Origin of the sequence: Janthinobacterium sp. EB271-G4-7A (assembly GCF_020858075.1) — a bacterium.
Taxonomy (GTDB): domain Bacteria; phylum Pseudomonadota; class Gammaproteobacteria; order Burkholderiales; family Burkholderiaceae_D; genus Janthinobacterium; species Janthinobacterium lividum.
In genome coordinates, this window is sequence record NZ_JACYMI010000004.1 from 57,672 (window position 1) to 284,955 (window position 227,284).

Consider the following 227,284-nt stretch of genomic DNA (forward strand, 5'->3'; position numbering starts at 1 on the left):
GGGCGCGACGTCGACACCATCATCCGCGACCTGATCGACATCGGCATCAAGCAGACGCGCGCGCTGGAAATGAAGAAAGTGCGCGCACGCGCCGAAGATGCGGCTGAAGACCGCGTGATCGACATCCTCGTGCCGCCGGCGCGCGACTTCGGCTTCACGCCGAATACGGCGGCGGCCGTGGACAGCGGCAGCGGCGACAGCACGCGCCAGACCTTCCGCAAGCGCTTGCGTCAGGGCGAGCTCGATGACAAGGAAATCGAGATCGAGCTGGCCGAGGCGGGTCCGCAGATGGAAATCATGGCGCCGCCGGGCATGGAAGAAATGACGGAGCAGATCAAGTCCATGTTTTCGGGCGTGGGCGGGCAGCGCAAGAAGGCGCGCAAGGTCAAGATCCGCGAAGCCTTGAAACTGCTGCTCGAGGAAGAAGCGGCCAAGCTGCTCAACGAGGATGAACTGAAACAGAAGGCGATCCAGAACGTCGAGCAGAACGGCATCGTCTTTTTGGACGAGATCGACAAGATCGCCTCGCGTTCGGAATCGGGCGGCGCCGACGTCTCGCGCGCCGGCGTGCAGCGCGACCTGCTGCCGCTGGTCGAGGGCACGACCGTCAACACCAAGTACGGCATGATCCGCACGGACCACATCCTGTTCATCGCCTCGGGCGCGTTCCACCTGTCGAAACCATCGGACCTGATTCCGGAGCTGCAGGGGCGCTTCCCCATCCGCGTGGAACTGGAATCGCTGTCGATTGCGGACTTCGAGCGCATTTTGACGAGTACCGACGCCTGCCTGACGATGCAGTACGAAGCCTTGCTGGCGACGGAAAACCTGAAACTGCAATTCGCGCCGGAAGGCATCACGCGCCTGGCGGAAATCGCCTATTCGGTCAATGAGCGCACGGAAAACATCGGCGCGCGCCGGCTGCACACGGTGATGGAAAAACTGCTGGAAGAAGTGTCGTTTACGGCCAGCGAAAACAGCAGCAGCACGGAAAACCTGCTGGTGATCGATGCCGCGTATGTCAACGAACGCCTGGAAGCGCTGTCGGTCAACGAGGACCTGTCGCGCTACGTGCTGTAGGAAAGAAGGGGGAAACCGATGGCAAACAAGGCATTGGCGACGCGGCAGAAAATGCAGTTCCGCGTCGAACCCTCGCAAAAACCGCGCAACCCGGTCGCCACTGCCGCCCTGCAGCGCGCCGCCGGGGCACACGTGAAAACCGTGTCAGGCCAGCGCCAGCAGGAAAAACGCCTGCTGGCGAAATTGCTGTTGAAGGTTGACGTCAAAGACTGATCTGGAAATGTCCATGGCAAGGCGCATGGACGAAGACAGTATGAGCAATACGGCGAGGCCGTGCAACGCCGCCATGGGCATGTCAGGCCGCCCGCGGACACCCCTTTCTGGGGGCGTCCGCCATCAGGCCATCGTCTGCTGAACGTCCCCCTTAGAAGCGGTAGGACGCGCCCAGCGAAAACATGTCGACCTTGGTCGTTTGCTTGCTGTTGTACTTGACGGGCACGCGGTCCCAATCGAGGTGCAGCGACCAATTCTTGTTCAGCGCATACGCCGCGCCGATGCCGTAGGTCAAGCCGATCTTGCTCTTCTTGTCCGAACCGCCGCCCAGATAATCAACCTTGCCCTGTGTGTATGCCGCGCCGGCGCGGCCACTCAATGTAAACGCGTCAAACTGGTAACCGAGCACGCCCTGCATGCCGAGGCCCGTGAACTTGCCGCGGCCAGCGCGCTTGCCCGCGTCCGTGTCGAAGCCGGACTTGACCTCGCCGCCCATGTACCCCACCAGCTCAATCGAAGGCAGGGCCACGCCGCCCTGAAACGGCAGCGCGTCGAAACTGTAACCCAGGTAGGCCTTGCCATTGCGCTTGCTGCTTTTGTCGCAATCGCTTTGTCCGGCGATGCAATCGAGGCCGCTACTGGCGCGAAAGCCATAGCTGGCGCCCGCATAGAACGGCCCCGGTGCCGGTTCAGCTGCGACGGCATGCAGGGGGGCGATGGTGGCCAGCGCCAGCAGCGCTGCGGGGAAACGGAAAGATGGGAACATGGATAACCTCTACAAGTGGATGGATTGCCTGGTTGTAGCGCGCTGCGCGAGCCACAAGCGGGAGTGTCATCGCTTTTGCCGAAAAGTACTATCACCTTGTGCAAAGTGCCGTTAACGGCTACATTCGGTACCGTCATCCGCTACCAAACTTGCATAAAGGAACTATCGTGAGTTCACCTGAACTGGTTTTGCGCGTACTGCGCACCCAACTGCGCGCTGCCGGCATCACCTACAAGGTACTGGCCGAACGCATCGGCATGAGCGAATCGAGCGTCAAGCGCATGTTTGGCCAGCACGACATGTCGCTGTCGCGCCTGGCCCTGATCTGCAAGGCCTCGGGCATTGCCATGGAGGACGTGCTGCGCGGCGCGGCCGACATCACGCCGCATGCCGACACGCTCACGCTGGTGCAGGAAAAGTCGCTGGTGGCGCATCCGCGCTTGCTGCTGGTGGCGATCTGCTGCCTGGGCCATTGGAGCCTGGAGCAGGTGGTGGAAACGTATGCGCTGACGCAGGCCGAATGCATCGGCTGCCTGGCCGAGCTGGACCGGCTGGGCTTGATCGAACTCAAGCCGCTGAACCGCTACAGCCTGCGCGTCTCGAATGCCTTCCACTGGCTGGCCGACGGCCCGGTGCAACAGTACTTCCGCGAACACGTGGTGGCCGATTATTTCAGCGGGCATTTTGACGGCGCTGGCGAAACCCTGATGTGCATTCCGGCGCGCCTGTCGCTGTCGAGCGCGCAGGAGCTGGTGCAAAAGATCCGCCAGCTGGCCGAGGAACTGGCGCGCCTGCACCAGAACGACCGGCGCCTGGCGCCTGCCGAGCGCGACGGTTTTACCCTGCTGCTGGGTTTTCGCTCATGGGAATTTGCCGCCTTCACGGCCCTGCGCCGCAGCACGGCGTCCGCCTCGTCCACCGCGCCAGGCGCCGTTTACCAGACCGGTCCCAGGAACAGATAGAAGGTGCTCTCGCCGCCCTTCGATGCGCCCGAGGCCACATACACGGGACCGAAGCGCGTATCGACGGAAATGAAGGCGCTGCTGGCCTGCGTGAACTTGCTGGCTTTCCAGCGCTCGCTCTGATCGAAGCCGCCGCCCATTTCCAGCGAAAAGCCGGCCCGCACGGCACCGCCCAGGGTGCTGGGCAGGGAACCGATGCGGCGCGCCATCACGAAGCGCGCGAAGGCGATACTGCGTCCTCTCACCGAGTCAAATTCCGTGCCGGACAAGCGCAGGAAACCACCGAGATTGAGCGGCGCTTCGTCACGCTGTGAGCGCGCCCATTCGCCATACACGTGACCGGCCCAGTTGCCGCGGCCAAAGGCCTTCAACCCCGTGATGGACGATTGGCCCAGGGCCGCCTCGCCCGCCCCCGTGGTCGTATCGCGCGCCCAGGTGGCCTCAAGCAGGACGCCGCGCGTGGGAAAGCCCGGCGAATCGAGCGTATCGGCGCGGAATCGCACGAACTGCGTGGTGCCCAGCGCGCGCGACTCCGGCTGCGTAGGGTCGGCCGGAATCGCCAGCTTGCCCTTGACTTCCGTACGAGCGACGCCGAACTGCAGATCGCCCCAGGTACCGAACTGGCGTCCCAGCACCAGTGCAGCTGTCTGGCCGTTATAGGCCAGGCGGGCGCTGCGCCGGCCATTGTCGAACAAATCTATCGCCGACGAAGTGTATTGCAACTGCGGCGCGATATACCACGGGTTGCCGGCCCCCAGCGGCTGCCAGAACTGCACACCATAGCCGCGCGCATTGCCGATCTGCGCCGTGCTGCGCAACTCGCCGCCCCAGCTGTTCAAGTTTGAGCGCGCATGCAGCAGCTTCAGGGCGAAATTATTGCTGTCCCTGAAATCGCTGGCCAGTTCCAGGCCCACGCGCAGGCGGTTGCTGGCCCACGGCGCTTCGACCGCCTTGATGGTGACGGCGCGCTGGTCGCCGGAATCGACCACGTCCGTCTCCACGCGCGCCACGTCGCCCCGGCCATACAGCCTGGCCGCCGCCTTGAGCACATCTTCCTGGGTGACGGCCTGCCCTTCCACCAGCCCCGATTGCGCCTGCAGGATGCGCGGATTGATATCGCCTTCGCTCTCCACGGCCAGGCGCGTGAGCGGCAGGGCCACGTCCAGCAAGGCCGGCGCGGCCAGGCGCAGCTGCTCGCGCGCCGCATACTGTTCCGGCGGCAGGGCCAGCGGCGCCAGGCGGGCGGCCAAGGCCTGCGCCGCCTGCTCGCCGGCGCGCATGGCGCGCGCATAGTTTTCAAAGTCGAGGAAGCTGACGCCCGTCAAATCGGGCGCCACCAGGATATCCTGCGCCTGCAATTCCTTGAGCGAACGCTGCACATTCTGCTCCGTGAGGATCTGCAGCATCTGCTGCGCCACGCCGATGGCGCTGCCCAGGTCTTTTTCCGGCGCCAGCGGCGTGCCCACGTTGACGGCAATGATAATGTCGGCGCCCATGGCGCGCGCCATGTCGACGGGCAGGTTGCGCACCAGGCCCCCATCGACCACCAGCCGGTTATTCACGCGCACGGGCGCAAACACGCCCGGCACGGCCAGCGAGGCGCGCATCGACAGGAACAGGGGCGTGTCGACCAGTTCCACCAGCTCGCCATTGACCAGGTCCGACGCAACAGAGCGGAAAGGCAGCGGCAACTGGCTGGCGGGGCGGTCGCGCATGCCGGCCGGCAACAGCCGGTTCAAGGCCATCTCCAGTGCCGCATTGCTGGCCGCGGCCGGCGGCGTGGAAATGCCGTTGCGGCTCACGCCAAATTCGATGCGCGACGGCAGCAACAAATCTTCCTCGCGGCGGCGGAACGCCAGTTCGTCGCGCGGCGGCCGGTCGGCCACCACGCGCGCCCAGTTGGTCTCGCGCGCCATCTTTTCCAGGTCCGCCACGGAAGCGCCGGCCGCATACGCGCCGCCCACCACGCCGCCCATGCTGGTGCCAACCACCATGTCGATCGGCACATGCAGCTCCTGCAGCACTTTCAATACGCCGATATGCGCCAGGCCGCGCGCGCCGCCGCCCGACAGCACCAGGGCGATGCGCGGGCGCGCCGCTACGGTCGCGGGCACGGCCAGGGTGGCAGCGGAGGTAGAGGTAGTGGCGGCGGGGACGTCGGCTGCGGCAGCCGCCGGCAAGGCGCATAGCGCCGCCACGCAGCCCGCCAGGACGGCACGGATCGAGAACATGAAGACTCCTGTAGCGATGGCGGCATGGCGCCATCGGCAAAATACGATAAGAACAGCGTTAATTCGGCGGCGGCACGCTGCTCACTTGCGGCGCCGGCATCATGGTCGCCGGCCGCTGCTGCTCCATCGGCAGCGGCGGCGGCACCAGGTTCGAGACCGGCGCAGGGGCCGCGGCCGGCGCTGGGGTGGCGGACACTTGCCCCGGCAAGGCCAGCGCCTTGTCATCGGCCACCAGGTCGATGCGCTTGCTCACGCCGCCATCGCGCAGCAGCACGTGGCGCGCATGCACTTCCAGCACCGTCACGCCGGGCACCACCTCGGCGCCTTCCGGCAGGGCCACGGAAGGCTTGCCATCGGTCGAGATGATGGCCACGCTGCCGCGGCCATTGCCGGCGGCGACCACGCCCTTGAGCTGGTAATTGCTGGCCGTGGCCACGCTGACCTGGCCGCCAAACAGCGAAGCGCCCGCCTCCACGCTGGCATCCTGCACCACCGGCACGGCGGGCGGGTTGATGGGACGTTGCGGCGCCTTGAACAGCTGCATGGCCCAATAGGCCAGCGATACGGACAGCGCCACGACGGCGAGCAAACTTGTAACTTGAGGCAAACGCTTCATGGCTTCCTTGGATTCTTATCTTACGAGCTGATTGATTTCGATAATCGGCATCAGCACGGCCAGCACGATCAGCAGCACCACCACGCCCATCGCCAGGATCAGTGCCGGCTCCAGCAGGCCGGCAATCGTCAGGGTACGGCGTTCCAGGTCCTGTTCCTGCGCGCTGGCGGCGCGTTCCAGCATGGCCGGCAGCTCGCCCGTGATTTCACCGGCGCGTATCATGTGGATCAGCATGGGCGGAAAATGCTTTTGCGCCGACAGCGCGCGCGCCAGGCTCACGCCCTCGCGCACGGCGCCGCTGGCCTCCTGCACCAGCTCCTGCATCGCCACGTTGGTGAGCGTGTCGCGGCTGGTGTCGAGCGCGCGCAGGATCGGCACGCCGGAACCCGTGGTGATGGCCAGGGTGCTGGCAAAGCGCGCCGTATTCAGGCTGCGCTCGAATTTCCCGTACAAGGGCGCCGTCAGCAGCCAGGTATGCCAGCGCCGTTTCAGGGCTGGCTGCTGCAGCGCGCGGCGCCAGGCAAACCAGGCGCCGACGAGGACAATCGCCACGACGATGCCATAGTGGCGCACGAAGTCCGACAGCGCCAGCATGATCACGGTGAGCATGGGCAGCTTTTGCTTGGTATTGGCGAACACGGAAACGATCTGCGGCACCACATAGGTGAGCAGGAAAATCACGATGGAAAACGCCACCACCGTAACGATGGCCGGATACGTAAAGGCCAGCTTGACCTTCTGCACCAGCGCGTTGCGCCGCTCGATGTAGTCGGCCAGGCGCGACAGCACGCGCGACAGATGGCCGATCTGCTCGCCCGACGCCACCAGCGCCCGATATATCTCCGCGAAATCGCGCGGATGGCGCGCCAGCACGTCGGAAAATGCGGCGCCGCCGATCACTTCCGAGCGGATCGAGGCGATCAGGTCGCGCAAATACGGCCGCTCGGCCTGTTCCAGCAGGGCGGAAAACGCCTGCTCCAGCGGCAGGCCCGCTTCCAGCAAACTGGCCAGCTGGCGCGTAAACAGGGCCAGCTCGGTGCTGGACAGGCGCTCGCCGAAGCCGCGCCGTTTGGTGACGCCGGCGGCATCGACCTGCGCGGCGATCGGCTCGACGGCCAGCGGCACCAGGCCTTGCACGCGCAGCTCGGCGCGCGCGGAACGGGGACTGTCGGCATTGAGCACGCCCTTGCGGGTGGCGCCCTGGGCGTCGACGGCTTCATAGCGGAATGCGGGCATGGTGGCGGGCCTAGTCTTTGGTCACGCGCAGCAATTCAGCCTGCGTGGTGGTGCCGTCGCGCAGCCAGCGTTCGCCGTCGTCGCGCATGCTCGTCATGCCATCCTGCAGGGCCACCGTGCGCACTTCCGCTTCCGACGCGCGGTTGTGGATCTGCGCGCGGATCTGCTCTGTCGTGCGCAGCAGCTCATACACGCCCACGCGGCCCTGGTAGCCCGTCTGGCCGCAATGCTCGCAGCCGACAGCCTGCCAGTATTGCCCGTCGAAGGTCTTGCAGGAGCCGCACAATTTGCGCACCAGGCGCTGCGCCAGCACGCCGAGTAACGACGAGGACAGCAGGAACGGCTCGATGCCCATGTCGAGCAAACGCGTGACGGCCGCCGAAGCGTCGTTCGTGTGCAGGGTCGCCAGCACCAGATGGCCCGTCAAGGATGCCTGCACGGCGATCTGCGCCGTTTCCAGGTCGCGGATCTCGCCGATCATGATCACGTCCGGGTCCTGCCGCAGGATCGCCCGCAGCGCCTTGGCAAACGTCATGTCGATGCGCGGATTGACCTGCGTCTGGCCCACGCCGGCCAGATCGTACTCGATCGGGTCTTCCACCGTCAGGATGTTCGTCGTGGTGGCGTTGAGCATCGACAGCGCCGCGTACAGGGTCGTCGTCTTGCCCGAGCCGGTGGGGCCCGTGACCAGCACGATGCCGTGCGGCTGCGTGATCAGGCCATCGAACTGCCCCAGCATGGGCGCGCTCATGCCCAGGTGCTGCAAGTCGAGGCGGCCCGCTTCCTTGTCCAGCAAACGCAGCACGGCCCGTTCGCCATGCCCGGTAGGCAGGGTCGAGACGCGCACGTCGACGGGTTTTCCACCCACGCGCAGGGTGATGCGGCCATCCTGCGGCAAACGCTTTTCCGCGATGTCGAGCTGCGCCATGATCTTGATGCGCGAGATCAGCGAACCGTGAATGGCTTTACGGGGGCGCACCACGTCGCGCAGGCTGCCGTCGATGCGGAAGCGCACGACGGAGGTCTGCTCGAACGGCTCGATGTGGATATCGGACGCGCCTTCGCGCAGCGCCTGCGTCAGCAGCGCGTTGATCATGCGGATGACGGGCGCGTCGTCGGACGATTCGAGCAAATCCTCGATGGCCGGCACGTCCTGCAGCAGCTTGGTCAAATCCAAGTCGGCGTCGAATTCATCGGCCATCTGCGACGCATCGCCGCCGCCGCCCGCGTAGGCGCCGGCGATGGCCGCATCGAGTTCGCCGCGCGGCAGCACCGTCAACTGAATCTGGCCGAAACGGCGCGATACTTCGGCAATCGCCGCCGGCGCCGTCGATGCGGCCACCAGCACGTCGACGGGTGCGCCGTCGACGGCACCGGGCCGGGCCAGCAAGCCGAAATCGCGCGCGTAGGCGTAGGGAAGCAGATTACTCATGACTGTCCCATCACTTCTGCGGCTGCGGCAGCTGTTGCGGCTGCTGCTGGTATTGCTGCAGCAGCGACTGCGGCGGCGTGGCCGCATTGGCCGGCGCGCCTGGCGGCGGCGTCGGCGCCGGCGGCACGGGACGCGTCACCATGTTGCCGCCCACCGGCTGGCCATCCTGCAAGGCCGGCAGCACAGGCGTGCCCAGGTCTTTCAGCATCAAATTGCCTGAAGCCGGCACGGCGGCCGTCTCGGCCGAACGCATGTAGTCGTAGCGGTCGGCCGCCAGGCTGCCGCTCTGCTCCTTGTTGCGCACGATGACAGGGCGCAGGAAGATCATCAGATTGGTTTTCTTGCGCTCGCGCGTCTGGTACTTGAACAGGTTGCCGATCAGGGGAATGTCGCCCAGGCCGCGCACTTTTTCCGCATTGTCGCCCGTGCTGTCCTCGATCAGGCCGCCGAGCACGATGATCTGGCCATCGTCGGCCAGCACATTGTTTTCGATCACGCGGTTGTTGATGGTGATGCCGCTGACGGCCGTCGACGTGGATTTGTCCACGCTCGACGTTTCGTGATAGATGCCCAGCTTGATGGTGCCGCCTTCGGAAATCTGCGGACGCACCTTCAGGGTCAGGCCCACTTCCTTGCGGTCGATGGTCTGGAACGGATTCGTGTTGGTGCCGGCCGTGCTCGTGTACTGGCCCGTCAGGATAGGCACGTTCTGGCCCACCTTGATGGTGGCCAGCTCGTTGTCCAGGGTGATCAGGTTCGGCGTCGACAGGATATTCGCGTTGCCGTCCGATTCCAGCGCATGCGCCACGGCGCCCAGGCCCAGCGCGCCGTTGATCTGCTTGAAGATGCCCAGCGTCAGGCCGCCCGTCGGCAGCACCTTGCCGCCGCCCAGCGCCAGCTTGGCGATATTGTTGTCGGTGCCGCCGGCGAACGACTGCAGCGCGCCCACGCGGTAGCTGCTGTTGCTGTCGCCGGAAAGCCCCAGCCACTGCACGCCGAATTCGGAGGCCTTGGCCGACGTCACTTCGACGATCAGCGCCTCGATGTAGACCTGGGCGCGGCGCACGTCGAGCTGGTCGATCACGGCGCGCAGGTTGCGGTAGACAGCCTCGTTACAGGTCAGGATCAGGGTGTTGGTGGAAGCGTCGGCCTGGATGAAGCCGGCCGCGCCGCCCGACGACAGCTGCTGCGGTCCGTTGCTCAGCGAAGCGCCGCCCGAGGTGCCGCTTTGCGTATTGCCGCCCAGGCCAGTGCTGTTCATGCCGCTGCCCTGGTTATTCTGGTTATTCGTATTCAGGCTGTTGCTGGTCGGCTGCTGCGCCGAGGCGGCCGTGCCGTCCGACGTCACGACCGAGCGCAGGGTTTGCGCCAGCTTGGTGGCGTCCGCATTTTTGAGGTACACCACGTGCACATTGCCCAGCTGCGTGGTGGGCTGGTCCAGCTTCGAGATCAGCGACTTGGCCAGGTTGGCGCGCGCCGCCGACGGTGCGCGCAGCACCAGCGAATTGGTGCGCGGATCGGCCAGCACGGAGACCTTGCCCGCATCGGCCCCTGCAGCGCCGCCCGCATTCCCGCCTTCCATCAGTTTGTTCACCATCGAGGCCAGGTCGGACGCGATGGCATAGCGCACGGGGATCACGTCCAGGTCCGTCGAGGCGGGCACGTCGAGCGCGGCGATGATCTTCGCCAGGCGCTTGAGGTTATCCGCGTAATCGGTGATCACCAGCGAGTTGTTGCCCGGGTTGGCGTTGATCGTGTTGTTCGGCGAAATCAAAGGGCGCAGCACGGCCAGCAGGTTGGCCGACGATTCATAGTTCAGGTAAAACACCTGGGTGGCGATCTGGTCGCCCTTCACCTGGCTGGCGCCGTTGCCCACCTGGGTCGGCACGGATTGCAGCTTGGCGTCCGCTTCCGGCACCACTTTCGCATAGCCGTCGCCGGAGACCACCGCATAGCCTTGCAGGCGCAAGGCCGATGCCAGCAGGGCGAAGGCCTGCGTCTTGCTGATCGATTTTTCCGACACCAGCGTGATCGTGCCCTTGACGCGCGGGTCGATGACGAAATTGATGTTGGTGTAATGGCCCACCGCCTTGATCACGGACTCGATGTCGGCGCCGACAAAATTGAGCGCCGCTTCGTCGCCGGGCGCGGCCCAGACGGGCGCCGGCATGCCGGCCACGGAACAGCACAGCAAGGCGGCGGCCGACAGGCGGCGCAGCGAGAAGGTGGATTTATTTGGGCTCACGGATGGTTTTTTCATTGTCTGAACTCTAAGGCGATGATGTTTTTTTCGCTATTGCTACGGCGCTGTCCCAGCAAATTCAACAAACTCGCCAAGGTCTCTTCATATCCTGCTGCGGCCTGGGCCTGGCCGGAAAACTGCATGCGCCCCTGTTGCAGGCTGCCGCTGCCGTCGAGCAGCAGCGGTCCCCGGATGGAGCGCAAGGTCAATGCCGCCTGCTGCCCCTGCCAATCGAAATCAAGCTCATAACTGCCCAGCGGACGCAAGGACGACAGGCGCGACGCCATGTCCGTCATTTGCAAGGTCGTGCGGCCGACGGCGGAAAACTGCTGTTTTTCCAGTGCCAGCTGCAGGGTGCTCCACGACAGGCGCATGCTGCCCGTCGGCGCCACGGTATTCAAAGGTGCCCCCAGGCCGCCCAGGCCATCGGCCGGCAGCAGCAGGGCCGCCGGGCTGACCTGCCAGTGCGACCATGAACCGCGCAGATTCACCGCCTGCGACAGCGCCTGCGCATTCTGCAATTCCACATCCACCGATCCCCACAGCACGGATGGCGAAATGCGCCAGCTGAAGCGCCCCGGCAGCAGCGGCGTCACGGCGCCATTCGCGCTGGCCGCCCCGCCGATAAAGGCCGAGCCGCGCCACAGGGTACCTTGCGCATCGCCCAAGGTCAAACGTCCGCCCGTCTGCTTTTCCACGATACTGGCCACCCAGCCGGCCGGAAAAAATACCAGCAGGGTGACGCAGACGCTGACGATGATGGCCAGCAGCCAGGCAAGCAAGCGCATCATCGCGCCGCGCCCGGGCTCTGGTGCAGGGTCAGGCTGGCATCGACCAGTCCCGCCTTGCCCTGCGCCGTGATCTTCGCTTCCTGCACCGCCACGCGGCCTTCGCGGCGCAAGCCGTCCAGCCACAGCATGACGCTGGCAAATGGCACGCCATTCAGCTGCACGCGCGCGTACTCTCCCGTCAGCGACAGCGATTGCGGCGCCAGGCCGCGCGCTTTCAGCGAGGCGTCAATGCTGTCACGGCTCATGGGTGCCACCTGCACGGGCGCCTGGCGCGCCAGGTCGCCCGCTTCGCGCGCCAGCGCCTGCAGCTGGGCCGCATTCTGGCGCAGCTCGGGCAAGCTCTTTTGCAAGGCGATGCGGCCCGTCCAGGCCGGCTCGAAGAATACGGCGTAGACGAGGGCCAGCCCCGCCACCACGCCGCCGATGCTCAAGAGCTTGCGCTCCTGCTGCGTGCGCTCGGCCCAGAAGGCCTGCACGGCCTGCTGCTGCCCCGCCCACGCGGCGCGCGCCTTGTTGACTGCTGCACTCATGCTTTTGCTCCCGTGGCCGGCGTGATCTTCCACACGCCCGGCGCCGTTTCATTCAAGGCCAGCTTGCGCGCGGCCAGGCCGTCGCGCACCTGCGCCTGGGCGCTGGCGTCGACCATGTCCGGCTTCAGCCTGACGATCAGGCTGCGCTCGCGGTATTCCAGCGACGCCACCACGCCGCGTCCGGCCAGGCCGCCCAGCGCTTCGCCCAGCGCCGCGCTCATGCTGGTGAAGTCATCCATGCTGGCCTGCCCGCCCTGCAGGCGGGCAGCAGCGATATTGCGCCGCATCTGCTCCGCTTCCAGGCCATACACGGGCGCTTCGTTCGGATACGCAGCCTTGAAGGTTTGCTGCATCGAGGTGCGCACGGTGGCGGCCTCGCGCTTCAGCCGCATCCATTCGATATTCATGCCGGCCAGGTTGACGATCACGGCCAGCAGCGCCAGGCGCAGCGGCCAGCGCCAGCGGCGCCATTCGGTGGCCGATCCCGTCGCCGTGCCCAGGGCGGCGGCCAGGTCCAGTCCCGCATTTTTGGCGCCGGCGATCCAGTGCGCCCAATGGTCAAGCTCCACCGTCACGCCCTCCATGCCGGCAGCGAGCTGCTGATACTGCGCCAGCTCGGCCTGCGCCACATAGACCGTCAGGGGCACGTCGCCGGCAAACGCGCGCGTCGTCAGCAGCGCCTGCTGCGGCTGGGCTGGCAAGACCAGGCCCAGGCCCTCTTGCGGCGCCTGGCGCAAGGCCAGTTCCAGGCCATCGCCGCTTGCCTGCAGGGCGGCCGTCACGCTGCCCGGCTGCAAGGGCAGGCACAGCTGCGACGGCAGCAGCGCCACCTTGCGCGCGCCCTGCGCCAGCAAGGCCTTCACCAGTACCTCGGCCCAGGCGCGCTGCGCCACGGCCACCGTGCGCATGCCGGCAGCATCGGGCATGCCGGCGGCCAGCAGGCAATCCTGGGTGTCGCCAAGGATGTGTTCTTCCACCAGACCGGGCAAGGCCGCGCGCAAACGGGCGCCGGCCAGCGGCGGCGTTTTCAGGCGCAGCAGGGTCACGTCGGCCGCGGCCAGCAGCAGCACCACCTGCTTCGCGCCGGCAATCAGCTGGCCCAGGCTGCCCAGCGGCGCGCTGCCTTGCTGCAGCAGGGCGCCGCCGTCGCCGGCCAGCACGAAGGAGCAGGCAGGCGCGCTGTCGGTGGACGCCTTGGCCGGGTGACGGATATGCAATATTGTCAAAGTGACTCGCTTTCAGCTGTTAATTTTCCCGCAACCAGACCAGGCTGGTGGTGCGCTGCGGATCCGTTTTTCGATTGATGAGCGCCACGGCATCCAGGGCGGCACGGTCCAGCCGCACGCGGATGACGGTGAGGAAATAGCGGCTCTTCACATCGAGTTCCACGCCTTCAATCAGTTCAGCATTAATATTATTCTGGAAATTTGCTTTATCGACAAACTTTTTGCGCGGATTGCTCAAGGTCAGGGCGCTGGCCTCGGACAGCGACATCATCGTCACGGCCGCCAACACCTCGGCCGGCGCCGTATTCACGTTGACTCCCGTGATTTCCGGCAAGATGATGACGACATCGCGCAGCTGCTCGACCATCTGCGGCGTATAGCCGGGCACGGCCAGCAAATCCTCGACCTGCGTGAACGCCACCGGCTCGCTGCCGCCACCCGTGGCAGGCGTGGCAGCGGGCGTCTTGCCATCGGCGCCGCTGTCGGCAGTGCGTGGTTTCGGCCGCGCGCGCAGCACGGCGTCGGCCGTCGCTTGCGCCAGGCCGCTGTCGAGCTTCATGTTGGCCAACAGGCGCTGGTAGGCCAGCACCTGTTTCGGATTGATGCTGCCCGTGGCGTCGACCAGGTTGGTGATATTGAAGCGCGCCTGCGCGTCGAGCGCGCGGCCCGAGACGGTGGCGTCGAATTTTTCCGTGTCGACCTTTTCGCGGTCCACATAATCGTCGAGCCGCGCTTCCTCGATGGGCGTGGCCCACACGCCGTCGGCGGCCGTCAGCATGGGATTGTCCTGGCGCAGCCAGAAGCGGGCAAAGTCGACCATGCCGCGCATGGCCCACTGCGTCTGCAGGCGCAAACGCTGGTTTTCCATCGAACGCACTTGCACCTGCTGCTGCCAGAACAGGCTGGCGACGACGGTAATCGCCAGCGCGGTCAGCAGCAAGGCCGTGATGACGGCCACGCCGCGCTGGCGCGAAGGGCGCGTAAACGGCTTCATCCCGGCCCCAGTAAAAAGACTTTGGACAGGCCCGCGTCCTGACCCGGCATCTGCAAGGTCACTTCCAGGCCGGGCACCTGCTTGGAGATGGTGGCGCCCGCCGTCAGCACGTTCCAGGCGCCATTGCTCCAGCCGCGCATGACCATGCTGTCGACACCCTGCATCAGGGCCACGTCGGCGCTGGAGGTATCCGTATCGTCGCGCGCGGCCTGCCACAAGGTGTCGAGTACGGCCAGGTCGCGCGTGCCGTTCGACTCGCGCCGCGTCAGCACGCCGCCGCGCAGGCGGTAAGTGACCACTTGCAACTGTTGCGGTTCCTGTTCCGACGCGGCCAGGCGCACCAGGGTCAGGCGGTCATTTTCCGCCGACAGGTTGATGCGGCCATTGAGCAAACTCGTGCTCAAGCCGGCGCCGGCCAGGTGGTCGCAATCGCTCTGCATCTGGGCAAACGCCAGCTGCATGCCGCGCGCCTGCTCCAGCTGGCTGGTCAGCACTTCGCGCGAACGCATGATGCTGTCCAGGCCGCGCCAGCCCAGCACGGCGACCATGGCCAGGATGCCGATCGCCACGAGCAGCTCGATCAGGGTGAAACCGCCAGCAGGAACAGTGCGGCGCGCCATCAGTCGTTAAAGGAAAGTAACACCAGGCGCACGATGCGCCGGGCCGGATATTGCGCGTCATACACGTTGACGCGCACTTGCCGGATACGGGGATTCGGCGTGGCCACCACTTCTTCTTCACAGATCAGTTTCAAGTCGCCCTGCGGGCAGTCGACCGTGCGCTTGCCCGTCTGCGGAAAGGTTTTTGCCAGGCGCAAGCGCACCAAATGGTTTTCCGCCGACCAGGTGGCCATCATGGCGCTGCGCAAGCCATCGCTGTTCTGCGTCAGGCTGCCGACGGCGCGCAGCGAGGCGCCCAGGGCCGTGCCGACGATGACGAGGGCGACCAGGACTTCCAGCAAAGTGAAGCCGCGCTGGCGGCCATGACGTGGGAGTCGCATCATTGCTCGACCGTGAAGTGGCCGATGCCGTCGGCGCGGATGGCCACGCTGCGTTCACCGCTGGCCAGGGTCAGCACGAAAGGCTTGTCGACCGGTTCGCGGCCGAAGATGATGCGCAAAGGCTGGGCCACGCTGTTCGACGGCTGCACGCTGAGCAGCATGGGCGTGTTGGCAAACGCCCGCTCGCGCAGCAAATCGTCCTGCGTCACGGGTTGCCACAGCTTTTCATTGAGGACCAGGAAACGGTATTGATTTTCGTCAGCCTCGAACGCCACCTGCCGGCTGCGCACGATGGCTTCATCGCGCGCCAGTTGCAGCAGCAGCGCGATGCGCTCGGCTTCCTTCTGCAGCGCTTGCTGGCCATTCGGCATGGCGTTCAGCGACACCAGGCCCAGGGTGACGCCAATGATGACCATCACCACCAGCAGCTCGATCAGCGTGAAGCCGCAGGCGCGGGGCCGGGGCAGTGCACGGCCGGTGGTCATGGCAGGCATGCAATGGAAAACTTACAGTTCCCAGGAGCCGATATCGGCATCGTCGCCGCTACCGCCAGGCTGGCCGTCGGCGCCCAGCGAAATGATGTCGACTTCGCCTTTCACGCCCGGCGACAGGAACTGGTACGGGTTGCCCCATGGATCCTTCGGCATCTTTTCCAGGTAACCGCCCGCTTTCCAGCCATTCGCGGCCGGTCCCGTGGTCGGTTTTTCGATCAGCGCCTGCAAGCCCTGTTCGGTGGTCGGGTAGCGCTGGTTATCCAGGCGATACAGTTTCAAAGCTTGCATCACGGTGGCGATATCGACCTTCGCCGCCGCCACTTTCGACTCACCCGTGCGGGCGATCAGCTTGGGCACCACCAGCGACGCGAGGATACCCATGATCACCACCACGACCATGATTTCGATCAAAGTGAAGCCGCGCGCACGGCGCTGGCGTATCGAACGGTTTGCTGCGTTTTGCATAAGAAAGAGAGAAGAAGGTGAGTAATGAGTGCAGAGTATAAAGCGGAAATATGACAAAGCCTGTCATATAGGGAAAAATTTCTGCGGGGGCTGTCAGGCCGGCAAGACCACTTCGCCGCAAACGGCGCAGCCGGGGTCGCGCGCGACGCGCATGCTGCTCCATTCCATGTGCAAACCGTCGAGCAGCAGCAGGCGTCCGGCCAAGGACTCTCCCACGCCCATGATCAGTTTCAGCGCTTCGGCCGCCTGCATGGCGCCCACCACGCCCACCAGCGGCGCGAACACGCCCATGGTCGAGCATGCCTCATCCGTGAACTGCTGCTCCTGCGGAAACAGGCAGGAATAACATGGCTGCGTGCCCGTGCGCGGGTCGAACACGCTCACTTGTCCGTCGAAACGGATCACGGCACCCGACACCAGCGGCACCCTGGCCGCCACGCAGGCGCGGTTGACGGCGTGGCGCGTGGCGAAGTTGTCGGTGCAGTCGAGCACCACCGTGCTGGATAAGACCAGTTCTGCCAGTCGCGCACCGTCGAGGCGTTCCTGCAAGGCGATGATGTCGATCTCGGGATTGATGCCGGTCAAGGTTTCGCGCGCCGACAGCACTTTCGGCTGGCCCACGCGCGCCGTCGTGTGGGCGATCTGGCGCTGCAGATTGGTCAGGTCGACCGTGTCGTCATCGACGAGGGTCAGCTTGCCGACGCCGCTGGCCGCCAGGTACATGGCGGCCGGCGAGCCGAGCCCGCCCGCGCCGATCACCAGCACATGCGCATCGAGCAAGGCTTGCTGGCCTTCGATGCCGATCTCGTCTAACAGGATGTGGCGCGAGTAGCGCAGCAGCTGATGGTCGTTCATGGCGGCGACTACGGTTTCCGTACAGGAGTCTTCTTGTCATCGGCCTTGATGTCGGAAGCAATTTCCGGCTTGGCACCGATCTTCTCCGCCTTCGGGTCCACCTTGGCCAGCTGCACCGGCAAGCCCTGGAAATGGTTCAAGGCTTGCTGCAGCTGGAAATCATCCTTGGCGCCGTATTCCAGCGGTTTGCGCTTTTTCGCCGTGGCGATCAGGCGTTGCTCTTCTTCCAGCTGATCCTGCATGCCTTCCATCGTCGGCTTGGCCGCTTCCGGCTTGCCGTCGTTGCTGCTCAAGTGTTTTTCCAGGTCCGCCTCGCGGATGCGCAGGCTGTTCCAGCCATCGCCTTCGGCCGTTTCATCGACCAGCAAGTCGGGCACGATGCCGCGCGCCTGGATGGCCCGGCCTTTCGGCGTGTAATAGCGGGCCGTCGTCAGCTTGACGGCCGTGTCGGCCGTGATCTGGCGCAAGGTTTGCACGGAACCCTTGCCGAACGTTTGCGTGCCGATGACGGTGGCGCGCTGGTAATCCTGCAAGGCGCCGGCGACGATTTCCGACGCGGACGCGGAACCGGCATTGACCAGCACCACCAGCGGCACGGTTTTCAGCGCGGCCGGCAGCTTGGCCAGCGGGTCGGCCTTGGCGCCCGGCGGCGCATAGAATTCGCGGCGGCCATAGAACACCTGTTTCGACTCGGGCAACTGGCCCTTGGTGGACACGATCACGGAGTTGCCCGGAAGGAATGCTGTTGCCACGCCAATAGCGCCCGGCACGACGCCACCGGGATCGTTGCGCAAGTCCAGCACCAGGCCCTTGAGCTTGGGGTCTTGCGCATACAGCGCGTTGATCTTTTTGACCATGTCATCAACGGTCGGTTCCTGGAACTGGGCGATGCGCAGCCAGGCATAGCCGGGCGCGACCATCTTGGCCTTCACGCTTTGCACGCGGATTTCCTCGCGCACGATGGGAAACACCAGCGGCTTGCTCTCGCCCTTGCGCGACATCGTCAGCACCAGCTTGCTGCCAGGCTGGCCGCGCATCTTCTTGATGACTTCTTCCAGCTGCAAGCCTTTCAGCGGGATATTGTCGAGGCGGGTGATCAGGTCGCCCGCCAGGATGCCGGCCTTGGCGGCAGGGCTGTCCTCGATGGGCGAAACGACTTTCACGTAGCCGTCTTCCATGCTCACTTCGATGCCGATGCCGACAAACTTGCCCTGCACGCTTTCGCGCATTTCCTTGAAGGCATTTTTATCGAGGTAGACAGAATGCGGGTCCAGGGACGAGACCATGCCGGAAATGGCTTCCGTCAAGAGTTTCTTGTCTTCCACCTTCTCGACGTAATCGGTCTTGATCAGGCCAAAGACGTCGGACAGCTGGCGCAACTCGTCGAGCGGCAGCGGGGCATTCGTGATTTTCTGCGCCACGGCCGGGAACTGCAGCGACATGCCGATGCCGGCCAGTACGCCCAGACCGATCAGGCCGATACTTTTGACTTTGATACCCATGTATTCTTCGCAATCTACAAATTCGCTGCCGCAGCAATGGTGGGAACTTAAAACTTCACCCAGGTGGCTGGATCGAAGGCGCGGCCCTGATGACGCAGTTCAAAGTATAGCCCTGATTCCTCGTTGCCGCCGCTGTTGCCCGCGCTGGCAATGGCGTCGCCGCCCTTGACGGCGTCGCCCACGCGTTTCAGCAGCGATTGGTTATTGCCATAAATACTCATGTACTGGCCGCCATGGTCGACGATAATCAAATTGCCGAAACCGCGCAGCCAGTCGGAAAACACGACACGGCCGCCGGCGATGGCGTGGATCTCGCTGCCTTCGCCCGTGCGGATGAACACGCCCTTCCAGCTGGGGCCGTCACCGCGCTTGCTGCCGAAACGGGCCGCGATCTTGCCCGCCACGGGGGCACGCAGCTGCCCTTTCAGGCTGGCAAAGGCGCCGGCTGGCGCGGCCGGGCCCAGGCTTGGGCGTTCCGGCTCCGGTTCCGGCTTCAGTTCGGGTTTCGGCGCCACCTTCGCCACTTGCGGCGGTTCGTCGTCGTCGATCGGTTCGAGTTTCACGGGCGGCGGTGGCGGCGTTTGCGGCTTGATCTTGCCCGACTTGTTTTGTTGCTCTTTCGCAATTCGTTCGCGTTCAGCCTGCGCCTGGGCGGCCTTGGCGCGCGCGGCCAGCAAGCGTTCGCGTTTTTCCGCCGCGATCTTGGCGTCGGCGGCTGCCTTGGCGGCGGCGCGTTGCTCGGCCAGCAATTGCTGGCGTTTCTTTTCCGCTGCGGCAGCGGCGGCCTGCTCTTCGATCAGTTTTGCCAGCTTGTCGACCAGGTTGCCCATGCGCTGTTCGTCGCGCTCGACATTGCCCACTTCCTTGCGCTGCGCCACCAGGCGCTGAGACAAGCTCGTCAGCAAGGCAGCGCGGCGCGCCTTCTCCTGCACCAGCAAAGCTTTCTGGTCGCGCTCTTCCTGCGCGATTTCTTCCAGTTCATCCTTGGCGTTCTGCACGTCCGCCTGGTTTTTCTCCACGGCCAGCAAGTTGGCGCGCAAGGCTTCCAGCAGGCGCGCCTGCGCCTGCGACACATATGCCATCAGTTGCAAGTCGCGGTTGATGCGGTTGGGGTTGTCACCCGACAAGAGCAGCTTGATGCGGTCTTCGTTGCCGGCGACATATTGTTCACGCAGCAACTTCGACAGCTGCGTCTTTTGTTTCTCGACGGTGGCCGTCAATTGCTGATGCTCTTGCCCCAGCGCATTGAGTTTCACACCCGTCTCGCTTTGCTCCTGCGCCAGGTCGCGCAAGGCGCGGTTGGCGTTGGAAATGGCTTCTTCCGATTCGGCCAGGGTATCGGCCGCGTCATCCTTGGCGCTTTCCGTGCGGCTGATGTCGCGCTTGAGCGCCGTCAGTTTTTGTTGCAATCCAGCACGTTGTGCTTCCGCGGCCGCCTTCTGCTTGCTGCGTTCGGTGGGCTTGGCGCCCTGCGCGGCACCGCTGGAAAGCAGCAGCGCCAGGCACAGCATGGCACCGGCGCGCCACGCCGGCAGGGGTCGTTCAGCAGAGGGGGCGATGGCTGTGCCGCGGAAGAAAGACGACAAAATTACTTGGCCTTCCCTTGGTTCGCCACGGCCGCTTGCGCTGCCGCAATCGCTGCCGGGTCGCCCAGGTAGTAATGACGGATCGGTTTCAGGTCGGCGTCCAGTTCATACACGAGCGGCTGGCCGTTCGGGATGTTCAGGCCGACGATGTCGCTGTCACTGATGCCATCGAGCATCTTGATCAGCGCGCGCAAGCTGTTGCCGTGGGCCGAAATGATGATTTTCTTGCCGGCGCGGATGGCCGGGGCGATTTCGTCATCCCAGGCCGGCATCACGCGCGCCACGGTGTCTTTCAGGCATTCGGTCAGCGGAATCGACGCTTTCGGCAAGCCGGCGTAGCGCGGATCGTTGAACGAGGCGCGGTCGTCGTTCGCTTCCAGCGGAGGCGGCGGGGTGTCGTAGCTGCGGCGCCATACCAATACTTGCTCGTCGCCATACTTGGCAGCCGTCTCGCCCTTGTCCAGGCCTTGCAGGGCACCGTAGTGGCGCTCGTTCAAGCGCCAGTCGTTCTTGATCGGCAAATACATCATGTCCATCTCGTCGAGCGCCAGCCACAGGGTGCGGATGGCGCGCTTCAGGACGGAAGTGTAGGCCACGTCGAACGTAAAACCTTCCTGCTTGAGGATCTGGCCGGCGGCCTTGGCTTCGTTGACGCCCTTTTCCGTCAGATCGACGTCGGTCCAGCCGGTGAAGCGGTTATCGAGGTTCCAGGTGGACTCGCCGTGACGCATGAAAACGATTTTGTACATAGTTCTATCTTCTCAAGGGGTTCAAATCAAAAAAGCAAAACGTAAAAAGACCTCGTCCAGCTTCTATTTTATAATGCGCGGATTGACTTAAACCATTGGACCCTACGTGAAATTCATTATCGACCACATTTTTCTGTTTGCCATCGTCATTATTTCCGGCGGCGCCCTCCTCTGGCCACTGCTGTCGATGCGCGGCAAGCGCGCGACCGTGCTGGAAGTCACGCAACTGATCAACCGCGGCAAAACCATCATCGTCGACGTGCGCAGCGCGGAAGAATTCGCCACGGGCCACTTGCCTGACGCAAAAAATATTCCGCTGCCGGAACTGGCAAAACGCATGGGCGAGCTGGAAAAATTCAAAACGCGCCCCATTGTAGTGGTTTGCCAGAAAGGTTCGCGTTCGGCAACCGCCGTCGGCCTGCTGGGCAAAGCCGGTTTCGCTGAGGCAACGAGCCTGGAAGGCGGCCTCGACGAATGGAAAAAGCAGGGTTTGCCATTGAAAACCTTGTCGCTGGCGAAATAAACCAGCATTAACTGAAGGAATCATCATGACCGTACCTGTTATTGTTTACAGCACCGCCGTGTGCCCGTATTGCGTGCGCGCCGAGCGCCTGTTGGAAGCCAAGGGCGTGACCGTGCAAAAGATCCGCGTCGACCTCGACCCGGAAGAGCGCATCAAGATGATGGAACGCACGGGCCGCCGCACGGTACCGCAAATCTATGTGGGCGATACCCACGTGGGCGGATTCGACGATTTGTATGCGCTCGATCAAGCCGGCAAGCTGGACCCCTTGTTAAATGGCACGGCAGCCTGATATAAAGCGGGTTCGAGAAATTGCTTGGTTTTTTGTCGTATTGTTTTGATACAATTGCCCTCGCACCTGATCTGGCCGCGCCTACCCGGCGCGGTTTGAATACCGCAAGCACCATATTTGAACGGTGTGCCGTTCTTGTCCTTTACAACGAAAGCGTTCCATGTCTGACGAAAATCTGCAACCAGTCTTCCAAATCCAACGCGTCTACCTGAAAGACATGTCGCTGGAACAACCAAATTCCCCAGCTATTTTCCTGGAACAAGAAGCACCAGCGATCGAAGTAGCTCTGGACGTGGGCGCTGCGCCTCTGGCCGACGGCATCTTCGAAGCCACCGTGACCATCACCGTGACCGCCAAAGTCGGCGAAAAAGTCGCTTTCCTGGTTGAAGGCAAGCAAGCCGGTATCTTCGAAGCACGCAACATTCCTGCTGATCAACTCGATCCGCTGCTGGGAATCGGCTGCCCGAACATCATCTACCCTTACCTGCGCGCCAACATCGCCGACGTGATCACCCGTGCCGGCTTCCCGCCAGTGCACCTGGCCGAGATCAACTTCGAAGTGTTCTACCAACAACGTCTGCAAGCTATTGCTGACGCCGCTGCCGCAGCTCCAGCAGCCAGCGAAACGCACTAAGCTCTTGCAAGACCCCGCCGGCCGTCAAGGCTGGCCTGACACGGCGGCCTGGCCGCCGTGTTTCGTTAAGGTTCAAAAATATCATGTTGAAAAGTGCGCTCTTGAGCAAGTTCCGCTGGATGGCCGGCGCCGTACTGCTGCTGGCGACCGCCGCCAGCCACGCCGTCGATTTCAAAACGGTGGGCGCGGCTCCCGTGATCCTGTACGACGCGCCATCCTCCAAGGGCGGCAAGCTGTACGTGGCGCCACGCGGCATGCCGCTGGAAGTGGTGCTCAGCTACGGCGAATGGGTCAAGGTACGCGACGCCAGCGGCGAAATGGCCTGGACGGAAGCCAAGGGCCTGTCGGCCAAGCGCAACGTCGTGGCACGCGCCGCGAACCTCAAGGTTCGCGCCAGCCCCGACGACACCGCCTCCGCCATCATCCTCGTCGACAAGGGCGTGCTGCTGGAAATGAGCGAGCAACCGACCTCCGGCTGGGTCAAGGTGCGCCACAAGGATGGCCAGAGCGGCTACGTCAAGACCAGCGAAGTGTGGGGCATGTAAGCACCGCACCCGTTCCCCCTGCCCCATTGAGGTTGCATGCAAGTTTCTCCTGAAGTCACTCCCGATATCATTCCCACCGCCCGCAAGATCACCATCCTGGGCGCTGGCGCCTGGGGCACGGCCGTGGCGATGGCCCTGGCCGGCCGCCACGACGTGCTGCTGTGGGGCCGCAATGGCGAAGCCATGGCCGCCATGGCCGCCAGCGGTGAAAACAGCTATTTGCCAGGCTTCCCTTTGCCGCCGCAACTGCGCATCGGTGCCGATTTCGACGCCGCCGTCGCGCATGCCGACGGCGAACACGGCCTCTTGATCGCCGCCTGCCCCGTGGCAGGCTTGCGGCCCATGCTGCATCAATTGAAAGACAAGGCCATCGGCAACCTGGTGTGGCTGTGCAAAGGGTTTGAAGGCGGCACGGGCTTGCTGCCGCACCAGATCGTGCAGGAAGTGTTGGGCGACAATATCCCGGGCGGCGCCCTGTCCGGCCCTTCGTTCGCGCAGGAAGTGGCGCGCGGCTTGCCGTGCGCGCTGACCATCGCCTCGCACAGCGCCGCCTTGCGCGGCGCCGTCGTCTCGGCCTTACATGGCGGCACCATCCGCGTGTATGCGAGCGAAGACCTGGTGGGCGTGGAAGTGGGCGGCGCCGTCAAGAACGTGCTGGCCATTGCCACAGGCGTGGCCGACGGCCTGGGCCTGGGCTTGAATGCGCGCGCCGCGCTGATCACGCGCGGCCTGGCGGAAATCACGCGCCTGGGCACGGCCCTGGGCGGCCAGACGGAAACGTTCATGGGCTTGACGGGCATGGGCGACTTGATTTTGACGTGCACGGGCGACCTGTCGCGCAACCGCCGCGTCGGCCTGGGCCTGGCGCAAGGCAAGGCGCTGGCCACCATCGTGGCCGAACTCGGTCATGTAGCAGAAGGCGTGCCCTGCGCCAAGGCCGTGCGCGAACTGGCGCGCCGCATGGGCGTCGACATGCCGATCACCAACGCGGTGGCCGGCGTGCTGTTCGACGGCGATCTGCCGCACGTGATGGTGCAGCAACTGCTGTCGCGCGATCCGCGCGCCGAGGCGGCTTGACGGGAAAAACCTAGCGACCAGCCTTGTGCATGAGTATGGTCAGCAACAATAAACTGTCTTCGCGCGCTTCCAGGGCGTGCGCCTGGCCGCCGAGCAGGTACAGCATCTGCCCCGGCCCCAGCAGCTGCACTCCGCCATGCGCCGTCACCGCCACCTGCCCCTGCAGGCACAGCAGGGTGATTTCACCGAGCACATGATGCTCGGGCATGGTCTTGCCCTTGGGCATGCACATGCGGATCAATTCCAGTTCGTCCGTCTTGGCCAGCGCAATGGCGGAAAACTGCGACAGGTCGTCGCCGTCCCTGCGCAGCACCTCGATCACCTGTCCTGAACTTGCGTGCTCCAGTGCCATCATGTGCTCCTTCCGCAATTACTCGGTGACTTCCTCCGGCTCTTTCGCGCCGCGCATCCACTCGACCAGCGGCCATGCATCCTTCAAGCCTTCCGCCAGGGTCGGCAGCAGTTTCTCGGGCTCGTTGACAGGCAGCGGCACTTCGGTCCAGACAAAAAAGCTTTTCAGCTTGATGAATTCGATATGTTCGGCATCCGCCTCGAAACCCTTGGGCGGGCGCTGCAATTTGCCCTCGTTCTGGATGGTGCCGAAGCGGGCCTTCAAGCGCTTATTCTTCAGCACTTTGGAGAAACCTGGCGCGTCGTTGAGCATATGCTCGCGCAGCGCCTTCAGGCGGCCCGGTGGCGGCATGTATTCGCCGGCGCCGAACAGCAGGTTGCCCTGGCCATCGATCTGCAGATAATACGTGGGGCCGCCCGCCTTGCTGGGACGGCGCATGTCGTTCGGCGCGATGGCGGCCGAAAAACGCGTCTTGTACGGGCTCTTGTCGTGCGCGAAACGCACGTCGCGGTTGATGCGGAACATCGCCTTCTTCGGATTGCAGTACTTCACGGCCGGGTCGAACTTGCCCAGCTCACCGATCAGGCTGGTGACCAGGGCGAGGAATTCCTCGCGCAGGATGTCGTAGCGGGGCTTGTTCATGACAAACCAGGGACGGTTATTGTTGTCGCTCAGTTCACGTAAAAATTGGGTCAAATCACGCACATGCATGTGTCAAATTCCGATCAGCAACTATTTGGAAAGCTCTTTCGGGATGGGGCGCTTGCCCACCATCACGTCGAGCGCCGCTTCGCGATTCTTGCGCAGCACCGTCATTTTAGCTTTTCCGCCGGGCGGCAGTTGGGCGATCAGGTTCAGCATTTCCGTCGTGTCGCCCACGGGCTTGCCGTCCACCGTCAGCAGGATGTCGCCGGGCACGATGCCCGCCTTGTCGGCCGGCCCGTTGCGCACCACGCCGGCGATGATGGCGCCGCTGGTGCGCTGCAAGTTGAAGCTTTGCGCCAGCTCGGGGGTGATGTCCTGCGTTTCCACGCCGATCCAGCCGCGCACCACGTGGCCATCCTTGATGATGGCTTCCATCACCGTTTTGGCCGTCGAGACGGGAATGGCGAAGCCGATGCCGACGGAACCGCCGCTTTGCGAGTAGATCGCCGTATTGATGCCGATCAGATTGCCGCGCGTATCGACCAGGGCGCCGCCCGAATTGCCGAAGTTGATGGCAGCATCCGTCTGGATGAAGTTTTCAAAGCTGTTGATGTGCAGGTTGTTGCGGCCCAGGGCCGAGATGATGCCCATGGTCACCGTCTGGCCCACGCCGAACGGGTTGCCGATGGCCAGCACCACGTCGCCCACGCGCGCCAGTTCCGACTGGCCCAGCACGATGACGGGCAGCTTGTCGAGGTCGATCTTGATCACGGCCAGGTCCGTTTCCGGGTCCAGGCCCACGACCTTGGCGGGCGCCTTGCGGCCATCGGTGAGCACGACTTCGATTTCGTCGGCGCCTTCGACCACGTGGTTATTCGTCAGCACATAGCCTTCATGGCTGACGATGACGCCCGAGCCGAGGCTGTTTTTCAAGTCCTCGCCATCCTCGCCGTCCGGGTCGCGGTCGCCGAAGAAACGTTTGAAGAAGGGATCGCGCGCCAGCGGATGGGCGCCGCGCTTGGGTACTTGCAGGGTGAGGATATTGACGACGGCGGGCATGGCGCGCGCCGCCGCGTCGCGGTAGGAACCGGGCGCCAGGCTGCTGGACGCCGTTTCCACCACGGGCACCGGTTTCGCAGGAGAGCCCAGCTGCTGTACCCGGCTGGCCGGGCGCAGCGCGCCGTACACAAAGTACAGCGCCAACGCGATCGTCACGGTTTGCGCAAACAATAACCAGAATCGTCGCATACAGTTCTCTGCCCAGGTCAGCCGGCCCGTGCCGGAACGACTTATTTTGCCAGATTGTTGCTGTTGCGTGCGTTCTGCTGCAGGGAGTCGCGGATTTCACGCAGCAGCACGATGTCTTCCGGCGTGGCCGGTGCCGGCGCCGGCGCGACCGGTTCGCTGCGGCGGGCCTTGTTCATCAGGCGCACCATCTGGAAGATGATGAAAGCAAGAATGATGAAATTGAGCAAAATGGTCAGGAAGTTACCGTAGGCCAGCACGGCGCCCGCCTTTTTCGCTTCCACCAGGGTCATCGTTGTCGCCTGGCCATTCAGGGGCAGGTAGTAATTGGCAAAATCGAGGCCGCCGAAAATGCGGCCGATGGGCGGCATGATCACGTCTTGCACCAGGGAATCGACAATCTTGCCGAAGGCGCCACCGATAATGACACCGACCGCCAGATCGACGACATTGCCTTTCATTGCAAATTCTTTAAATTCCTTCATCATTGCCATGAATTTCTCCTTCGGATAGATATAAAAACATGCCGATCATACTATTGATTCCTGGGGACACCAACTTGTGGTTGCCAGCAGGACCAATTCCGGCACAGCCGTGCGCATCTAGTTCGAAAGAACTAGCCACCTCCTGCAAAAGTATATAAATTATGGTACAAGCAACGTTTTTGTTTTATTCGTTGTTTGCTTCACTTATAATTTGCGGTTGCCAGAAGTGGCTTTTTCACTTCCGGATAATCAACAAGAAACTGGCACGGGCTGCGCCATTGGCCGAAGTTCCGCAGGGATGTTGCCACTTTACCGTACAAAGATGCGGGTTGCGGCAAACAGTGGGAAAGAGCTTCGGCGACGGGTTTTTCGCGGCTGCCACTCATAATAAAGATTCGCATTTTGACTGATTGGGGTTTGCATGAGTAACGAAAAGCAGGTCGATTCAGGCCGTCGCGGCTTGCTCGTCGCCACGTGCGCGGCGGGCAGTGTAGTTGGATTGGCAACCGCGGGAGCCTTGGTAAGCACCTTCCAGCCGTCGGAGCGCGCGAAAGCGGCTGGCGCGCCGGTCGAAGTAGACATCACCACCTTGCAACCCGGCGAAATGCGCACCGTCGAATGGCGCGGCAAGCCGGTCTGGATCCTCAAGCGCACGCCGGAAATGATCGCGTCGCTCAAGCAAACCGATGGCAAGGTCGCCGATGCCAATTCACAACGCAATCCCGCCGAATTCACGCCGCCGTACTGCATGAACGAGGCGCGCTCGATCAAGCCTGAAATTCTCGTCGCCGTCGGCATCTGCACCCACCTGGGCTGCTCCCCTTCCTCGAAATTTACCCCTGGCCCGCAACCGTCGCTGCCCGATGACTGGGAAGGCGGCTTCCTGTGCCCTTGCCACGGCTCCACCTTCGACATGGCAGGCCGCGTGTTCAAGAACAAGCCGGCGCCGGACAACCTGCAAGTGCCGCGCCATATGTACCTGAGCGACACTAAATTGCTGATAGGTAAAGACGAGAAAGGCGAGGCTTGATCATGGCTGCTTTCAAAGAAACGAAGTTCCCGGCAGACGCTCCCGTCGCCGAAAAAGCGCTGGGCTGGGTCGATGACCGCTTTCCCCTGACCAAGCTGTGGAACGATCAATGGGGCAAATACTACGCCCCGAAAAACTTCAACTTCTGGTACATCTTCGGTTCGCTGGCCATGCTGGTGCTGGTGCTGCAGATCGTCACCGGCATCTTCCTGACCATGCACTACAAACCGGATGCGGCCCTGGCCTTCAATTCCGTCGAGTACATCATGCGCGAAGTACCGTGGGGCTGGCTGGTGCGCTACATGCACTCGACGGGCGCCTCGGCCTTCTTCATCATCGTCTACCTGCACATGACGCGCGGCCTGCTGTACGGCTCGTACCGCAAGCCACGTGAATTGATCTGGCTGTTCGGTTTCGCCATCTTCCTGTGCCTGATGGCCGAAGCGTTCTTCGGCTACCTGCTGCCATGGGGCCAGATGTCGTACTGGGGCGCGCAAGTGATCGTCAACCTGTTTGGCGCCATCCCGCTGATCGGCCCTGACCTGTCGCTGTGGATCCGCGGCGACTACGTCGTGTCCGACGCGACCCTGAACCGCTTCTTCGCCTTCCACGTGATCGCCATCCCGCTGGTACTGCTGGGCTTGGTTGCAGCGCACTTGATCGCCCTGCATGAAGTTGGCTCGAGCAACCCGGACGGCATCGAAGTGAAGGAAAACCTGGGCGCCGATGGCCACCCCCTCGATTCGATTCCTTCGCATCCGTACTACACCGTGCATGACCTGTTCGGCGTATCGATCTTCCTCGTCATTTTCAGCGCCGTCGTCTTCTTCGCGCCGGAAATGGGCGGTTACTTCCTGGAGTACAACAACTTCCTGCCGGGCGACTCGCTGAAGACCCCGCTGCACATCGCGCCAACCTGGTACTTCACGCCGTTCTACTCGGTGCTGCGCGCCACCACGGCCGACTTCATGTACGTGCTGATGGGTGTCGTAGCTGCCTACGTGGTGTTCATCTGGCTCAAGTCGCGCCTGTCGACGACCGTCAAATCCATCATCGCCGGCATCGCCATCGTCGCCATCATCGGCATGCTGCCGCAGGTGCTCGATGCGAAATTCTGGGGTGTGGTGTTCTTCGGCGGTTCCGTCGTGATCCTGGCCTTCCTGCCATGGCTGGACCATTCGCCGGTGAAATCGATCCGCTACCGTCCGACCTGGCACAAATACATCTATGCCATCTTCGGCCTGTCGTTCCTGATCCTCGGCTACCTCGGGACCCAGGCGCCAACGGATACGAAGACCATCGTGTCGCAAGTGTGCACCCTGATTTACTTCAGCTTCTTCCTGTTGATGCCATGGTGGAGTGCAATGGGCCAGTTCAAGACCGTGCCGTCGCGTGTGACGTTTCACCCGCACTAAGCCGCTCTCACGCCACGCTCAAAGGACATACATCATATGAAGATTGCAAAAAAACTGCTCGCCATCCTGGCCTTCGTGCCTGCCATGGCTCTCGCCAGCGAAGGCGGCTTTCCGCTGGACAAGGCGCCTGACCGCCAGACCAACATGGCAGCGCTGCAACATGGCGCCAAATTGTTCGTCAATTATTGCTTGAATTGCCACGCCGCCGTGTCGATGCGCTACAACCGCCTGCGCGACCTGGGCTTGACGGAAGACCAGATCAAGCAGAATCTGTTGTTCTCCGGTGATAAAGTCGGCGACCTGATGACGACGAGCCTGGCACCGCAGGACGCCAAGGCCTTCTTTGGCGTTGTACCGCCGGATTTGTCGGTAATTTCGCGCGCGAAATCATCTTCCGCTGGCACAGGCGGCGACTACCTGTATACTTACCTGCGTACGTTCTATAAAGACGACACTCGTCCGACCGGCTGGAACAACATGGTCGTGCCGAATGTTGCCATGCCGCATGTATTATGGGAATTGCAAGGTGTCCAGACTGCCAAGTTCGTGGAAGAGAATGATCCGCACGAAGCTGGCAAGAAGATCCACAAATTTGCCGGCTTCGAGCAGGTCAAGCCAGGTACGTTGAACAAGATCGAGTATGACAATGCGGTAGCCGACCTGGTCGGCTACATGGAGTGGATGGCCGAACCGGCACAGCAAACACGCAAGCGCCTGGGCGTGTGGGTGCTGCTGTTCCTGTCGGTCTTTGCTCTGCTGGCATGGCGCCTTAACGCGTCGTTCTGGAAGGAAGTCAAATAAGTGAGGCGCCGGCCATAGGCCGGTTTATGCCTGTTTCTGCGTTGTCCGCATGAGTGGACAAGCGACCTGGGGTGAGCCGTTCGCGGCTTCACCCCCTTTGTTTCTAAGGAACTATAAAAAATGATGGTTCTCTATTCGGGTACAACCTGCCCATTTTCGCAACGCTGCCGCCTGGTCCTGTTTGAAAAAGGCATGGACTTCGAAGTGCGCGACGTCGACCTGTTCAACAAACCGGAAGACATTTCGACCATGAATCCGTACGGCCAGGTGCCTATCCTGGTTGAGCGCGAACTGATTCTGTATGAATCGAACATCATCAACGAGTACATCGATGAGCGCTTCCCGCATCCGCAACTGATGCCGGCCGATCCGCTGATGCGTGCCCGCGCGCGCCTGATGCTGTTCAATTTCGAAAAAGAACTGTTCGTGCACGTGCACGTGCTGGAAAGCGAACGCGCCAAGAGCAACGACAAGGCCCACGACAAGGCACGCGCGGAAATCCGCGACCGCCTGACGACCCTGGCGCCGCTGTTCCTGAAGAACAAGTACATGCTGGGCGACGAATTCTCGATGCTCGACGTGGCTGTCGCGCCGCTGCTGTGGCGCCTGGACCACTACGGCATCGAACTGTCGAAGACGGCCGCACCGCTGATGAAATACGCCGAACGCATCTTCTCGCGTCCAGCGTATATCGAGGCATTGACCCCTTCCGAAAAGGTCATGCGCCGTTAAGATATCCCCATAAAGCTACTGCGCAGCCCGCTCTCGACTTGGCGTTACTCGCCGTACTAAAGTACGGCTGCGTTACTGAAGCCGATATCGGGCTTGCTCGCTACGCTTTCTGGGGCATCTTGGGCCAATTGTCATTCTTTGTTCTTTTATTGATAGTTGTCCCATCGTTTCATTGAAATACCGGTGCGCCCGCCTTGCGGGGGCGCTCCCGCCTCATAGTGCCTACCATGTCTGAAATCTCAACCAAACCTTATATGCTGCGCGCCATCTACGAGTGGTGCACCGACAGCGGCTACACGCCGTATCTCGCGGTCAAAGTCGATTCGCGCACCACGGTACCGATGGAATACGTGAAAAAGGGCGAAATCGTGCTCAATATCAGCTTCGGCGCCACCAGCGGCCTGAAGATGGACAACGACGCCATCCGCTTCCACGCCCGCTTTGGCGGCGTCTCGCGCGAAATCTACGTACCGGTCGACAACGTGATGGCCATCTACGCCAACGAAAACGGCCAGGGCATGGCCTTCGAGCCCGTGCTGGGCAATGATGACCCGGACGCGCAACCGACGGACAGCCCGGCCTCGGCCGACGTCCCGCCACCCGTGCTCGCCCCCGCCGCCAGCGGTCCCACCCTGTCGTCCGTGCCGACCAGTTCCCCCGAACAACGCGACAGCGCCACGCCCGGCGACGACGAGCCACCAAAAAAAGGCGGCCGCCCGACCCTGACACGCATTAAATAGCGTATAATTCGCAACGCGCAGTTTTTGCCGACTTAGCTCATTTGGTAGAGCAGTTGATTTGTAATCATCAGGTGGCCAGTTCGAAACCGGCAGTCGGCACCAGAATTCAGTAGGAAATCAAAGGGTTACCCGCTTCGGCTGGTAGCCCTTTTTTCTTTTCCCACGCCCGCGGAAGCCATCCGGAACACTGGCACGCATCGCCATCCAGGTTGACGCGTTGCTGCACCGCGCAATGACTATCAGCACGTTTAGGCGCAAGATGAGCACGTGCTTGCGCAAAGCAGGCTCCCGATGTCTGGCTTGCCTATCTGGGGAAATATCATGTCCGCACACACTTACAAGCTGATCGAACTGGTTGGCACATCGACCGAGAGCAGCGATCAGGCGATACGCGATGCCATTGCCAAGGCGGCGCTGACGGTCAAGCACATGGACTGGTATGAAGTGACCGAGTCGCGGGGACATATCGTCGACGGCAAGGTGGCGCACTTCCAGGTCACGCTCAAGGTCGGCTTCCGGCTCGAATAAAGGGATCGGGTAAGACAGGCGGCGCGCTCACCGCCGCCCGGCCGCTCCCCGGCTTTCCAGCCACTCCCGGCCGCCGGCCTCCAGCGCGGTCTCGATGACCTTGTCCGGCAAGCTGTAGACGGTCGCCCAACTGGCGCGGCCATCCTGCGTGTTGGCGGGGAAACTGTGCGTCTCGATCGGCCAGTGATATTTGCGCTTCAATGCCTTGACGATGGCGGCCAGCGAGACGCGGCCTTGCAGCGGTTCGGCGCCGGACTGGTCGCGGTTCGACAGCAGCACAGCCAGGACCTGGCCGCGGCCCGTGCGCGCGCCGGGGAAGGTGGGGGTTTTGTTTGCCATGGCCTATTTTACCGGGCAATGATCGGACGAGAGGCGATGTGCCGCACCTTTGATCCGGCGCAAGCGTCGCAGCGGCGTTGCGTCCACGATGGGCATTTCGCCAGGCGTGCCGGCGCCCCTCCGGCAGCCTGGGCCTATCATCATGGGGCACAGGAGCCTATCATGCACAGCCTGAACATCCACGCCATGCAATGGCAACCCGTCGCCGATATTTCCGCCGTCAATCCGCTGCTGCCCGAGGATCTCGCCTGCTTTCGCGAGCTGCGTGACGTGCTGCAACGCTACGGCGCGCTCGACCGCTTCGGCATTTCCCTGATCCACCGCCATTTCGACATCGCCGACGACGAAGAGCTGATGGAGTACACGGATGCGGAAGCACGCATCTTGACGGTCAAACCTGTCAAGAAAAGCGACATCGACTGGAATCACACGACGATTACCAACTGGAAATTGACGGAAAGCGAGGAAGTGGCGCGCATCGGTTGCGGCTGCGCACGCAATTCCGGTGGCCACCTCGGCTATCACCGGGGTACCTGAGGCTGGCTGGCACCGCCCGCCAAGCGGCGTCGGCCTTTCTTACACTTTGCTTCCGCCAGCCCAGTCCGCTTTGCGCAAGTAATTGATTTCACGTGATTTTTTTGTGTGGCACGCAAGCTGCTTATCCCTGTCTACGAGATGAATCCAGGCAAGTCATCCTGGATTCTTTGTCCCCCGGATTTTTCGAGACTGACCACGATAAGAGGCTGCGATGAACGTCGATCACACACGAAGCAAGACCCTGGGCTGGCTGGGCGCACTGGCGGCGGCAAGCCTGCTGGCCAGCGGCCAGGCGCAGGCCGGCGCGTACGGCCTGGCCGTCAATGAGTTGAACAATTTCCGCATCACCACCAGCGCCGGCGCGCTGTCGCTGGCCGGCGCGAATCGCAATGCCAGCGACAGCGCGTTTTTCGAAGGCGGCGTGGCCGTCAATCCGCGTGCCGTCAATACAGGACCGGCCGCCAACGCCGACGTGCTGCAAGTGTGCTCGGGTGGAGGCTGCAGCGGCTTGCCGCAAAACAATTACGCCCCCAGCCCCAGTTCCACCCTGGAGTTCGCCCGCGGCGATGCACATGCCTTCGGCAACATGCTCAATGGCGGCGCCACGGTGCGCGCCGTGGCGGAAGCCCAGCGCAACACGGTCGGTGCCGCCACATCCACGGCCGGCGACACGCTCACCGGCTCCGTCAACCTGACCCTGTCGGGCGCCGGCTTCATCACCTTCAGCTTCATGGGACGGCGCGACCTGCGCACCAGCGTGACGACCATGGGCGACAAGTCGAACGTGTCGATCATGGATATCTTCAATATCTCCTGCAACAGCGCCAGCCCCGTCGGCTGCCTGTCGAACGCGAATGCCGATGGCGTGATCTTCCAGTTCGCACCCGATGGCGATGCCAACAATGGCAGCGACGTCAACGGCAACCATACGGTCGGCAGCCTGGATCCGTTCAGCCTGAACATGACGGCCGGCACCAACGACCCCGCTACCGGGCGCGCCTTCACGAATGGCTTTGCGATGTTTTCCCTGACCTCGAATTTCGCCCTGCCGGCCGGCAGCTATACCTTGAACTTTTCCAAGTCCACGCGCACCGACATCGTCGTCATCGATCCCCTGGCCGTGCCGGAACCGGGCACCCTGTTCCTGCTGGGCATGGGATTGGCGGCCCTGGCTTTTACGCGGCGCCGCCAGCCACAATCATCAGCAGCATGAAATAAAACGGCGCCTCATGGGCGCCGTTTCTTTTGCATCAACAGAGGCGTGTTAACCGAGCCGCGCCAGCGCCTGGCGCGCCAGCTGCAACTGCTGCAGATAATAGCGGTGCAGCATGGCCGGATCGCTCAGGTCGCGCCCCAGTACCAGCCGCAGCTCGCTGACAGGACAATCGGCGGCCTGGGTCTGCACCTGGGTTTGTACCTGCATCCCCAGCTGGCGGGCCAGCTGGCGCGCCGCCTGCTCCTGCGCGGGCCGGTACTCGACGCGCGTGCGCGCCACCTGGAAGCTGGTTTCATTGGCCAGGCGCACCACCTGCACGGGACTGCCGGCCAGGCTGCGCGCCAGTGCGGCGGCCAGGCCAGGCACGCCATTGCCATTCACAATTTCCAGGCGCGGACGGGGTACGGCAGCGGCAACGGGCACGCTGCGCACGGCTGCCGGCACACGCTGCAAGCGGGCCATGCCGTCGGTTTGCGTGATCTCGATGCGCGCCATGGCGGGCACATCCGGCACCGGCGCGGCCACGGGTACGCCTTGCGGTGGCGCCGCGTTGCGCAAGACGGCCATGTCGCGCCGCAAATCGTGCTCCTGCAAGCTGGCCGCCTGGCGCCGCATGACGGCCGCGCGCGCGTGTTGCCCCAGCCGTTCGAGCACCTGCGCCAGATGCTGCCAGGCCAGCGCATTGAGCGGGTCGAGCAGACACGCCTGTTCCAGCGCGGGCAAGGCTTGCGCATCGCGTCCACTCAGATAATAAGCATGACCGAGATTGCTGAACAGATACGCCTGTTGCGGCTGCGGCGTGCCCGCCTCCTGCGTCAAAGCCAGCCAATGGGCAATCGCCGCATCGTGCTCGCCCCGCTGCGCGTGCAGCACGGCCAGGCCGTTGCGCGCATTCACATGGCGCGGCGCGACGCGCAGGGCTTGCTCGTAGGCCGCTTGCGCGGCGGGCAGGTCGCCCGCATCAAAATACTGGCGTCCCGCGACATAGGCCGCATCGGCAGCGGCAGCGGGCGGCGCCGGCAGCAGCGGCGCGTGCGCCGTGTGGCTGGCGCACGCGCCCAGGCCCAGACAGGCGCAGGCGGCGGCCAGGCGGGAAATCGTCAAGCGCATGGTAACTCCTTTCAGCGGTTGGCCATGGCCGGCACGAGCACGCGATAGACTTCGATCACGGCCGGCCCCATGAGCACCAGCATGAGGGTGGGAAAGACGCAAAAGATCAGCGGGAACAGCAGTTTCAGGGCGATCTTCGCGGCCGCCTCCTCGGCCAGCAGACTGCGCTTGCCGCGCAGGTTTTCCGAGTGCACGCGCAGCGAATCGCCCATGCTGGTGCCGAAGCGTTCCGATTGAATCAGCATGGCGACGAGGGTGTCGACATCTTCCACGCCGCTGCGCAAGGCCAGGTTGCGCAGCGCCTTTTCCTTGGAAAAGCCGGCGCGCATTTCCATCAGCACCAGTTGCAATTCCTGCGCCAGCACCACGCTCTTGATATGGATTTCGCCCGACACCTTCACCAGCGCCCGCTCCAGGCTCAGGCCCGCTTCCACGCACACGGTCAGCAAGTCGAGCGCGTCGGGGATGTTTTCAAAGATGTCGCGCTGGCGCCGCTTGGCCGTGCTGGCCAGCACCAGGTTCGGCAGGTAATAGCCGATGGTGGCGCTGACGCACAGCAGCAACAGCAGCACGCTGCGCAGCTGCGCCGCCATGGCGCTGGCCGCATACAGACCCAGCACGGTGGGAAACAGCAGGGCCAGCACGCTTTTCGCGGCGAAGTACAGGGCCGGCGCGCTGGCCTGGCGCCAGCCCGCGTTCATGAAGCGCGTGCGCAGCGGCGAGCGCTCCCAGCCCTCTTCCGGCAGCGACAGCTTGCTGAACGGCTGCGCCACGCGCGCCACGCGCTCCACCCAGCCGTTTTCCGCCACTGCCTCGCTGGCGGCCGGCGCCATGGAACCGAACAGGCGCTGGCGCAAGGCACCGGGAAAGAAGATCAGCCATGCCAGCAGGGCCAGCGCCACCACCACGGCGAAGACAATCAACAGAAACAGCAGTTGCGAGCCAGTCATGGCATTTCCTCCGGTTGATCGACTGACAAAACGTTCAGGGCTAGGCGTGTCGCCGAAGGCAGTACGACAGTACGACAAGGCGACGCAACAACGCCATGGACTTTTTTCAGACGATCTCTTAGATGCGGATGCGGATCACATTGCGCATCCACACGACACCCAGCGCCACCATGCCGGCCGCGTACCACAGCAGTTTGATGCCGCTGGGATCGGTCCACAGCAGGCTGATGTATTGCGGATTGACCAGCGCCATGACGCCGATCATCACCACCGGCATCAAGCCCAGCACCCAGGCCGACATGCGCCCCTCGGCCGACAGCACGCGCACCTGTCCCAGCAGTTTCAAGCGGGCGCGGATGATGCGCGCGATGCTGACCAGCACTTCGGCCAAGTTCCCGCCCGATTCACGCTGCACCAGCACGGCGATGACGAGGTAGCGCAAGTCCGTCAGCGGGATGCGCGCGGCCAGGTTTTGCAGCGCCTCGTTCATCGGCACGCCGTAATTGATCTCTTCGTGCGCCATCTTGAATTCGCCGCTGATCGGCTCATTGAGTTCATCGCCCACCATCTGCAGCACATTCGAAAACGAGTGTCCGGCGCGCAGCGCGCGGGCCAGGAAATCGGCCGCTTCCGGCAATTGCGCCTCGATCTTTTTCAGCCGCGCGGCGCGCGCGCGCAGCACGACCATGCACGGCCCGCCGCCTGCCACACCCAGCAGCAGCAAGGCGCCAGGCAGCGGCATGGGCCAGATGGCCAGCCACAGCAGCGCCACCAGCAGCAAGCCGCCCGCGCCGCCCAGGAACTGCGCCACCGACCAGGACAAGCCCGATTGCAGCAGCAGGTGGTCGAGCCGTGCCGCCTGCGGCAGGCGCCGCAGCAAACGCTCGAGGCCGGGCGAGCGCGCATAGCGGCGCTGCTTGAGGATCGAGACCCGCTCGCCGCCCGCCTCGCCGCGCGCCGCCATCAGCCGCAAGCGCCGGTTGATGCGCCGCGCCGCGCTGCCGTGCGTGCCCGACCACCACAGCCAGGCGCCTTCCACCATCAGGATGCAGGCAGCGAACAGCAGCACGGCAAAGCCGTAGAACACCAGGTCCATGATTCCCCTCCTTATTCGTAGATGCGGTCGGGATCGAAGACAGTGTCCGGCACGGGCGCGCCAAACATGCGCAGGCGCTCCGTGAAGCGGGGCCGCACGCCCGTGGCGCAAAAGTGACCGAGCACCTTGCCGGCGGCATCGACGCCCGTCTGCTCGAAGCGGAAGATTTCATGCATGGCGATGATGTCGCCTTCCATGCCCGTCACTTCCTGCAGGCTGACCAGCTTGCGCGCGCCATCCGTCAGGCGCGACACTTGCATCACCACCGTCACGGCCGAACAGATCTGCTGGCGCGTGGCGCGTGGCGTCAGGTTTACGCTGGCCATGCCGACCATATTTTCCAGCCGCGCCAGCGCGTCGCGCGCCGTGTTCGAGTGGATCGTCGCCAGCGATCCTTCATGGCCCGTGTTCATCGCCTGCAGCATGTCGAGCGCCTCGGCGCCGCGCACCTCGCCCAGGATGATGCGGTCAGGCCGCATGCGCAGCGCATTGCGCACCAGCGCGCGCTGGCTCACTTCTCCCTTGCCCTCGATATTCGGCGGGCGCGTTTCCAGGCGCACCACGTGCGGCTGGCGCAGCGCCAGTTCGGCCGCATCCTCGATGGTGACGATGCGCTCGCTGCCGGGAATGAAGCCGGACAGCACGTTGAGCAGGGTCGTCTTGCCGCTGCCCGTGCCGCCCGAAATCAGGATGTTGACCTTGGCCTGCCCCAGCGCCTGCAGCACCTGCACCATGGGCGGCGTCAGGCTTTTGTAGTCGAGCAGGTTGGCGATCGTCAAAGGCTGCACGGCAAAGCGCCGGATCGACAGGATCGGACCATCGACGGCCAGCGGCGGAATGATGGCATTGACCCTGGAACCGTCCGGCAGGCGCGCGTCGACCATCGGGCTCGATTCGTCGACCCGCCGTCCCACGCGCGAGACGATCTTTTCGATGATCTTCATCAGGTGCGCATTGTCGTGGAAGGTCACGTCCGTCAACTGCAGCCGCCCACCCCGCTCCACATACACCTTGTCGCAGGTATTGACGAGGATGTCGGACACGCTGGCATCGGCCAGCAACGGTTCCAGCGGGCCGAAGCCCAGCATCTCGTGCTGGATGTCGAGCACCAGGCTATGCCGCTCGTGCTGGTTCAGCACGATGCGCTCTTCCTCGATCACGCGCTGCACCAGCAGCGCCAGCTCGTGCTTGAACTGCTCGGCCGTCAGGCGTTTCAGGCGTTCCAGATCGATACGGTCGAGTATCGTCTGGTGCATGGTTTTTTTCAGTTCCTGGTAGGCGTGCAGCGCCAGCGCGCCTTGTGCGTTGGTGGCGGGGCGCACCGTTTCATTCGCCGCCAGGCGTTCGCGTAAAGTCATCTCGGCTCCCATGATGGCTCCCGGCGGGAGCCTTGACATCTCTTCCTGTCCTAAGCCTCGCTGCGGCTGAACAGGCGGTCGAACAGGCCGCGGCTTTCCGTCACGCGGCGCGCCGTCACCAGTTCCACCAGTTCGGCCAGGCTGCGCGCCACGGCGCTGGTACGCGACAGCTGCAGCAGCGGGATGCCCTGGTTGACGGAATCGGTGGCGGCGATGTAATCGTTGGGCACCGTGTGCACCACTTCCGCGCCCAGCGCCTGCTCCAGGTCGGCCAGGCGCAGGCGGCCGCCCTTTTCATAGCGGTTGACGATCAGGCGCAGGCGCTCGCCCGGATAGCCGAGCGAGCGGAAGATGTCGAGCAGGCGGCGCCCGTCGCGGATGTCGGGCAAGGCCAGCTGCAGCACCGGATAGATGGCGTCGGCGTTGTCGAGCGCGCGCAGCGACAGCGCGTCGATCTGGCGCCCCACGTCGAGCACGATATAGTCGTAGTGCTGGCGCGCCACGGCGAGGATGCGGTCCATGTGCTCGGGCTGCATGTCGACCTTGTGCGCGGGATCGTCGGCCGCCGCCAGCACGCCGAAGTTCGGCGTCACGTGCACCAGGCACGAGGCGAGAAAGGCGCCATCCATGCGCGCGATCTGCGCGCAGATGTCGGACAAGGTCATGGCCGGCTTCTGGTCCGAGACATACAACGTGGCGTCGCCGAACTGGCCGTGCAGGTCGATCAAGAGCACCTTGCAGCCGGCCAGTGTCGCCATCGCATAGGAAAAATTCGTCGACAAAAAGGTGGCCCCGCTGCCGCCCTTGCACGAGATGAAGGCGAGCACTTTGCCATCGCGCATCTGCGTCACGCCGGCCTGGATATCGACCCTGTCCATCGCCTCGTGAAAGGCCTTGTGCACCAGCGGCAGCTGCAGCACTTCGCGCATGCCGGCGCGCATGGCGCGTATCAGGACATCCTGCTGCTGGCCGCGCGTGAGCAGCATCAGCACGGCCAGCGGATACTGGCGCGCCAGGCGCTCGAGCAGGTCGGCCTCGTCGGCATCGATGCCGCTGGCGTCGACGATCACCAGTTCCGGCGCTTCGGCCAGCATGCGCTCGACGGCGTCGCGCAGGCCGCTGCGCCGGTCCAGCAGCCGCAGCACGGGCATGCGGGCCGCGCCTTGCGCCGCGATTTCATCGTGCAAGCTGGCGTCGCGGGTAATCATCAAGGCTTTCATCGCCCCTCCTTCATTCAAGGCTACACATTCGGCTGCGCCAGCGGAGCGGCGCTCATGGACAAAAACCGGGATTGTCCGGATAGCCCAGCGACTCGGCCACCGCCATGGTGGTCCCGCTGGGCAAACGTATGGCGCCTGCGCCGGAAGGAAACATCACCCCCAGCAGCGGCAGGATGGGCCGGTAGGGCACACCCTCGCAGCGCGCGCCATCGCCCGGCAGGCACAGGCGCGCACGCACGAAGCGGATGCAGCTGGCGCCATGCGGATCGTCCAGGCAATTGATGCGGTTGCGTTGCGGGCAGCCCGGCAGCACCGTCACCGGCACTGCCGCCAATGCGGCGCCGCCGCTGCTCTCCGACAAATAATCGATGCGCACATGCGCGTCGCCGATGCCGCCGCCCAGCGGAAGCGTGCCCGGCGTGGCGCGCAGCACGGCTTGCGTGCGCACGGCTTGCAAGGCGCCGGCATTGCTGAAATCGGTGACAGCGGCAGCGCGCGCCGCGCGCCGGGTGATCTCATGCACCATGTTCCACACGTACACGGCGCGCGCCATTTCCAGCATGGCAAACAGGAACAAAAAGAACAGCAGCGCCAGCATGGCGAATTCGACGGCGAAGACGCCGCCCTGGCGTTGCCGGCGGGAGGGCAGGTTAATTAACATAGCGCAATGTCGCATTGGCGCGCAGGGGAATCGGCTCCAGCTGCGGCAGCCACTTGCGGGTCAGCTCAGGCAGGAAATCCACCGGCATGTCCACGGTGACCTTGATGCGCACCTGCAGCGGCGCCGTCGCATAGCTGCCGCAGCCATAGGAATCGTCGGCATATACGCAGTCCACGTTGACCCTGGCGGCCTCCATGTCGGGCCAGCTTTCCGCCATCGCATCGACCACCATCTGCCGGGCCAGGGCGGCGCCCTGGTTCGCCGTGCCGATGCTGCCCATCTGCGGCAGCGGCATGGTCGCCATGTAGCGCGCCGCATCGTGCACGCTTTTTTGCAGGGCCGTGTACACCAGCAGCGCGCGGCCGAACAGCAGCACGAAGGGCAGCAGTCCCATGAAAAACAGCAGGATCAGCGCCAGCTCGATGGCGGCGACACCGCCCTGGCGGCCTGGCGCGCGGCAAGCCCGCGTCATTGCAGCAGCTCCGCCGGGCCGATCAGCGATCCCTCGGCTGCCAGGCCGGCAAATTCGGCGCTCAGCACGCCATTGCTGGCCGGCGCCGTCATGAAGAAGCGGCCGATGCCCAGCACCTGGGCCAGCACGTCGCTGCCGGCCGGCACGGGACAGGCGAGCAGCGCAATGTGCAGCAAACGCCGCTGCGCCAGGCCCGCGTTGCCGGTCGGCGCCGTCTGGTACGCCAGCGTCAGGTACGGCGACTTGTCGGTCGGATAGCTGGATTTGGCGGCCGGGGCGGCCGGCGTGGCTGGATACAGCTTGGGCCAGTCGGTGGTGGCAAATGGCGGATAACCGCCGGCCGGCTTCGGGTTGCTGTACCTGGCCGCCCTGGAAAATGACCACAGCGGCCCGTAGCTGCCGACCGCCGGCGGCGTCGCATTCGACTCCGGATCGGCCACGGACAGCAGCGGATTGCCCGTGCTCAGCGCACTGGGCGCATCGGGCGCATTCGTCATCCACCAGTTCGCCGCCGTGTTCGGATAGGCGCGGATGTTCGTGTCGGACGGCGCCACCACCGGATGGCAGCCGCTGCCCGGATACTGGTTGAAGCGCGCATTGAAGGCCGTCCACAGCGCGGCGGGAAAAGGCCGGTGCACATGCACCTGGGCGCTGCCGATGCGCGGATACAGCACCGTGCCGCTGCAGACAAACGGCAGCACGTTCGATTCGCTGACCTGCTGTGACGGTCCCACCACGCCCGGCCGGCCCAGCGGATTGAGCACGAAATGTTCGGCCGCCGGGCCGTGCGGATTGAGCTTCAGCAAGTTATACGCCACGCCGCGGCGAAAGCCATATTCCAGCAGCTCGACGGCCGGCAGCAGTGCCGCATTCGTGCGCGGGCTAGCGGCACTGGCCGACAGCGCGCAGACAGCCAGCGGCATCAGATTCAAGCTGCTGCGCCCCGCCACGGCGCGCGCGCCCGTGTCCAGGGTGCGCAGCGCCGGCGACCAGGCGCCGAGGAACGCCGTCGCCACCCGCCCCAGCGAGGGATCATTGGCCTGCGTATCGACGCGCACGAACAGCGCCGTGGCGGCGTCGGGCACGGCGCCCGCCGCATGCCATTCGCTGGCGGGCGCGTCGGGAGCACTGGCGAAGCGGATGCTGGCGTCCGACAAGGTCGCGCCTTCCATGCGGCGGCGCCATGCGCTGCGGTCGGCCGCACTGCTCTTGGCTTTCGTCGCGGCGGCAAGCAGGCCCTCGGGCGTGCCCACTAGCTCCGCCGCCGCCGCCATCGCCGCGTTGTCGGCCAGGTTCTGCAGTTCCGTCTTGCGGCCGATGACTTGCCCCACGTCCAGCGCCAGGCCGATAAAGCCCAGCACCACGATGAGCAGGATGGAAAAGGCGATCAGCATCGCCCCGCGCTGGCGCCGGCGTCTATTTGCCATTGCCGCCTCCCAGCATGAATTGCACCGGCTGCGGCGCCTGGGCATTCGGTTCGGCAAACGAGGCGCGGTAGCGCTGCATGACGGCGTGCGCGCTGGGGCCGTCGAGGCCGTCTGCCGGCGTGCGATTGCCCGCGCCGGCCGGATCGCGCACCTGCTGCGCCATGGACAGGCGCACGGCGTCGCCGAAGCGGCGGTCCAGCTGCGGCGTGCTGCCGTGCGCGCAGGCGACCAGCTGCAAGGCCAGGGCCAGGGCGGCCAGGCGCCGCAGCGACGTCAAGAGCGAGTTCGGCATGGCGTATCTCCCCGTCTCATTTCAACTCGAAACCGTTGGCCGCGCGCGCTGGCGGCACGAGTGGCGGCACGGACGGCGGCGCCGAGGGCACAGGCCCTTCCATCTTGCCGCCCAACATCAAGTCCATGCGCGACGGCGGCGCCAGCTGCGCCGTCGGCAGCACGGCATCGGCCGGCAACGGTTTGACCAGGTGTGCGGTAATGACGAACAACAATTCCGTGCGGTCGTGCTGGAAATCCGTGCTGCGAAACAGCGCGCCGAGGATCGGTACTTCGCTCAGCCAGGGCAAGCCCGTGATGTTGCTCACCTGATTGTTCTTGATCAAGCCGCCGATGGCATAGCTCTGGCCGTCGTACAGCTGCACCGTGGTCGAGGCGCGCCGCGTGGTGATGACGGGCAAAATCGAGCGCCCGCTGACGCCGGCGGCGGAAATACCCACCCCCTCGCGCGACAGTTCCGACACTTCCGGCGCCACCTTCAGATTGATGCGCCCGCCCGACAGCACGGTCGGCGTAAAACGCAGGCCGACACCGTATTCGCGCTCTTCCAGCGTGATCTTGTTGTTGTCCTGGCCGACGGGAATGAAGATCTTGCCGCCGGCCAGAAAACTGCCCTCTTGCCCGCTGATCGCCATCACCGTCGGTTCGGCCAGGATGCGCACCAGGCCATCCTGTTTCTGCGCCTCGATGGTCAGCTGCTGGCCATTCGACTTGCGCACGTCGAGCAGGCCGTTGGCCGTGCCGCTCAAGAAATTCGACAGCAAGGTGGTGGCCCAGCTGCCGGAAGCAAAGCGCAGGGTGGCGCCCACTTCCAGCCGTTCCAGCAGCGACTTCGACACTTCCGCGATCTGCACGGCCAGCATCACTTGCTGCGGCGCACTGACGTCGAGCATGTTGATGATGCGGCTGTTCGCGCTGCCCGCGCCGCCAGCGGGCGCCGTGGCGGCGCCATCGGCGGGCTTGGGCAGCGCCAGCGGCACCGTGGCACGGCGCACGTACGCATGCGCCAGCTCGACGGCGCGCAGCACGGCGCCCGCGTCCTGCACCGTGCCCGACAGCACCAGGGTGTCGGCCACGGCCGTGACGCGGATGGCTTTTTCGTCCGGCATCAGCGCCGCCAGGGTTGCCTGCAAGCCGGCCGGGTCCATGCTGACGCTGACGTTCACCACGCTGCACACGCCGCTGCGTCCCTGGATGATCATGTTCGTGCTGCCCACGTCGACGCCGACCACATACAAGGTGTCGGGCGCCACCAGCATGGCTTGCACCACGGCAGGATTGCCGACGCTGCGGGCCAGCACCGCCTCGGGCAGGCGCAGCATGCTCGACTTGCCCACCTGCAGTTGCAGGTTGCCGGGCGAGGCCGCTTCACCGCCGCAGCGCGGGCCAGGATCGGCCGCCGCGCCGGCAAGCGGCGACAGCAAGCAGCACAGTATCAGCAGGGCGCGGTTCATGAGCGTGTCCATGGTTGCCTAAAAACATTCGCGCGACTGGCGCGTCCCATCGATGACGCCGCTGCACTGGCGCGCTGGCTCCGGCGGCGCCTTGGCCACGCGTACCGGACGCGGCGCTGCGGCCGGCACGGGCGCGGCGGCAGGAACGGGCTCGTCGGCTTCGTGCGGTCCTCCCAGCAGGGTCAGCTTGGTGGCGCCCGCCGTCACGCCCGGCTGCGGGTCGACCTGGTTGCGCAGCACCAGCGACAGGCTGCCCACGCTGCGCGCCAGGTCCAGGTTTTCCGCCTGTTCCGGCGTCACTTCCAGGGTCACCGCATTGACCACGCGCGGCTTGGTCTCGTCGCGCCCCACTTCCTGCGCCACGGCCAGCACGAGGATGCGTTCGAGCACGATCTTGGAAATGTTGCGGCTTTGCGGAAAGGCGCGGTCGCCAGAATCCTGCTGCGTGCTCACGATGATGTCGACATAGTTGCCCGGCAAGGCGAAGCCGGCCACGCCGATCACATCGTTGACGCGCACGGTAATGGCGCGCCGCCCTTCCGTGATGAGAGCCGACAGGCCGCCCAGGGTGCCGGCCGGCGCCAGCTTGGCTTCGCTCAGCGGTTCGCCGCGCAGCACGCTGGTTTTCAGCACCCGTCCCGCCAGTCTCGCCGGGTCTTGCAGCGCGCCTTGCGGCAAGCTTTCCGCCGGCCATTCTGCCAGGCGCAGCATCTCGGGCGCCAGGCGCTGGCCCAGGTTGACATCGCTGGCGGCGACGACGATCTTGCCCTTGCCGGCCGGCGTCTGGCGCAGCAGCCAGTGCGAGGCCAGCAGCACGGCCAGCAGACCCAGCACGACCGCCAGGCCCATCATCAGGAGGGCGCGCCGGTTTTTCATGCGATACGCTCGCACAGGCTGGCGGCCGGCATGTCGCAACTGGCAAACAGGCTGCCCCAGGCCTGTTCCAGGGCGCCCACCGTCAGGCGCGCTTCGCAGCCGGCAAAGCCGGCGAAGTCGCCTATGCGCGCCAGCAATTCCTGCGGATAGCTGGCCAGCAGGGGCCGTCCCTGCGCGCCATGCAGGTGCAGCAGATGGTTCAGGGCCAGCTCGTCGATGGCCATGCCGGCCAGCCGGCATTGCTGGCGGAACAGCGCGCGATAGGCGCTCTCGGCCAGCGGCCCCACGTGCACCTTGTAGCCGATGCGGCGCAGCAAGGCGGCGTCAAACAGCTCGCCCGGCGGCACGTTCGTGGCCAGCACGAGGGCATTGTCGAACGGCACGCTGATCTGCACGCCGCCGGGCAAGCCCAGCTGGTCGCTGCCGTGCGCCAGCGGCTGCATCAGCCGCGTCAGCAATTCCGGCGCGCCCAGGCGCTGGCGGCCCAGGTCGTCGATGATCAGCATGCCATTATTGGCGCGCACATGGGGCGGCGCCTGGTAGCAGCCGCCGCTGGCGTCGAGCCGCAGTTCCAGCATACCGGCGTCGAGTTCGGCGCCCACGTGGATCACCGGACGCTGGCACAGCACCCAGCGGATGTCCGTGCTGCGCCGCTCCAGCGCCTGGCGCGCATGGCTGACATGCTGCGGCGCGGGCGGCAGGTGCTGGGCCGGATCGTACAACTGGATGATGTCGTGGCCGACGATGACGGCGTACGGCACGGCGACCAGCCCGTGCAGCAATTGTCCCAGCTGCAGCGCCAGGGTCGACTTGCCGCTGCCGGGCGGACCGTACAGCAGCAGCGAGCGCCCCGAATGCAGGGCCGCGCCGACCACGTCGAGCATGCCCGGCCCCGCGTGGGCGCCACCCAGCACGGCAGCCAGGTCATCGCTGCCGACGCGCTGTTCCTGCGCCAGCCACGACTGGCGCGCCACCATGGCGCGGTACGCGTCCAGGGTCACGGGCGCGGCGCCGATATACGCGCAGCGCTCGAGGAAGGCGCTGGCGCGCTGCTTGCCGGCGCTCGTCAGCTGGTATTGCACGTCGATATCGGATTCTCCGCGCCAGGCCACTTCGGCCATCTGCTCGCTCACCATGAAGTCGAGCACTTCGCGCAAGACATTGATCGACAGGCGCAAGCGCGTCGTCAGTGCGGACAGATGCGTCTTGCCGCTCACAAACATCAGCTTGGCGATCAGTTCAACCACCAGGGGCCGCTCCAGTCCCGTTTCACGCAAGCTCTTCGGCTGCGGCGGCAAGGGTGGCATCAGGTTCGCATCGGCAGGGCGCGGCGCACTCTCGGTGCTCATGGAATAGTCGACCTCGGTCATGCTGCGTCTCCTAGCCGGTTAAGACTGCATTCAACAGAATTCATTCTAGCGAGCGGGGACCGGTGCCCATTGATCAAGAGCAATGAATACCAATCAGAAATAATGCCGCCCTTGCACCAGCAGGCAGCCCAGGGCAATGGCCAGTCCGTAGGGCATGTTGCCCACGCTGGCGCCGCTGCCCAGGGCGTTTGACGCCAGGGGAATGCCGGCCATGCGCGCGATCATCGGCCACAACAGCTGGCGCAGATTACCGAGGCAGGCGCGCCACTTGCCCTGCCAGGTGATCATCAGCACGGCCATCAGGCCGCCCAGGACAAACGTGGCGAAACAGATCTGCAGCACGGGCCAGGGACCGGCAAAGGCGCCCGCCATGGCGATCAGCTTGACGTCGCCGGCAGCCATGCCGCGCAGCACGTACAGCGGTAGAAACAGGAAAAAGCCCGTGGCCATGCCACCCAGCCACAGCGGCAGCACGTTTTGCGGCCACAGCCACAGGTGCAGCACCAGGGCGGCAAGGATGCCGGACAACACCACGCCATTCGGTATCTTGCGGCGGATCAAATCACTGACGGCGGCCCCCGTCACGAAGCACAGCAACAGCAGGTCGAATACGGCATAGGCAGGCATGCGGCACCTCCTGAAAAAAAACCCGCCGCTGGCCGGCCAGCGGCGGGCACCCGCTTAGGGCGTCAACACCAGGTTCGACGAAATGTCGGTGAGGACGGCCAGCAAGTTGGTCTTGATCAGCAAGAAACCGGCCGTGATGGCGGTAGCCATCAACGCCGCAATCAAGCCGTATTCGATTGCCGTAATGCCATCCTCATCCTTGACAAACTGCTGTACTGCCGACAGGAAGGTATGCATGACAAGCTCCCAAAAGTGAATCACAAGTCCCTGGCGCAATCGGGTGTGAAACATTGCCCATTCCTGCTAATATGTTTCCTGCCGTAAATTTCTGCGCCATTGCATTGACTATAAAGCGTCCACGTTTTGGCAAATTGACGCGCCACAAGTTTCCATATGGAAATTATCAAACCCTGTTGAAATGCCGGCTGGCGCAAACAAATGTTGCGATCCGGATTGAAAGCCTTCGTCAGGGCAAGTTTTTTGCAATGCAGTGCATGAATCTCATGTATTTACATGAAATATTGCATACGTTAATTGCCTATTAGGCAAAAAGACATTATCCTGCTTAGCTCTTCTTTGGAAAGGCCTCTCGCCCGGCGGTAAAGAGCGTCATGCCACCAAATAAATCTTGGCTTCTTGTAGACGGACGCGAACATGCTCTTGCTTGATGCAATGCTGGTATGACGACACTTGTGTGACTACTTTCCAGAGATCGACAATGGATTCCCTACTGAAACACATGGTGGACATGACCGGGCACCGCGACCACACGATGCTCGACATCTCCGTGATCTCGGCCGTCCAGGAACTCGCTGCCGCGTCGCAGACCCGTGTGCTGGCCCTGACCACCGTGCGTGGCCAGGTGTTCGTGCGGTCGCGGGCCATCATCGTGGCGGGCAGCGTGGCCCGCATGGAAGAGCATAACGACCCGACTCTGCCAGGCGAACCGCTGTCGGACTACCCGGCCCTGGCCGCCTGCATCAAGCGCCATGAAGCGAGCGCCGACACCCTGTGCGCCGACGGCCGCCACCTGCTGTGGCTGCCCATCTGGATCGGCGACCAGGTCACCACCTGCCTGGAAATCACCAACCCCACGCCGTACACGGGCGCCACCATCCAGGTGATCGGCGGCATCGTCAGCGTGTACCGCAATTTCCAGAACCTGCTCGACTACAGCGAACGCGATTCGCTCACCGGCTTGTTGAACCGCAAGACCTTCGACGACCAGCTGGCGAAAATCCTGCAAAGCCGCGGCGAACCGGAGGCGGAAAAGCCGCTTCCCGTCGATGCAGAACGGCGCCACCATACGGACACGGAACGGCAATGGCTGGCCGTGATCGACGTCGATCATTTCAAACTGGTCAATGATAAATTTGGCCACCTGTATGGCGATGAAGTGCTGATCCTGATCGCCAACCAGCTGCAATCGTCGTTCCGCTCGCAAGACCGCATCTTCCGCTTCGGCGGCGAGGAATTCGTCGTGCTGCTGCGCTCGATCACCCTGGAAAATGCGCAGAAAATCATCGACCGCTTCCGCACCAATGTCGAAGCGCACGACTTCCCGCAAGTGGGGCGAGTGACCGTCAGCGTGGGCTTCGTCAGCATCAACGCCTACGAGGCGCCCGTCATCATCCTCGGCCGCGCCGACCAGGCCTTGTATTACGCCAAGAGCCATGGCCGCAACCTGGCTTGCCATTACGACGAGCTGGTCGCCAAGGGCTTGCTCACCACCATTACCTCGAACGATACGGCGGAATTCTTCTAGGCATCCGCTAGGGAAAGAAACCGCATGGGATCGACCTGCCACTTGGCCGCCGACTCATGGCCGACGATCTTGTCGGCGCCGCCAAAACCGAAGCCGCGCGACAGGTCGACCGTTTCCGGCTTGATGTAGGTCTTGCTCTTCGTACTGAAAAACACGTTCACTTTCGGCGCCAGCAGATTGCTTTCGTGCGCCTCGATGACGACGGCCAGGCGGCCTGATTCCAGCATCACCATGGTGCCGACCGGATAGATGCCCACGCAGCGCATGAAATCCTGGGCGAACACGGGGTTGAAATGGAATTTGCTCCACTCATAGATCTTGCGCAGGGCTTCGGCGGCGGCGATGCCCTTGTGATAGCTGCGGTCGGACGTCAACGCGTCATACACGTCGACGATGGCGGCCATCTGCGCCAGTTCGCTGATGGCGTCGCCGGCCAGCTGGTCCGGATAGCCGCTGCCATCGCGCCGTTCGTGGTGGTGCAAGGCGATGTCGAGGGGAATCGCGCCCACCTCGGGCGACTGGCGCAGGATCTCGTAGCCGTCGCGCGGATGGCGCTTGATCAGGGCAAATTCTTCCGGCGTGAGGGGGCCCGGCTTGTTGAGCACGCTGTCGGGCACCAGGGCCTTGCCCGTGTCGTGCAGCAAGCCACCGAGGCCAGCCTGGTGCGTGGTGGCCGCATCGATGCCGCGCGAGCGGCAAAACGCCACCAGCAGCGCGCACACGCTGACGGAATGCAAAAAGGTGTAGTCATCCTTGGTCTTGATGCGCAACAAGCCGACGAGGGCACCGGGATTGCGCAGGATCGATTCGGTGATGTCCTGCACCGTGTGCTGCACGCGGTCCAGCTCGACAGCCTTGCCCAGGCGCACATCAGCCATCACCGTGCGCACCAGGCTGGCCGCCTGCCGCCGCACTTGCGTGGCGCGCGCCAGTTCCATGCCCAGCGACACGCGCGTGACCACTTGCGGCGCCGCGGCGATCTGCACCAGTTCGCGCTCGGTGGTGGCCTGTGCCTGCGCCACGGTAGGCGCATCCTGCACGTCGAGGCCCTTGCCGCTGTCGATCACCACGTCGTGGATGCCGGCTTGCATGATCTTGCGGATTTCATCGTCGCTGCGCAACAGGAAACGGTTGCGCACGAATGGATGCGTCATCCAGTCGCAACTGAGGTCATGAATGTACATGCCCACTTTTAATTGAGACGAATCAACTTTCTTGAGCATGCTGTCATCCCACAAATACGCGGCTGGAGCACCGAAGGCGCTAGAATGAGTATAACAAAATTGTTATTCTGCTGGCCGCGTTCGGCGCTGCGGCGCAACACCGTGTTTTTTCCGCTCAACGCACCGCTTCTGGGACCCATGGAACTGCGCCAATTACGCTACTTTGTTGCCATCGTCGACCACGGCTCGCTGTCGCGCGCGGCCCTGATCCTGCACGTGGCCCAGCCGGCCCTGACGCAGCAGCTGCGCCAGCTGGAAGAGGAACTGGGCGTGCAACTGCTGCACCGCTCGGCCCAGGGCGTGCTCAGCACGGATGCGGGCAAGGTGTTCTACGAACATGCGCAAGCGATCCTGAAACAGGTGGCCGACGCCCGCTCGGCCGTCACGCAAAGCGCCACGCGGCCATCCGGCAATGTCACGTTGGGCTTGCCCCACAGTATTTCCGGCGCCCTGGCCCTGCCCCTGCTGCTGGCCGCGCGCGAACGCTATCCCGAAATCACCCTGCAATTGACGGAAGAAATCACGGGCAACCTCAATGAACAGCTCAAATCGGGCCGCATCAACCTGGCCGTGCTGTTCGACGATGGCCAGCTCACGCCGTTTGCCTGCAGCCCGCTGGTGGAAGAAGAGATGCGTTTCATCTGCCGCAGCGATTCGCCATTCGCCCCCGCCGGCCATGCCGTGTCGTTCCAGCAAGCCTTGAGCGCCACCCTGATCCTGCCCGGCCTGCAGCATGGCGTGCGCCCACGCATCGACAGCCGCGCGCGCGAACTGGGTCTGGAAACGGCCAACGTGATCGAGATCAACTCGATCGCCATCCTGAAATCGGCCATCCTGGCCGGCATGGGCGCCACCATCCTGCCCGCCGCCCCCCTGCTGGCCGAGCTGGACAGCGGCGCCATGCGCAGCTACGCCATCCACAGCCCCGTGCTGTCGCGCACAGTGGCCCTGTGCGCCTCGAAAAACATTCCCCTCACCAATGCGGGCAACGCCGTGAAAAACCTCGTGCTGCAAGTGGCCGCCGAACTGTGCGGCAGCGGGCGCTGGGTGGGGGCGAATGTGCTCTCGCCCATGGCATAAGTCTTTCTTATACCCCCATCGGCAAAGCGTATTTGCCCCCTTTCCTGACTCGTTCTACACTGACCACATTAACTATTTTAAATTTAAAATGGTTATGTGCCGCCCACACGCGGCCATCCCGTCTGCACAGTGCGCGCCTTACCGGGCGCGCCACTTGTACAGCCGTCATCTGAAACACCCTTTTGGAGACAGCCATGTCCGTGACCACGGAAAACGGCTCCGCAGCGTTCGCTAGAAACGCCGGTGCCGCGCCATCTACGCCCCCCGACACTTCCCGTTTGACCACCGTCAGCCTCGACGACAAATACACGGCCACTTCCGGCGCCATCTTCCTGTCCGGCATCCAGGCCCTCGTACGCCTGCCCATGATGCAGCGCCTGCGCGACCAGGCCGCCGGCCTCAACACGGCCGGCTTTATTTCCGGCTACCGGGGCTCGCCCCTGGGCGGGCTCGACGAGAACCTGTGGAAAGCCAAGAAACAGCTGGAAGCGCACCACGTGCAGTTCGTCCCCGGTGTCAACGAAGACCTGGCCGCCACGGCCGTCTGGGGTTCGCAACAAGTCGACCTGATCGGCCCGGCCAAGTACGACGGCGTGTTTGCCATGTGGTACGGCAAGGGCCCCGGCGTGGACCGCTGCGGCGACGTCTTCAAGCACATGAACCACGCGGGCACCTCCAAATTGGGCGGCGTGCTGCTGGTGGCCGGCGACGACCATGGCGCGTATTCTTCGACCCTGCCGCACCAGTCCGACCACCTGTTCTCCGCCTCGATGATCCCCGTCCTGTATCCGTGCAATGTGCAGGAATACCTGGACCTGGGCATCCACGGCTGGGCCATGTCGCGCTTTTCCGGCTGCACCGTGGCTTTCAAGGCGCTGGCCGATACGGTCGAATCGTCGGCTTCCATCGATGCCGATCCATTCCGCGTGGAAGTCAAGATTCCGCAGGACTTCGTCATGCCCGAAGGCGGCTTGAACGCGCGCCTGTCGAGCATCCCGCTGGGCCAACAGGCGCGCAACCAGGAAGCGCTGATGCAGGATTACAAGATCTACGCGGCCCTGGCTTACGCGCGCGAAAACAAGCTCAACCACACCACCATCGACAGCCCGAACGCCAAGCTGGGCATCATTGCCTCCGGCAAATCCTACCTGGACGTGCTGGAAGCGCTGGAAGAGCTGGGCATCGACGAGCAGATGGCGGCCGACGTCGGCATGCGCCTGTTCAAGGTGGCCATGCCGTGGCCGCTGGAGCCGGACAGCGTGCGCGAATTCGCGCAAGGCCTCGATGAAATTCTCGTCGTCGAAGAAAAACGGCAAATCGTCGAATACCAGTTGAAAGAGCAACTCTACAACTGGCGCGACGACGTGCGCCCCCGTGTCATCGGCAAGTTCGACGAAAAAGGCGAATGGGTGGCGCCGCGCGGCGAATGGCTGCTGACCTCGAAGGCGGACTTTTCCGTCTCGCAAGTGGCGCGTGTCATCGCCAGCCGCATCGCGCGCCTGATTTCCGACCCCGTCACATGCGACCTGATCAAGGCGAGATTAAGTTTCCTCGACGCCAAGGATGCGGTATTGAAGAAAGCCGTGAATACGCCGTTCCGCCCCGCCTTCTACTGCTCCGGCTGCCCACATAACACGTCGACCAAGGTGCCGGACGGCAGCCTGGCGCTGGCCGGCATCGGCTGCCACGTGATGGCCACGTCGATCTACCCGGAAATGAACAAGCTGACCACGCACATGGGCGGCGAAGGCGCGCCGTGGATCGGGCAAGCCGCATTCTCCGAACTGCCGCACGTGTTCCAGAACCTGGGCGACGGCACGTATTTCCACTCGGGCTATCTGGCCATCCGTGCCGCCCAGGCCGCCAAGGTCAACATCACCTACAAGATTCTGTACAACGACGCCGTCGCCATGACGGGCGGCCAGCCCGTGGACGGGTTGATCACCGTGCCCATGATGGCGCAGCAAGTGGCGGCCGAAGGCATCGCGCGCATCGCGCTGGTGACGGAAGACCTGTCGCGCTACAGCGACCGCAGCAACCTGCCCGCCCACGTAACCTTGCACGACCGCAAGGATATGGATGCCGTGCAGCGCGAATTGCGCGAAGTGCAAGGCGTATCCGTGCTGATCTACGACCAGACGTGCGCGGCCGAGAAACGCCGGCGCAGGAAAAAGGGCGAATACCCTGACCTGGCCAAACGCATGGTCATCAACGACGCCGTCTGCGAAGGCTGCGGCGACTGCGGCGTGCAATCGAACTGCGTGTCGATCCTGCCGAAGGAAACGGAATTTGGCCGCAAGCGCACCATCGACCAATCCTCGTGCAACAAGGATTACTCGTGCGCCAAGGGTTTCTGCCCCAGCTTCGTCACCGTCGAAGGCGGCAGCCTGAAGAAGACCAAGACGGGTGCCAGCAAAGCGGGCGAGACGGACAACTTCGGCCCGCTGCCGGAACCGGTCCTGCCCGCCTGCGACGCGCCGTACAATATCCTGATCAACGGCATCGGCGGCACGGGCGTCATCACCGTGGGCGCCCTGATGGGCATGGCGGCCCACCTGGAAGGCAAGGGCGCGTCCGTGCTGGACATGACGGGCATGTCGCAAAAGAACGGTTCCGTCACCTCGCACGTGAAAATCGCCAGGTCTCCCGCGCACATCCGCGCCCAGCGCATCGCCACGGGCGAAGCGGACCTGATTTTAGGCTGCGACATGCTGACGGCCGGCGCGCAGGATGCCGTGTCGAAAATGCGCCCGGGCCGCAGCCTGGCCGTCGTCAACCTGCATGAGCAGCCGCCAGGCACGTTTGCGCAAAATGCCGACTGGCAATATCCAACGGCGGAAGTGCGCCAGCTGATCGAGGAATCCGTCGGCGGCGCCGAGGCAGCCGACTTCATCGACGCGACCAAGCTGGCCACCGCGCTGATGGGCGATTCGATCGCCGCCAACCTGTTCATGCTCGGCTACGCCTGGCAAAAGGGGCGCATCCCGTTGACGGAAGCGGCCTTGCTGCGCGCCATCGAATTGAATGGCGTGGGCATCGAATCGAACAAGAAAAGTTTCCTGTGGGGCCGCCGCGCCGCCGTCGACGTGCGCCGTGTCACGCAGATCGCCACGCCCACGCAAGCGATCATCGTGCAAATGCCGCAAAGCCTCGATAGCGTCATCAAGAAGCGCGTGGAGTTCCTCACGGCCTACCAGAACGCCGCATATGCGGATGGTTATGTGACTCTGCTCAAGCAGGTACGCGACCGCGAAAACACCCTGGGATTGGGCCAGAAGCTGTCGATGGCTGTTGCCAAGAGCTATTTCAAATTGCTGGCCTACAAGGACGAGTATGAAGTGGCGCGTTTGTACACGGATGGCCGTTTCGTGGAGCAATTGCAGCAGCAGTTCGAGGGGAATTTCTCCGTGAAATTCAACCTGGCGCCGCCGCTGTTCGCGAAAAAAGATGCGAAAGGCCACCTCGTGAAAGCGGAGTTCGGTTCCTGGATGTGGCGCGCCTTCAAGCTGCTGGCGAAAGCCAAGGGGCTGCGCGGCGGCACTTTCGACGTCTTCGGTTATACGGCCGAGCGCAAGATGGAACGCGCGCTGATCGTTGAATACCGCGAACTGCTGGCGGGACTGCTGGTCAACCTGACGGCGGAAAATCTCGGCACCTGCGTGGAACTGGCGTCTCTGCCCGAGAAAATCCGCGGCTTCGGCCACGTCAAGGAAGCGGCCGTCGCCACGTATCGCCAGGACAAGGCGAGATTGCTGGCCAAGCTGGCGGACGGCAGCAAGCACGCGGCATAAGCCGGTCAGCTGGGCTTGACATGACAACGCAGAGCCTCGGCTCTGCGTTTTTTTTCATTCAGGACAGCGCCCCACCGTCGCCCCCGGCAACAGCACCGGTTGCCAGATTTCCTGCAGCCGTTCCGGCGGCGTGCCGGCCAGCAGGGATTGCAGCATTTCCACCATCTTGGCGCCGGCGCGGCGCAGGTCGGGCTGGTCGATGGTGGTGACGTTGATGCCGATCAAGGTATCTTCCACATTGCCCCAGACAATGACGGAGATTTCCTTGCCGATTTCGATGCCCGCATCCATCAGCGCGCGCACCACGCCCACGCCGGACAAGTGATTGTCGACGATGACGGCCGTGGGACGGGGCGAGCAGGCCAGCAATTGCTGCATGGCCTGGTAACCGCTGCGGCGATCAAAAGTATTGTCGAGCAGATAGGCGGGATCGACCGGCAAGCCCGCTTGCGCCATGCAGCGGATAAAGCTTTCCTTGCGTTCATACGCGAAGTGCAGATCCAGCGGCGCGCTCAGCAGGGCAATGCGCTGGTGGCCGTGTGCCGCCAGGAAAGACACGGCCAGGTCGATACCCGTATCGTTGTCGTAGTCAAAATACGCATACGGCGCATCGATGCGCGTGCGGCCGTTCGCCACAAAAGGAAAGCCGACCTTCGTCAGGTAGGCGATGCGCTCGTCGACCACCTTGGTGCGGCCCACCACCAGGCCATCGACCTGGCGTCCGCGCACCATGGTTTCATACGACGGCTGTTCGTTCTGCGGCGATACGGGAGCGATGATCAAACTCATCTTCGATGCTTCCACGGCGTCCGACATGCCATTCACCACGGAAAGAAAGACGCTGTCGCCCAGGTCGCTGGGCAGCAGGGGATAGATCATGCCCAGCACATTCGTGCGGCCGACGGCCAGGCTGCGCGCCAGCGGGTTGGGCCGGTAGCCGACTTTCTTGGCGGCGGCCAGGACGATTTCACGGGTGCGGGAATTGACTTCCGGATAGCCGTTCAACGCCCTGCTGACTGTCGTTTTCGACATGCCGAGGGCAATTGCGAGGCTCTTGAGATTCATGTTAACTACCTGTCTGTATGGCAAAAGAAACCAACTCTGACCGTCAATTATAGCCCAGAGCGCCAAACAGGCCGCGCATTAGCGTGCGCAGACATGGTATAAAAACAACAATACATTGACTATTTAAAAAGCAACGTTTTGAATGCGACCACTTCCACCCTCTCCGTAGCGCCATATCGGCGATAGCAGTCAAGACAAGGTAAAAAGCGACAGCGGGTACTCACTTTGACAAGTGCTGCAGCAACTTCAGGATGCCGGCTTGGGCATGCAAGGCGCGCACGTTAGCATTATCAAGAAAACATAATTTACTGGAACTGTGCGAGAATTTGTCCTACTCTTGATTCAGGTAAAGATTACCGCCTGGCATGTTCGAACAATGATGCCTGGCGCAGCACATCGGCCCGGGCTTCCCCCATCCCTGCACGCCTGGACATACTTTCAAAGGTGAACAATGTGGTCACGCTAACGTCCGTCAACAACTTGCAAGCCTCGCTGGCCACGGCGCAACGCCGGGTCGAGCAAGGCCAGAACCAGGTACAGCGCGACAGTGAACAGCTGGCGCAAAGCCGCCAGTTGCTGGCACGGGAACAGGAATCGCTGAGCCAGACGCAACGCAACAGCCAGCAAGCCCAGGCAGATGCCCCCACCGCCATCAAGGCGCCGCAGCTGGACCAGGCGATCAAGCTGGCCGTGCCGCAGCAAGCCATCCTCGCCGCACCGAAAAGCACGCCCCAGCTGAACGGCTACGGCCAGACCCTGGGACGCCTGATCGACGTGACGGCGTAGGGCGAGCCTACTTCGCCATTTCCTCTTCCAGCATCGCCAGCCACCATTTTTCGCCCTTCTTCGGCTGCGCCAGATCGACCGCCTCGCCCATCTGCGGCGTGGCCAGGTTCACTCCCTGCTTGGCCGCCAGCCCCGTGATGCGGTCAAACGGTTCATGCCAGGCATGCAGCCCCAGATCGAAGGTGCCGTTATGCACGGGCATCAGCCACTTGCCGCGCAAGTCCAGGTGGGCTTGCAAGGTCTGCTCCGGCTGCATGTGCACGTCCGGCCACAGCTTGTCATACGCGCCCGTCTCGATCATGGTCACGTCGAACGGGCCGTACTTGTCGCCGATTTGCTTGAACCCGTCGAAATAGCCGGAGTCGCCGCTGAAAAACACGCGCACGTCCGGTGCGTCGATGACCCACGATGCCCACAGGGTTTGATTGCCGTCAAACAAGCCACGTCCCGAAAAATGCTGCGATGGCGTGGCGACAAGTTTCACGCCGGCAATCGTCACGCCCTGCCACCAGTCGAATTGCTGCACCTTGTCTTTCGGCACGCCCCATTCGACCAAGGTGTCACCCACGCCCAGCGGCGTGACGAAGTGCTCGGTCTTGGCGGCCAGTTGCAGCACGGCCGCATGGTCGAGGTGGTCGTAATGGTCGTGCGACAGGATGACGGCCTTGATCGGCGGCAAGTCAGCGATGCTGATGGGCGGCTGATGGAAACGTTTTGGTCCTGCCCACTGCACCGGCGAGGCGCGCTCGGAAAACACGGGATCGGTGAGGAAAAATTCATTGTTCAGTTTCAGCAACAGGGTCGAATGGCCGAGGCGAAACAGGCTGTTGTCGGGTGCGGCCAGCAGTTGCGCCCGGGTCAAGGCTTGCACGGGCACAGCCGCAGCCGGCACCGTGCTGTCGGGTTTGTCAAAGAAAAATGTCCACATCAGCTTGAGCGTGGCTGCCGTGCCCAGCTTGTGCATCTGCACGGGATTGCGGAACTTGCCTTCGTGACGTTGGGGCGATTCTATCGGTGCGGCAGGCGCGGCGCGCAAGGTGCAAGAACTCATGATGATCAGGACTCCCAGAAAGAAGAGACGACGTGCGACTCGGTGCAAGTGCATATGCGGCCCGGCAAAGAATTAACAAGGATTAAATTACACTACACAGTGTAGTTCCTATTTCTGGCAAAGTAAACCAAGAGGTGTAAAATATTGTTTTCAAAGGAGATTTCCCGCCATGGCCGCACCGCAACGCCTCACCGACCGCAAGCGCGTCGCCATCGTCGATGCCGCCATCGCCGAGTTTCGCGAGCACGGTTTTGATGCGACCAGCATGGACAAGATTGCTGCCACGGCTGCTGTATCCAAGCGCACCGTGTACAACCATTTCCCCAGCAAGGACGAGCTGTTCGCGGAAATCCTGCAGCGCATGTGGGAAAGCAGCATGGCCCAGCCTGCCGTGCCCTATGTTGCCGACCAGCCCCTGCGACCGCAAGTGCTGGCCCTGGTCGAGCAGAAAATGGACTTGCTGTGCGATCCGGCCTTCATCGACCTGGCGCGCGTGATCTTTGGCGAAACCATCCACTCGCCCGAGCGCGCGCAAGCGATGGTGACGCGCCTGAATGAAAAGGAAACGGGCTTGAATATCTGGATCCGCGCGGCGCAGCAAGACGGGCGCATCAAGGCGGGCGAGACGCTGGAAGTGGCGCACCTGCTGATGTCGCCGTTAAAAACCTTTGCCTTCTGGCCGCAGATCACCCTCGGTGAGCCTCTGCTGGGCCCGGCACGCCGGCGCGAGGTGACGGCACTGGCCGTCGATATCTTCCTGTGCTACTACGGCGTGGCAAAACAGACGGCATAAACGGGCGGCAAGTGGGCAGAGATGGTCTGCCAATGCTCGCCCCCGTCGCCGGAATACCAGGCGCCGCCCGTCGTCGACGCCATCAACAGACTGCGCCCATCGTCGGCCAGCGCCAGCCCGTGGCGGTAGACCAGGTCATAGCAATGCTGCTGCGGCAATCCCGCGCGCAACACCTCGAAGGTTTTTCCGCCATCGCGCGTGCGCGTCACGGCCAGCGCGCCATCGATGGGAATACGCAGCACATCCGCCTGCGCCGGCACGAACCAGGCCGTGTCGCCATCGCGCGGATGCACGGCCACGGCAAAGCCGAAATGCGACAGCGGCGCCGTCGTCACTTCCTGCCAGTGCCAGCCGGCATCGTGCGAGCGCCAGATGCCGTTATGGTGCTGGCACCACAGCGCGTCCGGCGTGCCGGCGCTGCGCACGATGCGGTGCGGATCTTGCACGGCTTCGTTTTCATCGAGCTCGGGCGGCATGTAGTCGGCCCGCATGCCCGTCGCGCTCAAGGCCCAGCTGGCGCCGCCGTCCAACGTTTGCCACACGCCGCCGCAGGACACGCCGACCAGCACCTTGTTGCTGTCGCGCGGATCGACGCAGATACTGTGGATGCCGGGCACGTCATAGCCGCCGCCAAACCACTGCGCCCGCTGCGGCACGTGCCACAGGGATTCCACCAGCTGCCAGCTGTCGCCGCGGTCGCTGGAACGAAACAGGCCGCCAGGCAAGGTGCCCGCCCACAGCACGCCGGGCTGGTCCGCGCCGCCGGCCGCCAGCGACCAGATCTGCCGCAAGGTCCAGTCCACGGTATCGGTGCTGTCTTCCGGCTTGGCGGGATAGGCGGGCACGGCGACTTCCTGCCACGCGCTGGCGCCCCCGTCGCGTCGGTGCAGCTTGGCGCCGAAGTGCCCCAGGTTCAGGGCCGCATACAAGGTGCCGTCGCGGCCATCGTGCAGCAGCATGGAAACGGGGTCGCCGGCAAACTGCACCAGCGCCAGCTGCCAGGCGCCGGCCGCATCGACATCGAACTGGAACAAGCCCTTGCGGGTGCCGAGATACGCGCGTTGAGCCATGCCTTGTCCCATGATTAACCTCCGGAAAGTGCCTGCAAGATATACACCTGGCTGTCGGGCAGCAAGGCGTCGTCCAGCACGCGCCGCTCGCGGCAGCGGGCGCCATCGATGAAGATCACCACATTCGGGCGCAGGGCGCCCTGCTCGTCGAGCACGTAACCGCGCAGGCGCGGCTGCCGGGCAAAGGCGGCATCGAGGGCGGCGCGCAGCCGTGGCGCGGCCACCTCCACCGTAGGAACGTCCAGGTAGCGTGCCAGTTGTTGCGTAAAATGCAAATGCGCCATGCTGCCCTTCGACGTCGTCGGCCTCGACTCATTCTAGTCCCCTTTGCGGCCAATACAATTAAAATAGCGGCAAGCACACAAGGAGGCCAGGCATGACGATTACCCCGGAAGAACTAGCGGTGCTGATGCAGGAAGTGGAAGTGGCCGATCCCATCGATTTTGCCGACCTGCCCTTCGACGAGCAGGAATTGCGCGGGCTGATCGCCAACCACCTGTGCGAGATGGCCGACGCGATGGAAAGTTTCAGCCCGGAAGACCGCAACCTGGCCCTGCTGGCCGTGGCGGCCAAGCTGGTGCTGGAAAACCTGGTATTGCACGTGCAGCTGCTGCGCCGCCACGGCTTGCCCGTCAGCGACAGCGTGGACGCCCTGCTGCAGCGGCTGAAGGGCGGCAAGCCATCGTGAATTAATTGCCCGTGCGCACGGCGCGCGCCTGGATGGTGACATCGCTGTCCGCCACGGCCACGCAGGGCAGGATGTAGCCGTCGAGCCGTTCATCGGGGCTGATGCCGGGCCAGTCCACCGTGTAGCGTATCTTTCCCTCGGGCATGTGGCAGATGCACGTGCGGCACGTGCCGTTGCGGCAGGAACTGAGCAGGCGGATGCCGGCCAGTTCGGCGGCAGCCAGCACGGTGGTGCCCGCCTCGGCCGGGAATTGCCAGCCTTGCGGGACGATGGTGATAATAAAGGGCGCACTCATGCGCGCAGTGTAACAGTCAGCTTGCCAAGGTTGTCCAGCTCGCGCCATCCGCATGGCTGCGCAGCACGGCTTCCGCAAAGGCCAGGCCCGCCACGCCATCGGTGACAGTCGGCAGCCAGCCCGCTTCCTTGGGCACGGGCAAGCCCGCCTGCAAGGCGCGAATGCGCAAGGCCGCATCCAGGTACAGCTGGGCGAACGCTTCCAGATAACCCTCCGGATGGCCGGCCGGCACCCGCGTGGCGTGGCGCGCGGCGGCGCTGTCGACCCGGCCCGGGCGCAGCAGCTGGCGGTTGCCGCCCTGCGGCGTAAACCACAGTGCATTCGGTTGTTCCTGGTCAAAGTCCAGCTGTGCCTTGCTGCCGAACAGGCGCAAGCGCACCGTGTTTTCGCAACCGGTCGCCACCTGGCTGGCCCACAGGGTGCCTTTCGCCCCGTTGGCGTAGCGCAGCATGACCTGCACGTGGTCGTCCAAGGTGCGGTGTGGTACAAAGGTCGACAGCTCCGCCAGCACGGCATGCGGCGTCAGTCCGCTGACGAATTGCGCCAGGTGATACGCATGCAGCCCCACGTCGAGCAGGACGCCGCCCGGCCCCGCCTTCTGCGGATCGTTATGCCAGTTGCCCTCGTTCATGCCGCCGGCAGCAATCGAATCGGCCAGCCAGTCCTGCGAATATTCCACCTGCACGAGGCGCAATTCGCCGATGTCGCCCGCCTCGACCATGGCTTTCGCATGACGCAGCAGTGGGTAGCCGCTATAGGTGTACGTGAGCGCAAACAGCAGGTTTTTCCGCTCGGCCAGCGCCGCCAGCGCCTGGCCTTCCGCCAACGATATTCCCAGCGGCTTGTCGCAGATCACATGGATGCCCGCTTCCATGAACGCCGTGGCGACGGGCGCGTGCAAGTGATTCGGCGTGACGATGGCCACGGCCTCGATGCCGTCCGCGCGCGCGGCCTCCATCTGCGCCATGGCGCGGTAATCGCTGTAGCAGCGTTCGGGCGCCAGGTGCAGCGCGGCGCCGCTTGCACGCGCGCGATCCGGGTCGGACGACAAGGCGCCCGCCACCAGCTCGTACTGGTCGTCGATGCGCGCCGCGATGCGGTGCACGGCGCCGATGAACGCGCCCTGCCCGCCCCCTACCATGCCCAGTCGTAAGCGTCGCTGCATGTCGTATCCTTATTTCAAGCCTAGCAAGTGATGAATTTGATCCTGGTCAACCGCACTGCCCGCGAAATCGTCGAACGCGTGTTCGGCCACGTGGATGATGTGCTCGCGGATGAATCGCGCGCCCTCGGCCGCGCCATCTTCCGGGTGTTTCAGGCAGCATTCCCATTCCAGCACGGCCCAGCCCGGAAAGTCGTACTGCGCCATCTTGGAAAAGATCGCCTTGAAGTCGATCTGCCCGTCGCCCAGCGAGCGGAAGCGCCCCGCCCGGTCCTGCCAGTCGCCATAGCCGCCATACACGCCCTGGCGCCCGTTCGGCCGGAATTCCGCGTCCTTGACGTGGAAGGCCTTGATGCGCGCATGATAAATATCGATGAAGGCCAGATAGTCGAGCTGCTGCAGCACGAAATGGCTGGGGTCGTACAGAATCGATGCGCGCGGGTGATCGTTGACGGCGGCAAGGAAGCGTTCGAACGTCACGCCATCGTGCAAGTCCTCGCCCGGATGCAACTCATAACAGAGGTCCACGCCCGCTGCATCGAACGCGTCGAGGATGGGCAGCCAGCGTTTCGCCAGCTCCGCGAACGCCGTCTCCACCAGGCCGGCGGGGCGCTGCGGCCATGGATACAGATACGGCCAGGCCAGCGCGCCGGAAAACGTCACGTGCGCCTTCAGGCCCAGGCGCTGCGAAGCGCTAGCCGCCCACAGCAACTGCTGCGTGGCCCAGGCCGTACGGGCCGCGCTGTCGCCGCGCACATGTTCGGGCGCAAAGCCATCGAACAGGGCGTCGTAGGCGGGATGCACGGCGATCAGCTGGCCCTGCAAATGCGTCGACAATTCCGTCACCTGCAAGCCGTGACGCGCCAGCAAGGCTTTCACGTCGTCACAATACTGCTGGCTGCTGGCCGCCTGTTCCAGGTCAAACAAGCGCGGCGCCGTCGGCAGCTGCAAGCCCTTGTAACCGAGGCCGGCCGCCCATTGCGCCAGGTGCTCGAGCGAGTCGAACGGCGGCTCGTCGCCGAGAAACTGGGCCAGGAAAATGGCCGGACCCTGGATGGTTTTCATATCAATGTCCTGTTAGATAAAGCCGGGGTCAGACCCTCAATGCCGCTAACGCAAAGGTCATTGCTAGCGGGCGAGGGGGTCTGACCCCAGATTTTAAAAAGGCGAGTTCGGAAAGTAGAACTGCTTGGCGTTCTCGCGCGTGATCAGCACCGACGGGATAATGGTGTTGGCCGGCAATTTATCACCTTTCAGGCGCGCTTCCGTCGTCAGCTTGATGGCGTCGTACATGAACTTGGGCGAGTACGATACGTCGGCCACGATCAGCGGGTCGGAGCCATCCATGATCTTTTTCACCGCGCCCTTCGCGCCCGCGCCGCCGAACACTTGCTTGATGTCCGTGCGCTTGGCTTGTGCGATGGCCTTTTGCACGCCGATGGCCATGTCGTCATCGGCGGCCCAGACGGCGTCGATATGCTTGAAGCGGGTCAGGTAATCCTGCATGACCTTGAAGGCATCGTCGCGGTTCCAGTTGCCGTACTTGGCATCGAGCACCTTGATCTCGGGATGGCCTTTCATGACGGCACTAAATGCATCGTAGCGCTCGTTGTCCAGGGTGGTCGGCATGCCGCGCAGCACGACGATATTGCCCTTGCCATTCAGGCTCTTCGCCAGGTATTCGGCCGGCAGCTTGCCGAAAGCCGTGTTGTCGCCCGCGATGTACGCATCCTGCGACTGCGTGTTCGTCAAGCCGCGGTCGACCACGGTCACGTACACGCCCTTGTTTTTGACTTGCGCCACGGGCTGCGTCAGCGAGGCCGATTCGATGGGGAAGATCACCAGGGTATTGATCTTGTTCACCGTCAACATGTCCTGCAGCTGGTTCGCCTGCTCGGGCGCCGTGGCGGCCGTCTTGACGATGATTTTCAGGCCAGGATGGGCTTTTTCCAGCTCCGCCTTGGCCTGGTTCGCCCACCACACGATGCCCGACGTGAAACTGTGCGTGGCTGTGGGAATGGCCACGCCCACCACCAGCTTCTCGGCCGCCTGCGCCGGTCCCATCGGCAGCGCCCATGCCTGCATCACCAGCACTGCCATCCCTGCTACCCGTATAAAGCTCTTCATGCTGCTCTCCTCCAAGGTTGTGGGCGCCCGTTGGCCGCCCTTTCAGAACGCCGCTCTTGTTTTATTTGCGGCCTCGCTGCAGGAAGGCGACGGCGATGATCACCACGCCTTGCACTGCGGCATTCAGGTAGACACTGATGATGCTGGTCAAATTCAGGATATTGCTGATCACGGACAAGAGGATGGCGCCGATCACGGTGCCGACGATACGTCCCTCGCCTCCCTTCAGCGCCGTGCCGCCCACGACAACGGCGGCGATGGCTTCGAGTTCCCACAGCAAGCCCGTGGTCGGCGTGGCCGAACCCAGGCGCGGCACGTACAGCACCGTGGCGATGCCCACGCAGACGCCCAGCAGCATGTAGGTGGCGATCTTGACTCTATCAACATTGATGGCCGCATAGCGCGCCACTTGCTCGTTGGAACCGATCGCCTGCACATGGCGGCCAAACGTCGTGCGGTTGAGGATGATGGCGCCGGCCGCCGCGACGAACAGGAAAATCCAGATCGGTATCGGCGCGCCCAGCACGCTCGTGTAGTACACGGGGCTGTACAGCTCGGACAAGGTGGCGTCCAGGGTCAGCGCGCCGCCATCGGCCAGGTACGTCAATACGGCGCGGAAGATGCCGAGGGTGCCCAGCGTCACGATGAACGGCTCGATATTGCCCTTGCTGATGAGCAAGCCATGCATCAGGCCAAAGCCCGCGCCAAGGATCAGCGCCATGGCGATGCCCAGCACCAGCATGGTGATCGGCGCCAGATTTCCTCCCGCACCTTGCGCCAGCGCATTCATGAAATAGATCATGCAGCCGGCGATCAGGGCCGCCATCGAGCCAACGGACAGGTCGATGCCGCCAGAGATAATCACGAAAGTCATGCCGACGGCGATGATGCCGATGAAGGCCGTGCGCGTGAGCACGTTCATCAAGTTGTCCAAGGTGGCGAAATCGCCATTGAGCAAGGTGCCCGCGATGCACAGGGCCAGCAGGCCCAGCACAGGGCCAAAGCCCTTGATGCGCGCGCCGAATCGAGCAATAGGGGATACGGTGGTATCAGTGCGTGCCGGTTGCATGGGCAATCAACTCCTCTTCAGTCAGGTGGTCAGCAGACAGGGTGGCTTGCAAGGTGCCGGCGCGCATCACGGCGACTCTGTGGCACAGGCCAATCAATTCGATCAGTTCGGATGAAATCACGATCACGGCGCGCCCTTCGGCGGCCAGGCGGTGTATCAAAAAGTAAATGTCGCGCTTGGCGCCCACGTCCACGCCGCGGCTCGGTTCATCGAGCACAACGACACGCGGGTCGGAATGCAGGTATTTCGCCAGCGCCAGCTTTTGCTGGTTGCCTCCCGACAGCATGCGCGCGCGGCTGTCCAGGTCGCCCGTGCGGATATTGAAGTCAAGCACCGCCTTGGCCAGCGCCGCTTTTTCCCCTGCCACATCGAGCCACGGCCGCGCATAGCGCTCCATCGTCATCATGGTGAGGTTTTCGCGCAAGCCCAGGTTCACATGTAGACCTTTTCCCTTGCGGTCTTCGCTCAGGTAAGTCATGCCGTGCTGCATCGCTTGCTTGGGCGTGCGGATATCCACCGGCTGGCCATTGAGCTCGATCGTGCCCGCGCTGCGCGGGCGCAAGCCCAGCAAGGCCTCGAACGATTCCGTGCGCCCCGCGCCCACCAGGCCCGCAAAGCCCAGCACTTCGCCGGCGCGCACCTCGAACGACAGCTCCTTCGACCAGCCCGGCACGCAGAGGCCGTCGACTCTCAGGAGCACAGGAGCTTCTTTCGCCAGCGCCACCTTGACCGGGAACATGTCGGACAATTCGCGCCCCACCATCAGGTTCGCCATCTGCTGGCGCGTGAGGCTGGCCGTCGGTTCGCGCGTGACGAAACGCCCGTCGCGCATGACGATGACTTCGTCCGTGTTGCGCTCGACTTCGTCGAGCTTGTGGGAAATATACAAAATGGTCACGCCATCCGCTTTCAGCTGGGCCATGACGGCGAACAGGCGCTGGGTTTCCGACGACGTCAGGGTGGCCGTCGGTTCGTCCATGATCAGGAAGCGGGCGCGGCGCGACAGGGCCTTGGCGATTTCCACAAGTTGCTTCTCAGCCACGATCAGGTCGCTGATTTTCGTGTCGGGCGATACATCCAGGCCCACCTGTTTCAGGTAGCGCGAGGCTTCTTCCTGCATGGCAGCCTCGTCGAGCAGCCAGCCGCGCGTCTTTTCGTGGCCGAGGAACATGTTTTGCGCCACCGTCAGGTGCTCGGCCAGGTTGAATTCCTGGTGGATCAGCACGATACCGGCGCTCTCCGCCGCGCGCGAGCTGCCAAAGCGCCGGGGCTGGCCATCGATCAGCAACTGCCCTTCGCTCACGGCCTCGTAGCCGGCGAGGATTTTCATCAGGGTCGACTTGCCGGCGCCATTTTCGCCCAGCAAGCCATACACGCGTCCTGGCGACAGGTTGAAACTGACGCCATGCAAGACACGTACGGGGCCGAAATCCTTGCAGACCCCCTCGAAACCGACGGCAACGCTCACTATGCACTCCCTCGCAGAATTAATCGGTGTTGCAGCAGCACGCCCGGCACACTGGCTGCCGGGTCCGCCAGACGCTGCAGCAATAATCGCGCCGCCGTCTCGCCCAGTTCGCGCATCGGCTGGGCGATGGTGCTCAAGCCCGGGTCGATCTGCGCGGCGATGGCAATATCATCGAAACCGATGACGGCCACGTCTTCGGGCACCCTTTTTTTCAGCTGGCGCAGCGCGCTCAGCACGCCGATGGCCAGGGTGTCGGAGACGGCAAAGATGGCCGTGGGCGCATCCGGTCCCGCCATCATCCGCAAGGTGGCGGCCGTGCCCGCTTCGTAATCGAGGCTTTGCACCGTGTGCACCCACTGCGGCTGTACGGGCAGGCCGGCCGCCGCCAGGGCGTCCAGGTAGCCTTGCTGGCGTTGCCGCGCGTACAGATAGCGCTCGTCCGAATTGATCAGGCCGATGCGCGTATGGCCGCGCGACAGCAAATGCGCGACGGCGTCGGAGGCGGCCCGGTGGTTGTCGATGCCGACATAGGGCACGGCCACGGCGGGATCGAATTCGCAGCACGCCACCCACGGCAGGCTGACGGATTCATGCGACAGGGCATGCTGCACCGTGTCCGGATCGAGGCAGATGGCGCCATCGGCGCGGTGCATGCGCAGCAAGTCGAAATACGAGCGCTCGCGGCCCGCATCGGCGCCCGTGTCGCACAGCAGCACGAAATAGCCGTGTTCGCGCGCCACCGTATCGATGCCGCGCACGATCTGCGCATAGAAGGGGTTGCCCACGTCGGGCACCATGGTGAGCAGCATGCGGCTCTCGGCCGTGCGCAGGCTGCGCGCCAGATGATTCATGCGGTAGCCGAGCGCGGCCACGGACGCCAGCACCTTGTCGCGCGTGGGCGCCCGCACCCCGGCCTGCTCGTTCATCACGCGCGAGACGGTGGCCACCGACACGCCCGCATGCGCGGCGACGGCGCTGATGGAGACGGTTTCTGTCGGCAATGGAGAAGGAACGGCTACTGGCATGGCGCTTTTCAATAAAATGTAATCGATTACATTTATAAGCCAGTCGCGCGCCCGATGCAAACAATATCGATGCTGCAATGCGCAAAAAAGAGGCAGGAAGGCGGCACAAGAGTGGCCCTGTGCGGGCCGCCGCAAGCGGCTATTTCTGTGGCGGCGAGGTATTCTGCTGCACGGCAAAACGCCGTGTCGCAGATCAGGGAACACTTATTTCATCATCGCGCAAAACGTCTCGGGATTGCCGTCAAGAATGACGCCGCTGGGCCAGCGGTGGCTGCGCTGCTGCGCGCGCAGCAAGGACGCGGCCAAGGCCGAGTCGCCATCGACGGCGTAGACGAAGACGGGCATGTTCAGGCTGGCGGCGTCCATCAGCAGATTCGGATTGGCATCCAGGCTGCGCGCATCCACGTGCACGCCGGTGGGCATGCCGATCTGCTGCTGTACGCGCTGCAGCCACGGCTTGTCCAGCTTGGGCGGGCGGGCATTTTTCGCGATATAGCGGCTGACCCGGTTGGCGCCGGCCGCCTGCGCATTGCGCGCGTCAAACACGAGCAAGCCCAGATAACCCTGCGGGTCGGCGCGGCGCGCGCACGCCAGGTTGTTCGGCACGCCCGACGTCAAGAACCAGTTGCCGTGCTTGATGTTCGTGCGCAACTGCGCCACCAGGGTGGCGATCGGCGCGCACGACGAGACGACATCCTTGATTTCCGCATTCAGGGTTTTCGCCGGGAAAGCCGTGGCCAGGTCGGCGACGTCGCTGACGAACGGCGGCGTTTCCGGCGTGGCCACGCCACGGTTCTTCATGCTGGCGGCGCGCCAGTCGTCGGCCGTCATCTGCTTGACGGTGCGCGGCGATCCCGTGTCGACCACCCGGCCAGTCAACAGATCGTGGTGCACCACCCAGCTGCCGTCGCCCAGCAGCTGCAAATCCGTCTCGACGCCATCCCAGGTGCCGAAATACGTGTTACGCAGCGCGCTCAGCGAGTTTTCCGGCGCGTTGCCGGCGCCGCGGTGGGCGTGCACCTTCATGCCCAGGCAGTCGGCCTGTACCAACGTGCAGAACGTGCTGAGCAGCAATGCCAGCGCGGCCGCCTTATTTTTGTTGCGCGTGATAGCCATAATGAATTCCCTGCAAAACGTGGATGCGGATCGCTTCGTTGACGGGGTAACTGTAGCCCTGCCCCACCGCCACGACGTGCGTGATATTGGCCAGCAAGCCCTTGCCGGCGATTTGCCAGCGCGTGCTGTCGGGCTCGGGCTGGCGCGTCCAGTCCAGCATTTGCCCGAACAGCTCGCTGCGCGTGACGTTGTTGTCGAGAATGGACAGCATGCCCCAGCTGCCCGCAAAGGCCGTCGCCAGCACACCTGTGGCGATCCAGGCGGAACGGCGGCTCAGCTGTCCATCGGCACCCGCCTGCTCGCCACGGCGCATGGCCAGCAGCAATAATACGACGGTGGCGACCAGGTACAGCAATTTGGAAAAGTGGCCGATGGCGCCCAGCAGCGAGAAGAACAGGGCCACGGGCGGCACGATGGCGGCGCGCGCCGCTTCCTTGCCTTCATGGAAGAACCTGCCACCCGCTTCAAAGTCGGTGCGGCTGGCGCGGTATTCCACCAGTTTTTCCGCCGTCTGGCGATCGAGGAACTGCTCGAACAGGCGCCCGAACTCGGCAGGACTGGCATACGCTGGCTGCACCGTGGCGCCTGCAGGCAGTTTCAACGCTTCGCGCAATTCCGCCTGCACGCCAGGGCGCGCGACAAAGGCGGCAAACGGCAAGCCCGGCGGGATGCGTTCACCGCGCACGGTGACGCCCTTGCTGGCCGCCTCGGCTGTGTAGCGGCGCTTGACGGCGGCGCGGAAGCCCCGCTCGTCGTCGGTACGCCAGTTGGCGGGCACGGGGACTTTCTTGCGCACATTATTGACGACGGCCGCCTGGCGCCGCATCGGCACGGAATGCGGCTGCCAGCCACGCCGCGACAGGCTGCTCACGTATTCCTGCCACGAGGATTGCTGCTTGGCACGCAAACCGGCATCGCTGTCGGGAATGATGCCCGCATACAGCTCCCACTTGCCGCCCAGCTCGCGCATGGCTTCCTGATATTTGTCATAGTAACCGGACGGGCCGCCTGCCACCTGACGCACGTTGGCGCGCACCAGCTGCTCCTTGGCCGGCCCCATGCGCTCGTCAAGATGCCGCACCGACACGGCCAGGAAGGGGAACAGGGCCAAAAAGGACTTGCCTTCCGGCTTGGCGAACAGGGTCGGATCGTCGACCAGGCCTTGCAGTTGCAGGCTGCCGCCTACCAGCGAGCGCTGCAGCAAGGTGGTGTTGAAGGCCATGCGGCGAAATTCCGCGTCGCGTGTATTGACCAGCACATTCACCGTGGTTTTCAGCACCCCGAAGACGACGCCGGCCGTGACCAGGCAGCAAACGATGATCTTTGTCCAGCTGGGGCCGCTGCCATTGTTCTTCAGGCGGCGGCGCCACATCAGCTGCAGCACCACCAGCGCGGCGGCGATGCCGGACAGGCTGCGGCCATAGAATTCCACCCCTTCCACGTCTTCCGGCTTGACGTTGCCGCCCACCACGTCGAGCAGGCGGGCATTGAAGCCCAGCTCGAAGCACAGGTAAATGATCGTCAGGACGATCAGAATCAGGGTCTGCCGGATCTGCAGACTGCGCAAACTCGCGGCCATCTTATTTCCTCAAATCGATGACGACGGGCTTGATCTCTTCAGCCTGGAAGATCATCGGCGCCGCCGGGGTAGCCCCTGCGGCACGCGGTGCAGGCAGGCTGATGGCCGCGGGCGCCGCGGCCCTGGCCGGGGTGTCCTGGCGGCGCGCCTTGGCGCTGGCGCGGCTGCCCGCTTTCGGCGCGGCGGCAGGGGCCGGGGCCGATGCCGGGGCAGGTGGCGCCGGGATCACGCGGCCGCCGTCGCTGCCGGGTATGGTGGCGATGGCGGGACCGGTGGCACGCAAGGCGTCATCGGCAAACGGCTGCGCGCGCGTATCGACGCCGGGCGGCACGGCCACGCTGGCGTTGAGCAGGCGGTTTTCCGTGTAGATCATGCGCGACAGGCGGTTGTAGTTGGGGAAATCGATATTCAGCGATTTCGCGTCCGCCGCCAGCTCCACCCGAGGGCGGTCCTTGCAATTGCCGACCGTCCACTGCAGCACGTCCGTACCCTGGAAGGCCAGCACTTCATAGCGGTAGGCGCAGCCGCGCTCCTGGGTTTCCACGATTACGACGGTGCGCTCGCCCACGTTTTCCACGCGCGCCACGCGGGCCGTGATGGCCTTGTCCAGCGGCACGACGCGAAACGCCTGCGACAGTTTGATCGAATACTTGCCCTTCGGATCCTTGCGCAAGGTGCCTTCCGTGCCGTCGCGCAGGCGGAAGGTGGAAATCGGCGTGCCGAACAGCTCGGCCGTATCCAGGCCCACCAGCACGCCACCACGGCCATTCGGCGTCATGGCGCAGCCCGTCAACAGGACGCTGGCAGCCAGGCCCATGGCCAGTTTGCGCCAGTGCGCGGATGCAAAGTTCTTATACATTGTCATGCTCGATAACTTTCTCTTATTTCGGGGTCAGGGATTGATCACGGCCAGCGGATTGCCCGGGCCTGGCGGCTGTAAGACTTTCTGGCGGTCGCGCGACAGCAGGGTGAAGGCGCCCAGGGTGTCCGGCCCGGCGACGATTTCCAGCTGCTCGCGCTGCAGCCAGGTGCGGATTTCCGCCTCCGTGGCCTCGGCGCGGAACAGCACGCGCATGCGCACGCCCGTCTCGACGCCGCTGCCGCCATTGCGGAATTCCGCATGGCCGACGACGGCGCCCTCTTTCGGCAGGAACAGCCAGGCCGATTGCACCACCATCACGCTGGCGGCCACGGCCGTGACGATCTTCAGCCAGCGGTTCGCATTGGCTGCCTGCACAGGCCTCGATATCGGTGCCGTCGTTTGGGATGCGGCCGCATCGGCCGAAGCGATCTGCAATTGCTGCAGCCCCTGGCGCAGCAATTGCCGGTACGCCACGCGGCCATCCTTGCCCAGCTCGCTAGACAGCGGCGTGCCCGTCAAGACGTAATCGTCTCCCGGCAAGGCCACGCGGGCGATCACGCCCGGTGCCGCAGCGACCCCCGCCCCGTTCGCCCGGCCATGCGTTTCCAGCCAGCGCGCCGCCTGCAGGCGTTCCTGGCTGAACACGCCCAGGCAGGCACCCAGGTCCGTCACGGCCAGGGTCACCGGCATGTCGCACAGCACCAGGCCGGCGCGCGGATCGGCGGGCGCGTCGCGCTCCTCGACCACCAGGCCGCAGGCATCCGCATACGCCGTATCCGGCGTGACGAGCCAGCCGCGCCAGCGCTGCCGCGTGCTGTCCCAGGCGTCGAGCAGCACGGCGCCGAAGCCGGGACGGCGCGCCAGCAGGTGAATCTGTCCACCGGCGATGGGCCTTGCTGCCAGCGGTGCGGCGTCGCTGCGGCGCGCGAAGCGTTGCATCACGTGTTCCGGCACGGGAATGTCGCGCCAGTCGGGGGTATCGCCCGCCACCTCGTCGTCCAGCATGTCGATGGAAGACGGTGGCGATGGCAGGCGCGCGGCAACGATGGCCAGTGTGGGCGTCAATGCAGTCATGCCGATGGCCTTTCATCAGTATTCGGGTGGGTGGACACGGGGTCCATGTGCAGGGATAACGCGGCCACACATAAAATATCCAAAACTATTTGCGCCGCCTGCATGTCGCGCGCGGCCAAGGAGTCCCCCACGCGCAGCTTGAGCAGGCTCAAGACCCAGCTGCCCAGCAAGGTGGCGCGGTGGGCCGGCTCGACAATCTGGCGTCCCGCGCTGGCAGGATCGTCCTTCTGCCTGTGCACCAGGCCCAGCTTGCCGCCGTGGTAATGCGCGGAAGCGATCTGCTCGGCCAGTTCCTTGACAGGCATGCCGCCGCAACCGCAATGGCGCAGCAGCAAGATCAAGTCACGCGGCAAGGTGGCGATAAAACTGTCGGCAGCGGCGCGCACCTGCTGCGGCGTGAGCTGGTAGTCGCGCAGCGGTTCCGCATAGGCGTCGGGCGCCTGCAAGTCGCAGCCTTCTTGCGCATCGGCATCCTCCTCGATGCGCTGCTTGCGCAGCTGGTCGATGATGAAGCGCTTGAAGTACAAAAACAGGGCGCCGACGTGGTGAGGCGCCGCGTCACTATCGCTGTGGAGGACTTTTTCAATAAAGAACTGGTGGCGTAAGTCGGCCAGTGAATCGCCCAGCGACGCCGCCTCGCGCGGGCGGCATGGCGTCAGCGCGGCGATGACACGCTGGTAAAACTCGCCCAGTTCGCCTTGTGTCAGCTGCGGGCGGCGGGTCCAGAAAGCATGAATCCGTTCAAATTGTTCCGATTGCACAGCCGGTCCGATCGTGTGTTGGGGCGGCGCGCGCCACTGGCCGGGAGCGAGGCTGGCCGGTAAAGAGGAAATACGCTGGACAACAAGACAAACTTGTCAGTCAGGTAAAATGCATTTAGGCAATTTTCTCATACCGTACTGGAAATCGCTAACTTTTGTTACTCACACGACAATCCCCGAGACCCCGATGCATCGCCTGATTCCCCTGTTTTTGAGCCTCATCTTTTTACTCTGCGGCAATGTCGTGCAAGCGGCCGTGGGGACCGCCGCCAGCGGTTCCGGCAAGCGCATCGCCCTGGTGATCGGCAACGCTGCCTATCCGCAACCCTTGCTGAACCCCGTGAACGATGCACGCGCCATGGCCGACCTCTTGCGCCGCCTGGGCTTTGAAGTGCTGTTGCGCACGGACATCAATGCGGCGCAGCTGCAAAAGGCCTCGGCCGAGTTTTCCACGCAGGCGCGCGGCGCCGATATCGCCCTCGTGTTTTACGCGGGCCACGGCGCGCAGGCGGGCGAAGCCAATTATGTGCTGCCGCTGGGCGCGAACATGAATGCGCTCAGTGCGGCCGCCATTGCCGCGCAGGGCGTGTCCGTTTCCAGCCTGGCGGGCGACTTGCAGCGCACGGGCGCGCGCGGCGCCGTGCTGATCCTTGACGCTTGCCGCCAGGAATATACGCGCGGCGGCGCCGCAGTGGTTCCCGGCGGCGGCAATGCGGCCAGCCATGGCTTTGCCGACACGCAAGCGCCACGCGGCGTGGTGATCGCCTATTCAGCCGGTCCCGGTGCCCTGGCGCGCGATTTCTGGTCGCCTGATTCGCGCAACAGTCCCTATACGAGCGCCCTGCTCGACGCGCTCGACGCACCGGGCCTGTCCATGGGCGACGTATTTTCGCAAGTGGCGGCACGGGTCGCCGCCATGACGCACGACGTGCAAAAGCCCCGCGTGTCGTTTGGCGAAACGTCGGCACGGCTGGTACTGAACATGGGCAGCGGCAAGGGCGTCAGCCCGCCGGCGCCGGGCGTACTGGCATCGGGCAACAACGGCATGCGGGCGCCTGCCCCGACGGTGGAGAAGCCTGCCGCATCCGGTGCCAAGGTGTGGCCAGGCAACGTGCTGCAAGACATCAACTATGAAATCCGCATGCAGATCGCGGCCCGTCCGTTTCCCCGCCAGCAACTGGAAAAGCGCGCGCGCGGCGGGGACCTGGTGGCGCTGACGGCCCTCGGCTATGGCATCGGCGGCGGCGACGCGGGCATCAAACAGCCGAAGGCGGGCATGCAGTGGCTGGAAAAAGCCGCCGCGAAAGACTTTCCCATCGCCCAGACCTATCTGGCGGAATTGCTGATGGTCAAAGGTGACCCAGCCTCGCTGAAACGGGCGGGCGTGCTGCTGGACGCCGCCTCGCAGGCCGGCTACACGGCCGCGCACGCGTATAAATTCGACCTGGCGCGGCGCACGGGCGCGCCGCCGCAGGATGCTGCCCGGCATTTGCAGGACGCCTTCATGGGCTTGATGAAGGATTACCAGGGCGCCGCCAAGGACCTGATGCAGCCGCCGAAAAAATAATTCCAAATAATTTTGGATTTCCCTGAACTGCCCCCGTTATCCGTGGGTACATGCAATACAGCATGACAGTGACCAGGGAAATCCCATGCAACCATCCAGCCCAGCAGCAATCACCACCGGCCAACGGGGCCGCATCCTCGCCTACCAACCGAGCGGACAAGGTTCCGTCAGCGTGGCCGGCATTCAACATGCCTTCGACGTGGCCACGCATTGGCGTTCGGACGTGGCGCCCGCCATCAATGCCGTCGTCGACGTGCGCTTCGATGACGCAGGCGGCCTCGCCACCGTCAGCGCCGTGGCAACGCAGCAACTGGCGCAGGAAGAGATGGCCGGCGCGGCGAAACTGGCGCGCGACAAGGGCCAGCAGCTGTGGGGCCAGGCCGTGTCCGCCCTGGGCATCAAGGTGCTGGCCAGCCTGGGTATCTTGATCGCCGGCGCCTTTGTCTTCAACACCATCGGCATCCGCCTGTTCGCCTCCGTTTCGCGCACCTATTGGCAGCTGCTGGGCCTGTCCGCCGACAGCCTGGAAAGCTTTGCCCGCGATGGCGGCGGCGGTTTTACCTCGGCACAATTCTTCTTCCTGCTGGCCATTGCCGCCTGCTGCGCCACCATGGCCAGCAGCCACCCGAAAGCGGCGCTGGGCAAGTGCGCGCCGCTGCTGTTCGTCGTCATCCACAGCAGCTTGCTGTTCCTCAAGATCAAGGGCGCCGTCAGCGACGCGGGCAACGCCATGGGCGGCATCATGGGCTCGCGCGCGGCACGCATGGCAGAGCAGATGGCCAGCGAAATGCTGGGGCAGGTCTGGCAGGGACTCTCGTTCGGCATCGGCTTTTACCTGGTGCTGGCCGCCAGCATTGTTCTGGCCGCTTACGGTTATGGCGAATACAAACGCAAAACCGTCGGCTAAGTCACCTCTTACACACCCATACTGAAGGAAATACCATGAACCGCACTTTCCCCTCCCTGCTCGCCATCACCGTGCTCCTGTCCGCCTGCGGCAAGACGGATAACGCCACACCAGCCGCTTCTGCCCCCGTCGCCGCGAATGTCGCGGACCTGGCCGCCAAGGCGCAGGTAAAAGCGGCCGCCGCCAGCCTGCCGCAAGCGGACGCCGCCACGCCAAGCGCCAGCTATGTCGACATCACCAGCGGCAACCAGTTGATGTACAGCTACATCGCCCTGTCCGGCGTGCCGCCCGACTATGCGGCCGTGGCGCAGCGCATCTCGCGCGAATATGCGGGCAGCAACGATGCCTTCCGCAAGCAGGAAGTGCTCGATGCCCTGAAACCGCAGATCGACGCCAAGGTCAGCGAAGCGAAAACCAGGCGCTACCTGCGCTACCAGATCAATGGCCAGGGCGCGCTGTCGCCGTACGCCATGGACAAGGCCGCCTTCCCCGCCAAGTTCGCCGAAGCGGGCACGTATTACTACATGTACGACAACGGCGACTACAAGCTGGCGTTCACGAATGGCGACGGTTATTCGCTGCTGAAGGTGGGCCAGGAGGCGGCGCGCAAGATCGAGGCGGCGCGCAGCGGCTACAAGGACTTCGCCATCGTCGTGTACGCCTACGCCCAGGAAGCGGACATGGCCAGCCATCAGGTCAAGGCGCAGATCGTCAAGGTGGCGATCAAGCTGAACGGGGAAGAAATTCCCGTCAGCCAGGCGCAGTAGAACGGGCTCGGTTACACTGTTCGCCACATTGCATCGGGATAGCGACATGGGCGAACAGACACTGGCGGAACAACATCTGGCAAACGGGCAACGGCTGCAGCAGGCGGGCAAGCTGATCGAGGCGATCAACGCCTACCAGGCCGCCCATAAACTGAACCCGGCCCTGGCCGAAGCACAGCATTTCCAGGGCCTGGCGATGCTGGAGCTGGGCCAGGGCGCCATCGGCCTGGGCCTGTTAAAACTGTCGCTCAAGCAACAGCCCGATAATGCCCTGTTCCACTACAACCTCGGTAATGTGTTGCGCGGCACGGACAACGAGGCGGCGCTGGCCAGCTACGCCACGGCGGCGCGGCTGGCGCCGCACGAACACGATTTCGCCATCAGCCATGCCGAATTGCTGATGGGCAAACAGCAGCTGGCGGACACCATCGCCGAGCTGGAACGGGCCCATGCCTTGCGTCCGCAGCGCTGGCAAACCCTGCAGGGACTGGCCGAGCTGTACTACCGCACGGGACAGCAGGAACTGGCGCTGGCCCGCTACGCGCAAGGCCTGGCGCTGCATCCTGCGCTGGCGCAAACGTGCTGCATCGGCTTTGCCAGTCCGCAAGCGGAACAGGCAGAGACATTGACGCCGCTCAATGTCGCTGACACCCTGCACGATTTTATCCGCGAAACAGATTTGCACATCCTCGACGATTTCCTGCCCGACCCGGCCGCCTGGCGCGCGCAGGCGCTGGCTCTGCCGTTCGAGCAGCAGCGCTATGCGGGACAAAACTATCCGGGCAGCCAGACGGCGGGCCAGCCCAGTCAAGCCATCATGGAGCGCATCGCCACGGCACTGGGCCGCCCCATCCGTTTCATTTCGCCCGACAATGGCTCGTACCGCCTCAGCTATGCGGACGCGATGGCGCGCACGGATATCCACGTGGACAATGAGACGGGCAACAATTTCAATTTCTATGCAGGCGTGCTGTATCTGAACCCGCCCGAGCAATGCCAGGGCGGCACCACCTTCTGGCGCCACCAGCCCAGCGGCTGGTACCGGCGATTACCCGAGGCGGACGTGAAAGCGGGCGGCTATGCCAGCTTCAAGGATTTCCAGAAGCGCTGGCTGCCGAACAGTAAAGTACAGAAATTCAACGACTTGCAGGAACAGCGCGACAGTTGGCAAGCGCTGCTGGAAGTGCCCATGCGCCACAATCGCCTGATCGTGTACAAGGGCCATTACTTTCACTCGATCAGCAATGTGTTTGGCGACACGCCGGAAAATGGCAGACTGGTGCAGCTGTTTTTCTTTGAGGTGCCCGATTAGGCATGCTGCGCGGGTATTGTCGGATTACGCCCTGCGGGCTAATCCGACCTACCTGTCTTTTTTGAAGTGCCCGATTAATTGGCGGTAAAAATCCCCGAAGTTGGTGACGGCGCCGAAGAAAATGTTCAGGGCTAGGCGCCGTGCCGCAGGCAGTACGAATGTACGACAAGGCACGGCAACAACGCCATGGACGTTTTATTGGGTGATCGTCAATACATGTCCGCAGCGGTCGCCCGCACAGCTTTGAGCAGCATATCCGCCCCCGGCGACAGCAAATGATCCTGCTGGCGGATGATGCCGAACGCATCCATCTTGCACGGCAATTCGATGGGCAAAATGCTCAGCACGTTCAACGATTCATAGTAATGCGCCACTTCCGTCGGCATCACGTGCAGCGAGTCCGTTTGCTGCAGCAAGGACGTAATCAGCAGCAAAGCCGTCGTGTCGACCACGTCGACAGGCGGCTCCTGCCCCGCGCGGCGGAACATCATGTCGAAGCGGTGGCGCAGGATGCTGCCTTGCGGCGGCAAGATCCACGGCTGGCCCGCCAGGTCTTTCAATTGCAGATTCTTGCGCGACAGCAGCGGATGGCCATTGCGCGCCACGGCGCTGGCCGGCTCTTCCGTCAATTCCTCGTAGATGAGGCCGGCGCTGCTTTCCTTTTCCAGGATGCGCCCGATCATGAAGTCCAGGGTGCCGTGCTGCAGCATGTCCATCAGGGTATTGCTGTGCTCCAGGTGCACGCCGATGCGCATCAGCGGCGCCTGCTGCTTGATGCGGGCGATCGCGCGCGGCAGCAAGGCCATGGCCGGCGTCATGATGACGCCCACTTCCACCTGGCCCGTCAAGCCCGACTTCAGGGCGACGATGTCGTCATGCGCCAGCGACAGGCTCGTCAGGGCCATGCGCGCGTGGCGTATCATCGTCTCGCCGTAGATGGTCGGCTCCATGCCGCGCGGCAACCTGTCGAACAGGCGCACGTCCAGCATCTCTTCCAGGTCCTTGATTTGCTTGGACGCCGCCGGCTGCGTCATGTGCAATTCTTCCGCCGCGCGGTGGATGTTGCGCTGCTCGTCAAGGGCGATCAACAGCAGCAATTGCCGCGTCTTCAGGCGGGCTCGCAAGAACCAGTTGGGGTTGAGGGTATCCATGAATAAATCATATCATGATCGATATCGGTTCTAACTCAATATCGATGTTATAGATATCGGTGTGTCTCCTTTTTGTGCGTAGTCAACGAGCGTTCAGGATGCCTTGCAGGCGGCGCTGGGATTGGCGGCCGGACCGGCCGTTTGATGGATGAATTCGATGGTGCCGTCCGGCTTGTATTTCAGCTCTTCCACGGCCACGGAGCGCCGGTATTCTCCACCGCCGGGCAACTTGTCGTTGTGATAGAAGATGTAGGACTTGCCGTTGAATTCGATGATGGCCTGGTGAATGGTTTTCACGACGGCATTCTTGTCCATGATGGTGCCGCGGAAATGCCAGGGACCTGTCGGCGTCGGTCCTGTCGAGTACGCCGTTTCTTCCGGGAAATTGCGCGAGTACGACAAGTAATACGTGCCCGCATGCTTGTGCATGTAGGCCGCTTCCGTAAACGCATCCATGCCGAAGGTCAGGATCGGGCCGTCCAGCTCCGTCATGTTCGCTTTCAGCTTGGCGTATTTCAAGACCGTGTTGCCCCAGTAAATATAGGCCTGGCCGTCCGTATCGATGAAGACGGCTGGATCGATGTCGTCCCAGGGAATGGCCGTCTGCTTCGTCATGTCGTTCGTGATCAGGGCGCTGCCGCGCGCATCGACGAACGGCCCGGTCGGGCTGTCGGACACGGCTACGCCGATGGCCTTGCCGGGGATGGTCTTGTGGTCGACGGTCGAATAAAAATAGTATTTGTTGCCGCGCTTGACGATGTCGCCGGCCCAGGCATCCTTGCCGGCCCACGCGAAGGTCGAGTAACGCACGGGCGAGCCGTGGTCCGTCCAGTTCGCCATGTCGCACGAGGAATACACGCGCCACTCGTTCATGCGGTAATCCGTATCCGTGGCGCTCGCTTCATCGTGGCCGACGTACAGGTACACCCTGCCATTGTCGACCAGCGCGGCCGGGTCGCCCGTGTAGATATTTTTCACGATGGGGTTGGCCGCCTGCACGCCGAATGGGGCGCAGGCGAGCGCCGCCGCCATGCCGATGGCTGCGGCAAGTGTGTGTTGCTTGAACATCAGATTAACTCCCGTTGGTATTTTTCTGGCCCATGGCCATCAATCTTTGCACGACGCAAAAGACAAACAGCAGGCCGCCGATGACGATCTTGGTCCACCACGAGCTGAGCGTGCCGTCGAAGGCGATCAGGGTCTGGATGGTGCCCAGCACCAGCACGCCCGACAGCGCGCCCGCCACGTAGCCGTAGCCGCCGCTGAGCAGGGTACCGCCGATGACAACGGCGGCAATCGCGTCCAGTTCCGTGCCTTGCGCATGCAATCCATAGCCGGACAGCATGTAGAACGAAAACAGCACGCCGCCGAGCGAGGCGCAGAAACCGCTGAAGGCATAGATCAGCACCTTGGTGCGGCAGACAGGCAGCCCCATCATCAAGGCCGATTGTTCATTGCCGCCGATCGCATACACGGCGCGGCCGAACGGCGTGGCGTGCGCCAGCCAGATGGCCAGCAGCAAAGTGACCACGGCGATCACCACGCCCGGCGAGACAAAACCACCAAGAAATTGCAACTGCGTCTGCGACATGGCCACGAACAGCGGATCATCGATGGTGATGGAGTTGATGCTGATCAAGTAGCACAGCCCGCGCGCCAGAAACATGCCGGCCAGGGTGACGATGAACGGCTGCAATTTGAAATAATGGATCAGCGCGCCCATGCTGGCGCCAAATACGGTGCCCAGCGCCAGCACGGTGACGATCACCAGGAGCGGCGGCCAGTGCGCCACGTTGAGCAGCCAGGCGGCGATCATGGTCGACAGGGCCAGCACGGAACCGACGGACAGATCGATGCCGCCGGACACGATGACGAAGGTCATGCCAACGGCGATCACCAGCAAAAAGGCGTTATCGATCAATAAGTTAAAAATGACCTGCGTCGACAGCAGGCCCGGGTAGGCGGCGCCGCCCAGGCCCAGCATCACCACCAGCAGCAAGACCGTGACGAGCGAGGTGAAATACGGGGTGTGCAGCAAGCCCTTCATGCTTTTCTCCGATGCAGCAATTGCTTGAATTCCGACGATTGCGACAGGCAGACGAGGAAGACGACGACCGACTTGACCACCATGTTGACTTCCGGCGGCACGCCCAGCGAATAGATGGTGTAGGTCAGGGTCTGGATGATGAGCGCGCCGATCATGCTGCCGACTAAGCTGAACTTGCCGCCAGCCAGGGACGTACCGCCCAGGGTCACTGCCAGGATGGCGTCCAGTTCCAGCATCAGGCCCGCATTGTTCGCGTCGGCGCTCTTGATGTTCGAGCTGATCATCAGGCCCGACAGCCCCGCACAGGCGGCGCAAAACACGTAGACGAAGAAGATCAGGGTCGCCGTCTTGATGCCGGCCAGGCGCGCGGCGACGGGATTGATGCCGACGGCCTGGATGAACAGGCCCAAGGCCGTCTTGCGCATCAGCACGGCCGTGATGAGGAACACGGCAGCGACGAGGAACAGGGAAAACGGCAAGCCGAACAGGTAACCGCTGCCGATGAAAAAGAAGGGCTGGTAGTAGACGGTGACGATCTGCCCATCCGTGAGCAATTGCGCCAGGCCGCGCCCCGCCACCATCAGGATCAGGGTGGCGACGATGGGCTGCAAACCGAGGCCCGCCACCAGCACGCCATTCCAGGCGCCGCACAGCAAGGCCGCGCCCAGGGCGGCGGCCAGGGCCCAGCCCATGGGAATGTTGCTCACGTAGGTCGGCACGCCATTTTCCATCACCATGGTGCCGCCGATCAGCATGGCGGCCACGGTGCCGGACAGGGCCACGACGGCGCCCACGGAAATATCGATGCCGCGCGTGGCGATCACCAGGGTCATGCCCAAGGCCGCCAGCATCAGCGGTGCGGCGCGGTTGACGATGTCGATCACGCTGCCGTACAGGTGACCGTCGCGAATTTCCAGATGGAAAAAGCCGGGGATGGCGAAGAAGTCGACCAGCAGCAGCAAGAACAGCGCGGCCAGGGGCCGGCTCAGGGGGTGATGCAAGACACTCTGCAACATGGAAGCATTCGTAAGGGAAGCCGCACGCGCCAGCGGCGCGCTCGATGGCGTGGATAAACTCATGTGGCGTCTCCGGCGATCACTTGCAGCACGGAACTGTCGTCCAGCTCGCCGCGCGCATAGTCGCCGCAGGCCTTGCGGTCGCGCATGACGACGATGCGGTCGCTGCAGCGCAGCACTTCCGGCAGCTCCGACGAGATGAACAGGATGGCCATGCCCTTGCGGCACAGCTTGCTTACATAGCTCATGATTTCCTGCTTGGCGCGCACGTCGATGCCGCGCGTCGGTTCATCGAGAATCAGCATGGCGGGCGACGTCACCAGCCAGCGCGCCAGCAAGGCTTTCTGCTGATTGCCGCCGGACAGGCTGCCGATGGGGGTTTCGATGCTGGCCGTCTTGATGCCGAGCGCCTTCACATATTCGTCGGCCAGCGCCTGCTGGCGTTTGAACGGGATGGCGCGCAGCAAGCCCGTGCGGGCCTGCAAGGCCAGGATGATGTTTTCGCGCACGGACAGCGACAAAATCGCGCCCTCATGCTTGCGGTCTTCCGAGCAAAAGCCGATGTCCCGGGCAATCGCATCGCGCGGCACGCTGAAGTGGCGTGGCTGGCCCTGCATCGTGATCGTGCCGGAATCGGCCTTGTCGGCGCCAAACAGCAGGCGCGCCAGTTCCGTGCGGCCCGAACCGAGCAAGCCGGCCAGGCCCAGCAATTCACCCTGGCGGATGTGGAAATCCATGGGCAGCAAGGCGCCCTTGCGGCCCAGTCCCCGTGCTTCGAGCACGGTGGGACCAAAGCTGGCGGCGCCGGCTTCTTGCGCCAGATCAAGCTCTTGCATCACGGTGTCGGCCGCCACGCCGATCATCTTGTTCACCAGCGCCAGGCGCGACAGCTCACTGCACGCGTACTCTCCCTCGCGCTCGCCATTGCGCATGACGGTGATGCGGTCGGAAATGGCATACGTCTGGTCCAGAAAGTGCGTGACGAACAGGATCGCCATGCCCTGCTCGCGCAGGCGGCGCAGCACGGAGAACAGCAGATTGACTTCCGCCTCGTCCAGGCTGGACGTGGGTTCATCGAGGATCAGCACGCGGGCCGAAATGTTCAGCGCGCGCGAAATGGCCACCATTTGCTGGATGGCCAGCGGAAAGCTGGACAGTTGCGCCGTGACATCGATATCGATCTGCAATTGCTGCAGCAAGGCACGCGCCTGTTGCTGCATGCCACGCCAGTCGATAGCGCCAAAGCGGCGCGGATAGCGGCCGATAAAGATATTTTCCGCCACCGACAGGTTCGGGCACAGATTGACTTCCTGGTACACGGTGCTGATGCCCAGTCCCTGGGCATCCGAGGTGGACGCGGGCGCAATGGGCTTGCCATCGAGCAAAATCTGGCCGCTGTCGGGCGTGTAGACGCCCGTCAACACCTTGATCAGGGTCGATTTCCCGGCACCATTTTGCCCCATCAAGGTGTGCACTTCACCCGGATACAGGCGCAGGGCTACGTCGCTGAGGGCTTTGACGCCGGGAAAGGACTTGCTGATGCCGCGCAACTCCAGCAAGGGAGCTGGCGCGGCATTGTGTTTCACTTGCGTCTTCATCATGCGGCAAGCTTAGTACTTACGGTTCGGGAATTCCTTGGCGGCCACCTCGGCAGGGAACACGCCTTCCACCGTCGTGATACGCGCTGGCACGGGCTTGCCGGCCACCACATCGCGGGCGATGGACATCAGTTGCGGACCCAGCAGCGGGCTGCACTCGACGGTGACATTCAGCTTGCCGGCGATCATGGCCTCGAACGCGCCTTTGACGCCATCGATCGAGATGATGATGATGTCCTTGCCCGGTTTCATGCCCGCTTCTTCGATGGCCTGGATGGCGCCAATGGCCATGTCGTCATTGTGCGCGTACAGCACGTTGATCTTCTTGCCTTCGGCCTTCAGGAAGGCTTCCATCACTTCCTTTCCCTTGGCGCGCGTAAAGTCGCCCGTTTGCGAACGGATGATCTTCATCTTCGGATTCTTGCCCACCACTTCCAGGAAGCCCGCCTTGCGGTCGATGGCCGGGGCGGAGCCCACCGTGCCTTGCAGCTCGACGATGTTCAGGGTGGCGTCCGGGGTTTTCTTGGCATGCTCGAGCAGCCATTGGCCGGCACGGCGGCCCTCTTCCACGAAGTCGGAACCGATGAAGGTCACGTACAGCGATTTGTCGGCCACGTTGACGGCGCGGTCCGTCAGGATGACGGGAATCTTGGCAGCCTTGGCTTCGCGCAAGACGGTATCCCAGCCCGATTCAACGACCGGCGAGAAGGCGATGACGTCGACCTTTTGCGCGATGAACGAGCGCAGCGCCTTGACCTGGTTTTCCTGCTTTTGCTGGGCATCGGCAAATTTCAGGGTAACGCCATCTTTCTTGGCGGCATCCTTGATGGAGACGGTATTGGCGGTGCGCCATTCGCTTTCGGCGCCCACCTGCGAAAAGCCCATGACGAGGGGCTTGGCGGCGAAAGCGGAAGAAGTAGCGGACAGTGCGAGCAGCATGGCGCTGGCGAGGAGTGTGCGGCGTGTCAATTTCATTCTTGTCTCCAGTTTTTTTTGGAATACCATCACAGCCGGATGCCGGATGGGCGGTTTTTTATGAACCCATGGTAGGAGAAAGCAACATAGCCATCCAATCAATTCTTTTTCGCTTGCGATACCGATTTACGTATCGGTATCGCAAGCAGAGTCCCTCTTCCCTCAGCGCAGCAGGCGCAGTCCGTACAGGCCGCCCGCCACGGAATCCTTGCCAGCGACAAATTTCACGCGCAATTTACCCTTGGCGGCCGCTACCAAGGCCGCAGGCACGGCAATATCGACCGTATGCAGCTCTTGCGGCGCATCGGCCGCCACGGCGACCGTCTCGACCTTGATGCCGTTGATCAGGACGTCAAAGACGCGGCCCGCATCCAGGGTGGACAGGGTCAGGCGCAATCGCTTCGCTTCGGCTTGCGGGTCGCTCAGTTCATAGCTGAACCAGCCTGTCGCATGGCGCCAGTGCCTGCCCTTGTTGACGCCGTTTTCTCCCCCTTCCGCCTGGAAGCCGTGGTCGGACTCGGGCTGTTGCTGCCCGGGCGCCACTTGGTCGATGGTTTGCGCATCGAGCGCCAGGCGCTGCGCTTCGGCTTGCCCGGTGGTTTCCTGCAGCTGCGCCATCCTGGCCGGCGTGGACACGGGCCAGTACAGCATGTAGCGAGAGTCATGCAGGCGGAAGAACGGGATCAGTTTTATCTTCGCCGCATCCTTGCCCTGGATCAACCCGGGCGCCGTAAACGTCAGCGGCTGTCCCTTCACGGGACGGATTCTCCGCATGAAATCCTTCTCATCGCTGACGAACAGGGGCGACGATTCCAACGGACACACTTGCCCCTGGGCGATATGGCCCATGCGCGAGTCGTCGGCAAAGTAATTCAGGGCTTCATTGGCGAACGGCTGCGTCCTGGCGGCCAGCACGATGGGGCCATGCAGCACGGCATAGTAATTCGACTGGTCCGGCATCTGTTCCAGGCGCGTGGTCATGGGTAGAGTGACATCGACGGTGTCGCCGGACTTCCAGGCGCGCGTGATGGTCACATAGTCGCCCGGCACGCCAGCGACGCGCATGGGCTTGCCATTGAGCTTCAGGCGCAGCTTGCCCTTGGCTACCCACTGCGGGTAGCGGATCTTCATGCTGAAGGTCTTATTGCCCTGCACGGTAATGCGCGTCGTGTCCTGGTCCGGAAACTGCGTGCTCTGGATAATCTTCACGCCCTGCTCTTTCCAGTCCAGCGTGGACGCCATGAACAGGTTCACGTACAGGGCGTCGCCTTCGTGCGCGTAGATGAACTCGCCATACTTGGCCTGGCTTTCGATACCGGACCCCACGCAGCACCACATGCCCTTGTCCACTTGCGAATACACGCGGTAGTGGTTCGGGCGCATGGGCGTGAAATACACGAAGCCGCCCGTGCCCGGGCGCTGCGACGACAGGATATGGTTGTACAGGGCGCGCTCGTAGTAATCCGCGTAGCGCACCTGCTCATCGCGGCGGAACAGCTGCTCCGTGAGCTTGAGCATATTGTAGGTATTGCACGTTTCCGGCCCTTCGATCTCTTCCACCATAGCGGAAAAATCGTGCTCGTCGTGGAAATGCTCCTTGACGCTATTGCCGCCGATGGCCACCGTGCGCTTGTCGTGCACGGTTTGCCAAAAGAATGTCGCCGCCTGCTGCCAGTCGCGCCGGCCCGTCAGCGCGCCGATGCGCTCGAAGCCGATCACCTTCGGGATCTGCGTATTCGCATGCAGGCCCGTCAGCTTGTCCTGCTGCGCCGCCAGCGGCTGCAAGATCGCCTGGTGCGAAAAGCGCACGGCCAGGTCCATGTAGCGCTGCTCGCCCGTCATCGCGTAGACGTCGGCCAGTACTTCGTTCATGCCGCCATGTTCGGCGCGCAGCATGGCTTGCATCTGCGCATCGGTAAGCGAGGCCGACAAATTCACGGCCCAGTCCGACAAGGCGATCAGCATGGCCTTCGCTTCAAGATGGCCGGCGTGCTGGTAGGCGTCGCGCAAGCCGGCAAACACCTTGTGCAGGTTGTACCACGGCACCCAACGACCATTGACGGAGAAGGTATCGGCCTGCAACTCACCCTTGGCAATGGCTTGCCAGGCCACATTGCCATCGGGGATGCCACCCAGGTAGCCGTTGCCATTGGCGTCCTGGCATTTCTTCAATTCCACCAGCATGTAGTCGAGGCGTTCGCGCGCCTGCGCGTCGCCCGTCGATGCCACCATCAGCGCCAGCGCGGACAGGTAATGCCCGCCCATGTGGCCGTCCAGCCCTGTCGATTCCCAGTTGCCATAGCTGGACTGCACCTGCGGCAAGCCCGCCTCGCGGCGAAACGGCGCCAGCAATTTGTCCGGATCGAACGCCAGCAGATAGTGCAAGTCCGTCGTTTGCGCATCGAGAAACGGTCCCGCTTTCAAGCGCACGGACGAGAGGGGAAACAGCTCGGCTGCCTGTGCCGCAGGCGCGAGCAGGCCGCCAGCGGCCAGCGCCAGCGTCAACAAGGTCTTTTGCATGGGCGCCCTCAGGGTTTGGCGGCCGGCAGTTGGCGGCTTTGATAGCGGTTCAAGTCGCGCGCATCGACCTGCGGCCAGCCATCCTTGTCCCACGTCATGGGCAGGATCTTGAGCTTCTGCAAGTAATTGTCCGCCGTCTCATACGCGTGCAGCACCAGGTAATCCTTGCCATCGAAGGTGTAGGCGCTGTTGTGGCCCAGGCCCTTCCAGTCCTTGTCGCCTTGCAGCACCACCGTGCCGCCGCCCTGCGCCATGTCACGGCCATCCCTGTCCAGGTAGGGACCCGTCACGCTAGTCGAGCGGCCCACGGCCAGGTGGTAGGTACTTTTTTCCTTCTGGCAGCACAAGCCCCACGAGACGAACAGGAAGTAATCGCTGCCGCGCTGGAAGATGAACGGCGCTTCGATTTCCTCCGGTGCGGGCTTGAATTCGCCGGCCCTTGGCGGCAAGGGCACGCGTCGCGCCAGGGAATGCCACTCTTGCGGTTCCGCAATACGGGTCCAGTCGGGCGTCAGTTTCACCAGCTTGATGCCGTTCCAGAACGAGCCGAACGACATCCATGGCGTGCCCTTGGCATCGGTGATGATGTTCGAGTCGATGGCGTTCCACTCGTCGCGCTCGGGCACGGATTGCAGCAGCATGCCCTGGTCCACCCAGCGGTAGTCGGGCGAACGGGGATTCAAGGTGGTGTTGACGGTCACGCCGATGCCGGACGTGTTCTTGCCGAAGCCGGACACCGAGTAATACAGGTAATATTTTCCGTCATGGAATTGTACGTCGGGCGCCCAGATATGGTCGTCAAACGATGGAGCGGCTGTTTTTGCCCACGTGGGCTGGCCCGCAAAGACGCGCCCTTCGGGCTGCCAGTCGACCATGTTTTTCGAACTGTAAAAGGTGATGCCGGGACCCGTGCTGTACAGATAATACGTGTCGCCTTCTTTGGCCATCACGGGGTCGTGCACGCTGACCTGGTCCGCGTGCGCGGCAGCCATGATCGCCAGGGTGCCCAGAATGGCAGCCATGCCGCGGGTCAATGTATGCATCGTCTACTCCGATATGAATGGGCCGGCCCATCATGCGGGCCGGCCGGATGAATGACAAGGGGTGAAGACTATTCGACAGCCACCACCACGACGGCCTTGGCGGGCACCGATACGGTCAGCTTGCCGCCTTGCGCCTTGGCATTGAACGCCACCGGTTGTACGGCTTGCGGTTGCGCAAAGCTGTTGACGGCATCCATCTTGCCTGCGGTCAGCACGCGGCCCGCCACGCTGGACACTTGCTTGCCGGCCAGCGCCACGCTCACGTCGACAGCCTTGTGCGGGTTGGTATTCACCAAGGACAAGTACACCTTGCCATCCTTGGCGCGCGCGGCCGAGGCGCTGACTTCCGGAATGCTGACCTTGCCCAGGCTGTACTTGCCATTGCCATTGATGGCGACCGGTAACGATGTGGCATCCTGGAACGGCACGTACATTTCAAACGCGTGATACGTGGGCGTGAGGAAATATTTATCCTTGTCCGTGATGATCATCGCCTGCAGCACGTTGACCATTTGCGCGATATTCGTCATGCGCACGCGGTCTGCATGGGCGTGGAAAATATTGAAGTTCAGGGCGGCGACGAGCGCATCGCGCAAGCTGTTTTGCTGGAACAAGAAACCCGTGTTGGTGCCCGGCTCCACGTCGTACCAGGTGCCCCATTCATCGACGTACAAACCCGTCTTTTTCGATGGATCGTTCTTGTCGATGGCGGCGATATTGTTCTTGATCAAGCTATCGATGCGCAGGGTACGGCTCAGGGTGGAAATCCACTCATTTTCGCCAAAGCCCGTGGCGGCGCCCTTCTTTTCCCACACGCCGGTCGGCACCGTGTAGTAGTGGAAACTGATGGCGTCCATCATGTTCGGCTTGATTTCGCGGCTCAGGGTGCTGGACCAGCTGATGTCGTCGTCATTGCCGCCGCTGGCGATGAATTTCGGGCGCGCGCTTTCCGGCGTCTTCATGAAGGTGTGATAGTGCTTGTACAGGTCGGCGTAGTATTGCGGGCGCATATTGCCGCCGCAACCCCAGGCTTCATTGCCGATGCCAAAGTAATCGACTTTATACGGCTGGGCGCGGCCATTCTTGCGGCGCAGCTCGGCCAGGGTGGACTTGCTGTCCGACGTCATGTATTCGAGCCATTCGGACATTTCCTGCGGCGTGCCGGAACCGAGGTTGCCGTTGATGTAGGTTTGCGCGCCCAGGAGCTCGGCCAGGTCGAAGAATTCGTGCGTGCCGACGGCGTTCGATTCTTCCACGCCGCCCCAGTTGGTATTGACCTTGGTCGGGCGCTGGGCGCGCCCGCCGATGCCGTCCTTCCAGTGATATTCATCAGCAAAGCAGCCGCCCGGCCAGCGGACCAGGGGCACGTGTAACTGTTTCAGCGCGCCCAGCACGTCATTGCGCCAGCCCTTGGTGTTCGGAATCGGCGAGTCCGGGCCTACCCACATGCCTTCGTAGATACCGGTACCCAGGTGCTCGGCGAACTGGCCGTACACGTTCTTGTTGATCACGGAACCGGGCTTGGCCACGTCGATGGTGACGCTGACGGGCGCGGCAAAGGCGCTGCCGGCGACCAGGCTCAAGGCCGCGATGCTGGTATTGATGAATTTCATGCTGTCTCCTGTTTTTAAGTGAAAAGCAAGGGCCGGAATCAAGCCGGCAATGGATGTGGCGATGCCTCTCCTGCTACGGAGTGGGAGGCATACACGAATGGGGTAAGGCGGGAAGGCCCGCGGCCGACAAAACGTTCAGGGCTAGGCGCCTTGCCGAAGACAGTACGAACGTACGGCTAGGCAAGGCAACAACGCCCTGGACGTTTTGTCAAACCCAGCCGGCGTCGACGATGAATTCCTGGGACGAGCACATCGCGCCGTCATCGGAAGCGAGGAACAGCACCATGGCGGCGATGTCCTGCGGCATCAGCTTGCTTGGCAAGCATTGGCTTTTCTTGATTTCCACTTCGGCCGCCTCGTCGACCCACAGGTCGATCTGGCGCTGCGTCATGACCCAGCCCGGCGTGACCGTGTTGACGCGGATATTGTGGGCGCCATAATCGCGCGCCAGGCCCCGCGTGAGGCCCACGACGGCCGCCTTGGTGGTGGCATACACGGGGTAGCCACCCGACTTCATGTGCCAGGAAATCGAGCTGACGTTGATGATGGAACCGCCGCCCTGGCGCTTCATGCCTTCGAAGACGGCCTGGCACGTGAAGAACATGGGACGTTGATTGATCGCAATACGCTCGTTCCAGTATTCCAGGGTCACGTCCTGCGCCTGGTGGCGCTGGTCGTTGGCGGCATTGTTGACGAGGATATCGAAGTCGCCCAGCTCGCCTGCCAGTTCGGCCATGACGGCTTGCAACGATGGAATATCCGTGATGTCGCAATGGCGGAACAAGGGTGCCGTCCAGCCCGCTTCGGCCAGGCGGCGGCACAGGGCCTCGCTCGCTTCCACGGCGATATCGACAAACGCCACCAGCGCGCCCTGGGCGGCAAATTCCGCCACCAGGGATTCGCCGATGCCGCTGCCGCCGCCCGTGATGAACACGCGCTTGCCCTGCAAGCTGCCATATTTCGCCAATTGCTTCATCTTGTCTCCACCTGTTTATTTTTTATGTACAACGCGCAACACAAGCCGGCGCGGCAAGGCCCGTTGGCCCCGCCGCGCAGCAGGTTTTAGTCCTTGCCCAGCACGCCATCGTGACGGCGCCAGATCCCCAGCGGATTATCATCGCGCAGCGACTCCGGCAGCAAGTCCTGCAGCAGGTTCTGGTACGACACGGGACGCAGGAAGCGGTTGATGGCTGCCGTGCCGACCGAGGTGCTGCGGCCATCGGAGGTGGCCGGGAACGGGCCGCCGTGCACCATGGCCGTCGACACTTCCACGCCGGTGGGGAAACCGTTGGCCAGGATGCGGCCCACGCGGCGTTCCAGCACAGGCAGCAGGCGGCGCGCATTGTCCAGGTCGCCCGCATCCATCTGCAGGGTGGCCGTCAGCTGGCCTTCCAGGCTTTCCGTGATCGCCAGCAACTGTTGCATGTCGCGGCAAGCCACCAGCAGGGAGGCGGGGCCGAAGACTTCGTCGCGCAAGTCGTGCTTGGCCAAAAACGCTTCGCCCGAAGTGACGAACAGGGCGGCGGCGCCCTTGCCTTCGTCGCCCGTATTTTGCACCAGCGGCGTCACATCGGCGTGCTGCGCCAGGGCGGCGACGCCCTTGGCATAGCTGCTGGCAATACCAGCCGTCAACATGGTGGCGGCAGGCGCCGGTGCCAGCGCTTCGGCGGCAGCGGCGGCAAAGGCCGTAAAGTCGGCGCCTTCCAGGCCCAGCACGAGGCCGGGATTGGTGCAGAACTGGCCCACACCCATGGTCAGCGAGGCGGCAAAACCGCTGGCGATTGCCGCGCCGCGGGCGGCCAAGGCTTGCGGCAGCACAAACACGGGGTTGATGCTGCTCATTTCTGCATACACGGGTATCGGTTGCGCACGTTCCGCCGCCACCTTCATCAGGGCGATGCCGCCCGAACGCGAACCCGTAAAGCCGACGGCCTGGATGGCCGGATGGGCCACCAACGCCTGGCCGATGCCATTGCCCGTTCCCGTCAGCAAGGCAAACACGCCGGCCGGCAGCTTGCAGATGGCAATCGCTTTCACGATGGCGCGCGACACCAGCTCCGACGTGCCAGGGTGGGCCGAGTGGGCTTTCAGCACGACGGGGCAGCCGGCAGCCAGGGCCGAGGCCGTATCGCCACCGGCCACGGAAAAGGCCAGCGGGAAGTTACTGGCCGCAAACACGGCGACGGGGCCCAGGCCGATCATGCGCAAGCGCAAGTCAGGACGCGGCGGCACGCGGTCAGGCAGCGGGCTGTCGATGCGCGCATCCGTCCACGAGCCTTCACGCAGCAAGCCGGCGAACAGTTTCAGCTGACCGACCGTGCGGCCACGTTCGCCTTCCAGGCGCGCGCGCGGCAAGCCGCTTTCCGTCATGGCGCGCACGATCAGGTCGTCGCCCAGTTCGCCGATTTGCGCGGCAATGGTGTCGAGGAAATCGGCGCGTTCCGCATCCGTGGTAGCGCGGAATGGGTCGAACGCGGCTTGCGCCAGGCGGCAGGCTGCGTCGATTTGCGCTACGTCAACCATGTGGAAGGCAGGCGCGATGTGCGCGCGCGCGGCCGGATCCCAGGCTTGGAAGGAGCCGCCATTACCCTGGACGGCAACGCCGCCGATCAATGCATCACCGGTGATATTGAAACTCATAATGTGCTCACTTTCGCAAATTCGGTTGGGAAGACGTCGAGGCGGTTGCGCAAGGCGGGGCCAAAGGCCGGCGCTTCGATTTCAAAGGTTTCGCCCGGCGCCACGCTCACGCCATCGGCAAAGCTCAGGGTGGCCGTACCGAAGAAATGCACATGCACGTCGCCGGGGCGCTTGAACAGCGGATACTTGAAGTGGTGGTGTTCCAGGTTGGCAATCGTGTGCGACATATTCTCTTCGCCGCTGACAAACGCCTTCTCCCAGCGCACATTGCCAGCCGCATCGAGCACGCGCGAGGCGCCGGCGATGTGCGCGGGCAATTCGCCCACCAGCAGGGCCGGCCCGACGCTGCAGGCACGCAGTTTCGAGTGGGCCAGGTACAGATAGTTCTGGCGTTCCGTGATGTGGTCCGAGAATTCATTGCCGATGGCGTAGCCGACGCGGTAGGGCTGGCCATCGTCGCCGATCACGTACAGGCCAGCGATTTCCGGCTCTTCGCCGCCATCGAGGGCAAAGTCCGGCATGCGCAGCGGCTGGCCGCCCGCGCGCACGATGGAGCCGTCGCCTTTGTAGAACCATTCCGGCTGGGCGCCGGCCGTGCCGTCAGTCGGCTTGCCGCCTTCCACGCCCAGGCGGAACATTTTCATGGAGTCGCTCAGGGACTCCGCATCGCCGCCGATCTTCTTGTGCATGGCGTCGCGCGCGCCGGCGCTGCCCAGGTGGGTCAGGCCCGTGCCCGTCACGTAGCAGTGCGCCTCGTCCGCGTGGTCCAGCGGCGGCAGCACACGGCCGCCGGCGGCCACGTCGGCATAGGAATGCGTGGTGTTGCCGACGGTAGCATTGACCAGTTCCGCCAGGTTAACCTTCTTGCGGATGGCGTCTTGCGCCAGCGCATAGGTCGTGTTGTAGCCTTCGATAACGCGGATCTGGTCGTCTTGCAGCAGGCCGACCAGGCGGCCGCCATGTTCATTCGTAAATTGCAGCAACAGCATGGGATTCTCCGCTTAGTGTGAGTGGCGCGGCACGGCGGAACCGCGATTGCCGACCAGGAAGTCGAAATCGCAGCCTTCATCGGCCTGCAACACGTGTTCGATGTACAGCTGCTGGTAGCCGCTCTTCGGCCCGGGCGCGCTGCCCAGTTCGCGGGCCGCCAGGCGCTCGGCGATTTCCGCGTCGCTGATGTCGATATTCAGGCTGCCGTTGTGGCAATCGAGGGCGATCATGTCGCCATCGCGCACGATACCCAGCGGGCCGCCCGCCATCGCTTCCGGCGCCACGTGCAAGACGACGGTGCCGTAGGCGGTACCGCTCATGCGCGCATCCGAGATGCGCACCATGTCGGTGATGCCTTGCGCCAGCAGTTTCGGCGGCAAGCCCATGTTGCCCACTTCAGCCATGCCCGGATAGCCTTTCGGACCGCAGTTCTTCATCACCAGCACGGAGTTCGCATCCACATCCAGATCCGGATCAACGATACGGGCCTTGTAATGCTCGAAATCTTCGAACACGACAGCCTTGCCGCGGTGCTGCATCAGGTGCGGCGAAGCGGCCGACGGTTTCAGCACGGCGCCGCGTGGCGCCAGGTTGCCGCGCAGCACACAGATGCCGCCATCGGCCAGCAGCGGGTTGTCCAAGGTGCGCACCACTTCATCGTTGTAGATCGGCGCTTCGACGCAGTTGTCCCACAGCGACTTGCCGTTGACGGTCAGCGCATTCTTGTGCGGCAGCAAGTCGCCCTCGCCCAGGCGGCGTATCACGGCCGGCAAGCCGCCCGCATAGTAAAACTCTTCCATCAGGAAACGGCCCGACGGCAGCAGGTCGACGATGGTCGGCGTGCCGCGGCCTACCTTGGTCCAGTCTTCCAGCTCCAGCGGCACGCCGATGCGGCCGGCAATCGCTTTCAAATGGATCACGGCATTGGTGGAGCCGCCGATGGCGGCGTTGACCTTGATGGCGTTTTCAAACGCTTCGCGCGTCAGCACTTTCGACAGGCGCAGGTCTTCGTGCACCATTTCAACGATGCGGATGCCCGACATATGCGCCAGCACGTAGCGGCGCGAATCGACGGCAGGGATGGCCGCGTTGTGCGGCAGCGACGTGCCCAGCGCTTCGGCCATGCTGGCCATGGTCGAGGCCGTACCCATGGTGTTGCAGGTACCGGCCGAGCGCGACATGCCCGATTCGGCCGACATGAACTGGTGCAAGGTGATGGAACCGGCCTTCATCTGCTCGTGCAGCTGCCACACGGCCGTACCGGAACCGATATCCTTGCCATTGAGCTTGCCGTTCAGCATGGGGCCGCCGCTGACGACGATGGTGGGGATGTCGACGCTGGCCGCGCCCATCAGCAGCGCTGGCGTGGTCTTGTCGCAGCCGACCAGCAGCACGACGGCGTCCATCGGATTACCGCGAATCGATTCTTCCACATCCATCGAGGCCAGGTTGCGCGTCAGCATGGCCGTCGGGCGCAAATTCGATTCGCCATTCGAGAAGACAGGGAATTCCACCGGGAAACCGCCCGCTTCCAGGATGCCGCGCTTGACGTGTTCGGCCAACTGGCGGAAATGGGCGTTGCAGGGTGTCAGTTCGGACCAGGTATTGCAGATGCCGATGATCGGCTTGCCGTGAAACTCGTGGTCAGGTATGCCCTGGTTTTTCATCCAGCTGCGGTACATGAAGCCGTTCTTGTCCTGCGAGCCGAACCACTCGGCAGAGCGCAGGGCAACCTTCTTTTTTGTCTCAGACATGCCATTCTCCTGGTTGTGCCATGCCGGATCTAATGTCGTCGGCCCGGGCAGCGATGTTGGAATACTAAAGAATCCTGCCATGCCTTTCCAATCAATTTTTAATGCGTTCCGATATCGAAAACGGTATCGGCATGCTCCAATGAAAACGCCCTGCGCGCACGTGGCGGCAGGGCGCAGGCTGTTTTGGCCGGGGTGCTTACTCGGCGGAAAAGCGATACACGGTTTGCGTCCGATACTCCTGACCCGGCCGCAAAATGGTACTGGGGAAGTGGGACTGGTTCGGCGAATCCGGGAAATGCTGGGTTTCCAGGCATAGCGCGCTGCGATAGCTGTTGGCGCGCAGCTTGCCGGGCTGGCTGCCGTCGAGGAAATTGCCCGAATAAAACTGGACACCGGGCTCCTGCGTGTACACCTGCATCACCCTGCCCGATTGCGGATCGCGCACGGTGGCGGCCAGCTTCAGCCCTTGCTCCGCCTGTTGATTGAGCACGAAGTTATGGTCATAGCCACGGCCGATGCCCAGCTGCTCATGCGGCAGGGCGATGCTGTCGCCGATGATGGTGCTCTGGCGCAAATCGAACGGCGTGCCGGCCACGTCCGCCAGTTCGCCCGTGGGGATCGACCCCGCGTCCACGGGCAGGTAGCGGTCCGCGTTGATGGACAGCGCGTGGCCGAGGATATCGCCCTGCCCCGCCAGATTGAAATAGCTGTGGTTGGTCAAGTTGACGGGCGTGGCTTGGTCCGTGACGGCATGGTAGCGCAGGCTCAGCGCATTGTCGTTGTCCAGTTCGTACACGACGGTGACGTCCAGCTTGCCCGGATAGCCGTCTTCGCCGTGCGGGCTGCTGCGCGTGAACGTGACACCAACCACATCATCCTTGGTGAACGGCTCGGCCTGCCACATGACCTGGTGAAAGCCCTGATTGCCACCATGCAAGTGGTTTGGCGCATTGTTGACGGCCAGCTGGTAATCCTTGCCGTCGAGGCTGAAACGCCCCTGCGCGATGCGGTTGCCGAAGCGGCCGATGACGGCGCCTAGGAAAGCGCTGTTGTGCAGATACGGTTCGATGCGCTCGAAACCGAGTACCACGTCGGCAAAGCTGCCGTCGCGGTCCGGCACGTGGATTTCGCTGATGATGGCGCCAAAGTCGAGCACCTTGACTTGCATGCCCTGGCGGTTCGTCAGGGTAAATACGCTGACGTGCTGGCCATCGGGCAGGATGCCGAACGGCGCTTGCGTCACTGAAACAGAATCAACTGGGGTCATGGCGTCGGGTCCGTAACGTTACAGGGTCGATGAGCGGCCAAACACGGGCATGCCTTGCGCATCCCAGCGCAGCGGTTTGACAAACGTGTGGCGATCCGGATTCCACAGAGGGTCGCCGACGATTTCCGTGTAGGTGCGGGCATGGTACACCAGCAATACGCCGTCGCCGTCGTCGGCCGTCGTGAAACTGTTGTGACCGGGACCGTAGATGCCGTGCTCATAGCAGGTGGCAAACACGGGCTCGGGCGACTTGCTCCATGAAAACGGGTCAAGCAAGTCGGCGGACGCGTCGGCCCACAGCAGCCCCATCGCGTAGTTTTCATCGGTGGCGCTGGCCGAATAGCTGATGAAAATCTTGCCGTTGCGCTTCAGCACGGACGGTCCCTCGTTGACCCAGAAGCCGCGGATTTCCCAGTCGAATTCCGGTTTGCTCAGCATCACGGGCGGGCCGGCCAGCTGCCACGGCGTGGCCATCGGCGCGATGTACAGGTTGGAATTGCCCTCGATGGCGACATCTTTCTGCGCCCACAGGTAATACAGCACGCCGTCGTGCTCGAACGTGGTGGCGTCCAGGCAAAAGGTGTCGATGCCCGTGTCGATCTGCCCCATGAATTCCCACTCGCCTTCGAGCGGATTGGCGTTGGTATTGCGGATCGCATACATGCGGTGCTGAAACAATTTATGTTTGATCTCGCGGCTCGGCGCGGCAGCGAAATACACATGCCAGGCGCCCTGGTTGAAGTGCAGTTCCGGCGCCCACACCAGTTCGCTGTACGGCCCCGTTTCCGGCTTGTGCCACACGTCGACAGTCTGCGCGTCCGCCAGGCCCGCGATGCTGTCGGCGCGGCGCAGCTCGATGCGGTCGTACTGGGGCACGGAGGCCGTAAAGTAATAATAGCCGTCGCTGTGGCGATAGATATGCGGGTCAGCGCGCTGTTCGATCAGCGGTTTCAGTACTTCAACCATAAGCACTCCAAATCATTTCATTAGATAAAATTAGTTTGCCTTACAACACCTGAGAAAACCGTAGCGAGCGGAAGGGAGAGGTGGCTAAGAAGCGCAACCGTACTCTAGTACGGTGAGCATCGCAGGCCGCCTATACCGACGCGCAGTAGGTTAGCTCAGGTGTCCTCATGCGGCGACGTAGCCACGCTTGTGCATTTCGGTTTTCACGCCCGTGTAATAGCTGTCGCTGATGCGGTACTTGAACATCAGCAAGCCCATCAGCAAGTGGAAAAAGCCGGGGATGATCGACAGCATCAGGGCGATGCCGTTCAGGGCGAATTGCGTTTGCTCATGGTTGGGCTGGTAGTCGAAATACGCGAGCAGCACGCCCACCAGGCCGCCCGCCACCGCCATGCCCGCCTTCTGGCAGACGGAAATGCCGCCAAAGGCGAAGCCGGAGACGCGCTTGCCCGTCTTGACTTGGCCGTAATCAATGGTTTCCGCAATGGCCGACCAGAACACGGGCGCATGCAAGTCCACCACGAAGGACAGCAGGAAATACAGGGCGAAGGCCAGCACGGTGTCGCTCGGTTTGACGAAGAAATAGATCGCCAGGCTGATCAGCGCGACGCCGATCTGCGTGTAGCGGAACAGTTTCACCTTGCAATAGAACTTGGTGATCCAGGTCGAAGCGATCATGGCCAGGATGGCGGCCACCACGCCCGTCGTGAGGAAGGCGGCCACCGTTTCCGTGCTGCCGCCCAGATAGTATTTCGCGTAATAAATGGCGACGGAACCGCGCACCACATAGCCGATGGTGCCCGTGACGCACACGCCGCACAGCACCAGCCACTGATCGTTCTGCAGCAGCACTTTCAATTGCTCGAGCAGCGATTGCTTTTCCACCACGTGCACGACCCGCTCGGTGGTGGAGAAATAGCAGAACAGGAACAGAGCCACGCCCATGACGGCCATCACAGCCATGGCCGCCTGGTAGCCGACGGCCGGGTTGCCGCCGCCCCAGCGCTGCGACAATACAGGCACGACGATGGTCACCATGAAGGCGCCGATCTTGGCAAAGAACAGACGGTAGCCGTTGGCCGACAGGCGGTCCTGCGGGTCGCTGGTCAGGCCGCTGATCAGGGAAATATACGGGATGCCCACGCCGGCCGTCATGATGGTCATCAGGATATACGTGGAATATGCCCAGATCAGCTTGGCGTCATACTGCCATTCGGGCGTGCTGAAGACAAAGAAGACGCTGACGCCATACGGCACGGCCAGCCACAGCAGGTACGGCCGGTAGCGGCCCGAGGCAAAGCTGTAGCGGTCGGTGATCTGGCCCATGACCAGGTCGGCGATGGCGCCGATGACTTTCACGGCCACGAACAGCAGGGCCAGGTCGGTGGTTTTCAAGCCATAGATATCGGTATAGAAAAAGGTGATGATCAACATCATCGACGAGATGACGACATTGAGCGCCATGTCGCCGGCGCCGAAGCCGACCTTTTCAACGGTGGATAATTTTTGCGTCTCCATGCTTTCCGTCCATTCTTTTTATGATGAATCGTGCGTGACTGTCCAACTGACAGGGGCGTTGCCGGCCGAAACCACGGCAACGCCCTTGATTGTTTACTGTGCGATCAACTTACATTTTCCAGCGTAAAGAGAGGCCAACTGTCCGGTCATAGCGGCGCGTATCGCGCGCATACACGCCCGGCTCGTTCCAGTAATCCTTGAACTTGGTGTCCAGCAAGTTATTGCCATCGAGGGTCACCGTGAACTGCTCGTTGATCTTGTACGACAGCGAACCGTCGAGCTGGGCCGTCGGCGCCACTTTCAAGTCCAGGCCGGGGCCGCCCTGGTTGTAGCTGTCGATGAATTTCGAGCGCCAGTTGTAAGCCAGGCGGCCCGACCACGCGTCTTTTTCGTACAGCAGCACCAGGTTGTAGGCGTAGCGCGACACGCCCGTGATGGCATGGCTGCCCGTCTCGTCGTCGGTGGTGCCGCTCATGTAGGTGCCGTTCGCCTGCAAGCCCAGGCCGCTCAACAGGCCCGGCAAGCCGTCATAAAACTGCTGGTAGCCAATTTCCAGGCCCTGCAGCTTGCCGGCGGCCGTGTTGTACGGGCGGTCCACGTCATAGGTCTTGCCACCGATGGTTTCGCTGGAAATGCGTTGCTGGATATAGCCGTCGAACTTGTGGTGGAACACGGTGGCCGTCACGGAACCGGCTGGCGCAAAATACCATTCCAGTGCCGCGTCGACATTGTCGCCCGTCACCGGTTTCAAGTTCGGATTGCCGCCCGCGCCCGTCGCTTTCACCGTTTCCGTCGAGTTGACCAGGGCCACGCCCGGGTTCAGCTGGGAAAAGCCCGGACGGCTGATGGTGCGGCCGGCAGCGAAGCGGCCGACCAGGTCGGCACGCAGCTTGATTTTCAGGGCCACGCTCGGCAGCACGTCGGTGCTGGCCGTGTCGCTGATGACGGGCGTGTAGACGCCATCTTGCGAACTGTTGCCTTGCAGGCTTTGCTCGGTACGCACGACGCGCACGCCCAAGGTGCCATCGACAGGGTAGGCACCCAGCTTGAAGGCGATCTTCGCCTTGGTATAGATGGAATACGTCTTTTCCGTGTCCTTGAAGAACGAACCCGGGTCCATGGCGCGCGCCGCGCTGCTGCCCGTGACGGCTTCGCGGATGGTGCCCGTGTTATTGAGCAGGAAGCTGGCGCACGGCGTGTACCACTGCTTCAAGCCATAGTCGGGGCCGCCGCTGGACATCGGTTCCGACAGACAATTAAGGCCCGGAATCGACGTCACGCTCTGGCGGCCAAACGGAAACGCTGCGCCGGACACGTCCGGTGCTTCCGCATTGCCCTCGAAACTCTTGATCGATTCGGCTTCGCGCTTCACGCCGCGCAGGCCGACGCTGATTTCCTTGAAGATGCCGCCGGCACTGGGCGTGTACGCCAGGTCGGCGCGCAAGTCGTTCGAGCTGCCCTGGTCACGGCCGTAGCGGTCGAAAAAGCCCTTCAGATAGTAGTTCGACGGGTCTTGCAAATCGATGCCCGTGTAGTCGACGTGCAAGGTGCCATTCTGGTTGGTATTGATGCGGACATTCGGCACGACAGTAATCGCATCGAGAATCGGGTTGCGCCAGGCATAGGTACTTTTGGTGCTGGCCACTTCCGACGTGAAACGCCATTCCGGGTTGATATCCCACAAGCCACCGACGGCAAATTGATGCGTCTTCGTCTGGTTCTTGTTCGCCTGCGTCGACATGATGGTGTTGACGTTGGTGGAAGTGAGCGTTTGCAGCTGGTCGGTGCCGGGAATTTTTGTAGCCGACACGGGCGTGCCCCACCATGGCAAGCCGACAAAGTAGTCGGACTCGGCATCAAGCAGGAAACGCGTGGCCATGCCTTCCGCGTACAGCTCGACGTCGGTGTTCGGACGCCATTGCAGCACGGCATTGGCGGTGCTGCGGCGGCGGTCGCCCTTGATCGGCAGCAAGCCCACCTGGTCCGGCCCCGTCAAACCGGGCAACAGGAAACTTTTATCCACGGGCGCCGTATTGAATGCGCGTTCTTCGTGGTAACGGTGCTGCTGCTGCGACAAGCCCAGCAGCGCGCCCACTTCGCCGATGCCCGTCTTCCAGCGGTTAGCCACCATGCCGCTGATGTTCGGGTCCGTGGCTTTCGATTTGTCGCTGTAGACGGCGCGCGTATTCACGCTGGCCGTAAACTCCTTGAAGTCGAACGGGCGGTTGGTGCGCACGTCGATGATGCCGGCCACGCCGCCTTCGACCTGGTCCGCGCCCTGCGATTTGTACACGTCCACGCGCTGCAGCATGGTGGCGGGAATGTCGGCCAGGTTGACGTAGCGCCCCGTGGTGGTGAACAGTTCGCGGCCATTGAGCAGGGTCGTGACATCGCGCAAGCCGCGGATCATGACGGCGCTGGCTTCACCCGAATCGCGGCGGATCTGGATGCCGGAGATGCGCGCCAGGGTCTCGGCCACGTTATTGTCCGGAAACTTGCCGATGTCGTCGGCGACGATGGAATCGATGACCTGGTCCGAGCGCATCTTGATCTGCTGCGAATTCTGCGCCGAACGGCGCACGCCGCTGACGGTCACGACCGACACTTCCGCGGCCGGCTCGGCGCTGGCATCGGCCGCCACCGCCTCCTGCGCCCATACCGAAGCCGTGCTCAGCAAGCCAATACCGGCCAATGCCGCAACGGCTGCCTTCAAGGTGAATGGACGAGGGGAAGTGGCCGCGAGCGGGCCGGTGGCGTTGCGCATCATGAATCTCCAGATATTGTATTGATATTTTTTGTGCTGCTTGCATGTCGTTCGCATGCTCGGCGTTTATCTTAGGGGCTGGGCGATAATCTCTCCAATCAATTTTTCCACTGTTTCGATATCAATTTTGATATCGGCGGTTAGTGGACTTTGGAGGTTGCAAACGGACAACGGCAGGGGCGTCAGGGGCGTTTTCGGAAGGTGGCGCACAAAAAAGTGGCAGTATCGACATGTAGCGGCACAGGTGCTCATGGCGAGCAGAAACAGTCACGTGCCGAGGCAAGCGTCGTTCTCGCACGAAGGTGTGGAGGTATTGGATTCGCACGCTGCGCAGCGTCACAGTCCCTGCCGGGTTGAAATCACAGTGGAGAACACGGCATGCAGCCGCATGGCAATGCTGGCTGGATAAAACGGGAGTCTTGATTTGTCTGGTGCGGCTGGCGGGGATCGAACCCACGACCCTTGGCTTCGGAGGCCAATACTCTATCCACTGAGCTACAGCCGCGTAGGGGGAATTTCTGAAGTGATGCGAAGGATACCGTTTTTCTTTACCTACGTCTACGGAAACTGTCGTATCGCTGGCAATTGCATGTCACTGCTCAATTTTTGTGCCTATAATTGTGGGTTTCATAAAGGTTTACATCCAGGCATGTAAAAATGCTACCTTACACGGCCATCAGTTTCAAATCTGGACTAAGGACATCATGAGCGACGCACATAACGAACAACAATCAGCGATCAAAACGCCTAAACAATTGCTTGCCGCCGTAGCTGGCTTCTTCCTCATCACCGTCATCGGCATCATCCTGCTGGTGCAGTTCGTCACGGCGCAAAAACTGACGGGCGCCGGTACCGACAGCCAGTCGCCGGAAGCCATTGCCGAGCGCTTGAGTCCGGTTGCCAATGCCGGCTTCACCTTCAAGGATGCCAGCGGTCCGAAAGTGCTGCAAAGCGGCGAAGCCGTCTACACGGCGACCTGCGTGGCTTGCCATGGCGCCGGCGTGGCCGGTGCGCCGAAGTTTGGCGATGCGGGCGGCTGGTCGGCCCGCCTGGCCCAGGGCTACGATACGGTCCTGAAACACGCCATCGAAGGCTTGCGCGCGATGCCGGCCAAGGGCGGCAATCCCGACCTCGACGATGTGGAAGTGGCGCGTGCCGTTGTCTACATTGCCAATGCGTCGGGCGGCAAGTTCAAGGAACCGGAAGTGCCGGCACCAGCCGCTGCCGCTGACGGCGCTGCCGCACCAGCCGCGGAACCTGCCAAGTAAGCAGCTCGCAGTAGCAAGGAACCGCCCGGATGGGCGGTTTTTTTTTACCCATCGTTTGCGCCAGATCACATGGCGTAAAAAAAAGCCGCCCGGCTTGATGCGGGCGGCTCGGTACTAGCGCGTCAGAACTGCTGTTACCACATGATGACGCGGTCTTTCGGTGGCAAATACATCTTGTCGCCCGGTTTCACGTCGAAGGCCTGGTAGAAGCCGGGCTGGTTGCGCATGGTGCCGTTGGCGCGGAACTGGCCTGGCGAGTGCGGGTCCGTTTTCAGCAAGACCAGTTGCTGCGCTTCGCGCATCTTCATGCGCCAGACCTGGGCAAAGCCCGCGTAGAAGCGCTGCTCGCCCGTGAAGCCGTCGATGACGGGAGCTTGCTTGCCGTTCAGCGACAATTTATACGCCTTATACGCAATTGCCACGCCGGAATTGTCGGCGATGTTTTCGCCCAGGGTCAGTTCGCCGTTGACGAAGTGGCCCTTGACAGGGCTGAAGCTGTTGTACTGCGCCACCAGCTGCTTGGTTTTCTTGGCGAAGTTTTTATGGTCGGCCTTGGTCCACCAGTCGCGCAGGTTGCCGTCGCCGTCGTACTGGGCGCCCTGGTCGTCGAAGCCGTGGCTGATTTCATGGCCGATGACGCCGCCGATGGCGCCATAGTTGACGGCGTCGTCCGCGTTGGCGTCGAAGAACGGCGCTTGCAGGATGGCGGCAGGGAAGACGATTTCGTTCAGCTCAGGGTTGTAATAAGCGTTCACGGTCTGCGGCGTCATGCCCCATTCGTCGCGGTCGATGGGCTGGCCCAGCTTGTTCAACTCGCGGTTGTAGTTGAGCAGGTGCGAACGCTGGATGTTGCCGATCAAATCGTCCGGCGCCACCGTCAGACCCGAGTAATCGCGCCATTTGTTCGGATAGCCGATCTTGGTGGTGAACTTGGCCAGCTTGATCTGCGCCTGTTTCTTGGTGACAGGGCTCATCCAGTCGAGCTTGTCGATGCTTTGCTTGTAGGCCGTCATCAGGTTTTTCACCAGCGCTTCCATGCGCACCTTGCGCTCGGCCGGGAAATACTGCTCCACGTACAGCTGGCCCACGGCTTCGCCCAGCGCGCCTTCGACGGCGCCCACGCCGCGTTTCCAGCGCGGACGCATTTCCGTCACGCCCGTCAGGGTGGTGCCATAGAAAGCGAAGTTTTCATCGACATACGCTTTCGGCAGGTAGCCGGCGTTGGCGTGCAACAAGTGCCACTGGAAATATGCTTTCCACGTCTCCAGCGGCGTCTTGTTGGCGATCTCGGCAAAACCCTTCAGGTAGCTGGGCTGGCTGACGATCACGTAATTGACTTTGCCGGCGATGCCCGTGTCCTTCAGGTAGCGGGCCCAGTCGTAGCCTGGCGCCACGGTGGCCAGTTTCGCCAGTTCCACCTTGTTGTAGGTCTTGACGGGGTCGCGGTTCTGCACATTGCTCCATTGCGCCTTGGCCAGCTCCGTTTCCAGCGCCACAATGGCTTTTGCATTCGCGGCCGCGTTCGCGTCGCCGGCCAGGCTGAGCATTTTTTCCACGTGGGCCAGGTATTTGGCGCGCGTGTCGGCCTTGCCCGCTTCCAGGTAGTAATCGCGGTCAGGCAAGCCCAGGCCGCTTTGCACGATGTCGGCCACGTATTTGGTGGAATCCTTGGCGTCCTGGTGGATGCCGAAGTCGTAAGGCGAGGTCACGCCCAGCTTGCTGAAATGGGCGATTACGGCCGGCAATTCGGCCTTGTCCTGCAGCGCGGCGATCTTCGCCAGCTCCGCATTCAAGGGGGTCAGGCCCAGGCTTTCCAGCTTGGCTTCATCCATGAAGCTATTATAGAAATCGCCGATCTTCTGGGCATTCGAACCGGCCGCGCGGGCCTTGTCGGCGGCAGCGCCTTCGACTATGCCGCGCAGCTGCGTTTGCGTATCATCGGCCAGCTTGGCAAAGCTGCCCCAGCTCGACTTGTCGGCTGGAATGACGGTTTCCGCCAGCCATTTGCCATTCAGGTGCTGGAACAGATCGTCCTGCGCGCGCACGGCAGGATCGACGTATTCGACGGCGATGCCGGACGTCAGCGCCGCGCCGGCGACGGCCGTGGCGGGAGCGGCGGCGGTTTTCTTGGCCGCATCAGCGGCGCCAGCCATGCCGGACACGCCGGCCAGCAAACTCAGGGTCAATGCACTTAACAAATAACGATTCACGGTTGTCCTCTATATTGTATTGTGTGGAAACATAAGGGTCAGAAGGCCCAAGGCTTCTGGCCCGGTTTTTGACTGTAGCATACCGGCCGAAATGACAGAAAGAACTTTGGCCAGAATGCAAAAAAGACCACGCAAGGTGGTCTCTTTTGTTGCTACAGGATTACGCTTTCATCGAGGCAGGGCTTACCAGATGATCACGCGGTTTTCCGGAGCGACATACATCTTGTCGCCCGGTTTCACGCCAAACGCTTCGTAGAAGCCAGGCTGGTTGACCATGGTGCCATTCGCGCGGTACTGGCCCGGCGAATGCGGGTCGGTCTTGATCTGCACGATCTGCTGCGCTTCGCGCATCTTGCTGCGCCATACCTGGCCAAAGCCCATGTAGAAGCGCTGGTCGCCCGTCAAGCCGTCCAGCACGGGCGCCGGCTTGCCGCCCAGCGAGATTTTATAGGCCTTGTAGGCGATCGCCACGCCCGAGTTGTCGGCGATGTTCTCGCCCAGGGTCAGGGCGCCGTTGACGTGGTAGCCCGGCAAGGGGCTGTAACCGTCATATTGCTTGGTCAGCGCGTCGGCCTTGGCGGCGAAATTCTTGCGGTCGGCCGGGGTCCACCAGTCGCGCAGGTTGCCGTCGCCATCGGACTGGCTGCCCTTGTCGTCGAAGCCGTGGCTGATTTCATGGCCGATGACGGCGCCGATGGCGCCATAGTTGACGGCGTCGTCCGCGTTGGCGTCAAAGAACGGCGGCTGCAGGATGGACGCGGGGAAGACGATTTCATTCATCGTCGAGCTGTAATAGGCGTTCACCGTCTGCGGCGTCATGCCCCACTCTTCGCGGTCGATCGGCTTGCCCAGCTTGGCCACCTGGCGCGCGGAACCAAAGTTGGCGGCGCGCATCATGTTGCCCACCAGGTCGCCCTGGACGATTTGCAGCTTCGTGTAATCGCGCCATTTGTTCGGATACGCGATCTTCGGCGTGAACTTGGCCAGCTTGGCTTGCGCTTCCTTCTTGGTCTCCGGGCTCATCCAGTCCAGGGTGTCGATGCTGTCCTTGTAGGCGGCCAGCACGTTCTTCACCAGCTCCTGCATGTGCGCCTTGCGCTCGGCCGGGAAATATTGCGCGACATACAGCTTACCGACGGCTTCGCCCAGCACGCCTTCGACAGCGCCCACGCCACGCTTCCAGCGCGGCTGGTTTTCCGTCACGCCGCTGAGCACCGTGCCGTAGAAGGCAAAGCTTTCATCGACAAAATTTTTCGACAGGTAGCTGGCATAGCTGCGCAGCAACTGCCATTCGAAATACGCTTTCAGGGTATCCAGGTCGGCAGACGCGAGCACCTTGTTGTAGCCGGCCAGGTAGCTCGGCTGGTTGACGATCACGTAATCGACCTTGTTGGCAATGCCCAGGGCGGCCAGGCCGGACTTCAGGTCGTAGCCCGGGGTCAGGTCGTTCAGCTTGTTGATGTCGGTCTTGTTGTAGCGTTTGACGGGGTCGCGGTTCTCGACCTTGGTCCATTGCACTTCGGCCAGGGCCGTTTCCAGCGCCACGACAGCCTTGGCGCGGGCGGCGGCGTTCTTGTCGCCCGCCATGGCCAGCATCTTTTCCACGTGCGCCTGGTATTTTTCCTTGACGCCAGCCTGCTTGGCTTCCAGGTAGTAGTCGCGGTCCGGCATGCCCAGGCCGCTCTGGCTCACATACGCCGCATATTTCGTCGAGGCACGGGCATCCTGGCCCACGTAGACGGCGTACGGGGTGGCCACGCCCGTCTGGCTCAGGTGGGCGATCAGGGCCGGCACGCCCTTCTTGTCGCGCAGCGAGCGGATGCGGTTCAGTTCTCCGGCCAGCGGCTTCGTGCCCAGCGCCTCGAGCTTGGCTTCATCCATGTAGCTGGCGTACAGGTCGCTGATTTTCTGCGCTTCGGAACCGGCCTTCCTGTTCTTGTCCTGTTGCGTGGCTTCGATGATGCCGCGCAACTGTGGCGTGGTGTCATCGCGCAGCTTGGCGAACGAACCCCAGCTCGACTTGTCGGCAGGAATCTCGGCCGTGGCCAGCCACTTGCCGTTCAAATGGGTGAAGAAATCGTCCTGCACGCGCACGGCGGGGTCGATGTACTGCACATCGATACCGGAAACGACGCCGGCGGCGGCAGGTGCGGAAGGTGCGACGCCGGGCGCCACGGTCGGGGCGGCAGAGGCGGATACGGGTTCGGCGGCATGGGCAAACGCAGCCAACAGGGTCAGGGTCAGACTGCTCAAGAGATAGCGATTCACGGATTGTCCTTATGGGGCATGTCAAAAAGACCGGGCGGATGGCTTCGGGCGGATAGCCTGCCGCGCCAGGCGCTGCAGGAATGTAGCACGCGAGCATGCCTTTTGGCCATCCTTGCCCCCGGACTGCCCGGGAATCGCGGCTCAGTTCGGCCAGACTCAAGGGGCTTTCATTGTCCAGTCCGGCGAGCATGGCGCGGGCTGGAACAGCGCGTGCAGCGCTTATCCATACAGATACAGCAGCTCGTCAATCAGCGCCAGCTCCTGTTGCGTGAACTGCGTGTTGTTGAACTGCCCGATATCTTCGAGCACACCCCGAATCGGCACTTGCCGTGACGGATCCTGAACGATATCGATCAGCAGGCCGGCATCAGGATGCCGCCCCATCAGATACTTTTCAATCAGCGCTGTAAGCGCGGCACGTGCCTGCAAATCAGTTAACATTTTTCTATCTGCTGGGAAGGAAGAAGCGCCAGTCTAAATGAGCCTGAGCCCGCGGATAAAAAAAAGCCTGCGTCCGCGGACGCAGGCAAAACCACTTCGGGTCGAGAATGCGAGTCCACTATAGGGCCCCCGCACACGCTTTTTTTCGACTCTTACAAATGCTTACTCCCCTCAAGAGTAACTATACATCGCATACAAAACCGCAACATATGGCAAGCTGACAGCCCCGTTTTCCCGCGTAGACTGGGCCCAGACATGCTTTTTCCACGGCCGGCCCACGCCGGCAGAGATTCAGGTCTATACTTTCAGGAAAGCGCCGCTCCACGGGGACTGGCGCTTGTGCAAGACACGCTAGCTGCAAAGGTGCAATGATGGGCAAACTCAAAAATACCGGCTTGATCGGCCTGGGCGTGGTGGCCGGCGTCGCCGTGTCGCTGCAATTTTCCGCCATGGCGCAAAAAACCGTCGAGCCGCCCCTGCCGCTGGAAGAGCTGCGCCAGCTGGCCGACGTGTTTGGCCTGATCAAGTCCGATTACGTCGAGCCGGTGGAAGACAAGAAACTGCTGGAAGACGCCATTTCCGGCATGGTCGCCTCGCTCGACCCCCATTCCGCCTACCTGGACAAGAAAGCCTACGCCGAGCTGCGCGAAGGCTCCGAAGGCAAGTTCGTCGGCCTGGGCATTGAAATCGGCCTCAGCGAAGACGGCTACATCAAGATCGTCTCGCCCATCGAGGATTCGCCCGCCTACCGCGCCGGCATCAAGGCTGGCGATCTGATCACCCGCCTCGATGGCCAGCCCGTGAAAGGCGTCAGCCTGGACGACAACGTCAAGCGCATGCGCGGCGAACCGGGCACCAAGGTGTCGCTGACGATTGCCCGCAAGGATGAACCGCAACCGCTGGCCTTCACCATCACGCGCGAGGAAATCCACCAGAAGAGCGTGAAGGCGAAGATGGTCGAGCCCGGCTACGCCTGGCTGCGCGTGTCGCAATTCCAGGAACCGACCGTCGACGACATGGCCGCGCAAATCACGGCGTTATACCAGCAAGACCCGAACATCAAGGGCATGGTGCTGGACTTGCGCAACGATCCGGGCGGCGTGCTGCAAGGCGCCATCGGCGTCTCGGCCGCCTTCCTGCCGAAGGACGCGGCCATCGTCTCGACGAATGGCCAGTTGCCGGACTCGAAACAGGTGTTCTACGGCCGCGCCGAATACTATACCTTCCGTTCGGAAGGCGACGCCCTGGCGAAATTGCCGGCCGCCATAAAGAAAGTGCCGCTGGTGGTGCTCGTCAACACGGGGTCGGCCTCGGCCTCGGAAATCGTCGCCGGCGCCCTGCAGGATTACAAGCGTGCCACCATCATCGGCACGCAGACCTTCGGCAAGGGTTCCGTGCAAACCATCCGCCAGCTGACAGCCGACACGGCCGTCAAGCTGACGACGGCCCGCTACTACACGCCGAACGGCCGCTCGATCCAGGCCAAGGGCATCGTGCCCGACCTGCTGGTCGATGAAAATGCGGACGGCGATGGCCTCAACGGCTTGCGCATCCGCGAAGCGGACCTGACCAAGCACCTGAGCAACGACCGCGACCAGGAAAGCTCCAAGGCCGCGCCCGTCAACGACGAGATGGAAGAGCAATTGCGCATCATCGCCCTGGAAAAGACCCGCAAGCCGCTGGAATTTGGCAGCAAGGACGATTTTCAATTGCACCAGGCGCTGAACCACCTGAAGGGTCTGCCGGTGCAACTGGCCAAGGCCGAACCGGTGGTGGTGCAGGCCGACGTCAAGAAAGAACAGAAAAAGTAAGCAGCAGCGCCAGCATCACAGCGGGGGGCGCCATGCCCCCCTGTCACCCGTCCACGCGACAAAAATCAATCTTCCGCCACACATCGCCCTGCCCCGCAACACGAAACTCTCTACAGTCGAGCCCGTTTGTGTAAAATTTGCTTCACTTATCGGCATCGCGCCGATTGCCAAATTTGAAAGCTTAACCATGAAACAAGTCGTCATCAGCGGTACCGGACTGTACACGCCGCCATTTTCGATCTCCAACGAAGAGCTGGTCACCTGCTTCAATGCCTACGCGGAAAAGTTCAATGCCGACAACGCCGACGCGATCGCCGCGGGCGAGGCGACGGCGCTGGATCTGTCGAGCGTGGCCTTCATCGAAAAGGCGTCCGGCATCAAGTCGCGCTTCGTGATGGAAAAGGAAGGCATCCTCGATCCGGCGCGCATGGTCTCGCGCATTGCGGAACGGGGCGATGACGAACTGTCCCTGCAAGCGGAAATGGCGGTCGCCGCCGCGCGCGACGCGCTGGCGCGCGCGGGCCGCACGCCAGCCGATATCGACATGGTACTGGTGGCTTGCAGCAATATGCAGCGCGCCTACCCGGCCATGGCCGTGGAAGTGCAGGATGCGCTGGGCATCGACGGTTATGGTTTTGACATGAACGTGGCGTGCTCGTCCGCCACCTTCGGCATCCAGCAAGCCGTGGCCGCCGTGCAAAGCGGCCAGGCGCGCGCCGTGCTGGTCCTGAATCCCGAAATCACCAGCGGCCACCTGAACTGGCGCGACCGCGACAGCCATTTCATTTTTGGCGACGCCTGCACGGCCATCATCGTGGAAGCCAAGGACACGGCCGTATCCAGGCACCAGTTCGAGATCATCGGCACGGAACTGAAAACGCGCTTCTCTAACGCCATCCGCAACAATTTCGGCTTCCTCAACCGTTTTGACGAGTCCGGCGTGGGCCAGGCCGATAAACTGTTCCGCCAGCAAGGCCGCAAGGTCTTCAAGGAAGTGTGCCCGATGGCCGCCGAGATGATCAAGGCGACCCTGGCCAAGGCCGGCGTGGAAGTGGCGCAAGTCTCCCGCTACTGGCTGCACCAGGCGAACCTGAACATGAACTTGCTGATCGCGCGCCTGATCCTGGGCCGCGACGCGGAAGCCAACGAAGCGCCCGTGATCCTCGACACCTACGCCAACACCTCGTCGGCCGGCTCCATCATCGCCTTCCATAAATATCAGGATGACATGACGGCGGGCGCCACGGGCGTCATCTGCTCGTTCGGCGCCGGTTATTCCATCGGCTGCGTGATCGTGCGCAAGGTGTAAAGACACGGGGTGGCATAGGGTGGAATCCTTGAATTAGGAGAAGATCCGGGTGGATGACATGCGTTCGTGGCCACCTGGACGAAGATAGTGCACAGGTTTTTTGCAATAAAGCCGCAGGAAATTTTCCGGCAGGGGCTTTGATGCGTTTATACTTGGTCGCTGAGCAACATCTTTTTCCATCCGCACGTCCCATAAGGAACCCCACACGCATGCCCCATGACATCAGCCTGATCACCACCATCGCCGCCGCCCTAGGGTTCGGCCTCATCTTCGGCTTCATCGCCGCGCGCCTGAAACTGCCGGCCCTGGTCGGCTACTTGGCCGCCGGCATCATCATCGGACCGGCCACGCCCGGTTTTGTCGCGGATGCGGAAATAGCCGGACAATTGGCGGAAATCGGGGTGATGCTGATGATGTTCGGTGTCGGCCTGCACTTTTCCATCGAAGATTTATGGGACGTGCGCAAGATCGCGCTGCCTGGCGCCATCCTGCAGATCGGCGTCGCCACGGCGATGGGCATGGGCCTGGCCCACTGGTGGGGCTGGACCCTCGGTGGCGGACTGATCTTCGGCCTGGCCCTGTCCGTGGCCAGTACCGTGGTGCTGCTGCGCGCGCTGGAAGAACGGGGCATCCTCGACTCGCTGAATGGGCGCATCGCCGTCGGCTGGCTGGTGGTGGAAGACCTCGTCACCGTGCTGGTGCTCGTGCTGCTGCCGGCATTTGCCGGCGTGCTGGGCGGCAAGGTGGCGCCGGATGCCGAGGCCGTCAGCCTGTGGCAAACCCTGGCCATTACCCTGGGACAAGTAGCCGGCTTCATCGTCTTCATGCTGGTGGTCGGCCGCAAGCTGTTCCCGTGGATTTTGTGGCAGGTGGCGCGCACCGGTTCGCGCGAGCTGTTCACCCTGTGCGTGATCGCCGCCGCCGTCGGCATCGCCTATGCGTCGACCAAGCTGTTCGGCGTGTCCTTCGCGCTGGGCGCCTTCTTCGCCGGCATGGTGCTGCGCGAATCCGAACTCAGCCACCGCGCCGCGGAAGAGTCGCTGCCCCTGCGCGACGCGTTTGCCGTGCTGTTCTTCGTTTCCGTCGGCATGCTGTTCGAGCCGAACATCCTCATCGAGAAGCCCCTGCAAGTGCTGGCCGTGTGCGCCATCATTATCTTCGGCAAGTCGATCGCCGCCTTCCTGCTGGTGATGGCGCTGCGCTATCCGCCGAAAACGGCCATCATCGTCTCGGCCAGCCTGGCGCAGATCGGCGAGTTCTCGTTCATCCTGGCCGCCCTGGGCCTGTCGCTGGGCCTGATGCCGCAAGAAGGCCAAAGTCTGATCCTGGCTGGCGCCATCCTGTCCATCGCCTTGAATCCGCTCGTGTTCAGCATGGCCAAGCCGCTGCTGCGCGTGATGAGCAACAGCGATTTCGCGCGCAAGTTCGAACGCACCACCGATCCGCTGGCCGAGCTGCCGATGACGGTGCCGCAGGAAAAACTGTCGGGCCAGATCGTCCTGGTCGGCTATGGCCGCGTGGGCCGGCGCATCGCCGCCGCCCTGATGGAACGGGGCATCCACTTCGTCGTAGCCGAGGAAAACCGCGAAATCGTCGACCAGCTGCGCAAGCAGGGTATCCCGGCCGTGGCCGGCAATGCGGGCGAACCGGCCGTGCTGATCCAGGCGCACATCACGCACGCCACCATGCTCGTCATCGCCACGCCCGATACCTTCCACGTGCGCGCCATGATCGAGACGGCGCGCGCGCTGAACCCCTCCATCATGACGGTGGTGCGCACGCACAGCGAGGAAGAGGCGGAATTGCTGCGCGCGGAAAACGCTGGCAAGGTGTTTATCGGCGAGCACGAGCTGGCGAATGGCATGGCCGAACACGTGCTGCAGAGTTTTGATGCGGCGAAGAAGGGGCATGGCGGGCATTAAGCCGGCGCCCTTTCCGTCCAGCAAGCCTGCCCGCTCCCCAGCCGGCAGGCTTTCTTTTTACAGGCTGGCGGCCAGCTCCGCCCCTTCCCGTATCGCCCGCTTGGCGTCGAGTTCGGCCGCCAGCGCGGCGCCGCCGATCTTATGGAAACGGGGGCCACCCGCAGCCAGCGGCTTGCCATCCTTGTCCATTTCCGGCATGAGTTCCGTCAAGCTGTCCTGGCCCGCGCAGATGACCACGTTGTCCACCGCCAGCAGGCGCTGCTCGCCGCCCACGGTGATGTGCAAGCCCTGCTCGTCGATCTTGTCGTAGCTCACGCCGGCCAGCATGGCCACGCCGTTTCTCGCCAGCGCCGCGCGGTGCACCCAGCCCGACGTCTTGCCCAGTCCCGCCCCCACTTTCGAGGTCTTGCGCTGCAACAGGAAGATCTGCCGCACGGGATGCGGCGCCACGGGCGGAACCAGGCCGCCGCCGGTGGCCGCATCCAGATCCACGCCCCACTCGCCCGCCCAGGTGGCCACAGGCTGGGGCAGCGGATGCGCCGGGTCGTGCAGCAGGTATTCACCCACGTCGAAACCGATGCCGCCCGCGCCGATGATAGCCACGCGCGCGCCCACGGGCTTCTTGCTCTGCAGCACATCCAGATACGACAGCACCTTCGGATGGTCGATGCCGGGAATGGCCGGCAGGCGCACCTTGATGCCGGTGGCGACGATGACGTCGTCATAGCCGCCGGCCAGCAATTGCTCGCGCGTCACGCGCTGGCCCAGGTGCAGCTTGACTTCCAGCAGCGCCAGCCGGCGCGCAAAATAACGGATGGTTTCCGTGAATTCTTCCTTGCCAGGTATCTGCATGGCCACCTTGAACTGGCCGCCGACGCTGTCGCTGCTATCGAACAGGCTCACCTCGTGCCCGCATTCGGCCGCCACGCAGGCGGCGGACAGGCCGGCCGGGCCGGCGCCGACGACGGCCACCCGGCGCGGCACGGCCTTTTTCGCGTAGACGAGTTCCGTTTCATGGCAGGCGCGCGGGTTGACGAGGCAACTGGCGCGCTTGTTGGCAAACGTATGGTCCAGGCACGCCTGGTTGCAGCCGATGCAGGTATTGATTTCGTCGGCGCGGCCAGCGGCGGCCTTGGCGACAAAAAACGGGTCGGCCAGGAAAGGGCGCGCCATCGACACCAGGTCGCAGTCGCCCCGTTCCAGGATGGCGTTCGCTTCGTGCGGCATGTTGATGCGGTTCGACGCCACCACGGGGATATTGACTTCGCGGCGCAGCCGGCCCGCCACGGAAGCGAAGGCCGCGCGCGGCACGGACGTGACGATGGTGGGGACTCTGGCCTCATGCCAGCCGAAACCCGTATTCAGAATGGTCACGCCGGCGTGTTCCAGGGCCTTGGCCACCGTCACCACATCGTCCCAGGTATTGCCGCCCTCGACCAGGTCGAGCAGCGAGTGGCGGTACATGATGATGAAGTTGGGGCCGACGGCGGCGCGGATGCGGCGCACGATGTCCACGGGCAGGCGCATGCGGTTCTCGATGCTGCCGCCCCAGCGGTCCTGGCGCAGATTCGTGCGCGCGCACAGGAACTGGTTCAACAGGTAGCCCTCGCTGCCCATCACTTCGATGCCGTCATAGCCGGCCTTTTGCGCCAGGCGCGCGCAGCGCACGTAGTCGCAGATGGTGCGCTCGATGCCCCGCTCGCTCAAGGGACGGGGCCGGAACGGCGAAATCGGCGACTTTTTTGCCGACGCCGAGACGACGAACGGCTGGTAGCCATAGCGGCCCGCATGCAGGATCTGCATGACGATCTTGCCGCCCTCCTCGTGCACGGCGCGCGTCACCTTGCGGTGATTCGGCACGTCGCCAAGGAAATTGAGGGTGCCGCCGAACGGCAGCAGCCAGCCCTGGCGGTTCGGCGAGATGCCGCCCGTGACGATCAGCCCCACGCCACCGCGCGCCCGTTCGCGGTAAAACGCGGCCAGCTTGCCATAATGGTAAAAGCGGTCTTCCAGGCCCGTGTGCATGGACCCCATGATGACTCTGTTGCGCAAAGAGGTAAAACCCAGGTCGAGCGGGGCCAGCAGGTGGGAATAGGCAGTCATGGTGATCGGTCCGGTAGAGGTGGTATGCAGGCCGTACGGTAGCAAGCATTGCCGCTCGCCGCAGCGTATTTCTCTAGACCGGGAGTTCTAAATCGCCCGGCGCACGGGCCGGCGATGCGTACAGCTTGTGCCGGGGGCAAGTTTCCCGTAGGCTAGGTGCATGACGCGACTCTTCCTTTGCCTGCTGATGCTGTGCGCCGTCCCCGCGACCGCGCTGGCACAGGCGACACGCCTGGACAGGCTGAAGGTCGACGTCAAGCGCATCGAGATCGACGGGCAGCGCATGTATGAAGTCGATGCCAGCGGCAGCGTGCAGGCGCCGCCGGCGTCCGTGTGGAAGACCCTGACCACCTACGAGCGCATGCATGAATTCGTGCCCGACCTCAGCTCCTGCCGCGTGCTGTCGCGCAACGGCAATGAAGTCATCATCGAGCAGCAGGGCATGGCGCGCTTCCTGTTCATGAACCACCCCATCCACCTGGTGGTGCGGGCCACGGAAACACCGTTCACGGCCATCGATATCGCCCTGATCTCGGGCGACATGCGGCATTACGAATCGCGCTGGAATCTGTATCCCATCCCGGAGACGGGCGGCACGCGCATCGTCTTTTCCAGCCGGCTGATGCCGGGCTTCTATGTGCCCGGCATGCTGGGCACGACCATGATACGCGGTGATATCGAGCGCATGATGGCGGCCGTACTCGCCCGCATCGACAGTCAGTACGCCGATAAATCCGGATAACATTACGCCAGATACGTGTCGCGGTCGCGGATTTCCGCGAAGTTTTCCAGGCTGCCCAGTTTCACCGTGACAGGGTTCAGGCTCGCCTGCGGCTGCATCGAGCGCCAGGCGAACAGCCATTCCTGCTCGGGCGCCTCGGCGCGCGTCTTGGTAAAGGCGGCGCCCAGGGCGGCGCGCTGGCCGTATTCGACCAGGCCATCGATGCCTGCCCAGCTGGGCAGGGTGCGCTGCACGGCGCGGTGCAGGCGTTCGCCGAATTCTTCCGTATTGTGGATGATCAAACAGGCGTCAGCCGGGGCGAACAAATCGAACAATTGTTTGTCCCACACTTGCGAAAAGCTCAGGGTCAGACAATTGCCCGCCGGCGCCAGGCGGAACTGGCCCAGGCTCAGCGCCAGCTCGAGTTCGCTGCGCTGGCCGTAGCGGTGCAGGGTGGGGGGACGTTTGTAATCGTGCATGCTGGACTCGTTCTTCAATAGTAGGGTAAACCGGCGCGCCGCTTAACGTGGCGGGCGGATATGGCGCCGGATGCGCTGGGCCGTCGCGGCCAGATAAATTTCGCGCAGTAAATAAATAAAACAGCCGATCAGGCAAATCACGGCCAGCACAAAGAAGGCCGCGATGTATTTGTCCAGGGTCAGGTTCAGAATATCGCCCAAAAACAGCATGGCGATGATGACGCAGACGAAGAAACCGCACGCCGTGCTCAGCGAAATCGAATAGTTGATCAGATGGGTACGCCGATACAAGGTATCTAGCTCATCCATATAGAAATCGTTGTAGCCGATGTCGAGCCGGTCTTCCAGCACGCGCGTGCGGTCGATGATGCGGCCCAGGCGGTTGGTCAGCACCACCAGCATGGTACCGATACCGGTCAACAGGAAAACCGGCGCAATCGCCAGCTGGATGATATGGCCGATGTCGCCGATCTGTATGTTCATGGATAAAAAGTCGTGGGTTCACACCGGCGCCCGACCGTGGCGCCAGCACAGGCCATAGTGTAGCAGGTGGCGCACGCCGGCTGGCCGCTTTGCCAACCGGCGTGGTTGAACGTCATGCGAAGCCGCGCCCCGGCACGAAGCGCTCGGTGGCGCGCACCAGCGCCGAAGCGATACCGTGCTCGAGCGCGCCATGGCCCGCGTCCGGGATCATTTCCAGCTGTGCGCCGGGCCAGGCTTGCTGCAAACGGTAGGCCGACAGCGGCGGGCAGATGGCGTCGTAGCGCCCTTGCACGATGACGGCCGGCAAATGCGCGATGCGCCCGATGTTGCGGATCAGCTGGTCTTCCTCGAAGAAACCGAGGTTGGCCATGTAATGCGATTCGAGCCGGCCCACGCCCAGGTCCAGCGCATCGTTCGGCGCATCTTCCGGTTGCGGCATCAGGTACACGCGGCGCCCTTCGAAGCGGCTCCAGGCGCGCGCGGCCGGCCAGTACACGGCCGGGTCGCTGCTGAGGATGCGTTTCACGTAGGCGGCCAGCAAGTCGCCCCGTTCCTCTGCCGGGATGGGCGCGGCGAATTCCTCGTACAGTTCCGGATAGAACCAGCGCACGCCGTCGATGAACCAGTCGATTTCCGCCTGCGTGCACAGGAAAATGCCACGCAGCACGAAACCGAGGCAAGCCTCCGGATGCGCCTGGCCATACGCCAGCGCCAGGGTCGAGCCCCAGGAGCCGCCAAACACCAGCCATTGGCCGATGCCGAACTGGGCGCGCAGGCGTTCGATATCGGCGATCAGCAGCTGCGTCGTGTTGTTGCGCCATTCGCCCAGCGGCGTGGACTTGCCCGCGCCGCGCTGGTCGAACAGGATCACGCGGTAGCGCTGCGGATCGAAGAAGCGGCGGTGCTGCGGCGACAGGCCCGCGCCGGGCCCGCCGTGCAGGAACAGCACGGGAATGCCGTCGGGGTTGCCGCACTCTTCCCAATAAATGGTGTGGATGTCATCGACCGCCAGCATGCCGTGCCGGTTCGGCGTCAGGGCGGGAAACAGGGGCGACAGGGAGTCTGGCATGGCGAGCGGTCCTTGGAGTGGCGGTCAGGGCGCCAGGCACGAGTCCTGGCAACTGTTCCAATTATAGTGCGCCGCCGGCGCCTCAGGCCAGCAGCAAGGGCAGGCGGTTCGACGACTTGATTTCGCGCATCGACAGGCTGGACTGGATTTCCGCCACGCCCGGCAGGCGGCGCAGCACGGTCGAGACGAATTCGCCATATGCTTCCAGGTCGCGCGCCACCACTTGCAGGAAATAATCGGCTTCGCCCGCCACATTGTGGCACGACAAGATTTCGGGAATCGTCGCGATGGCTTGCTCGAACTGCGACGGCTGCTCGCCGCCATGGTTGGCAAACACGACCCGGACGAACGCGACCAGGCCGATGCCCAGCTTCTTGCGGTTGAGCAAAGCCTGGTAGCCGGTAATAAAACCTTCCTCTTCCAGGCGGCGCAGACGGCGCCAGACGGGGGTTTCGCTGAGCTTCAAGCGCTCGGCCAGGCGCGCATTCGACAGCCGTCCTTCATCCTGCAACAGCCTGAGTATCTGCAAATCGGTGGCGTCGAGGCTAACTTCTGGAATTTTCATCTATTTTTTGTTTTTATAGGAGTGGAATCTACCCGAATACTAGGGCATGCAGGGCAGGAAAAGCAAGCACATTTCATCACGTCAAGAACATAATGGGACCCGGCGAGCAGGCTGCACCGTGCGCATGCTCCCGCTTTTCTTTTCGACCGACCCATGTCCGATTCTACCTTCCTGATGTACCTGCTGGCACTGGCTGGCGCCTTTTTATTACCGGGCCCCGACATGGCGCTGGTGCTGGCGACGGGCGCCGCGCGCGGCGTGGCCACGGCGCTGGTGACGGCCCTCGGTATCGCCGGCGCGCGCGCCGTGCACGTGGCGCTGTCGGGCGCGGGTCTGGCGGCATTGATGGTGACGCATCCGCAAGCCTTGCAATGGGTCAAATGGGCGGGCGCCGCCTACCTGCTGTACCTGGCGCTGCGCCTGCTGCAGTCGGCCCTGTCGACCCAAACGGCGCAGGAAGCAGCCGCTCCCGCCACGGCGCATGGCGCCCGCGCCAGCCTGGTGCGCGGCTTCCTGACGAATCTGCTCAATCCGAAGGCACTGCTGTTTTGCAGCATGTTCCTGCCGCAATTCGTCGCCGGCAGCGAGCAGGTCGGCATGCAATACCTGCGCCTGGGTGCCGTCCTGGTGCTGGTCGGCCTGCTGTTCGACGCCCTGTACGCCGTGCTGGCCGCGCGCCTGGCGCGCCGCCTGCGCGGTAAACCTTCGCCTTACGGCAAGTTCGTGCTGCCCACCGTCTTCGTCTTGCTGGCCGGGCGGCTGGTGCTGGGCTGACTTTTCAGCGGAAGCGGCGCCCCGCCGGCAAAAAAGGCGGGGTAATCGTTCAGCAGGCTGCGCTCCAGCTCGTTGACCTTGCGAAATTGCCGCAGCGTGGGCGCCATGGCCCGGCCCGCATCCCAGCTGCGCCAGGCATTCGGCGCATCGAATTGCGCCAGCAACGCATCGCCCAGGTCCTGGTACACGGCCGCCATCTGCGGCTTGGCCTGCAGCACTTGCAGATACAGCGCGGTCGCTTCCGGCCATTGCCCCAGCTTGGCGCGCAAATTCCCCTCGAACAGGGCCAGCACGGGCTGCTCCAGCCCCGTTTGCGTCCTTGATTCCTGCACCGTCGTCAATGCTGCCTTGATGCCTTCCTGGTCCTTGGCCAGCAGTGCGCGCGTCAAGTCGTGGATGGGCTGGCACTCCTGCATGGCCAGCACCTGCTGTGGCGACAGCTTGTCCACCAGGGCGCCCGTGGAAAAATGGTCTTCCAGCATGGTCAAAAATGCCTCGAAGGGCTTGCCAGCCGCAAACAGGCGCTCGGCCTCGGCGCGCAGCGCGGGATGTGCCTGCGGTCCCGGCGGCGGCAACCGCGCCGCCTGCGCCAGCACGCGCTCGAGCGGGGACGCATCGGCCGCCAGCGGGCGTGGCCGGTAGGCCGCCAGGGTATACGTGGCGGGCGCACCCGCCGTCATGGCGCCGACGCGGAAGTGGCGCGTCACGCTGCCACCCATCTCCTGGTAGTGCATGGTAAATTCGGCGGGAATGCGCTTGCCGCCGGCCAGCATCTTCAGCACCAGCGGATGGCCGCCCCAGGTGTAGCGCAGGTACTGGGCAAATGCCGTGGCATCGTCGCCGCTGACGGGGCTGCCGGCTATCCCCAGGCGCAGCAGGGGCTGCCCGTCGAGCGACCACAGCACGGCACCGTCGAGCACTTGCGGCGCCAGCGCGTTGCGCCGCTTGTTGTCCAGCACCGACAAAGCCTGTTCCTCATACACGGGCAACGTTGCGTGCTGCTCAAGGCCGCCCGCCTTCAATATGCCGACGATCCCTTGCCGGTGGCGCAGTTCGAAGACGCGAAATCCCGCCACGTCGAACAGCGAATACGTGTCGTAGGTGGATGCCGCCATCTCGATCAGGTGGCGGCGGCGCGCGGCAAAATCGAGCACGGACAAGCGCGTGCCATCACGCACGCTCAGGTAATGGGGGCCCAGCACGACATCGCTTTCCTGCGTCTCGCGCGCGGGCAGGCTGGTTTTCACGCCGGGCTTGTTGACGCGCTCGGTAGTCACCGTGACATGGAACGCGACGCTGGCCTGGGCCGCGCCGGCGCCCAGGAAAAGAATGGCGGCCACGCTGGCGCGGCGCAAGACAGGAAAGAGGGGCATGGAAATAGTGCAGTGGAGAAATGCTGATTCTAAGGCAAATCCGGCGATCACCTTGTTTTGCTGGCAAGCATAAAAAAAGACAGCCGCAGCTGTCTTTTTGTTTGACCTCAATACCGATTACGACATGTGCTGGCCGCCGTTGATCGAGATGTTGGCGCCCGTGACGAACGCGGCTTCATCGGAAGCCAGGTAAGCGACCAGGCCGGCCACTTCTTCCGGCTTGCCCAGGCGCGCCATCGGAATTTGCGGGATGATTTTGCTGTCGAGCACTTCCTGCGGAATCGCCATGACCATCTTGGTGCCGATGTAGCCTGGCGAGATGGTGTTGACGGTGACGTTCTTGCGCGCCACTTCCAGCGCCAGCGACTTGGTGAAACCATGCATGCCGGCTTTCGCGGCCGAATAGTTGGTCTGGCCGAAGGCGCCCTTCTGGCCATTCACGGACGAGATATTGATGATGCGGCCCCAGCCGCGTTCCACCATGCCGTCGCAGACGGGCTTGGTCATGTTGAAGACGGAATCGAGGTTGGTGCCCATCACGGCATCCCAGTTCGGCTTGTCCATCTTCTTGAACGTCATGTCGCGCGTGATGCCGGCGTTATTCACCAGCACGTCGACAGGACCGATTTCCGCTTCCACGGCCGCCACGCAGGCAGCCGCCGAATCGTAGTCGGCCACGTCGCACGGATATGCCTTGAAGTCGTAACCCATGTCTTTGGTCGACGCCAGCCATTCCGCGACCTTCGGATTGCCTGGGGAATATGTGGTCACCACGCGATAGCCGAGCGCGGCCAGCTTGAAACACACCGCTTCGCCCAGACCACCCATGCCACCAGTTACCAATGCAACTCTTGCCATTTTCATCCCCTCAGTGTCGTTCTATTGCTAAAAAGTTAATTATTTAAATAAGGCAGTCCACAACCGTTGCATCACAGCGGCGTACTGCACCGGACCAGGCCGCCACGCATTGCGCGTAACGGCCCAAGTCCGGTGTCAGCGATTAATCACGCTCAATTGCGAGGGCGACACCCATGCCGCCGCCGATGCACAATGCGGCCAGGCCTTTCTTGGCGTCGCGACGGATCATTTCGTGGATCAGGGTGACCAGGATGCGCGCACCGGACGCGCCGATCGGGTGGCCGATGGCAATCGCGCCGCCGTTCACGTTGATCTTGCTGGTATCCCAGCCCATTTCCTTGTTGACGGCAATCGCTTGCGCGGCAAACGCTTCGTTGATTTCCATCAGGTCCAGCTCTTCATGCGTCCAGCCGGCTTTTTTCAGGCACAGGCGCGATGCGGAGACGGGGCCCATGCCCATGACGGCCGGGTCCAGACCCGACGAAGCGTAGGCCTTGATGCGCGCCAGCGGCTTCAAGCCCAGTTCTTTCGCTTGCGAGGCCGACATCATGATCACGGCGGCGGCGCCGTCGTTCAGGCCGGACGCGTTGCCAGCCGTGACGGTGCCATCCTTGGCGAACGCGGGGCGCAGGCCGGCCAGCGATTCCAGGGTCGAACCGGGCTTGATGTATTCGTCGCTGTCGAAGACCACGGTGCCTTTTTTATTGGCGATTTCCAGCGGCAGGATTTCATCCTTGAACTTGCCCGCCTTTTGCGCCGCTTCCGCCTTCAGTTGCGACTGCAGCGCGAATTCATCCTGCTCGGCGCGCGTCACTTCGTATTTCTTGGCGACGTTTTCCGCCGTGATGCCCATGTGGTACTGGTTGTACACGTCCCACAGGCCGTCGACGATCATGGTGTCGATCATCTTGAAGTCGCCCATGCGGAAACCGTCGCGCGAGCCGTTCATCGCGTGCGGCGAGGCGCTCATGTTTTCCTGGCCGCCGGCGATGATGATGTTGGCGTCGCCGCACTTGATCGCTTGCGCCGCCAGGTGCGTGGCCTTCAGGCCGCTGCCGCATACCTTGTTGATGGTGAATGCCGGGATCGAGCTGGGCAGGCCAGCCTTGATGACGGCCTGGCGCGCGGCGTTCTGGCCGACGGCAGCCGTCAGCACCTGGCCCAGGATCGCTTCGCCGATCAGGTTCGGGTCGATGCCGGTTTGTGCCAGCAAGCCCTTGATTACATGCGCGCCCAGTTCGGACGCAGGAATCTTGGCCAGACTGCCACCGAATTTGCCGACTGCGGTACGGCCGGCGGCCACGATTACGACATCATCCATTTATTTCTCCGATAAGCAGGCCACGAGGGCCAAGGTCAAGGTGTTAATACAATCCAATGAGTATCCGGGAAGACACAGCAAGCTGCGTTTCATTCTAGCGCGGCACGCGCCGCAGTTCCAGCGCCGCACCGCAGGCGGCGGCGATGACAGCCTGCTTGCGGTGGCGGCGGGCGGCCTGGCGCGGCGGATAGCCGCTGCCGGGCCGCAACACGCTTACGCCTGGCGAGCAGGACGCGTATTTTTATTTTTATCATACCCTTCATCGGCGCCGCCGAAAGTGGTTTTTAGAAAATTATTGAAGGGAATAATCAGGGGCACAGGCGTTTGCTTTACCACCTGCACCAGCTCGCCAAATTTTTGACGCGATGCAGCAAACTCACCCTTTGTCACAGTGTCGAATTTCTCCTGGGTTTCTTGGGCAACATCCTTTGCCTGGCGGCCATATGCACCGATGCGTTCGATGGCCAGTTGCGACTGCGTGCGCGACAGTTCCAGCAGCGCTTGCGGATCCTTCACGGACAGCAGCTGATTGCCTGCCACCGTAGCGGCGGCCAGCGCCGCGCGGGCCGCATCGATCTGCAAGTCCAGCACGCTGGCGCCGCTGTCGACAGCGGCCTGGGCATACGCTTGCGCGCTGATCAATTGTGCTTCCACCAGGGCCTTGCCGGCCAGTGCCCATTGCTCGGAAAATGAAAACATAGTGTTCCTCTCCAATTTGATGGCGGTGCATGTTGCGCCGCACAGTACTCAACTGTAAGCGGTGGTTCATTGCTGAACCTTGATATTTATCAAGCTTTGCTGTTGGTTTGTTTCCAACTCAACGTTGATCAGGACAACAACTTGATACCGTCCAGCGAGGCCGCGCACTGCTCGCGTATCACGCTGACGAAATCGCGCACATACGCCTTGTCCTGCAGATGATCAGGCACGGAGACATACAGGTCGCTCCACAAGCCGTGCTCGCCCACCGGGCGCGCCACCACATAATCGTAATCGACGTAATTCTTGATGGCCCAGTTCGGCAACGCGGCAATGCCGCGCCGGCTCGCCACCAGCTGCAGCACGGCGACCGTCAATTCCGCCGTGCGGCGTTCAAACTGGATGCCGGCGGGGCGCAGCACTTCGCGGATCAGGTCGATACGCTCTTCCGGCACGGGATAGGTAATTAATGTCTCACCCGTAAAGTCGGCCGCCACCAGCCGGCGCTGCGCCTGCAGCCGGTGCTTCTGCGCCATCACCACCAGCATTTCAAAGCGGAACAGGGGAAACACGGTGAAATCGGGGCCATATGGCGAACCGATCACGAGGTCCGCCTCGCCCGAGCGCAGCAAGTCCGCCGGTTCGCTGTGAAAGCCGGAGACCAGGTCGATTTCCACTTCCGGCCAGCGCTGGCGAAACGCATCCATCACGGGCATGAGCCAATCGAAACAGGTATGGCATTCGAGCGCCACGCGCAACTGCCCCTTGTCGCCTTGCGACAGGCGCGCCACGTCGCGCTCGGCCAGTTCGATCTCGGGCAGCAGCTTGTCGGCCAGGGCCAAGAGACGGCTGCCCGTGGCCGTAAAGGCGATCGGCATCGACTTGCGCTCGAACAGGGGCGCCTGGTAGCGCTCTTCCAGCAAACGGATCTGGTGCGACAGGGCCGACTGGGTCAGGTTGAGCAGCTGCGCGGCGCGCACCAGGCTGCCGGACGAACGCAAGGCACTCAGGGTGCGCAGGTGGCGGATTTCTAGCATCGGCAAATGAAATGGCGTACGTGAATGATTTTCATGTTATTCGGCAAAATGTTTCGTTTTGATTATAGACCATGTTGCCGCACACTCTAGCGCATTCACATTAAATCTCGATGACATCATGACCGTGCACACCCACATCCTTGGCTTTCCCCGTATCGGCGCCGCGCGTGAATTGAAACTGGCGCTGGAAAGCCACTGGCGCGGCGAGCTGTCCGAGGCGGCCCTGGAAGCGACGGGCCGGCAACTGCGGGCGCGCCACTGGGCCCTGCAACGCGACGCCGGTCTCGACTACGTTACCGTGGGCGACTTCGCCTTTTACGACCAGGTGGCCAACCATATCCAGCTGCTGGGCTGCGAACCGGCCCGTTTCAGCTTCGCGCCAGAGCAGTCGCCGCTGTCACGCTATTTCACCATGGCGCGCGGCGCAGACACGCACGCCGCCCATGCCGGCTGCGGCCACGCGCACCATGCACACGCCGCCGGCACTGCCGCGCTGGAAATGACCAAGTGGTTCGACACCAATTACCATTACCTGGTGCCCGAATTGTCGCCGCAGACCCGGTTTTCTCTCGCTTGCGAGCGCCTGCTGGCGGAAGTGGCCGAGGCGCAGGCGCTGGGCCACCAGGTCAAGGCGGCCTTGATCGGCCCCCTCACCTTCCTCTGGCTGGGCAAGGAAAAGACGCCCGGCGAGTCAAGCTTCGACCGCCTGGCCCTGCTGGAACAATTGCTGCCCGTCTACGGCGCCCTGCTCGACCGCCTGAAACAGCAAGGCGTGGCATGGGTGCAGCTCGACGAGCCGATCCTGGGCCTGGACTTGCCTGGTGCCTGGCGCAGTGCCTTCGAAAGCGCCTACTGGCAGCTGAACCAGGTGGGTATAAATATCCTGCTGGCCACGTATTTCTCGCCGCTGGAAGAAAACCTCAGCCTGACGTGCCGCCTGCCCGTGGCCGGCCTGCATGTGGACGGCATCCGCGCGCCGCATGAATTGATCAGCGTGACGGACTGGCTGCCCGCGCATAAAGTCTTGTCGGTCGGTATCGTCGATGGCCGCAATATCTGGCGCACCGACCTCGACGCGGCCCTGGCCGTGCTGCAGCCGCTGGCGGCCAAACGCAACGGCCACCTGTGGCTGGCGCCGTCGTGCTCGCTGCTGCACGTGCCGTTCAGCCTGGCAGCCGAGACGGAGCTCGATGGTGACCTCCAGAGCTGGCTGGCGTTCGCCACGGAAAAACTGTCCGAAATCGCCGCCCTCAAGGGCGCGCTCGCAGGCCGTCCCGATGATGCCGCGCTGGCCGCGTCTCGCCTGGCTATCGCCGGCCGCCGTGCCAGTCCCCGCGTGCACCGCCCGCAAGTGGCGCAGCGCCTGCAAGCGCTCACGCCCACCGTCGACCGCCGCGATTCCAGCTTCCCGCAGCGCCAGGCCATGCAGCGCGCGCGTTTGCAACTGCCCGACTTCCCGACGACGACCATCGGTTCCTTCCCGCAGACGACGGCCATCCGCGCCGCCCGCGCCAGTTTCAAGCGAGGCGAACTGGCTGTGAACGACTACGCACAGCAGATGCGCGCCGAGATCGCCCACGCCGTGAGCCGCCAGGAAGCGCTGGGCCTGGACGTGCTCGTGCATGGCGAAGCGGAACGCAACGACATGGTCGAATACTTCGGCGAGCAACTGGACGGCTTTATCTTCTCGCGCCAGGGCTGGGTGCAATCGTACGGCTCGCGCTGTGTGAAGCCACCCGTCATTTACGGCGACGTGCAGCGCCCCACCGCCATGACCGTCGAATGGACGGTGCACGCGCAAAGCCTGACGCATAAACCGGTGAAGGGCATGCTGACGGGTCCGGTCACGATCCTGCAATGGTCGTTCGTGCGCGACGACCAGCCGCGCGCCACGACGGCGCTGCAACTGGCCCTGGCCATCCGCGACGAGGTAGCCGACCTGGAAACGGCCGGCATCGGCATCATCCAGATCGACGAGCCGGCCATTCGCGAAGGCTTGCCGCTGCGCCGCGGCCGGTGGGACGCCTATCTGGCCTGGGCCACGCGCGCCTTCCGCATCGCCGCGTCCGTCGTCAGCGACACGACGCAAATCCACACCCACATGTGCTATGCCGAGTTCAACGACATCCTGCCGCAGATCGCCGCCATGGACGCCGACGTCATCACGATCGAGACGAGCCGCTCCGACATGGAACTGCTGAAGGGTTTTGGCCAGTTCCAGTATCCGAACGAAATCGGCCCCGGCGTGTACGACATCCACTCGCCGCGCCTCCCCTCGACTCTCGACATGGTGAAATTGCTGCAAAAAGCCAGTACGGTCATTCCGCCAGCCAATTTATGGGTCAACCCGGACTGCGGCTTGAAAACGCGGGGCTGGGCGGAAACGGAGGCGGCTTTAAAAAATATGGTCGCGGCGGCGCAGCAGATGCGCGCGGCGGCATGACATAGGCCTACCCAGGCCGCATGCAGGGCTGCTTTCAGGGCGGCGCACCGGTTTTCCGGGGCGCCGTCCGTTTTTTTTGACATGAAGTAGGTGTTGCCCTGCGGAATAGCACGCGCCAGGCCCCTGATGCTGATTTTTTTGCAGTAGAATGCAAGAAATTTACTGCTCCCATTGTTGCCGTACGGAACATCTGGCCTGCCGCAGTTTCACTTTGATAAATGTTTATGTCCAAAAGCCCGTCGCAGAAGCCTATCGAAATCAAGATTTCCACCGTCGTTGCTGTCTCCGCCATTCTGCATAGCGCCGATACGCAGGCACTCGATGCCGCCTTGCGCGACATGACGGGAGGCGTGGCCGACTTTTTCGAGGATGACCTGGCCGTGCTGGACGTGGCGGCCTTGCCGCCCGGCGGCGTGCCCATCGACTGGGCCGCCCTCGTGGCCCTGCTGAAAAAATACCGCTTGAATGCCGTCGCCGTGCGCAATGCGCCGGCCGACATGCATGACGCCATCCTGGCGCAAGGCTTGAGCCTCGACAGCGGCAAGACGCGCGACGATGCGCCGCCCAAGGATGGCCCCAAGGATACGCCCACGGCCGCCGCCCAGTCGGGCGCCGACGCGCAAGTGATGGTGATCGACACGCCCGTGCGCGCCGGCCAGCGCATTTATGCGCGCGGCTGCGACCTGATCATCACCGCCGTCGTCAACAATGGCGCTGAAATCATCGCCGACGGCAGCATCCACGTGTATTCCTCGCTGTACGGCCGCGCGCTGGCCGGCGCCTCGGGCAATGCCCAGGCGCGCATCTTCGCGCTGGCCATGGAACCGGAACTGGTCTCGATCGCCGGCGTGTACCGCACGTTCGAGGATGGTTTCCCTGCGGAAATGGCGCGCGGACCCGCGCAAATTCGTTTGGCTGGCGACAGAATCGATATACACTCTGTCAATCCGGTCACTCCTGTGAACCGCTCTTAAGCTGCACAATTCAAGAGATATCTGAAAAGGATTATTTGTGGCAAGAATTATTGTTGTGACGTCCGGCAAGGGCGGTGTCGGCAAGACGACCTCTAGCGCCAGTTTTTCCACTGGCCTGGCCATGCGCGGCCACAAGACAGCCGTGCTCGACTTCGACGTGGGCCTGCGTAACCTCGACCTGATCATGGGTTGCGAACGCCGCGTCGTCTACGACCTGATCAATGTGATCAACAAAGAGGCCACGCTGAACCAGGCCTTGATCAAGGACAAGCACTGCGACAACCTGTTCATCCTGCCTGCCTCGCAAACGCGCGACAAGGATGCCTTGTCGGAAGAGGGCGTGGAACGCGTGTTGAACGACCTGATCAACATGGGTTTCGAGTTCATCATCTGCGATTCGCCGGCCGGCATCGAGCATGGCGCGCTGATGGCGCTGACGTTTGCCGACGAAGCCATCATCGTCACCAACCCGGAAGTGTCGTCGGTGCGCGATTCGGACCGCATCCTCGGCATCCTGCAAGCCAAGTCGCGCCGCGCGCAGACGGGCGGCGAGCCCGTCAAGGAACATTTGCTGATCACCCGCTACTCGCCGAAACGCGTGGAATCGGATGAAATGCTGTCCTACCAGGACGTGCAGGAAATCCTGCGCATCCCGCTGGTGGGGATCATTCCGGAATCGGAGCAAGTGCTGGCCGCCTCGAACCAGGGCAATCCGGCCATCCATTTCACGGGCACGGACGTGGCGCAAGCCTATGAAGACGTGGTCTCGCGTTTCCTCGGCGAAGATGTCGAGTTGCGCTTTACCAACTATGAAAAGCCTGGATTACTCCAGCGCATTTTTGGGGCGAAGTGATATGGCCTTGCTTTCTTTCCTGTTCCCCCCCAAGCCGAAGACGGCCACCGCGGCCAAGGAACGCCTGCAGATCATCATCGCCCGCGAACGCAGCGGACGCGATGGTCCGGACTTCCTGCCCGCCCTGCACAAGGAATTGATCGCCGTCATTTCCAAGTACACCAAGGTGAATGCCGACGACATCAAGATTTCGCTGGACCGCCAGGGCAACCTGGAGGTGCTCGACGTCAACGTCGTGCTGCCGGACGCCTAAGCGTTAATCCGGCCTGACCGTGAGCAATTCCTGCGCCACCGCGGCGCAGGCGTTCACGTGCTGGTTGCCGATCTGGCGGAATACGGCGTAGCCAATGGCTGCCGCCACCGCCTGTCCGGCAAACGGCACGAAGCGCGCCACCTGCTTGGTGGCAATCTTGACGCCACTGCGCTTGAGCAGGTGGAGGATCAGTTCGCGCGATACCAGCTTTCCCACCAACATGCCGCCCATGCCCACCGCCGCGCGGTAGGCCATCATCTTGAACTGCGGGTTGAGGCGCTCGATCTGCTCGGGCGTGAGGCCGAATTCGTGGTTGATATCATTGATCAGCATGGAAAACAGACCGACATCCGACATCAGGTCGATGCCGGGAATGGGAATGGCCGAAGCGCCCGCCGACATCATGGCACGCCGCTGCACCAGGCGCCGGCAACGCTCGCGCACTTGCTCGATTTCGGCACGACTGCCCGGTATCAGTGTCCAATCGGTAGTGCTCTTGTCTGACATGGCCGTTTCTCCGCGAGTAGGGGGTAGATGAACAAGTGTAACGTAAAGGCCTCAGCTGCCGATTTCACTGGACACAGTTGCAATCTCTGTTATATTTCACTTGAGCATTCCTTAACATTACGATAAGCAGAGCGGACCGTCTGTTTGTTGCTACACACTCCAGCCAATTATGCGAATTGCCGTACTCGATAGCGACCATAGCCAGGCAGAACTGATCTGCCAGGTGCTCACCGCCGCCGGCCACGCTTGCCACGAGTTTCAAAGTGCCAAGGACATGCTGGGGCAACTGCGCAAGGACAGTTGCGACATGCTCATCCTCGACTGGCATGTGAGCGATCTGGACGGTGCAGAAGTCTTGCGCCGAGCCCGGGAAAAACTGGCGCCCAAGGCACCCGTGTTGTTTATGACCAACAGTTCCGGCGAAGACGACGTGGTGGCGGGCATGACGGCAGGCGCCGACGACTACATGATCAAGCCCCTGCGGCGCAGCGAGCTGACCTTGCGCACCCAGGCGCTGCTGCGTGTGGCCTACCCGGCCCAGAATGGCGCGGAATACTTGCAATTCGGTCATTACACATTTGAAACCCGCCCCGGCCGCCTGCTGCGCGATGGCGAAGTGCTGGACGTGACGCACAAGGAATTCGCCCTGGCGCTGCTGTTTTTCCGCAACCTGGGCCGTCCCCTGTCGCGCGCCTACATCCACGAAGCCGTGTGGCAGCGCGACACGGCCTTGCCTTCGCGCACCATGGATACCCACGTCTCGCGCGTGCGCAACAAGCTGCAGCTGAAACCGGAACACGGCTACAGGCTGGTGCCCGTCTACAGCTACGGTTATCGCCTGGAAAAACTGGGCGGCTGAACGGCGGCAAACGGCTGACCTGCTCAAAGCGCGGGGACAAAGCGCTATAATGTCGGCATAAGTCATCCCAACAGCCCTGAAATGCAACTGCTCGCCGTCGGCCTCAACCATACCACCGCCCCAGTGTCGCTCCGCGAACAGCTGGCGTTTGCGCCTGAGCAATTGGGTTCGGCGGTGATGGCGGCGCGCACCTGGTTCCAGCGCATCGACTTGCGCGACAACGACGAAGCGGCCATCCTGTCGACCTGCAACCGCACCGAGCTGTATGCGGCCAGCCACGTGCCCAATCCGCTCGACGCGGGCGCGCATTTCCTGGCCGATTATCACAAGCTCAACTACAGCGAGCTGCGCCCCCACTTATATATGCTGCCGCAGCACGATGCCGTGCGCCACACCTTCCGCGTCGCCTCCGGGCTCGATTCAATGGTGCTGGGCGAAACGCAGATCCTGGGCCAGATCAAGGACGCCATCCGCACGGCCGACGAAGCGGGCGGCCTGGGCACGTATCTGCACCAGTTGTTCCAGCGCAGCTTTTCCGTCGCCAAGGAAGTGCGCAGCAGCACGGAAATCGGCGCGCACAGCGTGTCCATGGCGGCCGCCGCCGTGCGCCTGTCGCAGCGCATCTTCGACAAGATCGCCGAGCAGAACGTGCTGTTCATCGGCGCCGGCGAAATGATCGAATTGTGCGCCACGCACTTCGCGGCGCAAAACCCGAAAAGCATCACCATTGCCAACCGCACCATGGAACGGGGCGAGGAGCTGGCGCACCGCTTCAACGGCAAGGCCATCCGCCTGGCCGACCTGCCGGAGCAGCTGCACCAGTTCGATATCGTCATCTCGTGCACGGCGTCGTCCTTGCCGCTGCTGGGCCTGGGCCTGGTCGAGCGCGCCATCAAGGCGCGCCGCCACAAGCCCATGTTCATGGTCGACCTGGCCGTGCCGCGCGACATCGAAGCGGAAGTGGGCCGTTTGAACGACGTCTTCCTGTACACGGTCGACGATCTGGGCAAGGTCGTGCAGACGGGCCTGGAAAGCCGGCAGGCGGCCGTGGCGCAAGCCGAAGCCATCATCGAGACGCGCGTGCAATCGTTCATGAGCTGGGTCGATGACCGCGCCATGGTGCCCGTGATCCAGCATTTGCATGAAAACAGCGAAGCGCTGCGCCTGATGGAAGTGGAACGGGCGCGCAAGATGCTGGCCAAGGGCGCCGACATCGACGCCGTCCTGGAAGCGCTGTCGAAAGGCTTGACGGCCAAGTTCCTGCACGGCCCGCAGCAAGCGCTGCACCACGCGCAAGGCGACGAGCGCAAGCAGCTGGTCACCCTGCTGCCAAAACTGTTCCGCCCCCGCCGTTAGCGCAGCCCCGCTGGCCGCCCGCGCGCGACCACCCCCTGCCCGCCTGCCGGGCCTGCACCATCCCTACACTCTTTTACCGCGAATCGCTATGAAACCATCCATGCTGGCCAAACTCGATCAACTGGCGAACCGCCTGGTCGAACTCGACGAACTGCTGATGCACCCGGACGCCACGTCGAACATGGACAGCTACCGCAAGATGACGCGCGAGCACGCCGAACTGGGTCCGCTGGTCGCCCTGTACCATTCCTACCAGGAAGCGGGCAACGATATTACGACAGCGCAAGAGATGTTGTCCGATCCGGACATGAAGGAATTCGCCCAGGAAGAAATCGAGGCGGCCAAGACCACCATGGCGCGGCTGGAGCGCGAATTGCAAACCATGCTGCTGCCGAAGGACGTCAATGACGAACGCAATATCTTCCTGGAAATTCGCGCCGGCACGGGCGGCGATGAATCGGCCCTGTTCGCCGGCGACCTGCTGCGCATGTACACGCGCTTTGCCGAACGCAACCGCTGGCAGGTGGAACTGGTGTCGGCATCCGACTCCGACCTGGGCGGCTACCGCGAAGTGATCGTGCGCGTAGTGGGTAACGGCGCGTATTCAAAGCTGAAATTCGAGTCGGGCGGCCACCGCGTGCAGCGCGTGCCGGCCACGGAAACGCAAGGCCGCATCCACACGTCCGCCTGCACGGTGGCCGTGATGCCGGAAGCCGATGAAGTGGAAGACGTCAACATCAACCCGGCCGACCTGCGCATCGACACCTACCGCGCCTCGGGCGCCGGTGGACAGCACATCAACAAAACGGACTCCGCCGTGCGCATCACCCACTTGCCGACCGGCATCGTGGTGGAATGCCAGGATGACCGCAGCCAGCACAAGAACAAGGCGCAGGCGATGAAAGTGCTGGCCGCGCGCATCAAGGACGTGCAGCTGCGCGAACAGCAGTCGAAGGAAGCGGCCACCCGCAAGAGCCTGATCGGCTCGGGCGACCGCAGCGAGCGCATCCGCACCTATAATTTCCCGCAAGGCCGCCTGACGGACCACCGCATCAATTTGACCTTGTATAAGCTGGACTTCATCATGGATGGGGATTTGACGGACTTGACGAATGCGCTGGCGGCAGAGCACCAGGCGGAACTGCTGGCTGCCTTGGGCGATTAAACGCTGACACCGTTGTTGTCGGCTTACGCTACGCTAAGCCGACCTACCGAGTTTGTAGGTCGGCTTAGCGCGCAGCGCGTAAGCCGACAGCTTTAAGTAGCGGCTAAGCAATAAAAATCCAGCCTTGTGCGAAAATGACCAGCTCGATTCCATCCACCTCACCGTGTCGCCCATGAAAAATTCACGCACCGTCCTCCTGTCGATCGCCGCCCTGTGTTTCCTGATGCTGGGCGTGGCCATGTATTTGCAGCATGCCATGAACATGGCGCCGTGCCCGCTGTGCGTGATCCAGCGCTACCTGTTCCTCGCCATCGGCATCGCCTGCCTGGCCGGCGCGGCCGCCAACCGTCCAAAGATCGGCGCCGGCATCGGCTTGCTGGCGGCCCTGGGCGGCCTGGGCGTGGGCGCCAAGCATCTGTACGTGCTGGCCAACCCCGGCTTCTCGTGCGGCATCGATCCGGTGGAAACGGCGCTGAACAAGATTTTCACGGCGCAAGTCATGCCCTTCATGTTTGAATCCTATGGCGCCTGCGAAAACGCCGGCGAGCCGTTTTTCGGCCTGTCGATTCCGCAATGGGCGTTCATCTGGTTCGCCATTTTTAGCGTCGGCCTGCTGTGGACCTTGCTGCGCCGTCAGAAATAATTGAAAGCACCATGCCAGAAACACTGATCCCCGCCGGCAGCACTGTCGGCGCCCTGCAAATCCGTCCACTGCTCGATCCGCTCGACAACCGCATCCTGCTGGGCCATGCGCTGGGCCTGTCGCGCGTGAGCCTGATCACGCAATCGGAGCGTGTGCTCACTCCCGATGAAGCCCAACGCCTGTCCAGCTTGCTGGCACGCCGCCTGCAGGGCGAGCCGATCGCCTACATCGTGGGCCAGCGCGAATTCTTCGGCCTGCCGTTCGAAGTGAACGACGCCGTGCTGATCCCCCGCCCCGACACGGAAGTGCTGGTGGAACTGGCACTCGAGCGCCTGCCGCCCGGCGGACGGGTGCTCGACATGGGCACGGGCAGCGGCGCCATTGCCGTCGCGCTGGCACACACGCGGCCCGACGCCGTCGTCACGGCCCTGGATGTCAGCAGCACGGCGCTGGCCGTGGCGCGCCGCAACGCCAGCGCCAATGGCGTCAACATCACCTTCATGGCCAGCGACTGGTTCGAAGCGCTGGGCACGGAAAAGTTCGACCTGATCGTCTCGAATCCCCCCTACATCGCCAGCGGCGACCGCCACCTGGCCGAAGGCGATCTGCGCTTCGAGCCTGCCGGCGCGCTGACCGACCATGCGGATGGCCTGTCGGCCCTGCGCACCATCGTCTCCGGCGCCGCGCGCCACCTGGCGTCAGGCGCCTGGCTGCTGATGGAGCACGGCTATGACCAGGCAGCATCCGTGCGCGGCTTGCTGGCCGACGCCGGCTACAGCAAAGTGCAAAGCTGGCGCGACCTGGCCGGCATCGAACGAGTCAGCGGCGCCCGCCTGGGCTGACCGCCGCCACCTGCGCAAAGCTTGACCCGGCAGCGCGCCAGATCCCCCCACAGTTTGTTAAAATATCAAGCGAATTCCTGACCGAAGCGCCGTCCCCGCTCCCCGGGGCGGACGCTGGCGACGCGGCGTTTTTTGGGCCGGCGCCGACGCATTTGCCAAAATTCGGTTAATCTCAGCACAAATTATTTATATGCTGCACAAGAAAGGAAGCTCAAATTGCCCAACCTGTTGACTCGCCGCCTGGCATTGCTGACTGAAGATGCCAACCGCGCGCTGCTGGGCGGCTTGCGCGGCATCGAGCGTGAAACCCTGCGCGTTGACCACGCCGGCCATCTGGCTTCCACGCCCCACCCCGTCGCCCTGGGTTCGGCGCTGACGCACCCAGAAATCACCACCGACTACGCCGAAGCGCTGCTCGAATTCATCACCCCGGCCGAAGCCGACATCGGCGTCACGCTCGACAAGCTCGACACCGTGCACCGCCACGCCTACAGCCGCCTGGGCGACGAATTGCTGTGGAGCCAGTCGATGCCGTGCCAGCTGCCGCCCGAAGCGGAGATAGCGATCGCCAACTACGGCAGCTCGAACATGGGCATGCTCAAGCACGTCTACCGGCGCGGCCTGGCCTTGCGTTACGGCAAAGCCATGCAATGCATCGCCGGCATCCATTACAACTATTCGCTCGACGAACAGCTGTGGCAAGTGCTGGCCAGCAATCCGGACACCAGCGCCAGCCCGACACACGCGGCGGCCACGCCGAAAGACGTGCAGTCGGAAAGCTATCTGGCGACGATCCGCAATTTCCGCCGCTACAGCTGGCTGCTGATGTACCTGTTCGGCGCTTCGCCGGCCCTGTCCGCCGGTTTCCTGCGCGGCCGCGCGCACAAGCTCGACACCTTGTCCGACGACACCTTGTTCCTGCCGTATGCCACCAGCCTGCGCATGAGCGACCTCGGCTACCAGAACGATGCCCAGTCCGGCCTGCGCCCGCACGAAAACAGCCTGGACGACTACGTCAACGCGCTCACGCATGCCGTCAACGACCCGTATCCGCCGTACGAAGCGCTGGGAACAAAAAAAGAGGGCGAGTGGATCCAGTTGTCCACCAACGTGCTGCAGATCGAAAATGAATACTATTCGACCATCCGCCCGAAACGCGTGATCCGCACGGGCGAGCGCCCGATCCAGGCCCTGTGCCTGCGCGGCGTGCAATACATCGAAGTGCGCTGCATGGATGTCGACCCGTTCGAACCGGTCGGCATCAGCCTGGAAACGGGTCGCTTCCTCGACGCGTTCCTGCTGTTCTGCGCGCTCGACGACAGCGCTCCCATCTCGGCTGAGCAAAGCGCCTGCTACACGAACAATTTCGCCCGCACCGTCAAGGAAGGCCGCAAGCCGGGCTTGACCCTGCGCCGCGATGGCGAGGACATCACCCTGCAGGCGTGGGGCGAGGAATTGCTGGCGCGCATCGCCCCCGTGGCGGCCCTGCTGGACGCGCGCCTTGGCGGTACGCAGCACGCGGACAGCCTGGCGGCGCAAGCCATCAAGCTGGCCGACCCGGATGCGACGCCATCGGCGAAGGTCCTGGCCGAACTGCGCGCCAACGGCGGCTCGTTTGCCGCCTTCGGCCTGCGCCAGAGCGAGCGCCACGCCGCCTATTTCCGCACGCATCCGGCAACACCGGAACAAAGCGCGTATTTCGACGAGATGGCCGCCAGCTCGCTGGCCGAGCAGCGCGCCATGGAAGCGGCGCCCGCCGGCAGCTTCGACGATTTCGTCGCCGCCTACCGCGCCAGCACCCTGTGTTCGCACACCTGATCCTGCCTGACTTCCTGCCTGGCGCCCCATGCTGACCTTCTACAATGAATTGCACAGCCAGCATCGGGGCCGCTTCGAAATGTTTCGCGGCACCATGGTGCCCTGCTTCGAGACGCCCGAGCGGGCCGACATGGTGGTGGCGGAACTGGGACGGCGCAACCTGGGCCGCATCGTCACGCCGCACGGCGTGCCGCTGACCTCGCTGGAGCGCATCCACACGCCGCGCTACCTGCATTTCCTGCGCCACGCGTGGCACGACTGGCTGGCGCTCGACCCCGACAATGCGGGCAGGGATGCCTTGCCGTCCGTGTGGCCCGTGCGCACCCTGCGCAGCGACATCGAACCGGACGACTTCACGGCCAAGCTGGGCCTGTACTCGATGGACAACGGCACGCCACTGACGGCCGGCACGTGGACGGCGGCCAAGACGGGCGCCGACTGCGCCGTCAACGCGGCCCATGCGCTGCGCCTGGGCGAGCGGGCCACGTTTGCCCTGACGCGCCCGCCGGGCCACCACGCGGGCAGCGATTTCTTTGGCGGCTACTGTTTTCTCAACAACGCTGCCCTGGCCGCGCAGCATTTGCTCGACGACGGCGCCCGCAAGGTCGCCATCCTCGATATCGATTACCACCACGGCAACGGCACGCAAAGCATCTTTTACCAGCGCGACGACGTGCTGTTCGCCTCCATCCACGCCGACCCGCGCAGCGAATATCCGTTTTACCTGGGGCACGCCGATGAAACGGGCAGCGGCGCGGGGCTCGGCTACAACGTCAACCTGCCGCTGCCATCCGGCAGCAGCACGGCCAGCTGGTTCGCCGCGCTGGAAACGGCCTGCCTGCGCATCAATATGTATGCGCCCGACGCGCTGGTGGTCTCGCTCGGCGTGGATACTTTCGCCGGCGACCCGCTGTCGCACTTCTCCCTGCAAAGCGGCGACTACCTGCGCGTGGGCGAACGCCTCGCGCATCTGAACCTGCCCACCGCCTTCATCCTCGAAGGCGGCTATGCGGTGAAGGAAATCGGCATCAATGTCGTCAATGTGCTCGAAGGCTTTGAAACGGCTGATTAAGAGCGCCTGACAGAACCGTAGCGAGCGGCAGTGAGTTGCGGCTGAGAGGCGCAGCTGTGCGAATGCACAGTGAGCATCGGAGGCCGCAAATCGCGACGCGCAGTAGATTATGTCAGGAGCTCTAAGCCGGCCTACATATTCCGGAACAGCGCCATGAACGGCTGGCTCACGGCCAGGGTTTCCGGCCGCGTCTTCAGGCGCAAGGCGCCGCGTCCCACCTCGTCGCGCGTGACGGACGCCACCATCTTCATGTTGACGATGGTGGAGCGGTGGATCTGCTTGAAAATGGCCGGGTCGAGCACGTCGAGCAGTTCGCGGATCGGCTTGCGCAGCAGCGCCTCGCCTTCCGCCGTCATGACGGCCGTGTACTTGGTGTCGGACTGAAAATAGGCGATGTCTTCCACCATGATCAGCCGCGTATCCTTGCCGCTGCTGGCCGTCAGCCAGACCAGCGGCGGCGACTTGGCGGCCGCCGGCAAGGCGCTGCTCAATTGCTGCAGCAAGCCGGCCAGCGCGCCGTCATCCACCTGGGTCTTGCCGGCCCGTGCCTGCACGCGCTGCACGGTCGCCTGCAGGCGCTCGCGGGCTATGGGTTTCAATAAATAGTCGACGGCGCCCTTGTCAAAGGCATCGATCGCGTACTGATCGTAGGCGGTGACGAACACCACCTGCGTGGCGGGACTCGCTTCGAGCGCGCCGGCCGCCACTTCCAGCCCCGTCAATCCCGGCATGCGGATGTCGAGGAAGGCGATGTCGGGCTGATGCGTGGCGATGGCGTCGAGCGCCGCGCCGCCATCGTCGCAGGCGGCGACGATGCGCAAGTTGGGCCACTCTTCGGCCAGCAGGGCCACGAGCGCATCGCGCAGCAGGGTTTCGTCTTCGGCGATGACGCACGTCATCTCGGGCTTATGCATAGGAGACTCCCTGCGCCGTGCTGTCGGGTACCGTGATGGTGGCCGTCACGCCATCGGGGAAATTGGCGAGGATGGAAAACGATGCGGCCGCGCCATAGATCAGGCGCAGGCGTTCGCGCACATTGCGCAAGCCGATGCCCGTGCCGGCGCCATCGTCGCTGAAGCCCTTGCCATCGTCGGCCACCGTGACGATCACCGTGCCGTCGCCGCTGCGCGCCATGATCCAGATCGTGCCGCCGCCGCTTTTCGGCTCCAGGCCGTGCTTGATGGCGTTTTCCACCAGGGTTTGCAGCATCATCGGCGGCAGTTCCGCCTGGCGCAGGTATTGCGGCACTTCGATCTGCAGGTTCAGGCGTCCACCCATGCGGATTTTCAGGATATCGAGGTAGGCGCGCGCCCGTTCCAGTTCCGTGCCCAGGGTCGACATGGCTTGCTCCGTGCGCGGCAGCGAGTGGCGCAGGTACAGGATCAGATTACCGAGCATCTCGTCGGCACGCACGGGATCGCTGCGCGTGAGCAGCTGCGCACTGGCCAGGGTGTTGTACAGGAAGTGCGGCTCGACCTGTGCATGCAGCAGGCTCAGCTTGGCTACCGTGAGTTCCTTTTCCGTCACCGTCTGGCGCGCCTCGGCCTGCTCGCCGCGGCGGCGCTGCGCCACCCGGCGCGTCATCGCCCGCGTCACCGCTTCCGCGTTTTCCAGGTTGCTGCCATGGTCGACGAGGAACCAGTCGGTCCAGGCATTGCGCGCCGGCTCGCAGATCAGGGTCACGCTGCCCGCCTCGCCATTCGGCGTCACGGTGGCGAGAATCTGGTTCGGCCGCGGTTCAATGAAGCTCAGCAAGCGCATGCGGGGCAAGCCCGTGTGCGTGTAGGGTGCGGCGCGGCGCACGCGGGCCTGCACCTGCAGGCTGTCGCGCGCGCTTTCGACCACTTCGCTGCCCGGCAGTTCGCGGATGGCCGCGTCGATCATGTCGAACGCTTCGCCTGCCTCGAACGGGATCTCGATCTGGCGCCGCTGGCGGCTCGACAGGGTGCCGGCATTGACGGTGCCGGCGATCAGGCGCACGCGCCGCACGTGCGAAAACGCATTCGTGATGACGGCGCTGGCCAGCAGTGCGCCAACGATGACAAAGAAGCCTTCCGTCCGCCCGAAGATATAGCGCAGGAAATTCTCGACCAGGATCGCCGTGGCGATGATGTAGGTGAGCATCGTGGCCAGGGTGATGCGCAGGATAAAGAAGAGGCTAGTCATGATTTTTCCTTGGGGTGTGAAGTGGGGCCAAGCATAACCACCAGCCCCACCGGCGGTGGCCATTATGCGATGGAAGGGCAATACTGGCGACAAAGGCAAGAAAATAAAGCATAAATCCGCGCCCTTCCCAAATAAAATAGCTTGCAATTAAATAGTGCACGATATATATTGAGCACATGGACGCCGCAAATCGCTTCTTCAGACGGGCATCCTGGGGCAGTAGCCCACGAAACAAGTAGCACACTATTTAGTCGTTAACTATTTAACTCACCGAGGAAAACCATCATGTCGATCAAACAAGTCCTGTACCGCGCTCAAGCCACCGCCACCGGAGGCCGCGAAGGCCGTGCCGTGTCGTCCGACAATGTGCTGGACGTCAAGCTGACCACGCCAAAAGAACTGGGCGGCAATGGCGCCGTCGGCACCAATCCGGAACAACTGTTCGCTGCCGGCTACTCGGCCTGCTTCATCGGCGCCATGAAATTCGTCGGCGGCCGCGACAAGATCGCCCTGCCAGCGGACCTGTCCATCGAAGGCAACGTCGGTATCGGCGCCATCGAAACGGGCTTCGGCATCGAAGTGGAACTGAAAATTTCGCTGCCAGGCATGGAACGCGCCGCCGCCGAAGCGCTGGTCGCCGCCGCCCACATCGTGTGCCCCTACTCGAACGCCACGCGCGGCAACATCGACGTCACCTTGACGATCGTCTAAGCGTAACTGGGCTGCGGCGCATCGCGCTCTGCCGTCAAAACCGCACTGCCTGCATGGCAATGCGGTTTTTTTTGCGTGCGCCTTTAGAATGACGCTCTTTCCCTGATTTTTCGGAGCACTCATGATCGCTTGGCAATGGAACACGTTCGACGAACTCGGCCCCCACGATTTGTACCAGGTGCTGGCCTTGCGCCAGCGCGTGTTCGTCATCGAACAGCAGTGCATTTACCCGGACCTCGATGGCCATGACCAGCAAGCCATGCATTTGCTGGGCTGGCAAACGGCCGATGGCCAGCGCCGGCTGGCCGCGTACCTGCGCGTGCTGGCGCCCGGCGCCAAGTATGTGGAAATGTCGCTGGGCCGCGTGCTGACGGCGCCCGAGGCGCGCACCACGGGCGCCGGCAAGCATCTGCTGGCGGAAGGCATCGCGCGCGCGGAACGCCAGCACCCTGGCCACGCCATCCGCATCGGCGCCCAGCAGTATCTGGAGCGCTTCTACCAGTCCTTCGGCTTTGTCACCGTCAGCGCGCCCTACGATGAAGACGGCATACAGCACGTCGACATGCTGCGCGCGGTACCGCCGGGACCGGCGGCATGACGACGGCCCTCATTTCCTGGAGCGGCGGCAAGGATTCCTGCCTGGCCCTGTGGCGCGCGCGCAACGCCGGCACGAGCGTGCCGCTGTTGATCACGGCCATGGATGAAGACGGCCGCAAGTCGCGCTCGCACGGCGTGCCGCCCGCGCTGCTCGAGGCGCAGGCAGCCAGCCTGGGCGCGCGCCTGCAGCGCTATCACGCCAGCTGGGCCAGCTACGAAGAGCAATTCATCGCCATGCTGCGCGCGGCGAAAGACGAAGGCATCGCCCACGCCATCTTCGGCGACATCGACTTGCAGCCACACCGCGACTGGGAAGAAAATGTCTGCGCCAGCGCCGGTCTGACGGCCCACCTGCCCCTGTGGGGCGAGGATCGCCGCGCGCTGGTCGATGAGTTCCTTGCCGCCGGCTTCAAGGCCATCGTCGTGTGCATCAATGGCCAGCACTTGCCGCGCGCATTTTGCGGGCGCGAGTTCGACGCCGCCTTCCTCGCCGACCTGCCGCCCGGCGTCGACGCCTGCGGCGAAAACGGCGAATTCCACACCTTCGTCTACGACGGCCCCGCCTTCAGTGCACCGGTGGCGCTGCGCCGCACGCAAGTGCTGCAATATGACGCGCCAGCCAATCTGGGCGGCGCCACCTACTACTTCCAGGAACTGGCGCCGGTTTGAGTGGCCGCAAAAGCAAAAAGGGCGACTCCATGGAGTCGCCCTTTGTCCGTGCACCTTGCGCGTGCTTACTTCTTCTCCACTTTTCGCAGCGTGATGTCGAACACCAGACCGGCGTAAGGCGGGATCACCACAGCACCCGTCGCGTCACGGGTGCCGCTCACGCCATAGCCCAGGTCATACGGAATGAGCAGGCGGCGCGTGCCGCCTTCCTGCATGCCGACCATGCCACGGTCCCAGCCCAGGATATGTTTGCCGATACCCAGGATAAACGTATAACCCGAGAGAGAAGGAGACGCGTCGAATTGCACGCCTTTGCCGTCCGGCTTGCTCGCGTCGTACAGCCAGCCCGTGTAGACCACCGTCAAGGTATCGCCCGCCGCGGCGGCCGTGCCGGTGCCTTTCACCAGGTCGGGAAAGGCGAATTCTTTCACTTGCGTGTTCGGGTCAAGCACGACCGGCTTCTCGGTGTTGGCAGCAGCGCCGCAAGCGGTCAGGGCCACGGCGCAAGCGAGGGTGGCGATCATTTGAAATACCGATTTCATGGTTTCCCTTTAAATATTGGTGTGTGGCTAAGCCCGTACGGTGCGGACCGGTACGGGCTGGAGTTTAACAGGACTCGCGTAGCCCATTTGTAAGCAGACGTAAGCAAGGCAGTAAGTGTGTCTCGATGCAACGTTGACACAATATCTATATTTCCACCTGCGTGCCCAGTTCGATCACCCGGTTGCTCGGGATCTGATAGTAGTCGGCCGCCGTGCGCGCATTGCGCGACATGGTGACGAACAGGTGCTCGCGCCATGGCATCATGCCGGCGCCCGGCGTCGAAATGATGGTCTGGCGCGCGATGAAGAACGACGTTTCCATCATCTCGAAATCCAGTCCCTGCTCGGCGCACTGCGCCAGCGCGGCCGGAATGTCCGGTTCATCCTTGAAGCCGTAATGCACATTGACCTGGTAGCACTGGTGGCCCAGGTCCACCACGCGCACGCGCTCGGAAGGCGCCACCCACGGCTCTTCATGCATGAAGACGGTCAGGAAGATCACCCGCTCATGCAACACTTTGTTGTGCAGCAAGTTATGCAGCAGCGCATGCGGCACGCCATCCGTTTCGCCGCGCAGGAAGATGGCCGTACCGGGCACGCGCAGCGGCGGCGCGATGAACAGCGACGAAAGGAAATCGTCGAGCGGAATCGCATGCTTTTCCAGGTTTTGGAACACCAGCTGGCGGCCCCGCTTCCAGGTCAGCATGACGATGAACAAAATCGAGCCCAGCAGCAGCGGGAACCAGCCGCCGTGGAACAGTTTCAGCGCCGTGGCCGACACCAGGTTGACGTCGATGATCAGGAAAAAGCCCGTGGCGGCCCAGCACAGGGCCAGGTTCATCTTCCAGCGGTAGCGGATGACGAAGAAGGTCAGGATGGTGGTCGACAGCATGGTGGCCGTCACGGCAATGCCGTAGGCGGCGGCCAGGTTTTCCGAGGAACCGAAACCGATGACGGCCAGCAGCACCACGGCCAGCTGCAGCCAGTTCACGGCGGGGATGTAGATCTGCCCGATTTCGCTTTCCGACGTGTGGCGCACGCGCATGCGCGGCAAGAAGCCCAGCGCGATCGCTTGCTTGGTCATCGAGAAGGTGCCGGAAATGGTCGCCTGCGAGGCGATCACGGTGGCCATGGTCGACAGGATCACCAGCGGATACACGCTCCACGCGCCCAGCTGCTGGTAAAACGGATTCGAGACGGCTTCCGGATGCGCCAGCAGCAAGCCGCCCTGGCCCAGGTAGTTCAGCGCCAGCGCGGGAAAGGCGATCAGGAACCAGGCCAGGCGGATAGGCTTCTTGCCGAAGTGGCCCATGTCGGCGTACAGCGCCTCGGCGCCCGTCAGCGCCAGCACCACGGCGCCCAGGGCAACGAAGGCGACAAAGCCGTTATTCATCAGGAAAGTGGCGGCGTGCAGGGGATTGAGTGCGGCCAGGATGGCCGGCGACTTGATAATGTTGACCACGCCCATGCCTGCCAGCGCGGCAAACCACAACACCATGATGGGGGCAAAATAGCGGCCGATGCCGGCCGTGCCGTGCGACTGCACCGAGTACAGCGCCACCAGCACCACCATCGTCAGCGGTACCACATACGGACTGAAGGCGGGCGTGGCCACTTCCAGGCCTTCGATCGCCGACAGCACGGAAATGGCCGGCGTGATCACGCTGTCGCCATAGAACAGGGTGGCGCCGAAGACGCCGATCACCATCAGCGGGAAATGCCAGCGCGACAGGCGGCTGACGGACGACAGCACCAGCGCCATCAGGGCCATGATGCCGCCCTCGCCGCGGTTGTCTGCACGCAACACCAAGGTTACGTACTTGAGCGAGACGATCAGGGTCAGGCCCCAGAAAATCAGCGAGACGATGCCCAGCAGGTTCTCGTGCGAGAGCAGCAGGCCGTGGGCCGGGTCAAAGACGGTCTTCAGGGTGTACAGCGGACTGGTGCCGATATCGCCGTAAACGATGCCCACGGCCGCCAGCGTCATGCCGGCAAGGCCGCTTTTTTTATGTTCCGACGTCAAGGTTGCACCCGTTTTTGTTTTGTTGCATCGCACAATATGATAGGTATTAGCAAATAGCAAGAGTATTTTTGCATGGTTCCGCAGCTGCCCCAAAGTCGTGGTTTTGTGCCGCTCCGCCTTGCTGCGCGGGCTTGCGGCATTAATTTGTTGCCATTCTACGCCTCGCCAGCGGCGCCGGGCAGCCCCCGATGTTTTCAGCCATAATGACAGACTGTCTACTCTCCAGCGAAGCCCATCATGAATCCAGGCATGCTCTACGCCTCCCTCGCCTTCCTCTGCTGGGGCCTGTTCCCCCTGTACTTTCACGCCATCGGCGAGATCGCGCCACAGGAAATCCTGGCGCACCGCATGGTCTGGTCGCTGTTGTTCCTGGGCGTCGTGCTGACCGTGCGCCGGCAGTGGAGCTGGCTGGGCAGCCTGAAAGCGCAGCCCAGGGTGGTGGCCAGCTTCGTGGCCAGTGCGTTCTTGCTATCCGCCAACTGGTTCATCTATATCTGGGCCGTCAACAACGGCCACGTGGTCGACGCCAGCCTCGGCTACTTTATTACGCCCCTGATCAATGTCATGCTGGGCTTTTTGCTGCTGCACGAGCGCCTGCGCCGCCTGCAGTGGCTGGCCATCGGCCTGGCCGCCTGCGGCGTGGCCTGGCTCACCTGGCAGGCGGGGCAGGTGCCGTGGATCGCCCTGCTGCTGGCGGCCACCTTCGGCGGCTATGGCTTGCTGCGCAAGACGGCCGCGCTGGGCGCGCTCGAAGGCTTGTCGTTCGAGACATTGATTCTGTTCCCCCTGGCGCTGGCCTATATGCTGTGGCTGGGCTGGCATGGCCAGAGCGGCTTCGTCAATACAGATTCCACCGCCACGCGCGCGCTGCTGCTGGCGTCCGGCCCCATCACGGCCATTCCCCTGCTGCTGTTTGCCGCCGGCGCGCGCCGCCTGCCGCTGGCCGTGCTGGGGCTGCTGCAATACATCGCCCCCACGGGGCAGCTGCTGATCGGTGTATGGGTCTTCCACGAATCGTTCACGCCCGAGCGCATGCTGGGCTTCCTCGTCATCTGGACGGCGCTGGGCCTGTATGCGGCCGAGGGCCTGTGGACGGCCCGCAAGGCGCGCGCCACCGCCTAGTCTTGCCCTGGAGCCCGTTTCCGCAGCGCGCAGCGCTGGCCGGAAGCGGGCGTTTACCGTATCCTGTCCGTCTTTGTATATCACCCGAGATTTCTAATGGCAAATTACGTCTACACCATGAATCGCGTGGGCAAAATCGTCCCGCCCAAACGCCAGATTCTGAAAGATATTTCCCTCTCCTTCTTCCCAGGCGCGAAGATCGGCGTACTGGGCCTGAACGGCTCCGGCAAATCGACCCTGCTGAAAATCATGGCAGGCATCGACACCGACATCCAGGGCGAAGCCGTGCCGATGCCGGGCCTGAACATCGGCTACCTGCCGCAGGAACCGCAGCTGGACCCGGAAAAGACCGTGCGCCAGGAAGTGGAGTCGGGCCTGGGCGAAGTATTTGAAGCGCAAGCCAAGCTGGAAGCCGTGTACGCCGCGTATGCCGAGGAAGACGCCGATTTCGACGCCCTGGCCACGGAACAGGCACGCCTGGAAGCGATCATCTCGACTTCCGACGGCGGCAATTTGAATTTGCAGCTGGAAATGGCCGCCGACGCGCTGCGCCTGCCGCCATGGGACGCCAAGGTCGGCGTGCTGTCCGGCGGTGAAAAGCGCCGCGTGGCACTGTGCAAGCTGCTGCTGTCGAAACCCGACATGCTGCTGCTCGACGAACCGACCAACCATCTGGATGCGGAATCGGTCGACTGGCTGGAACAATTCCTGCTGCGCTTCCCCGGCACCGTGGTGGCCATAACCCATGACCGCTACTTCCTCGACAACGCGGCAGAGTGGATCCTGGAACTGGACCGCGGCAGCGGCATTCCATGGAAGGGTAACTACTCGACCTGGCTGGAGCAGAAGCAAGCCCGCCTGAAGCAGGAAGAATCGACGGAATCGGCGCGCCAGAAGGCGCTGCAGAAGGAGCTGGAATGGTCGCGCCAGAACCCGAAAGCGCGTCAGGCGAAATCAAAAGCCCGCCTGGCCCGCTTCAACGAGTTGTCCGAGCACGAATACCAGAAACGCAATGAAACGCAGGAAATCTTCATTCCCGTGGCCGAACGCCTGGGCAATGACGTCATCGAGTTCAAGAACGTGTCGAAAGCGTTCGGCGACCGTTTGCTGATCGATAACCTGAGTTTTACCGTGCCGCCAGGCGCCATCGTCGGCATCATCGGCCCCAACGGCGCCGGTAAGTCGACCCTGTTCAAGATGATCACCGGCAAGGAACAGCCGGACAGCGGCGAAGTGGCCATCGGCCAGACGGCACGCGTGTCCATCGTCGACCAGAACCGCGATTCGCTGGCCGACAACAAGTCCGTCTTTGAAGATGTGTCTGGCGGCGCCGACATGCTGACTGTGGGCCGCTTTGAAATGCCGTCGCGCGCCTATCTGGGCCGCTTCAACTTCAAGGGTTCGGACCAGCAAAAAATGGTCGGCAACCTGTCCGGCGGTGAGCGTGGCCGTCTGCACCTGGCGAAAACCCTGCTGATGGGCGGCAACGTCCTGCTGCTCGATGAACCATCGAACGATCTGGACGTGGAAACCTTGCGCGCACTGGAAGACGCCTTGCTGGAATTTGCCGGCAGCGTCATGGTCATTTCCCATGATCGCTGGTTCCTCGACCGTATCGCCACGCACATCCTGGCATTCGAAGGCAACTCGCAGGTCACCTTCTTTGACGGCAACTATCAAGAGTACGAAGCCGACAAGAAGAAACGCCTGGGCGAAGAAGGCGCGAAACCAAAACGTATCCGCTACAAGCCCTTGACCACGTAATTTCGGTCCGGCCATGCAAAAAGGCAGTTACCTCGCGGTAACTGCCTTTTTTTTCAGCAAACTTCCAGTTTTTAAAACCGTAGCGAGCGGCAACGAATTGTGGCTGAGAAGCGGAGCTGTGCTATAGCACAGTGAGCATCGGAGGCCGCAAAGCATGCCGCGCAGTAGGTTTTTAGAAGTTGTAGCGTGCGCCCAAAGCGAGGCCGGTGGCCTTGCGGCCCTGGTCGGCGCTCTTGCCGAAGTGTTCCACTTCCGCCGTCAGCGAGACTTTCTCGTTGATCGCGTACTGGGCACCGACGGAAGCGTACACGCCCGTCTTGTCGTTGCCGCTGATGCCGGTCGACAGACCGGTGCCGCTCAAGCTGTTCTTGACCTTGGCCACGCCGAGCTTGCCGAATACACCGACCTTGTCGGTCACGGGCATGGTGGCCTTGCCGGCCAGATAGTAGCCGTGCGAATCGCTTTTCACGGAACCGTTGCCGGCGCCAGTGACATAGCTGTAATCCTTGCTGCCGAAATCGGCGTAGCCGCCCTCGACCGCCCAGGTTTTATCGAAATCGTAACCGGCGAAGATCTTGGCACCGGCCTTGTAGCCGCTGTGATTATCGGCGCTGGTGGCGCCAGGAATATCGAAGTTATAACGGTTGCCTGTGACGCCAGCACCCACATAGGCGCCTTCGGCGTGTGCGGCGCTCATGCCGGTCAGTGCGGTAACGGAAGCGATCATTGCAAACAGGATTTTCTTCTTCATCATGTTCTCTCTCTCAATTAGTTGACTTGCCTGGATTCGCAGTTCAGCGAAGTGCGATGACTACACAATAACAGCCGAAAAAAGCTACGTCTTTCTCCATTCCGTAAGAACTGTGACAAGATGTAAGTCAACATTCCAAACTGACAATAACCGTAAAATGCGCACTGTTAAGCGAACTTAAGATAGACTTAAGAACATTAGCGATTTTCAGTCAAGAGGAGAAGTGCATGCACAAACGCCAGTTTCTCGCCGCCGCCATGGCTGCCAGCGCCCTGCCCGGCATAAGCAGGGCGGCACCCGCCGGCCTGCGCGGTCCGGCCCTGCTGACCATCACGGGCAGCATCGACAAGCCGAACCGGGGGCCGTTCGACGCCGTGCGCGACCAGATGATGCACAAGCAAAAGATCAGTTTCGAACGGGCGCGCGCCTTCGACTTCGCGGCGCTGGCGAACTTGCCGGCACGCACCATCCACCCCACCCTGGAATACGATGGCAAGGCGCATGCCCTGCGCGGGCCGCTGCTGGTCGATGTATTGAAGGCGGCGGGCGCGCCTGAGGAAGATGCCGTGCGGCTGCTGCTGCGCGCCGTGGATGGCTATGCCGCGGCGCTGACCATGGCACAGGCGAGGGCACAGCGTTTTATTGTCGCCACCCACCTGGACGGGCAGGCGATGGCGCTGGGCGGCCTGGGACCGCTATGGGCGATCCACGATGCGGACCGCATCGCGGCCGTGGCGGCGCTGCCCCTGGCAGAACGCTACACCAGCTGCCCGTGGGCGCTGTATCACATTGGCGTGGAGGTAGGCTGAAGCAAATTAAGCGTAGGCTTCCGCCATCGACATGACGCGCGGGGCGATAGTGATGCCGTGTTCCTCGAACAGGGCCGTGATGGCCGCCAGGTTGTGCGTGCACTCCTCGGTTTTCCAGCCCTTGAAGATATCCGTGCCATCCTTCTGGAAATGCAGGTCCAGCACCTTGCCCGCATCCTTGTGCAGGTAGGGCGAACTATAGGTGTTCTCGAAGCCGAGCGCCTTCAATTGTCCCAGCAAAGCCAATGGTGGATGGTCGGGATCGGTGGCGAGAAAAATGCCGAAGGTCTTGCCAGGCGGCTTGGCGGCAATGTCGACCTCGTAGATGCCGGGGGCCTTGCTGACAGACGTACTCTTTAAAAATAACATACAACACTCCCTGCGCGTAATGTCCCGCGCCTGAAACGGGCGGCAAGACAGGGGCGGTGCGCAATGATTCCCCTCGTCAAATCTTATTGCTAATTTGCATCTTTGTCGACAAATCGGTACTTTTATTTGGTAAGTCGTGGTTATCTTGTCGCGTTCAGCAAGGTAAATTGTCAATAAATCCAGTTATCATTGCGCCAATACCCGCCCTGCTGCATACTTTTGGCTTGCGTCACGATTGCCTTCCCGCCGGCCACTCCTCGTCTCCATGCGTCTTCTGTCGATCAAGTACCGCCTGCTCATCCTCCTGACCCTGATCCTGGGCGCGGGCTTCATGGCCACCAGCCTGGCCAGCTACCTGGCGTCGCGCCAGACCATCGAACATGGTATCGCCGACCAGACCTTGCCGCTGACGGGCGACAATATCTATTCCGAAATCCAGAAGGACATGCTGCGCCCCGTCTTCATTTCCTCGCTGATGGCGCACGACACCTTCGTGCGCGACTGGATACTCGCCGGCGAAAATAAGCCGGAACAGATCGTGCGCTACCTGGCCGAAGTCAAGAAGAAATACGGCGCCATCACCAGCTTTCTCGTCTCGGACAAGAGCAGCAAATATTATTACGCGGAAGGCACCCTGAAATCCGTCAGCCCGCAGGCGACACGCGACATCTGGTACTACCGCGTACGCGCCATGGAAAACAGCGACTATGAAACGAATGTCGACGTGGACATGGCCAACCGCGACAGCATGACCATCTTCATCAACCACCGCGTACTCGACTACGACGGCCAGTTCATCGGCGCCACCGGCATCGGCCTGACTCTGGACACCATGAGCCACATCATCGACCGCTACCAGGCACGCTTTCACCGCAACATCTATTTTGTCGATGGCGCCGGCACCCTGGTGTTGGCGGGCAAGACCATGCGCAACGGGCACGGCAACATCCGCAGCCTGCCCGGCGTGAACGCCATTGCCGGACAGATCATCAACCACCAGAGCGAACCGACGCATCTGTCGTACCAGCTGGGCCGCGCGCAAATCCTCGTCAATTCGCGTTTCATTCCCGAACTGGGCTGGTACCTGGTGGTCGAGCAGAACGTCAGCGACGAAGTCCAGTCGCTGCAGCGCGTCTTCATCCTCAACCTGGCCATCAGCTTTGGCGTCACCCTGCTGGTACTGGTGCTGACCTTGCTGACGGTGAACCGCTACCAGCGCCGCATCGAGCGCATCGCCTCGACGGATGCGCTGACCGGGCTATTGAATCGCCAATCGCTGGAATTGCTGTTCCAGCGCGCCATGCTCCTGTCCAGGCGCAACGAGCAACCGATGTCCGCCATCCTCTTCGACATCGATTTCTTCAAGCGCGTCAACGATACGCACGGCCACCTGTGGGGTGACAAGGTCATCCGTGGCGTGGCCGACGTGGCGCGTGCCACCGTGCGCGAAAGCGACGTCATCACGCGCTGGGGTGGCGAGGAATACCTGGTGCTGCTGAATAACTGCAACCTGGCCAAAGCGGCGGAAGTGGCGGAAAACCTGCGCGCCGCCATCGAAGGCCACGATTTCGGCCTGCCCGAACCACAGGTACCCGTGACGATCAGCCTGGGCGTGGCCGAGTACCGGCCAGAGGAAAGCGAATCGGCCTTCTTTTCGCGCGCAGACAGCGCGCTGTATCAGGCCAAGCAGCACGGCCGCAACGGCGTGCACGCCGCCTGAGTCATCCCCCGCGCTTGCGCCTGGCCAGATCCTGCGTGGGCGCCACCAGCGCCCGGTACAACTCGCCCGTGGCGGCATCCCAGCTTTGCACGGCCAGCTGCTGGCGTTGCACGGTGGCCGAATCGCCGCGTGCGATGGGGCCGGACAGCGCGGGCGCGGCGCCCAGGCGGAACACATTGGCCACCGCTTCCGTCACCAGAGGCTGCGCCAGTTCGCGTGCCACCGGCTCGGGAATGCCGGCCGCCTGGTAGGCGCGCAAGGCGGCGTCGAGCACCGTCACCAGGTAATTGCTGGCGAAGACGGCAGCGGCGTGATACAGGGTCTTGGCGGCCGGGTCGATGGGCACGGGACGCGCGCCGATGGCGTTCAATGCCGGCGTGAGGAACGCCAGCGCCAGCGGATCGCCTTCGACGCCGCAAAACGTGCCGTCAAAGGTGGCGGCCACCTGCTGCGGGTCGGCAAAGCTGCGGATCGGGTGGGCGCTGGCGACAAAAGCGCCGGCCTGCGTGGCGGCCAGCAGCGCGTTCGACGCCAGCGCGCCGCTGCAGTGGAACACAATGGCGCCCGCCTGGCGTCCTTCGGCCACCAGCGCCGCGCAGGCCGGGACGATCTGGTCGTCCGCCACGGCCAGCATGGTGACGTCGGCGCGCCGCAAGGCCGCATAGCTGGCGACGGGAGTGCCGGCGCCCATGAAATCGACGGCCGATTGCGCCGACGCCATCGAGCGTGTCAGTACGTCCTGCACGGCGACACCCTCCACGCCGGCGAACAAACGGCCCAGCACACGGCCCACATGACCGGCGCCGATGATATTCAGTGTGACGTTCATTTCTAGAAACTTGATCCCGGCTGGCGCAGGAATTCCAGCTCCTGCGGCGTGGAAGTGCGGCCCAGGATGGCGTTACGGTGCGGGAAGCGGCCAAAGCGGGCGATCACTTCCTGGTGCCGCTCGGCGTAGTCGAGCATGCCGTCAAAGCCGGGCTGCGCCTGCGACAGCAGCTGGAACAGCTCGACGGCGCGCGCCTGCATGGCCAGCTCTTCCGCGTGTTCGAACGGCAGGTAGGAGAAAGCGCGCAGCATCGGCGGCAGCTGCTGATCAAGGCCTTGCTCGGTCAAGGATAGAGCCAGCGCCAGCGCACGGGCGTCGCCGGCAAAGGCGCGCGGCGTGCCGCGATACACATTGCGCGTGAATTGATCGAGCACGATGAGGCGCGCCAGCGCACCGTGCGGCGCCGTGTCCCACTCGCGCAAGCCACCCTCGATGGCGGCATCGATCAGCGCGCCGAAACGATCGCGTATCTGCGCGTCGAAGCCGTCATCCTTGCGGAACCATTCCATGCGCGACTGGCCGTAATCCGGGTTATCCGGCGGCAGGAACCAGAAATCGAGTACCTCTTGGGCCTGTGCATCCATGTCCATCCTTTTCAATTGCGTGCGTGCGACAGCTGGAAGCCGGCGATGCCTTCGAAAGCGGCCAGTTCGGCCGACATGGCGGACAGGCTGGCGCCCGTGTTCTTGCCATGCGCGATGGCGACGAAGCGCCATTCCTGCATGCCTTCATTGCTGCCGATGGTCAGCGAACCGCTGGCGATGTCGTAGCCGCGCTTGGCCGCCATGCGCCGCAGCGCATCTTCACGCGGAATAAACCCCTGGCGGAAGCGCATGGTGATGGCCACCGCGTGGCGCGACGGCAGCCAGTTCTCCAATTTTGACAGAAAAATCATCGCCATCGCGCACAGGAAGGCCAGGCCCATGGCCGACAGATAAAAGCCGATGCCGACCATGATGCCGATCACGGACGAGGCCCAGATCGAGGCGGCCGTCGTCAGGCCGCTGATATTGAAACCCTCGCGCATGATGACGCCGGCGCCGAGAAAACCCACGCCCGTGACGATACCCTGGATCACGCGCGTGGGGTCGCTGCCGACGATGGCGCCATGGCCGCCGTACCAGAACTCGGGATAGCCGCCCAGCACCGTCAGCGCGGCCGAAGCCATGCAGACAAGGCTGTAGGTGCGCATGCCCGCCGCGCGCCCGTGATACGAGCGTTCATAGCCAACCAGCAAGCCCAGCAGCAGCGCGCCCAGCAGGTTCAGCAGGATCACGCCATTCGTCGCCAGCTCGGCCGGCGACCAGTAGGCGCGCAGGAAGTCGATGGTCGGCATTTAGGGCTTTTTGCTCAGCTGCTTTTCAAACGCCACGTCGAGCTTGCTGACGCGGCGCGCCTTTTGCGGCCCCAGGCCATTGACGAAGGCGACAAAGGCGTCCAGTTCCAGCGGCGGGCACAGGGGCGGCAAGCCGGGGCCTTCCGTGAGGAAGAACAGTTCATCGCCCGTGCGCGCCATCGTGTAGAGGCGCTGGCCGGTGCGTTCCTTGAGCCGCTCGATGGCGGACGTGGCGCGGGTCGAGCGCATCAGATGGCTCCCGTGCGCTGTTCCAGCCACGCCAGCGCAGGCGCATCGGCCGGCGCGGCCAGGTGCGGCGCGAGGCGCGCGCGCACGGTCGCGTGATAGTCGTTGAGCCAGGCCGCCTCGTCGTCGCGCAATAGCGAGCGTTCCACGCAGCGCGTGTCGATCGGGCACAGGGTCAGGGTTTCAAAACGCAAAAATTCGCCAAACTGCGTCGTCCCTGCCGGGACATTCAGCACCAGGTTCTCGATGCGGATGCCCCACTGGCCGGGACGGTAGATGCCCGGCTCGATGGAAGTGATCATGCCAGGTTCCATGGCCGTCTGCGGCTCCGGCATGGCGGACTGGGAAATCGATTGCGGCCCTTCGTGGACGTTGAGGAAAAAGCCCACGCCGTGGCCCGTGCCATGACCGAAATCGATGCCCTCGGCCCACAGGGGCGCGCGCGCAATCGAGTCCAGCATGGGCGACTTCACGCCGCGCGGGAATTGCGCGCGCGACAGGGCGATCATGCTGCGCAAGACCAGGGTGAAATCGCGCTTGTGCTCGGCCGTGATCGTGCCGACGGGGACCACGCGGGTGATATCCGTGGTGCCGCCCCAATACTGGCCGCCCGAGTCGATCAGCAGCAAGCCGTCGCCTTCGATGGTAGCTTCGCTGCCCGCATGGGCGTGGTAATGCATGATGGCGCCATGCGCATTGAAGCCGGCGATGGTGCCGAAACTGGGGCTGACAAACTCGGCGCGGCGCGCGCGGGCGGCCGTCAGGTGCTCGTCGACGCCGATTTCCGTCAACGGCGCACGCTGCGGGTCGGCCAGGGTGCGATCCAGCCAGCTGAAAAACTCGCACAGGGCGGCGCCATCCTGCTCCATGGCGGCGCGCACGTGCGCGGCCTCGCTGTCCGTCTTGCGCGACTTGGCCAGGGTGCTCGGGTTGATGGATTCGACCACCTGCACGCCATCGGCCACGGCCTGGCGCGTGCCGAACGTAATGCGGCGCGGGTCGAGCAGCAAGGTGGCGCCGGCAGGCAAGGCGGCCAATGCGGCGCCGGCACGGTCATACGCGGCCACGTCCACGCCCTGGGCTTCCAGGGTGGCGCGCAGGGCGGCGGGCAGCTTGCCGTCGGCGACGAACAGCGTGGCGCGCTCGGGGCCCACCAGCGCATGCGCGAGGAAGACGGGGTTGTAATTGACGTCGGCGCCGCGCAGGTTGAACAGGTAGGCGATATCGTCGAGGGTGGAAATCACATGGTGGCTGGCGCCTTGGGCCGCCATGCTGGCGCGCAGGGCCGCCAGTTTTTGCGTGCGCGACAGCGAGGGATACGCGGCCGCATGCTCGAACACGGGCGCGGCGGGCATGGCCGGGCGATCCGGCCACACGGCTTGCAGCACATCGGTGTCCGTGCGCAGGATCACTTGCGCGCCCAGCGCCTGTTGCAGCAGGCGCGCATTGGCCAGGCCCAGCACGGCGCCATCGACGGCCACCGTCTGCCCCGGCTGCATGGCCTCGCCCAGCCAGTCGATATACAGCACGCTGGCGCCGGACGGGATTTTCTTCAGGACGATGCCGCTGCCGGCCAGTTCGTCTTCCGCCTGTTTCCAATAGCGACCATCGGTCCACACGCCGGCGAAATCCTGCGTCACGACCAGGGTGCCGACGGAACCCGTAAAGCCCGACAGCCACTCGCGGCCCTGCCAGCGGGCCGGCAGATACTCGGACAAGTGCGGGTCGGCCGAGGGCACGATCAGGGCGTCGATGTGCTGCGCGCGCATGGCGCCGCGCAGTTGCGACAAACGGGAGGCGGGAGTGGCTTGGTCAGGTGTCTGCATGGGGACGGAAAAAGCGGTGCTGGGAAGCGCCTATGATACCCCGATTAGCCCGGGTAAGGCACTGCGCGCCCGCAACGCCTTTTCCGCCGGTTTCAGGTTGCGTTCGAGTTTTTTCCGGATGCCCGCGTGGCGCACCTGGTCCAGCGCCGCGCGCAGGGCTTCCAGGCTTGCCTGGGTGGGGATGGTTTCCACGCCATGGCCCAGCGCCATGGCCAGCGACTGCGACGGCGCGCTTTTCGCCGTGCCGGGCGCCACGCATACCTGCGGCAGCAAGGTGGCGATGACGGGCGCGAACCATGCGTCATCGCGGTAGGCAGCCACCCGCGCGGCGCGCGCCAGCACGCCGGAATCGGCCGTGGCAAAGGCCGCATCGGCCACGTACGGCAGCTGGCCCGCATGGATGGCGGCGACGTGCGCAGCCGCTTCTTCCAGGATGACGCGCGCAAAATCCGCATACGCTGCGTCGCCGGCCAGCTCCTGCGCGGGATCCGTATCGCCGATGTCATCGCGGCTCCAGTGCCCGCTGTGCGGCGAGCGGGCCAGCGCCAGCAAGGAGGCATCGCGCAATTGCGGCAGCAAGGCCAGTTCGCGCAGGGTAATCGGCATCGGCAGCACGGCGTGGCGCGCCTGCATGGCCGCATCGAGCCGCGCCAGGGCCTTGGCGCCAGCCAGGCGCGCCTGCAGGAACGACTGGTAGTGCTGCTCCGTCAGGTGCCGCACCTCGTCCATCGACACGTCATTCGCCATCATCGGCCTCATAGCGGCGCAAGCCCTCCAGGTCCAGCACGCGAATGCCGCCGTAATCGAGGCGCAATAAACCTTTTTTTTCCAGCACTTGCAAGGCCTGGTTGGCGCGCTGGCGCGAGGAGCCGGACAACAGCCCGATTTCTTCCTGCGACAGCTGCACCAAGGTTTCCACGCCAGGGTACAAGTGCGAGTTGAACATCGAGGCCAGGCAGCGCGCCACGCGCGTGTTCAAGTCCAGCAGGCGCTCGTTTTCCACCATGCCGATGAACTGGCCCAGGCGCTCGTTGAGCTGCATCAGCAGGAAGCGCGTGAATGGCAGGCTCGTTTCCAGCAGCCAGTGGAAGGTGGCGCCGGGCAGGCGCGCCACGCGCGTGTCGCGCAGGGCCATGGTGTCGTATTTGCGGATTTCATTCTTCAGTAATGAACCTTCTCCGAACCAGCTGCCGGGCGGCACGCCGATAAAGGTCATGGCCTTGCCGGAAGCGGAAAAATTATTCATCTTGACCATGCCGCTGATGACGCCGATCCAGTTGTCCACGGGCTCGCCCTTGCGGCAGACAAAGCCGCCTTTCGGCACGAAGGTTTCAAACACATCCGCCTCGACCCTGGCCAGTTGAACGGGATCGAGCAGCTGTGCCCAGTGGGCCGCGCGCACGGCATCCTTGAGGCTGATATCAGGATTGGTCATTGTGCGATGCACCATCGAAAAGTGGGTAAATGTCCCCGAAAAGACAACTTGGCAAACTAACGCAAGCTACTATCATTGCACAAACGCCTTACACATAAAAAACACAGAGCGCCATCCAACGAGGTGGGGCCTGAGACAAGCAACAGGGAGACACTGGTGCAAACGAATACCACAGCAGCAATGCCGACTTTTCCGCGGCGCTTATTGCAACACGGGACAGTACGATCCGACAAGCCCGCATTTCGCGAAAAATACCTGGGCATCTGGCAAACCTGGACCTGGCGCGAGGTCAACGAGGAAGTACGCGCGCTGGCCTGCGGCCTGGCAGCCATCGGCTTCCAGCGCGGCATGAACCTGGCCATCATCGGCGATAATCGTCCCCGCCTGTACTGGGCCATGCTGGCGGCGCAAAGCCTGGGCGGCGTGCCCGTGCCACTGTACCAGGACGCGCCGGCCGCCGACATGGCCTACGTGCTGCAGGATGCGGACATCCGCTACGCCATCGTCGAAGACCAGGAGCAGGTCGACAAGCTGCTCGAACTCAAAGCGCTGTACCCGCACGTCGCCCACATCGCCTATGACGATGAACGGGGCATGCGCCATTATCGCCAGCCGGAACTGATGTCCTTTGCCGCCCTGCAGGTGCTGGGCCGGGCCTATGACCGCGAACACCCGGGCTTTTTCGACGCCGCCGTGGCAGCGGGCCAAGGGAGCGACTCCGCCGTGATCCTGTACACCTCGGGCACCACGGGCAAGCCGAAGGGCGTATGCCAGAGCCACACGGCGCTGCTGGCTGCCGGCATTGGCGGCGTCGCCTTCGACAAGCTCACCGACGAGGAAGACATCCTGTCCTACCTGCCCATGGCGTGGGTGGGCGACTGCCTGTTCTCGCTGGCGCAGGCCATGGTGGCCGGCTTTACCGTCAACTGCCCCGAATCGGGCGACACGGTGATGATCGACATGCGCGAAATCGGCCCCACCTGCTACTTTGCGCCGCCGCGCGTATTCGAAAACATGCTCACCAGCGTGATGATACGCATGGAAGACGCGAGCAGCATCAAGCGCCACATGTTCAGCCATTTCATGGACGTGGCCAAGCGCTGCGGCGCGCAGATCCTGGATGGCAAGCCCGTATCGCTGGCGGACCGCCTCAGCTACAAGCTGGGCGAGCTGCTCGTCTACGGCCCCCTGAAAAACGTCCTGGGACTGTCGCGCGTGCGCGTGGCTTATACCGCCGGCGCCGCCATCGGCCCCGACCTGTTCCGCTTCTACCGCTCCATCGGCGTCAACCTCAAGCAGCTGTACGGCTCGACCGAAACCTGCGCCTATGTCTGTCTGCAACCGGATGGCAATATCAAGTTCGACAGCGTCGGCTTGCCGGCGCCGGGCGTGGAAGTCAAGCTGGCGGCGAATGGCGAAGTGCTGGTCAAGTCGCCTGCCACCATGAGCGGCTACTTCCGGCGTCCCGACGCCACCGCCGAAGTGATCGACAGCGACGGCTATTTCCATACGGGCGACGCGGGCGTGTTCGACAGCGAAGGCCATCTGAAAATCATCGACCGCGCGGCCGACGTGGGCAAGATGAATTGCGGCGCCATGTTCGCCCCCAACTACATCGAAAACAAGCTCAAGTTCTTCCCCTTCATCAAGGAAGTGGTGGCCTTCGGCCATGCGCGCGACCAGGTGTGCGCCTTCATCAACATCGACATCGAAGCGGTGGGCAACTGGTCAGAGCGGCGCGGCATCGCCTACTCCGGCTACACCGACCTGGCGGCGCGCGCCGAAACCTATGGCCTGATCCGCGACTGCATCGAGCAAGTCAACGCGGAACTGGCGGCCGACCCGCTGATGGACCGCACGCAGGTGCACCGCTTCCTCGTGCTGCACAAGGAACTCGATCCGGACGACGACGAGCTGACCCGCACGCGCAAGGTCCGCCGCAAATTCATCGCCGAAAAGTACGCGGTGCTCATTTCCGCCCTGTATGAGGGCAAGGCAACGCAATACATCGAGACCCAGGTGAAATTCGAGGATGGCCGCACCGGTTCGACCAGCGCCGACCTGCAGATCTGGGACAGCAAAACGTATCGGCCCCAGGGCCTGGCCGCATGATGGAGCACAGCACGATGCAAATGAACGAACCCGACGCCCATTTCGGCACGGCCCGCAAGGCGGGCCCCGTGATCCTCGACCTGAAGAACATCTCGCTGTCGTTTGGCGGCGTGAAGGCGCTGACCGACATCTCGTTTGACGTCAAGCAGCATGAAATCCGCGCCATCATCGGCCCGAACGGCGCCGGCAAAAGCTCGATGCTCAACGTGATCAACGGCGTGTACCGCCCGCAGCAGGGAGAAATCATCTACCGGGGCGAACACCGGCGCGGCATGGATTGCTATGCGGCCGCCAAGTCCGGCATCGCGCGCACCTTCCAGAACATCGCCCTTTTTAAAGGCATGACGGTGCTCGACAACATCATGACGGGACGCAACCTGAAGATGAAATCGAATTTCCTCTTGCAAGCCCTGTACTGGGGGCCGGCGCGGCGCGAGGAAATCGAGCACCGCAAGAAGGCAGAGGAAATCATCGACTTCCTGGAAATCCAGGCCATCCGCAAGACGCCCGTGGGGCGTCTGCCCTACGGCCTGCAAAAGCGCGTGGAGCTGGGCCGCGCGCTGGTGGCCGAACCGGAAATTTTGCTGCTCGATGAACCGATGGCCGGCATGAACGTGGAAGAAAAGCAGGACATGTGCCGCTTCATCCTCGACGTCAACGACCAGCTGGGCACGACCATCGTGCTGATCGAGCACGACATGGGCGTGGTGATGGATATCTCCGACCGCGTGGTGGTGCTCGATTACGGCAAGAAGATCGGCGACGGCACGCCCGACGAGGTGCGCAGCAACCAGGATGTCATCAACGCCTATCTCGGCGTGGCGCACTAGACGAGGAATAGCAATGAATATCAATTTTTTCTTTGAAGTGCTGATCGGCGGCCTGCTGTCGGGCGTCATGTATGCGCTGGTGGCGATCGGCTTTGTCCTGATCTACAAGGCGTCGGGCGTGTTCAACTTCGCGCAGGGAGCGATGGTGTTTTTCGCCGCCCTCACCTGCGTCGGCATCATGGACAAGTTCGGCCTGTCGCTGTGGCTGGCCATCCCGCTGACGATGCTCACCATGATCGTGCTGGGCATGGCGATTGAACGGGTGGTCTTGCGCCCGCTCGTCAACCAGCCGGAAATCACGCTGTTCATGGCCACCATCGGCCTGACCTTTTTCATCGAAGGCCTGGCGCAGCTGATGTGGGGCTCCCAGGTGCACAAGCTGGACCTGCCCATCGAAGACGTGCCGATGCAGTTTTTGATGGACCGCTTCGACATCAACATCTCGCAGTTCGACCTGATGGCGGCCGGCATCTGCGCGCTGCTGGTGATCTGCCTGGCCTTGCTGTTCTCGAAAACCAAGGTGGGCCGCGCCCTGCGCGCCGTCGCCGATGACCACCAGGCGGCACTGGCGGTCGGCATCCCGCTGCAGCGCATCTGGGCCGTCGTGTGGGGCGTGGCGGGCCTGGTGGCCATGGTGGCCGGCCTGCTGTGGGGCGCGCGCAACGGCGTGCAGTTCGCCCTCACCTTCATCGCCTTGAAAGCGCTGCCGGTGCTGATCCTCGGCGGCTTTACGTCGGTGCCGGGCGCCATCGTCGGTGGCCTGATCATCGGCGCGTCGGAAAAGCTGGCCGAAGTCTACCTCGGCCCCATGGTGGGCGGCGGCATCGAAGGCTGGTTCCCGTATGTGCTGGCCCTGCTGTTCCTGCTGGTGCGGCCGGAAGGCCTGTTCGGCGAGAAGATCATCCGGCGAATATAACGCCACCGTAACAGCATCGTAGGTCGGGTTAGCGCAAGGCGCGTAACCCGACAACAGCCAAAACAGCCAGCAAAGGACACGCCATGATTTACCGTGAAGCAGGACAATTCAAGACCAGCTACCAGGCTGACAACCAGATTTTCCCGATCCGGCAAGACCGCCTGGCGCTGACGGCCACGCTCCTCGTCGCCGTCTTCCTCCTGCCGTATTTCGCCTCGCCTTACATGCTGTCGGCGATCCTGATTCCCTTCCTGATCTTCGCCCTGGCAGCACTGGGGCTGAACATCCTCACCGGTTACGCGGGCCAGCTGTCGCTGGGCACGGCTGCCTTCATGGCCGTGGGCGCCTTTGCCTCGTATAACTTCATGGCCCGCCTGCCAGGCTTGCCGCTGCTGGTGTCGTTCATCCTCGGCGGCCTGTGCGCGGCCATGGTGGGCATCGCCTTCGGCCTGCCTTCCCTGCGCATCCGCGGCTTTTACCTGGCGGCCTCCACCCTGGCGACGCAGTTCTTTGTCGTCTGGTGCCTGACCAAGATCCCGTATCTCACCAACTACAGCTCCTCGGGCGTGATCACGGTGCAGAAAATGACCATCCTCGGCTACCAGTTCGACACGCCGCAAAGCAAATACCTGCTGGTGCTGGCGATTGTCGCCGGCATGGCGCTGCTGGCCAAGAACATGATCCGCTCGAACGTGGGCCGCTCGTGGATGGCCGTGCGCGACATGGACATGGCGGCCGAAGTGATCGGTTTCCGCCTGATGCGCACCAAGCTGCTGGCCTTTGCCGTCAGCTCGTTCTACTGCGGCGTGGCCGGCGCGCTGTATGCGTATGCCTACCTGGGCACGGTGGAGCCGGAAGCGTACAACCTGGACCTGTCCTTCCGCATCCTGTTCATGATCATCATCGGCGGCGTCGGCTCGATTCTCGGCTCCTTCCTCGGCGCGGCTTTCATCGTGCTGCTGCCCGTCTTCCTGAACACCATCGCGCATGGCCTGGCATTGCCGACCAGCGTGGCCTCGAACCTGGAACTGATGGTGTTCGGCGCGCTGATCATTTTCTTCCTGATCGTCGAACCGCACGGCCTGGCCAGGCTGTGGCAGATCGCGAAGGAGAAACTGCGCCTGTGGCCTTTCCCGCACTAGGAATTTGTACCTTGCTGTCTGATGTCGATTGACTTGAAATCAAATAAAACAAGAGGAGACACACAATGAAACACATCAAATCGCTCATGCTGGCCGCCGCCATCGCCAGTGCCGCACTCACCATGGCCGGCAGCGCGCAAGCCCAGGACAAGGAACAGTACATCGCCCTGCCGTCCTACCGCGTGGGCCCGTACGCGGCCGGCGGCTCCGGTTTCTACGGCGGCATCATCGACTACTTCAACCTGGTCAACCAGGCCGGCGGCGTCAATGGCGTCAAGATCAGCTGGGAAGAATGCGAAACCGAATACAACCCGTCGCGCGGCGTCGAATGCTATGAACGCCTGAAAACCAAGCAGGGCGGCGCCACCCTGGTCGAAACCCTGTCCACCGGCGTCGCCTACGGCATCCTCGACCGCGTGGCGCAAGACAAGATCCCCATGACGATGATCGGCTACGGCCGCTCGGACGCCGCCAACGGCAAGGTCTTCCCGTATGTGTATCCGCTGATCTCCAGCTACTGGAGCCAGGCCGCCGCCATGATCAAGTACCTGGGCGACAAGGATGGCGGCATGGACAAGCTGAAAGGCAAGAAGATCGTTCACCTGTACCACGATTCGGCCTTCGGCAAGGAGCCGCTGCCCGTGCTCGAAGCGCTGTCGAAACAGTACGGCTTCGAGCTGGTGAAAATTCCCGTCGCGCCGCCAGGCAGCGAACAGCAGTCGCAATGGCTGCAGATCCGCCAGGCCAAGCCGGACCACGTGATCCTGTGGGGCTGGGGCGTGATGAACTCCGTTGCCATCAAGACGGCGCAGCGCAACGGCTTTCCGCGCGACAAAATGCTGGGCGTCTGGTGGGCCGGCTCCGAGGAAGACACGATTCCATCGGGCGATGCGGCCAAGGGCTACACGGCGATGACGTTCAATACGCCGGGCAACTACCCCGTGCTCGACGACATCCGCAAGAAACTCTACGCGTCCGGCAAGGGCAACCTGTCCGACCAGTCGCGCATCGGCTCCGTCTACCACATGCGCGGCGTGACGGCTGGCATCCTGTGGGTGGAAGCGATCCGCGTGGCGCAGGAAAAATTCGGCAAGGGCAAACCGATCACGGGCGAGCAGATGCGCTGGGGCCTGGAAAACCTGAACGTCGACGATGCGCGCCAGAAGGCCGTCGGCGCGCTGGGCATGTTCCCGACCGTGAAAACCAGCTGCGACGACCATGAAGGCTCGGGCGCCGTGAAAGTGCAGCAGTGGGATGGCAAGAAATGGACCGCCATCACGCCGAAATGGATCGTCGGCGACAAGGCCCTGGTGCGCAAGCTGGTCGAGGAATCGTCGAACAAGTACGCCGAAGAGAAAAAGATCACGCCGGCGTGCATGAAGTAAATCGCTGCCGATGGTGGTGTCGGATTACGCGCGTTGCGCTAATCCGACCTACGCCGCATCCACGTAGGTCGGATTAGCGAAGCGTAATCCGACAGCATCGCCAACACATATGAAAACGAAGCAGCCATGACACCCACTGCCACGCAAACACCGGAAACGCCACCGCCCTACCTGTCGGTGAACAATATCGAAGTCATCTACGACCACGTGATCCTGGTCCTGAAGGGCGTGTCGCTGCAAGTCCCGCAAGGCAAGATCGTGGCGCTCCTGGGTGCCAACGGCGCCGGCAAGTCGACCACCCTGAAAACCATCTCGACCCTGTTGCGCGGCGAACGGGGCGACGTCACCAAGGGCGAAGTCCAGTTCAAGGGCGAGCGCGTGGATCAATTGACGCCGAATGAACTGGTGAAGCGGGGCCTGTCGCAAGTGATGGAAGGGCGCCACTGTTTCGGCCACCTCACCATCGAGGAAAACCTCCTGACGGGCGCCTACACGCGCAGCCTGTCGCGCGGCGAGCTGAAAGACGCGCTGGAAAAGGTGTATCACTACTTTCCTCGCCTGAAAACCCGGCGCAGCAGCCAGGCCGGCTACACCTCGGGCGGCGAACAGCAGATGTGCGCCATCGGCCGCGCGCTGATGGCCAAGCCATCGATGATTTTACTGGACGAGCCGTCGATGGGCATCGCGCCGCAGATCGTCGAAGAGATCTTCGGCATCGTCAAGGACCTGAACCACAAGGAAAACGTGTCTTTCCTGCTGGCCGAACAGAACACCAACGTGGCGCTGCGCTACGCCGACTTCGGCTACATCCTGGAAAACGGACGCGTCGTGATGGAAGGGCAAGCGCAGGAACTGGCCAGCAACGAAGACGTCAAAGAGTTTTACCTGGGCGTGTCCAGCGCCGGGCGCAAGAGCTTCCGCGACATGAAGTTCTACCGCCGCCGCAAGCGCTGGCTGGCCTGACATCGGAGTTGCCGTCATGGACCTGGAACGGGCCAAGCAAGTATGCCGCGGCTTTCCCGGCGCGACAGAAGACATCAAGTGGAGCAACGTGCTGGCGTTTTCTGTGGGTGGCCGCCTGTTCGCGCTATGTGGCGCGGAAGCGCACAGCACGCGCGGCATGAGCTTCAAGGTCGATGCGGAACGCTTCCTGGAATTGACGGACCGCCCCGGTTTTCGCCCGGCACCCTACCTGGCGCGGGCCAAATGGGTGCTGGTCGCCAGTCCCGACGCCCTCGACGACGATGAAATGGCCGCCCTGCTGCAGCGCTCATACAGCCTGATTGTTGCGGGGCTGACGAAAAAAATGCAACGTGACATTGGAGAATCAGCAACATGACCGATACGCTCGACAGTCTGGAAGCACGCGCCCCCGAAGCGCGTGAAAGCGAATTGATGGCCGGCCTGCCGCAGCTGATCGCGCGCGCGCAGAAGGCGCCGGGCTGGGCCCGCATCCTTGATGGCGTCACCGCAACCGACATCACCAGCCGCGCCGCGCTGGCGCAGCTGCCCGTGACGCGCAAGTCCGACCTCAAGCAATTGCAGCACGACGCGCTGCCGTTCGGCGGCTTGAACACGACGCCAAAGAATGCCCTGTCGCGTGTATTCGTCTCGCCCGGCCCCATCTTCGATCCGGAAGGCCGCGGCCCTGACTGGTGGCGCTTTGCGCGGCCCATGTATGCGGCCGGCGTGCGCGCCGGCGGCTTGCTGCAGAACTGCTTTTCGTATCACTTCACGCCGGCCGCCTTCATGGTCGAAGGGGGCGCCGCGCGCATCGGCTGCACCGTCATCCCGGCCGGCATCGGCCAGACGGAAATGCAGGTGCAGGCGATGGCTGACCTGAAGCCGGACACGTATATCGGCACGCCGTCATTTCTGAAACTGATCATCGAGAAAGCGCGCGAAATGGGCGCCGACATCAGCAGCGTCACCAAGGCCGTGATGGGCGCGGAAGCCTTGCCCGAATCCTTGCGCAGCTGGTTTGCCGAAAATGGCGTGCCGCACGTGTTCCAGACCTATGCCTCGGCCGATATCGGCAGCATCGCCTATGAAACGGCCAGCAATGGCAAGCTCAATCCGGGCATGGTCGTTGACGAAAACGTGCTACTCGAGATCGTCCATCCGGGCAGCGGCATTCCCGTCGCGCCCGGCGAAGTGGGCGAAGTCGTCGTCACCGTCTTCAATGCCGACTATCCGCTGATCCGCTTCGCCACGGGTGACCTGTCGGCCGTGCTGATGGACGCGCCGGACTCGCCGTGCGGCCGCACGAATACGCGCATCAAGGGCTGGATGGGGCGTGCGGATCAAACCACCAAGGTGCGCGCCATGTTCGTGCATCCGTCGCAGGTGCACGAGATCGCGCGCCGCCACCCGCAGATCAAGAAGGCGCGGCTGGTGGTCTCGGGACGCATGGCCAACGACGAGATGGCTTTGCATTGCGAAGTCGACGATCCGACGGACGCCAGCGGCGTGGAAGCCATCATCGGCTCGATCCGCGAACTGACCAAGCTGCGCGGCGACGTAGTGCTGGTGGCCGTGGGCAGTCTGGCGCAGGATGGGAAAGTTATCGACGACATGCGCGATTACAAATAAGGCCGATTTGCGGGATAATACCGGCATTGACCATCAGCCCCATTCATCGCCATGCAAGAGTCCATGCAAGAATTTCATCACAACCGTGCCCGTGACCTGATCAAGAACGCGGAACTGCTGTTCGACCAAGACGCCGTGCAGGCGTCGATCACGCGCATGGCCGATGTGCTCAACACGCGCTTCAACGCCGACGATTCGAAAGAATTCCCGCTGGTGCTGGGCGTGATGGGCGGCGCCGTCGTGTTTACGGGCAGCCTGCTGCCGCAACTGAGCTTTCCGCTCGAATTCGACTACATCCACGTGAGCCGCTACGGCGACGACGACAAGGGTGGCGAAGTGGTGTGGAAAGTCATCCCCCGCTCGAACGTAGCGGGCCGTACCGTCATCGTGCTCGACGATATTCTCGACGAAGGCGAAACCCTGGCGCACGTCAAGCAGCGCTTGCTGGACATGGGCGCCTCGGAAGTGATCCTGGCCGTCTTCGCGGACAAGGCCATCGGCAAGAAGAAGCCGGTACAAGCCGACATCGTCGGCCTGGTGATCCCGAACCGCTTCGTCGTCGGCTTCGGCATGGACGCGTATGGCTACTGGCGCAACCTGCCGGGCCTGTGGGCCATCAAGCCCGAGGATTTGAAGCAGCAGTGATTCATGATGGTTGTCGGATTACGCTGCGCTAATCCGACCTACGCCACCAGGTTCGAGTAGGTCGGATTAGCGCGCAGCGCGTAATCCGACATCCTCACCAACGTTACAGCTTCAACCGCGCGCGCGCCGCATCGTATTCGGCCTTCAGGCGCGCCACCATCTCTTCCACGCTCGGCACGTCATCCATCAAGCCCACGCCCTGGCCCGCGCCCCAGATGTCGCGCCAGGCCTTGGCGCTGCCGGAGCCGAAATTCATCGCGCTCTTGTCCGCTTCGGGCAAGGCTTCCGGATCGAGTCCGGCCGCTTCGATCGATTTTTTCAGGTAATTGCCGTGCACGCCCGTAAACAGGTTCGTGTAGACGATGTCGGCCGCGCTGGAATCGACGATGGCGTCGCGGTAGCCATCGCTGACGTTCGATTCCTTGGTTGCCAGCCAGCGCGAGCCGATGTAGGCAAAGTCCGCGCCCATCGCTTGCGCGGCCAGCACGGCATCGCCCGTGGCGATGGAGCCGGACAGCGCCAGCGGGCCGTCGAAGAACTTGCGCACTTCGCCCACCAGCGCGAACGGCGACAGGGTGCCCGCGTGGCCGCCGGCGCCGCTGGCGACCAGGATCAAGCCATCGACACCCGCCTCCAGGGCCTTTTTCGCGTGACGGATCGAGATCACGTCATGCAGCACGATGCCGCCATAGCTGTGGATGGCGTCGAGCATTTCCTTGGGCGGCGCGCGCAGCGAGGAAATGATGATGGGAATCTGGTGTTTCACGCACACTTCCACGTCATGTGCCAGGCGGTCGTTCGACTGGTGCACGATCTGGTTGACGGCGATCGGTCCCACTTTTTTATCGGGATTGGCGGCCTGGAAGGCGGCCAGCTCGGCCTGCAGCTCGGTGAGCCAGGTGTCGAGCAATTCGGCGGGACGCGCGTTCAGGGCCGGGAAGGAACCGACGATGCCGGCCTTGCACTGCGCCGCGACGAGGGCCGGGCCGCTGGCGATGAACATCGGCGACGCGATAACGGGTAAGGAGAGGTTTTGCAACGCAACAGGCAATGCCATGGCGGACTCGCTGGAAAGTTGATCGGACGTGAAAAACACACTGAACGTTGATTATAGTGCAGAAAAAGTACGGTCGTGCTGAATTTATCGCCTATCCGTGTCAGCCCTCGTTAAGCAAGTACTCACCCTCGATCCGTGCCGCTGTAGCCCTCACCAGCTGCGACACGGCCCACTCGGCCAGCGCGGCCGCCTCCTGGCGCAGGAAGCGCCGGTTGGCCTCTTCGAAGACGGGCATGCCCCGCAGCAGGGCCGGTATCTCGGCGAGGGCGATGCGCTGGCGTTCCAGCAGCAGGAATTTCAGCAGCACTTTCACCGCATTCTGCGCATTGCGCACGGGATCGGACGCCAGGTAATCGAGACGTGAATACGCGCGCTGCAGGGCGCCGGCGGCGTCCTGGAACGGCCGCCCGTGGCCGGGAATGACGACTTGCACATCGAGGCTGGCGATCAGGTCCAGCGTGGCGCGCGCTTCAGGGAAGCCGGAGCCGCCATCGAGTTCGGGGAAGATCACGCCAAAGCCGTTTTCCCACAGCGCGTCGGCGGAGATCAGGATGCCCTCTTCGGCGCAGTAAAAAATCAGCGAGTGCGGATCGTGGCCCGGCGCGCCCAGCGCCTGCCAGCGCATGTCGGCCAACGTCAACGTGTCGCGGGGCGAGACGGTGGCATCAAAGCCGAAGCGCGGACATTGCTGGCCCGTGGCCTGGAAACTCAGGGCCTCGACATCCCACGCGCGCACCTTGTCCGCCTCCGACACGGGAATGGCCGTATGGCAGCCGTATTCCGCTTGCAGCAGCGCGTTGCCGCCGCAATGGTCGGAATGCAGATGGGTGTTGAACAGGCGGTCCAGGGGACGGCCAGCCAGGCTATGACGCAGCAGGGCCAGCGTTTGCGGCGCATGCGTGGCATAGCCGCTGTCGATCAGCGCCGTGTCGTCCCGGCCCTGGAACAGGATGTTATTCGACGACAGCCAGCCGCGTTCGAACACCTGCATGGCATCGGGGAACAGCGCTGGCGATCGCGGCATGGCTTCCTCAGTAGTCGGGCTCGAAATCGAGCTGGGATTCGCGTCCTGGCAATTCGGCCCACACAGCACGCTTGAAGTCGTCGTCGGCCTTGCTCCAGGCGATGATCTCGTCGAGCGTGCGCAAGCAGCCTTCGCACAAGCCGCTGTTGCGGTTCATCTTGCACAGGCTGACGCAGGGCGACGGCACCGGCGACGGCAAGGGGAGCGGAACGGCGGGCGGAGGTGGGGGAGTGACCATCATGGAGCGGCATCGGTGTAGGTACAGGCTTGCATTATGCCGCGAAACCGTGCCGGCGAGTCGGTGGCATCGCCATGCAATGTTTCTGTGAATATATTTTCAAGCAAAAATATGATCAAAAAACCATCTTCCGGAAATTTATTTTGCAGCCCATTCTCACTCTGCGAGTACCCGTCCTACAACACGATCAGGTCAAATCCTGCTTGACTTGAGATATTTCACAACTATACTACCATCCATACAGATGGCAATTGGATGCCACGTGGAGTTTTTGGAGAGATATGGCCAAGCAAGACAGCAAGCCCAAAATTGGGGAATCCGAGAAAATCACGATCAACCTCGGCTTGATCGACCTGGGGCAGATCGATCTGCTGGTCCAGGAGGGATTTTATTCCAACCGCACGGATCTGATCCGTACGGCCATACGCAACCAGCTGGGTATCCACGCCGACGTGGTGAAACAAACCGTCGCCCGTAAAAGCCTGGTATTGGGCATGCAGCACTATTCGCGCGCCGACCTGGAAGCGATCCAGGCAGCCGGCCAGCGCCTGCAGATACAGGTGCTGGGACTGGCCAGCATCGCCAGCGACGTCTCCGTGGAACTGGCACTGGCCACCATCGAGTCGATTTTCGTATTAGGTGCCCTGCACGCCAGCACCGTCGTCAAGACGGCGCTCGCAGGGCGAATTCACTAGCGTATCGGTTCGCGGCGATGACCCGGCCGATGCGCGGCACCGTTAAGGATGGTCATGAAACTCCCTCTCAACATGTTGGCGCAGATGCGCGCAGCAACCCGTAATCTGATGGGCCGCGGCCCCGCCGCCGCCACCGAAGCGATCCAGCAGGCGCTGTCTGCCGCCGGCCTGGCACCGCAGGCGACAGCCACGCAAGCGCCGCCGCAGACCATGCGCGACATTAATCCGCCACCACCAGCGCAAGCCCGAGCCGAACAGCCGCAAACTGCTGCCGCGCCAGAAACGCCTGATGCGCCGCCCACGCCCGCGCAAGCGGCGCAGGACTTCGCGCAGGATTTCATGGCGCGCCTGGGCGTGCCGGCAGGCCTGGGCCAGCACAGCTTCGACATGCCCAGCTTCGAGCTGCCGAATTTCCACCCGCCCGGCTTCAACGCGCCGGCCACCACGCCGGCGGAGGTGCCCGCTGGCGCGCAGTTCATCGACGGCGTGTACCGCAACCATGCTGGCACGCGCTCCTACAAGCTGTATATCCCCAGCAGCTACCACGGCCAGGCCATGCCGCTGATCGTCATGCTGCACGGCTGTACGCAAAATCCCGACGATTTCGCCGCCGGCACGCAGATGAATGCGCTGGCAGAAGAAAAGGAATGCTTTGTCGTCTACCCGGCGCAGACGCAGGGCGCCAACAGTTCGCGCTGCTGGAACTGGTTCAATGCCATCGACCAGCAGCGCGACCAGGGCGAACCATCGCTGATCGCCGGCATCGCCCGGCAAGTCATCGACGACTACCCGGTGAATGAACGCGAAGTGTTCGTCGCCGGCCTGTCGGCGGGCGGCGCCATGGCCGTCATCGTCGGCACCCTGTATCCGGACCTGTTTGCCGCCGTCGGCGTGCATTCGGGCCTGCCGTTCGCCTCGGCGCAGGACTTGCCGTCGGCACTGGCAGCCATGAAGGGCGGCGCCATGCCCAATGCCCAGCGCAAGGCGCCGGCGGGCGGCGTGCCCATCATCGTTTTCCACGGCGACCGCGACACCACCGTCAACCCGCGCAATGGCGATGAACTGATTGCCCAGGGCGTGCGCAGCCAGGCGGGCGGCAAGGCGGCCAAGGCCGCATCCATCGACGGCAGCGTGCCGAATGGCCACCGCTACACGCGCACCACGCACAGCCAGGCCGATGGCTCGCCGCTGGGCGAACACTGGGTCATCCACGGCGCCGGCCATGCCTGGTCCGGCGGCAGCAATAACGGCAGCTACACGGATGGCAAGGGACCGGACGCCAGCCGCGAGATGCTGCGCTTCTTCAAGACGGTCAGCTAATCCGTCAGCTGATGTTTTCGGTGTAGGGCGCGATCTGCCGCTGCTTGTCGGCGATCTCGCACACGCCGTCGGCGTAGCGGTGGGAGATGGCGATGAACTGGTCCTGGATCTGCAGGAAGGCGTCGACGATCTCGGCGTCGAAGTGCGAACCGCGCCCCTCGACGATGATCTGCACGGCCTGCGCATGGTCCATGCCCTGCTTGTAGATGCGACGGCTGATCAGGGCGTCATACACGTCGGCCAGCGCCATCAGGCGCGCCGAAATCGGGATGGCTTCGCCAGCCAGGCCTTGCGGGTAGCCGCTGCCATCCCATTTCTCGTGATGGCTGTAGGCGATCTCTTTCGCGTACTTGAGGAAATCGACTTCGATGCCCAGCTCGTGTTCCGCCGCCAGGATGGCGTCGCGCCCGAGCGTGGTATGGGTCTTCATGATGGCCATTTCATGCGGTTCGAAACGCCCCGGCTTGAGCAGGATATGGTCGGGGATGCCCACCTTGCCGATATCGTGCAGCGGCGCCGTCTTGAACAGCAGTTCGATATTCTTGTCCGTCAAAAAATCACGGAAACGCGGCAAGCCGCGCACCTTCTCGGCCAGCGCCTTCAGGTAATGCGAAGTGCGGCGGATATGGTTGCCCGTCTCGCTGTCGCGCGTTTCGGCCAGCGACGCCATGGCGTGAATGGTGACGTCCTGCAGCGCGGCCACTTCCTGCACCCGGCGCTCCACTTCCGTTTCCAGGTAATGATTCTGGTCGCGCAAGAAATCCTGCATCTGCTTCATCGCCAGCTGCGTCCTGATGCGCGCCAGCACGATGGGCGCTGAAATCGGCTTGGTGATGTAATCGACGGCGCCCAGGGCCAGGCCCAGCTGCTCATCGGCCACCTCGCTCATGGCGGTGACGAAAATCACGGGGATGCCGGCCGTGGCGGGATCGGCCTTCAGCGCGCGGCACACATCGTAGCCGCTCATGCCCGGCATCATGATGTCGAGCAGGATCAGGTCGGGCTGGTCGCTGCCGGCGGCGATCTTCAGGGCGCGCTCGCCATTGACGGCGATCTTGGTGCGGTAATCGTCTTCCAGCACCGCGCGCAGCAGGTCGATATTGTCTGGCGTGTCGTCGACCACCAGGATGGTTGGCTTGCTTGCCGGCGCTTTCATGCCCTTCCTTCGCTCTGCATAGTTATCCTTGTCACAGTGTCAGCTCCAGCGCATCGGCCACCTCGCCCAGCTGCGCCAGCGCACCTTCGAAATCGTATTGTCCCAGCATGCGCTTCAACTGGCGCGCGTGTTCCGCCTGCCCGGCCGCGACCAGCACGGGGCCGATGCCGTCCAGGTGCTTGACGGCCTGCGCGTCGTCCTGCTGCAGCAGCTGCGACAGCTCGCGCAAGCCCGCTTCCAGGTACGCCCGGTCCACCGGCGCCACGTGCGCCACCGGCGCGCCGCCCGCCTCGGCCACATGGCCGCGCGACTGCATGGCCAGCACGATCTTCGGCACCAGCTCGTCGAGCGCCAGGGTGCAGGCGGCCAGCGCCTGCGGCAAGCCGTCGTGCGATCCCAGGCTGAGCAAATGCTCGACCCGCGCGGCGCTGTCGGCCAGGCCGCCGGCGCCGATATTGCCGGCCAGGCCCTTCAGGGTATGCGCTTCGCGGATCGCCGTCTCGAGCTGGTTGTTCTCGATGGCGGCAACGATGCGCTGCATGGCATCGAACTGGGTTTCCACAAAACGGTCCAGCAATTTTCGCATCAAAGCGGTATTGCCGCCCACGCGGCGCATGGCTTCCGCCATTTTCAGGCCGGCGATCACGGGCAGCTCCGCTTCCGGCTGCGCCACCACCGCCGTCATTTCCTGCGGCGTGGCCGGCGCGATCCAGCGCGCCAGGGTGCCGAACAGCTGCGCCACGTCGATCGGCTTGGCGATGAAATCGTTCATGCCGGCGTCCAGGCATTTTTCCTTGTCGCCCACCATGGCATTGGCCGTCATGGCGATCACGGGCAAATTCGAATACCGGGGATCCTGGCGCAGCTTGCGCGTCGCCTGATAGCCATCCATCACCGGCATCTGGCAATCCATCAGCACGCCGTCATAGGCGTTTTCCTCGATCTTCGCCAGCGCGATGGCGCCATTGCCCGCGATATCGACGCGGATGCCGGCGTCGTTGAGAATATGCTGCGCCACTTCCTGGTTCACTTCATTATCCTCCACCAGCAGCAGCCAGGCGCCGCGCAGGGCGCGCTCGTCGTCGCGGTAGCTGCTCTGGCGCTGCGTCTTGCGGCTCTGTCCCGTCACGCCGCCAAACACGAACGCTATCTGGTCGAGCAGGGTCGAGGCGCTGATCGGCTTGTTCAATACGCCGTCGAGCGGCAAGTCGCGCTGGCGCGCCGCCTCCAGCAGCGCTTCCCGATGGAAGGCCGTGACCATGATGCAGGCCGGCGTCGCATCGATGCCGGCGGCATCGGCACGGATGCCGGCCAGGGTATCGAGACCGTTCATGCCCGGCATTTTCCAGTCCATCAGCACCAGCCCGTACGGACGCCCCTCGGCGCGCGCCTGCGCCACGGCGCCGATGGCCAGCACGCCGCCAGACACGGCACGCGCCTCGAAGCCCAGCGCCGTCAGCATGCTGACGAAGATTTCACGCGCGCTGGGGTTGTCGTCGACCACCAGCACGCGCAAGCCCTCAAAGCGCTGCGGAGCAAGCAGGCTGTCGCGCGGCACGGCGGCCAGGCCGAAGCGGGCCGTAAAGAAAAAGGTGCTGCCCACGCCCGCTTCGCTGACCAGATCGATCTCGCCCTCCATCATTTCCACCAGGCGCTTGCTGATGGTCAGTCCCAGGCCCGTGCCGCCATGGTGGCGCGTGGTGGAAGTGTCGGCCTGGGTAAATGCCTGGAACAATTTGCTGCGCTGGGGCGGCGTCAGGCCGATGCCCGTGTCGCGCACATCGACGCGCAAGACAGCCGCATGTTCTTCCAGCTGCTGCAGGCGGATGGTGACGACGATCTCGCCCTTGTCCGTAAATTTGATCGCATTGTTGGTCAGATTGATCAGCACCTGGCCCAGGCGCAGCGGGTCGCCCTGCAATGCGTTCGGCACGTCGGGGGCGATGTCGAACAGCAGTTCCAGGCCCTTGTCCTGCGCCCGCATCACGGACAGGTCGGCGATCTGCGCCAGCACGTCCTCGAGGAAGAAATCGACTTTTTCAAAGGCCATCTTGCCCGCCTCGATCTTCGAAAAATCGAGGATGTCGTCGATGATGGCCAGCAGGTTCTTCGAAGCCGATTCCACCTTCTCCAGGTAGTTGCGCTGGGTCGATGTGAGCTCCGTCTGCAGCGCCAGGTGGGTCATGCCGATGATGCCGTTCATCGGCGTGCGAATTTCATGCGACATATTCGCCAGGAAGTCCGACTTCATCTTGGTCGCATCCTCGGCCACCTCGACGGCGTGGCGCAGGTCCTGTTCCACGGCCAGGCTGGTGCTCATGTCCTTGAGCGCCTGCAGCAGTTCGCCCGTCTCGTCGCGCGACGTCACTTCGATGACGGAACTGAGGTCGCCATTGGCCACGCGCGTGGCGATCGCCACCGCCTCGCCCAGCGGACGCGTGATCGAGCGCGCCGACCAGGCAAAGGCAAGCCCTGTCAGCAGGGCCGCCAGACCGATGCCGCCCATCAGCAGCAGCGAGGTGTCGATGTCGTTGCGTATCCTGGCCGCGCTGTCGCGGATCTGCTGCTGCTGCAGATCGTCGAGCTGGCCCACGTACAGCAGCACCTTTTCCAGCACCGGCAAGGTCTGCGTCTGCATGGCCTGCTCGGCGCGCGCATCCTCGCCGCGCTCGACCAGTTCGAACATCGTCTGGAGCGACACATAGTAGCCGGCGCGGGCCAGGTGCATCTGTTCCAGCAGGCGCCGTTCCTCGGGCCGCGCATCGAGACCATCGAGGATGCGCACCTGCTCATCGATGTCTTGCTTGATCGCTTCCAGGCGCGCCTGGTTCGCCTGGCGCAGCGCCAGCTCGTGCTGGTTCGGCAGGTTGCCGATGCGCGTGGCCGCCTCGCGCGCCAGCCCATGGATCTTGCTGGTGGCCTTGGCGGCGACCCAGTCGCGCTGCAGGATATCGTCGGTCTCGGCGCGGATGGCATAGATGCGGCTACCCGCCAGGACGATAACAACCAGCATCAGCACGATCAACATGGCATAACCGGCATTGATGCGCACGCCGATACTGATATCCCTGAAGCGCATGACTTTCCTATAAGAAATTCTTGAAAATCGAAGTCTAAACGTATTCCCCTACAAAATGCAAGGTCTTTTGCAAAGGAAAAGGCGTGCCGCGGCTCTTATTTGGCCGGCGTTGCTGCCGGGGGCGTCAAGGTGGCGATATGGGCTTGCAGGCAGGCGGGGCACCAGCAGCCGACGGCGAGGCTGCCGGGCACGGGAACGGCCGGCGGCAGGGCCACGCACCAGCAGGGTTCCTTGGCGTCCGGATCGAGCTGGCCACAGTGGAAGGTGGCGCCGCAGAGAGTGCACTGGCTCATGGCTGTGTGTGAATTGGCAAGTGTGTGTCATGCTGCGCCGGCATGCGACGCAGATGTAACTGGCAGTAAAAGGGCTGGCTGGGGGACATATCGGGCCAGACTATAGGATCATCAGGGAAAATACAACAAGATCGCCCTATAATGCCTCCAGGATTTTCTTCTTCCCTGTAAAATCGCACAAATCTATTTTCCGGACTCGCCATGAATCAACTAGCTAACTTGAACCTGGACATGAATGACGACTTGACGGCGGTGTCGCCGCAAATCAAGGCGCAGATTCTGGCCGAGGCCCTGCCATACATCCGCAATTTCCATGGCAAGACCATCGTCATCAAGTACGGTGGCAATGCCATGACGGACGAACGCCTGAAGCACGGCTTCGCGCGCGACGTCATCCTGCTCAAGCTGGTCGGCATGAACCCGGTCGTGGTGCACGGCGGCGGACCGCAGATCGACAACGCGCTGAAGAAAATCGGCAAGCAAGGCACCTTCGTGCAAGGCATGCGCATCACCGATGAAGAAACCATGGAAGTGGTGGAGTGGGTGCTGGGCGGCGAAGTGCAGCAGGATATCGTCATGCTGATCAACCATTACGGCGGCCAGGCTGTGGGCCTGACGGGCAAGGATGGCGGCTTGATCCGCGCGCGCAAGATGCAGATGCCGGACCGCGAACATCCGGGCGAATTCCTCGACATCGGCTTTGTCGGCGAAATCGACGCGATCAACCCGGCCGTCGTCAAGGCGCTGCAGGACGACGCCTTCATTCCCATCATTTCGCCGATCGGTTTCGGCCAGGATGGCCAGGCCTACAACATCAACGCCGACGTGGTAGCGGGCAAGATCGCGGAAATCCTGAAAGCGGAAAAGCTGATCATGATGACCAACATCGCCGGCGTCCAGGACAAGCAGGGCAACCTGGTGACCGACCTGTCCGCGCGCGAAATCGACGAGATGTTCGCCGATGGCACGATCTCGGGCGGCATGCTGCCGAAGATCTCGTCCGCGCTCGACGCCGCCAAGTCCGGCGTCAACACGGTGCACATCATCGACGGCCGTATCGAACACTCATTATTGCTGGAAGTGTTGACCGAGCAGGCTTTTGGTACTATGATCCGTTCGCACTAAAAAAATCGCAACGCATCACAGCGAGTAGTTTGGCGGCGCAGATCACCTGGCGCCGCTTTTAATTTGCCCTTGTAGCTCAGTGGTAGAGCACTCCCTTGGTAAGGGAGAGGCCACGTGTTCGATCCACGTCAAGGGCACCATCGATTTATCCCCGTATCTGAAAAATGTCCATGGCGGCGTTGCCTCGCCTCGCCGTACATGCGTACTGTCTTCGGCTCGGCGCCTTGCCCTGAACACTTTTCATCTACTCTGCCGCCGTTTGTTGCGCGGCTAAGCTACGGCACCCTTGCTGCCTGCTTGCCAAACTTAATACACCCGCTCGACCTTCAAGCCCTTCTGACGCAATAAATCCGGCACGCTTTTCGTTCCCACCAGGTGCAGCACGCCGATGGCGGCCAGGCTGGACTTTTCGCGCGCCAGGAGTTTGGCGATGCCGTCGGCCAGGGCCGGGTTGCGGCCATCCAGCAACACCTTTTGCACGAACTGGGCTGCGAACGACGGGTCTGTCGCGGCCTTGGCGGCCAGCCTGTCGAAGGCGGCGGCATCGGCCGTGCGCCAGGCATCAGCGATCTCGCGCGCTTCCTGGCTTTGCTCCTGGTCCTCGATCGACGCCACGCCGTCTTCCAGGAAGCGGCACTGGTCGGCCGGCGACATGGCGCCAAACAGCGCCATCTGGCCTTCCATCGACTCGAGTTCCAGCACGGGGATCTTGCGCGCCTTGGCCTGCTGCGACAGATAATTGTCAACGGCCAGGTCCGAGCGGTAGCCGAGCGTGGAAAATTCGCCGATGGCCAGCATGCTGGCCAGCATCCACGGTTTCATCGGCGCCACCGACTCGGCTGGAATGCCGTATTTTTGCAACAGCGGCGCCAGGCGCGGCGCCAGCGTCTGGCGGCAGTCGGCAGGCACTTTGCTGCCCGGCGCTTCCATGCCGTATTTCAGCACGGCGCCCAGGGCGGCACGCGAATCGGCGCCGGGATCGATCTCCAGCGCCAGCGCGCCAGCCTGGTGCAGCGCCTGCGTCACCGTCGGTTCCAGCGGATAAAAATCGGGCGCGCCGACGTGGATGGTGCCGAACAGATACAGGGTGTGGCTGGCATCCTGCACCTTGAACAGGGCGCCCCGGTTTTGCGCCACGGGCGGTGCTTCGGCAAAGGCCGCCGGCAACGGCAGCAAGAATAATCCGCAAAACATCACTATAATCTGGCGTCGCATGGTTTTCCTGATTGTTGAATTTTTCATCTTGCTTATCATCTTGCCTAAAGACTCCTGTGCCTGTGTCCCATCTTAACCGCTCGTCGCCGGTCTGGCTGTTTGACCTCGACAACACGCTGCACAATGCCTCGCACGCCATCTTCCCCACCATCACGGCCAATATGAACACGTATATTGCCCGCGTGCTGGGCGATGGCGTCACGCCGGCCGACGACGCCATCGTCAATGCGGCGCGCGCGGCCTACTGGCGCCGCTACGGCGCCACCTTGCTGGGCATGGTCAAGCACCATCAGGTACAGGCAGCCCATTTTTTGCACGAGACGCATAGCTTCGACGATTTGCGCGCCATGATACGCGCCGAGCGGGGACTGGGGGCTTTACTCAAACGCCTGCCTGGCCGTAAAATTTTACTCACCAACGCGCCGCTGCGCTATTCGAGCGACGTGATGCGCCATCTGGGCTTGCGCCAGCACTTTGCGCAGCATATCGCCATCGAGGCGATGCATGTGCACCGCCAGCTGCGGCCCAAGCCATCGACCCTGATGCTGCGCAAACTGATGCGCAAGCACCAGATCCACCCTGGCCGCTGCATCCTGGTGGAAGACACCCTGGCCAACCTGAAGGGCGCGAAAAAACTGGGCCTGCGCACGGCCTGGATCACGCAATACCTGAAAATGGCGGATCCGATCGGCGTGGCGAAGTTGCCCAAGGCGTTAAATCGCCCCGCTTACGTCGATGTCAAAGTAAAATCTGTCCGGCATTTGGCACGCCGCCTTCACCGTCTGCGTTGAAGGGGACTCCTGGGCTTCCGGTTGACGCCGGAAGCCGTACCGCTAGCGGCGGTGACGGACCTCCCCCATCAAGGCAGCATTTTTTTTAACGACAAGAGAAAATATGGCAAGCACACCGCCGGGCCAACGCAGGCTACAAATTCTTCAGGCCCTCGCCGCAATGCTGGAGCAGCCGAAAGGCGAAAAGATCACCACTGCCGCACTGGCGGCCAGACTGACCGTGTCGGAAGCGGCCCTGTACCGCCATTTCGCCAGCAAGGCGCAAATGTTCGAAGGGCTGATCGAATTCATCGAATCGAGCGTCTTCGGCCTGATCAACCAGATCGCGGAAAAGCACAGCGACGGCATGACGCAAACACGCGACATCATCGGCATGCTGCTCAATTTCGCCATCAGCAATCCGGGCATGACGCGCGTGCTGATCGGCGATGCGCTGGTCAATGAGGACGAGCGCCTGCAAGTGCGCATGAACCAGTTCTACGACCGCGTGGAACTGGCGCTCAAGCAAGCCTTGCGCGTGGCAGCTGCCGAAGGCCATGGCAAGGAAAGCGAAGTGGCGGCGCGCGCCACCCTGATCGTCAGCTTCGTCATCGGACGCTGGCACCGCTACGCCAAGAGCGGCTTCAAGATCAATCCATCCCAGGAAGCGGCGCTGCAAATCGCCATGCTGCTGGGGTAAGTCACCGCCGCGGCTGTCCCCATGCACACCGACTGTTTCGCCCTGCTCGACGACGCCAGCACGCCCGGCGCCGGTTCGCGCCTGTACACGGGCCTGTCGGCAGTCTTGCAGTGCACCGAGGGGCAACAGTGGCCCACCCTGCTCTGGGGGCTGCAAGAGGCCTTACAACGCGGCCAGTACGCCGTCAGCGTGTGCAGCTACGAACTGGGGGCCCACTTGCTGGGCATGCCACCGCGCGCGACATATCCCGGCGCGCCGCCGCTGGCGCAAGTGCTCGTCTTTGAACATTGCACGCAGCTGTCGCAAGATGAGGTGCTGCAGTGGCTGGCCGAACGTACGCCGGCGACGGCAACGCCGGCCGGCATCGCCGGCATCCGCGCGAATGTCGACCAGGCGCAATTTACGCAGGCGCTGCACCGCATCCACGACTACATCGTGGCCGGCGACACCTACCAGGTCAACTACACCTATCGTTTGCGCTTCGACGCCTTCGGTTCGCCCCTGGCCCTGTATGCGCGGCTGCGTGCGCGCCAGCCCGTGCCGTATGGCGCGCTGGTGATGCTGCCCGATGGCGGCGCCCTGCTGTCGCTGTCGCCGGAGCTGTTCGTGCGCCATGCCCAGGGCGAGCTGATGGCGCGTCCCATGAAAGGCACGGCGCCGGCCGCCGCTGCGGACCAAGTAGCAGAAAACGCGCGCCGCGCCGCCGCCCTGGCCAATGATCCGAAGAACCGCGCAGAAAACCTGATGATCGTCGACCTGCTGCGCAACGACATCGGCCGCATCGCCGCCACGGGCTCCGTCAAGGTGCCGGCCCTGTTCGAGGTGACGCGCTACAGCAGCGTGCTGCAAATGACCTCCACCGTGCAGGCGCGCTTGCGCGACAACGCCAGCCTGGCCGACATCTTCCAGGCCTTGTATCCATGCGGCTCGATCACGGGCGCGCCGAAACGCCGCACCATGGAAATCATCGCCGAACTGGAAGCGGCGCCACGCGGCATCTATACGGGCGCCATCGGCTGGTTCGATCCGCCAGCCGCCGGCGCTGCCAACGCGGTGGGCGACTTCTGCATGTCCGTGCCGATCCGCACCCTGGCCCTGCAAGCGGCTGGCCATGGCGGCATCCGGCGCGGCGAGATGGGCGTGGGCGCCGGCATCGTGCTCGACAGCGACCCGCAGGAGGAATTTGCGGAGTGCCAGCTCAAGGCCCGCTTCCTGACGGAGCTGAGCAACGACTTTGAACTGTTCGAAACCCTGCACGCCAGCCGTGCCGGTGGCTGCCGCCAGCAAGAGCGCCACCTGGCGCGCCTGGCCGCCTCCTGCGCCTACTTCGGTTTTGTCTGGAGTGAAAGTGCCGCGCGTGCCGCGCTGCAGGCCGCCTGCGCGGCACGCCCGGACGATGCCCCCTTCCGCCTGCGCCTGGCGCTGCGCCAGGATGGCCAGTTCACGACGCAAAGCGGCGCGCTCACCGCCTTGCCGGACACGGTCAACATCCTGTTGGCGCCCGACGCCACCGTGGCGGACGACCTGTTCCTGCGCCACAAGAGCAGCGTGCGCGCGCGCTATGACGCGGCCTGGCGCGCGGCCGAGGCGCAAGGCGGCTTCGACATGCTGTTCTTTAACGAACGGGGCGAACTGACGGAGGGCGGGCGCAGCAATGTCTTCGTCCGGCTGGACGGCCGCTGGCATACGCCGCCCCTGTCCTGCGGCCTGCTGCCCGGCGTGCAGCGCGCGGCCATGCTGGCCGATCCCGCCTGGAACGCGCAGGAAACCATCATCACGCGCCCCATGCTGGCACGGGCCGAAGCCATTGTCGTGTGCAACGCGCTGCGCGGGGCGCTGCCGGCACATATTATCGCTAGCGCCTGAAACCGTTCAGGGCAAGGCGCATTGCCAAAGGCAGTGCAACTGCACGACGAGGCATTGCAACGCCGCCATGGACTCCTGAAACAGTTCAGGGCAAGGCGCATTGCCAAAGGCAGTGCGAACTGCACGACGAGGCACTGCAACGCCGCCATGGACTGTTTCAGCCGCTAGAGATCCACCTGCATTTCATAACCGCCGTAGATCATCCGCTTGCCATCGAACGGCAGCTTGGCCGGATCCATCATCTCGGCCAGACGCGGATCTTTCATGACCTTGTCATTGATTTCATCGCGCTTGGCGCGTGACGCATACACGATCCATGAAAACACCACCACTTCGCCATCCTGCAAGTCCACCGCCTGCGGGAACGAGGTCAGCTTGCCTGGCTTGACATCGTCGCCCACGCATTCGCGAAATTCCAGCGCGCCGTACTCGCGCCAGACGGCGCCGCAACTGCGCGACATGGCCAGGTAGGCATCGAGCTTGGCTTTCGGTACGGGCACCACAAATCCATCGACATACGCCATGATGTTCTCCTTTGTTGTGACAAACGCGAACAACCAGCTTAGGACAATGATAGCAAGACGACAAGCGCAACACTAAAAAAAAAGCAGGCGTTCAAGCCTGCTTGCGTCTCGGCAACTTACAGCGCCAGCGCTTTTTCCACCGCGCCGACGAGTTTCTTGTCATCCGGCGTCACCTTGCTGGGGAAGCTTTCCACCACTTTCCCGTGGCGGTCGATCAGGTATTTGTGGAAATTCCAGGCCGGGGTCTTGCCCGTCTGCTTGATCAGGTCCACATACAGCGGGTTCGGCGCGGGACCGGAGACGACGGACTTCGCAAACATGGGGAACTTCACGCCATAGGTGTTGTAGCAGAAATCGGCGATTTCCTTGCTGTTGCCTGGCTCCTGCTTGCCGAAATCGTTCGACGGGAAACCCAGCACCACCAGGCCCTTGCTGCCATACTTGGCGTACAGCGCCTCGAGCCCTTCATATTGATTGGTAAAACCGCAATAACTGGCCGTATTCACCACCAGCACGACCTTGCCCGCGTACTGGCACAGGTTTTGCGGCGCTTCATCCTGCAGGCGGTTGAAGGTTTGCTTGAGGATGGCGGGGCAGGCGGCTGGAGCAGCGGTAGCTGTAGCGGCTTCGGCAGCATGGGCCGGCATGGCCAGGCTGGCACTGGCGGCAAGGGTGGTGAGCGCAAACAGCTGGGCAAGGGTCTTGGACATGAAGGGCACCATGGTTGAACGGAAAAAAACCATTCTATGTCAAACACCGCGCGCGCGTATGAGACGGACAACAACAGCGATTGCTTGAGCGACATCAACGACGGTGCAGTACTTGCCCAGCGCACAGTTTTTTTACCTATGCTCGGCCTTCCTGTCCCTTTTCTTGCCCTGTGGAGTCGCCATGCCCTTCCCGCACCTGACCGTACTACCCTCCGCCCTGCTGGCTGCCAGCCTGCTCATCCTGGCGCCAGGCGGCGTGCACGCCGCCACGACGGCCAAAGCCGTCAAGCCCGCCGCGACCAGGGACGCCCCCGCCCTGCCCGGCTACCAGGCCGACCTGAGCCAGACCACCGTATCCGGCCTGTCCTCGGGCGGCTTCATGGCGGCGCAATTTGCCGTCGCCTACTCGGCCACGGTGGCCGGCGCAGGCATCATTGCGGGCGGCCCGTATTTCTGCTCGGGCCAGCCAGGCCGTTTCCCCTACATTCCCTACCTGACGAATGCCCTGACCACCTGCATGAATCCGGGCAGCGCGCAGGTGGCGCCACCCGTAGCCAGCGAATTGCTGCGCGCAGCGAACGATTTTGCGCGCGCCCGTCTCATCGACGACACGGCCAACCTGAAACGCCAGCGCGTATATCTGTTCAGCGGAACGAAAGACCAGACCGTGACGCGGCCGGTGGTGGAGCAGGTGGGAAAATTCTATGCGCTGGCGGGCACGCCGGCCGAGCAGATCCGCTTCGTCGACACGGTCGGGGCGGGCCATGCCATCATCACGGACAACAACCAGGACAAGGCTTGCGATGTAACGGCGTCGCCCTTCATCAATGACTGCGACTTCGTGCAGGCGCGCGACATCCTGCAGCACCTGTATCCGGACCTGCAGCCCTCGTCGACCACCCTGACGGGCAAGTTGATATCCTTCAACCAGCGCGCCTTCATCCAGAACGCGTACTCGAGTATGAACAATACGGGCTACGCCTACATCCCGAAAGCCTGCGACAGCGAGAGCTGCCGCGTGCACGTGGTGTTCCACGGCTGCCTGCAAACGACGCAGGCCATCGGCGACCGCTTCTATACCAGCACCGGCTACAACCAGGTGGCGGACGCCAACAAGATCATCGTGCTGTATCCGCAGGCCGAACCGAGCCCCGTCTACCCGTACAACCCGAAAGGCTGCTGGGATTTCTGGGGCTACACCAGCATCAATCCGATCGACCCGGATTTCTACCGCAAGAGCGGCACGCAGATGGAAGCGGTCAAGGGCATGCTCGACCGCCTCGCCGCGCGCCGCGGCTCGCGCTAGGCGACCTTAAATACCACCCATGCAGATGTATTTAATGACTAAATAATCTTCGATACCGTAAGTCGACCCTTCACGGCCCAGGCCCGATTGCTTGACGCCGCCGAAGGGCGCGATCTCGTTCGAGATCAGGCCCGTGTTGACGCCGACCATGCCCGTTTCCAGGCCTTCGGCCACGCGCCAGATGCGGCCGATGTCGCGCGAATAGAAGTAGGCGGCCAGGCCGAATTCCGTGTTGTTGGCCAGAGCAATCACTTCATCGTCCGTCTTGAAGCGGAACAGGGGCGCCAGCGGGCCGAAGGTTTCCTCGGTCGCCACGCGCATGTCGTTCGTCACATCGGCGATGATGGTCGGCTCGAAGAAGCCGTTACCCAGCGCATGGCGCTTGCCGCCGGCCAGCAGGCGGCCACCCTTGCCCAGCGCGTCGGCCACGTGTTCTTCCACCTTGGCGACAGCCTTGGCGTCGATCAGCGGGCCTTGCGTGACGCCTGCCTCGATGCCATTGCCCACCTTCAGCTTGGCCACGGCGGCCACCAATTTTTCGGCAAACGCGTCATACACGCTGTCCTGCACGTACAGGCGGTTGGCGCACACGCAAGTCTGGCCCGCATTGCGGTATTTCGAGGCGATGGCGCCTTCCACGGCGGCGTCCAGGTCGGCGTCGTCGAAGACGATGAATGGCGCATTGCCACCCAGTTCCAGCGACAGTTTCTTGATCGTCGGCGCGCACTGCTCGGCCAGCAGGCGGCCCACCTGGGTCGAACCCGTAAACGTCAGCTTGCGCACGATGGGGTTCGACGTCATTTCGCCGCCGATGTCTTTCGGCGCGCCCGTGACGATGCTGAACACGCCCGCAGGCACGCCTGCGCGCTCGGCCAGCACGGCCAGCGCCAGCGCGGAAAACGGCGTCGCTTCGGCCGGTTTCAGGACCATCGGGCAGCCGGCAGCCAGGGCCGGGCCGACTTTGCGGGTGATCATGGCGGCGGGGAAGTTCCACGGCGTGATGGCGGCGCATACGCCGATCGGCTCCTTGGTGATGACCAGGCGGCGGTCTGGCCACGGCGATTGCAGGGTATCGCCCGCCACGCGCTTGCCTTCTTCCGCAAACCACTCGATGAACGAGGCGCCGAACTGCACTTCGCCTTTCGCTTCCGGCAGGGGCTTGCCCTGCTCGGTGGTCATGATCAGCGCCAGGTCGTCGGCGTTTTCCAGGATCAGGTCATGCCAGCGGCGCAGCACGGCCGCGCGCTCCTTGGCCGTCTTCTTGCGCCAGGCGGGCCAGGCGGCATTGGCCGCCTCGATGGCGCGGCGCGTCTCGGCTGCGCCCATCAGGGGCACCGTGCCGATATGCTCGCCCGTGGCGGGATTGCTCACATTAATCGTCTGGCCACCATCGGCATCCGCCCAGGCTCCATTCACGTAAGCCTGGTGACGCAACAAGGTAGGATCTTTCAACTGCAGCATATGGATCTCCGGTCTGGTTTGAATTATCGACGAGGGATACTATGCCACAGCGCGGCCGATTCCGCAGGCGATGCGCGGAACTACTCGACCTTGAAAGACGACAGTTTCGGGTCCGGCGCCGGGTATTCCAGCTTCATGCCCTGCAGGGTTTCCAGCAGCAGGGACGCCACCACCAGGTTGCGCTGCGTCTTGGAGTTCGATGGCACCACGTACCACGGCGCGTGGTCGGCATCCGTCTCGCGGATCGCCGTTTCATAGGCGCGCTGGTAGCCATCCCACTTCTTGCGCTGGGCGATATCGTTGGGGTCGAACTTCCACTGGCGGTCGGGATCGTCGAGCCGCTCCTGCAGCCGTCCGCGCTGCTCGTCCTTCGAGATATGCAGGAAGATTTTCAGGATGACGGTGCCTGTTTCGCTCAGCATGCGCTCGAAATCGCGGATCTGCGCGTAGCGGCGCTGGCATTCGGCCTTGTCGATCATGTCCTGCACGCGCGTGATCAGCACATCCTCGTAATGGCTGCGGTTGAAGATGGCGATCTCGCCCTTGACGGGCACGTGCTGGTGCACGCGCCACAGGTAATCGTGCGCCAGTTCGATATCGGTAGGCCCCTTGAACGCCACGGCGCGGATGCCCATCGGATTGATGTTGCTGAAGATCGCCTTGACCGTGCCATCCTTGCCCGACGTATCCATGCCCTGCAAGACCAGCAGCACCTTCTTTTTGTGCTGCGCATACAGCATGCTCTGGCACTCGGCGATCTGCGCCGTCAGGGCCACGGTTTCCTCGCGGTCCAGAGCCTTGCACTGGGCTGCCGTCAGCTTCTTGTTCGCCGCCTTGGTGGCAGCGCCCAGCAGGCGCTTGCCGGCGAAATCCTCGTTCAGCTCAAAATCCTTGCCGGCACGAAATTGTGTGCGCGCCTTCATGCCGCCACCGCCAGCTTGCGGTGCTCGATTTTTGTGCAATGGTCCATCACCACCTCCAGCCCCGCCGCCAGTGCCAGCTGCGCCGCCTGTTCGTTGACGACATCGAGCTGCAGCCACAGGCAGCCGGCCTTGACGGCAATGGCTTCCTCGGCGATGGGCAGGATGTCTGCCGACTTGCGGAAGCAATCGACAATGTCGATGCGCGCCGGCGCCACGGCTGCCGCAGCCTCCGTCAGGGTGGCATACGCGCGCTGCCCCAGCACATCGCGCCCGGCGAGGGCCGGATTGACGGGCAATACGCGGTAGCCCTGCTGCAGCAGGTAGTCGGCCACTTCATGGCTGGCGCGTTCGGGCTTGTCGGACATGCCGACGATGGCGATGATGCGGCTGTCTTGCAGGATGCGGGCGATGTTGGGCATATTCGGGTCGTAGTTAGGCGTGCGACATTGCCCGCCTAGCGTAGCAGATTCCCGTCCCGCCGGGAGCTAGCCAGAAGACTTAGCCTTACGCACGGCCGCCATCTTCGCCACGAAAGCTTGCGCGCGCGCCGTCACGGCCGCGTAATCTCCCGTGGCGCCCGGGCCACTCAGGCTGCTGCCGATACCCACGGCCACGGCGCCGCTGGCAAACCATGCATGCAGGTTTTCCACCGTCACGCCGCCCGTGGGCATCAGCGGCGCTTGCGGCAGGGGGGCGCGCAGGGCCTTGATGTAGGCGGGACCGAACATCTCGGCGGGGAAGACCTTGACGATGTCGGCACCGGCCTGCAGAGCCGTGACGATCTCCGTCGGCGTCATCGCCCCCGGCATGGACAGCACCTGGTAGCGCTGGCACAGCGTGATGGTCTCCACGTTCACGCCGGGCGAGATGATGAATTGGGCACCGGCCAGGATGGCGGCGCGCGCCGTCTCCGTATCGAGCACCGTGCCCGCGCCCAGTAGCACGTCATCACCATGGCGTTCGCGCAGGGTGCGCAACACGCCCAGGGTATCGGGCGTGGTGAACGCCACTTCCAGCGCCGTGATGCCGCCGGCGATACATGCCTCGGCAATCTGCACGGCCGCCTGCGCCGAAGAGGCGCGCACGATGCCGACCATGCCCCGTTCGATAATGCCCTCGAAAACCGTGTGCTTCTGCATTTGCTCTCTCCTGTCAGGCCGGCAGGGCGCCAAAGCGCACTTCCGGCAAACCGCGCACGCCCACCTGACGCGCATGAAACAATCCCCCGGCCAGCGGTTCGCTCTCCAGCTGGGCCGGGCTCAAGCTCTCCTGCGCCGTCGTGACGAACAATTCATCGTAGTGCGGCCCGCCCAGGCTCACGCAGCTGGGCTGCGAGACGGGCAGGCTGATCTTGCGCTCGACGCTGCCGTCCGGCGCGAAGCGCAAGACCCTGCCGGCGCCCCACTGCGCGCTCCACAGGTAGTCATCCGCGTCGATGGTGGCGCCATCGGCGGCGCCCGGCCCCGGATCGAGCACGGCAAACACGCGCACCCGGCTGGCGTCGCCCCCCAGGTAATCATCCCAGCGATAGATCGCCTTTTTCATCGAATCGCAGAAGTACATGACCGTGCCGTCGACGCTGAAGCAGATGCTGTTCGAGATGGCGATCTGCGGCAGCGGCAAGCGCTCCAGGGTCAAGTCCAGGTTGAGGCGATAAAAGCTGGCGATCGCATCGCGGCACGGGCGTTCATCGAGCGTGCCGAAGACAAAGCGTCCCTGGCGGTCGCAGCGGCCATCGTTCAGGCGCGTCATGGGCAAGTCCCCCTCCACCGTGTGCAAGCGCGTGACGGCCCCGCTGCGCGCGTCAAACCAGGCCAGTCCGGAAGCCAGTCCCAGCAACAGCACATCGTCGCTCTCCGTCAGCGCGAAGCACGCCAGGCGCTCGGGCATGGCCCAGCTCTGGCGCTCCCCCGTGTCCAGCACCAGCGCATGCAGCTGGCAGCCTTCGATATTCGTCCAGAAAACGCGGCCGCTGCGTTCGCACCAGCGCACGCCCTCGCCCAGGAAGTGCTGCGCATCGACCAGTAGTTGGGCCTGTGTCCCCATCATTTTTCCTTGTTTTTCAGTGTGATTCGCGCGGAACCGCGGAGCCGCGGCAGCCGACGAGAAAGTCCAGGTCCGCGCCTTCGTCGGCCTGCGTCACGTGCTTGATATACATCGACTGGTAGCCGCCCTTCATGGCCGGCGGCGGCGCGCTCCACTCGGCGCGCCGGCGCGCCAGTTCGGCCTCGTCGACGTCCAGGTGCAAGCGGCGCCCCGCCACATCCAGTTCAATCATGTCGCCATCGCGCACCAATGCCAGCGGCCCGCCCACGGCCGCTTCCGGCGCCACGTGCAGCACCACCGTGCCGTAAGCCGTGCCGCTCATGCGCGCGTCCGAGATGCGCACCATGTCGCGCACGCCCTGCTCCAGCAGTTTTTTCGGCAGTCCCATATTGCCCACTTCCGCCATGCCCGGATAGCCCTGCGGGCCGCAATTTTGCAGCACCATCACGCAGCTGGCGTCGATATCGAGCGCTGGATCGTCGACGCGTTTTTTATAATGCTCGATACTGTTGAAGACGACGGCGCGGCCACGGTGCTGCATCAGTTCCGGCGAAGCGGCCGACGGCTTGATGACGGCGCCGCGCGGGGCCAGGTTGCCATGCAGGACGGCGATGCCGCCTTCGTCCTTGAAGGGCTGCGCCAGCGGCGTGATCACCTCGGGATTGAAATTTTCCGCTTCGGCCACGTTGACGGCCATGCTGGCGCCCGTGACGGTGAGCGCCTCGCCATGCAATTTGCCCAGCAGATCGCGGATGATCACGGGCAGGCCGCCCGCATAGTAAAAATCTTCCATCAGGTACTGGCCCGACGGCATCAGGTTCAGCAGGCAGGGAATGTCGCGGCCCAGGCGGTCCCAGTCACCCAGGCGCATGTCCACGCCGATGCGCCCGGCGATGGCCAGCAGGTGGATCACGGCATTGGTCGACCCGCCGATGGCGCCGTTGACCATGATGGCGTTTTCAAACGCTTCGCGCGTGAGGATCTGCGACAGTTTCAGGTCTTCATGCACCATATCGACGATGCGCCGGCCCGTCAGCTGCGCCTGCAGCTTGCGGCGCGCATCGACGGCGGGAATGGCCGCGTTGCCGGGCAAGGTCACGCCCAGCGCTTCGACCATGCTGGCCATGGTGGAAGCCGTGCCCATCGTCATGCAGTGACCGGCGGAGCGCGACATGCACGATTCGGCCTGCTTGAATTCGTTTGAGGTCATGCGCCCTGCCCGCACGTCTTCGGAAAACTTCCATACATCCGTGCCCGAACCGATCGGTTTGCCGCGGTAATTCCCGTTCAACATGGGACCGCCCGACAGCACGATGGTCGGCAAATCCACGCTGGCCGCGCCCATCAGCAGCGCCGGCGTGGTCTTGTCGCAGCCCGTCAGCAGCACCACGCCATCGATCGGGTTGGCGCGGATCGATTCCTCGACATCCATGCTGGCCAGGTTACGGAACAGCATGGCCGTCGGGCGCAGATTCGTCTCCCCCAGCGACATGACGGGAAATTCGACGGGAAAGCCGCCCGCTTCGAGCACGCCGCGCTTGACCATCTCGGCCAGGTCGCGGAAATGGCCATTGCAGGGCGTCAGCTCGGACCAGGTATTGCAGATGCCGATGACGGGGCGGCCATCGAAAGCGTCGCTGGGATAGCCCTGGTTCTTCATCCAGCTGCGGTGAATAAAACTGTCCTTGTCGTCGCCGCCAAACCACGCTTGCGAACGCAAGGGACGCTTGTTCTTGTTGCTGCTCATACTGTCTCCTGCGGGGAAATCAAGCCGCGCGAGGCGGCGATCAGCAGCGCACCGTGACCGGCCAGATTGGCTTGCTGCTGGTCGTCGACGATGATGCGCTTGCCATAAAAAAATCCGTGTTCTTCGATCAGCAGCCCGAGCGCCTGGCGCAGCATGGGTTTACCGGTAATGACGAGCGGTGTATCGGGCCGCATCTGGATGGCGGTGCTGTTGCGCAGCGCCAGCAGGTCGCCGCTGAGGACGGCGCCCATCAGGAAATTGGCCCGCTCATTGCATTCGACAGCGCTGAACTGGCCCAGGGTGCGCACGCTGAAGCAGGCGCGCGCCAGCCCCGTTTTTTGCGCCGCTGCCGCGCCGGCCAGCAGCATTTTCGGCACCAGGGTCTGGGCAAATCCGCCGTCAACCGATTGCTTGATCAGGGTGTGCTGCGTGATCGCCTGCAGCAGCTCGCCCGCGATGGTGGTGCTGCAGCCGAGGATGCGACGCTGCTCGTCCACGCTGATCAGTTTGGTATGCGAGCCGGGCATGATCAGGGTCGCCGCGCCCCGCAACTGCAGGCGCTCGAGCAGCGCGACGACTTCCGTCTCTTCGCCGCGCATCATGTCCATCGCTTCGACGTTATGCAGGCCGACGGCACCATGCTGGTTGCGCACGCCGGGAATCAGCCACAGGGGCTGCGCCAGCACGTCGGGCAAGTCCACTGCCTGCATGCCTTGCGCCAGCTGGGCCAGGCCGGCAGGCGCCGGCAAATGCGGTACCTCCCGCACCCCCATGGGCGAGGTGATCATGCCAGACGCCAGCGCCAGGTCTACCTCGGATGGCGCGATGCCGGCACCGGCCAGCACGCTGGCGATGGTGTCGCGCAGCGCCTGTTTCAGCGCGCCGTTATGGCCATCGATGGCGGTATTGCGCACGCCCGTTTCCAGCTGCGCCTGGGCGACGACGGCGCCCGCGCGCCACAGCAAGGTACGCGTATTGGTAGTGCCGGCATCGATGGTGAGTATGTTCATGGGCAGGTTCGCAGCGTCGGTCAGGACAAAAATAAATGAGGGAAAAACTACCCCATGGTAGAACTGCCCCGCATATCTGACCAATCACTTATTTGACATCATTGATACCGGTTCGGATATGTCAAACGCATCGATATCCTGCACGCCCAAACGGTAGGCAAGGTTGAAGCGCCTCGCCTCTCCCGGCTGCAGTTGCACGCCCTGCGCCAGCAGGGAAAAACAGCGCGCATCGGAATACAGATGGCAGCTGTCCTGGGTGCTGGAAAAACGCAAGACCCGGCCCGACGCGGGGTCGGCAACCCGCGCAGCCTCGCGCAGCTGGCCGCTGCCCGTCCAGTAAAAGTCATGCCGGAATCCCGGCGATTGCGCCAGCGCGGGCCAGGCCAGGCGCGAAGCGAGCGGCGCCGCGTGACGGAAGTCGAATGCGCTGCCCGCCACATCGAGCGGAGCGACGCCAGCGCAGCCGCCGGGCCGGTAGCGGTCGGCGGCCAGGCGCAGTACATGGTCGCCCACGCCGGCACGGCCGCCCTGCAGATTGAACAGGGGCGCGGCAAGAGAGAAACGGGAAGCCTTATCGGCCGTGGCATCGCAATCGAGGTACAGGCTGCCATCGTCGTCAAGCCGGTAGGCCAGGCGCACCGACAGACCATCTTGCGCCAGGTGCAGCCGCAAGTGGCCGTCGTTTGGCGCTGCGCCCTGCCAGCCCATGGACGCACGCGCCGCCGGGGGCACCGCGCCCAGCACATCGGCCAGACGGCCATAGCGGTCGGGCGCCCACCAGGCCCGCACGCTGGCATCGTGCGCGTCGATGGCCACGCACATGCCGCGCGCATTGCGCAGCAGATGCATCATGGCGCCGGTCCGGGCGCTGGCGGCGGCCGGCTGCGCTGCTGGAATTCGCGCGGCGTGCAACCGAGTTCGCGCTTGAAGACGGCATGCATGTACTGCACCGTGGTAAAGCCGCAACGCACGGCCACCTCGGCCACCTGCCCCGGCCCGCGCGCCAGCAGGGTCTTGGCCGCATCGAGCTTGAAATGCAGGATTTCATCGTGCACGCTACGCCCCAGCTCATGGCGGAAGTGCGCTTCGAGCGAGGAGCGCGAGACCCCCACGTAATCGGCCACCTGCTCCGTCTTGATGCCCTGGCAGGCGTACTGGCGGATGAAGTGGCGCGCCTGCATCACCTGCGGATGCTGGAAGGGCTGGTGGCGCGTGGAAGCGAGCACGTTCAGGCCGGCCGGCGGCACGAGGATGCGCGTGCCGGACAGGCGCGCGCCATTCAACATCTGGTGCAGCAAATGCGCCGCCGTGCGGCCCATTTCCTCCGTGCCCTGGATCACGGAACTCAATGGAATGCGCGTAAGCATGCGCGCCAGCGGGTCGTTGTCGATGCCGATCAGGGCCACTTGCTCCGGCACGGCGATCCCCGCATGCATGCACGCCTGCAGCAGCTGGCGCGCGCGCGCGTCGCTGACAGCGATGATGCCGACGGGTTTTTCCAGGCTGTTGAGCCATGCGATCTGCTGCTCCACCGCTTCGTCCCACGAGGGCGCGCTGGTGGCGACGCCCCGGTACACGTCGGCGCGCATATGGTCGCGCTCCATCAAGGCGCAAAATGCCGTTTCGCGCTCCTGCGCCCAGCGGTTGACATCGGCCTCGGGCAGGCTGAAACAGGCAAAGCGGCTCAATCCCGCTTCCACCAGGTGTTCATAGGCCAGCTTGACGATCTTGAAATTATCGGTCGCCACGTACGGGATGCCGGCCGGGTAATCCTCCGCGCGCGCATACGACCCGCCGACGGCCACCACCGGCAGGCGGCTGTGCGCCAGCGCCGCGCAGACGGCGGGATCGTCGAAATCGGCGATGATGCCATCGCCCTGCCAGCGCTCGATGCCTGGCAGGCGGCAGCGAAAATCCTCTTCCAGGAACAGGTCCCAGGACACGCGCGTGGTGTTCAGGTAGGCGGCAATGCCGGCGATGATGTCGCGGTCGTAGATTTTATTGCCGTTAAACAGCAGCGCGATCCGGTGCGCGGTCGGCAGTTTCATGCAGGTGTCTCCTCCATGTGGCGGCCAAAGAAGTATCTCTGGCCGCACGACGTAGTCAGGCCTTTCGGGACCTCGAAAAACCGTAGCGAGCGGTCCAATATCGTCTTGAGTAGCGCAAGCGTACAAAGGTACGCTGAGCAACGCAGAGGCGATAGTGGGGCGCGCAGTAGGTTTGTCGAGGGTCCACGCTATCTGCGTCCGGCCCGGGTGCTGACATCGACCCACACGGCGAGGGTGAGGATACTGCCTTTTACGATCATCTGCCAATAGGTGTCCACGTCCAGCATGGACATGCCGTTATCCAGGCTGGCCATCACCAGCGCGCCGATCAGGGCGCCGTACACGGTGCCCGAGCCGCCGCGCATCGAGGTGCCGCCGATGAAGCAGGCGGCAATCGCATCGAGTTCGCTGAAGGTGCCGGCCGAGGGCGAACCGGCCGCCAGGCGGCCCGTGTTGATCAGGCCCGCCAGCGCGCACATCAGGCCCATGATGCCGAAGATCCACAGCTTGACGGCTTTCACGTTGATGCCGGACAGGCGCGTCGCTTCCATATTGCTGCCGACAGCGTAGATGCGCCGGCCAAACACGGTCTGGCTGGTGATGTAGCTGAACAGTCCCAGCAAGGCCAGCAGCAACAGCACGGGCAGCGGGATGCCTTCATAGCCGTTCAGGGTTTGCACGAATGCATACAGCACGGCTCCGATGACGGCCAGGCGCAAGCCGTCGGCCCAGGGCGCCGTCTGCGGCAAGCCATGCTGTGCGCGGCTGGCACGCGCGCGCCACGTCAGGAAGGCGGCCAGCAGGAACAAGCCGATGCCCAGCACGATGCCGGGCACGGCGGGCAGATAGCCCTGCCCCAGGTAGACCATCGGCTCGGAGACGGGCGCGATCGTGATGCCGCCCGTGATGCCCAGCAGGATGCCGCGATACGCCAGCATGCCGCCCAGTCCCACGATGAAGGAGGGGATGCCCCGGTAGGCCGTCAGGTAGCCGTTGAGCAAACCGATCACCAGGCCGCAGCCGAGTACGGCCGCCAGGTTCAGGGCCAGCGGCCAGTGCTGCGTCACGTCCAGCACGGCGGCGATGCCGCCGAGTAAGCCCAGCAGGGAACCGATCGACAGGTCGATCTCGCCGGCGATAATCACCAGCACCATGCCGCAGGCGAGGATGCCGGTGACGGACATCTGGCGCAGCAGGTTCGACAGGTTGCGCGGCGTGAGGAAACTGCCCTCCGTCTTCCACGAAAAGAAGGCCCAGATCAGCGCCACGGCGATCAGCAGGGCCAGCATCTTGTATTGGGTGAACAGCTGTTTGATACTGTGCGGTTTCATGCTGCGGGTTCCTTGTTTGCGGTGTTGGCGGCGGGTGCCGGACGCTGGTCCAGCGCCGCCGCCAGCACGGTTTCCTGGCTCAGGTCATCGTTGATAAAGTCGCCGCGCAGGCGACCTTCGCCCATCACCAGCACGCGGTCGGACACGCCCAGCACTTCGGCCAGTTCCGACGAGACCATGATGATGGCCACGCCCCGGTCGGCCAGCGCCAGCATCAATTTGTAGATTTCATATTTGGCGCCCACGTCCACGCCGCGCGTGGGTTCGTCGAGGATCAGCACGCGCGGGCGCGTCAGCAGCATCTTGGCCAGCACGGCCTTTTGCTGGTTGCCGCCCGACAGGCTCGTAATCGGCAGCGACGGGCTGGCCGCCTTCAGTTCCAGCTGGGCGATCTCGCCGCGCACGGCCGTCAATTCCGCCTCGCCATCGATGCGCGTGGCGCGCGCGAATTCTTCCAGCACGGCCAGGGTGATGTTCTGTCCCACGTCGAGGTCGGGCACGATGCCGTGGTGCTTGCGGTCTTCCGGCACCATCGCCAGGCCCATGGCGATGGCCTTTTGCGGCGAGCGGGTATCGATCTTGCGGCCATCGAGCCACACTTCGGCCTGGCACGGCCCCTGGTATGCGCCGAACAGGGCCGAGACGAGCTCCGTGCGCCCCGCCCCCACCAGGCCGGCGATGCCGAGGATCTCGCCCTTGCGCAGGGTGAATGACACATCGTCGACCCGCTTGCGCTGCGGGTTGTCGGCATCGATGCAGGTCACGTGGCGCGCCTCGAACAGCACCTCGCCAATGGCCGGCGGCTGCGCGCGCTGCGGATACAGCTGGCTCATTTCGCGGCCCACCATCTGCGCGATGATGCGTTCGACGTTCATCTGCGCCATCGGCGTGGTGGCGATGTGCTTGCCGTCGCGGATGACGACGATGGTGTCGCAGATGGCCGCCACTTCATCGAGCTTGTGCGAAATATAGATGCAGGTGACGCCCTTGGCCTTCAGTGCGCGCAGGATATCGAGCAGCACGGCGATTTCCGACGCCGTCAGCGACGACGACGGCTCGTCGAGGATCAGCAAACGCGCATTCTTGTTGAGCGCCTTGGCGATTTCCACCAGTTGCTGGTGGCCGCCGCCGTAATTCATCACGGGCTGCGCCACGTTCAGTTCGGGAATTTTCAGTTCGCGCAGCAGCTCGTCGGCGCGCTTGTACATGGCCGCGTAATGCATGCGCGCGCCGGGCAGGGTGAGCTCGCGGCCCATGAAGATATTTTCGGCCACGGACAGCTGCGGCACCAGCATCAGTTCCTGGTGGATGATGATGATGCCCGCGTCTTCCGTGTCGCGGATCGATTGCGCGCGCAGGGGCTGGCCATCCCACAGGATGTCGCCCTCCCAGGTGCCGTGCGGATAGACGCCGGACAGCACCTTCATCAGGGTCGACTTGCCGGCGCCATTCTCGCCGCACAAGCCGATGCACTCGCCGGCCCGCACCTGCAGGTCGATGCCGTCAAGCGCGCGGACACCGCCAAACTGTTTGACGATGCCTTTCATTTCAAGCAGATAGTCGGACATTCTTGCTCTCGTTGCTGATACGGGGAAAAATGTCGGATTACGCTACGCTAATCCGACCTACCGGTAAAAACGGGTAGGTCGGGTTAGCGCATGGCGCGTAACCCGACATGACACAGGCGATCAATTACCGAGTTGCGCCTTGGTATAGAACCCATCGTCGACGAGAATGTTCACATTCGCCTTGGTCAGCGGCGTAGGCTTCAGCAGCACCGTGCTGACCTTTTTCAGGCCGTTGTCATAGCTGGAGTTGTAGGCCGGCTTTTCATTGCGCGCCAGTTGCACGGCCAGTTTGGCCGCTTCCGAAGCGATGGTTTTCAGGGGTTTGTAGACGGTCATCGATTGCGTGCCGGCGATGACGCGTTTCACCGCCGCCAGATCGGCGTCCTGGCCCGAGACCGGCACCTTGCCGGCCAGCTTTTGCGCTGCCAGGGCCTGGATGGCGCCGCCGGCCGTGCCGTCGTTCGAGGCGACGATGGCGTCGATCTTGTTGCCGTTGGCCGTCAGCGCGTTTTCCACGATGGACAGCGCTTCGGTGGCGCTCCAGTCCTTCACCCACTGCTGGCCGACGATCTTGATGTCGCCCTTGTCGATGAACGGTTTGAGCACCTTCATCTGGCCTTCGCGCAGCATCTTGGCGTTGTTGTCGGTCGGCGAGCCGCCCAGCAGGTAGTAATTGCCCTTCGGCTGCAGCTTGGTCACGCCCTCGGCCTGCATTTCGCCCACTTTCTCGTTGTCGAACGAGATATACGCGTCGATATCGGCATTCAGGATCAGGCGGTCATACGACAGCACCTTGATGCCGGCCTTTTTCGCTTCCTTGACGGTGTTGTTGAGCACTGTCGCGTTGAACGGCACGATCACCAGCACGTCGACGCCGCGCGAGATCAGGTTTTCGATCTGCGAAATCTGGCGCTGCTCGCTGGCGTCGGCCGACTGCACGAAGACTTTGGCGCCCTGCTTTTCGGCGGCGGCGATAAAGAAATCGCGGTCGCGCGTCCAGCGTTCCACGCGCAAATCGTCGATGGAAAAGCCGATCTTCGGGTTTTTCGCATCGGCCAGAGCGGCGCTGCTGCTCAATGCCAGCATGGCGGTCATGATGGCTGCACTGATGATCTTGTTCATTGTGTGTCTCCTTGTGGATTTTATTAACAACGTTTTTTCACTACGGGGTACTGCTGAAAAATTTTATGTCTGTGGTGGTGTCGGGTTACGCGCGGAGCGCTAACCCGACCTACCCCGACCTGCCTGCTAATGGTTGTGGCGCGGCAGGGTCTGGCCCACGGCGCGGTATTTCAGCGCCAGCTCCATGCAGGCGCCCGTTTCCAGCTGGCCCACGCTGGCGCGGTAGATTTCCTGCCACGGCGTGGCGCTGTCGTTGACAGGCGGCGGCAGCGCCGTGGCGCGGCGCGCCAGTTCGTCAGCATCGACCAGCATGTCGCACCGGCCCGCGCTCAAGTCCACGCGGATGATGTCGCCCGTGCGCAGCAGCGCCAGGCCGCCGCCCACGGCGCTTTCCGGCGACGCGTTCAGGATTGACGGGCTGTCCGAAGTGCCCGACTGGCGCCCGTCGCCCAGGGTCGGCAGGTTCAATATGCCGGCTTTCAGCAAGGCGTCGGGCGGCTGCATGTTGACCACCTCGGCCGAACCGGGCCAGCCCACGGGACCTGCGCCGCGCATGACCAGCATGCAGCTGTCATCGATATTGAGCGCCGGGTCGTTGATGCGCGCGTGGTAATCGGCAGAACCGTCAAAGACGATGGCGCGCGCTTCGAACACGCCTTCGCTGCCGGGACGCGACAGGTAGCGCTCGCGGAAAGCGGGCGAGATCACGCTGGTCTTCATGATGGCAAAATCGAACAAGTTGCCCTGCAAGGCCATGAAACCGGCCTTTTCCTTCAATGGCGCGGCAAACGGGTGGATCATCTCGCGGTCCGCGCTTTCACGGCCCGCCAGGTTTAGCGCCATGCTCTGTCCCGTGACGGTGGGCCGCTCGGCATGCAGCAAGCCCGCCTGCTGCAGCTCCCACATCACGGCCGGCACGCCGCCGGCCCGGTGGAAGCGCTCGCCCAGGTATTTTCCGGCCGGCTGCATGTTCAACAGCAGGGGCACATCGTAGCCGTGCGCCATCCAGTCGCTCGAGTGCAATGCCACGCCAGCATGGCGCGCCATGGCCATCAGGTGCGGCTGGGCGTTGGTGGAGCCGCCGATGGCCGCGTTGACGATGATGGCGTCCAAAAACGCCTCGCGCGTGAGGATGCTCGACGGGCGCACGTCGTCATGCGCCATGCCGACGATGCGGCGCCCCGTTTCATAGGCGATCTGGCCCCGCTCGCGGTACGGCGCGGGGATGGCCGAGCAGCCCGTCAGGGACATGCCCAGCGCCTCGGCCAGCGCATTCATGGTCGATGCCGTGCCCATGGTGTTGCAGTGGCCGGCCGACGGCGCCGAGGCGGCAGCGATCTGCAGGAATTTGTCGTTGTCGATCAAGCCGGCGGACAGCTGGCGGCGGCCTTTCCAGATGGCGGCGCCGGAACCCACCAATTCACCGTCCATCCAGCCATCGAGCATGGGGCCGCCCGACAGCACGATGGCGGGAATGTCCACCGTGGCGGCGGCCATCAATTGCGCCGGCGTCGTCTTGTCGCAGCCCGTCGTCAGCACCACGGCGTCGATCGGGTAGCCATGCAGGATTTCCACCAGGCCCAGATATGCCAGGTTGCGGTCCAGCGCGGCCGTGGGACGGCGGCAGTTTTCAAAGATCGGATGCAGCGGGAATTCCATCGGGATGCCGCCCGCGTCGCGGATGCCGTCGCGCACGCGCTGGGCCAGTTCCAGGTGGATGCGGTTGCACGGGCTGATATCGCTGCCGCTTTGCGCAATGCCGATGATGGGCCGGCCCGAACGCAGCTCCTCTGCCGTGATGCCGTAGTTCATGAAGCGCTCCAGGTACAGCGCCGTCATGTCGATATGGTCGGGATTGTCGAACCAGTCCTGCGAGCGGAAGCGCCGCGCCTGGGGTTGGGCGGGAATGTTCATGCGCCGTACCAGCCTGCGTCGACGTAGTATTCGCGTCCGGCGCACTTGGCCGCGTTGTCCGACGCGAGGAACAGCGCCAGCGCCGCCACGTCTTCCGGCTCCACGCGCAGTTGCAGGCATTGTCCCTGCAGGATCACGGCTTCCGCCTCCGGCGTATGCCACAGCCGCTCTTGGCGCGGCGTGCGCACGGCGCCGGGAATGATGCAATTGACGCGGATGCCGTCGACACCCAGGTCGCGCGCCAGGCCGCGCGTCAAGCCCTCGATGCCGGCTTTCGCCGTCATGTAGATCGACAGCCTCGCTTGCGCCAGGTGCCAGGAAATCGAACCCAGGTTGAGGATCACGCCGCCCCCCTTGGCGCGCATGGCCGGCGCCACTGCCTGAGCGCAGAAATACTGGTGGCGCAGGTTGACGGCGATGCGCTCGTCCCAGTAGGCGGGCGTGACGTCCTGCAACTGGTGGCGGTCGTCATTGGCCGCGTTGTTGATGAGGATATCCGTGGCGCCCGCGCTGTGTTCAATCTCGGCGAAGGTGGCGGCCAGGGCGCCCAGGTCCGTCAGGTCGCAATAACAGAACACGGGCGGCTGCGGCAGGTCGGCCAGCTTTTCCTGCAGCGCCAGCGACGCCTCGCGGGCGATATCGAGAAAGGTGACGTGGGCGCCCTGGCGCGCGAACGCTTCGACGATGGCCACGCCGATGCCGGTGCCGCCGCCCGTGATGACGACGCGCTGACCTGCCAGGCTGGGATAAGTTGCATGCTGCATGGTGTCTCTCTTTTTAAAAAAATCGGATCAAAGCAAACCGCGACGGGCGAGGTTCTGGTACAGCGCGCGCACGCCGAACGTCCAGGGAGTAATCGCATCGCAGCGCTGCACTTCGTTGACCAGCGCGCCCAGCGCGGCGCTGGCGATGGTGACGCGGTCGCCCAGGTGGTGTGTAAAGCCGCCGCCTTGCGCGCCGCGGTCCTTCACGGGCGAGAACATGGTCCCCAGGAACAGCATGAAACCGTCCGGGTACTGGTGGTACTGGCCTGCCGTCTGGCGCACCAGGTCGAGCGGGTCGCGGCTGATCTCGCGCATGAAGCTGGCGCCTTCGAGCACAAAGCCGTCGTCCGCGCCCTCGATCAGCAGCGACACTTCCGCCTGGCGTACGGTGTCGAGCGTGAAGTGTTCGTCGAACAGGCGGATGAAGGGGCCGATGGCGCAGGAACCGTTGTTGTCCTTGGCCTTGCCCAGCAAGAGGGCGCTGCGCCCTTCGATGTCGCGCAGGTTGACGTCGTTGCCCAAGGTCGCCCCCAGCACCTCGCCGCGGCTGTTGACGGCCAGGACGATCTCCGGCTCCGGGTTGTTCCAGGCGGACGACGGCAGCAAGCCCACCTGCGCGCCGCAGCCCACCGACGACATCGGCTGCGCCTTGGTAAACACTTCCGCATCGGGGCCGATGCCCACTTCCATGTATTGCGACCAGGCGCCGCGCTGCTGCAACTGCTGTTTCAGGCGCTGCGCCGCGTCCGAGCCGGGCTTCAATGCCGACAAGTCGCCGCCCAGGGTCATTTGCAGTGCAGCGCGCAAGCTCGCCGCGCGCGCCGCGTCGCCGCCCGCCTGTTCCTCGATCACCCGTTCGAGCAGGCTGACGGCGAAGGTCACGCCGCAGGCCTTGACGGCCTGCAGGTCGCACGGCGCCAGCAGCAGCTCGCCTGCCGGTGCGGCCAGCGCCTGCTCCAGCAGCGCCTGCACGGAGCCAAGCGCGATTCCGGGTGCATGGCGGGCGATATCGAGCGCATCGCTGCGCTCGAACAGCTCGGCTACCGTCGCCACCGTCTGCGTGATGTCGACCACCTCGCCGCCACGCACGGCGACGACGCAGGGGCCGTCACGCCAAATGCGGCCGATGAGGAGGGCCTGCGCCAGGTCGGCGGGCAACAGGGAGGCGGGAGAAATCGGCTGCATGGCATGCTTTCAAAAGGTCGTGACGGGATGGCTGGTCTTCAAGTTCGGACCGATTCTGCGCGCCGCCCTGTGTCGCCGCAATTACGAAAATCACCAAATTGAATGATGATTATTGGTATTGCAGTGCACCAAAAAAAGCTGCCGACCGGCCCCCGTTTCCGCCCTGCCAGCAGGCGGGAAGGCGCGCAATGGCGCATTGCATCAATTGGCTTATCGATACCGTTTTGGATATCGCCAATGCGAAAAAAGTGATTGGTGAGGGATGGATGGACAAACTAGTATCAGCCGTGGCCTGCAATCGGCCATCCGCACGGAGCCCGCCCACTGGACGACGGCCCTGGCACATTCAACTATCGAAGACGGTGGAGACCTGAAATGAAAACAACAATGAAAATGCTGACCGCGAGCCTGGCGCTGGCCATCTCCGGCATGGCGGTAATGCCCGTGGCAAGCGCCGCCGACAAGGGCGCGATCGGCATCTCGATGCCAACCAAGTCGTCCATGCGCTGGATCGCCGATGGCGACAACATGGTCAAGGTATTCAAGGAGCGCGGCTACAAGACGGACTTGCAGTTTGCCGACGACGATATCCCGAACCAGCTGGCGCAGGTGGAAAACATGATCACCAAGGGCGCCAAGGTGCTGGTGATCGCCGCCATCGACGGCACCACCCTGTCGAACGTGCTGCAAAAGGCGGCCGACAAGGGCATCAAGGTCATCTCGTATGACCGTTTGATCCGCGGTACGAAAAATATCGATTACTACGCCACCTTCGACAACTTCCAGGTCGGCGTGCTGCAAGCAGGCTATATCGAATCGGCGCTGAAACTCAAGGAAGGCAAGGGCCCGTTCAATATCGAATTGTTCGGCGGCTCGGCCGACGACAACAACGCGCACTTCTTCTACAACGGCGCGCTGTCGGTGCTGAAACCGTACATCGACAGCGGCAAGCTGGTGGTGCGCTCGAAGCAGATGGGCATGGAAAAGGTCGCCACCCTGCGCTGGGATGGCGCCGTGGCGCAGGCGCGCATGGACAACCTGCTCAGCGCCTACTACGGCAATGCGCGTGTCGACGCGGTGCTGTCGCCGTATGACGGCTTGAGCATCGGCATCCTGTCCTCGCTCAAGGGCGTCGGCTATGGCACGCCGAAACAGCCCTTCCCCGTCGTGACTGGCCAGGATGCGGAAATCCCGTCGGTGAAATCGATCATCCGCGGCGAACAGGCATCGACCGTGTTCAAGGACACGCGCGAACTGGCCAAGGTGACGGCGAACATGGTCGACGCGATGATGAGCGGCAAAACGCCGACCGTCAACGATACCAAGACCTATAACAACGGCGTGAAAGTCGTGCCGTCCTATCTGCTCAAACCCGTCACCGTCGACAAGGCGAACTGGAAGCAGGTGCTCGTCACCGGCAGCGGCTACTACACGGAAGCGCAAGTGAAATAAGCATCCAAGGTACTGAAGGCCCGGCGCTGCCGGGCCTTTCGCTTCATGCACGATCAAGAACAAGACTGCCGCACGACCGATGCCGACCAGCGCGGCCGTGCCAGAGAGGTTATATGACGAACACTATCCTGGAAATGCGCGGGATACGCAAAACATTCCCGGGCGTCGTTGCGCTCGACAATGTCAACCTGCGGGTACGCAGCGGCGAGATCCACGCCATCGTCGGCGAAAACGGCGCCGGCAAATCCACACTGATGAAAGTGCTGAGCGGCGTCTACGGCCATGGCAGCTATACGGGCGACATCGATTACCTGGGCCAGACGCGGCACTTCCGCGGCATCAAGGACAGCGAAGAAATCGGCATCATCATCATCCACCAGGAACTGGCGCTGGTGCCCCAGTTGTCGATCGCCGAGAATATCTTCCTCGGCAACGAGCCGGCCCACATGGGCGTCATCGACTGGGAATACGCGCAAGCGAAGACGCGCGAACTGCTGCACAAAGTGGGCCTGAAAGAGTCCCCCGACACCCTGATCACCAACCTGGGCGTGGGCAAGCAGCAGCTGATCGAAATCGCCAAGGCGCTGTGCAAGGACGTCAAGCTGCTGATCCTCGACGAGCCGACGGCCAGCCTGAACGAAAGCGACAGCGCGGCCCTGCTCGACCTGCTGCTGGGCCTGAAAGCCCAGGGCATCGCCTCGATCCTGATCTCGCACAAGCTCAATGAAATTTCACGGGTCGCCGATGCCATCACGGTGCTGCGCGACGGGAACACGGTCGACAGTTTCGACTGCCGCATCGACGCCGTCAGCGAAGACCGCATCATCGAAAAAATGGTCGGGCGCGAGATGGCCGACCGCTATCCGCCGCGCACGCCCACCATCGGCGAGACCATTTTCGAAGTGCGCGACTGGCGCGTGTTCCATCCCGAGCATGCCGACCGCCCCGTCATCAAGGGCATCAACATGCATGCCAAAAAGGGCGAGATCATCGGCATCGCCGGCTTGATGGGCTCCGGGCGCACGGAACTGGCGATGAGCATTTTCGGCCGCGCCTACGGCCAGCGCATCAGCGGCACGGTGCTCAAGAATGGCCAGGAAATCGACGTCAGCACCATCGGCAAGGCGATCGCCCACGGCCTCGCGTATGTCACGGAAGACCGCAAGGGCCTGGGCCTGATCCTCGAGGAAGACATCCAGAAGAACACCAGCCTGGCCAACCTGGACGCGATTTCAAAGCACATGGTGATCGACGAGCAGCGTGAATTCGGCGTGGCCGAGGAATTCCGCCGCAAGCTCAAGACCCGTTGCTCGAGCGTGGCGCAGAAGGTGGTCAACCTGTCCGGCGGCAACCAGCAGAAAGTGGTGCTGGCGAAATGGCTATTTTCGCGCCCCGACATCCTGATCCTCGATGAACCGAGCCGCGGCATCGACGTGGGTGCCAAGTACGAGATCTACAGCATCATCAGCGAGCTGGCCGCCGAAGGCAAATGCATCATCATGATTTCCTCGGAAATGCCGGAATTGCTGGGCATGTGCGACCGGATCTATGTCATGAACGAAGGCCGCTTCGCGGCAGAACTGAGCGCGGCAGAAGCATCGCAGGAACGCATCATGCGCGCGATCGTTACACACGGAGAAAACAATGGACAATAAATTGACAGCAGGCGCGCCAGCAACGCCAGCCGCGGCGCCGCAAGCGAAAAGCTATGCCGGCTTTTTGAAGAACAATATGCGCGACTACGGCATGCTGCTTTCCCTGATCGTCATCATGGGCTTTTTCCAGTACATGACCGATGGCACCCTGATGCAGCCGCTCAACCTGACGAACCTGGTGCTGCAAAACAGCTACATCGTCATCATGGCGCTGGGCATGCTGATGGTCATCGTGGCCGGCCATATCGATTTGTCCGTCGGCTCGGTGGTCGGCTTCGTCGGCGCACTGGCGGCCGTCCTGATCGTCAACTACAACATGAACTTTGTCACCGCCAGCATCATCTGCCTGCTGGCCGGCGCCGTCATCGGCGGCGCGCAAGGCTATTTTGTCGCCTTCTTTAAAATCCCGTCCTTCATCGTCACCCTGGCCGGCATGCTGGTGTTCAAGGGCCTGACCCTGGCCCTGCTGGCGGGCCAGTCGGTCGGCCCCTTCCCGGAAGGCTTCCAGATGCTCAGTTCGGGCTTCCTGCCCGACCCGTTCGGCGGCGAAAACCTGCGCGGCCTGTCATTGCTGCTGGGCGTGATCGCCGCCGCGGCGCTGATTATCACTTCGCTGCGCAGCCGCGCCAAGCAACTGAAGCACGGCATGGAAAACGAACCGCGCGCCTTCTTCCTGCTGAAAAACGCCATCTTCGCCGCCGTGATGGTGTATTTCAGCTACCTGCTGGCGTCGTACCGCGGCTTTCCCAACGTGCTGGCCGTGATGTCGCTGCTCATCGTCGCCTATACCTTCATTACCAACCGCACCGTGCTGGGCCGGCGCGTATATGCCGTGGGCGGCAACGAGAAGGCGGCGCGCCTGTCCGGCATCAAGACGGAACGGGTCAGCTTCTACACCTTCGTCAACATGGGCATGCTGGCCGCGCTGGCCGGCCTGATCTTCGCGGCGCGCCTGAACACGGCAACGCCAAAGGCCGGCACGGGTTTCGAGCTGGACGTAATCGCCGCCTGCTTCATCGGCGGCGCCTCGGCTTCGGGCGGCGTGGGCAAGGTGATGGGAGCCGTGATCGGCGCCTTCATCATGGGCGTGATGAACAACGGCATGTCCATCATGGGCATCGGCATCGACTACCAGCAGGTGATCAAGGGCCTGGTGCTGCTGGCGGCCGTCTTCATCGACGTGATCAACAAGAACAAATAGACCGGTTCGAGCCTTAGGGGGCTCTGGCCGGCGCTTGCGCCGGCCTTTTTCATTGATATCCTCATGTGGAAGCCAGGCGCGCCGCCCTGTCCCCCCACCACGCCGCTTCCTCGAACACGGAAAAGCCCGACAGATCGGCATGCGCAAACAGGATGGCGCCGTCGTGTTCGCGCAGCGCCTTCAGCCCCGCATTGCTGCGAAATCCCGGCAACGGTGCGGCCATGGCGTGGCCGCGCACGGTGATGTCGACCCGTTCGACGCAGCTGGCAAAATCGCGTCCATACGCCGTCTTCAAATCGACGCTGGCCAGCGCCAGCAATTGCTCCGGCGTGGCCACATCTAACCACTTGCGCGCTTCCTGTGGCGTGCGGTCGGACAGGGCCACATAGGCGCTGAAGACGGTTTTCTCGGGCGGGCGCACGCGGATATCCTGGTGCGTGGAGACGACATAGCCGAGGCCCGGCTCCTGGTACACCACGTTGTCCCAGCATAGCGGCGCATGCGGCAGTTCGTCGGGAAAGCGTTTAAGTAAAAAATTCGCCACCAGCCACGGCGCATACGCGGGCGTATCGCGCTGCGCGTCAAAGCCATACTCGGCGATGTTGTTCACCACGCGCGCCGCCACGAACAAAGGCATGGCGCAGATGGCCTTGCGCGCCTTGACCAGGTAAGTGCGCGGCTGGCCGTCGACCAGCTCCAGGCACAGCGCCTCCACGCCCTGCTCCGTCGTCCGCACGGAAACCACCGTGCCCGCATGACGTTTGACACCTGAGGCCTGCTCCATGGCCGTGGCGACCGGTTGCATGCCGCCCGGCCAGGTCAGCCACGCGCCATTGCCGGCATTGGCCGCCTGTCCCCAGCGGCTGCAGTAGTAATGCAGGCCCGCCCAGGCCGAGACCTGGTCGTAGCGCGTGCCGTAGTCGTCGCGGCAGCAGTAATTCAAATACCAGTGCAGGGTGGGCGAGGTATAGCCTTCGCGCTCCATCCACTGCTTCAAGGTGATGGTGTCGAGCGCCTGCCAGGCCGGGTCTTGCGACGACTCCACGGTAGGAAAAACGAAGACGCGCTTGCCATCGTTGCCATGCGCCTGGCGCAGGCGCCGCACGTCGGCAAAGAAACGCTCGTGCTGCGCCAGTTCTTCGGCGGAAACGCCCTCGGTGGGAATGAAGCCATCCTGCCAGTGACCGTTGAACAGCAGGCGTTCCTCGGGCGCGTGCAGGATGTAGCGCTCGTCATAAGTCGGCTTTTCCGCCTGCGGATCGCGCTGGATGATCCCCAAATCGAACAGGATCTCGCGCACATGGGTCGATTCGGGCGAAGGCAGCGGCAGGTAATGGCCGCCGGTCGGATAGGCCAGGTCGCCGAACTGCCCGCCGGCCGCGTTGCCATACGGCTGCGGCCCATCGATCATGAGGAAATCCTTGTGCCCCAGTTTATTCAAGCGCCAGGCCGCCGTCAGGCCGGCGATGCCGGAGCCGAGGATGGCGACATCCGTGGTGACGGTTGCCGAAGGCGCCGGCAGCGCCGTGCGCTCGCGCAGCAGCTTGCGCAAGTAATGCCCCTCGCTGCGGCCCGGATACAGCACCTTGGGCGTAATTTCCTGCCAGCGCAGATACGCGGCGATGCTGCCGATGCCAGCGGCTGCCGCTGCCGTGCCGCCGGCAGCCCACAGCATGAAGGAGCGGCGCTGCATCAACGGATCACCCGGTTCCAGTCCTGCTCGAATTCATGCACGAGCGACTGGGTATTCAAGCGATTCGGCGCCATGGGCAGCGGCTGCATGTCGGGCGGGAAGATGAACATCTCGCGCGTGGTGTCCGCATTCAGGTAGCGCATCGGCAGACGATAGCTGGTGGGCGGTTTGTAGTCGAGCTGGGGCGAGGCCAGGATAAAACCCCATTCGCCGAACGAGGGCACGTAGGCGTGATAGGGCCAGGTGCGCATGCCCACTTCCCGCAGGGTCGAATTGATGGTCCAGTAGGCGTGCGGCGCAAAGAATGGCGACGTCGATTGCACCACCATCAGGCCCTTGGCCGCCAGGTGCTTTTTCACCAGGTCGTAGAACGGCACCGAGTACAGTTTGCCAAGCGCGAAGCTGGACGGGTCGGGGAAATCGACGATGGCCGCGTCGAACATGTCGCCGTTGTTGCGCAGCCAGACGGCGGCATCGGCATTGACGACGGTAACCCGCTTGTCCGAGAACGACTTGTTATTCAGCTTTGCCAGTTCCGGGCGCGTGGTAAACGCGGCCGTCATGGCAGGGTCGAGGTCGACGACGGTGACGTGTTCGATCTGTGGATAACGCAGGATTTCGCGCAGGGCCAGGCCATCGCCACCGCCCAGCACCAGCACGCGGCGCGCCCACGGCAACGCTTCCAGCACGGGGTGCACCAGCGCTTCGTGGTAGCGGTACTCGTCGCGCGAGGAAAACTGCAGGTTGCCATTGATGTACAGCCGCGTATCGTCCTTCCAGCGCGTGATCACCAGGCGCTGGTAGGGCGTGGTGGTGGAATACACGATCTGGTCGCCGAACAGCCCGTGTTCGCCCCAGGCCACCATGCGGTCCGACATGGCAAAGCCGGCGATCAGCAACAGCATCACGGCACAGGCGCGCAGCAAACGTCCTGTGAGATTTTTCAGCACAGCGCGGAATACATAAATGCTCCACAGGCCCACGCCCACATTCAGCATGCCGAACAGGAAGCCCGTGCGCACCAGACCCAGGTACGGCGACAGCACCAGCGGGAACAGCAGGGACACGGCCAGCGCGCCCAGGTAATCGAATGTCAGCACGCGGCTGACCAGTTCAGAAAATTCCGTCTGACGCGTGTTCAGGGCGCGCATCACCAGCGGCACTTCCATGCCGACCAGTGCGCCGATCAGGAACACCATCACATACAATAAGGTGCGAAATGGCGCGGCCATCCACGAAAAGGTCATGAACAGGATGGCCGCCGACAGGCCGCCGATCAAGCCCACGGCCAGTTCGATGTCGACGAAGCGCGAGAGCACGTCGTCGTCCTTTACATACTTGGAAAAGTGAGCGCCCACACCCATCGCGAACAGGTAACAGCCAATAATGGTGGAAAACTGCAGGATGGAGTCGCCGAGCAGGTAGCTGGACATGGCGCCGGCAATCAGCTCATACGCGAGGCCGCAGGAAGCGACCACGAAGACGGACAAAATCAGAATCTTTTTGTTCATTGGACTTTTTTTGTTCTAATATGCGTTGACGTTATCAAATACTCATTTGTGAGGAATGCCGTGCCCGCCATCCTAAACTATCTGATCCATCTTTTACTGGCCGCCGGGCTGCTGATTGTATTTTTTATCATCTACACGCGCGTCACGCCGTATAACGAAGTGCTGCTGATCCGCCAGGGCAACCAGGCGGCGGCCCTGTCGCTGGGCGGCGCCATGCTGGGCTTTTCCGCCACCATCGCCTCGTCCCTGATGCACACGGCCGACTACCAGCAGTTCTTCGCCTGGGCCTTTGGCGCCATGGTGGTGCAATTGCTCGCCTATGTGGTCACCACGCGCCTGCTGCGCATGTCGAAAGACCAGATCGAATCGAACAACAGCGCCTTCGGCGGCCTGCTGGCCGCCATTTCCCTGTCGATCGGCGCCATCAACGCCGCCTGCATTTCCTGACGTTTTACCTCATTCAAGGACACCATCATGAGCCTCGGCAGCTTTATCAAGAAGCAGTTTATCGACGTACTGCAGTGGAACGAAGAAACGGAAGGCGTACTGGCCTGGCGTTTTCCCATGCAGGATTTCGAGATCCAGAACGGCGCCATCCTGAATGTGCGCGAATCGCAGGTGGCCGTCTTCGTCAATGAAGGCAAGATCGCCGATGTCTTCGGTCCCGGCACGCACAAGCTGACGACGCAGACCTTGCCGTTGCTGACCAACCTGAAAAACTGGGACAAGCTGTTCGATTCGCCCTTCAAGTCGGACGTGTATTACTTCAGCACCCGCGTGCAGACGGGCCGCAAATGGGGCACGCCGCAGCCGATCACCATCCGCGACAAGGATTTCGACATGATCCGCGTGCGCGCCTTCGGCATGTACTCGTACCGCATCGCCGACGCCCGCACCTTCTTCACCGAGATCAGCGGCACGCGCGAAGTCTATACGCGCGACGAAGTGGAAGATCAATTGCGCGGCATTCTGATGTCGAGCATGGCCAGCTCGCTGGGCGGCGCGAATGTCCCCTTCCTCGACATGGCGGCCAACCAGGCGCTGATGGCGCAAGAGGTCAAGGATGGCCTGGCGCAGGCCTTTGCACGCTATGGCGTGGGCCTCGATGAATTCAATGTGGCCAGCATCAGCCTGCCCGAGGAATTGCAGGCGGCGCTGGACGAGCGCATCTCGGCCGGCATGAAGGGCGGCCTGGGCGCCGACAAGATGAGCGGCTACACGAAATTCCAGGTGGCCAATGCGATCCCGCTGGCCGCGCAAAACGAAGGCGGCATGGCCGGCATCGGCGCGGGACTGGGCGCCGGGCTGTCGATCGGCCAGGTGATGGCGCAAAGCATGGGCGGAGCGCTACAGCAGCCGGCACCTGCCCCGGCCGCACCGCCTGCGGCGCCACCGGCCCCCGCGGAAAAACCGATCGAGGCGCGCCTGGAAAAACTCAAGGGCTTGCTCGACAAGGGGCTCATCTCGCCAGCCGACTACGACGGCGCCAAGGCTGAACTGCTGAAAAAACTGATCGGCTAAGCGCGACTGCATGCAAACTGTTTCCTGTCCCAGCTGCGGCGCGGAAGTCCACTTCCGCTCGCACGCTTCCGTACTCGCCGTGTGCGAATACTGCCACAGCACCATCCTCAAGGACGCCGATTCCGTCAAGGACGTGGGCAAGATGTCGGCCGTCCTGGAAGACTATTCGCCGATCCAGGTCGGCACGGCCGGCGTGCACGATGGCGTGCACTTCACCGTCGTCGGCCGCATCCAGCAGCGCTACAGCGCCGGCACGTGGAACGAGTGGTATCTGCTGTTCGACGACGCCAGCACGGCGTGGCTGGGCGACTCCTCCGGCCTGTACACGCTGACGCACGTACGCAGCACGCAAGACGCCCTGCCCGCCTTTGCCGAGCTGGCGCCGGGCAGGCGCTACACGATCTGCGGCGAACCGTACACGGCGGCCGAGATCCGCAGCGCCAAATGCATCGCCGGCCAGGGAGAACTGCCGTTCAAGGTGGGCGCCGGCTGGCGCATCCAGGTGGCGGACTTCCGCAACTACGCCAGCTTTGTCACGCTCGACTACACGGATGGCCCGCAACCCGTCGTCTACCAGGGCGTTGCCGTCACCCTTGAGGGCTTGCAGTGCCAGCTGCTGCGCGACGACGAGGCCATCGCCAGGAGCGCCGGCAAGTACCGCGGCAAGCTCGACGCGCTCGACTGCCCGTGCTGCGGCAGCGGCATCGGCTATGTCCCCGGCGCGGCGGCGCAGCTGGTGTGTCCCGCCTGCCATGCGCAGCTCGACGCCAGCGGCCCGGAAGCGCAGGTGCTGGCCATCGGCAAGCAGGTGCACGACAACGCCGACATCACGCTGGAGCTGGGCGCCAGCGCGAAGATCAGCAATGTGGACTTCACGGTGATCGGCATGATGCGGCGCGCCGACGACGAAGGCAGCGAGTGGAACGAATACCTGCTGTACAACGCGCGCGCCGGCTTCTTCTGGCTGGTGGAGACGGACGATGGCTGGTCGCGCTCGAACGTGCTGCCGAACTGGCCCAACTGGGCGTCGCTGGACGCCGATACCTGCACGCTCGATGGCGCCACCTACCGCAAACTGTATGACTACGGCTCGCAGGTCGTGTATGCGGCGGGCGCCTTCAACTGGAAGGTGGCCGTCGGCGACAGCACGCGCGTGTTTGAATTCGAGCAGGGGCAGACCAAGCTGGCGGCGGAGCTCACCGGCGAGGAAATGACCTGGTCGCGCTCCGTGCCCGTCGCCTATGACCAGATGGCCGCCTGGTTCGGCAGCGCCTTCCATGGCGGCGCCAAAGTGCAGAATATCCAGCTGAGCCATCGCGGCATCGCCAAGGTCTTCATCATCATCGTGCTGGTCTTGAATGCGATTCCCATGTTTGTCTCGTTCTCCAGCACCTTGATGTGGAGTTTGCTGGGCTGCCTGGCGCTGTTCCTGCCTGCCGCTTTTCTCGACAAGAATGCAAAGAATCCCCCATGAGTAAATACGTGATCTATGCCCTGATGGTGACCTTCAGTGTCACGGCCGCCAACTGGGTGCGCATGTTCAAGGTGGCCGGCAGCAGCAGCGGCAGCAGCTGGAGTTCGCGCACGGGCAGCGGCGGCGGCAGCTATGGCGGCGGCTCCAGCGGCGGCAGCCACAAATAAGCATGGCAGCCACACCGCATCTGCCACTGGGCACCCACTTGCTGGCCGATTTGTCGGGCATCGCGCCGGCACGCCTGCGCGACGGCGCCGCGCTCGAGCGCCTGCTGCGCCACGCTGCCATCACGGCTGGCGCGCAGGTGCTGCACAGCCATTTCCACAGCTTTGGCGCAGGCCAGGGCGTCACCGGCGTGGTGCTGCTGGCTGAATCGCACATCTCCATCCACACCTGGCCGGAATGCAGCTTTGCCGCCGTCGATATCTTCATGTGCGGCGCGGCCCGGCCGCAACTGGCGCTCGATGCCATCAAGGATGCCTTGCAGGCGGCGCACTGCCAGCTGCAATCCGTGCGGCGCGCGCCGCCTGGGCAAGCCTAGCGTCGCTGGTGGATCGCGTGGGGATCGCTTACACTGTCGGCTCATTCCCCCAACCGTGACTCCCATGCGCCGTTCCGCCCTCCTTGCCCTGCCCCTGCTGCTGCTGGTTTCCGCCTGCGATGACTACACGGCGCCCAGCCTGTACCAGGCCACCACACCCGAGTGCAAGACGTGGACGGAGGGTTCGCGCTTCGAGCTGCCGCGCGGTATCAGCGTGTATGCCACGCCGCCCGTCACCCTGAAGGAAGGCGGCACGGAACTGGCACTGATTTTTACTTTACCCGTCGGCACGCAAGCCAGTTTCACGCGCCTGTCCTTTTTGCTGGAAGAACCGAAACAGCGGCCGTTCGCCGAGGCGAAAGTGCTGACCATCTACCAGCGCGGCATGAACCAGAAGGCGGAAATCGTCGACGTCATCGAAAAGCTGCCCATCATGTTTGCCGCCGTCGGCAACAGCAAGGAAACCCAGTGGCGGCTGCGCCTGCAACTGCCGCGCCAGCTGCCGCAGCGTTTCGACCTGTCCATGCCCGACATGCTCGTCGCCGGCAAACGCTACCCGGTGCGCACGTTTACCTACCGCTATTTCCCCGAGCGCAGCGCTTACGGCATGTGCAGCTAATTCAACAATCGCGCCAACAATGTGTCGGATTACGCCCTGCGGACTAATCCGACCTACGGCATGTGCAGCTGAGCCACACCTTCCATTGACGGCGGCGCGCGCCGCTGGCACACTGGCGTTTTCCATCACACCTCAGGAGTAGACAACATGCGCCATTCGGATACTGCCGTGCTGTCGGCTGCCTGATCACTGTTTTCACTGTTTTCCCCGCTAACACCCTTAGCTCGCCCTTCCCCATACGCGTGATCGCGTAGCCGACTTCCCTCTTCTTTCGTGCCAGTCATGGCGACTGGCGGTGCCTGCACGCGCAGGCTTCACGTCCGCACGCGGACGACAGAATCTGGAATCACGCTACCATGATCACATTCGATTTTGCGCAACTACGCCTTATCGGGCTGCAGCAGGCCATCGCCAGCGCAGCCACCCAACTCGACATCTCTTCCCCCGCCGCGCAGCTGCTGCGCGTGAGCGCCGTGCACCGCGACAGCATCGGCGTGCACGACGGCATCCTGGAACACGGGGCGCAGGTCCTGCCGCGCCTGCTGCACGAGCTGCAGGCGCAGGACACCATCCTTGCCGTTGGCGACTGGGTCGCCGCCGAACACGACGGTTACGGCATGCTGTGGATAACGGCGCACTTATCCCCAGTCACGCAGATCGGCCGGCGCGGCAATGACGGCCGGCGGCAAGTGCTCGCCAGCAATGTCGATACGGCCCTGCTGGTGATGGGACTGGACGAAGACTTCAACCCGCGCCGGCTGGAACGCTATCTGGCCATCGTGCTGGCGGCCCAGGTCAGCCCCGTGGTGGTGCTAAGCAAGGCCGACGTGGCCGATGACGTGCCGGGCAAGCTGGCGCAGCTCAAACTGCGCCTGCCGCCCCACGTGCCGCTGTTTGCCATCGATACGCGCCATGCGTATGACGTGGCCATCCTGGCCCCCTGGCTGGACGCCGGCCAGACCCTGGTACTGCTCGGTTCATCGGGCGCGGGCAAGTCCAGCCTGACCAACACCCTGGCTGCGGCGCAGCAGGCAACCAACGGCGTGCGCCATGGCGACGGCCGTGGCCGGCACACGACGACGGCACGCTCGCTGCACCTGTGCGCCAGCGGCGCCTGCATCATCGACACGCCGGGCTTGCGCAGCTGGCGCGCGGACGCCGATGCGGAAACGCTGGCTGCCACGTTCGACGATATCGCGGCGCTGGCAGCGACATGCCAGTTCCGCGATTGCCAGCATGCCAGCGAGCCCGGTTGCGCCGTGCGCGGCGCCGTCGATGGGGACCGCCTGCGTAATTATCACAAGCTGCTGCGCGACGCGCGCCGCAGCGAGGAAACGCCGCTCGAACGCATTGCCGCGCGCGCCAAGTGGAAGACGATATTGAAGGCGGGACTGGAAAGGGGAAAGGACAAGCGCCGCTAATTTTTGCTGAAAAAAAAGGCAGCCCGCAGGCTGCCTTTCTTGTGCGGCGCAGATGGATTACATCTTGCGCAGCTTCTGGATCGCTGCCAGCTGCGCAATCGCGCTGGCCAGCTCGGCTTGCGCTTGCGCGTAGTCGATGCCCGAATCCTTGTTGTGGATATTTTCTTCCGCCAACTTCTTCGCTTCCAGCGCTTTCGCTTCGTCGAGGTCGTGACCGCGGATCGCGGTATCGGCCAGGACGGTCACGGTATCCGGTTGCACTTCCAGCAGGCCGCCGGCAACGAAGACGAACTCTTCTTCAGCCTGGCCGACTACCTTGATGCGGACCGCGCCCGGACGGATGCGGGTAATCAAAGGCGTGTGGCGTGGGTAGATACCCAGCTCGCCCTGTTCACCCGGCAACGCGACGAATTCTGCTTCGCCTGAAAAAATCAGTTCTTCAGCGGAAACCACGTCAACGTGAATTGTGTGTGCCATGTGTGTCCTATCGGGTTGAAGAACCCCGCCGTGTAAGGGGCGGGGTTAGGCCCAGACTTAACTTAGTTAAGTTTCTTGGCTTTTTCGATTGCTTCTTCGATCGTGCCGACCATGTAGAACGCTTGTTCCGGCAGGTGATCGAGTTCGCCCGAAGCGATCATTTTGAAGCCCTTGATCGTGTCTTTGAGCGAAACGTATTTACCAGGCGCGCCGGTAAAGACTTCAGCGACGTGGAAAGGCTGCGACAGGAAACGCTGCATCTTACGTGCGCGGGCGACCAGCAGTTTGTCTTCCGGTGCCAGCTCGTCCATACCCAGAATCGCGATAATGTCGCGCAATTCCTTGTAGCGTTGCAGGGTCGTTTGCACGGCACGCGCGGTGTCATAGTGCTCTTGACCAACGATCAACGGATCCAGCTGACGCGAGGTCGAATCCAGTGGGTCCACGGCTGGGTAGATACCCAGGGAAGCGATGTCACGCGACAGCGCAACGGTCGAATCCAAGTGAGCAAACGTGGTAGCAGGCGACGGATCGGTGTAATCATCGGCTGGAACGTAGACGGCCTGGATCGAGGTGATCGAACCGGTCTTGGTCGACGTGATACGCTCTTGCAGACGGCCCATTTCTTCCGCCAGGGTCGGTTGGTAACCCACAGCCGACGGCATACGGCCCAGCAGTGCCGAGACTTCGGTACCAGCCAGCGTGAAGCGGTAGATGTTGTCGACGAAGAACAGAACGTCCTTGCCTTCATCACGGAACGATTCAGCGATCGTCAGGCCGGTCAGCGCGACGCGCAGACGGTTACCTGGCGGTTCATTCATCTGACCGTAGACCATCGCGACTTTGGAGTTCTCCGGGTTTTCCAGATCGACCACTTTCGCGTCAGCCATCTCGTGGTAGAAGTCGTTACCTTCACGGGTACGCTCACCCACGCCGGCGAACACGGACACGCCGCTGTGCGCCTTGGCGATGTTGTTAATCAGTTCCATCATGTTGACGGTCTTGCCTACGCCAGCGCCGCCAAACAGACCAACTTTACCGCCTTTTGCAAACGGGCACACCAGGTCGATCACCTTGATGCCGGTTTCCAGCAGTTCTTGCGATGGCGACAGTTCGTCGTATGCAGGAGCGGTGCGGTGGATCGACGCGATCTGCTCGTGCGACACTGGGCCGCATTCGTCGATCGGGTTGCCCAGCACGTCCATGATGCGACCCAGGGTTGCTTTACCGACTGGCACCATGATAGGTTTGCCGGTATTTTGAATCATCATGCCGCGACGCAAGCCATCGGACGAACCGAGTGCAATGGTACGGACAATGCCGTCGCCCAACTGCTGTTGTACTTCCAGGGTCAGTTCCGAGCCTGCCATCTTCAAGGCATCAAATACCTTAGGCATCGCGTTGCGGGGAAACTCAACGTCCACCACAGCGCCGATACACTGAACGATTTTGCCATCAGCCATGTTCGTTCCTTCAATATAGTTAAATTCGTTTAAACCGCAGCCGCACCGGCGACGATTTCGGAGAGTTCTTTGGTAATCGCAGCTTGGCGGGTCTTGTTGTAGATCAGCTTCAATTCGCCGATCACACTACCCGCGTTGTCGCTTGCAGCTTTCATCGCGACCATCCGTGCCGATTGCTCGGACGCCAGATTCTCCGCGACTGCCTGGTACACCAGCGCTTCTACATAGCGCTCCAGCAATTCGTCGATCACGCTTTGCGCGTCCGGCTCGTAGATGTAATCCCACGAGTGGGCACCCTTGTCGGCGACCATCTTGTCGGCCGTCAGGGGCAGCAATTGCTCCACGACTGGTTCCTGTTTCATCGTGTTGATGAATTTGGTGTAGCACAGGTACACTGCATCGATCTTGCCTGCCTGGAACTCTTCGAGCATGACCTTGACAGGTCCGATCAGTTTATCCAGGTGGGGCGTATCGCCGGTTTGAATGGCGTGCGCAATGATCTTGACGCCGATGCGATTCAAAAAACCCAAACCCTTGTTACCGATGGCAACTGCTTCAACCCGGTTGCCAGCTGCTTCCAGCTCGCGCGACTTCGACGTCACCTGGCGCAGGATGTTGGTGTTCATGCCGCCGCACAGACCCTTGTCGGTCGTGACAACGATGAAACCCACTGCCTTCGCTTGCGTACCCTGGGCAGCTGCCAGGAACGGGTGCGTGTATTCCGGATTGGCGGTCGCCAGATTGGCGGCGATATTCCGAATCTTGTCACTGTAGGGACGAGCGGCCCGCATCCGGTCTTGCGCCTTGCGCATTTTGGACGCGGCGACCATTTCCATCGCCTTGGTGATCTTCTTCGTATTCTCTACGCTCTTGATCTTGCCTCGTATCTCTTTGCTTGATGCCATGAGTCCTTACTCCTTCTGCGCGTAGGGCGGCGCCTCACTCGAAGTGGGCGCCGCCTGGCCGCTTAATATGCGCCGGATTTCTTGAAATCAGCAATGGCCGCCGACAGAGTTGCTTCGCTGTCTTTGTCGAGTTGCTTGGTTTCTTCGATCTTGGCCAGCAGAGCAGCTTGCTTGGTCTTCATGTAAGCGTGGACACCAGCTTCGAACGACAGCACTTGCTTGACTGGCACGTCGTCCATGAAGCCTTTGTTCACCGAGAACAGCGATACGGCCATCAGCGAGATCGACAGTGGCGAGTATTGGGCTTGCTTGAGCAATTCCGTTACGCGCGCGCCGCGGTCCAGCTGCTTGCGGGTCGATTCATCCAGGTCCGAAGCGAACTGCGCAAACGCAGCCAGTTCACGGTACTGCGCCAAGTCGGTACGGATACCGCCGGACAGGTTTTTGATGACCTTGGTCTGGGCGGCGCCACCGACGCGCGATACGGAAATACCGGCGTTAATGGCAGGACGGATACCGGCGTTGAACAACGAGGTTTCCAGGAAGATCTGACCGTCGGTAATCGAAATCACGTTGGTTGGAACGAATGCGGACACGTCGCCAGCTTGCGTTTCAATGATCGGCAATGCCGTCAGGGAACCGGTCTTGCCTTTGACGGCGCCGTCGGTGAACTTCTCGACGTAGTCGGCGTTCACGCGTGCTGCGCGTTCCAGCAAGCGGCTGTGCAGGTAGAACACGTCGCCTGGGTACGCTTCGCGACCTGGTGGACGGCGCAGCAGCAGCGAGATTTGACGGTATGCAACAGCTTGTTTGGACAGATCATCGTAGACGATCAGTGCATCTTCACCGCGGTCACGGAAGTATTCGCCCATGGCGCAACCGGAGTACGGCGAGATGTATTGCATGGCGGCCGATTCCGAAGCGGAAGCGGCGACAACGATGGTATATTCCATCGCGCCGTGCTGTTCCAGCGAGCGCACGATGTTCTTGATCGACGAGGCTTTTTGGCCAATCGCGACGTAGATACATTTCATGCCCTGGCCTTTTTGATTGATGATCGCATCAATCGCCACAGCCGACTTGCCGGTTTGACGGTCGCCGATGATCAGTTCGCGCTGGCCGCGGCCAACTGGAACCATCGCATCGATCGACTTCAGGCCGGTTTGCATTGGTTGCGAAACGGACTCGCGGGCGATCACGCCCGGAGCGATTTTTTCAATCGCGGCCGTCAGTTTCGTCTCGATGGCGCCTTTGCCGTCGATTGGCTGACCCAGCGCGTTGACAACGCGGCCGAGCAGCTCAGGACCGACTGGCACTTCCAGAATGCGGCCGGTGCATTTCACCGTGTCGCCTTCGGAGATGTGCTCGTAGGCACCCAGAATCACGGAACCGACGGAGTCGCGTTCCAGATTCATTGCCAGGCCAAACGTATTGCCTGGGAATTCCAGCATCTCGCCTTGCATCACGTCCGACAAACCGTGGATGCGGCAGATACCGTCGGCGACGGAAATAACCGTGCCTTGATTACGCACTTCAGCGCCGCCGTCAAGACCTTGGATCCGGCTCTTGATCAACTCGCTGATTTCAGATGGGTTGAGTTGCATACTAACTCCTAAAAGTGTTTCTCTCAGCTTGCGCGAGGGGTAAGGGTCTGTCTAAGCTGGCCTGCCGAAGCGCGTGTCTTACGACACCAGTGCAGCGTGCAGTTGCTGCAGCTTGGCGCGCACCGAGGTATCGAGCACTTGGTCGCCAACGACCACGCGCACGCCGCCGAGCAGCGATGCATCCACTGTGACGGCAGGGTTGAGCTTACGACTGAATTTCTTTTCCAGCGTTGCGACCAGCTCGGCCGTTTGGCCTTCGCTCAGATCGAAAGCGCTCGTGATCTCGGCGTCAGCCGCACCTTCCAGACCGTTTTTCAACGTATGGAATTGCGCGCCGATTTCCGGCAGCAGGCTGATGCGGCCATTTTCGATCAACATCGTGACGAAGTTTTTCACTTCCTCATTGAGCGGCGATTTCAACAACGACAGGATGGTGGCGGCGACGTCGCTTTCCGAAACTTTCGGATTGCGCGCGTACGCCTGTACCTCGGGGTGGCTACCGATCTGTGCCAGTTCGGACACTAGCTCGGACCACGCCGCGAGGTTGCTTGACTCCTTACCAGCTTGGGCTACGCGGAACAAAGCTTCCGCGTAGGGACGGGCGACGGTTGCGAGTTCTGCCATGATTACAGCTCGACAGCAAGACGCTGCAACATTTCGGCGTGAGCCGTAGCGTTAACTTCACGCTTCAAGATCTGCTCGGCACCCTTGACAGCCAGGTCAGCCACCTGAGCGCGCAATTGTTCGCGTGCTTTCGACAGTTGCTGTTCGGCGTCCGACTGGGCTTGCGCAATGATACGCGCAGCTTCAGCTTGTGCATTTTGCTTGATCTCTTCAGCAACCAGCTGCGCGCGCTTTTCAGCGTCCGCAACGCGTTGCGACGCTTCTTCACGTGCACTGTTCAATGCCTCTTGCGCACGCTTTTCAGCGACAGCCATCGAAGCTTGACCTTGATCGGCCGCAGCCAATCCATCCGCGATTCGTTTGGCACGCTCATCCAGCGCATTGTTCAGCGCTGGAAATACGAACTTCATCGAGAACCAGACCAACACCGCGAAGGTGATCATCTGGCCGATGAGCGACATATTGATGTCCATACCTTTGCTCCTAACTAAAAGTTTCTCCTAGGGTTGGAGCGAATTACTGAGCAACAGCCGTCAGAGCGGACAGGAACGGGTTAGCGAACGTGTACAGCAGAGCAACACCAACGCCGATCATCGAGATAGCATCCAGCAGACCAGCGATAACGAACAGTTTGGTTTGCAGTTGTGGCATCAGTTCTGGTTGACGTGCCGAAGCTTCCAGGAATTTGCCACCCAAGATAGCGAAGCCCAGAGCGGTGCCGATTGCGGCCAGGCCGATGATGATTGCTGCTGCCAGAACGGTCATGCTTTGTACTTGTGCGATCAGAGCTTGCATAAAATTCTCCTAAATTTAAAAACGAAAGATACTAAAAAAACAAAATATAAAGTTAATGATTAATGTTTCTCAACCGCAAGGCTCAGATACACAACCGTCAACGCCATAAACACAAAAGCTTGCAAAGTTACAATCAAGATATGGAAAATTGCCCATGGACCACCCAACGCCCACTGTGCCCACCAAGGCAACAACGCGATCAAGATGAAAATCAGTTCGCCGGCGTACATATTGCCGAACAGTCGCAGCGACAGGGAGATCAGTTTTGCAACCAGCTCAACCATTTGCAGCAGGAAATTGACAGGTGCCAGGGCGATCGTGCCGATCAGGCCGCTCGCATGGAACGGTGCCGTGAACAGTTCCTTGATCCAGCCGCCCAGGCCCTTGGCCTTGATCGAGAAGGCGATCACGCACAGCACGACCGACAGCGACATGGCGAAGGTGTGGTTGACGTCGGCGGTCGGCACGGCGCGCAGTTTATGCACGCCAAACCAGCTCAGAATCTTCGGCAACAGGTCAACCGGCAGGAAGTCCATCGCGTTGAGCAACCAGACCCACACAAAAATAGTGATGGCCAGCGGCGCGATGACCTTGCTTTTCGCGTGGAAGGCCCCATTAATAGTGTCATTGACGATTTCCATGACCATTTCGACGAAGTTTTGCAACTTGCCAGGGACACCAGCCGTCGCGCGGCGCGACGCCATATAGAAAACAGCCAGGAAAACAAAGCCCAGAATGGCCGAAATCCAGAACGTATCCAGATTGATCATGCCGTCGGCACTTCTCAGGTGGGCCAGATGGTGACTGATGTATTCTGTGGCGTTGGCCGGGGCAGCATGGCCCGCTTCAATAGCGTGTTCTGTGGTCATAATGAATTTAGATTTGTCGTTTCAGAGCACAACAGGCCCCAAAACCAATGATTAAACAGCGAGCAATGAAAACCAGTATGCTAAGGTTGCCACCGCGAAACCCAAGATCAGCCATAACCAGGCGGCCGACTGAAACAACACCAGTGCCAATATAAACAGCACCGCTGTGATAAATATTTTCACCACTTCTGCGCGCAAATGCGCCCGGAATGCCTTGTTGGCGTCGCTAGAACCGCGAACCACCAGCAGGGCATACACCAGGCTACCGATGACTGCGATAGCGCCGCCGTATGCGGCGGACCAGCCTCTGACACTGCCACCGAAAAACAGGGTGACCGTGGCAAAGCTGATAGCGATTGCTAGCTGCAATGCAACTACTTTGTAGACTGGTTTGGCAATACTTTGTTGTGAATCACTCAATTGCCAGGTTCCCAGAAAAATCTACACACGCAAAGACACGGGATTATAGTTGGCTTTGATCTATAGAGTCAAACGTTGCTGCACCGCAGCAGGGCAATTGCTGCGTGAAACTGACGCTTTACCGACTATTCGCCGCCATTTGCACCACTATATGGCAAAGTCGCTTGTCTGGCCGCTTCCAGCCGTGTTATCAAGGAATCACGTGGTGCATCTGGAAAGCATGGCCGGATTGTCCACACCCGCATGATCCCTGTCTTTGCAGCTTGCTATTTAACCACGCAAGCGGGTCAACAAACCATCGAGCACGTCAAGATCGGCAAAATCAATCACCAATTGGCCACGGCCCTTGTTGCCCATCTTGAATACCACAGGCGTGGCCAGCGCATCGGACAACTCTTCTTCCAGGCGCGCGATGTCGCCGGACTTTTCCTTTTGCCGCGGCTCGACCGGGTTGGCCGCTTCCTCGACTGAGCGCGTCACGAGCTTTTCCGTTTCGCGCACCGACAGGCGCTTGGCCACGACCTGGTTGGCCAGGGTGATCTGGCTGGCCGCATCGACGGCCAGCAGCGCGCGCGCATGGCCCATGTCGATATCGCCAGCCATCAGCATGGTCTGCACGGGAGCGGCCAGGTTCATCAAACGCAACAGGTTCGACACGGCGCTGCGCGAGCGTCCCAGCGCAGTGGCCGCTTGCTCATGCGTAAAACTGAAGTCGGCGATCAGGCGGTGGATGCCCTGCGCTTCTTCCAGGGGATTCAAGTCTTCGCGCTGGATGTTCTCGATCAGCGCCATGGCCGCGGCGGCCAGGTCGTCCACGTCGCGCACCAGCACCGGCACTTCCGTCAGGCCGGCCAGTTGCGAGGCGCGGAAACGGCGTTCGCCAGCGATGATTTCATATTTGATCAAGCCGCTCAAGGTATCCTGCCCGATCGGGCGCACCAGGATAGGCTGCATCAGCCCTTGCGCCTTGATCGAGGCGGCCAGTTCATTCAAGGCCCCCTCGTCCATGCGCGTGCGCGGCTGGTATTTGCCGGCTTGCATTTGCGACACGGGCAAGTTCGACGGTTGATGCGTGTCCGGACTGGCAAAGTCGCCGCCCCCGCCGCCCAACAGAGCGTCGAGTCCGCGACCCAGTCCTTTTAATTTTTTCGTAGCCATGCTGTCCTAATCGTGTTTTCAGAGTAAGCGCTTACATCGAATCGTGCAGACGCTCGCCCCTTGTTTACATATGTTTGATGCGTTCGACCATCTCCGCGCCGAAGGCGATATACGCCTGGGCACCTTTCGAGCTGGGGTCGAAGGTCACGCCGGGCAAGCCGTACGATGGCGCTTCGGCCAGGCGGACATTGCGCGGGATGATGGTATTGAACACCTTGTCGCCGAAGTGCTGTTCCAGCTGCGCCGACACTTGTTGCGATAATGTCATGCGTGGATCGAACATCACGCGCAAGAGCCCAATGATCTTCAAGTCCGGGTTCAGGTTCGCATGCACCTTCTTGATGGTGTTGACCAGGTCGGACAAGCCTTCCAGCGCGTAGTACTCGCACTGCATCGGGATGATCACGCCATGCGCGGCGCACAGGCCGTTCAGGGTCAGCATCGATAATGCCGGTGGGCAATCTACTAATATGAAGTCGTACTCGCCGTCCACTTCGGCCAGCGCATCCTTCAGGCGGCGTTCGCGGTTGTCCAGTTCGACCATCTCCACTTCCGCGCCGGCCAGCTCGCGGTTCGACGGCAAGACATCGAAGCGCCCCGCTTCCGAACGCTGGCGTGCCGTCTTGACATCGGACTCGCCCAGCATGACTTCATACGTCGATGCCTTCAGGCCGGCCTTGTTGATGCCGGCGCCCATGGTCGCATTGCCCTGCGGGTCGAGGTCGACCAGCAGCACGCGCTGGTTCAACTTGGCCAGACCGGCGGAGAGGTTGACGCTTGTTGTGGTTTTACCAACACCACCCTTTTGATTTGCTACACAAAAAATTTTGGCCATGTATCTTCTAGTTGTAAAGAGATGCAAACTTCATCGTGCGCCCCGGCATCTGGCCGAAACGATTTATACTGCTTATTTCATTTATACGATATAAATCGTTTATACGGTTTATATTATTTATACCGTATAAACCATTTATATGATTTATATCGTTTAATTTTCTGGCGTTTAAATTCTTGCTATAAAGACCAGATGACGCTCTGCATTTAGCCCTGGCACCGCGATTGCGCGTAGCTCGGTTACTTGCCATTCCGCTGGCAGTCGCTCGCGCTCGTCTGGCGGTGCCACCCCTTTCAAGGCGATGAATTGCCCGCCCTCGGCCAGCACATGGTTCGACCAGTTGACGAAGTCGGACAGGTCGGCAAAGGCGCGCGAGGTGATCACGTCGAATTTCTGCTGCACTTCCAGCTGTTCCACCCGTTTCGTGTACACGGTGACGTTGGCGAGGCCCAGTTCCGCTTTCACTTGCGTCAAGAATGCCGTCTTCTTATGCACCGTGTCGATCATCGACACCTTCACATCGGGGCGCGCGATGGCCAGGACCATGCCCGGCAAGCCGCCGCCGGCGCCCACGTCGAGCACATTCTTTGCATCCGCGAACGCCGGCACCGCGGCCAGCGAATCGAGCACGTGCAGGGTCAGCATCTGCATGGGATCGCGCACCGACGTCAGGTTGTACACGCTGTTCCATTTGGCCAGCAAGGCCAGGTAATCGAGCAATTTTTCCGTCTGATCCGCGCTCAAGTCGAGCCCCAGCGCGGCGATGCCTTCATTCAAAATCTGGGCCAGTGCGGCCCGGTCAAACTGCTTCATTCAACAACCTCGTCCTTTAAAGTGGTGGTCTGCGCGGCACCAAAACCGCGCTTTTTCAGGTGCACCAGCAGCAGCGAAATCGCCGCCGGCGTCACGCCGGAAATGCGCGATGCCTGGCCCAGGGTTTCAGGGCGCTGCTTGTCGAGTTTTTGCCGCACTTCGACGGACAGCGCGCCGATATCCAGGTAATTGAAACCTTCCGGCAAGGCCAGGTTTTCATAGTGTTCGTGGCGCTCGATTTCCTTGCTCTGGCGCTCGATGTAGCCCGCATATTTGAGCTGGATTTCCACCTGCTCGCGCACGGCGGGATCTTCCACGCCAGGGCCCGCCAGGGCCTGGCCTTCCATGCCCGTCATGCTCATCAGGGTGTCGTAGGCCACGTTCGGGCGGCGCAGCAAGTCCGCCAGCGAATACTCGCGTTCGATAGCCTGGCCAACGATGCGTTCCGATTCGGCGGCCGCCAGGATGCGCGGGTTGACCCACGTGGAACGCAGACGCTCGAGCTCCAGCGCCACCGCTTCGCGCTTGGTCTCGAAGGCTTGCCATTGGGCGTCGCCCACGCAGCCCAGGGCGCGGCCGATTTCCGTCAGGCGCATGTCGGCATTGTCTTCGCGCAGGCTCAGGCGGTACTCGGCGCGGCTGGTAAACATGCGGTACGGTTCCTGCACGCCCTGGGTGATCAGATCGTCGACCAGCACGCCCAGATAGGCCTCCGAGCGGCCCGGTACCCAGGCTTCCTTGTCCTGCGTCAGCAAGGCCGCATTCAGGCCCGCCAGCATGCCTTGCGCGGCCGCTTCCTCGTAGCCGGTGGTGCCGTTGATCTGGCCGGCGAAGAACAGGCCGGCGACGGCCTTCGTTTCCAGCGAGGCCTTCAAGCCGCGCGGGTCGAAATAATCGTATTCGATGGCGTAGCCGGGGCGCAGGATGTGTGCATTTTCCATGCCCTTCATCGATTGCACGAGGGCGATCTGCACGTCGAACGGCAGGCTGGTGGAGATGCCGTTCGGATAGAATTCATGCGTCGTCAAGCCTTCCGGCTCGAGGAAGATCTGGTGCGATTCCTTGCCCGAGAAACGGTGGATCTTGTCTTCGATCGAGGGGCAATAACGGGGGCCCACGCCCTCGATCACGCCCGTGTACATGGGGCTGCGGTCCAGGCCGGCGCGGATGATGTCGTGCGTCTGGCTATTCGTGTGCGTGACCCAGCACGGTACCTGGCGCGGATGCATGGACGTGTTGCCCATCACGGAAAACACGGGCACGGGATCGAGATCGCCCGGCTGTTCTTGCATCACGGAAAAGTCGATCGTGCGGCCATCGATGCGCGGCGGCGTACCCGTTTTCAGGCGGCCCTGCGGCAGTTTCAGCTCTTTCAGGCGGGCCGACAGCGAGATGGCGGGCGGGTCGCCGGCGCGGCCAGCCGAGTAGTTATTCAAGCCCACGTGGATCTTGCCGTCGAGGAAAGTGCCAGCCGTCAGCACCACGGCGCGCGCGCGAAACTTCAAGCCGATCTGCGTCACGGCGCCGACCACGCGGTCGCCTTCGACGATCAGATCATCGACGGCTTGCTGGAACAGCCACAGGTTAGTCTGGTTTTCCAGGCGCGTGCGGATGGCCGCCTTGTACAAAATACGGTCGGCCTGGGCGCGCGTGGCGCGGACTGCCGGGCCTTTCGAGGAGTTCAGGATGCGGAACTGGATGCCGGACTCGTCGGTGGCAATCGCCATCGCGCCGCCCATGGCATCGACTTCCTTGACCAGGTGGCCCTTGCCGATGCCACCGATGGAAGGGTTGCACGACATCTGGCCCAGTGTCTCAATATTATGCGTGAGCAATAGCGTCTTCTGCCCCATGCGGGCGGAAGCGAGGGCCGCCTCGGTACCGGCGTGACCACCACCGACAACGATGACGTCGAATTCTGTAGGAAATAACATGATAAATAGGTAACAGTGCAAGTAAAAATGCGGGATGAGAGCTCCGATTATAGAGTCTTTTTGCAAGCGCAACCTTGCGCAGCGCATTTTTTGCTTAATTTTTACTCAGCAGGGGCAAGTCAACGACGATTTCTGTTTCACGTGGAACACGCAGCGTGGGCAAGCAGAGGGCTGCGGTAGCGTGAAATGTTTGCTACAATTGCCGTATCGTCCGCCAACGTGACCACGCCAGTGGCCTGCGGGACGATCATCCAGGAGGACGGCCTCCCCCATCATGGGAACACACCGGGACGGCCCGCTCTGTATAAGGAGCCGCCATGGCCTGGATACTTTTACTTATTGCCGGCATGTTTGAAGTCGTGTGGGCATACTCAATGAAACTCTCCGAGGGTTTCACCAAACTCACCCCCTCCGTTGTCACCATCGTCATGATGATCGCCAGCTTCGGCTTGCTGTCGCTCGCCATGCGCACCCTGCCCCTTGGTACGGCTTATACGATCTGGACCGGCATCGGCGCCGTCGGTGCCTTTATCGTCGGCATCGTATTTCTGGGCGAGCAGCTCAATGCCATGCGGGTATGCGCCGCCGTCCTCATCGTGTGCGGCATCGTGCTGATGAAACTGTCGTCCAGCCACTGAGAGGAATCCCCATGCTTCTCGAAAACTATTTCCCCGTCCTCCTGTTCATTCTGATCGGCATCCTGGTCGGCATCGTACCCATGCTGCTGGGGCGCACACTGGGCCCGCACAAACCGGATCCGCAAAAACTGTCGCCGTACGAATGCGGCTTTGAAGCGTTCGGCGACGCGCGCATGAAGTTCGACATCCGCTTCTACCTGGTTGCCATTCTCTTCATCCTGTTCGATATCGAGGTGATCTTCCTGATGCCGTGGGCGGCCAACGTGAATGAACTCGGCTTGCCCGGTTTCTGGGCCGTCATGGGTTTCTTGAGCATACTGGCCATCGGCCTGGCCTATGAATGGAAACGCGGCGCGCTGGAGTGGGAGTAGTCCCCGCTTTTTGTTCCACGTGAAACAGGCGCGGGGCGGGAAAGCGGAGTAAGCTGGGCTTCTGCCATCATTGTCAGGAGACTGCATGTCCGCCTTCCAGTTCCGCACTGTGCCGCACCTGATCGTTGAACCGGGCGCCGCCGCCCAGCTGGGTGCGCATATCGCCCATCACTTCCCCGCCGTGCGCCGCGCCCTGCTCGTCACCGATGCAGGTTTTTTGCGCACGGGTCTGGCCGATGCTTCCTTGCACAGCCTGCAGGCGGCCGGCATCGAGGTCCACGTCTTTTCCGAAGTGCAAGCCGATCCGCCCGAAGCCATCGTGCTGGCCGGTGTGGCCCAGGCCCGGATGTTTCACGTGGAACTGATTATCGGCCTCGGTGGCGGCAGCTCGCTGGACGTGGCCAAGCTCATCGCCGTGCTGGCACCGGGCCACCAGGAACTGGCGCAACTGTATGGCATCGGCAATGTCCACGGCCAGCGCCTGCCCCTGGTGCAATTGCCGACCACGGCCGGCACAGGCTCGGAAGTGACGCACATCGCCATCGTCACCACGGGCGCCACCAGCAAGATGGGCGTGGTCGCGCCGCAACTGTATGCGGATCTGGCCATCCTCGACGCCAGCCTGACCCTGGGCTTGCCGCCCGCCGTGACGGCCGCCACCGGCATCGATGCCATGGTGCATGCGATCGAAGCGTACACCAGTCGCCTGTTGAAAAACCCATTGTCCGACATGCTGGCCACGCAAGCCTTGTCACTGCTCTCCAGCAACCTGGTCACCGCCTGCCGCGATGGCAGCAACTTGCCGGCACGCCAGGCCATGCTGCTGGGTGCCATGCTGGCCGGCCAGGCGTTTGCCAATGCGCCCGTGGCCGCCGTGCACGCGCTCGCCTATCCCATCGGAGGACTGTTCCACGTGCCACATGGCTTGTCGAATGCGCTGGTGCTGCCGCACGTGCTGCGTTTCAATCTATCCCACGCGGCGCCCCTGTATGCGCAACTGGCAGCCGTCCTGCAACCTGGCATCACGGGCAGCGAGGAAGCGCGCGCCATGGCCCTGATCGACGCCCTGCAGGAGATTGCCCTGGCGACGGGCATCGCGCGCACCCTGCGCGAAGTGGGCATCGCGGCCTGCGACCTGGACCGGCTGGCCGATGAAGCCATGCTGCAAACGCGCTTGCTGGGCAACAATCCCCGGCCCGTCACGCATAGCGATGCGCGCGCCATCTATGCTGCCGCACTGTGAGACAGCAGACGGAATCAGCCAATCCGTCCGCCTACACTAGCACCATGACACCTCCCGACATCCCGATTCATCCTGACGCCACCAGCTTTCCACACGGTGCCTGTGCAGGCTGCCATGACAGCGCGCCGCTGCCGTTTGCCTTCGAGTATGCCTATCAGCCCATCGTCGACCTGGCCACGTGCAGTATCTATGCGCACGAGGCGCTGGTGCGCGGGCCCAACGGCGAAAGCGCGGCCAGTGTGCTGGCGCAAGTCAACGACGCCAACCGCTACCGCTTCGACCAGGCTTGCCGCGTCAAGGCCGTGGCCGGCGCAGCCAAGCTGGATATGCAGGGCTTTCTGTCGATCAACTTCTTGCCCAACGCCGTCTACCGTCCCGAAGTATGCATCCGCAGCACCCTGGAAGCGGCCACCTTGCACCGCTTCCCCACCGATAAAATCATCTTTGAAGTGACGGAAGGCGAACGGGTGCAGGACCGTCCCCATCTGGTCGAGATCTTCCGCGCCTATCGGCGCTTCGGTTTCCAGACGGCCA

General features: G+C 63.0%; 217 protein-coding genes and 3 tRNA genes (2 of these 220 only partly in view). 82 read left to right on the plus strand and 138 right to left on the minus strand.

Annotation, left to right across the window (positions count from 1 at the left end):
• Together hslU and IGS58_RS23120 are read left to right on the plus strand one after the other, a co-directional pair.
• On the plus strand, nt 1-1,080 hold the 3' portion of the coding sequence (hslU, locus tag IGS58_RS23115) for an ATP-dependent protease ATPase subunit HslU (RefSeq protein ID WP_329958018.1). The gene continues 273 nt to the left of window position 1, outside the view; only the last 1,080 of its 1,353 coding nucleotides appear in the window; its start codon lies beyond the left edge, outside the window; the stop codon is at nt 1,078-1,080.
• Between the two features lie 18 nt (nt 1,081-1,098).
• Complete coding sequence (locus tag IGS58_RS23120) at nt 1,099-1,293, plus strand: hypothetical protein (protein ID WP_077398720.1); 195 nt, start codon at nt 1,099-1,101, stop codon at nt 1,291-1,293.
• 151 nt (nt 1,294-1,444) lie between these two features.
• Here IGS58_RS23120 and IGS58_RS23125 read toward each other — a convergent pair whose 3' ends face one another.
• Nucleotides 1,445-2,059, minus strand: a complete 615-nt coding sequence (locus IGS58_RS23125) for an outer membrane protein (protein ID WP_034783555.1) — start codon at nt 2,057-2,059, stop codon at nt 1,445-1,447.
• Nucleotides 2,060-2,226: 167 nt separating this feature from the next.
• Between IGS58_RS23125 and IGS58_RS23130 the strand changes: the two genes are divergently transcribed.
• Nucleotides 2,227-3,021 carry a helix-turn-helix domain-containing protein gene (locus IGS58_RS23130; RefSeq protein ID WP_225317153.1) on the plus strand — a complete coding sequence of 265 codons (795 nt, stop codon included), beginning with the start codon at nt 2,227-2,229 and terminating at the stop codon, nt 3,019-3,021.
• On the opposite strand, the gene IGS58_RS23135 is transcribed toward IGS58_RS23130, so the two are convergent.
• The 17 genes from IGS58_RS23135 to gpmA all read right to left on the minus strand — a co-directional run bounded on the left by IGS58_RS23135 (nt 2,994) and on the right by gpmA (nt 20,970).
• Nucleotides 2,994-5,252, minus strand: a complete 2,259-nt coding sequence (locus IGS58_RS23135) for a patatin-like phospholipase family protein (RefSeq protein WP_115057394.1) — start codon at nt 5,250-5,252, stop codon at nt 2,994-2,996. The genes IGS58_RS23130 and IGS58_RS23135 overlap by 28 nt on opposite strands.
• Before the next feature lie 58 nt (nt 5,253-5,310).
• Nucleotides 5,311-5,868 carry a type II secretion system protein N gene (locus IGS58_RS23140; protein WP_230522807.1) on the minus strand — a complete coding sequence of 186 codons (558 nt, stop codon included), beginning with the start codon at nt 5,866-5,868 and terminating at the stop codon, nt 5,311-5,313.
• 15 nt (nt 5,869-5,883) lie between these two features.
• Nucleotides 5,884-7,104 carry a type II secretion system inner membrane protein GspF gene (gspF, locus tag IGS58_RS23145; protein WP_230522808.1) on the minus strand — a complete coding sequence of 407 codons (1,221 nt, stop codon included), beginning with the start codon at nt 7,102-7,104 and terminating at the stop codon, nt 5,884-5,886.
• A 10-nt stretch (nt 7,105-7,114) separates the two neighbouring features.
• A complete protein-coding gene (gene gspE, locus IGS58_RS23150) occupies nt 7,115-8,536 on the minus strand; it encodes a type II secretion system ATPase GspE (protein ID WP_211548936.1) in 1,422 nt (473 codons plus the stop codon).
• Nucleotides 8,537-8,546: 10 nt separating this feature from the next.
• Nucleotides 8,547-10,796 carry a type II secretion system secretin GspD gene (gene gspD / locus IGS58_RS23155; RefSeq protein ID WP_070258553.1) on the minus strand — a complete coding sequence of 750 codons (2,250 nt, stop codon included), beginning with the start codon at nt 10,794-10,796 and terminating at the stop codon, nt 8,547-8,549.
• Nucleotides 10,793-11,569, minus strand: a complete 777-nt coding sequence (locus tag IGS58_RS23160) for a type II secretion system protein N (RefSeq protein ID WP_034783563.1) — start codon at nt 11,567-11,569, stop codon at nt 10,793-10,795. Before IGS58_RS23160 ends, gspD begins: the two co-directional genes overlap by 4 nt.
• Nucleotides 11,566-12,099, minus strand: a complete 534-nt coding sequence (gene gspM, locus IGS58_RS23165; RefSeq protein WP_034783565.1) for a type II secretion system protein GspM — start codon at nt 12,097-12,099, stop codon at nt 11,566-11,568. Before gspM ends, IGS58_RS23160 begins: the two co-directional genes overlap by 4 nt.
• Nucleotides 12,096-13,325 (minus strand): type II secretion system protein GspL, encoded by a 1,230-nt coding sequence (gene gspL, locus IGS58_RS23170; RefSeq protein ID WP_230522809.1) that lies wholly within the window; start codon nt 13,323-13,325, stop codon nt 12,096-12,098. Before gspL ends, gspM begins: the two co-directional genes overlap by 4 nt.
• Nucleotides 13,326-13,344: 19 nt before the next feature.
• Nucleotides 13,345-14,319 carry a type II secretion system minor pseudopilin GspK gene (gene gspK, locus IGS58_RS23175; RefSeq protein ID WP_230522810.1) on the minus strand — a complete coding sequence of 325 codons (975 nt, stop codon included), beginning with the start codon at nt 14,317-14,319 and terminating at the stop codon, nt 13,345-13,347.
• Nucleotides 14,316-14,939 (minus strand): PulJ/GspJ family protein, encoded by a 624-nt coding sequence (locus IGS58_RS23180; RefSeq protein WP_034783569.1) that lies wholly within the window; start codon nt 14,937-14,939, stop codon nt 14,316-14,318. Before IGS58_RS23180 ends, gspK begins: the two co-directional genes overlap by 4 nt.
• Nucleotides 14,939-15,322 carry a type II secretion system minor pseudopilin GspI gene (gene gspI, locus IGS58_RS23185; RefSeq protein ID WP_034783570.1) on the minus strand — a complete coding sequence of 128 codons (384 nt, stop codon included), beginning with the start codon at nt 15,320-15,322 and terminating at the stop codon, nt 14,939-14,941. The genes IGS58_RS23180 and gspI overlap by 1 nt, the downstream gene beginning before the upstream one ends.
• Entirely contained in the window at nt 15,319-15,813 is a 495-nt protein-coding gene (locus tag IGS58_RS23190; protein ID WP_052140218.1) for a GspH/FimT family pseudopilin, read from the minus strand. Before IGS58_RS23190 ends, gspI begins: the two co-directional genes overlap by 4 nt.
• A gap of 12 nt (nt 15,814-15,825) precedes the next feature.
• A complete protein-coding gene (gene gspG, locus IGS58_RS23195; RefSeq protein WP_034783572.1) occupies nt 15,826-16,278 on the minus strand; it encodes a type II secretion system major pseudopilin GspG in 453 nt (150 codons plus the stop codon).
• 93 nt (nt 16,279-16,371) lie between these two features.
• Nucleotides 16,372-17,133: a HesA/MoeB/ThiF family protein gene (locus IGS58_RS23200; protein ID WP_034783573.1), complete on the minus strand. Its 762-nt coding sequence runs from the start codon at nt 17,131-17,133 to the stop codon at nt 16,372-16,374.
• Nucleotides 17,134-17,141: 8 nt separating this feature from the next.
• Complete coding sequence (locus IGS58_RS23205; RefSeq protein WP_034783575.1) at nt 17,142-18,635, minus strand: S41 family peptidase; 1,494 nt, start codon at nt 18,633-18,635, stop codon at nt 17,142-17,144.
• Between the two features lie 47 nt (nt 18,636-18,682).
• On the minus strand, nt 18,683-20,146 hold the full coding sequence (locus IGS58_RS23210; protein ID WP_230522958.1) for a murein hydrolase activator EnvC family protein: 1,464 nt from the start codon (nt 20,144-20,146) through the stop codon (nt 18,683-18,685).
• A 77-nt stretch (nt 20,147-20,223) separates the two neighbouring features.
• Nucleotides 20,224-20,970: a 2,3-diphosphoglycerate-dependent phosphoglycerate mutase gene (gene gpmA, locus IGS58_RS23215; RefSeq protein ID WP_230522811.1), complete on the minus strand. Its 747-nt coding sequence runs from the start codon at nt 20,968-20,970 to the stop codon at nt 20,224-20,226.
• Nucleotides 20,971-21,076: 106 nt separating this feature from the next.
• On the opposite strand from gpmA, the gene IGS58_RS23220 reads away from it, so the two are divergent.
• The 5 genes from IGS58_RS23220 to IGS58_RS23240 all read left to right on the plus strand — a co-directional run bounded on the left by IGS58_RS23220 (nt 21,077) and on the right by IGS58_RS23240 (nt 24,041).
• A complete protein-coding gene (locus IGS58_RS23220) occupies nt 21,077-21,493 on the plus strand; it encodes a rhodanese-like domain-containing protein (protein ID WP_070220898.1) in 417 nt (138 codons plus the stop codon).
• A gap of 25 nt (nt 21,494-21,518) precedes the next feature.
• The gene (gene grxC, locus IGS58_RS23225; RefSeq protein ID WP_034783579.1) at nt 21,519-21,785 is read left to right on the plus strand and encodes a glutaredoxin 3; all 267 of its coding nucleotides are present in this window, start codon (nt 21,519-21,521) and stop codon (nt 21,783-21,785) included.
• A gap of 160 nt (nt 21,786-21,945) precedes the next feature.
• Nucleotides 21,946-22,419 carry a protein-export chaperone SecB gene (gene secB, locus IGS58_RS23230; RefSeq protein ID WP_034783580.1) on the plus strand — a complete coding sequence of 158 codons (474 nt, stop codon included), beginning with the start codon at nt 21,946-21,948 and terminating at the stop codon, nt 22,417-22,419.
• An 83-nt stretch (nt 22,420-22,502) separates the two neighbouring features.
• Nucleotides 22,503-22,964: an SH3 domain-containing protein gene (locus tag IGS58_RS23235; RefSeq protein WP_070258539.1), complete on the plus strand. Its 462-nt coding sequence runs from the start codon at nt 22,503-22,505 to the stop codon at nt 22,962-22,964.
• 36 nt (nt 22,965-23,000) lie between these two features.
• Entirely contained in the window at nt 23,001-24,041 is a 1,041-nt protein-coding gene (locus IGS58_RS23240) for an NAD(P)H-dependent glycerol-3-phosphate dehydrogenase (RefSeq protein ID WP_070258537.1), read from the plus strand.
• A gap of 10 nt (nt 24,042-24,051) precedes the next feature.
• On the opposite strand, the gene IGS58_RS23245 is transcribed toward IGS58_RS23240, so the two are convergent.
• Genes IGS58_RS23245 through mscL form a run of 4 tightly spaced genes read right to left on the minus strand, consistent with a single transcriptional unit; the run spans nt 24,052 to nt 26,777 of the window.
• Nucleotides 24,052-24,396: a hypothetical protein gene (locus IGS58_RS23245; protein ID WP_225317152.1), complete on the minus strand. Its 345-nt coding sequence runs from the start codon at nt 24,394-24,396 to the stop codon at nt 24,052-24,054.
• Nucleotides 24,397-24,411: 15 nt separating this feature from the next.
• A complete protein-coding gene (locus tag IGS58_RS23250; protein ID WP_230522812.1) occupies nt 24,412-25,104 on the minus strand; it encodes a DUF2461 domain-containing protein in 693 nt (230 codons plus the stop codon).
• A gap of 21 nt (nt 25,105-25,125) precedes the next feature.
• Entirely contained in the window at nt 25,126-26,286 is a 1,161-nt protein-coding gene (locus tag IGS58_RS23255) for a Do family serine endopeptidase (protein ID WP_070258533.1), read from the minus strand.
• 41 nt (nt 26,287-26,327) lie between these two features.
• Nucleotides 26,328-26,777, minus strand: a complete 450-nt coding sequence (gene mscL, locus IGS58_RS23260) for a large conductance mechanosensitive channel protein MscL (protein WP_070223752.1) — start codon at nt 26,775-26,777, stop codon at nt 26,328-26,330.
• 412 nt (nt 26,778-27,189) lie between these two features.
• On the opposite strand from mscL, the gene petA reads away from it, so the two are divergent.
• The 7 genes from petA (at nt 27,190) to IGS58_RS23295 (ending at nt 32,014) form a co-directional block, all read left to right on the plus strand.
• Complete coding sequence (gene petA / locus IGS58_RS23265; RefSeq protein WP_070258529.1) at nt 27,190-27,798, plus strand: ubiquinol-cytochrome c reductase iron-sulfur subunit; 609 nt, start codon at nt 27,190-27,192, stop codon at nt 27,796-27,798.
• A gap of 2 nt (nt 27,799-27,800) precedes the next feature.
• Nucleotides 27,801-29,213, plus strand: coding sequence for a cytochrome b (locus tag IGS58_RS23270; protein ID WP_230522813.1), 1,413 nt, complete (start codon nt 27,801-27,803; stop codon nt 29,211-29,213).
• 36 nt (nt 29,214-29,249) lie between these two features.
• Nucleotides 29,250-30,014: a cytochrome c1 gene (locus tag IGS58_RS23275; protein WP_152254125.1), complete on the plus strand. Its 765-nt coding sequence runs from the start codon at nt 29,250-29,252 to the stop codon at nt 30,012-30,014.
• 120 nt (nt 30,015-30,134) lie between these two features.
• Nucleotides 30,135-30,746, plus strand: coding sequence for a glutathione S-transferase N-terminal domain-containing protein (locus IGS58_RS23280; protein ID WP_010394154.1), 612 nt, complete (start codon nt 30,135-30,137; stop codon nt 30,744-30,746).
• 227 nt (nt 30,747-30,973) lie between these two features.
• A complete protein-coding gene (locus tag IGS58_RS23285; RefSeq protein WP_099665815.1) occupies nt 30,974-31,486 on the plus strand; it encodes a ClpXP protease specificity-enhancing factor in 513 nt (170 codons plus the stop codon).
• Nucleotides 31,487-31,512: 26 nt separating this feature from the next.
• Nucleotides 31,513-31,588: transfer RNA gene (locus IGS58_RS23290), tRNA-Thr, on the plus strand.
• Between the two features lie 219 nt (nt 31,589-31,807).
• A complete protein-coding gene (locus tag IGS58_RS23295) occupies nt 31,808-32,014 on the plus strand; it encodes a dodecin (RefSeq protein WP_034753599.1) in 207 nt (68 codons plus the stop codon).
• A 27-nt stretch (nt 32,015-32,041) separates the two neighbouring features.
• Here the strand turns inward: IGS58_RS23295 and IGS58_RS23300 are convergent, their stop codons facing one another.
• Nucleotides 32,042-32,353, minus strand: a complete 312-nt coding sequence (locus IGS58_RS23300; RefSeq protein ID WP_077398664.1) for a hypothetical protein — start codon at nt 32,351-32,353, stop codon at nt 32,042-32,044.
• 162 nt (nt 32,354-32,515) lie between these two features.
• Between IGS58_RS23300 and IGS58_RS23305 the strand changes: the two genes are divergently transcribed.
• Together IGS58_RS23305 and IGS58_RS23310 are read left to right on the plus strand one after the other, a co-directional pair.
• A complete protein-coding gene (locus tag IGS58_RS23305) occupies nt 32,516-32,890 on the plus strand; it encodes a hypothetical protein (protein ID WP_077398662.1) in 375 nt (124 codons plus the stop codon).
• 211 nt (nt 32,891-33,101) lie between these two features.
• The gene (locus IGS58_RS23310; protein ID WP_230522814.1) at nt 33,102-34,103 is read left to right on the plus strand and encodes an EDSAP-1 family PEP-CTERM protein; all 1,002 of its coding nucleotides are present in this window, start codon (nt 33,102-33,104) and stop codon (nt 34,101-34,103) included.
• Nucleotides 34,104-34,154: 51 nt separating this feature from the next.
• Here the strand turns inward: IGS58_RS23310 and IGS58_RS23315 are convergent, their stop codons facing one another.
• The 14 genes from IGS58_RS23315 to IGS58_RS23380 all read right to left on the minus strand — a co-directional run bounded on the left by IGS58_RS23315 (nt 34,155) and on the right by IGS58_RS23380 (nt 47,255).
• Nucleotides 34,155-35,216, minus strand: a complete 1,062-nt coding sequence (locus tag IGS58_RS23315; RefSeq protein WP_230522815.1) for a LytR C-terminal domain-containing protein — start codon at nt 35,214-35,216, stop codon at nt 34,155-34,157.
• An 11-nt stretch (nt 35,217-35,227) separates the two neighbouring features.
• The gene (locus IGS58_RS23320; RefSeq protein WP_230522816.1) at nt 35,228-36,166 is read right to left on the minus strand and encodes a type II secretion system F family protein; all 939 of its coding nucleotides are present in this window, start codon (nt 36,164-36,166) and stop codon (nt 35,228-35,230) included.
• Nucleotides 36,167-36,284: 118 nt separating this feature from the next.
• Nucleotides 36,285-37,262, minus strand: a complete 978-nt coding sequence (locus IGS58_RS23325) for a type II secretion system F family protein (RefSeq protein ID WP_034783627.1) — start codon at nt 37,260-37,262, stop codon at nt 36,285-36,287.
• A gap of 11 nt (nt 37,263-37,273) precedes the next feature.
• A complete protein-coding gene (locus tag IGS58_RS23330) occupies nt 37,274-38,620 on the minus strand; it encodes a CpaF family protein (protein WP_170846399.1) in 1,347 nt (448 codons plus the stop codon).
• A gap of 50 nt (nt 38,621-38,670) precedes the next feature.
• Nucleotides 38,671-39,840, minus strand: coding sequence for an AAA family ATPase (locus IGS58_RS23335; RefSeq protein WP_034783630.1), 1,170 nt, complete (start codon nt 39,838-39,840; stop codon nt 38,671-38,673).
• 52 nt (nt 39,841-39,892) lie between these two features.
• On the minus strand, nt 39,893-40,501 hold the full coding sequence (locus tag IGS58_RS23340; protein ID WP_230522817.1) for a TadE/TadG family type IV pilus assembly protein: 609 nt from the start codon (nt 40,499-40,501) through the stop codon (nt 39,893-39,895).
• Complete coding sequence (locus tag IGS58_RS23345) at nt 40,491-40,973, minus strand: TadE/TadG family type IV pilus assembly protein (protein WP_230522818.1); 483 nt, start codon at nt 40,971-40,973, stop codon at nt 40,491-40,493. Before IGS58_RS23345 ends, IGS58_RS23340 begins: the two co-directional genes overlap by 11 nt.
• The gene (locus IGS58_RS23350) at nt 40,970-42,400 is read right to left on the minus strand and encodes a TadE/TadG family type IV pilus assembly protein (protein ID WP_230522819.1); all 1,431 of its coding nucleotides are present in this window, start codon (nt 42,398-42,400) and stop codon (nt 40,970-40,972) included. Before IGS58_RS23350 ends, IGS58_RS23345 begins: the two co-directional genes overlap by 4 nt.
• Nucleotides 42,390-42,692, minus strand: coding sequence for a hypothetical protein (locus IGS58_RS23355; RefSeq protein WP_230522820.1), 303 nt, complete (start codon nt 42,690-42,692; stop codon nt 42,390-42,392). Before IGS58_RS23355 ends, IGS58_RS23350 begins: the two co-directional genes overlap by 11 nt.
• Before the next feature lie 16 nt (nt 42,693-42,708).
• Nucleotides 42,709-44,157 carry a type II and III secretion system protein family protein gene (locus IGS58_RS23360; protein WP_230522821.1) on the minus strand — a complete coding sequence of 483 codons (1,449 nt, stop codon included), beginning with the start codon at nt 44,155-44,157 and terminating at the stop codon, nt 42,709-42,711.
• Between the two features lie 6 nt (nt 44,158-44,163).
• Nucleotides 44,164-45,021, minus strand: coding sequence for a Flp pilus assembly protein CpaB (gene cpaB, locus IGS58_RS23365; RefSeq protein ID WP_230522822.1), 858 nt, complete (start codon nt 45,019-45,021; stop codon nt 44,164-44,166).
• Nucleotides 45,018-46,391 (minus strand): ATP-binding protein, encoded by a 1,374-nt coding sequence (locus IGS58_RS23370; protein ID WP_230522823.1) that lies wholly within the window; start codon nt 46,389-46,391, stop codon nt 45,018-45,020. Before IGS58_RS23370 ends, cpaB begins: the two co-directional genes overlap by 4 nt.
• A gap of 93 nt (nt 46,392-46,484) precedes the next feature.
• Nucleotides 46,485-47,018 carry an A24 family peptidase gene (locus tag IGS58_RS23375; RefSeq protein WP_230522824.1) on the minus strand — a complete coding sequence of 178 codons (534 nt, stop codon included), beginning with the start codon at nt 47,016-47,018 and terminating at the stop codon, nt 46,485-46,487.
• Between the two features lie 54 nt (nt 47,019-47,072).
• Nucleotides 47,073-47,255 (minus strand): Flp family type IVb pilin, encoded by a 183-nt coding sequence (locus IGS58_RS23380; RefSeq protein WP_034752975.1) that lies wholly within the window; start codon nt 47,253-47,255, stop codon nt 47,073-47,075.
• A 481-nt stretch (nt 47,256-47,736) separates the two neighbouring features.
• On the opposite strand from IGS58_RS23380, the gene IGS58_RS23385 reads away from it, so the two are divergent.
• Nucleotides 47,737-48,783 carry a GGDEF domain-containing protein gene (locus IGS58_RS23385; protein WP_034783647.1) on the plus strand — a complete coding sequence of 349 codons (1,047 nt, stop codon included), beginning with the start codon at nt 47,737-47,739 and terminating at the stop codon, nt 48,781-48,783.
• On the opposite strand, the gene IGS58_RS23390 is transcribed toward IGS58_RS23385, so the two are convergent.
• Nucleotides 48,780-50,006, minus strand: a complete 1,227-nt coding sequence (locus IGS58_RS23390) for an HD-GYP domain-containing protein (protein ID WP_034783648.1) — start codon at nt 50,004-50,006, stop codon at nt 48,780-48,782. The two genes, IGS58_RS23385 and IGS58_RS23390, sit on opposite strands and share 4 nt — an antisense overlap.
• 138 nt (nt 50,007-50,144) lie before the next feature.
• Here IGS58_RS23390 and IGS58_RS23395 point away from each other — a divergent pair, with 138 nt between their 5' ends.
• Nucleotides 50,145-51,086, plus strand: a complete 942-nt coding sequence (locus IGS58_RS23395) for a LysR substrate-binding domain-containing protein (protein ID WP_070258630.1) — start codon at nt 50,145-50,147, stop codon at nt 51,084-51,086.
• Between the two features lie 194 nt (nt 51,087-51,280).
• The gene (locus tag IGS58_RS23400; protein ID WP_230522826.1) at nt 51,281-54,877 is read left to right on the plus strand and encodes an indolepyruvate ferredoxin oxidoreductase family protein; all 3,597 of its coding nucleotides are present in this window, start codon (nt 51,281-51,283) and stop codon (nt 54,875-54,877) included.
• A gap of 54 nt (nt 54,878-54,931) precedes the next feature.
• Here the strand turns inward: IGS58_RS23400 and IGS58_RS23405 are convergent, their stop codons facing one another.
• On the minus strand, nt 54,932-55,942 hold the full coding sequence (locus IGS58_RS23405) for a substrate-binding domain-containing protein (protein WP_034783651.1): 1,011 nt from the start codon (nt 55,940-55,942) through the stop codon (nt 54,932-54,934).
• Between the two features lie 453 nt (nt 55,943-56,395).
• On the opposite strand from IGS58_RS23405, the gene IGS58_RS23410 reads away from it, so the two are divergent.
• On the plus strand, nt 56,396-56,728 hold the full coding sequence (locus IGS58_RS23410) for a hypothetical protein (protein ID WP_230522827.1): 333 nt from the start codon (nt 56,396-56,398) through the stop codon (nt 56,726-56,728).
• A 7-nt stretch (nt 56,729-56,735) separates the two neighbouring features.
• On the opposite strand, the gene IGS58_RS23415 is transcribed toward IGS58_RS23410, so the two are convergent.
• Complete coding sequence (locus IGS58_RS23415; protein WP_230522828.1) at nt 56,736-57,779, minus strand: MBL fold metallo-hydrolase; 1,044 nt, start codon at nt 57,777-57,779, stop codon at nt 56,736-56,738.
• Nucleotides 57,780-57,948: 169 nt separating this feature from the next.
• Here IGS58_RS23415 and IGS58_RS23420 point away from each other — a divergent pair, with 169 nt between their 5' ends.
• Nucleotides 57,949-58,572, plus strand: coding sequence for a TetR/AcrR family transcriptional regulator (locus tag IGS58_RS23420; RefSeq protein WP_099395455.1), 624 nt, complete (start codon nt 57,949-57,951; stop codon nt 58,570-58,572).
• On the opposite strand, the gene IGS58_RS23425 is transcribed toward IGS58_RS23420, so the two are convergent.
• A complete protein-coding gene (locus IGS58_RS23425; RefSeq protein ID WP_230522829.1) occupies nt 58,545-59,642 on the minus strand; it encodes a WD40/YVTN/BNR-like repeat-containing protein in 1,098 nt (365 codons plus the stop codon). The two genes, IGS58_RS23420 and IGS58_RS23425, sit on opposite strands and share 28 nt — an antisense overlap.
• A gap of 14 nt (nt 59,643-59,656) precedes the next feature.
• Nucleotides 59,657-59,926 (minus strand): MoaD/ThiS family protein, encoded by a 270-nt coding sequence (locus IGS58_RS23430; RefSeq protein ID WP_034783656.1) that lies wholly within the window; start codon nt 59,924-59,926, stop codon nt 59,657-59,659.
• Nucleotides 59,927-60,018: 92 nt separating this feature from the next.
• Here IGS58_RS23430 and IGS58_RS23435 point away from each other — a divergent pair, with 92 nt between their 5' ends.
• Nucleotides 60,019-60,330: a hypothetical protein gene (locus IGS58_RS23435; RefSeq protein WP_070258491.1), complete on the plus strand. Its 312-nt coding sequence runs from the start codon at nt 60,019-60,021 to the stop codon at nt 60,328-60,330.
• 1 nt (nt 60,331) lies between these two features.
• Here the strand turns inward: IGS58_RS23435 and IGS58_RS23440 are convergent, their stop codons facing one another.
• The 12 genes from IGS58_RS23440 to IGS58_RS23495 form a co-directional block, all read right to left on the minus strand.
• Nucleotides 60,332-60,625: a 2Fe-2S iron-sulfur cluster-binding protein gene (locus IGS58_RS23440; RefSeq protein WP_230522830.1), complete on the minus strand. Its 294-nt coding sequence runs from the start codon at nt 60,623-60,625 to the stop codon at nt 60,332-60,334.
• A 16-nt stretch (nt 60,626-60,641) separates the two neighbouring features.
• Entirely contained in the window at nt 60,642-61,790 is a 1,149-nt protein-coding gene (locus IGS58_RS23445) for a Gfo/Idh/MocA family protein (RefSeq protein WP_230522831.1), read from the minus strand.
• Between the two features lie 9 nt (nt 61,791-61,799).
• Complete coding sequence (locus IGS58_RS23450; RefSeq protein ID WP_230522832.1) at nt 61,800-62,852, minus strand: sugar phosphate isomerase/epimerase family protein; 1,053 nt, start codon at nt 62,850-62,852, stop codon at nt 61,800-61,802.
• A gap of 93 nt (nt 62,853-62,945) precedes the next feature.
• Nucleotides 62,946-63,872 carry a substrate-binding domain-containing protein gene (locus IGS58_RS23455; RefSeq protein ID WP_370452836.1) on the minus strand — a complete coding sequence of 309 codons (927 nt, stop codon included), beginning with the start codon at nt 63,870-63,872 and terminating at the stop codon, nt 62,946-62,948.
• Nucleotides 63,873-63,975: 103 nt separating this feature from the next.
• The gene (locus IGS58_RS23460; RefSeq protein ID WP_070258483.1) at nt 63,976-64,983 is read right to left on the minus strand and encodes an ABC transporter permease; all 1,008 of its coding nucleotides are present in this window, start codon (nt 64,981-64,983) and stop codon (nt 63,976-63,978) included.
• Nucleotides 64,964-66,451 carry a sugar ABC transporter ATP-binding protein gene (locus tag IGS58_RS23465; protein ID WP_230522833.1) on the minus strand — a complete coding sequence of 496 codons (1,488 nt, stop codon included), beginning with the start codon at nt 66,449-66,451 and terminating at the stop codon, nt 64,964-64,966. Before IGS58_RS23465 ends, IGS58_RS23460 begins: the two co-directional genes overlap by 20 nt.
• Nucleotides 66,451-67,476: a LacI family DNA-binding transcriptional regulator gene (locus IGS58_RS23470; protein ID WP_230522834.1), complete on the minus strand. Its 1,026-nt coding sequence runs from the start codon at nt 67,474-67,476 to the stop codon at nt 66,451-66,453. The genes IGS58_RS23465 and IGS58_RS23470 overlap by 1 nt, the downstream gene beginning before the upstream one ends.
• A gap of 204 nt (nt 67,477-67,680) precedes the next feature.
• The gene (locus IGS58_RS23475) at nt 67,681-68,592 is read right to left on the minus strand and encodes a glycerophosphodiester phosphodiesterase (RefSeq protein ID WP_052140227.1); all 912 of its coding nucleotides are present in this window, start codon (nt 68,590-68,592) and stop codon (nt 67,681-67,683) included.
• Complete coding sequence (locus IGS58_RS23480; RefSeq protein ID WP_230522835.1) at nt 68,567-70,171, minus strand: hypothetical protein; 1,605 nt, start codon at nt 70,169-70,171, stop codon at nt 68,567-68,569. The genes IGS58_RS23475 and IGS58_RS23480 overlap by 26 nt, the downstream gene beginning before the upstream one ends.
• 1 nt (nt 70,172) lies before the next feature.
• On the minus strand, nt 70,173-71,030 hold the full coding sequence (locus IGS58_RS23485) for a hypothetical protein (RefSeq protein WP_230522836.1): 858 nt from the start codon (nt 71,028-71,030) through the stop codon (nt 70,173-70,175).
• A gap of 33 nt (nt 71,031-71,063) precedes the next feature.
• Nucleotides 71,064-72,107 carry a hypothetical protein gene (locus tag IGS58_RS23490; RefSeq protein WP_230522837.1) on the minus strand — a complete coding sequence of 348 codons (1,044 nt, stop codon included), beginning with the start codon at nt 72,105-72,107 and terminating at the stop codon, nt 71,064-71,066.
• A complete protein-coding gene (locus IGS58_RS23495; protein ID WP_230522838.1) occupies nt 72,104-72,868 on the minus strand; it encodes a hypothetical protein in 765 nt (254 codons plus the stop codon). Before IGS58_RS23495 ends, IGS58_RS23490 begins: the two co-directional genes overlap by 4 nt.
• Nucleotides 72,869-73,055: 187 nt before the next feature.
• On the opposite strand from IGS58_RS23495, the gene IGS58_RS23500 reads away from it, so the two are divergent.
• From IGS58_RS23500 to IGS58_RS23515, 4 genes are all read left to right on the plus strand, one after another.
• The gene (locus IGS58_RS23500) at nt 73,056-74,435 is read left to right on the plus strand and encodes a caspase family protein (RefSeq protein WP_230522839.1); all 1,380 of its coding nucleotides are present in this window, start codon (nt 73,056-73,058) and stop codon (nt 74,433-74,435) included.
• Between the two features lie 85 nt (nt 74,436-74,520).
• Nucleotides 74,521-75,342 (plus strand): hypothetical protein, encoded by an 822-nt coding sequence (locus IGS58_RS23505; protein ID WP_230522840.1) that lies wholly within the window; start codon nt 74,521-74,523, stop codon nt 75,340-75,342.
• 35 nt (nt 75,343-75,377) lie between these two features.
• Nucleotides 75,378-76,109 (plus strand): hypothetical protein, encoded by a 732-nt coding sequence (locus IGS58_RS23510; RefSeq protein WP_230522841.1) that lies wholly within the window; start codon nt 75,378-75,380, stop codon nt 76,107-76,109.
• 46 nt (nt 76,110-76,155) lie between these two features.
• Nucleotides 76,156-77,421, plus strand: a complete 1,266-nt coding sequence (locus IGS58_RS23515; RefSeq protein WP_034783677.1) for a DUF6445 family protein — start codon at nt 76,156-76,158, stop codon at nt 77,419-77,421.
• 209 nt (nt 77,422-77,630) lie between these two features.
• Here the strand turns inward: IGS58_RS23515 and IGS58_RS23520 are convergent, their stop codons facing one another.
• The 18 genes from IGS58_RS23520 to IGS58_RS23605 all read right to left on the minus strand — a co-directional run bounded on the left by IGS58_RS23520 (nt 77,631) and on the right by IGS58_RS23605 (nt 101,788).
• Nucleotides 77,631-78,572, minus strand: a complete 942-nt coding sequence (locus IGS58_RS23520) for a LysR family transcriptional regulator (RefSeq protein WP_034752932.1) — start codon at nt 78,570-78,572, stop codon at nt 77,631-77,633.
• Between the two features lie 93 nt (nt 78,573-78,665).
• The gene (locus IGS58_RS23525) at nt 78,666-79,640 is read right to left on the minus strand and encodes a glycoside hydrolase family 43 protein (RefSeq protein WP_070258461.1); all 975 of its coding nucleotides are present in this window, start codon (nt 79,638-79,640) and stop codon (nt 78,666-78,668) included.
• 4 nt (nt 79,641-79,644) lie between these two features.
• Nucleotides 79,645-80,619, minus strand: a complete 975-nt coding sequence (gene yjfF / locus IGS58_RS23530) for a galactofuranose ABC transporter, permease protein YjfF (protein WP_230522842.1) — start codon at nt 80,617-80,619, stop codon at nt 79,645-79,647.
• On the minus strand, nt 80,616-81,698 hold the full coding sequence (locus tag IGS58_RS23535; protein WP_070258457.1) for an ABC transporter permease: 1,083 nt from the start codon (nt 81,696-81,698) through the stop codon (nt 80,616-80,618). The genes yjfF and IGS58_RS23535 overlap by 4 nt, the downstream gene beginning before the upstream one ends.
• Nucleotides 81,695-83,236: a sugar ABC transporter ATP-binding protein gene (locus tag IGS58_RS23540; protein WP_230522843.1), complete on the minus strand. Its 1,542-nt coding sequence runs from the start codon at nt 83,234-83,236 to the stop codon at nt 81,695-81,697. The genes IGS58_RS23535 and IGS58_RS23540 overlap by 4 nt, the downstream gene beginning before the upstream one ends.
• A gap of 9 nt (nt 83,237-83,245) precedes the next feature.
• Nucleotides 83,246-84,208, minus strand: a complete 963-nt coding sequence (locus tag IGS58_RS23545) for an ABC transporter substrate-binding protein (RefSeq protein ID WP_034783686.1) — start codon at nt 84,206-84,208, stop codon at nt 83,246-83,248.
• Between the two features lie 162 nt (nt 84,209-84,370).
• The gene (locus IGS58_RS23550; protein WP_230522844.1) at nt 84,371-86,728 is read right to left on the minus strand and encodes a glycoside hydrolase family 127 protein; all 2,358 of its coding nucleotides are present in this window, start codon (nt 86,726-86,728) and stop codon (nt 84,371-84,373) included.
• An 8-nt stretch (nt 86,729-86,736) separates the two neighbouring features.
• Nucleotides 86,737-87,771, minus strand: a complete 1,035-nt coding sequence (locus IGS58_RS23555; RefSeq protein ID WP_230522845.1) for an arabinan endo-1,5-alpha-L-arabinosidase — start codon at nt 87,769-87,771, stop codon at nt 86,737-86,739.
• Nucleotides 87,772-87,839: 68 nt separating this feature from the next.
• A complete protein-coding gene (locus IGS58_RS23560) occupies nt 87,840-89,384 on the minus strand; it encodes an alpha-N-arabinofuranosidase (RefSeq protein ID WP_230522846.1) in 1,545 nt (514 codons plus the stop codon).
• A gap of 208 nt (nt 89,385-89,592) precedes the next feature.
• Nucleotides 89,593-90,360 carry an SDR family NAD(P)-dependent oxidoreductase gene (locus tag IGS58_RS23565; RefSeq protein ID WP_230522847.1) on the minus strand — a complete coding sequence of 256 codons (768 nt, stop codon included), beginning with the start codon at nt 90,358-90,360 and terminating at the stop codon, nt 89,593-89,595.
• A gap of 86 nt (nt 90,361-90,446) precedes the next feature.
• Complete coding sequence (locus tag IGS58_RS23570; protein ID WP_230522848.1) at nt 90,447-92,024, minus strand: aldehyde dehydrogenase (NADP(+)); 1,578 nt, start codon at nt 92,022-92,024, stop codon at nt 90,447-90,449.
• Nucleotides 92,021-93,013, minus strand: a complete 993-nt coding sequence (araD1, locus tag IGS58_RS23575) for an AraD1 family protein (RefSeq protein WP_070279987.1) — start codon at nt 93,011-93,013, stop codon at nt 92,021-92,023. The genes IGS58_RS23570 and araD1 overlap by 4 nt, the downstream gene beginning before the upstream one ends.
• 12 nt (nt 93,014-93,025) lie before the next feature.
• Nucleotides 93,026-94,768, minus strand: coding sequence for an IlvD/Edd family dehydratase (locus IGS58_RS23580; protein ID WP_034752921.1), 1,743 nt, complete (start codon nt 94,766-94,768; stop codon nt 93,026-93,028).
• A gap of 196 nt (nt 94,769-94,964) precedes the next feature.
• Complete coding sequence (locus IGS58_RS23585) at nt 94,965-96,035, minus strand: aldose epimerase family protein (protein ID WP_230522849.1); 1,071 nt, start codon at nt 96,033-96,035, stop codon at nt 94,965-94,967.
• Between the two features lie 18 nt (nt 96,036-96,053).
• A complete protein-coding gene (locus IGS58_RS23590; protein WP_230522850.1) occupies nt 96,054-97,001 on the minus strand; it encodes a glycoside hydrolase family 43 protein in 948 nt (315 codons plus the stop codon).
• A gap of 165 nt (nt 97,002-97,166) precedes the next feature.
• Nucleotides 97,167-98,519 carry an MFS transporter gene (locus IGS58_RS23595; protein WP_230522851.1) on the minus strand — a complete coding sequence of 451 codons (1,353 nt, stop codon included), beginning with the start codon at nt 98,517-98,519 and terminating at the stop codon, nt 97,167-97,169.
• A 109-nt stretch (nt 98,520-98,628) separates the two neighbouring features.
• Nucleotides 98,629-101,286, minus strand: coding sequence for a TonB-dependent receptor (locus IGS58_RS23600; RefSeq protein WP_230522852.1), 2,658 nt, complete (start codon nt 101,284-101,286; stop codon nt 98,629-98,631).
• A 426-nt stretch (nt 101,287-101,712) separates the two neighbouring features.
• A tRNA-Arg gene (locus IGS58_RS23605) sits at nt 101,713-101,788 on the minus strand.
• A 199-nt stretch (nt 101,789-101,987) separates the two neighbouring features.
• Between IGS58_RS23605 and IGS58_RS23610 the strand changes: the two genes are divergently transcribed.
• Complete coding sequence (locus IGS58_RS23610; protein WP_070279983.1) at nt 101,988-102,551, plus strand: c-type cytochrome; 564 nt, start codon at nt 101,988-101,990, stop codon at nt 102,549-102,551.
• 134 nt (nt 102,552-102,685) lie between these two features.
• On the opposite strand, the gene IGS58_RS23615 is transcribed toward IGS58_RS23610, so the two are convergent.
• The 3 genes from IGS58_RS23615 to IGS58_RS23625 form a co-directional block, all read right to left on the minus strand.
• On the minus strand, nt 102,686-104,761 hold the full coding sequence (locus IGS58_RS23615) for a M13 family metallopeptidase (protein ID WP_230522853.1): 2,076 nt from the start codon (nt 104,759-104,761) through the stop codon (nt 102,686-102,688).
• Between the two features lie 183 nt (nt 104,762-104,944).
• A complete protein-coding gene (locus IGS58_RS23620; protein WP_230522854.1) occupies nt 104,945-107,029 on the minus strand; it encodes a M13 family metallopeptidase in 2,085 nt (694 codons plus the stop codon).
• Between the two features lie 219 nt (nt 107,030-107,248).
• Complete coding sequence (locus IGS58_RS23625; RefSeq protein ID WP_070258423.1) at nt 107,249-107,470, minus strand: hypothetical protein; 222 nt, start codon at nt 107,468-107,470, stop codon at nt 107,249-107,251.
• Between the two features lie 368 nt (nt 107,471-107,838).
• On the opposite strand from IGS58_RS23625, the gene IGS58_RS23630 reads away from it, so the two are divergent.
• From IGS58_RS23630 to ybaL, 3 genes are all read left to right on the plus strand, one after another.
• Entirely contained in the window at nt 107,839-109,281 is a 1,443-nt protein-coding gene (locus tag IGS58_RS23630) for a S41 family peptidase (protein WP_230522855.1), read from the plus strand.
• Between the two features lie 187 nt (nt 109,282-109,468).
• Complete coding sequence (locus IGS58_RS23635) at nt 109,469-110,590, plus strand: beta-ketoacyl-ACP synthase III (protein ID WP_230522856.1); 1,122 nt, start codon at nt 109,469-109,471, stop codon at nt 110,588-110,590.
• 209 nt (nt 110,591-110,799) lie between these two features.
• Nucleotides 110,800-112,512: a YbaL family putative K(+) efflux transporter gene (ybaL, locus tag IGS58_RS23640; protein ID WP_034783712.1), complete on the plus strand. Its 1,713-nt coding sequence runs from the start codon at nt 110,800-110,802 to the stop codon at nt 112,510-112,512.
• Nucleotides 112,513-112,569: 57 nt separating this feature from the next.
• On the opposite strand, the gene IGS58_RS23645 is transcribed toward ybaL, so the two are convergent.
• On the minus strand, nt 112,570-114,615 hold the full coding sequence (locus tag IGS58_RS23645; RefSeq protein ID WP_230522857.1) for an NADPH-dependent 2,4-dienoyl-CoA reductase: 2,046 nt from the start codon (nt 114,613-114,615) through the stop codon (nt 112,570-112,572).
• Nucleotides 114,616-114,775: 160 nt separating this feature from the next.
• Between IGS58_RS23645 and IGS58_RS23650 the strand changes: the two genes are divergently transcribed.
• Nucleotides 114,776-115,357: an SRPBCC family protein gene (locus IGS58_RS23650; RefSeq protein ID WP_230522858.1), complete on the plus strand. Its 582-nt coding sequence runs from the start codon at nt 114,776-114,778 to the stop codon at nt 115,355-115,357.
• Between the two features lie 2 nt (nt 115,358-115,359).
• Here IGS58_RS23650 and IGS58_RS23655 read toward each other — a convergent pair whose 3' ends face one another.
• The 4 genes from IGS58_RS23655 to IGS58_RS23670 form a co-directional block, all read right to left on the minus strand.
• Nucleotides 115,360-115,815 carry a hypothetical protein gene (locus IGS58_RS23655; protein WP_034752899.1) on the minus strand — a complete coding sequence of 152 codons (456 nt, stop codon included), beginning with the start codon at nt 115,813-115,815 and terminating at the stop codon, nt 115,360-115,362.
• A 42-nt stretch (nt 115,816-115,857) separates the two neighbouring features.
• A complete protein-coding gene (locus IGS58_RS23660; protein ID WP_034783716.1) occupies nt 115,858-116,298 on the minus strand; it encodes a DUF2721 domain-containing protein in 441 nt (146 codons plus the stop codon).
• Between the two features lie 112 nt (nt 116,299-116,410).
• Nucleotides 116,411-117,367 (minus strand): prolyl aminopeptidase, encoded by a 957-nt coding sequence (gene pip, locus IGS58_RS23665; RefSeq protein WP_070258411.1) that lies wholly within the window; start codon nt 117,365-117,367, stop codon nt 116,411-116,413.
• Nucleotides 117,368-117,449: 82 nt separating this feature from the next.
• Nucleotides 117,450-117,932 (minus strand): Lrp/AsnC family transcriptional regulator, encoded by a 483-nt coding sequence (locus IGS58_RS23670; protein ID WP_034783718.1) that lies wholly within the window; start codon nt 117,930-117,932, stop codon nt 117,450-117,452.
• Between the two features lie 153 nt (nt 117,933-118,085).
• On the opposite strand from IGS58_RS23670, the gene IGS58_RS23675 reads away from it, so the two are divergent.
• Nucleotides 118,086-118,706, plus strand: coding sequence for a LysE family translocator (locus IGS58_RS23675; RefSeq protein WP_225317146.1), 621 nt, complete (start codon nt 118,086-118,088; stop codon nt 118,704-118,706).
• On the opposite strand, the gene IGS58_RS23680 is transcribed toward IGS58_RS23675, so the two are convergent.
• The 5 genes from IGS58_RS23680 to IGS58_RS23700 form a co-directional block, all read right to left on the minus strand.
• Complete coding sequence (locus IGS58_RS23680; protein ID WP_230522859.1) at nt 118,643-120,079, minus strand: hypothetical protein; 1,437 nt, start codon at nt 120,077-120,079, stop codon at nt 118,643-118,645. The two genes, IGS58_RS23675 and IGS58_RS23680, sit on opposite strands and share 64 nt — an antisense overlap.
• A gap of 117 nt (nt 120,080-120,196) precedes the next feature.
• A complete protein-coding gene (phbB, locus tag IGS58_RS23685; RefSeq protein WP_034783722.1) occupies nt 120,197-120,937 on the minus strand; it encodes an acetoacetyl-CoA reductase in 741 nt (246 codons plus the stop codon).
• Nucleotides 120,938-121,079: 142 nt separating this feature from the next.
• Entirely contained in the window at nt 121,080-122,258 is a 1,179-nt protein-coding gene (locus IGS58_RS23690; protein ID WP_034783723.1) for an acetyl-CoA C-acetyltransferase, read from the minus strand.
• Nucleotides 122,259-122,471: 213 nt separating this feature from the next.
• The gene (gene phaP / locus IGS58_RS23695; protein ID WP_034783725.1) at nt 122,472-122,957 is read right to left on the minus strand and encodes a TIGR01841 family phasin; all 486 of its coding nucleotides are present in this window, start codon (nt 122,955-122,957) and stop codon (nt 122,472-122,474) included.
• Nucleotides 122,958-123,085: 128 nt separating this feature from the next.
• On the minus strand, nt 123,086-123,994 hold the full coding sequence (locus IGS58_RS23700) for a LysR family transcriptional regulator (RefSeq protein ID WP_131689575.1): 909 nt from the start codon (nt 123,992-123,994) through the stop codon (nt 123,086-123,088).
• Between the two features lie 118 nt (nt 123,995-124,112).
• Between IGS58_RS23700 and metE the strand changes: the two genes are divergently transcribed.
• The 4 genes from metE to minE all read left to right on the plus strand — a co-directional run bounded on the left by metE (nt 124,113) and on the right by minE (nt 128,517).
• Nucleotides 124,113-126,437 carry a 5-methyltetrahydropteroyltriglutamate--homocysteine S-methyltransferase gene (gene metE / locus IGS58_RS23705; protein ID WP_230522860.1) on the plus strand — a complete coding sequence of 775 codons (2,325 nt, stop codon included), beginning with the start codon at nt 124,113-124,115 and terminating at the stop codon, nt 126,435-126,437.
• A gap of 224 nt (nt 126,438-126,661) precedes the next feature.
• Nucleotides 126,662-127,411: a septum site-determining protein MinC gene (gene minC / locus IGS58_RS23710; RefSeq protein ID WP_034783729.1), complete on the plus strand. Its 750-nt coding sequence runs from the start codon at nt 126,662-126,664 to the stop codon at nt 127,409-127,411.
• A gap of 37 nt (nt 127,412-127,448) precedes the next feature.
• Nucleotides 127,449-128,264: a septum site-determining protein MinD gene (minD, locus tag IGS58_RS23715; protein WP_034783730.1), complete on the plus strand. Its 816-nt coding sequence runs from the start codon at nt 127,449-127,451 to the stop codon at nt 128,262-128,264.
• Between the two features lies 1 nt (nt 128,265).
• A complete protein-coding gene (gene minE, locus IGS58_RS23720) occupies nt 128,266-128,517 on the plus strand; it encodes a cell division topological specificity factor MinE (protein WP_034752886.1) in 252 nt (83 codons plus the stop codon).
• A 3-nt stretch (nt 128,518-128,520) separates the two neighbouring features.
• Here minE and IGS58_RS23725 read toward each other — a convergent pair whose 3' ends face one another.
• Nucleotides 128,521-129,024, minus strand: coding sequence for a hypothetical protein (locus tag IGS58_RS23725; protein WP_034783732.1), 504 nt, complete (start codon nt 129,022-129,024; stop codon nt 128,521-128,523).
• Between the two features lie 169 nt (nt 129,025-129,193).
• Here IGS58_RS23725 and IGS58_RS23730 point away from each other — a divergent pair, with 169 nt between their 5' ends.
• From IGS58_RS23730 to IGS58_RS23760, 7 genes are all read left to right on the plus strand, one after another.
• Nucleotides 129,194-129,883 carry a response regulator transcription factor gene (locus IGS58_RS23730; RefSeq protein WP_034783734.1) on the plus strand — a complete coding sequence of 230 codons (690 nt, stop codon included), beginning with the start codon at nt 129,194-129,196 and terminating at the stop codon, nt 129,881-129,883.
• A gap of 81 nt (nt 129,884-129,964) precedes the next feature.
• Complete coding sequence (gene hemA, locus IGS58_RS23735) at nt 129,965-131,239, plus strand: glutamyl-tRNA reductase (protein ID WP_034783735.1); 1,275 nt, start codon at nt 129,965-129,967, stop codon at nt 131,237-131,239.
• Nucleotides 131,240-131,327: 88 nt separating this feature from the next.
• The gene (prfA, locus tag IGS58_RS23740; RefSeq protein WP_034783736.1) at nt 131,328-132,404 is read left to right on the plus strand and encodes a peptide chain release factor 1; all 1,077 of its coding nucleotides are present in this window, start codon (nt 131,328-131,330) and stop codon (nt 132,402-132,404) included.
• 172 nt (nt 132,405-132,576) lie between these two features.
• Nucleotides 132,577-133,047 carry a disulfide bond formation protein B gene (locus IGS58_RS23745; protein ID WP_034783901.1) on the plus strand — a complete coding sequence of 157 codons (471 nt, stop codon included), beginning with the start codon at nt 132,577-132,579 and terminating at the stop codon, nt 133,045-133,047.
• Between the two features lie 11 nt (nt 133,048-133,058).
• Complete coding sequence (gene prmC / locus IGS58_RS23750; RefSeq protein ID WP_070258403.1) at nt 133,059-133,889, plus strand: peptide chain release factor N(5)-glutamine methyltransferase; 831 nt, start codon at nt 133,059-133,061, stop codon at nt 133,887-133,889.
• Between the two features lie 216 nt (nt 133,890-134,105).
• Complete coding sequence (gene gshA / locus IGS58_RS23755) at nt 134,106-135,707, plus strand: glutamate--cysteine ligase (RefSeq protein ID WP_230522861.1); 1,602 nt, start codon at nt 134,106-134,108, stop codon at nt 135,705-135,707.
• Between the two features lie 28 nt (nt 135,708-135,735).
• Nucleotides 135,736-136,779, plus strand: a complete 1,044-nt coding sequence (locus IGS58_RS23760; protein WP_070258399.1) for a histone deacetylase family protein — start codon at nt 135,736-135,738, stop codon at nt 136,777-136,779.
• A 131-nt stretch (nt 136,780-136,910) separates the two neighbouring features.
• Here the strand turns inward: IGS58_RS23760 and IGS58_RS23765 are convergent, their stop codons facing one another.
• Complete coding sequence (locus IGS58_RS23765; RefSeq protein WP_230522862.1) at nt 136,911-137,693, minus strand: LytR/AlgR family response regulator transcription factor; 783 nt, start codon at nt 137,691-137,693, stop codon at nt 136,911-136,913.
• A complete protein-coding gene (locus IGS58_RS23770) occupies nt 137,686-138,945 on the minus strand; it encodes a histidine kinase (protein WP_230522863.1) in 1,260 nt (419 codons plus the stop codon). The genes IGS58_RS23765 and IGS58_RS23770 overlap by 8 nt, the downstream gene beginning before the upstream one ends.
• Nucleotides 138,946-139,230: 285 nt before the next feature.
• On the opposite strand from IGS58_RS23770, the gene IGS58_RS23775 reads away from it, so the two are divergent.
• From IGS58_RS23775 to IGS58_RS23785, 3 genes are all read left to right on the plus strand, one after another.
• Nucleotides 139,231-139,656: an organic hydroperoxide resistance protein gene (locus IGS58_RS23775; protein ID WP_034783746.1), complete on the plus strand. Its 426-nt coding sequence runs from the start codon at nt 139,231-139,233 to the stop codon at nt 139,654-139,656.
• Between the two features lie 121 nt (nt 139,657-139,777).
• Nucleotides 139,778-140,254 carry a GNAT family N-acetyltransferase gene (locus tag IGS58_RS23780; RefSeq protein WP_070258394.1) on the plus strand — a complete coding sequence of 159 codons (477 nt, stop codon included), beginning with the start codon at nt 139,778-139,780 and terminating at the stop codon, nt 140,252-140,254.
• A complete protein-coding gene (locus IGS58_RS23785) occupies nt 140,251-140,922 on the plus strand; it encodes a diphthine--ammonia ligase (RefSeq protein WP_230522864.1) in 672 nt (223 codons plus the stop codon). Before IGS58_RS23780 ends, IGS58_RS23785 begins: the two co-directional genes overlap by 4 nt.
• A gap of 65 nt (nt 140,923-140,987) precedes the next feature.
• Here IGS58_RS23785 and IGS58_RS23790 read toward each other — a convergent pair whose 3' ends face one another.
• Nucleotides 140,988-141,464 (minus strand): FKBP-type peptidyl-prolyl cis-trans isomerase, encoded by a 477-nt coding sequence (locus tag IGS58_RS23790; protein WP_070258391.1) that lies wholly within the window; start codon nt 141,462-141,464, stop codon nt 140,988-140,990.
• Between the two features lie 145 nt (nt 141,465-141,609).
• Nucleotides 141,610-143,487 (minus strand): potassium transporter Kup, encoded by a 1,878-nt coding sequence (locus IGS58_RS23795; RefSeq protein WP_070258389.1) that lies wholly within the window; start codon nt 143,485-143,487, stop codon nt 141,610-141,612.
• 237 nt (nt 143,488-143,724) lie between these two features.
• Here IGS58_RS23795 and rarD point away from each other — a divergent pair, with 237 nt between their 5' ends.
• Nucleotides 143,725-144,609 carry an EamA family transporter RarD gene (gene rarD / locus IGS58_RS23800; protein ID WP_176381481.1) on the plus strand — a complete coding sequence of 295 codons (885 nt, stop codon included), beginning with the start codon at nt 143,725-143,727 and terminating at the stop codon, nt 144,607-144,609.
• A 96-nt stretch (nt 144,610-144,705) separates the two neighbouring features.
• Nucleotides 144,706-146,373: an energy-dependent translational throttle protein EttA gene (gene ettA / locus IGS58_RS23805; RefSeq protein ID WP_034783756.1), complete on the plus strand. Its 1,668-nt coding sequence runs from the start codon at nt 144,706-144,708 to the stop codon at nt 146,371-146,373.
• A 172-nt stretch (nt 146,374-146,545) separates the two neighbouring features.
• Here the strand turns inward: ettA and IGS58_RS23810 are convergent, their stop codons facing one another.
• Nucleotides 146,546-147,127 carry a porin family protein gene (locus IGS58_RS23810; protein WP_034752848.1) on the minus strand — a complete coding sequence of 194 codons (582 nt, stop codon included), beginning with the start codon at nt 147,125-147,127 and terminating at the stop codon, nt 146,546-146,548.
• 224 nt (nt 147,128-147,351) lie between these two features.
• Between IGS58_RS23810 and IGS58_RS23815 the strand changes: the two genes are divergently transcribed.
• The gene (locus IGS58_RS23815) at nt 147,352-147,933 is read left to right on the plus strand and encodes a molybdopterin-dependent oxidoreductase (protein ID WP_230522865.1); all 582 of its coding nucleotides are present in this window, start codon (nt 147,352-147,354) and stop codon (nt 147,931-147,933) included.
• Between the two features lie 6 nt (nt 147,934-147,939).
• On the opposite strand, the gene IGS58_RS23820 is transcribed toward IGS58_RS23815, so the two are convergent.
• Nucleotides 147,940-148,302, minus strand: a complete 363-nt coding sequence (locus IGS58_RS23820) for a hypothetical protein (RefSeq protein WP_151092049.1) — start codon at nt 148,300-148,302, stop codon at nt 147,940-147,942.
• A 265-nt stretch (nt 148,303-148,567) separates the two neighbouring features.
• Here IGS58_RS23820 and IGS58_RS23825 point away from each other — a divergent pair, with 265 nt between their 5' ends.
• Nucleotides 148,568-150,022 carry a sensor domain-containing diguanylate cyclase gene (locus IGS58_RS23825; RefSeq protein ID WP_230522866.1) on the plus strand — a complete coding sequence of 485 codons (1,455 nt, stop codon included), beginning with the start codon at nt 148,568-148,570 and terminating at the stop codon, nt 150,020-150,022.
• A 1-nt stretch (nt 150,023) separates the two neighbouring features.
• Here IGS58_RS23825 and IGS58_RS23830 read toward each other — a convergent pair whose 3' ends face one another.
• The 7 genes from IGS58_RS23830 to IGS58_RS23860 are packed head-to-tail and all read right to left on the minus strand — an operon-like array spanning nt 150,024 to nt 155,694.
• The gene (locus IGS58_RS23830; protein ID WP_092609510.1) at nt 150,024-150,851 is read right to left on the minus strand and encodes a Rossmann-like and DUF2520 domain-containing protein; all 828 of its coding nucleotides are present in this window, start codon (nt 150,849-150,851) and stop codon (nt 150,024-150,026) included.
• Between the two features lie 2 nt (nt 150,852-150,853).
• The gene (locus tag IGS58_RS23835) at nt 150,854-151,435 is read right to left on the minus strand and encodes a DUF924 family protein (protein ID WP_442908381.1); all 582 of its coding nucleotides are present in this window, start codon (nt 151,433-151,435) and stop codon (nt 150,854-150,856) included.
• Nucleotides 151,436-151,446: 11 nt separating this feature from the next.
• Nucleotides 151,447-152,187, minus strand: a complete 741-nt coding sequence (locus tag IGS58_RS23840) for an MgtC/SapB family protein (RefSeq protein ID WP_034783768.1) — start codon at nt 152,185-152,187, stop codon at nt 151,447-151,449.
• Complete coding sequence (locus tag IGS58_RS23845; protein ID WP_070258377.1) at nt 152,188-152,436, minus strand: hypothetical protein; 249 nt, start codon at nt 152,434-152,436, stop codon at nt 152,188-152,190.
• The gene (locus IGS58_RS23850; protein ID WP_230522868.1) at nt 152,436-154,259 is read right to left on the minus strand and encodes an aminopeptidase P family protein; all 1,824 of its coding nucleotides are present in this window, start codon (nt 154,257-154,259) and stop codon (nt 152,436-152,438) included. Before IGS58_RS23850 ends, IGS58_RS23845 begins: the two co-directional genes overlap by 1 nt.
• A gap of 30 nt (nt 154,260-154,289) precedes the next feature.
• Nucleotides 154,290-155,009, minus strand: a complete 720-nt coding sequence (locus tag IGS58_RS23855) for a hypothetical protein (RefSeq protein ID WP_152615226.1) — start codon at nt 155,007-155,009, stop codon at nt 154,290-154,292.
• Complete coding sequence (locus tag IGS58_RS23860; RefSeq protein WP_034783773.1) at nt 154,996-155,694, minus strand: Crp/Fnr family transcriptional regulator; 699 nt, start codon at nt 155,692-155,694, stop codon at nt 154,996-154,998. Before IGS58_RS23860 ends, IGS58_RS23855 begins: the two co-directional genes overlap by 14 nt.
• A 180-nt stretch (nt 155,695-155,874) precedes the next feature.
• Here IGS58_RS23860 and IGS58_RS23865 point away from each other — a divergent pair, with 180 nt between their 5' ends.
• The 9 genes from IGS58_RS23865 to IGS58_RS23905 all read left to right on the plus strand — a co-directional run bounded on the left by IGS58_RS23865 (nt 155,875) and on the right by IGS58_RS23905 (nt 165,316).
• Nucleotides 155,875-157,806 carry an AMP-binding protein gene (locus tag IGS58_RS23865; protein WP_230522960.1) on the plus strand — a complete coding sequence of 644 codons (1,932 nt, stop codon included), beginning with the start codon at nt 155,875-155,877 and terminating at the stop codon, nt 157,804-157,806.
• Between the two features lie 14 nt (nt 157,807-157,820).
• Entirely contained in the window at nt 157,821-158,636 is an 816-nt protein-coding gene (locus IGS58_RS23870) for an ABC transporter ATP-binding protein (protein ID WP_034753577.1), read from the plus strand.
• Nucleotides 158,637-158,655: 19 nt separating this feature from the next.
• The gene (locus IGS58_RS23875) at nt 158,656-159,552 is read left to right on the plus strand and encodes a branched-chain amino acid ABC transporter permease (protein WP_198521486.1); all 897 of its coding nucleotides are present in this window, start codon (nt 158,656-158,658) and stop codon (nt 159,550-159,552) included.
• A gap of 83 nt (nt 159,553-159,635) precedes the next feature.
• Nucleotides 159,636-160,694 carry a branched-chain amino acid ABC transporter permease gene (locus IGS58_RS23880; RefSeq protein WP_034752817.1) on the plus strand — a complete coding sequence of 353 codons (1,059 nt, stop codon included), beginning with the start codon at nt 159,636-159,638 and terminating at the stop codon, nt 160,692-160,694.
• Between the two features lie 65 nt (nt 160,695-160,759).
• Nucleotides 160,760-162,079, plus strand: a complete 1,320-nt coding sequence (locus tag IGS58_RS23885) for an ABC transporter substrate-binding protein (protein ID WP_034783778.1) — start codon at nt 160,760-160,762, stop codon at nt 162,077-162,079.
• Nucleotides 162,080-162,205: 126 nt separating this feature from the next.
• Complete coding sequence (locus IGS58_RS23890; RefSeq protein ID WP_070258366.1) at nt 162,206-163,042, plus strand: ABC transporter ATP-binding protein; 837 nt, start codon at nt 162,206-162,208, stop codon at nt 163,040-163,042.
• 16 nt (nt 163,043-163,058) lie between these two features.
• Nucleotides 163,059-163,418: an MmcQ/YjbR family DNA-binding protein gene (locus tag IGS58_RS23895; protein WP_034783779.1), complete on the plus strand. Its 360-nt coding sequence runs from the start codon at nt 163,059-163,061 to the stop codon at nt 163,416-163,418.
• Nucleotides 163,415-164,671: a phenylacetate--CoA ligase family protein gene (locus IGS58_RS23900; RefSeq protein ID WP_230522869.1), complete on the plus strand. Its 1,257-nt coding sequence runs from the start codon at nt 163,415-163,417 to the stop codon at nt 164,669-164,671. The genes IGS58_RS23895 and IGS58_RS23900 overlap by 4 nt, the downstream gene beginning before the upstream one ends.
• A gap of 63 nt (nt 164,672-164,734) precedes the next feature.
• Complete coding sequence (locus tag IGS58_RS23905) at nt 164,735-165,316, plus strand: hypoxanthine-guanine phosphoribosyltransferase (protein ID WP_034783782.1); 582 nt, start codon at nt 164,735-164,737, stop codon at nt 165,314-165,316.
• Nucleotides 165,317-165,419: 103 nt separating this feature from the next.
• On the opposite strand, the gene IGS58_RS23910 is transcribed toward IGS58_RS23905, so the two are convergent.
• The 3 genes from IGS58_RS23910 to IGS58_RS23920 all read right to left on the minus strand — a co-directional run bounded on the left by IGS58_RS23910 (nt 165,420) and on the right by IGS58_RS23920 (nt 167,638).
• A complete protein-coding gene (locus tag IGS58_RS23910; protein ID WP_034752807.1) occupies nt 165,420-166,373 on the minus strand; it encodes an NAD(P)H-dependent flavin oxidoreductase in 954 nt (317 codons plus the stop codon).
• A 100-nt stretch (nt 166,374-166,473) separates the two neighbouring features.
• Nucleotides 166,474-167,397 (minus strand): MBL fold metallo-hydrolase, encoded by a 924-nt coding sequence (locus tag IGS58_RS23915; RefSeq protein ID WP_070258362.1) that lies wholly within the window; start codon nt 167,395-167,397, stop codon nt 166,474-166,476.
• Nucleotides 167,398-167,404: 7 nt separating this feature from the next.
• Complete coding sequence (locus IGS58_RS23920) at nt 167,405-167,638, minus strand: DUF1289 domain-containing protein (protein WP_070258360.1); 234 nt, start codon at nt 167,636-167,638, stop codon at nt 167,405-167,407.
• Between the two features lie 278 nt (nt 167,639-167,916).
• On the opposite strand from IGS58_RS23920, the gene IGS58_RS23925 reads away from it, so the two are divergent.
• A complete protein-coding gene (locus IGS58_RS23925) occupies nt 167,917-168,330 on the plus strand; it encodes a CopG family transcriptional regulator (protein WP_034783786.1) in 414 nt (137 codons plus the stop codon).
• Between the two features lie 54 nt (nt 168,331-168,384).
• Nucleotides 168,385-169,650 (plus strand): extracellular catalytic domain type 1 short-chain-length polyhydroxyalkanoate depolymerase, encoded by a 1,266-nt coding sequence (locus IGS58_RS23930; RefSeq protein WP_230522870.1) that lies wholly within the window; start codon nt 168,385-168,387, stop codon nt 169,648-169,650.
• Between the two features lie 4 nt (nt 169,651-169,654).
• Here IGS58_RS23930 and IGS58_RS23935 read toward each other — a convergent pair whose 3' ends face one another.
• From IGS58_RS23935 to IGS58_RS23945, 3 genes are all read right to left on the minus strand, one after another.
• On the minus strand, nt 169,655-170,806 hold the full coding sequence (locus tag IGS58_RS23935; RefSeq protein WP_034783788.1) for a response regulator: 1,152 nt from the start codon (nt 170,804-170,806) through the stop codon (nt 169,655-169,657).
• A gap of 31 nt (nt 170,807-170,837) precedes the next feature.
• Nucleotides 170,838-173,885, minus strand: a complete 3,048-nt coding sequence (locus tag IGS58_RS23940) for a response regulator (RefSeq protein WP_230522871.1) — start codon at nt 173,883-173,885, stop codon at nt 170,838-170,840.
• A 95-nt stretch (nt 173,886-173,980) separates the two neighbouring features.
• A complete protein-coding gene (locus tag IGS58_RS23945; RefSeq protein ID WP_230522872.1) occupies nt 173,981-174,178 on the minus strand; it encodes a cysteine-rich CWC family protein in 198 nt (65 codons plus the stop codon).
• A 231-nt stretch (nt 174,179-174,409) separates the two neighbouring features.
• On the opposite strand from IGS58_RS23945, the gene argB reads away from it, so the two are divergent.
• Together argB and IGS58_RS23955 are read left to right on the plus strand one after the other, a co-directional pair.
• Complete coding sequence (gene argB / locus IGS58_RS23950) at nt 174,410-175,303, plus strand: acetylglutamate kinase (protein WP_010393729.1); 894 nt, start codon at nt 174,410-174,412, stop codon at nt 175,301-175,303.
• A 65-nt stretch (nt 175,304-175,368) separates the two neighbouring features.
• Nucleotides 175,369-175,443: transfer RNA gene (locus tag IGS58_RS23955), tRNA-Thr, on the plus strand.
• A gap of 166 nt (nt 175,444-175,609) precedes the next feature.
• Here the strand turns inward: IGS58_RS23955 and IGS58_RS23960 are convergent.
• The gene (locus tag IGS58_RS23960; RefSeq protein ID WP_230522873.1) at nt 175,610-176,479 is read right to left on the minus strand and encodes a TraB/GumN family protein; all 870 of its coding nucleotides are present in this window, start codon (nt 176,477-176,479) and stop codon (nt 175,610-175,612) included.
• A gap of 95 nt (nt 176,480-176,574) precedes the next feature.
• Here IGS58_RS23960 and IGS58_RS23965 point away from each other — a divergent pair, with 95 nt between their 5' ends.
• The 3 genes from IGS58_RS23965 (at nt 176,575) to pabB (ending at nt 179,854) form a co-directional block, all read left to right on the plus strand.
• A complete protein-coding gene (locus IGS58_RS23965; protein WP_230522874.1) occupies nt 176,575-177,309 on the plus strand; it encodes a pyrimidine 5'-nucleotidase in 735 nt (244 codons plus the stop codon).
• A gap of 103 nt (nt 177,310-177,412) precedes the next feature.
• Nucleotides 177,413-177,988, plus strand: a complete 576-nt coding sequence (slmA, locus tag IGS58_RS23970; protein ID WP_034752791.1) for a nucleoid occlusion factor SlmA — start codon at nt 177,413-177,415, stop codon at nt 177,986-177,988.
• Between the two features lie 21 nt (nt 177,989-178,009).
• Complete coding sequence (gene pabB / locus IGS58_RS23975; RefSeq protein ID WP_230522875.1) at nt 178,010-179,854, plus strand: aminodeoxychorismate synthase component I; 1,845 nt, start codon at nt 178,010-178,012, stop codon at nt 179,852-179,854.
• A gap of 164 nt (nt 179,855-180,018) precedes the next feature.
• Here pabB and IGS58_RS23980 read toward each other — a convergent pair whose 3' ends face one another.
• Both IGS58_RS23980 and IGS58_RS23985 read right to left on the minus strand, forming a co-directional pair.
• Nucleotides 180,019-180,378 (minus strand): DUF1428 domain-containing protein, encoded by a 360-nt coding sequence (locus tag IGS58_RS23980; protein ID WP_070258351.1) that lies wholly within the window; start codon nt 180,376-180,378, stop codon nt 180,019-180,021.
• A 116-nt stretch (nt 180,379-180,494) separates the two neighbouring features.
• Nucleotides 180,495-181,088, minus strand: coding sequence for a glutathione peroxidase (locus tag IGS58_RS23985; protein WP_034783905.1), 594 nt, complete (start codon nt 181,086-181,088; stop codon nt 180,495-180,497).
• Between the two features lie 181 nt (nt 181,089-181,269).
• Between IGS58_RS23985 and IGS58_RS23990 the strand changes: the two genes are divergently transcribed.
• Nucleotides 181,270-182,394 carry an extracellular catalytic domain type 2 short-chain-length polyhydroxyalkanoate depolymerase gene (locus IGS58_RS23990; protein WP_230522876.1) on the plus strand — a complete coding sequence of 375 codons (1,125 nt, stop codon included), beginning with the start codon at nt 181,270-181,272 and terminating at the stop codon, nt 182,392-182,394.
• A gap of 6 nt (nt 182,395-182,400) precedes the next feature.
• Here IGS58_RS23990 and gabD read toward each other — a convergent pair whose 3' ends face one another.
• From gabD to IGS58_RS24065, 15 genes are all read right to left on the minus strand, one after another.
• Nucleotides 182,401-183,855, minus strand: a complete 1,455-nt coding sequence (gene gabD, locus IGS58_RS23995) for an NADP-dependent succinate-semialdehyde dehydrogenase (protein ID WP_034783799.1) — start codon at nt 183,853-183,855, stop codon at nt 182,401-182,403.
• A gap of 80 nt (nt 183,856-183,935) precedes the next feature.
• A complete protein-coding gene (locus IGS58_RS24000) occupies nt 183,936-184,778 on the minus strand; it encodes a PPK2 family polyphosphate kinase (protein WP_070279946.1) in 843 nt (280 codons plus the stop codon).
• Nucleotides 184,775-185,197, minus strand: coding sequence for a CoA-binding protein (locus IGS58_RS24005; protein ID WP_230522877.1), 423 nt, complete (start codon nt 185,195-185,197; stop codon nt 184,775-184,777). The genes IGS58_RS24000 and IGS58_RS24005 overlap by 4 nt, the downstream gene beginning before the upstream one ends.
• 66 nt (nt 185,198-185,263) lie before the next feature.
• Entirely contained in the window at nt 185,264-185,917 is a 654-nt protein-coding gene (locus IGS58_RS24010; RefSeq protein ID WP_099395510.1) for a bifunctional 2-keto-4-hydroxyglutarate aldolase/2-keto-3-deoxy-6-phosphogluconate aldolase, read from the minus strand.
• Nucleotides 185,918-185,930: 13 nt separating this feature from the next.
• Nucleotides 185,931-186,824, minus strand: a complete 894-nt coding sequence (locus IGS58_RS24015) for an SMP-30/gluconolactonase/LRE family protein (protein ID WP_070279944.1) — start codon at nt 186,822-186,824, stop codon at nt 185,931-185,933.
• Nucleotides 186,825-186,840: 16 nt separating this feature from the next.
• Nucleotides 186,841-188,571, minus strand: a complete 1,731-nt coding sequence (araD, locus tag IGS58_RS24020; RefSeq protein WP_034783805.1) for an L-arabinonate dehydratase — start codon at nt 188,569-188,571, stop codon at nt 186,841-186,843.
• Nucleotides 188,568-189,581, minus strand: a complete 1,014-nt coding sequence (locus IGS58_RS24025) for a 2-dehydro-3-deoxygalactonokinase (protein ID WP_070258338.1) — start codon at nt 189,579-189,581, stop codon at nt 188,568-188,570. The genes araD and IGS58_RS24025 overlap by 4 nt, the downstream gene beginning before the upstream one ends.
• An 84-nt stretch (nt 189,582-189,665) precedes the next feature.
• Nucleotides 189,666-190,433 carry an aldose epimerase family protein gene (locus IGS58_RS24030; protein WP_230522878.1) on the minus strand — a complete coding sequence of 256 codons (768 nt, stop codon included), beginning with the start codon at nt 190,431-190,433 and terminating at the stop codon, nt 189,666-189,668.
• A complete protein-coding gene (locus IGS58_RS24035) occupies nt 190,430-191,629 on the minus strand; it encodes a XylR family transcriptional regulator (protein ID WP_070279940.1) in 1,200 nt (399 codons plus the stop codon). The genes IGS58_RS24030 and IGS58_RS24035 overlap by 4 nt, the downstream gene beginning before the upstream one ends.
• Nucleotides 191,630-191,817: 188 nt before the next feature.
• The gene (locus IGS58_RS24040; RefSeq protein WP_034783811.1) at nt 191,818-192,960 is read right to left on the minus strand and encodes a sugar ABC transporter permease; all 1,143 of its coding nucleotides are present in this window, start codon (nt 192,958-192,960) and stop codon (nt 191,818-191,820) included.
• Nucleotides 192,957-194,528, minus strand: a complete 1,572-nt coding sequence (gene xylG, locus IGS58_RS24045; protein WP_230522879.1) for a D-xylose ABC transporter ATP-binding protein — start codon at nt 194,526-194,528, stop codon at nt 192,957-192,959. Before xylG ends, IGS58_RS24040 begins: the two co-directional genes overlap by 4 nt.
• A gap of 120 nt (nt 194,529-194,648) precedes the next feature.
• On the minus strand, nt 194,649-195,623 hold the full coding sequence (gene xylF, locus IGS58_RS24050; RefSeq protein WP_099389834.1) for a D-xylose ABC transporter substrate-binding protein: 975 nt from the start codon (nt 195,621-195,623) through the stop codon (nt 194,649-194,651).
• Between the two features lie 153 nt (nt 195,624-195,776).
• Nucleotides 195,777-197,564, minus strand: a complete 1,788-nt coding sequence (locus tag IGS58_RS24055) for an IlvD/Edd family dehydratase (RefSeq protein ID WP_230522880.1) — start codon at nt 197,562-197,564, stop codon at nt 195,777-195,779.
• Nucleotides 197,561-198,328 carry an SDR family NAD(P)-dependent oxidoreductase gene (locus IGS58_RS24060; protein ID WP_230522881.1) on the minus strand — a complete coding sequence of 256 codons (768 nt, stop codon included), beginning with the start codon at nt 198,326-198,328 and terminating at the stop codon, nt 197,561-197,563. The genes IGS58_RS24055 and IGS58_RS24060 overlap by 4 nt, the downstream gene beginning before the upstream one ends.
• Nucleotides 198,329-198,355: 27 nt before the next feature.
• Nucleotides 198,356-199,513, minus strand: a complete 1,158-nt coding sequence (locus IGS58_RS24065; RefSeq protein ID WP_070258327.1) for a fumarylacetoacetate hydrolase family protein — start codon at nt 199,511-199,513, stop codon at nt 198,356-198,358.
• 429 nt (nt 199,514-199,942) lie between these two features.
• On the opposite strand from IGS58_RS24065, the gene chvE reads away from it, so the two are divergent.
• The 3 genes from chvE to mmsB all read left to right on the plus strand — a co-directional run bounded on the left by chvE (nt 199,943) and on the right by mmsB (nt 203,821).
• Nucleotides 199,943-200,965 carry a multiple monosaccharide ABC transporter substrate-binding protein gene (chvE, locus tag IGS58_RS24070; protein WP_223278970.1) on the plus strand — a complete coding sequence of 341 codons (1,023 nt, stop codon included), beginning with the start codon at nt 199,943-199,945 and terminating at the stop codon, nt 200,963-200,965.
• 113 nt (nt 200,966-201,078) lie between these two features.
• The gene (gene mmsA, locus IGS58_RS24075; RefSeq protein WP_070258325.1) at nt 201,079-202,620 is read left to right on the plus strand and encodes a multiple monosaccharide ABC transporter ATP-binding protein; all 1,542 of its coding nucleotides are present in this window, start codon (nt 201,079-201,081) and stop codon (nt 202,618-202,620) included.
• Nucleotides 202,610-203,821 (plus strand): multiple monosaccharide ABC transporter permease, encoded by a 1,212-nt coding sequence (gene mmsB / locus IGS58_RS24080; RefSeq protein ID WP_230522882.1) that lies wholly within the window; start codon nt 202,610-202,612, stop codon nt 203,819-203,821. The genes mmsA and mmsB overlap by 11 nt, the downstream gene beginning before the upstream one ends.
• 61 nt (nt 203,822-203,882) lie before the next feature.
• Here mmsB and IGS58_RS24085 read toward each other — a convergent pair whose 3' ends face one another.
• A complete protein-coding gene (locus tag IGS58_RS24085; RefSeq protein WP_230522883.1) occupies nt 203,883-205,514 on the minus strand; it encodes an NAD(P)/FAD-dependent oxidoreductase in 1,632 nt (543 codons plus the stop codon).
• Entirely contained in the window at nt 205,514-207,025 is a 1,512-nt protein-coding gene (locus tag IGS58_RS24090) for a polyamine aminopropyltransferase (protein WP_230522884.1), read from the minus strand. The genes IGS58_RS24085 and IGS58_RS24090 overlap by 1 nt, the downstream gene beginning before the upstream one ends.
• Before the next feature lie 60 nt (nt 207,026-207,085).
• Between IGS58_RS24090 and IGS58_RS24095 the strand changes: the two genes are divergently transcribed.
• From IGS58_RS24095 to rsgA, 7 genes are all read left to right on the plus strand, one after another.
• Nucleotides 207,086-207,472, plus strand: coding sequence for a DUF350 domain-containing protein (locus IGS58_RS24095; protein WP_034783828.1), 387 nt, complete (start codon nt 207,086-207,088; stop codon nt 207,470-207,472).
• Between the two features lie 27 nt (nt 207,473-207,499).
• Nucleotides 207,500-208,546: an SPFH domain-containing protein gene (locus tag IGS58_RS24100; protein WP_230522885.1), complete on the plus strand. Its 1,047-nt coding sequence runs from the start codon at nt 207,500-207,502 to the stop codon at nt 208,544-208,546.
• Between the two features lie 10 nt (nt 208,547-208,556).
• The gene (locus IGS58_RS24105; protein ID WP_230522886.1) at nt 208,557-210,020 is read left to right on the plus strand and encodes a DUF4178 domain-containing protein; all 1,464 of its coding nucleotides are present in this window, start codon (nt 208,557-208,559) and stop codon (nt 210,018-210,020) included.
• Nucleotides 210,017-210,187, plus strand: coding sequence for a hypothetical protein (locus IGS58_RS24110; RefSeq protein ID WP_157814714.1), 171 nt, complete (start codon nt 210,017-210,019; stop codon nt 210,185-210,187). Before IGS58_RS24105 ends, IGS58_RS24110 begins: the two co-directional genes overlap by 4 nt.
• A 2-nt stretch (nt 210,188-210,189) precedes the next feature.
• On the plus strand, nt 210,190-210,561 hold the full coding sequence (speD, locus tag IGS58_RS24115) for an adenosylmethionine decarboxylase (protein ID WP_230522887.1): 372 nt from the start codon (nt 210,190-210,192) through the stop codon (nt 210,559-210,561).
• A 64-nt stretch (nt 210,562-210,625) separates the two neighbouring features.
• Entirely contained in the window at nt 210,626-211,180 is a 555-nt protein-coding gene (locus IGS58_RS24120; protein WP_230522888.1) for a hypothetical protein, read from the plus strand.
• A gap of 356 nt (nt 211,181-211,536) precedes the next feature.
• On the plus strand, nt 211,537-212,601 hold the full coding sequence (rsgA, locus tag IGS58_RS24125) for a ribosome small subunit-dependent GTPase A (RefSeq protein ID WP_230522889.1): 1,065 nt from the start codon (nt 211,537-211,539) through the stop codon (nt 212,599-212,601).
• 57 nt (nt 212,602-212,658) lie between these two features.
• Here the strand turns inward: rsgA and IGS58_RS24130 are convergent, their stop codons facing one another.
• The 13 genes from IGS58_RS24130 to mnmG form a co-directional block, all read right to left on the minus strand.
• Nucleotides 212,659-213,078: a F0F1 ATP synthase subunit epsilon gene (locus IGS58_RS24130; RefSeq protein WP_034752707.1), complete on the minus strand. Its 420-nt coding sequence runs from the start codon at nt 213,076-213,078 to the stop codon at nt 212,659-212,661.
• A 62-nt stretch (nt 213,079-213,140) separates the two neighbouring features.
• On the minus strand, nt 213,141-214,541 hold the full coding sequence (atpD, locus tag IGS58_RS24135; protein ID WP_034752705.1) for a F0F1 ATP synthase subunit beta: 1,401 nt from the start codon (nt 214,539-214,541) through the stop codon (nt 213,141-213,143).
• 29 nt (nt 214,542-214,570) lie between these two features.
• The gene (gene atpG, locus IGS58_RS24140; RefSeq protein ID WP_034783836.1) at nt 214,571-215,446 is read right to left on the minus strand and encodes a F0F1 ATP synthase subunit gamma; all 876 of its coding nucleotides are present in this window, start codon (nt 215,444-215,446) and stop codon (nt 214,571-214,573) included.
• A 62-nt stretch (nt 215,447-215,508) separates the two neighbouring features.
• On the minus strand, nt 215,509-217,050 hold the full coding sequence (gene atpA / locus IGS58_RS24145; RefSeq protein WP_034752701.1) for a F0F1 ATP synthase subunit alpha: 1,542 nt from the start codon (nt 217,048-217,050) through the stop codon (nt 215,509-215,511).
• A 78-nt stretch (nt 217,051-217,128) separates the two neighbouring features.
• Nucleotides 217,129-217,674: a F0F1 ATP synthase subunit delta gene (locus tag IGS58_RS24150; protein ID WP_230522890.1), complete on the minus strand. Its 546-nt coding sequence runs from the start codon at nt 217,672-217,674 to the stop codon at nt 217,129-217,131.
• Between the two features lie 2 nt (nt 217,675-217,676).
• Complete coding sequence (locus IGS58_RS24155) at nt 217,677-218,147, minus strand: F0F1 ATP synthase subunit B (RefSeq protein ID WP_034752697.1); 471 nt, start codon at nt 218,145-218,147, stop codon at nt 217,677-217,679.
• A gap of 43 nt (nt 218,148-218,190) precedes the next feature.
• Nucleotides 218,191-218,469: a F0F1 ATP synthase subunit C gene (atpE, locus tag IGS58_RS24160; protein ID WP_034752695.1), complete on the minus strand. Its 279-nt coding sequence runs from the start codon at nt 218,467-218,469 to the stop codon at nt 218,191-218,193.
• 59 nt (nt 218,470-218,528) lie between these two features.
• Nucleotides 218,529-219,338 (minus strand): F0F1 ATP synthase subunit A, encoded by an 810-nt coding sequence (atpB, locus tag IGS58_RS24165; RefSeq protein ID WP_046681851.1) that lies wholly within the window; start codon nt 219,336-219,338, stop codon nt 218,529-218,531.
• Between the two features lie 51 nt (nt 219,339-219,389).
• Nucleotides 219,390-219,758, minus strand: a complete 369-nt coding sequence (locus tag IGS58_RS24170; RefSeq protein WP_034752692.1) for an ATP synthase subunit I — start codon at nt 219,756-219,758, stop codon at nt 219,390-219,392.
• Nucleotides 219,759-220,028: 270 nt separating this feature from the next.
• The gene (locus tag IGS58_RS24175; RefSeq protein WP_034783839.1) at nt 220,029-220,916 is read right to left on the minus strand and encodes a ParB/RepB/Spo0J family partition protein; all 888 of its coding nucleotides are present in this window, start codon (nt 220,914-220,916) and stop codon (nt 220,029-220,031) included.
• A gap of 64 nt (nt 220,917-220,980) precedes the next feature.
• Nucleotides 220,981-221,751 (minus strand): ParA family protein, encoded by a 771-nt coding sequence (locus tag IGS58_RS24180; RefSeq protein WP_034752687.1) that lies wholly within the window; start codon nt 221,749-221,751, stop codon nt 220,981-220,983.
• Between the two features lie 168 nt (nt 221,752-221,919).
• Nucleotides 221,920-222,564 carry a 16S rRNA (guanine(527)-N(7))-methyltransferase RsmG gene (gene rsmG, locus IGS58_RS24185; protein ID WP_070257826.1) on the minus strand — a complete coding sequence of 215 codons (645 nt, stop codon included), beginning with the start codon at nt 222,562-222,564 and terminating at the stop codon, nt 221,920-221,922.
• Nucleotides 222,561-224,498: a tRNA uridine-5-carboxymethylaminomethyl(34) synthesis enzyme MnmG gene (gene mnmG / locus IGS58_RS24190; RefSeq protein ID WP_230522891.1), complete on the minus strand. Its 1,938-nt coding sequence runs from the start codon at nt 224,496-224,498 to the stop codon at nt 222,561-222,563. Before mnmG ends, rsmG begins: the two co-directional genes overlap by 4 nt.
• 317 nt (nt 224,499-224,815) lie before the next feature.
• Between mnmG and sugE the strand changes: the two genes are divergently transcribed.
• The 4 genes from sugE to IGS58_RS24210 all read left to right on the plus strand — a co-directional run.
• The gene (sugE, locus tag IGS58_RS24195) at nt 224,816-225,136 is read left to right on the plus strand and encodes a quaternary ammonium compound efflux SMR transporter SugE (RefSeq protein ID WP_070257828.1); all 321 of its coding nucleotides are present in this window, start codon (nt 224,816-224,818) and stop codon (nt 225,134-225,136) included.
• Nucleotides 225,137-225,147: 11 nt separating this feature from the next.
• The gene (locus IGS58_RS24200; protein ID WP_034783844.1) at nt 225,148-225,507 is read left to right on the plus strand and encodes an NADH-quinone oxidoreductase subunit A; all 360 of its coding nucleotides are present in this window, start codon (nt 225,148-225,150) and stop codon (nt 225,505-225,507) included.
• 85 nt (nt 225,508-225,592) lie between these two features.
• Nucleotides 225,593-226,750, plus strand: a complete 1,158-nt coding sequence (locus tag IGS58_RS24205) for an iron-containing alcohol dehydrogenase (RefSeq protein ID WP_230522892.1) — start codon at nt 225,593-225,595, stop codon at nt 226,748-226,750.
• A 44-nt stretch (nt 226,751-226,794) separates the two neighbouring features.
• Nucleotides 226,795-227,284 carry the 5' portion of an EAL domain-containing protein gene (locus tag IGS58_RS24210; RefSeq protein WP_230522893.1) on the plus strand. It continues 302 nt past the right edge of the window, so the window shows 490 of its 792 coding nt (coding positions 1-490); the start codon lies at nt 226,795-226,797; its stop codon lies off the right edge, out of view.

Bases quoted from the DNA above. Each gene is read 5' to 3' on its own strand.
- IGS58_RS23120 (WP_077398720.1), top strand. From the start codon at position 1,099: ATGGCAAACAAGGCATTGGCGACGCGGCAGAAAATGCAGTTCCGCGTC.
- IGS58_RS23125 (WP_034783555.1), bottom strand. From the start codon at position 2,059: ATGTTCCCATCTTTCCGTTTCCCCGCAGCGCTGCTGGCGCTGGCCACC.
- IGS58_RS23135 (WP_115057394.1), bottom strand. From the start codon at position 5,252: ATGTTCTCGATCCGTGCCGTCCTGGCGGGCTGCGTGGCGGCGCTATGC.
- IGS58_RS23140 (WP_230522807.1), bottom strand. From the start codon at position 5,868: ATGAAGCGTTTGCCTCAAGTTACAAGTTTGCTCGCCGTCGTGGCGCTG.
- gspF (WP_230522808.1), bottom strand. From the start codon at position 7,104: ATGCCCGCATTCCGCTATGAAGCCGTCGACGCCCAGGGCGCCACCCGC.
- gspE (WP_211548936.1), bottom strand. From the start codon at position 8,536: ATGAGTAATCTGCTTCCCTACGCCTACGCGCGCGATTTCGGCTTGCTG.
- gspD (WP_070258553.1), bottom strand. From the start codon at position 10,796: ATGAAAAAACCATCCGTGAGCCCAAATAAATCCACCTTCTCGCTGCGC.
- IGS58_RS23160 (WP_034783563.1), bottom strand. From the start codon at position 11,569: ATGATGCGCTTGCTTGCCTGGCTGCTGGCCATCATCGTCAGCGTCTGC.
- gspM (WP_034783565.1), bottom strand. From the start codon at position 12,099: ATGAGTGCAGCAGTCAACAAGGCGCGCGCCGCGTGGGCGGGGCAGCAG.
- gspK (WP_230522810.1), bottom strand. From the start codon at position 14,319: ATGAAGCCGTTTACGCGCCCTTCGCGCCAGCGCGGCGTGGCCGTCATC.
- IGS58_RS23180 (WP_034783569.1), bottom strand. From the start codon at position 14,939: ATGGCGCGCCGCACTGTTCCTGCTGGCGGTTTCACCCTGATCGAGCTG.
- gspI (WP_034783570.1), bottom strand. From the start codon at position 15,322: ATGATGCGACTCCCACGTCATGGCCGCCAGCGCGGCTTCACTTTGCTG.
- IGS58_RS23190 (WP_052140218.1), bottom strand. From the start codon at position 15,813: ATGCCTGCCATGACCACCGGCCGTGCACTGCCCCGGCCCCGCGCCTGC.
- gspG (WP_034783572.1), bottom strand. From the start codon at position 16,278: ATGCAAAACGCAGCAAACCGTTCGATACGCCAGCGCCGTGCGCGCGGC.
- IGS58_RS23200 (WP_034783573.1), bottom strand. From the start codon at position 17,133: ATGAACGACCATCAGCTGCTGCGCTACTCGCGCCACATCCTGTTAGAC.
- IGS58_RS23205 (WP_034783575.1), bottom strand. From the start codon at position 18,635: ATGGGTATCAAAGTCAAAAGTATCGGCCTGATCGGTCTGGGCGTACTG.
- IGS58_RS23210 (WP_230522958.1), bottom strand. From the start codon at position 20,146: ATGCTGTGCCTGGCGCTGCTGCTTTCCAGCGGTGCCGCGCAGGGCGCC.
- gpmA (WP_230522811.1), bottom strand. From the start codon at position 20,970: ATGTACAAAATCGTTTTCATGCGTCACGGCGAGTCCACCTGGAACCTC.
- grxC (WP_034783579.1), top strand. From the start codon at position 21,519: ATGACCGTACCTGTTATTGTTTACAGCACCGCCGTGTGCCCGTATTGC.
- secB (WP_034783580.1), top strand. From the start codon at position 21,946: ATGTCTGACGAAAATCTGCAACCAGTCTTCCAAATCCAACGCGTCTAC.
- IGS58_RS23235 (WP_070258539.1), top strand. From the start codon at position 22,503: ATGTTGAAAAGTGCGCTCTTGAGCAAGTTCCGCTGGATGGCCGGCGCC.
- IGS58_RS23240 (WP_070258537.1), top strand. From the start codon at position 23,001: ATGCAAGTTTCTCCTGAAGTCACTCCCGATATCATTCCCACCGCCCGC.
- IGS58_RS23245 (WP_225317152.1), bottom strand. From the start codon at position 24,396: ATGATGGCACTGGAGCACGCAAGTTCAGGACAGGTGATCGAGGTGCTG.
- IGS58_RS23250 (WP_230522812.1), bottom strand. From the start codon at position 25,104: ATGCATGTGCGTGATTTGACCCAATTTTTACGTGAACTGAGCGACAAC.
- IGS58_RS23255 (WP_070258533.1), bottom strand. From the start codon at position 26,286: ATGCGACGATTCTGGTTATTGTTTGCGCAAACCGTGACGATCGCGTTG.
- mscL (WP_070223752.1), bottom strand. From the start codon at position 26,777: ATGGCAATGATGAAGGAATTTAAAGAATTTGCAATGAAAGGCAATGTC.
- petA (WP_070258529.1), top strand. From the start codon at position 27,190: ATGAGTAACGAAAAGCAGGTCGATTCAGGCCGTCGCGGCTTGCTCGTC.
- IGS58_RS23270 (WP_230522813.1), top strand. From the start codon at position 27,801: ATGGCTGCTTTCAAAGAAACGAAGTTCCCGGCAGACGCTCCCGTCGCC.
- IGS58_RS23275 (WP_152254125.1), top strand. From the start codon at position 29,250: ATGAAGATTGCAAAAAAACTGCTCGCCATCCTGGCCTTCGTGCCTGCC.
- IGS58_RS23280 (WP_010394154.1), top strand. From the start codon at position 30,135: ATGATGGTTCTCTATTCGGGTACAACCTGCCCATTTTCGCAACGCTGC.
- IGS58_RS23285 (WP_099665815.1), top strand. From the start codon at position 30,974: ATGTCTGAAATCTCAACCAAACCTTATATGCTGCGCGCCATCTACGAG.
- IGS58_RS23295 (WP_034753599.1), top strand. From the start codon at position 31,808: ATGTCCGCACACACTTACAAGCTGATCGAACTGGTTGGCACATCGACC.
- IGS58_RS23300 (WP_077398664.1), bottom strand. From the start codon at position 32,353: ATGGCAAACAAAACCCCCACCTTCCCCGGCGCGCGCACGGGCCGCGGC.
- IGS58_RS23305 (WP_077398662.1), top strand. From the start codon at position 32,516: ATGCACAGCCTGAACATCCACGCCATGCAATGGCAACCCGTCGCCGAT.
- IGS58_RS23310 (WP_230522814.1), top strand. From the start codon at position 33,102: ATGAACGTCGATCACACACGAAGCAAGACCCTGGGCTGGCTGGGCGCA.
- IGS58_RS23315 (WP_230522815.1), bottom strand. From the start codon at position 35,216: ATGCGCTTGACGATTTCCCGCCTGGCCGCCGCCTGCGCCTGTCTGGGC.
- IGS58_RS23320 (WP_230522816.1), bottom strand. From the start codon at position 36,166: ATGACTGGCTCGCAACTGCTGTTTCTGTTGATTGTCTTCGCCGTGGTG.
- IGS58_RS23325 (WP_034783627.1), bottom strand. From the start codon at position 37,262: ATGGACCTGGTGTTCTACGGCTTTGCCGTGCTGCTGTTCGCTGCCTGC.
- IGS58_RS23330 (WP_170846399.1), bottom strand. From the start codon at position 38,620: ATGACTTTACGCGAACGCCTGGCGGCGAATGAAACGGTGCGCCCCGCC.
- IGS58_RS23335 (WP_034783630.1), bottom strand. From the start codon at position 39,840: ATGAAAGCCTTGATGATTACCCGCGACGCCAGCTTGCACGATGAAATC.
- IGS58_RS23340 (WP_230522817.1), bottom strand. From the start codon at position 40,501: ATGTTAATTAACCTGCCCTCCCGCCGGCAACGCCAGGGCGGCGTCTTC.
- IGS58_RS23345 (WP_230522818.1), bottom strand. From the start codon at position 40,973: ATGACGCGGGCTTGCCGCGCGCCAGGCCGCCAGGGCGGTGTCGCCGCC.
- IGS58_RS23350 (WP_230522819.1), bottom strand. From the start codon at position 42,400: ATGGCAAATAGACGCCGGCGCCAGCGCGGGGCGATGCTGATCGCCTTT.
- IGS58_RS23355 (WP_230522820.1), bottom strand. From the start codon at position 42,692: ATGCCGAACTCGCTCTTGACGTCGCTGCGGCGCCTGGCCGCCCTGGCC.
- IGS58_RS23360 (WP_230522821.1), bottom strand. From the start codon at position 44,157: ATGGACACGCTCATGAACCGCGCCCTGCTGATACTGTGCTGCTTGCTG.
- cpaB (WP_230522822.1), bottom strand. From the start codon at position 45,021: ATGAAAAACCGGCGCGCCCTCCTGATGATGGGCCTGGCGGTCGTGCTG.
- IGS58_RS23370 (WP_230522823.1), bottom strand. From the start codon at position 46,391: ATGACCGAGGTCGACTATTCCATGAGCACCGAGAGTGCGCCGCGCCCT.
- IGS58_RS23375 (WP_230522824.1), bottom strand. From the start codon at position 47,018: ATGCCTGCCTATGCCGTATTCGACCTGCTGTTGCTGTGCTTCGTGACG.
- IGS58_RS23380 (WP_034752975.1), bottom strand. From the start codon at position 47,255: ATGCATACCTTCCTGTCGGCAGTACAGCAGTTTGTCAAGGATGAGGAT.
- IGS58_RS23385 (WP_034783647.1), top strand. From the start codon at position 47,737: ATGGATTCCCTACTGAAACACATGGTGGACATGACCGGGCACCGCGAC.
- IGS58_RS23390 (WP_034783648.1), bottom strand. From the start codon at position 50,006: ATGCTCAAGAAAGTTGATTCGTCTCAATTAAAAGTGGGCATGTACATT.
- IGS58_RS23395 (WP_070258630.1), top strand. From the start codon at position 50,145: ATGGAACTGCGCCAATTACGCTACTTTGTTGCCATCGTCGACCACGGC.
- IGS58_RS23400 (WP_230522826.1), top strand. From the start codon at position 51,281: ATGTCCGTGACCACGGAAAACGGCTCCGCAGCGTTCGCTAGAAACGCC.
- IGS58_RS23405 (WP_034783651.1), bottom strand. From the start codon at position 55,942: ATGAATCTCAAGAGCCTCGCAATTGCCCTCGGCATGTCGAAAACGACA.
- IGS58_RS23415 (WP_230522828.1), bottom strand. From the start codon at position 57,779: ATGAGTTCTTGCACCTTGCGCGCCGCGCCTGCCGCACCGATAGAATCG.
- IGS58_RS23420 (WP_099395455.1), top strand. From the start codon at position 57,949: ATGGCCGCACCGCAACGCCTCACCGACCGCAAGCGCGTCGCCATCGTC.
- IGS58_RS23425 (WP_230522829.1), bottom strand. From the start codon at position 59,642: ATGGCTCAACGCGCGTATCTCGGCACCCGCAAGGGCTTGTTCCAGTTC.
- IGS58_RS23430 (WP_034783656.1), bottom strand. From the start codon at position 59,926: ATGGCGCATTTGCATTTTACGCAACAACTGGCACGCTACCTGGACGTT.
- IGS58_RS23435 (WP_070258491.1), top strand. From the start codon at position 60,019: ATGACGATTACCCCGGAAGAACTAGCGGTGCTGATGCAGGAAGTGGAA.
- IGS58_RS23440 (WP_230522830.1), bottom strand. From the start codon at position 60,625: ATGAGTGCGCCCTTTATTATCACCATCGTCCCGCAAGGCTGGCAATTC.
- IGS58_RS23445 (WP_230522831.1), bottom strand. From the start codon at position 61,790: ATGCAGCGACGCTTACGACTGGGCATGGTAGGGGGCGGGCAGGGCGCG.
- IGS58_RS23450 (WP_230522832.1), bottom strand. From the start codon at position 62,852: ATGAAAACCATCCAGGGTCCGGCCATTTTCCTGGCCCAGTTTCTCGGC.
- IGS58_RS23455 (WP_370452836.1), bottom strand. From the start codon at position 63,872: ATGCAGGCATGGGCGCTGCCGATGGGACCGGCGCAGGCGGCCGAGAAG.
- IGS58_RS23460 (WP_070258483.1), bottom strand. From the start codon at position 64,983: ATGCAACCGGCACGCACTGATACCACCGTATCCCCTATTGCTCGATTC.
- IGS58_RS23470 (WP_230522834.1), bottom strand. From the start codon at position 67,476: ATGCCAGTAGCCGTTCCTTCTCCATTGCCGACAGAAACCGTCTCCATC.
- IGS58_RS23475 (WP_052140227.1), bottom strand. From the start codon at position 68,592: ATGGCTATCACGCGCAACAAAAATAAGGCGGCCGCGCTGGCATTGCTG.
- IGS58_RS23480 (WP_230522835.1), bottom strand. From the start codon at position 70,171: ATGGCCGCGAGTTTGCGCAGTCTGCAGATCCGGCAGACCCTGATTCTG.
- IGS58_RS23485 (WP_230522836.1), bottom strand. From the start codon at position 71,030: ATGTATAAGAACTTTGCATCCGCGCACTGGCGCAAACTGGCCATGGGC.
- IGS58_RS23490 (WP_230522837.1), bottom strand. From the start codon at position 72,107: ATGACTGCATTGACGCCCACACTGGCCATCGTTGCCGCGCGCCTGCCA.
- IGS58_RS23500 (WP_230522839.1), top strand. From the start codon at position 73,056: ATGCATCGCCTGATTCCCCTGTTTTTGAGCCTCATCTTTTTACTCTGC.
- IGS58_RS23505 (WP_230522840.1), top strand. From the start codon at position 74,521: ATGCAACCATCCAGCCCAGCAGCAATCACCACCGGCCAACGGGGCCGC.
- IGS58_RS23510 (WP_230522841.1), top strand. From the start codon at position 75,378: ATGAACCGCACTTTCCCCTCCCTGCTCGCCATCACCGTGCTCCTGTCC.
- IGS58_RS23515 (WP_034783677.1), top strand. From the start codon at position 76,156: ATGGGCGAACAGACACTGGCGGAACAACATCTGGCAAACGGGCAACGG.
- IGS58_RS23520 (WP_034752932.1), bottom strand. From the start codon at position 78,572: ATGGATACCCTCAACCCCAACTGGTTCTTGCGAGCCCGCCTGAAGACG.
- IGS58_RS23525 (WP_070258461.1), bottom strand. From the start codon at position 79,640: ATGTTCAAGCAACACACACTTGCCGCAGCCATCGGCATGGCGGCGGCG.
- yjfF (WP_230522842.1), bottom strand. From the start codon at position 80,619: ATGAAGGGCTTGCTGCACACCCCGTATTTCACCTCGCTCGTCACGGTC.
- IGS58_RS23535 (WP_070258457.1), bottom strand. From the start codon at position 81,698: ATGAGTTTATCCACGCCATCGAGCGCGCCGCTGGCGCGTGCGGCTTCC.
- IGS58_RS23540 (WP_230522843.1), bottom strand. From the start codon at position 83,236: ATGATGAAGACGCAAGTGAAACACAATGCCGCGCCAGCTCCCTTGCTG.
- IGS58_RS23545 (WP_034783686.1), bottom strand. From the start codon at position 84,208: ATGAAATTGACACGCCGCACACTCCTCGCCAGCGCCATGCTGCTCGCA.
- IGS58_RS23550 (WP_230522844.1), bottom strand. From the start codon at position 86,728: ATGCAAAAGACCTTGTTGACGCTGGCGCTGGCCGCTGGCGGCCTGCTC.
- IGS58_RS23555 (WP_230522845.1), bottom strand. From the start codon at position 87,771: ATGCATACATTGACCCGCGGCATGGCTGCCATTCTGGGCACCCTGGCG.
- IGS58_RS23560 (WP_230522846.1), bottom strand. From the start codon at position 89,384: ATGAAATTCATCAATACCAGCATCGCGGCCTTGAGCCTGGTCGCCGGC.
- IGS58_RS23565 (WP_230522847.1), bottom strand. From the start codon at position 90,360: ATGAAGCAATTGGCGAAATATGGCAGCTTGCAGGGCAAGCGCGTGTTC.
- IGS58_RS23570 (WP_230522848.1), bottom strand. From the start codon at position 92,024: ATGAGTTTCAATATCACCGGTGATGCATTGATCGGCGGCGTTGCCGTC.
- araD1 (WP_070279987.1), bottom strand. From the start codon at position 93,013: ATGCTGTTGCTGCAATTTACGAATGAACATGGCGGCCGCCTGGTCGGC.
- IGS58_RS23580 (WP_034752921.1), bottom strand. From the start codon at position 94,768: ATGTCTGAGACAAAAAAGAAGGTTGCCCTGCGCTCTGCCGAGTGGTTC.
- IGS58_RS23585 (WP_230522849.1), bottom strand. From the start codon at position 96,035: ATGACCCCAGTTGATTCTGTTTCAGTGACGCAAGCGCCGTTCGGCATC.
- IGS58_RS23590 (WP_230522850.1), bottom strand. From the start codon at position 97,001: ATGGTTGAAGTACTGAAACCGCTGATCGAACAGCGCGCTGACCCGCAT.
- IGS58_RS23595 (WP_230522851.1), bottom strand. From the start codon at position 98,519: ATGGAGACGCAAAAATTATCCACCGTTGAAAAGGTCGGCTTCGGCGCC.
- IGS58_RS23600 (WP_230522852.1), bottom strand. From the start codon at position 101,286: ATGATGCGCAACGCCACCGGCCCGCTCGCGGCCACTTCCCCTCGTCCA.
- IGS58_RS23610 (WP_070279983.1), top strand. From the start codon at position 101,988: ATGAGCGACGCACATAACGAACAACAATCAGCGATCAAAACGCCTAAA.
- IGS58_RS23625 (WP_070258423.1), bottom strand. From the start codon at position 107,470: ATGTTAACTGATTTGCAGGCACGTGCCGCGCTTACAGCGCTGATTGAA.
- IGS58_RS23630 (WP_230522855.1), top strand. From the start codon at position 107,839: ATGATGGGCAAACTCAAAAATACCGGCTTGATCGGCCTGGGCGTGGTG.
- IGS58_RS23635 (WP_230522856.1), top strand. From the start codon at position 109,469: ATGAAACAAGTCGTCATCAGCGGTACCGGACTGTACACGCCGCCATTT.
- ybaL (WP_034783712.1), top strand. From the start codon at position 110,800: ATGCCCCATGACATCAGCCTGATCACCACCATCGCCGCCGCCCTAGGG.
- IGS58_RS23645 (WP_230522857.1), bottom strand. From the start codon at position 114,615: ATGACTGCCTATTCCCACCTGCTGGCCCCGCTCGACCTGGGTTTTACC.
- IGS58_RS23650 (WP_230522858.1), top strand. From the start codon at position 114,776: ATGACGCGACTCTTCCTTTGCCTGCTGATGCTGTGCGCCGTCCCCGCG.
- IGS58_RS23655 (WP_034752899.1), bottom strand. From the start codon at position 115,815: ATGCACGATTACAAACGTCCCCCCACCCTGCACCGCTACGGCCAGCGC.
- IGS58_RS23660 (WP_034783716.1), bottom strand. From the start codon at position 116,298: ATGAACATACAGATCGGCGACATCGGCCATATCATCCAGCTGGCGATT.
- pip (WP_070258411.1), bottom strand. From the start codon at position 117,367: ATGCCAGACTCCCTGTCGCCCCTGTTTCCCGCCCTGACGCCGAACCGG.
- IGS58_RS23670 (WP_034783718.1), bottom strand. From the start codon at position 117,932: ATGAAAATTCCAGAAGTTAGCCTCGACGCCACCGATTTGCAGATACTC.
- IGS58_RS23675 (WP_225317146.1), top strand. From the start codon at position 118,086: ATGTCCGATTCTACCTTCCTGATGTACCTGCTGGCACTGGCTGGCGCC.
- IGS58_RS23680 (WP_230522859.1), bottom strand. From the start codon at position 120,079: ATGCCCCTCTTTCCTGTCTTGCGCCGCGCCAGCGTGGCCGCCATTCTT.
- phbB (WP_034783722.1), bottom strand. From the start codon at position 120,937: ATGGCAAGAGTTGCATTGGTAACTGGTGGCATGGGTGGTCTGGGCGAA.
- IGS58_RS23690 (WP_034783723.1), bottom strand. From the start codon at position 122,258: ATGGATGATGTCGTAATCGTGGCCGCCGGCCGTACCGCAGTCGGCAAA.
- phaP (WP_034783725.1), bottom strand. From the start codon at position 122,957: ATGTTTTCATTTTCCGAGCAATGGGCACTGGCCGGCAAGGCCCTGGTG.
- IGS58_RS23700 (WP_131689575.1), bottom strand. From the start codon at position 123,994: ATGCTAGAAATCCGCCACCTGCGCACCCTGAGTGCCTTGCGTTCGTCC.
- metE (WP_230522860.1), top strand. From the start codon at position 124,113: ATGACCGTGCACACCCACATCCTTGGCTTTCCCCGTATCGGCGCCGCG.
- minC (WP_034783729.1), top strand. From the start codon at position 126,662: ATGTCCAAAAGCCCGTCGCAGAAGCCTATCGAAATCAAGATTTCCACC.
- minE (WP_034752886.1), top strand. From the start codon at position 128,266: ATGGCCTTGCTTTCTTTCCTGTTCCCCCCCAAGCCGAAGACGGCCACC.
- IGS58_RS23725 (WP_034783732.1), bottom strand. From the start codon at position 129,024: ATGTCAGACAAGAGCACTACCGATTGGACACTGATACCGGGCAGTCGT.
- IGS58_RS23730 (WP_034783734.1), top strand. From the start codon at position 129,194: ATGCGAATTGCCGTACTCGATAGCGACCATAGCCAGGCAGAACTGATC.
- hemA (WP_034783735.1), top strand. From the start codon at position 129,965: ATGCAACTGCTCGCCGTCGGCCTCAACCATACCACCGCCCCAGTGTCG.
- prfA (WP_034783736.1), top strand. From the start codon at position 131,328: ATGAAACCATCCATGCTGGCCAAACTCGATCAACTGGCGAACCGCCTG.
- IGS58_RS23745 (WP_034783901.1), top strand. From the start codon at position 132,577: ATGAAAAATTCACGCACCGTCCTCCTGTCGATCGCCGCCCTGTGTTTC.
- prmC (WP_070258403.1), top strand. From the start codon at position 133,059: ATGCCAGAAACACTGATCCCCGCCGGCAGCACTGTCGGCGCCCTGCAA.
- IGS58_RS23760 (WP_070258399.1), top strand. From the start codon at position 135,736: ATGCTGACCTTCTACAATGAATTGCACAGCCAGCATCGGGGCCGCTTC.
- IGS58_RS23765 (WP_230522862.1), bottom strand. From the start codon at position 137,693: ATGCATAAGCCCGAGATGACGTGCGTCATCGCCGAAGACGAAACCCTG.
- IGS58_RS23770 (WP_230522863.1), bottom strand. From the start codon at position 138,945: ATGACTAGCCTCTTCTTTATCCTGCGCATCACCCTGGCCACGATGCTC.
- IGS58_RS23775 (WP_034783746.1), top strand. From the start codon at position 139,231: ATGTCGATCAAACAAGTCCTGTACCGCGCTCAAGCCACCGCCACCGGA.
- IGS58_RS23780 (WP_070258394.1), top strand. From the start codon at position 139,778: ATGATCGCTTGGCAATGGAACACGTTCGACGAACTCGGCCCCCACGAT.
- IGS58_RS23785 (WP_230522864.1), top strand. From the start codon at position 140,251: ATGACGACGGCCCTCATTTCCTGGAGCGGCGGCAAGGATTCCTGCCTG.
- IGS58_RS23790 (WP_070258391.1), bottom strand. From the start codon at position 141,464: ATGAAATCGGTATTTCAAATGATCGCCACCCTCGCTTGCGCCGTGGCC.
- rarD (WP_176381481.1), top strand. From the start codon at position 143,725: ATGAATCCAGGCATGCTCTACGCCTCCCTCGCCTTCCTCTGCTGGGGC.
- ettA (WP_034783756.1), top strand. From the start codon at position 144,706: ATGGCAAATTACGTCTACACCATGAATCGCGTGGGCAAAATCGTCCCG.
- IGS58_RS23810 (WP_034752848.1), bottom strand. From the start codon at position 147,127: ATGATGAAGAAGAAAATCCTGTTTGCAATGATCGCTTCCGTTACCGCA.
- IGS58_RS23815 (WP_230522865.1), top strand. From the start codon at position 147,352: ATGCACAAACGCCAGTTTCTCGCCGCCGCCATGGCTGCCAGCGCCCTG.
- IGS58_RS23820 (WP_151092049.1), bottom strand. From the start codon at position 148,302: ATGTTATTTTTAAAGAGTACGTCTGTCAGCAAGGCCCCCGGCATCTAC.
- IGS58_RS23825 (WP_230522866.1), top strand. From the start codon at position 148,568: ATGCGTCTTCTGTCGATCAAGTACCGCCTGCTCATCCTCCTGACCCTG.
- IGS58_RS23830 (WP_092609510.1), bottom strand. From the start codon at position 150,851: ATGAACGTCACACTGAATATCATCGGCGCCGGTCATGTGGGCCGTGTG.
- IGS58_RS23835 (WP_442908381.1), bottom strand. From the start codon at position 151,435: ATGGATGCACAGGCCCAAGAGGTACTCGATTTCTGGTTCCTGCCGCCG.
- IGS58_RS23840 (WP_034783768.1), bottom strand. From the start codon at position 152,187: ATGCCGACCATCGACTTCCTGCGCGCCTACTGGTCGCCGGCCGAGCTG.
- IGS58_RS23845 (WP_070258377.1), bottom strand. From the start codon at position 152,436: ATGCGCTCGACCCGCGCCACGTCCGCCATCGAGCGGCTCAAGGAACGC.
- IGS58_RS23850 (WP_230522868.1), bottom strand. From the start codon at position 154,259: ATGCAGACACCTGACCAAGCCACTCCCGCCTCCCGTTTGTCGCAACTG.
- IGS58_RS23855 (WP_152615226.1), bottom strand. From the start codon at position 155,009: ATGATGGCGAATGACGTGTCGATGGACGAGGTGCGGCACCTGACGGAG.
- IGS58_RS23860 (WP_034783773.1), bottom strand. From the start codon at position 155,694: ATGACCAATCCTGATATCAGCCTCAAGGATGCCGTGCGCGCGGCCCAC.
- IGS58_RS23865 (WP_230522960.1), top strand. From the start codon at position 155,875: ATGCCGACTTTTCCGCGGCGCTTATTGCAACACGGGACAGTACGATCC.
- IGS58_RS23870 (WP_034753577.1), top strand. From the start codon at position 157,821: ATGCAAATGAACGAACCCGACGCCCATTTCGGCACGGCCCGCAAGGCG.
- IGS58_RS23880 (WP_034752817.1), top strand. From the start codon at position 159,636: ATGATTTACCGTGAAGCAGGACAATTCAAGACCAGCTACCAGGCTGAC.
- IGS58_RS23885 (WP_034783778.1), top strand. From the start codon at position 160,760: ATGAAACACATCAAATCGCTCATGCTGGCCGCCGCCATCGCCAGTGCC.
- IGS58_RS23890 (WP_070258366.1), top strand. From the start codon at position 162,206: ATGACACCCACTGCCACGCAAACACCGGAAACGCCACCGCCCTACCTG.
- IGS58_RS23895 (WP_034783779.1), top strand. From the start codon at position 163,059: ATGGACCTGGAACGGGCCAAGCAAGTATGCCGCGGCTTTCCCGGCGCG.
- IGS58_RS23900 (WP_230522869.1), top strand. From the start codon at position 163,415: ATGACCGATACGCTCGACAGTCTGGAAGCACGCGCCCCCGAAGCGCGT.
- IGS58_RS23905 (WP_034783782.1), top strand. From the start codon at position 164,735: ATGCAAGAATTTCATCACAACCGTGCCCGTGACCTGATCAAGAACGCG.
- IGS58_RS23910 (WP_034752807.1), bottom strand. From the start codon at position 166,373: ATGGCATTGCCTGTTGCGTTGCAAAACCTCTCCTTACCCGTTATCGCG.
- IGS58_RS23915 (WP_070258362.1), bottom strand. From the start codon at position 167,397: ATGCCGCGATCGCCAGCGCTGTTCCCCGATGCCATGCAGGTGTTCGAA.
- IGS58_RS23920 (WP_070258360.1), bottom strand. From the start codon at position 167,638: ATGATGGTCACTCCCCCACCTCCGCCCGCCGTTCCGCTCCCCTTGCCG.
- IGS58_RS23925 (WP_034783786.1), top strand. From the start codon at position 167,917: ATGGCCAAGCAAGACAGCAAGCCCAAAATTGGGGAATCCGAGAAAATC.
- IGS58_RS23930 (WP_230522870.1), top strand. From the start codon at position 168,385: ATGAAACTCCCTCTCAACATGTTGGCGCAGATGCGCGCAGCAACCCGT.
- IGS58_RS23935 (WP_034783788.1), bottom strand. From the start codon at position 170,806: ATGAAAGCGCCGGCAAGCAAGCCAACCATCCTGGTGGTCGACGACACG.
- IGS58_RS23940 (WP_230522871.1), bottom strand. From the start codon at position 173,885: ATGCGCTTCAGGGATATCAGTATCGGCGTGCGCATCAATGCCGGTTAT.
- IGS58_RS23945 (WP_230522872.1), bottom strand. From the start codon at position 174,178: ATGAGCCAGTGCACTCTCTGCGGCGCCACCTTCCACTGTGGCCAGCTC.
- argB (WP_010393729.1), top strand. From the start codon at position 174,410: ATGAATGACGACTTGACGGCGGTGTCGCCGCAAATCAAGGCGCAGATT.
- slmA (WP_034752791.1), top strand. From the start codon at position 177,413: ATGGCAAGCACACCGCCGGGCCAACGCAGGCTACAAATTCTTCAGGCC.
- pabB (WP_230522875.1), top strand. From the start codon at position 178,010: ATGCACACCGACTGTTTCGCCCTGCTCGACGACGCCAGCACGCCCGGC.
- IGS58_RS23980 (WP_070258351.1), bottom strand. From the start codon at position 180,378: ATGGCGTATGTCGATGGATTTGTGGTGCCCGTACCGAAAGCCAAGCTC.
- IGS58_RS23985 (WP_034783905.1), bottom strand. From the start codon at position 181,088: ATGTCCAAGACCCTTGCCCAGCTGTTTGCGCTCACCACCCTTGCCGCC.
- IGS58_RS23990 (WP_230522876.1), top strand. From the start codon at position 181,270: ATGCCCTTCCCGCACCTGACCGTACTACCCTCCGCCCTGCTGGCTGCC.
- gabD (WP_034783799.1), bottom strand. From the start codon at position 183,855: ATGCTGCAGTTGAAAGATCCTACCTTGTTGCGTCACCAGGCTTACGTG.
- IGS58_RS24000 (WP_070279946.1), bottom strand. From the start codon at position 184,778: ATGAAGGCGCGCACACAATTTCGTGCCGGCAAGGATTTTGAGCTGAAC.
- IGS58_RS24005 (WP_230522877.1), bottom strand. From the start codon at position 185,197: ATGCCCAACATCGCCCGCATCCTGCAAGACAGCCGCATCATCGCCATC.
- IGS58_RS24010 (WP_099395510.1), bottom strand. From the start codon at position 185,917: ATGCAGAAGCACACGGTTTTCGAGGGCATTATCGAACGGGGCATGGTC.
- IGS58_RS24015 (WP_070279944.1), bottom strand. From the start codon at position 186,824: ATGGGGACACAGGCCCAACTACTGGTCGATGCGCAGCACTTCCTGGGC.
- araD (WP_034783805.1), bottom strand. From the start codon at position 188,571: ATGAGCAGCAACAAGAACAAGCGTCCCTTGCGTTCGCAAGCGTGGTTT.
- IGS58_RS24025 (WP_070258338.1), bottom strand. From the start codon at position 189,581: ATGAACATACTCACCATCGATGCCGGCACTACCAATACGCGTACCTTG.
- IGS58_RS24030 (WP_230522878.1), bottom strand. From the start codon at position 190,433: ATGATGCATCTGCTGCGCAATGCGCGCGGCATGTGCGTGGCCATCGAC.
- IGS58_RS24035 (WP_070279940.1), bottom strand. From the start codon at position 191,629: ATGAAACTGCCGACCGCGCACCGGATCGCGCTGCTGTTTAACGGCAAT.
- IGS58_RS24040 (WP_034783811.1), bottom strand. From the start codon at position 192,960: ATGAAACCGCACAGTATCAAACAGCTGTTCACCCAATACAAGATGCTG.
- xylG (WP_230522879.1), bottom strand. From the start codon at position 194,528: ATGTCCGACTATCTGCTTGAAATGAAAGGCATCGTCAAACAGTTTGGC.
- xylF (WP_099389834.1), bottom strand. From the start codon at position 195,623: ATGACCGCCATGCTGGCATTGAGCAGCAGCGCCGCTCTGGCCGATGCG.
- IGS58_RS24055 (WP_230522880.1), bottom strand. From the start codon at position 197,564: ATGAACATTCCCGCCCAACCCCAGGCGCGGCGCTTCCGCTCGCAGGAC.
- IGS58_RS24060 (WP_230522881.1), bottom strand. From the start codon at position 198,328: ATGCAGCATGCAACTTATCCCAGCCTGGCAGGTCAGCGCGTCGTCATC.
- IGS58_RS24065 (WP_070258327.1), bottom strand. From the start codon at position 199,513: ATGCAGCCGATTTCTCCCGCCTCCCTGTTGCCCGCCGACCTGGCGCAG.
- chvE (WP_223278970.1), top strand. From the start codon at position 199,943: ATGGCGGTAATGCCCGTGGCAAGCGCCGCCGACAAGGGCGCGATCGGC.
- mmsA (WP_070258325.1), top strand. From the start codon at position 201,079: ATGACGAACACTATCCTGGAAATGCGCGGGATACGCAAAACATTCCCG.
- mmsB (WP_230522882.1), top strand. From the start codon at position 202,610: ATGGACAATAAATTGACAGCAGGCGCGCCAGCAACGCCAGCCGCGGCG.
- IGS58_RS24085 (WP_230522883.1), bottom strand. From the start codon at position 205,514: ATGCAGCGCCGCTCCTTCATGCTGTGGGCTGCCGGCGGCACGGCAGCG.
- IGS58_RS24090 (WP_230522884.1), bottom strand. From the start codon at position 207,025: ATGAACAAAAAGATTCTGATTTTGTCCGTCTTCGTGGTCGCTTCCTGC.
- IGS58_RS24100 (WP_230522885.1), top strand. From the start codon at position 207,500: ATGAGCCTCGGCAGCTTTATCAAGAAGCAGTTTATCGACGTACTGCAG.
- IGS58_RS24105 (WP_230522886.1), top strand. From the start codon at position 208,557: ATGCAAACTGTTTCCTGTCCCAGCTGCGGCGCGGAAGTCCACTTCCGC.
- IGS58_RS24110 (WP_157814714.1), top strand. From the start codon at position 210,017: ATGAGTAAATACGTGATCTATGCCCTGATGGTGACCTTCAGTGTCACG.
- speD (WP_230522887.1), top strand. From the start codon at position 210,190: ATGGCAGCCACACCGCATCTGCCACTGGGCACCCACTTGCTGGCCGAT.
- IGS58_RS24120 (WP_230522888.1), top strand. From the start codon at position 210,626: ATGCGCCGTTCCGCCCTCCTTGCCCTGCCCCTGCTGCTGCTGGTTTCC.
- rsgA (WP_230522889.1), top strand. From the start codon at position 211,537: ATGATCACATTCGATTTTGCGCAACTACGCCTTATCGGGCTGCAGCAG.
- IGS58_RS24130 (WP_034752707.1), bottom strand. From the start codon at position 213,078: ATGGCACACACAATTCACGTTGACGTGGTTTCCGCTGAAGAACTGATT.
- atpD (WP_034752705.1), bottom strand. From the start codon at position 214,541: ATGGCTGATGGCAAAATCGTTCAGTGTATCGGCGCTGTGGTGGACGTT.
- atpG (WP_034783836.1), bottom strand. From the start codon at position 215,446: ATGGCATCAAGCAAAGAGATACGAGGCAAGATCAAGAGCGTAGAGAAT.
- atpA (WP_034752701.1), bottom strand. From the start codon at position 217,050: ATGCAACTCAACCCATCTGAAATCAGCGAGTTGATCAAGAGCCGGATC.
- IGS58_RS24150 (WP_230522890.1), bottom strand. From the start codon at position 217,674: ATGGCAGAACTCGCAACCGTCGCCCGTCCCTACGCGGAAGCTTTGTTC.
- IGS58_RS24155 (WP_034752697.1), bottom strand. From the start codon at position 218,147: ATGGACATCAATATGTCGCTCATCGGCCAGATGATCACCTTCGCGGTG.
- atpE (WP_034752695.1), bottom strand. From the start codon at position 218,469: ATGCAAGCTCTGATCGCACAAGTACAAAGCATGACCGTTCTGGCAGCA.
- atpB (WP_046681851.1), bottom strand. From the start codon at position 219,338: ATGACCACAGAACACGCTATTGAAGCGGGCCATGCTGCCCCGGCCAAC.
- IGS58_RS24175 (WP_034783839.1), bottom strand. From the start codon at position 220,916: ATGGCTACGAAAAAATTAAAAGGACTGGGTCGCGGACTCGACGCTCTG.
- IGS58_RS24180 (WP_034752687.1), bottom strand. From the start codon at position 221,751: ATGGCCAAAATTTTTTGTGTAGCAAATCAAAAGGGTGGTGTTGGTAAA.
- rsmG (WP_070257826.1), bottom strand. From the start codon at position 222,564: ATGAAGCAGTTTGACCGGGCCGCACTGGCCCAGATTTTGAATGAAGGC.
- mnmG (WP_230522891.1), bottom strand. From the start codon at position 224,498: ATGTTATTTCCTACAGAATTCGACGTCATCGTTGTCGGTGGTGGTCAC.
- sugE (WP_070257828.1), top strand. From the start codon at position 224,816: ATGGCCTGGATACTTTTACTTATTGCCGGCATGTTTGAAGTCGTGTGG.
- IGS58_RS24200 (WP_034783844.1), top strand. From the start codon at position 225,148: ATGCTTCTCGAAAACTATTTCCCCGTCCTCCTGTTCATTCTGATCGGC.
- IGS58_RS24205 (WP_230522892.1), top strand. From the start codon at position 225,593: ATGTCCGCCTTCCAGTTCCGCACTGTGCCGCACCTGATCGTTGAACCG.